At 59.6% G+C, this 230686-nt stretch carries 213 protein-coding genes, 3 tRNA genes, 1 rRNA gene and 2 riboswitches (1 of these 219 cut by a window edge); of the genes, 132 read left to right on the forward strand and 85 right to left on the reverse strand.

Features of this window, described 5'->3' with window-relative positions; genetic code table 11:
* The first annotated feature begins 152 nt into the window (after positions 1-152).
* A 5S ribosomal RNA gene (gene rrf / locus IEV40_RS12915) occupies positions 153-265 on the forward strand.
* 365 nt (positions 266-630) lie between these two features.
* Positions 631-706 (forward strand) — tRNA-Thr (locus IEV40_RS12920).
* A gap of 74 nt (positions 707-780) precedes the next feature.
* On the opposite strand, the gene glpK is transcribed toward IEV40_RS12920, so the two are convergent.
* Together glpK and IEV40_RS12930 are read right to left on the reverse strand one after the other, a co-directional pair.
* Positions 781-2277, reverse strand: a complete 1497-nt coding sequence (gene glpK / locus IEV40_RS12925) for a glycerol kinase GlpK (RefSeq protein WP_188422442.1) — start codon at positions 2275-2277, stop codon at positions 781-783.
* A gap of 12 nt (positions 2278-2289) precedes the next feature.
* Entirely contained in the window at positions 2290-3177 is an 888-nt protein-coding gene (locus IEV40_RS12930; protein ID WP_188422444.1) for an SMP-30/gluconolactonase/LRE family protein, read from the reverse strand.
* Positions 3178-3250: 73 nt separating this feature from the next.
* Here IEV40_RS12930 and IEV40_RS12935 point away from each other — a divergent pair, with 73 nt between their 5' ends.
* Positions 3251-4165 (forward strand): NAD(P)-dependent oxidoreductase, encoded by a 915-nt coding sequence (locus tag IEV40_RS12935; RefSeq protein ID WP_229724136.1) that lies wholly within the window; start codon positions 3251-3253, stop codon positions 4163-4165.
* Positions 4166-4418: 253 nt separating this feature from the next.
* Positions 4419-4880 (forward strand): hypothetical protein, encoded by a 462-nt coding sequence (locus IEV40_RS12940; RefSeq protein WP_188422448.1) that lies wholly within the window; start codon positions 4419-4421, stop codon positions 4878-4880.
* Between the two features lie 37 nt (positions 4881-4917).
* Here IEV40_RS12940 and IEV40_RS12945 read toward each other — a convergent pair whose 3' ends face one another.
* Positions 4918-6108 (reverse strand): M20 aminoacylase family protein, encoded by a 1191-nt coding sequence (locus tag IEV40_RS12945; RefSeq protein WP_188422449.1) that lies wholly within the window; start codon positions 6106-6108, stop codon positions 4918-4920.
* 252 nt (positions 6109-6360) lie between these two features.
* Between IEV40_RS12945 and IEV40_RS12950 the strand changes: the two genes are divergently transcribed.
* Positions 6361-8064, forward strand: coding sequence for a long-chain-fatty-acid--CoA ligase (locus tag IEV40_RS12950; protein ID WP_188422451.1), 1704 nt, complete (start codon positions 6361-6363; stop codon positions 8062-8064).
* Here the strand turns inward: IEV40_RS12950 and IEV40_RS12955 are convergent, their stop codons facing one another.
* Positions 8065-8475, reverse strand: a complete 411-nt coding sequence (locus IEV40_RS12955; RefSeq protein ID WP_188422453.1) for an acyl-CoA thioesterase — start codon at positions 8473-8475, stop codon at positions 8065-8067.
* A 157-nt stretch (positions 8476-8632) separates the two neighbouring features.
* Here IEV40_RS12955 and IEV40_RS12960 point away from each other — a divergent pair, with 157 nt between their 5' ends.
* From IEV40_RS12960 to IEV40_RS12990, 7 genes are all read left to right on the forward strand, one after another.
* Positions 8633-10540, forward strand: a complete 1908-nt coding sequence (locus IEV40_RS12960; RefSeq protein ID WP_188422455.1) for an ABCB family ABC transporter ATP-binding protein/permease — start codon at positions 8633-8635, stop codon at positions 10538-10540.
* Positions 10541-10575: 35 nt separating this feature from the next.
* Entirely contained in the window at positions 10576-11475 is a 900-nt protein-coding gene (locus tag IEV40_RS12965) for a transporter substrate-binding domain-containing protein (protein WP_188422457.1), read from the forward strand.
* Positions 11476-11507: 32 nt separating this feature from the next.
* Positions 11508-12245, forward strand: coding sequence for an amino acid ABC transporter permease (locus IEV40_RS12970; protein WP_188422459.1), 738 nt, complete (start codon positions 11508-11510; stop codon positions 12243-12245).
* Positions 12238-12924, forward strand: coding sequence for an amino acid ABC transporter permease (locus IEV40_RS12975; RefSeq protein ID WP_188422461.1), 687 nt, complete (start codon positions 12238-12240; stop codon positions 12922-12924). The genes IEV40_RS12970 and IEV40_RS12975 overlap by 8 nt, the downstream gene beginning before the upstream one ends.
* Positions 12925-12947: 23 nt before the next feature.
* A complete protein-coding gene (locus IEV40_RS12980) occupies positions 12948-13673 on the forward strand; it encodes an amino acid ABC transporter ATP-binding protein (RefSeq protein WP_188422463.1) in 726 nt (241 codons plus the stop codon).
* 84 nt (positions 13674-13757) lie between these two features.
* Entirely contained in the window at positions 13758-14816 is a 1059-nt protein-coding gene (gene pyrC / locus IEV40_RS12985) for a dihydroorotase (protein ID WP_188422465.1), read from the forward strand.
* Between the two features lie 85 nt (positions 14817-14901).
* Positions 14902-15684, forward strand: coding sequence for a DUF3025 domain-containing protein (locus IEV40_RS12990; protein ID WP_308632400.1), 783 nt, complete (start codon positions 14902-14904; stop codon positions 15682-15684).
* 118 nt (positions 15685-15802) lie between these two features.
* Here IEV40_RS12990 and IEV40_RS12995 read toward each other — a convergent pair whose 3' ends face one another.
* The 4 genes from IEV40_RS12995 to IEV40_RS13010 form a co-directional block, all read right to left on the reverse strand.
* Entirely contained in the window at positions 15803-16876 is a 1074-nt protein-coding gene (locus tag IEV40_RS12995; RefSeq protein ID WP_188422469.1) for a porin, read from the reverse strand.
* Positions 16877-17198: 322 nt separating this feature from the next.
* Positions 17199-18266 carry a porin gene (locus IEV40_RS13000; RefSeq protein WP_188422471.1) on the reverse strand — a complete coding sequence of 356 codons (1068 nt, stop codon included), beginning with the start codon at positions 18264-18266 and terminating at the stop codon, positions 17199-17201.
* Positions 18267-18479: 213 nt separating this feature from the next.
* Positions 18480-19529 carry a porin gene (locus IEV40_RS13005; RefSeq protein ID WP_188422472.1) on the reverse strand — a complete coding sequence of 350 codons (1050 nt, stop codon included), beginning with the start codon at positions 19527-19529 and terminating at the stop codon, positions 18480-18482.
* Between the two features lie 222 nt (positions 19530-19751).
* Complete coding sequence (locus IEV40_RS13010) at positions 19752-20831, reverse strand: porin (protein ID WP_188422474.1); 1080 nt, start codon at positions 20829-20831, stop codon at positions 19752-19754.
* Between the two features lie 124 nt (positions 20832-20955).
* Between IEV40_RS13010 and coq7 the strand changes: the two genes are divergently transcribed.
* Positions 20956-21582, forward strand: coding sequence for a 2-polyprenyl-3-methyl-6-methoxy-1,4-benzoquinone monooxygenase (gene coq7, locus IEV40_RS13015; protein ID WP_188422475.1), 627 nt, complete (start codon positions 20956-20958; stop codon positions 21580-21582).
* Between the two features lie 68 nt (positions 21583-21650).
* On the opposite strand, the gene IEV40_RS13020 is transcribed toward coq7, so the two are convergent.
* A complete protein-coding gene (locus IEV40_RS13020) occupies positions 21651-22091 on the reverse strand; it encodes an OsmC family protein (protein WP_188422477.1) in 441 nt (146 codons plus the stop codon).
* Positions 22092-22406: 315 nt separating this feature from the next.
* Between IEV40_RS13020 and rplM the strand changes: the two genes are divergently transcribed.
* The 6 genes from rplM (at position 22407) to erpA (ending at position 26070) form a co-directional block, all read left to right on the forward strand.
* Complete coding sequence (gene rplM / locus IEV40_RS13025; protein ID WP_188422479.1) at positions 22407-22835, forward strand: 50S ribosomal protein L13; 429 nt, start codon at positions 22407-22409, stop codon at positions 22833-22835.
* Between the two features lie 9 nt (positions 22836-22844).
* Positions 22845-23237 (forward strand): 30S ribosomal protein S9, encoded by a 393-nt coding sequence (gene rpsI, locus IEV40_RS13030; RefSeq protein WP_188422482.1) that lies wholly within the window; start codon positions 22845-22847, stop codon positions 23235-23237.
* A 202-nt stretch (positions 23238-23439) separates the two neighbouring features.
* Complete coding sequence (argC, locus tag IEV40_RS13035; RefSeq protein WP_188422743.1) at positions 23440-24477, forward strand: N-acetyl-gamma-glutamyl-phosphate reductase; 1038 nt, start codon at positions 23440-23442, stop codon at positions 24475-24477.
* An 11-nt stretch (positions 24478-24488) separates the two neighbouring features.
* On the forward strand, positions 24489-25247 hold the full coding sequence (locus IEV40_RS13040; RefSeq protein ID WP_188422484.1) for a DUF6776 family protein: 759 nt from the start codon (positions 24489-24491) through the stop codon (positions 25245-25247).
* A 12-nt stretch (positions 25248-25259) separates the two neighbouring features.
* A complete protein-coding gene (locus IEV40_RS13045; protein WP_188422486.1) occupies positions 25260-25667 on the forward strand; it encodes a bactofilin family protein in 408 nt (135 codons plus the stop codon).
* 52 nt (positions 25668-25719) lie between these two features.
* Positions 25720-26070, forward strand: coding sequence for an iron-sulfur cluster insertion protein ErpA (gene erpA / locus IEV40_RS13050; protein WP_188422488.1), 351 nt, complete (start codon positions 25720-25722; stop codon positions 26068-26070).
* Positions 26071-26159: 89 nt separating this feature from the next.
* Here erpA and IEV40_RS13055 read toward each other — a convergent pair whose 3' ends face one another.
* Positions 26160-27314 carry an anhydro-N-acetylmuramic acid kinase gene (locus tag IEV40_RS13055; protein WP_188422490.1) on the reverse strand — a complete coding sequence of 385 codons (1155 nt, stop codon included), beginning with the start codon at positions 27312-27314 and terminating at the stop codon, positions 26160-26162.
* Between the two features lie 90 nt (positions 27315-27404).
* Positions 27405-28769: a M23 family metallopeptidase gene (locus tag IEV40_RS13060; RefSeq protein ID WP_188422492.1), complete on the reverse strand. Its 1365-nt coding sequence runs from the start codon at positions 28767-28769 to the stop codon at positions 27405-27407.
* Positions 28770-28947: 178 nt separating this feature from the next.
* Between IEV40_RS13060 and tyrS the strand changes: the two genes are divergently transcribed.
* From tyrS to IEV40_RS13115, 11 genes are all read left to right on the forward strand, one after another.
* On the forward strand, positions 28948-30189 hold the full coding sequence (tyrS, locus tag IEV40_RS13065) for a tyrosine--tRNA ligase (RefSeq protein WP_188422494.1): 1242 nt from the start codon (positions 28948-28950) through the stop codon (positions 30187-30189).
* Positions 30190-30238: 49 nt separating this feature from the next.
* Positions 30239-30706, forward strand: a complete 468-nt coding sequence (gene dtd, locus IEV40_RS13070; RefSeq protein WP_188422496.1) for a D-aminoacyl-tRNA deacylase — start codon at positions 30239-30241, stop codon at positions 30704-30706.
* Positions 30707-30758: 52 nt separating this feature from the next.
* Complete coding sequence (locus IEV40_RS13075) at positions 30759-31415, forward strand: YbhB/YbcL family Raf kinase inhibitor-like protein (protein ID WP_188422744.1); 657 nt, start codon at positions 30759-30761, stop codon at positions 31413-31415.
* Entirely contained in the window at positions 31412-32062 is a 651-nt protein-coding gene (locus IEV40_RS13080) for a histidine phosphatase family protein (protein ID WP_188422498.1), read from the forward strand. The genes IEV40_RS13075 and IEV40_RS13080 overlap by 4 nt, the downstream gene beginning before the upstream one ends.
* A gap of 200 nt (positions 32063-32262) precedes the next feature.
* A complete protein-coding gene (gene dusB, locus IEV40_RS13085) occupies positions 32263-33279 on the forward strand; it encodes a tRNA dihydrouridine synthase DusB (RefSeq protein WP_188422501.1) in 1017 nt (338 codons plus the stop codon).
* Positions 33280-33347: 68 nt separating this feature from the next.
* Positions 33348-33581, forward strand: a complete 234-nt coding sequence (locus IEV40_RS13090) for a Fis family transcriptional regulator (protein WP_188422502.1) — start codon at positions 33348-33350, stop codon at positions 33579-33581.
* Positions 33582-33716: 135 nt separating this feature from the next.
* Positions 33717-35282, forward strand: a complete 1566-nt coding sequence (purH, locus tag IEV40_RS13095) for a bifunctional phosphoribosylaminoimidazolecarboxamide formyltransferase/IMP cyclohydrolase (RefSeq protein WP_188422504.1) — start codon at positions 33717-33719, stop codon at positions 35280-35282.
* Positions 35283-35352: 70 nt separating this feature from the next.
* On the forward strand, positions 35353-35895 hold the full coding sequence (gene ruvC, locus IEV40_RS13100) for a crossover junction endodeoxyribonuclease RuvC (protein ID WP_188422506.1): 543 nt from the start codon (positions 35353-35355) through the stop codon (positions 35893-35895).
* Between the two features lie 67 nt (positions 35896-35962).
* Positions 35963-36544, forward strand: coding sequence for a Holliday junction branch migration protein RuvA (gene ruvA / locus IEV40_RS13105; protein ID WP_188422508.1), 582 nt, complete (start codon positions 35963-35965; stop codon positions 36542-36544).
* 63 nt (positions 36545-36607) lie between these two features.
* Positions 36608-37666 carry a Holliday junction branch migration DNA helicase RuvB gene (ruvB, locus tag IEV40_RS13110; protein WP_188422511.1) on the forward strand — a complete coding sequence of 353 codons (1059 nt, stop codon included), beginning with the start codon at positions 36608-36610 and terminating at the stop codon, positions 37664-37666.
* A 236-nt stretch (positions 37667-37902) separates the two neighbouring features.
* Complete coding sequence (locus IEV40_RS13115; RefSeq protein ID WP_188422513.1) at positions 37903-38745, forward strand: 2-keto-4-pentenoate hydratase; 843 nt, start codon at positions 37903-37905, stop codon at positions 38743-38745.
* A gap of 72 nt (positions 38746-38817) precedes the next feature.
* Here the strand turns inward: IEV40_RS13115 and IEV40_RS13120 are convergent, their stop codons facing one another.
* Positions 38818-40461: a methyl-accepting chemotaxis protein gene (locus tag IEV40_RS13120; protein ID WP_188422515.1), complete on the reverse strand. Its 1644-nt coding sequence runs from the start codon at positions 40459-40461 to the stop codon at positions 38818-38820.
* A gap of 275 nt (positions 40462-40736) precedes the next feature.
* On the opposite strand from IEV40_RS13120, the gene IEV40_RS13125 reads away from it, so the two are divergent.
* Complete coding sequence (locus IEV40_RS13125; protein ID WP_188422517.1) at positions 40737-41522, forward strand: endonuclease/exonuclease/phosphatase family protein; 786 nt, start codon at positions 40737-40739, stop codon at positions 41520-41522.
* A gap of 90 nt (positions 41523-41612) precedes the next feature.
* Here IEV40_RS13125 and IEV40_RS13130 read toward each other — a convergent pair whose 3' ends face one another.
* Entirely contained in the window at positions 41613-44510 is a 2898-nt protein-coding gene (locus IEV40_RS13130) for a valine--tRNA ligase (protein WP_188422519.1), read from the reverse strand.
* A gap of 148 nt (positions 44511-44658) precedes the next feature.
* On the opposite strand from IEV40_RS13130, the gene IEV40_RS13135 reads away from it, so the two are divergent.
* Complete coding sequence (locus IEV40_RS13135) at positions 44659-44850, forward strand: YqaE/Pmp3 family membrane protein (RefSeq protein ID WP_188422521.1); 192 nt, start codon at positions 44659-44661, stop codon at positions 44848-44850.
* A 64-nt stretch (positions 44851-44914) separates the two neighbouring features.
* Positions 44915-47194 carry a UvrD-helicase domain-containing protein gene (locus IEV40_RS13140; RefSeq protein WP_188422524.1) on the forward strand — a complete coding sequence of 760 codons (2280 nt, stop codon included), beginning with the start codon at positions 44915-44917 and terminating at the stop codon, positions 47192-47194.
* A 29-nt stretch (positions 47195-47223) separates the two neighbouring features.
* Here IEV40_RS13140 and IEV40_RS13145 read toward each other — a convergent pair whose 3' ends face one another.
* The 3 genes from IEV40_RS13145 to IEV40_RS13155 all read right to left on the reverse strand — a co-directional run bounded on the left by IEV40_RS13145 (position 47224) and on the right by IEV40_RS13155 (position 49350).
* The gene (locus IEV40_RS13145; RefSeq protein WP_188422526.1) at positions 47224-48000 is read right to left on the reverse strand and encodes a BPSS1780 family membrane protein; all 777 of its coding nucleotides are present in this window, start codon (positions 47998-48000) and stop codon (positions 47224-47226) included.
* On the reverse strand, positions 48000-48968 hold the full coding sequence (locus IEV40_RS13150; RefSeq protein WP_188422528.1) for a homoserine kinase: 969 nt from the start codon (positions 48966-48968) through the stop codon (positions 48000-48002). Before IEV40_RS13150 ends, IEV40_RS13145 begins: the two co-directional genes overlap by 1 nt.
* Positions 48969-49053: 85 nt before the next feature.
* A complete protein-coding gene (locus tag IEV40_RS13155) occupies positions 49054-49350 on the reverse strand; it encodes a hypothetical protein (protein WP_229724137.1) in 297 nt (98 codons plus the stop codon).
* Positions 49351-49708: 358 nt separating this feature from the next.
* Here IEV40_RS13155 and polA point away from each other — a divergent pair, with 358 nt between their 5' ends.
* The 3 genes from polA to IEV40_RS13170 all read left to right on the forward strand — a co-directional run bounded on the left by polA (position 49709) and on the right by IEV40_RS13170 (position 54428).
* Positions 49709-52468, forward strand: a complete 2760-nt coding sequence (gene polA, locus IEV40_RS13160; RefSeq protein WP_188422532.1) for a DNA polymerase I — start codon at positions 49709-49711, stop codon at positions 52466-52468.
* 149 nt (positions 52469-52617) lie between these two features.
* Positions 52618-53502 carry a dienelactone hydrolase family protein gene (locus tag IEV40_RS13165; RefSeq protein WP_188422533.1) on the forward strand — a complete coding sequence of 295 codons (885 nt, stop codon included), beginning with the start codon at positions 52618-52620 and terminating at the stop codon, positions 53500-53502.
* 173 nt (positions 53503-53675) lie between these two features.
* On the forward strand, positions 53676-54428 hold the full coding sequence (locus tag IEV40_RS13170; RefSeq protein ID WP_188422745.1) for a ZIP family metal transporter: 753 nt from the start codon (positions 53676-53678) through the stop codon (positions 54426-54428).
* Positions 54429-54454: 26 nt separating this feature from the next.
* On the opposite strand, the gene IEV40_RS13175 is transcribed toward IEV40_RS13170, so the two are convergent.
* The 3 genes from IEV40_RS13175 to IEV40_RS13185 all read right to left on the reverse strand — a co-directional run bounded on the left by IEV40_RS13175 (position 54455) and on the right by IEV40_RS13185 (position 57509).
* Positions 54455-55309 (reverse strand): sulfurtransferase, encoded by an 855-nt coding sequence (locus IEV40_RS13175; RefSeq protein WP_188422536.1) that lies wholly within the window; start codon positions 55307-55309, stop codon positions 54455-54457.
* A gap of 76 nt (positions 55310-55385) precedes the next feature.
* Positions 55386-56312 (reverse strand): DMT family transporter, encoded by a 927-nt coding sequence (locus tag IEV40_RS13180; RefSeq protein WP_188422538.1) that lies wholly within the window; start codon positions 56310-56312, stop codon positions 55386-55388.
* 96 nt (positions 56313-56408) lie between these two features.
* On the reverse strand, positions 56409-57509 hold the full coding sequence (locus tag IEV40_RS13185) for an aromatic ring-hydroxylating oxygenase subunit alpha (RefSeq protein ID WP_188422540.1): 1101 nt from the start codon (positions 57507-57509) through the stop codon (positions 56409-56411).
* A 379-nt stretch (positions 57510-57888) separates the two neighbouring features.
* Here IEV40_RS13185 and IEV40_RS13190 point away from each other — a divergent pair, with 379 nt between their 5' ends.
* The 4 genes from IEV40_RS13190 to folE2 are packed head-to-tail and all read left to right on the forward strand — an operon-like array spanning position 57889 to position 61760.
* Complete coding sequence (locus IEV40_RS13190; protein ID WP_188422542.1) at positions 57889-58146, forward strand: exodeoxyribonuclease VII small subunit; 258 nt, start codon at positions 57889-57891, stop codon at positions 58144-58146.
* Positions 58147-58151: 5 nt separating this feature from the next.
* Entirely contained in the window at positions 58152-59036 is an 885-nt protein-coding gene (locus IEV40_RS13195) for a polyprenyl synthetase family protein (protein ID WP_371870063.1), read from the forward strand.
* Between the two features lies 1 nt (position 59037).
* The gene (dxs, locus tag IEV40_RS13200; RefSeq protein ID WP_188422547.1) at positions 59038-60909 is read left to right on the forward strand and encodes a 1-deoxy-D-xylulose-5-phosphate synthase; all 1872 of its coding nucleotides are present in this window, start codon (positions 59038-59040) and stop codon (positions 60907-60909) included.
* A gap of 44 nt (positions 60910-60953) precedes the next feature.
* Positions 60954-61760 carry a GTP cyclohydrolase FolE2 gene (gene folE2, locus IEV40_RS13205; protein ID WP_188422548.1) on the forward strand — a complete coding sequence of 269 codons (807 nt, stop codon included), beginning with the start codon at positions 60954-60956 and terminating at the stop codon, positions 61758-61760.
* A gap of 688 nt (positions 61761-62448) precedes the next feature.
* On the opposite strand, the gene IEV40_RS13210 is transcribed toward folE2, so the two are convergent.
* A complete protein-coding gene (locus IEV40_RS13210; RefSeq protein WP_188422746.1) occupies positions 62449-63000 on the reverse strand; it encodes a cob(I)yrinic acid a,c-diamide adenosyltransferase in 552 nt (183 codons plus the stop codon).
* A 190-nt stretch (positions 63001-63190) separates the two neighbouring features.
* Between IEV40_RS13210 and IEV40_RS13215 the strand changes: the two genes are divergently transcribed.
* The 4 genes from IEV40_RS13215 (at position 63191) to glcF (ending at position 68100) form a co-directional block, all read left to right on the forward strand.
* Positions 63191-64087 carry a LysR substrate-binding domain-containing protein gene (locus IEV40_RS13215; protein WP_188422551.1) on the forward strand — a complete coding sequence of 299 codons (897 nt, stop codon included), beginning with the start codon at positions 63191-63193 and terminating at the stop codon, positions 64085-64087.
* A gap of 191 nt (positions 64088-64278) precedes the next feature.
* Positions 64279-65766, forward strand: coding sequence for an FAD-linked oxidase C-terminal domain-containing protein (locus IEV40_RS13220; protein ID WP_188422552.1), 1488 nt, complete (start codon positions 64279-64281; stop codon positions 65764-65766).
* Positions 65767-65782: 16 nt separating this feature from the next.
* Complete coding sequence (gene glcE / locus IEV40_RS13225; protein ID WP_188422553.1) at positions 65783-66850, forward strand: glycolate oxidase subunit GlcE; 1068 nt, start codon at positions 65783-65785, stop codon at positions 66848-66850.
* Between the two features lie 20 nt (positions 66851-66870).
* Positions 66871-68100, forward strand: coding sequence for a glycolate oxidase subunit GlcF (glcF, locus tag IEV40_RS13230; protein WP_188422554.1), 1230 nt, complete (start codon positions 66871-66873; stop codon positions 68098-68100).
* Between the two features lie 137 nt (positions 68101-68237).
* On the opposite strand, the gene IEV40_RS13235 is transcribed toward glcF, so the two are convergent.
* The 3 genes from IEV40_RS13235 to IEV40_RS13245 all read right to left on the reverse strand — a co-directional run bounded on the left by IEV40_RS13235 (position 68238) and on the right by IEV40_RS13245 (position 71118).
* Entirely contained in the window at positions 68238-68723 is a 486-nt protein-coding gene (locus IEV40_RS13235) for a glutathione peroxidase (RefSeq protein ID WP_188422555.1), read from the reverse strand.
* A gap of 39 nt (positions 68724-68762) precedes the next feature.
* The gene (locus IEV40_RS13240) at positions 68763-69899 is read right to left on the reverse strand and encodes a PilT/PilU family type 4a pilus ATPase (RefSeq protein WP_188422556.1); all 1137 of its coding nucleotides are present in this window, start codon (positions 69897-69899) and stop codon (positions 68763-68765) included.
* Positions 69900-70074: 175 nt separating this feature from the next.
* Entirely contained in the window at positions 70075-71118 is a 1044-nt protein-coding gene (locus tag IEV40_RS13245; protein WP_188422557.1) for a type IV pilus twitching motility protein PilT, read from the reverse strand.
* Positions 71119-71219: 101 nt separating this feature from the next.
* On the opposite strand from IEV40_RS13245, the gene IEV40_RS13250 reads away from it, so the two are divergent.
* Both IEV40_RS13250 and proC read left to right on the forward strand, forming a co-directional pair.
* Positions 71220-71927 (forward strand): YggS family pyridoxal phosphate-dependent enzyme, encoded by a 708-nt coding sequence (locus IEV40_RS13250; RefSeq protein ID WP_188422558.1) that lies wholly within the window; start codon positions 71220-71222, stop codon positions 71925-71927.
* Positions 71914-72741 carry a pyrroline-5-carboxylate reductase gene (gene proC / locus IEV40_RS13255; RefSeq protein WP_188422559.1) on the forward strand — a complete coding sequence of 276 codons (828 nt, stop codon included), beginning with the start codon at positions 71914-71916 and terminating at the stop codon, positions 72739-72741. Before IEV40_RS13250 ends, proC begins: the two co-directional genes overlap by 14 nt.
* Before the next feature lie 80 nt (positions 72742-72821).
* On the opposite strand, the gene IEV40_RS13260 is transcribed toward proC, so the two are convergent.
* The 6 genes from IEV40_RS13260 to recG form a co-directional block, all read right to left on the reverse strand.
* Positions 72822-73205 (reverse strand): RcnB family protein, encoded by a 384-nt coding sequence (locus IEV40_RS13260; protein ID WP_188422560.1) that lies wholly within the window; start codon positions 73203-73205, stop codon positions 72822-72824.
* 192 nt (positions 73206-73397) lie between these two features.
* Complete coding sequence (locus IEV40_RS13265; RefSeq protein ID WP_188422561.1) at positions 73398-74843, reverse strand: DHA2 family efflux MFS transporter permease subunit; 1446 nt, start codon at positions 74841-74843, stop codon at positions 73398-73400.
* Between the two features lie 9 nt (positions 74844-74852).
* Complete coding sequence (locus IEV40_RS13270; protein WP_188422562.1) at positions 74853-75266, reverse strand: VOC family protein; 414 nt, start codon at positions 75264-75266, stop codon at positions 74853-74855.
* Between the two features lie 86 nt (positions 75267-75352).
* Positions 75353-76213, reverse strand: a complete 861-nt coding sequence (gene ubiA, locus IEV40_RS13275) for a 4-hydroxybenzoate octaprenyltransferase (protein WP_188422563.1) — start codon at positions 76211-76213, stop codon at positions 75353-75355.
* A gap of 6 nt (positions 76214-76219) precedes the next feature.
* Positions 76220-77167, reverse strand: a complete 948-nt coding sequence (locus tag IEV40_RS13280) for a LysR substrate-binding domain-containing protein (RefSeq protein WP_188422564.1) — start codon at positions 77165-77167, stop codon at positions 76220-76222.
* 71 nt (positions 77168-77238) lie between these two features.
* Positions 77239-79347: an ATP-dependent DNA helicase RecG gene (gene recG, locus IEV40_RS13285; protein ID WP_188422747.1), complete on the reverse strand. Its 2109-nt coding sequence runs from the start codon at positions 79345-79347 to the stop codon at positions 77239-77241.
* A gap of 200 nt (positions 79348-79547) precedes the next feature.
* Between recG and queA the strand changes: the two genes are divergently transcribed.
* The 7 genes from queA to IEV40_RS13320 all read left to right on the forward strand — a co-directional run bounded on the left by queA (position 79548) and on the right by IEV40_RS13320 (position 86231).
* Positions 79548-80576: a tRNA preQ1(34) S-adenosylmethionine ribosyltransferase-isomerase QueA gene (gene queA, locus IEV40_RS13290; RefSeq protein WP_188422565.1), complete on the forward strand. Its 1029-nt coding sequence runs from the start codon at positions 79548-79550 to the stop codon at positions 80574-80576.
* Between the two features lie 16 nt (positions 80577-80592).
* Positions 80593-81720: a tRNA guanosine(34) transglycosylase Tgt gene (tgt, locus tag IEV40_RS13295; RefSeq protein WP_188422566.1), complete on the forward strand. Its 1128-nt coding sequence runs from the start codon at positions 80593-80595 to the stop codon at positions 81718-81720.
* 95 nt (positions 81721-81815) lie between these two features.
* Positions 81816-82145 carry a preprotein translocase subunit YajC gene (gene yajC / locus IEV40_RS13300; RefSeq protein ID WP_188422567.1) on the forward strand — a complete coding sequence of 110 codons (330 nt, stop codon included), beginning with the start codon at positions 81816-81818 and terminating at the stop codon, positions 82143-82145.
* Between the two features lie 78 nt (positions 82146-82223).
* The gene (secD, locus tag IEV40_RS13305; protein ID WP_188422568.1) at positions 82224-84083 is read left to right on the forward strand and encodes a protein translocase subunit SecD; all 1860 of its coding nucleotides are present in this window, start codon (positions 82224-82226) and stop codon (positions 84081-84083) included.
* A gap of 91 nt (positions 84084-84174) precedes the next feature.
* Entirely contained in the window at positions 84175-85119 is a 945-nt protein-coding gene (secF, locus tag IEV40_RS13310) for a protein translocase subunit SecF (RefSeq protein ID WP_188422569.1), read from the forward strand.
* 97 nt (positions 85120-85216) lie between these two features.
* Positions 85217-85286, forward strand: a riboswitch (Fluoride riboswitch).
* A 231-nt stretch (positions 85287-85517) separates the two neighbouring features.
* A complete protein-coding gene (gene crcB / locus IEV40_RS13315) occupies positions 85518-85895 on the forward strand; it encodes a fluoride efflux transporter CrcB (protein WP_188422570.1) in 378 nt (125 codons plus the stop codon).
* A 12-nt stretch (positions 85896-85907) separates the two neighbouring features.
* Positions 85908-86231 (forward strand): DUF190 domain-containing protein, encoded by a 324-nt coding sequence (locus tag IEV40_RS13320; protein WP_188422571.1) that lies wholly within the window; start codon positions 85908-85910, stop codon positions 86229-86231.
* 30 nt (positions 86232-86261) lie between these two features.
* Here IEV40_RS13320 and IEV40_RS13325 read toward each other — a convergent pair whose 3' ends face one another.
* The 5 genes from IEV40_RS13325 to purB form a co-directional block, all read right to left on the reverse strand.
* Complete coding sequence (locus IEV40_RS13325; RefSeq protein ID WP_188422572.1) at positions 86262-86711, reverse strand: MarR family winged helix-turn-helix transcriptional regulator; 450 nt, start codon at positions 86709-86711, stop codon at positions 86262-86264.
* A gap of 58 nt (positions 86712-86769) precedes the next feature.
* Complete coding sequence (locus IEV40_RS13330; RefSeq protein ID WP_188422573.1) at positions 86770-87336, reverse strand: YceI family protein; 567 nt, start codon at positions 87334-87336, stop codon at positions 86770-86772.
* A gap of 89 nt (positions 87337-87425) precedes the next feature.
* The gene (locus IEV40_RS13335; RefSeq protein WP_188422574.1) at positions 87426-87992 is read right to left on the reverse strand and encodes a YceI family protein; all 567 of its coding nucleotides are present in this window, start codon (positions 87990-87992) and stop codon (positions 87426-87428) included.
* 20 nt (positions 87993-88012) lie between these two features.
* Positions 88013-88549, reverse strand: a complete 537-nt coding sequence (locus tag IEV40_RS13340; protein ID WP_188422575.1) for a cytochrome b — start codon at positions 88547-88549, stop codon at positions 88013-88015.
* A 107-nt stretch (positions 88550-88656) separates the two neighbouring features.
* Complete coding sequence (gene purB, locus IEV40_RS13345; protein ID WP_188422576.1) at positions 88657-90024, reverse strand: adenylosuccinate lyase; 1368 nt, start codon at positions 90022-90024, stop codon at positions 88657-88659.
* A gap of 196 nt (positions 90025-90220) precedes the next feature.
* Here purB and IEV40_RS13350 point away from each other — a divergent pair, with 196 nt between their 5' ends.
* On the forward strand, positions 90221-90829 hold the full coding sequence (locus IEV40_RS13350; RefSeq protein WP_188422577.1) for a glutathione S-transferase N-terminal domain-containing protein: 609 nt from the start codon (positions 90221-90223) through the stop codon (positions 90827-90829).
* 91 nt (positions 90830-90920) lie between these two features.
* Here IEV40_RS13350 and bfr read toward each other — a convergent pair whose 3' ends face one another.
* The 11 genes from bfr to IEV40_RS13405 form a co-directional block, all read right to left on the reverse strand.
* Positions 90921-91394 carry a bacterioferritin gene (gene bfr, locus IEV40_RS13355; RefSeq protein ID WP_188422578.1) on the reverse strand — a complete coding sequence of 158 codons (474 nt, stop codon included), beginning with the start codon at positions 91392-91394 and terminating at the stop codon, positions 90921-90923.
* A gap of 292 nt (positions 91395-91686) precedes the next feature.
* Positions 91687-92097, reverse strand: coding sequence for an ExbD/TolR family protein (locus tag IEV40_RS13360; protein ID WP_188422579.1), 411 nt, complete (start codon positions 92095-92097; stop codon positions 91687-91689).
* Positions 92097-92822 (reverse strand): MotA/TolQ/ExbB proton channel family protein, encoded by a 726-nt coding sequence (locus tag IEV40_RS13365; RefSeq protein WP_188422580.1) that lies wholly within the window; start codon positions 92820-92822, stop codon positions 92097-92099. The genes IEV40_RS13360 and IEV40_RS13365 overlap by 1 nt, the downstream gene beginning before the upstream one ends.
* Positions 92823-92835: 13 nt before the next feature.
* Complete coding sequence (locus IEV40_RS13370; RefSeq protein ID WP_188422581.1) at positions 92836-93528, reverse strand: energy transducer TonB; 693 nt, start codon at positions 93526-93528, stop codon at positions 92836-92838.
* 20 nt (positions 93529-93548) lie between these two features.
* A complete protein-coding gene (locus tag IEV40_RS13375; protein WP_188422582.1) occupies positions 93549-93779 on the reverse strand; it encodes a (2Fe-2S)-binding protein in 231 nt (76 codons plus the stop codon).
* 93 nt (positions 93780-93872) lie between these two features.
* Positions 93873-94196, reverse strand: coding sequence for a hypothetical protein (locus IEV40_RS13380; protein ID WP_188422583.1), 324 nt, complete (start codon positions 94194-94196; stop codon positions 93873-93875).
* A 91-nt stretch (positions 94197-94287) separates the two neighbouring features.
* The gene (hemP, locus tag IEV40_RS13385; protein WP_188422584.1) at positions 94288-94485 is read right to left on the reverse strand and encodes a hemin uptake protein HemP; all 198 of its coding nucleotides are present in this window, start codon (positions 94483-94485) and stop codon (positions 94288-94290) included.
* A 186-nt stretch (positions 94486-94671) separates the two neighbouring features.
* Positions 94672-96309, reverse strand: coding sequence for an FMN-binding glutamate synthase family protein (locus tag IEV40_RS13390; protein WP_188422585.1), 1638 nt, complete (start codon positions 96307-96309; stop codon positions 94672-94674).
* A gap of 119 nt (positions 96310-96428) precedes the next feature.
* Positions 96429-97541, reverse strand: coding sequence for a tRNA 2-thiouridine(34) synthase MnmA (gene mnmA / locus IEV40_RS13395; RefSeq protein WP_188422586.1), 1113 nt, complete (start codon positions 97539-97541; stop codon positions 96429-96431).
* On the reverse strand, positions 97534-98019 hold the full coding sequence (locus IEV40_RS13400; protein ID WP_188422587.1) for an NUDIX hydrolase: 486 nt from the start codon (positions 98017-98019) through the stop codon (positions 97534-97536). Before IEV40_RS13400 ends, mnmA begins: the two co-directional genes overlap by 8 nt.
* Positions 98020-98127: 108 nt before the next feature.
* Entirely contained in the window at positions 98128-98508 is a 381-nt protein-coding gene (locus IEV40_RS13405) for a hypothetical protein (RefSeq protein WP_188422588.1), read from the reverse strand.
* Between IEV40_RS13405 and panD the strand changes: the two genes are divergently transcribed.
* The 3 genes from panD (at position 98476) to pntB (ending at position 101974) form a co-directional block, all read left to right on the forward strand.
* Positions 98476-98841, forward strand: coding sequence for an aspartate 1-decarboxylase (gene panD, locus IEV40_RS13410; protein WP_188422589.1), 366 nt, complete (start codon positions 98476-98478; stop codon positions 98839-98841). The two genes, IEV40_RS13405 and panD, sit on opposite strands and share 33 nt — an antisense overlap.
* Before the next feature lie 113 nt (positions 98842-98954).
* Complete coding sequence (locus IEV40_RS13415) at positions 98955-100556, forward strand: Re/Si-specific NAD(P)(+) transhydrogenase subunit alpha (protein WP_188422590.1); 1602 nt, start codon at positions 98955-98957, stop codon at positions 100554-100556.
* Positions 100557-100567: 11 nt separating this feature from the next.
* Positions 100568-101974 carry a Re/Si-specific NAD(P)(+) transhydrogenase subunit beta gene (pntB, locus tag IEV40_RS13420; RefSeq protein ID WP_188422591.1) on the forward strand — a complete coding sequence of 469 codons (1407 nt, stop codon included), beginning with the start codon at positions 100568-100570 and terminating at the stop codon, positions 101972-101974.
* A gap of 105 nt (positions 101975-102079) precedes the next feature.
* Here pntB and IEV40_RS13425 read toward each other — a convergent pair whose 3' ends face one another.
* On the reverse strand, positions 102080-103033 hold the full coding sequence (locus tag IEV40_RS13425) for a LysR family transcriptional regulator (RefSeq protein WP_188422592.1): 954 nt from the start codon (positions 103031-103033) through the stop codon (positions 102080-102082).
* Between the two features lie 105 nt (positions 103034-103138).
* Here IEV40_RS13425 and gcl point away from each other — a divergent pair, with 105 nt between their 5' ends.
* From gcl to IEV40_RS13475, 10 genes are all read left to right on the forward strand, one after another.
* The gene (gene gcl, locus IEV40_RS13430) at positions 103139-104887 is read left to right on the forward strand and encodes a glyoxylate carboligase (protein WP_188422748.1); all 1749 of its coding nucleotides are present in this window, start codon (positions 103139-103141) and stop codon (positions 104885-104887) included.
* A gap of 1 nt (position 104888) precedes the next feature.
* Positions 104889-105668: a hydroxypyruvate isomerase gene (hyi, locus tag IEV40_RS13435; protein WP_188422593.1), complete on the forward strand. Its 780-nt coding sequence runs from the start codon at positions 104889-104891 to the stop codon at positions 105666-105668.
* A 108-nt stretch (positions 105669-105776) separates the two neighbouring features.
* Positions 105777-106664, forward strand: a complete 888-nt coding sequence (gene glxR, locus IEV40_RS13440) for a 2-hydroxy-3-oxopropionate reductase (RefSeq protein ID WP_188422594.1) — start codon at positions 105777-105779, stop codon at positions 106662-106664.
* A gap of 101 nt (positions 106665-106765) precedes the next feature.
* Positions 106766-108031: a glycerate kinase type-2 family protein gene (locus tag IEV40_RS13445; protein ID WP_188422595.1), complete on the forward strand. Its 1266-nt coding sequence runs from the start codon at positions 106766-106768 to the stop codon at positions 108029-108031.
* 81 nt (positions 108032-108112) lie between these two features.
* Positions 108113-109528, forward strand: coding sequence for a pyruvate kinase (gene pyk / locus IEV40_RS13450; RefSeq protein WP_188422596.1), 1416 nt, complete (start codon positions 108113-108115; stop codon positions 109526-109528).
* 170 nt (positions 109529-109698) lie between these two features.
* A riboswitch (TPP riboswitch) is annotated at positions 109699-109801 on the forward strand.
* A 90-nt stretch (positions 109802-109891) separates the two neighbouring features.
* Positions 109892-111805: a phosphomethylpyrimidine synthase ThiC gene (thiC, locus tag IEV40_RS13455; RefSeq protein WP_188422597.1), complete on the forward strand. Its 1914-nt coding sequence runs from the start codon at positions 109892-109894 to the stop codon at positions 111803-111805.
* On the forward strand, positions 111805-112008 hold the full coding sequence (thiS, locus tag IEV40_RS13460; RefSeq protein ID WP_188422749.1) for a sulfur carrier protein ThiS: 204 nt from the start codon (positions 111805-111807) through the stop codon (positions 112006-112008). The genes thiC and thiS overlap by 1 nt, the downstream gene beginning before the upstream one ends.
* A gap of 126 nt (positions 112009-112134) precedes the next feature.
* Complete coding sequence (locus tag IEV40_RS13465; protein WP_188422598.1) at positions 112135-112947, forward strand: thiazole synthase; 813 nt, start codon at positions 112135-112137, stop codon at positions 112945-112947.
* Between the two features lie 19 nt (positions 112948-112966).
* Positions 112967-113596, forward strand: coding sequence for a thiamine phosphate synthase (thiE, locus tag IEV40_RS13470; RefSeq protein WP_188422599.1), 630 nt, complete (start codon positions 112967-112969; stop codon positions 113594-113596).
* 96 nt (positions 113597-113692) lie between these two features.
* Complete coding sequence (locus IEV40_RS13475) at positions 113693-114673, forward strand: NAD(P)H-quinone oxidoreductase (RefSeq protein WP_188422600.1); 981 nt, start codon at positions 113693-113695, stop codon at positions 114671-114673.
* A gap of 149 nt (positions 114674-114822) precedes the next feature.
* Here the strand turns inward: IEV40_RS13475 and IEV40_RS13480 are convergent, their stop codons facing one another.
* On the reverse strand, positions 114823-115788 hold the full coding sequence (locus IEV40_RS13480) for a LysR family transcriptional regulator (RefSeq protein ID WP_188422601.1): 966 nt from the start codon (positions 115786-115788) through the stop codon (positions 114823-114825).
* 648 nt (positions 115789-116436) lie between these two features.
* On the opposite strand from IEV40_RS13480, the gene sucC reads away from it, so the two are divergent.
* The 7 genes from sucC (at position 116437) to IEV40_RS13515 (ending at position 124388) form a co-directional block, all read left to right on the forward strand.
* The gene (sucC, locus tag IEV40_RS13485; protein WP_188422602.1) at positions 116437-117603 is read left to right on the forward strand and encodes an ADP-forming succinate--CoA ligase subunit beta; all 1167 of its coding nucleotides are present in this window, start codon (positions 116437-116439) and stop codon (positions 117601-117603) included.
* Positions 117604-117606: 3 nt separating this feature from the next.
* A complete protein-coding gene (gene sucD, locus IEV40_RS13490) occupies positions 117607-118482 on the forward strand; it encodes a succinate--CoA ligase subunit alpha (protein ID WP_188422603.1) in 876 nt (291 codons plus the stop codon).
* 168 nt (positions 118483-118650) lie between these two features.
* Positions 118651-119418 (forward strand): fumarylacetoacetate hydrolase family protein, encoded by a 768-nt coding sequence (locus tag IEV40_RS13495; protein WP_188422604.1) that lies wholly within the window; start codon positions 118651-118653, stop codon positions 119416-119418.
* A 16-nt stretch (positions 119419-119434) separates the two neighbouring features.
* Positions 119435-120445 (forward strand): 2-dehydropantoate 2-reductase, encoded by a 1011-nt coding sequence (locus tag IEV40_RS13500; RefSeq protein WP_188422605.1) that lies wholly within the window; start codon positions 119435-119437, stop codon positions 120443-120445.
* Between the two features lie 718 nt (positions 120446-121163).
* A complete protein-coding gene (locus IEV40_RS13505) occupies positions 121164-122186 on the forward strand; it encodes a Bug family tripartite tricarboxylate transporter substrate binding protein (RefSeq protein WP_188422606.1) in 1023 nt (340 codons plus the stop codon).
* Between the two features lie 93 nt (positions 122187-122279).
* Positions 122280-122801, forward strand: coding sequence for a tripartite tricarboxylate transporter TctB family protein (locus IEV40_RS13510; protein WP_188422607.1), 522 nt, complete (start codon positions 122280-122282; stop codon positions 122799-122801).
* 57 nt (positions 122802-122858) lie between these two features.
* On the forward strand, positions 122859-124388 hold the full coding sequence (locus tag IEV40_RS13515; protein ID WP_188422608.1) for a tripartite tricarboxylate transporter permease: 1530 nt from the start codon (positions 122859-122861) through the stop codon (positions 124386-124388).
* 231 nt (positions 124389-124619) lie between these two features.
* Here the strand turns inward: IEV40_RS13515 and IEV40_RS13520 are convergent, their stop codons facing one another.
* On the reverse strand, positions 124620-125228 hold the full coding sequence (locus tag IEV40_RS13520; protein WP_188422609.1) for a Crp/Fnr family transcriptional regulator: 609 nt from the start codon (positions 125226-125228) through the stop codon (positions 124620-124622).
* Between the two features lie 274 nt (positions 125229-125502).
* Between IEV40_RS13520 and oxc the strand changes: the two genes are divergently transcribed.
* The 8 genes from oxc (at position 125503) to IEV40_RS13560 (ending at position 138435) form a co-directional block, all read left to right on the forward strand.
* Positions 125503-127212 (forward strand): oxalyl-CoA decarboxylase, encoded by a 1710-nt coding sequence (oxc, locus tag IEV40_RS13525; RefSeq protein WP_188422610.1) that lies wholly within the window; start codon positions 125503-125505, stop codon positions 127210-127212.
* A 254-nt stretch (positions 127213-127466) separates the two neighbouring features.
* Positions 127467-128717 carry a formyl-CoA transferase gene (gene frc, locus IEV40_RS13530; RefSeq protein ID WP_188422750.1) on the forward strand — a complete coding sequence of 417 codons (1251 nt, stop codon included), beginning with the start codon at positions 127467-127469 and terminating at the stop codon, positions 128715-128717.
* A 493-nt stretch (positions 128718-129210) separates the two neighbouring features.
* The gene (frc, locus tag IEV40_RS13535; RefSeq protein ID WP_188422611.1) at positions 129211-130461 is read left to right on the forward strand and encodes a formyl-CoA transferase; all 1251 of its coding nucleotides are present in this window, start codon (positions 129211-129213) and stop codon (positions 130459-130461) included.
* Between the two features lie 418 nt (positions 130462-130879).
* Positions 130880-132022, forward strand: coding sequence for an ABC transporter substrate-binding protein (locus IEV40_RS13540; RefSeq protein WP_188422612.1), 1143 nt, complete (start codon positions 130880-130882; stop codon positions 132020-132022).
* Positions 132023-132175: 153 nt separating this feature from the next.
* On the forward strand, positions 132176-133879 hold the full coding sequence (locus IEV40_RS13545; RefSeq protein ID WP_188422613.1) for an NADH-ubiquinone oxidoreductase-F iron-sulfur binding region domain-containing protein: 1704 nt from the start codon (positions 132176-132178) through the stop codon (positions 133877-133879).
* 26 nt (positions 133880-133905) lie between these two features.
* Entirely contained in the window at positions 133906-136749 is a 2844-nt protein-coding gene (fdhF, locus tag IEV40_RS13550; protein WP_188422614.1) for a formate dehydrogenase subunit alpha, read from the forward strand.
* Between the two features lie 177 nt (positions 136750-136926).
* Positions 136927-137769, forward strand: coding sequence for a formate dehydrogenase accessory sulfurtransferase FdhD (locus IEV40_RS13555; protein WP_188422615.1), 843 nt, complete (start codon positions 136927-136929; stop codon positions 137767-137769).
* A gap of 333 nt (positions 137770-138102) precedes the next feature.
* Positions 138103-138435, forward strand: a complete 333-nt coding sequence (locus IEV40_RS13560; RefSeq protein WP_229724138.1) for an HAD family hydrolase — start codon at positions 138103-138105, stop codon at positions 138433-138435.
* 128 nt (positions 138436-138563) lie between these two features.
* Here the strand turns inward: IEV40_RS13560 and IEV40_RS13565 are convergent, their stop codons facing one another.
* From IEV40_RS13565 to IEV40_RS13580, 4 genes are read right to left on the reverse strand one after another with little or no spacing between them, the layout of a single operon-like run.
* Entirely contained in the window at positions 138564-139703 is a 1140-nt protein-coding gene (locus tag IEV40_RS13565) for a UbiH/UbiF/VisC/COQ6 family ubiquinone biosynthesis hydroxylase (protein ID WP_188422616.1), read from the reverse strand.
* A 2-nt stretch (positions 139704-139705) separates the two neighbouring features.
* Positions 139706-141049 (reverse strand): aminopeptidase P N-terminal domain-containing protein, encoded by a 1344-nt coding sequence (locus tag IEV40_RS13570; RefSeq protein ID WP_371870061.1) that lies wholly within the window; start codon positions 141047-141049, stop codon positions 139706-139708.
* The gene (murU, locus tag IEV40_RS13575; RefSeq protein WP_188422617.1) at positions 141046-141759 is read right to left on the reverse strand and encodes an N-acetylmuramate alpha-1-phosphate uridylyltransferase MurU; all 714 of its coding nucleotides are present in this window, start codon (positions 141757-141759) and stop codon (positions 141046-141048) included. Before murU ends, IEV40_RS13570 begins: the two co-directional genes overlap by 4 nt.
* 54 nt (positions 141760-141813) lie before the next feature.
* Positions 141814-142851, reverse strand: coding sequence for an aminoglycoside phosphotransferase family protein (locus IEV40_RS13580; protein WP_188422618.1), 1038 nt, complete (start codon positions 142849-142851; stop codon positions 141814-141816).
* Between the two features lie 150 nt (positions 142852-143001).
* Between IEV40_RS13580 and IEV40_RS13585 the strand changes: the two genes are divergently transcribed.
* From IEV40_RS13585 to gloA, 5 genes are all read left to right on the forward strand, one after another.
* Positions 143002-145224 carry an LPS-assembly protein LptD gene (locus tag IEV40_RS13585; RefSeq protein WP_229724139.1) on the forward strand — a complete coding sequence of 741 codons (2223 nt, stop codon included), beginning with the start codon at positions 143002-143004 and terminating at the stop codon, positions 145222-145224.
* Between the two features lie 4 nt (positions 145225-145228).
* Positions 145229-146629: a peptidylprolyl isomerase gene (locus IEV40_RS13590; RefSeq protein WP_188422620.1), complete on the forward strand. Its 1401-nt coding sequence runs from the start codon at positions 145229-145231 to the stop codon at positions 146627-146629.
* Positions 146630-146678: 49 nt separating this feature from the next.
* Entirely contained in the window at positions 146679-147710 is a 1032-nt protein-coding gene (gene pdxA, locus IEV40_RS13595) for a 4-hydroxythreonine-4-phosphate dehydrogenase PdxA (RefSeq protein ID WP_188422621.1), read from the forward strand.
* A 27-nt stretch (positions 147711-147737) separates the two neighbouring features.
* Entirely contained in the window at positions 147738-148505 is a 768-nt protein-coding gene (gene rsmA, locus IEV40_RS13600; protein ID WP_188422622.1) for a 16S rRNA (adenine(1518)-N(6)/adenine(1519)-N(6))-dimethyltransferase RsmA, read from the forward strand.
* A 69-nt stretch (positions 148506-148574) separates the two neighbouring features.
* Positions 148575-148982, forward strand: coding sequence for a lactoylglutathione lyase (gloA, locus tag IEV40_RS13605; protein WP_188422623.1), 408 nt, complete (start codon positions 148575-148577; stop codon positions 148980-148982).
* Between the two features lie 87 nt (positions 148983-149069).
* Here gloA and IEV40_RS13610 read toward each other — a convergent pair whose 3' ends face one another.
* The 11 genes from IEV40_RS13610 to IEV40_RS13660 all read right to left on the reverse strand — a co-directional run bounded on the left by IEV40_RS13610 (position 149070) and on the right by IEV40_RS13660 (position 160465).
* Positions 149070-149981, reverse strand: a complete 912-nt coding sequence (locus tag IEV40_RS13610) for a M48 family metallopeptidase (RefSeq protein WP_188422624.1) — start codon at positions 149979-149981, stop codon at positions 149070-149072.
* A 25-nt stretch (positions 149982-150006) separates the two neighbouring features.
* Positions 150007-150750, reverse strand: coding sequence for a lysophospholipid acyltransferase family protein (locus IEV40_RS13615; RefSeq protein WP_188422625.1), 744 nt, complete (start codon positions 150748-150750; stop codon positions 150007-150009).
* A 47-nt stretch (positions 150751-150797) separates the two neighbouring features.
* The gene (gmhB, locus tag IEV40_RS13620) at positions 150798-151340 is read right to left on the reverse strand and encodes a D-glycero-beta-D-manno-heptose 1,7-bisphosphate 7-phosphatase (RefSeq protein ID WP_188422753.1); all 543 of its coding nucleotides are present in this window, start codon (positions 151338-151340) and stop codon (positions 150798-150800) included.
* A 53-nt stretch (positions 151341-151393) separates the two neighbouring features.
* Positions 151394-153496, reverse strand: coding sequence for a glycine--tRNA ligase subunit beta (gene glyS / locus IEV40_RS13625; RefSeq protein ID WP_188422626.1), 2103 nt, complete (start codon positions 153494-153496; stop codon positions 151394-151396).
* A 2-nt stretch (positions 153497-153498) separates the two neighbouring features.
* Entirely contained in the window at positions 153499-154431 is a 933-nt protein-coding gene (gene glyQ / locus IEV40_RS13630) for a glycine--tRNA ligase subunit alpha (RefSeq protein WP_188422627.1), read from the reverse strand.
* A 100-nt stretch (positions 154432-154531) separates the two neighbouring features.
* Positions 154532-156076 carry an apolipoprotein N-acyltransferase gene (gene lnt, locus IEV40_RS13635; protein ID WP_188422628.1) on the reverse strand — a complete coding sequence of 515 codons (1545 nt, stop codon included), beginning with the start codon at positions 156074-156076 and terminating at the stop codon, positions 154532-154534.
* 48 nt (positions 156077-156124) lie between these two features.
* Positions 156125-157033, reverse strand: coding sequence for a CorC family transporter (locus IEV40_RS13640; protein WP_188422629.1), 909 nt, complete (start codon positions 157031-157033; stop codon positions 156125-156127).
* Between the two features lie 115 nt (positions 157034-157148).
* Positions 157149-157607, reverse strand: a complete 459-nt coding sequence (gene ybeY / locus IEV40_RS13645) for an rRNA maturation RNase YbeY (RefSeq protein WP_188422630.1) — start codon at positions 157605-157607, stop codon at positions 157149-157151.
* Complete coding sequence (locus IEV40_RS13650) at positions 157597-158643, reverse strand: PhoH family protein (RefSeq protein ID WP_188422631.1); 1047 nt, start codon at positions 158641-158643, stop codon at positions 157597-157599. The genes ybeY and IEV40_RS13650 overlap by 11 nt, the downstream gene beginning before the upstream one ends.
* A gap of 57 nt (positions 158644-158700) precedes the next feature.
* Positions 158701-160047, reverse strand: coding sequence for a tRNA (N6-isopentenyl adenosine(37)-C2)-methylthiotransferase MiaB (miaB, locus tag IEV40_RS13655; protein ID WP_188422632.1), 1347 nt, complete (start codon positions 160045-160047; stop codon positions 158701-158703).
* A gap of 40 nt (positions 160048-160087) precedes the next feature.
* Positions 160088-160465, reverse strand: coding sequence for a hypothetical protein (locus IEV40_RS13660; RefSeq protein ID WP_188422633.1), 378 nt, complete (start codon positions 160463-160465; stop codon positions 160088-160090).
* Between the two features lie 366 nt (positions 160466-160831).
* Between IEV40_RS13660 and IEV40_RS13665 the strand changes: the two genes are divergently transcribed.
* Together IEV40_RS13665 and IEV40_RS13670 are read left to right on the forward strand one after the other, a co-directional pair.
* Positions 160832-161785, forward strand: coding sequence for a D-2-hydroxyacid dehydrogenase (locus tag IEV40_RS13665; protein WP_188422634.1), 954 nt, complete (start codon positions 160832-160834; stop codon positions 161783-161785).
* 134 nt (positions 161786-161919) lie between these two features.
* A complete protein-coding gene (locus IEV40_RS13670; protein ID WP_188422635.1) occupies positions 161920-162417 on the forward strand; it encodes a Dps family protein in 498 nt (165 codons plus the stop codon).
* Positions 162418-162513: 96 nt separating this feature from the next.
* Here the strand turns inward: IEV40_RS13670 and IEV40_RS13675 are convergent.
* The 3 genes from IEV40_RS13675 to mutL form a co-directional block, all read right to left on the reverse strand.
* Positions 162514-162590, reverse strand: a tRNA-Met gene (locus IEV40_RS13675).
* A 95-nt stretch (positions 162591-162685) separates the two neighbouring features.
* On the reverse strand, positions 162686-163642 hold the full coding sequence (gene miaA, locus IEV40_RS13680) for a tRNA (adenosine(37)-N6)-dimethylallyltransferase MiaA (RefSeq protein ID WP_188422636.1): 957 nt from the start codon (positions 163640-163642) through the stop codon (positions 162686-162688).
* Between the two features lie 11 nt (positions 163643-163653).
* Positions 163654-165534 carry a DNA mismatch repair endonuclease MutL gene (gene mutL / locus IEV40_RS13685; RefSeq protein ID WP_188422637.1) on the reverse strand — a complete coding sequence of 627 codons (1881 nt, stop codon included), beginning with the start codon at positions 165532-165534 and terminating at the stop codon, positions 163654-163656.
* A gap of 122 nt (positions 165535-165656) precedes the next feature.
* On the opposite strand from mutL, the gene IEV40_RS13690 reads away from it, so the two are divergent.
* Together IEV40_RS13690 and IEV40_RS13695 are read left to right on the forward strand one after the other, a co-directional pair.
* On the forward strand, positions 165657-166304 hold the full coding sequence (locus IEV40_RS13690; protein ID WP_188422638.1) for a VTT domain-containing protein: 648 nt from the start codon (positions 165657-165659) through the stop codon (positions 166302-166304).
* Positions 166305-166468: 164 nt separating this feature from the next.
* Entirely contained in the window at positions 166469-166660 is a 192-nt protein-coding gene (locus IEV40_RS13695) for a hypothetical protein (RefSeq protein WP_188422639.1), read from the forward strand.
* A gap of 48 nt (positions 166661-166708) precedes the next feature.
* On the opposite strand, the gene IEV40_RS13700 is transcribed toward IEV40_RS13695, so the two are convergent.
* The 5 genes from IEV40_RS13700 to IEV40_RS13720 form a co-directional block, all read right to left on the reverse strand.
* Positions 166709-168013 (reverse strand): N-acetylmuramoyl-L-alanine amidase, encoded by a 1305-nt coding sequence (locus tag IEV40_RS13700; protein ID WP_188422640.1) that lies wholly within the window; start codon positions 168011-168013, stop codon positions 166709-166711.
* The gene (gene tsaE, locus IEV40_RS13705; protein WP_188422641.1) at positions 167977-168465 is read right to left on the reverse strand and encodes a tRNA (adenosine(37)-N6)-threonylcarbamoyltransferase complex ATPase subunit type 1 TsaE; all 489 of its coding nucleotides are present in this window, start codon (positions 168463-168465) and stop codon (positions 167977-167979) included. The genes IEV40_RS13700 and tsaE overlap by 37 nt, the downstream gene beginning before the upstream one ends.
* 140 nt (positions 168466-168605) lie before the next feature.
* A complete protein-coding gene (locus IEV40_RS13710) occupies positions 168606-169493 on the reverse strand; it encodes an AEC family transporter (RefSeq protein WP_188422642.1) in 888 nt (295 codons plus the stop codon).
* A 12-nt stretch (positions 169494-169505) separates the two neighbouring features.
* Entirely contained in the window at positions 169506-170093 is a 588-nt protein-coding gene (locus tag IEV40_RS13715; protein ID WP_188422643.1) for a response regulator transcription factor, read from the reverse strand.
* A gap of 105 nt (positions 170094-170198) precedes the next feature.
* Entirely contained in the window at positions 170199-172211 is a 2013-nt protein-coding gene (locus IEV40_RS13720; protein ID WP_188422644.1) for a sensor histidine kinase, read from the reverse strand.
* A gap of 235 nt (positions 172212-172446) precedes the next feature.
* On the opposite strand from IEV40_RS13720, the gene IEV40_RS13725 reads away from it, so the two are divergent.
* From IEV40_RS13725 to xerD, 6 genes are all read left to right on the forward strand, one after another.
* A complete protein-coding gene (locus IEV40_RS13725; protein WP_188422645.1) occupies positions 172447-173436 on the forward strand; it encodes a DctP family TRAP transporter solute-binding subunit in 990 nt (329 codons plus the stop codon).
* 281 nt (positions 173437-173717) lie between these two features.
* Positions 173718-174692, forward strand: a complete 975-nt coding sequence (locus IEV40_RS13730; protein ID WP_188422646.1) for a tripartite tricarboxylate transporter substrate binding protein BugD — start codon at positions 173718-173720, stop codon at positions 174690-174692.
* Positions 174693-174847: 155 nt separating this feature from the next.
* The gene (locus tag IEV40_RS13735) at positions 174848-175312 is read left to right on the forward strand and encodes a tripartite tricarboxylate transporter TctB family protein (RefSeq protein ID WP_188422647.1); all 465 of its coding nucleotides are present in this window, start codon (positions 174848-174850) and stop codon (positions 175310-175312) included.
* A gap of 38 nt (positions 175313-175350) precedes the next feature.
* Positions 175351-176853 (forward strand): tripartite tricarboxylate transporter permease, encoded by a 1503-nt coding sequence (locus IEV40_RS13740; RefSeq protein ID WP_188422648.1) that lies wholly within the window; start codon positions 175351-175353, stop codon positions 176851-176853.
* A 253-nt stretch (positions 176854-177106) separates the two neighbouring features.
* Positions 177107-177610: a methylated-DNA--[protein]-cysteine S-methyltransferase gene (locus tag IEV40_RS13745; protein WP_188422649.1), complete on the forward strand. Its 504-nt coding sequence runs from the start codon at positions 177107-177109 to the stop codon at positions 177608-177610.
* Entirely contained in the window at positions 177607-178548 is a 942-nt protein-coding gene (gene xerD / locus IEV40_RS13750) for a site-specific tyrosine recombinase XerD (RefSeq protein ID WP_188422650.1), read from the forward strand. Before IEV40_RS13745 ends, xerD begins: the two co-directional genes overlap by 4 nt.
* Positions 178549-178815: 267 nt before the next feature.
* On the opposite strand, the gene IEV40_RS13755 is transcribed toward xerD, so the two are convergent.
* Positions 178816-180333 carry an AAA family ATPase gene (locus IEV40_RS13755; protein ID WP_188422651.1) on the reverse strand — a complete coding sequence of 506 codons (1518 nt, stop codon included), beginning with the start codon at positions 180331-180333 and terminating at the stop codon, positions 178816-178818.
* 205 nt (positions 180334-180538) lie between these two features.
* Here IEV40_RS13755 and ybaK point away from each other — a divergent pair, with 205 nt between their 5' ends.
* On the forward strand, positions 180539-181030 hold the full coding sequence (gene ybaK / locus IEV40_RS13760; RefSeq protein WP_188422652.1) for a Cys-tRNA(Pro) deacylase: 492 nt from the start codon (positions 180539-180541) through the stop codon (positions 181028-181030).
* A 93-nt stretch (positions 181031-181123) separates the two neighbouring features.
* Positions 181124-181738, forward strand: coding sequence for a glycerol-3-phosphate 1-O-acyltransferase PlsY (gene plsY / locus IEV40_RS13765; RefSeq protein ID WP_188422653.1), 615 nt, complete (start codon positions 181124-181126; stop codon positions 181736-181738).
* A 168-nt stretch (positions 181739-181906) separates the two neighbouring features.
* Here the strand turns inward: plsY and tsaD are convergent, their stop codons facing one another.
* On the reverse strand, positions 181907-182935 hold the full coding sequence (gene tsaD / locus IEV40_RS13770; RefSeq protein ID WP_188422654.1) for a tRNA (adenosine(37)-N6)-threonylcarbamoyltransferase complex transferase subunit TsaD: 1029 nt from the start codon (positions 182933-182935) through the stop codon (positions 181907-181909).
* A gap of 105 nt (positions 182936-183040) precedes the next feature.
* On the opposite strand from tsaD, the gene IEV40_RS13775 reads away from it, so the two are divergent.
* From IEV40_RS13775 to IEV40_RS13795, 5 genes are all read left to right on the forward strand, one after another.
* The gene (locus IEV40_RS13775; RefSeq protein ID WP_188422655.1) at positions 183041-183730 is read left to right on the forward strand and encodes an ANTAR domain-containing response regulator; all 690 of its coding nucleotides are present in this window, start codon (positions 183041-183043) and stop codon (positions 183728-183730) included.
* 151 nt (positions 183731-183881) lie between these two features.
* Entirely contained in the window at positions 183882-185192 is a 1311-nt protein-coding gene (locus IEV40_RS13780; RefSeq protein ID WP_229724140.1) for an eCIS core domain-containing protein, read from the forward strand.
* A gap of 206 nt (positions 185193-185398) precedes the next feature.
* Entirely contained in the window at positions 185399-186643 is a 1245-nt protein-coding gene (locus IEV40_RS13785; RefSeq protein WP_188422656.1) for a CmpA/NrtA family ABC transporter substrate-binding protein, read from the forward strand.
* A 9-nt stretch (positions 186644-186652) separates the two neighbouring features.
* Entirely contained in the window at positions 186653-187618 is a 966-nt protein-coding gene (ntrB, locus tag IEV40_RS13790; RefSeq protein WP_188422657.1) for a nitrate ABC transporter permease, read from the forward strand.
* Between the two features lie 54 nt (positions 187619-187672).
* Entirely contained in the window at positions 187673-188482 is an 810-nt protein-coding gene (locus IEV40_RS13795) for an ABC transporter ATP-binding protein (protein WP_188422658.1), read from the forward strand.
* Between the two features lie 31 nt (positions 188483-188513).
* On the opposite strand, the gene IEV40_RS13800 is transcribed toward IEV40_RS13795, so the two are convergent.
* Both IEV40_RS13800 and IEV40_RS13805 read right to left on the reverse strand, forming a co-directional pair.
* Entirely contained in the window at positions 188514-190241 is a 1728-nt protein-coding gene (locus tag IEV40_RS13800) for a bifunctional protein-serine/threonine kinase/phosphatase (RefSeq protein WP_188422659.1), read from the reverse strand.
* Positions 190242-190269: 28 nt separating this feature from the next.
* Positions 190270-191484 (reverse strand): nitrate/nitrite transporter, encoded by a 1215-nt coding sequence (locus IEV40_RS13805; protein WP_188422660.1) that lies wholly within the window; start codon positions 191482-191484, stop codon positions 190270-190272.
* A gap of 90 nt (positions 191485-191574) precedes the next feature.
* On the opposite strand from IEV40_RS13805, the gene IEV40_RS13810 reads away from it, so the two are divergent.
* The 13 genes from IEV40_RS13810 (at position 191575) to IEV40_RS13870 (ending at position 206806) form a co-directional block, all read left to right on the forward strand.
* Positions 191575-191829, forward strand: a complete 255-nt coding sequence (locus IEV40_RS13810; RefSeq protein ID WP_188422661.1) for a hypothetical protein — start codon at positions 191575-191577, stop codon at positions 191827-191829.
* 9 nt (positions 191830-191838) lie between these two features.
* Positions 191839-194277 carry a nitrite reductase large subunit NirB gene (gene nirB / locus IEV40_RS13815; RefSeq protein ID WP_188422662.1) on the forward strand — a complete coding sequence of 813 codons (2439 nt, stop codon included), beginning with the start codon at positions 191839-191841 and terminating at the stop codon, positions 194275-194277.
* 65 nt (positions 194278-194342) lie between these two features.
* Entirely contained in the window at positions 194343-194705 is a 363-nt protein-coding gene (nirD, locus tag IEV40_RS13820) for a nitrite reductase small subunit NirD (RefSeq protein WP_188422663.1), read from the forward strand.
* The gene (locus IEV40_RS13825; RefSeq protein ID WP_229724142.1) at positions 194702-197479 is read left to right on the forward strand and encodes a nitrate reductase; all 2778 of its coding nucleotides are present in this window, start codon (positions 194702-194704) and stop codon (positions 197477-197479) included. Before nirD ends, IEV40_RS13825 begins: the two co-directional genes overlap by 4 nt.
* Positions 197480-197558: 79 nt before the next feature.
* Positions 197559-198536, forward strand: a complete 978-nt coding sequence (gene ybiB, locus IEV40_RS13830; protein WP_188422664.1) for a DNA-binding protein YbiB — start codon at positions 197559-197561, stop codon at positions 198534-198536.
* Positions 198537-198541: 5 nt separating this feature from the next.
* The gene (gene cobA / locus IEV40_RS13835; RefSeq protein ID WP_188422665.1) at positions 198542-199333 is read left to right on the forward strand and encodes a uroporphyrinogen-III C-methyltransferase; all 792 of its coding nucleotides are present in this window, start codon (positions 198542-198544) and stop codon (positions 199331-199333) included.
* Between the two features lie 135 nt (positions 199334-199468).
* Positions 199469-200665 carry a BaiN/RdsA family NAD(P)/FAD-dependent oxidoreductase gene (locus tag IEV40_RS13840; RefSeq protein WP_188422666.1) on the forward strand — a complete coding sequence of 399 codons (1197 nt, stop codon included), beginning with the start codon at positions 199469-199471 and terminating at the stop codon, positions 200663-200665.
* 108 nt (positions 200666-200773) lie between these two features.
* Positions 200774-201208, forward strand: coding sequence for a VOC family protein (locus IEV40_RS13845; protein WP_229724144.1), 435 nt, complete (start codon positions 200774-200776; stop codon positions 201206-201208).
* Positions 201209-201345: 137 nt separating this feature from the next.
* The gene (rpsU, locus tag IEV40_RS13850; protein WP_011870001.1) at positions 201346-201558 is read left to right on the forward strand and encodes a 30S ribosomal protein S21; all 213 of its coding nucleotides are present in this window, start codon (positions 201346-201348) and stop codon (positions 201556-201558) included.
* Positions 201559-201713: 155 nt separating this feature from the next.
* The gene (locus IEV40_RS13855) at positions 201714-202163 is read left to right on the forward strand and encodes a GatB/YqeY domain-containing protein (protein WP_188422667.1); all 450 of its coding nucleotides are present in this window, start codon (positions 201714-201716) and stop codon (positions 202161-202163) included.
* A gap of 34 nt (positions 202164-202197) precedes the next feature.
* Positions 202198-204006, forward strand: a complete 1809-nt coding sequence (gene dnaG / locus IEV40_RS13860; RefSeq protein ID WP_188422668.1) for a DNA primase — start codon at positions 202198-202200, stop codon at positions 204004-204006.
* Positions 204007-204237: 231 nt separating this feature from the next.
* A complete protein-coding gene (gene rpoD / locus IEV40_RS13865) occupies positions 204238-206712 on the forward strand; it encodes an RNA polymerase sigma factor RpoD (RefSeq protein ID WP_371870062.1) in 2475 nt (824 codons plus the stop codon).
* A 15-nt stretch (positions 206713-206727) separates the two neighbouring features.
* Positions 206728-206806, forward strand: a tRNA-Ile gene (locus IEV40_RS13870).
* Between the two features lie 88 nt (positions 206807-206894).
* On the opposite strand, the gene IEV40_RS13875 is transcribed toward IEV40_RS13870, so the two are convergent.
* Positions 206895-207710 carry a ParB N-terminal domain-containing protein gene (locus IEV40_RS13875; RefSeq protein WP_188422670.1) on the reverse strand — a complete coding sequence of 272 codons (816 nt, stop codon included), beginning with the start codon at positions 207708-207710 and terminating at the stop codon, positions 206895-206897.
* Positions 207711-207924: 214 nt separating this feature from the next.
* Positions 207925-208461, reverse strand: a complete 537-nt coding sequence (locus IEV40_RS13880) for a DUF421 domain-containing protein (RefSeq protein ID WP_188422671.1) — start codon at positions 208459-208461, stop codon at positions 207925-207927.
* A 234-nt stretch (positions 208462-208695) separates the two neighbouring features.
* Here IEV40_RS13880 and IEV40_RS13885 point away from each other — a divergent pair, with 234 nt between their 5' ends.
* Positions 208696-209367, forward strand: coding sequence for an MlaC/ttg2D family ABC transporter substrate-binding protein (locus IEV40_RS13885; RefSeq protein WP_188422672.1), 672 nt, complete (start codon positions 208696-208698; stop codon positions 209365-209367).
* A gap of 96 nt (positions 209368-209463) precedes the next feature.
* Here IEV40_RS13885 and IEV40_RS13890 read toward each other — a convergent pair whose 3' ends face one another.
* On the reverse strand, positions 209464-210081 hold the full coding sequence (locus tag IEV40_RS13890) for a hypothetical protein (protein WP_188422673.1): 618 nt from the start codon (positions 210079-210081) through the stop codon (positions 209464-209466).
* A gap of 342 nt (positions 210082-210423) precedes the next feature.
* On the opposite strand from IEV40_RS13890, the gene IEV40_RS13895 reads away from it, so the two are divergent.
* From IEV40_RS13895 to IEV40_RS13945, 11 genes are read left to right on the forward strand one after another with little or no spacing between them, the layout of a single operon-like run.
* Positions 210424-211425, forward strand: a complete 1002-nt coding sequence (locus IEV40_RS13895) for a Bug family tripartite tricarboxylate transporter substrate binding protein (protein WP_188422674.1) — start codon at positions 210424-210426, stop codon at positions 211423-211425.
* A gap of 10 nt (positions 211426-211435) precedes the next feature.
* A complete protein-coding gene (locus tag IEV40_RS13900) occupies positions 211436-211951 on the forward strand; it encodes a tripartite tricarboxylate transporter TctB family protein (RefSeq protein WP_188422675.1) in 516 nt (171 codons plus the stop codon).
* A 54-nt stretch (positions 211952-212005) separates the two neighbouring features.
* Positions 212006-213514 (forward strand): tripartite tricarboxylate transporter permease, encoded by a 1509-nt coding sequence (locus IEV40_RS13905; RefSeq protein ID WP_188422676.1) that lies wholly within the window; start codon positions 212006-212008, stop codon positions 213512-213514.
* The gene (mdcA, locus tag IEV40_RS13910) at positions 213514-215193 is read left to right on the forward strand and encodes a malonate decarboxylase subunit alpha (RefSeq protein ID WP_229724160.1); all 1680 of its coding nucleotides are present in this window, start codon (positions 213514-213516) and stop codon (positions 215191-215193) included. The genes IEV40_RS13905 and mdcA overlap by 1 nt, the downstream gene beginning before the upstream one ends.
* Before the next feature lie 7 nt (positions 215194-215200).
* Positions 215201-215515 carry a malonate decarboxylase acyl carrier protein gene (gene mdcC / locus IEV40_RS13915; RefSeq protein WP_188422677.1) on the forward strand — a complete coding sequence of 105 codons (315 nt, stop codon included), beginning with the start codon at positions 215201-215203 and terminating at the stop codon, positions 215513-215515.
* Positions 215512-216483, forward strand: coding sequence for a biotin-independent malonate decarboxylase subunit beta (locus IEV40_RS13920; protein WP_188422678.1), 972 nt, complete (start codon positions 215512-215514; stop codon positions 216481-216483). The genes mdcC and IEV40_RS13920 overlap by 4 nt, the downstream gene beginning before the upstream one ends.
* On the forward strand, positions 216476-217192 hold the full coding sequence (locus IEV40_RS13925) for a biotin-independent malonate decarboxylase subunit gamma (protein WP_188422679.1): 717 nt from the start codon (positions 216476-216478) through the stop codon (positions 217190-217192). The genes IEV40_RS13920 and IEV40_RS13925 overlap by 8 nt, the downstream gene beginning before the upstream one ends.
* Positions 217189-217425, forward strand: coding sequence for a phosphoribosyl-dephospho-CoA transferase MdcG domain-containing protein (locus IEV40_RS13930; RefSeq protein WP_188422680.1), 237 nt, complete (start codon positions 217189-217191; stop codon positions 217423-217425). The genes IEV40_RS13925 and IEV40_RS13930 overlap by 4 nt, the downstream gene beginning before the upstream one ends.
* Positions 217401-218375, forward strand: coding sequence for a triphosphoribosyl-dephospho-CoA synthase MdcB (gene mdcB / locus IEV40_RS13935; RefSeq protein ID WP_229724149.1), 975 nt, complete (start codon positions 217401-217403; stop codon positions 218373-218375). Before IEV40_RS13930 ends, mdcB begins: the two co-directional genes overlap by 25 nt.
* Positions 218357-219286 (forward strand): acyltransferase domain-containing protein, encoded by a 930-nt coding sequence (locus IEV40_RS13940; protein WP_188422681.1) that lies wholly within the window; start codon positions 218357-218359, stop codon positions 219284-219286. The genes mdcB and IEV40_RS13940 overlap by 19 nt, the downstream gene beginning before the upstream one ends.
* Before the next feature lie 25 nt (positions 219287-219311).
* Positions 219312-220097 carry a GntR family transcriptional regulator gene (locus tag IEV40_RS13945; RefSeq protein ID WP_229724152.1) on the forward strand — a complete coding sequence of 262 codons (786 nt, stop codon included), beginning with the start codon at positions 219312-219314 and terminating at the stop codon, positions 220095-220097.
* Positions 220098-220173: 76 nt separating this feature from the next.
* On the opposite strand, the gene IEV40_RS13950 is transcribed toward IEV40_RS13945, so the two are convergent.
* The 3 genes from IEV40_RS13950 to IEV40_RS13960 form a co-directional block, all read right to left on the reverse strand.
* Entirely contained in the window at positions 220174-221550 is a 1377-nt protein-coding gene (locus tag IEV40_RS13950) for an MFS transporter (protein ID WP_188422682.1), read from the reverse strand.
* 229 nt (positions 221551-221779) lie between these two features.
* Positions 221780-223081 carry an iron-containing alcohol dehydrogenase gene (locus tag IEV40_RS13955; protein WP_188422683.1) on the reverse strand — a complete coding sequence of 434 codons (1302 nt, stop codon included), beginning with the start codon at positions 223079-223081 and terminating at the stop codon, positions 221780-221782.
* Positions 223078-223830, reverse strand: coding sequence for an alpha/beta fold hydrolase (locus IEV40_RS13960; protein WP_188422684.1), 753 nt, complete (start codon positions 223828-223830; stop codon positions 223078-223080). Before IEV40_RS13960 ends, IEV40_RS13955 begins: the two co-directional genes overlap by 4 nt.
* Positions 223831-224005: 175 nt before the next feature.
* Here IEV40_RS13960 and IEV40_RS13965 point away from each other — a divergent pair, with 175 nt between their 5' ends.
* The gene (locus IEV40_RS13965; RefSeq protein WP_188422685.1) at positions 224006-224716 is read left to right on the forward strand and encodes a GntR family transcriptional regulator; all 711 of its coding nucleotides are present in this window, start codon (positions 224006-224008) and stop codon (positions 224714-224716) included.
* A 57-nt stretch (positions 224717-224773) separates the two neighbouring features.
* Here the strand turns inward: IEV40_RS13965 and IEV40_RS13970 are convergent, their stop codons facing one another.
* On the reverse strand, positions 224774-225592 hold the full coding sequence (locus tag IEV40_RS13970; protein ID WP_188422686.1) for a sterol desaturase family protein: 819 nt from the start codon (positions 225590-225592) through the stop codon (positions 224774-224776).
* 102 nt (positions 225593-225694) lie between these two features.
* Between IEV40_RS13970 and IEV40_RS13975 the strand changes: the two genes are divergently transcribed.
* On the forward strand, positions 225695-226345 hold the full coding sequence (locus tag IEV40_RS13975; protein ID WP_188422687.1) for a cysteine dioxygenase family protein: 651 nt from the start codon (positions 225695-225697) through the stop codon (positions 226343-226345).
* 34 nt (positions 226346-226379) lie between these two features.
* Here the strand turns inward: IEV40_RS13975 and IEV40_RS13980 are convergent, their stop codons facing one another.
* On the reverse strand, positions 226380-227387 hold the full coding sequence (locus tag IEV40_RS13980; RefSeq protein WP_188422688.1) for an ROK family protein: 1008 nt from the start codon (positions 227385-227387) through the stop codon (positions 226380-226382).
* A 128-nt stretch (positions 227388-227515) separates the two neighbouring features.
* Positions 227516-228148, reverse strand: a complete 633-nt coding sequence (locus tag IEV40_RS13985; RefSeq protein WP_188422689.1) for a response regulator transcription factor — start codon at positions 228146-228148, stop codon at positions 227516-227518.
* 245 nt (positions 228149-228393) lie between these two features.
* Here IEV40_RS13985 and IEV40_RS14775 point away from each other — a divergent pair, with 245 nt between their 5' ends.
* Positions 228394-229086, forward strand: a complete 693-nt coding sequence (locus tag IEV40_RS14775; RefSeq protein WP_443093952.1) for a hypothetical protein — start codon at positions 228394-228396, stop codon at positions 229084-229086.
* Positions 229087-229131: 45 nt separating this feature from the next.
* On the opposite strand, the gene treY is transcribed toward IEV40_RS14775, so the two are convergent.
* Positions 229132-230686, reverse strand: the 3' portion of a protein-coding gene (treY, locus tag IEV40_RS13995; protein WP_188422691.1) for a malto-oligosyltrehalose synthase. It continues 1307 nt past the right edge of the window; the window shows 1555 of its 2862 coding nt (coding positions 1308-2862); the start codon falls outside the window, past its right edge; it ends in the stop codon at positions 229132-229134.

Consider the following 230686-nt stretch of genomic DNA (forward strand, 5'->3'; position numbering starts at 1 on the left):
TGCCCGTAAGGCTTGTCCCTATAACATTGACAGTTATAGTTCAGAGTAGTGTTCGCCAGTGCGACACAATCAAGACCAAAAATACTTCTTCCAGATTGGGTTGTTTGCGCAAGACAGCATCAACGTCTTCGCAGGCAGCTTTACAAGTTATGCCTGATGACCATAGCGAGTTGGTACCACCCCTTCCCATCCCGAACAGGACCGTGAAACGACTTTGCGCCGATGATAGTGCTGCAACCAGTGTGAAAGTAGGTCATCGTCAGGCTTTTATTCTTAAAACCCCCTCGCTCGTGTGAGCCTGGGGGTTTTATTCTTTGTGCGACAGGAAATGATCAGACCCGCGCACTCTTCACATACTCCTCCCGCAATGCTCTCCAGCCCACAGCCTCCGCTGACGGATTACCTCGCCACCTTGCTGTGTCGATGCGAGAGCATTACCGGTGAAATGCCCGGATAAGTGCCGGTCAATACGTTCGGTTGCAGCAACGCATGAATTGATATCTGCCTCCCTTAAACAAAAGCCGCCTTCGCCGCAAGGTGAGACTCAACAAATATCTCTTTGGCCTCAGGGAGGCTTCAGCGTATCGGCCCTTCACCTTCGTCCCAATATTTGGTAAAATCTCGTGCTTCGCTGATGTAGCTCAGTTGGTAGAGCAACTGATTCGTAATCAGTAGGTCGGAAGTTCGATTCTTCTCATCAGCACCAGAACAAAGGGGTTGTACCGAAAGGTACAGCCCCTTTTCATTTGGTGCGATGCGAGTGCCGGTAATCTTAAGGCGTCATTGATCCCATGCCTGGGCGCGCTGTATGGCGCGGCGCCATACGGACAAACGATGTTGACGTTCGTCTGACGACATTGCTGGCTCAAAATGGCGATCAATTTGCCATAGGGACGAAAGTTCGTCGACGGAAGACCAGAACGAAACTGCCAAGCCGGCGAGATAAGCGGCACCCAATGCCGTTGTTTCCGTAATTGAAGGTCGTGTGACGACTGTGTTCAAGATGTCCGCCTGAAATTGCATCAGCAGATCGTTGCGTGCAGCACCTCCATCGACGCGTAGTTCCTGCAGCGGGATGTGCGTATCTTTTTGCATCGCCTTCATCAGATCTGCGGTTTGATAGGCGATGCTTTCCAGCGCTGCTCGGGCGATATGCGCCTTGTTCGTGCCGCGTGTCAGGCCGATGATTGTGCCGCGTGCATGTGGATCCCAATAAGGTGCGCCGAGTCCGCTGAATGCGGGTACGAAAACCACACCACCGTTATCCGGTACGCTACATGCCAACGCTTCTACATCGGATGAGTGCGTGATGATGTTCAAGCCATCGCGTAGCCATTGCACGGTGGCGCCGGCCATGAAGACGCCGCCTTCCAGCATGTAGCTCGTTTGTGAATCAGCTGTGTTGCCATGCCGCCATCCGACCGTTGTTAGCAGATTGTTTTGTGATGCGACAACTTCGGTTCCGATGTTGAGCAGCATGAAGCATCCGGTCCCGTACGTATTCTTGGCCATACCGGGCGTATAGCAGGTCTGGCCGAACGTTGCGGCCTGCTGATCGCCGGCGATGCCGGCAATCGGGATGCTTTCACCGAACAGAGTGGGAAACGTATCGGCAATGATGCCGCTGCTGGAAACGATTTTAGGCAGCAGGCTGTGTGGAATGTCCAAAAGCGCCAATAACTCGTCGTCCCAGTCCAGCGTATGAATGTCGAACAGGAGCGTACGGGATGCGTTGCTGACATCAGTGAGGTGTCGACCGCATAACTTGAACGTCAGCCAGCTATCGATGGTGCCGAACGCCAGTTCGCCGCGTACGGCTTTGGCTCGGGCATCCGGAATGTTGTCCAGCAGCCATTTGACTTTGGTGCCGGAAAAATAGGGGTCGAGCAATAATCCGGTCTTGGCGCGGAAGACAGATTCATGGTCATCGTTGCGTAATTGCTCGCATATTGACGCTGTCCTGCGGTCCTGCCAGACAATGGCAGGCGCGATCGGTCGGCCGGTTTTACGTTCCCAGATGACAGTGGTTTCGCGTTGATTGGCAATGCCGATGGCGGCAATGTCGGCGGCTGTGACCTGCTGTTCTCGCATGACCTGTTGTGCGACAGCGAGCTGGCTTTGCCAGATCGCTTCGGCATCGTGCTCTACCCAGCCAGGCTGCGGAAACAGCTGCGGAAATTCCTGTTGCGCCGATCCGCGAATACGCCCGGCATGATCGAACAGAATGGCGCGCGAACTAGTAGTTCCTTGATCAAGTGCAAGAATGAGGGAGCGCATCCGAATGGCGGCTCAGGGCCGATAGAAATGTTCGGGCAGGCCGGCCACGTCAACGCGCAGGCGCAGGACATGGCCAGACAATGGATATTGTTCCAGTTCGGCTGCGGAACGTTTGTGGCTGACGGTCGTGATGTAAAGCGTGCGCAGATCGTCGTCACCGAAAGCCATCATCGTCGGGCAGCGTACCGGCAACAGAATTTCCTGCAGGATTTCGTTGTCCGGTGACAGTCGCAGCAACCGGCCGCCTTCATACATCGCACACCAATACGCTCCTTCGCTATCGACAGCGCCGCCATCGGGGCGGCCGCCGTAATGCAGATCGGTCTTGTCGGACGGAAATTGCCGGACAATTCGTGTCTCGCCTAGTGCGCCGGTCGCGGCATCGAGCGAATAGGCGCGTATCTGGTGGGAAGTCGTATCGCTATGGTAAAGCGTCTTGCCGTCCGGGCTGAAGGCGACGCCGTTCGATACCGTGGCGCGCTTGCCGCTGTCGGTAAGAATGCCCTGCTGAAAGCGGTACAGGACGGCATTGGGATGATCGCGCGGCTCGTAGATGGTGCCGACCCACAGTCGGCCTTGCGCATCGCAACGTCCGTCGTTGAAGCGTGTCGTGGCAGGATCATAAGGTGGATCGACGAGATGCGTCAGTTCGCCGGAAATGGTATCCAGCCTGGCAAGGCCGGAGCGCAATGCCACCAGCAAACCGCCTTCGCCATGCAATGCGATGCAGCCTGGTTCGGATGGCATGCTCCAAAGGCGGTGCGCCTGATCGGCGGGCCGAAAGCGATGAACGGCGCGGCCGTCGATATCGATCCAGTACAGCATGGATTCTTCGGCATGCCAGATCGGACACTCGCCCAGCAGCATGCGTTGGACGGGAATGGCTTGGCAATTTTCCATCGGCGGGGCAGTTGCTTTTTATGAAGGGATTGCGCCATTATGCAGGACAAAATTCATCAGCAAGGAGTTTGAAGTGACGCATTCAGCAGGTAAGCCGGCCATCGCCTTTCTCGGCATCGGCCTGATGGGAAAACCGATGGCGATGCGGCTGTTGCAAGCCGGCTATACGGTGACCGCCTGGAATCGCACGCGCAGCAAGGCAGAAGAACTCGCCCCATTGGGTGCCAAGGTAAGCGACAGCGCTGCCGATGCCGTGCGTGATGCGGATATCGTGATCACGATGCTGGAGGCTGGCCCGATCGTGCTGCAGGTGATTGACGATGCCTTGAACGGATTGCGGCAGAAAACATTGGTCATCGACATGAGTTCGACGCGTCAGTCCGAGGCGCAGCAGTTGCACGCCAAACTGACAGCGCACGGTGTTCGCTTCATCGATGCGCCGGTTTCTGGTGGTGTGGTCGGCGCGCAGGCAGGCAGCCTGGCGATCATGGTTGGTGGCGATGCAGCCGATTTTGCCGAAGCGGAGCCGGTGTTGACGGTAATGGGACGGCCTACGCTGGTCGGCCCGGCAGGCTGCGGCCAGGTTGCCAAATTGTGCAATCAGCTGATTGTCGGCGGAACGCTGAACATCGTTGCAGAGGCCTTGCTGCTGGCACAGGCCGGTGGCGCGGATCCGACGGCAGTGCGTGCGGCCATTCGTGGCGGTTTTGCAGAGAGCCGGATTCTGGAAGTGCATGGACAGCGCATGCTGGAGCGAAATTTCATGCCCGGCGGTCAGGTCAAGAGCCAGTACAAGGATCTGGAAAACGTGTTGATCGCAGCCGGCAACGCAGGTCTGCGCCTGCCGGTGACGGAGCTGGTGACCGAAAATTACGAAGCGGTCATGGCTTATGCGCCGCAGGCGGATCAATCGGCTGTATTGCTTGCGTTGGAGCATGACAATCCCGGAAAGCGGCTTGGCAACGTGACGGATCAGTTGCCTGGTTGATCCGTCTAAACGGCAGGCCTCGAGAGCGGCAGTACCGTTGCCGGTAACTGGCATTGTGCACCGGTGCTGGTAGTGCGAGTTATTGGCCCAGGTGTCGATGTGTAAAGAGTGCGTTACAATGCGCGGACGGGCTTGGCAGGAAGCCCGCTCTCGCAAAAGCCGATGCACCTGCCGGTAGTTCTCCCCATGGATAACCCGCAACGTTGATCCCTTTTATGTCGCAGCGAGAGCGATGATAAGAAAGGAAAACGTTATGTGGTCTACTGATTCCCCTATCTATTCCAACGTCCGGCATCCGCTCGGCACTGAACTCGACAACAGCGAATTCCTGCGTCGCTATGCGCGTCGTCTGTTACGAGATGCGCGTTCCGACGAGCCAAGTCGAACCTTGCCGGTGCTTCGTCGTATCGTCGCAGCCAGGGTGACGCCGGAAATCCGTCTTACCGAACTCCATGCGGTGCGCGCCACATTGCAGTTGAAGCATGTGCTGCATGGGCTGGCAAGGGAGCTGGGCTTTTCATCATGGGAAGCCTGCAAGCGGGAGATAGACAATCGCCCACCAGCCGTACTGGATCGTTACCGATTGGAGCTGGGCATGTTCGGTGATTACGAACAGAACTGGTTTGCCAACGAACGTACGGCCATCGATTGGCAGCGGGAAAACGGCGGCTATCTCGTCAAGGTCGGCCGCCAGGTCGTCGCAATCCTCGCATAGAGCGCGCGCGGTGCTAAAAGGTTGCTATGGCTTGACGCTATGTCTTGAGAAACGCTTCGGCCAGACGCACCCAATAGGTGGCGCCGATCGGCAGGAGTTCGTCGTTGAAGTCGTAACTTGGATTGTGCAGGTTGCACGGTCCGAGTCCATGACCTGCATCGCGATGGCTGCCTTCACCGTTGCCGATGAAGACGTAGCATCCCGGCTTGCCTTGCAGCATGAAGGCGAAATCCTCTGCGCCCATTGTCGGCTCGACTTGGGTATCGACGTTTTCTTCGCCGACGATGCCGCGCAGCACTTCGGCGGCAAAGGCGGTTTCCTGCGGATGATTGATCAGCGGTGGGTAGTTGCGCATGAAGTTGAAGTCGACTTCGGCATCGAAGGCTTGCGCCGTATGTTCCGCGATTGCACGCATGCGCGATTCGATCAGGTCCAGTACGTCGAGGCCGAAGGTGCGCACGGTGCCGATCAGTGTGGCTTCGTTCGGAATGACGTTGGTCGTGCTGCCGGCATGGATCTGCGTGATGGACAGCACGGCGGCATCGTTGGGATTGCGATTGCGCGTGATGATGGTCTGCCAGCTTTGAGCAATCTGCACAGCGATCATGACCGGATCGATGCCCTTGTGCGGCTGTGCGGCATGGCAGCCCTTGCCGCGGACGACGACTTCGAACTCGTTGCTCGATGCCATCATCGGTCCGGCTGTCACGCCGAATCTTCCGACCGGAATGCCCGGCCAGTTGTGCATACCGAACACGGCCTGCATCGGGCATTGTTCGAACAGGCCTTCATCCATCATCCGCTTGGCACCGCCGCCGCCTTCCTCTGCAGGTTGAAAGATCAGATAGATGGTGCCGTCGAAATTGCGATGCTGCGACAGATAATGTGCTGCGCCCAGCAGCATTGCAGTGTGCCCATCATGGCCGCAGGCGTGCATCTTGCCGTCATTCTTCGATGCGTGCGCGAAGGTATTGGTTTCCTGCATCGGCAGCGCATCCATGTCGGCGCGTAAGCCGATGGCACGATTGCTGGGGCCGTTCTTGAGAATGCCGACAACACCCGTGACACCCATGCCGCGCAATACCGGAATACCCCATTCGGTCAGCTTGCGCGCCACCAGTTCGGCGGTGTCATGTTCTTCGAAGCACAGTTCCGGGTGTGCATGAATGCTGCGGCGTATGGCCTGCAGTTCATTCTGAAACTGGATAATCGGATCGATCAGGTTCATGGTGCGTCTCCAAATCGGACATGCTGCAGCATGTCGGATTGCCAGCAGCGGAAGCCTTCCATGTTACGTCAATTCGCGCGATTCGCGGAATCCGCCTGCGATGAACCGCATCGCCGATATGGTTTTCGCCGCGAAAGGGCTTGCGCATCGCCGTCCTGCCCGATAGCATCAATGCGGCATTGCCGCGGGAACAATATACGTAATGGCAAGTCATGAAAGCTGACTGGAAAAGACTGAAAACATGAGGTGAGGATGGACAAGATCTGGCTGTCGTCATATCCGCCCGGCGTGCCGGCGGAAGTCGATTTCACGCAATACGAATCGCTGGTGCATCTGTTGGAAGAAGCGTATCGCGATTACGCCGACCGCAATGCCTATGTTTGCATGGATCGCTTCATGACGTACCGCGAAGTCGATGCCTTGTCGAGCAAACTCGGTGCCTATCTGCAGGCGCAAGGCTTGCAGAAGGGGGCGCGCGTGGCGCTGATGATGCCGAACGTGCTGCAGTATCCGGTGGCACTGGCTGCTGTGCTGCGCGCCGGCTACGTGGTCGTCAACGTCAATCCGCTGTACAAGCCGCGCGAACTGCAGCACCAGCTGGTGGATTCCGGTGCGGAAGCCATCATCATTCTGGAAAATTTCGCGGCGACGTTGCAGAAAGTCATTTCTGCAACGCAGATCCGGCACGTGATCGTCGCGACGATGGGCGACATGCTGGGCGGCATCAAGGGTGCGATCGTCAATTTCGTTGTGCGCCATGTGAAGAAGATGGTGCCATCGTTCTCGCTGCCATATCAGATTTCGTTCAATCAGGCGTTGGCACAGGGCAGCCATCTGTCTTTGCAGCGTCCCGATCTGCATCAGGAAGACGTCGCCTTCCTGCAATACACGGGCGGCACGACCGGCACCGCCAAGGGCGCGATGCTGTCGCACCGGAACATCATCGCCAACGTGCTGCAGAATGAAGCGTGGATTTCACCCGCCTTGCAAAAGGCGAACAAGAACGAGCCTCTGACCTTCGTCTGCGCCTTGCCGCTGTATCACATCTTTGCACTGACAGCCTGCTGCATGCTGGGCACGCGGCTGGGTGTGATGAACCTTCTGATTCCGAATCCGCGAGACATTCCGGGCATGATCAAGGAGTTGCGCAAGCATCCTTTCCACTTGCTGCCGGCAGTGAACACGCTGTACAACGGCTTGCTGCACAACCCGGATTTCGCCAGCCTGGATTTCTCCAAACTGATCATGTGCAACGGCGGCGGCATGGCGGTGCAGAAAGTCGTCAGCGACAAATGGCGGGAAGTGACCGGCGTGCCGATCAACGAAGGATACGGCCTGTCGGAAACCTCGCCGGTGGCGACCGGCAATCCGGTCGATGCAGTGGAATTCTCCGGCACGATCGGCATCCCGATTCCGTCGACCGAAGTACGCATCATCGACAACAACGAAAACAGCGTTCCGCTCGGCATGCCGGGCGAAATCGCGATACGCGGGCCGCAGGTGATGGCCGGCTACTGGAACAATCCGAGGGAAACGGCCGCCTCGATGACGGCCGACGATTACTTCAAGACCGGCGACATCGGCATCATGGACGAGCGCGGCTTCGTACGCATCGTCGACCGCAAGAAGGACATGATTCTCGTCTCGGGTTTCAACGTCTATCCGAGCGAGATCGAGGGCGTCGTTGCCGCGCATCCGGGCGTGCTCGAATGCGCCTGCATCGGTGTGCCGGACGAGCATACCGGCGAAGCGGTCAAGCTGTTCGTCGTGCGGCGCGATCCGAATCTGACGGAAGAGACGCTGATGAGTTTCTGCCGCGAGCAGTTCACCGGGTACAAGAAACCGAAGCACATCGAGTTTCGCGATGAACTGCCCAAATCCAATGTCGGCAAGATTCTGCGGCGTGAATTACGTGAGCTGCGCGAAGGAAATCCGCCGCCGTCGAAAGAAGCTTGATCAGCTTTTCGTCTCCGGCGGCAATGGACGCGGGAGACGATTTTCGCCGGTCGCCACATAGGTCAACGTGGCCTCGGTCACCTTGACGATTTCCGTCTGCAGCCGGTTGCGTTCGGCATAGCATTCGACGTTGACCGTGACCGAGGTATTGCCGACCTTCACGATCTCGGTATAGATGGACAGCAGGTCGCCGACAAAGACCGGATGCTTGAAGACGAAGGAGTTGACCGCCACGGTGACGACGCGGCCGTTGGCGCGGCGGGTGGCGCATAGCGCGCCGGCCAGGTCGACCTGCGACATGATCCAGCCGCCGAAGACGTCACCATGCATGTTCGCATCGCGCGGCATCGGCACCACACGCATTTCGGGCATTTTGTTTACGGGCAATTCGGTGTGATGCGCGTTCGACATGTCCTCTCCTCCAGATCGTGCTTGCAGACGTACAATTCGGCTTTGTTTGCCTTATGTGGCTTGGTGGTGTGGCTGTACAGCGTAGCCTGCAAAGCATAAACCATTCGGGCCGTTTGCTTTCTTTTCATCCATTTTCCCCAGGTCTTTTTCGATTTCCATGCGCCGTTCCCCTCATTCGCAGGAGCCTGCACCGCAGTCGACGCGCACGCGCAGCGATTGGGCTGTGCTGCGCACGCTGATTCCTTATCTGTGGACGTATAAATGGCGCGTATCGCTGGCGCTGCTGTTCCTGATTGCGGCCAAGCTGGCCAATGTCGGTGTGCCGCTGGTGTTGAAGCAGCTTATCGACAGCCTGACGATCCATTCCGGCGATCCGCATGCGCTGTTGGTACTGCCGCTGGGCATACTGGTCGCTTACGGCGCATTGCGGCTGTCGACGACGCTATTCACCGAATTGCGCGAATACCTGTTTGCACGCGTCACGCAGCGTGCGGTGCGCACGATCGCATTGCGCGTGTTCCGGCATCTGCACGAACTGTCGCTACGCTTCCATCTGAACCGACAGACCGGCGGCATGACGCGCGACATCGAACGCGGCACGCGCGGCGTGTCGTCGCTGGTGTCGTATACCTTGTTCAGCATCCTGCCGACGCTGGTGGAAATTACGCTGGTGATCGTCTACATGCTGCTGCACTACGACATCTGGTTTGCCGCCATCACGGCAGGCGCACTGGCCAGTTACATCGTCTTCACGATCACGGTGACGGAGTGGCGCACGCATTTCCGCCGCACCATGAACGATCTGGATTCGAAAGCGAGCACAAAGGCGATCGATTCGCTGCTCAATTACGAAACCGTCAAATATTTCGGCAACGAAGGATACGAAGCCAGACGCTACGACGAAGGGCTGCAGCGTTACGAGGCGGCTGCGGTCAAATCGCAGACTTCACTGTCGGCGCTGAATACGGGCCAGTCGGCGATCATCGCTGTTGCCGTCACGCTGATCCTGTGGCGTGCCACGCAGGGCGTGATCAACGGCACGATGTCGCTCGGCGATCTGGTGCTGGTCAATGCCTTCATGATCCAGTTGTACATTCCGCTGAATTTTCTCGGTGTCATCTATCGCGAGATCAAGCAAAGCCTGGCCGATATGGAGCGACTGTTTTCTTTGCTGGATGAAAACAGGGAAGTTGCCGACAAGCCGCTTGCGCAATCGTTGATGACGCAAGGTGCCGAAGTCAGGTTTTCGCATGTGAATTTCAGCTACGAATCCAACCGAAAAATTCTGTTCGACGTCGATTTCACGATTGCTGCCGGCACCACGACAGCGGTCGTCGGCCACAGCGGCTCGGGCAAGTCCACACTGTCGCGGCTGCTGTTTCGTTTTTACGATGTCGATGGCGGTGCGATCCTGATAGACGGCCAGAATGTCTGCGACGTGACGCAGGCATCGCTGCGCCAGGCAATCGGCATCGTGCCGCAGGATACGGTCTTATTTAACGACACGATCGCATACAACATCGGCTACGGCCGCCCGGGAGCCAGCCATGACGAAATCGTCGCTGTCGCCAAGGCTGCCTATATCCATGATTTCATCGCCTCCTTGCCGGATGGTTATGCGACGATGGTCGGCGAGCGCGGCCTGAAGCTGTCCGGTGGCGAGAAGCAGCGTGTGGCAATCGCCCGCACGCTGCTGAAGCGGCCGGCCATCCTGATCTTCGACGAAGCGACGTCTGCACTGGATACGCGTGCAGAGCAGGCGATCCAGGCGCAATTGAAGGAAATCGCGCGCAGCCGGACGACGCTACTCATCGCGCATCGGTTGTCCACCGTCATCGACGCCGAGCAGATCCTGGTGCTGGATCATGGCCGCATCGTCGAGCGTGGCACGCATATGCAGCTTCTGGCAGCCGAGGGGCTCTACGCGCAAATGTGGATGCGCCAGCAGGTCGGGCCGACGGAACCGGATGCATCGCCAGTTACAGAAAGCATGACGCACGAAGACGCGCAGGAAGCATCGGCGCCACCCAGAGAGGCTGCGACCGCAGCGCGCGGATTAGAATAGCCGCATTCATCGCTTTCCCATCTACCGGAGGCTGCATGCAGACGAACAGACTGGTCGCCTTGTTGATTGCTGCTGTGATGGCATGGAGCGCATGGCCTGCGCAGGCCGAAGAGCTGACCGGCACGTTGAAGAAAATCAAAGCGCTCGGTGCGATCACGATCGGTTATCGCGAATCGTCGATTCCGTTTTCCTATCTGGACAACCGTGCGCAGCCGATCGGCTATGCAATCGACCTGTGCATGAAGATCGTTGATGCGGTGAAGCTGCAGCTGGACATGCCGGATCTGGAAGTGCGCGCGCAACCGGTCACTTCCAGCAATCGTATTCCATTGCTGAAGAACGGTACCATCGATCTCGAATGTGGTTCGACGACCAATTCAGTGGTGCGACAGCAGCAGGTGGCATTCGGCCCCACCTATTTTCTGATCAACGTGACTGCTGTCGTAAAGAAGTCCTCCGGCATCGAGACGATTGCGCAGCTGGATGGCAAGACGGTTTCCACGACATCCGGCACGACATCGGTGCCATTGTTGCGCAGCTACCAGCGTGGCCGCGAGGTACGCGTCAAGGAAATCTACGGCAAGGACCATGCGGAGGCCTTCCTGCTGATGGCGGAGGATCGTGCCGTGGCCTTTGTGATGGACGATATTCTGCTGGCAGGGCAGATCGCCAATGCGAAGAAGCCGGATCTCTATAAAATTCTTCCCGAATCGCTGCGTCGGGAACCGTACAGCATGATGCTGCGCCGCGACGATCCGCAGTTCAAGGCGCTGGTCGACAAGGCGGTCGGAGATGTCATGCGTTCCGGCGAGATCGTCGGCATCTACGAAAAATGGTTCACGCAGGCGATCCCGCCGCGCAACCGCAACCTGCATTTCCCGTTATCGGATGCATTGCGCGAGGCATTCCGCCATCCGAACGACAAGGGCATCTGAGCGGCACGGAATACGTCAATCGAAAGGACGGCATGGACCTGCATATCTTTCTTGAACCGATGTCGGAAGGCGATCCGAGTTGGGGCGCGATGTTGCTGTCCGGCTTCGGCTGGACGCTGGCGGTGGCTGCGCTGGCGTGGATCATGGCTTTCGTGCTCGGCTCATTGGTCGGCATTGCACGCACGACGAACAGGCGCTGGATGGTCATGCTCGGCGGCGCGTATGTCGAACTGTTTCGCAACATTCCGCTACTGGTGCAATTCTTTGTCTGGTTCTATGTCGTGCCTGGCATGATCCCGATCGTGAAAACAGTGGTGATTGAGTTGGACCCGATCACACAGCAGTTTGTGACGGCGGTGATTTGCCTGGGTTTCTTCACCTCGGCGCGTATTGCAGAGCAGGTGCGGTCCGGCATCCAGTCGCTGCCGCGCGGACAGCGCAATGCAGGTTATGCGCTGGGGATGACGCAATGGCAGACCTATCGCTATGTGCTGTTGCCGATGGCGTATCGCATCATCATGCCGCCGCTGACGTCGGAATTGATGAACCTGATCAAGAACACGGCAGTCGCCTATTCGATCGGCCTGGTCGAACTGTTCTTCCGTACGCGCGAAATGGGCGAGATGACATTCCGCTATTTCGAAGCATTCGCGGCGGCGACCTTGCTCTATCTGCTGGCTGCGCTGGCGGCCAACAGGATGATGGTGTTGATCGAGAAGCGGCTGACAATTCCGGGACGTGATAGTGATCCGCGAGGTCGCCATGTCTGATTTCGACTACGCCGTTATTCTCGACAGCTGGCCGTTGCTGCTGCTCGGCATCCGCTACACATTGCAGCTGACCGTCATCGCCACGATAGGCGGTATCGCGCTCGGTACGTTGCTCGCGGTTGCACGGCTGTCGCATAATCGCACGCTGTCCATGCTGGCAGCCGGTTACGTCAACACGATGCGCTCGCTGCCGTTGCTGCTCGTCATTTTCTGGTTCTACTTCATGATGCCGCTGGTGCTGCAGTCGATCACCGGTTCCGAATGGCCAGTGGCGATTGGTGCCGATCGTTCTGCCTACATCACCTTCATCCTGTTCGAGGCGGCCTATTTCTGCGAGATCATGCGCGCCGGCATTCAGAGCGTGCCGAAAGGGCAGTTCGATGCAGGGCATGCGATCGGTCTGACATCGTCGCAGACGATGCGGTTGATCGTGCTGCCGCAGGCATGGCGCAACATGCTGCCGCTGCTGCTGACGCAGACCATCATCCTGTTCCAGGACGTTTCGCTGGTGTCGCTGCTGAACGTGACCGATTTTGTCGGCGCGGCAGTCAAGATCGCACAGCGCGACAGCCGCGTGGTCGAGATGTATCTGTTCGTCGCCGTGGTGTATTTCCTGCTCAGTCTGGCGCTGTCGGCGGCAGTCAAACGTATTCATAAACGCTACGCGATCGTTCGCTAACGGTTCTTCGGAAGGAAGTCTTCATGATAGAAATGGAAAACGTCAGCAAATGGTATGGCAGCTTCCAGGTGCTGACCGATTGTTCGACGCAAGTGAGCAAGGGCGATGTAGTCGTCGTCTGCGGGCCTTCCGGATCAGGAAAGTCGACGCTGATCAAAACGGTTAACGGGCTCGAACCGTTCCAGCAGGGCCGCATCGTCGTCGATGGCATTTTGGTCGGAGACCGGAAAACCGATCTGTCGAAACTGCGCGCGCGCATCGGCATGGTGTTTCAGAACTTCGAGTTGTTTCCGCATTTGTCGATTCGCGATAACCTGACGCTGGGCCAGATCAAGGTGCTGGGTCGCGGCAAGGAAGAGGCGATGGAGCATGGATTGAAATATCTGGATCGCGTCGGCCTGCTGGCGCACAAGGACAAGTTCCCCGGCCAGCTTTCCGGCGGCCAGCAGCAACGTGTGGCGATTGCCCGCGCATTGGCCATGGATCCGATTGCGATGCTGTTTGATGAACCGACATCGGCGCTCGATCCCGAAATGATCAACGAAGTGCTGGATGTGATGAGCGGGCTGGCGAACGACGGCATGACGATGATGGTGGTCACGCATGAAATGGGGTTTGCGCGCAAGGTTGCCAATCGCGTGATCTTCATGGATGGCGGCGGCATCGTCGAAGATTGTGCAAAGGATGCGTTCTTCGACCGCCCGCAATCGGAGCGGGCACGGGATTTCCTGGCGAAGATCATTCACTAGCCTTGTGCGGAAGAGTGAAAGGACAGAAGGGAGAAGGCGGGGGCGAACGGGTAAAATAACGGTTGTTGAAGAAAGAGTTCTCCCATGACAACGCCATCCGCATCGACTACCCCTTCCAGCATTACGATCACCCGCCCGGACGACTGGCATCTGCACCTGCGCGATGGCGCGACGATTGCCTCCGTCCTGCCCGATACGGCCCGCCAGTTCGCGCGCGCCATCGTGATGCCCAACCTGAAGCCGCCGGTTACGACGACCGCGCTGGCTGCGGCCTACCGCGAGCGTATTCTGGCGGCCCTGCCTGCCGGCATGCAGTTCGAACCGCTGATGACGCTTTATCTGACCGACAACACGCCGCCGGAAGAAATCCGCAAGGCGAAGGAAAGCGGCATCGTGCATGGCGTCAAGCTGTACCCGGCAGGCGCGACGACGAATTCCGATGCCGGCGTGACCAGTCTGGCCAAATGCCGCAAGACGCTGGAAGCGATGCAGGAGGTCGGCATGCCGTTGCTGGTGCATGGTGAGGTGACGAGTGCGGACATCGACATCTTCGATCGCGAGGCCGTTTTCATCGATCGCGTGATGCAGCCGCTGCGCCGTGACATGCCGGAGCTGAAAGTCGTCTTCGAGCACATCACGACGAAAGATGCTGCGCAATACGTTGCTGAGGCTGATGGTCATGTCGGCGCCACGATCACCGCGCATCATCTGCTCTACAACCGCAATGAAATCTTCAAAAGCGGCATCCGGCCGCACTATTACTGCCTGCCGGTCCTGAAGCGCGAGCTGCATCGCCAGGCGCTGGTCGCCGCGGCGACGTCCGGCAGTCCGAAATTCTTCCTTGGTACCGATTCCGCACCGCATCCGAAAGGGATGAAAGAGCACGCCTGCGGCTGCGCCGGCTGCTACACGGCCTTGCATGCGATGGAGCTGTACACGGAAGCCTTCGACCGGGCCGGCGCGCTGGACAAGCTGGAGCAGTTCGCCAGCTTCAACGGCCCGGACTTCTACAATCTGCCGCGCAATACCGGCACCGTCACGCTGCGTCGCGAGGAATGGACGATCCCGGCAGAATTGCCGCTGGCGAATGCGACCGTCGTGCCGCTGAACGGTGGCGAGACGATGGGCTGGAAGTTCGCCTGACCTCGCGGTCTTTCTTGCGGCCATTCTCGCCATGTCTCTGGCGGCATCCTTTCTTTCCGCGATCGACTGGTCGCGCCCTTGGCTGGTGCATGTCCGTGCTTTGGGAGAGGAAATCGCCGCCGCTCCCGATTGGCGGCATGCACTGAACGAACGCGCGGCAGGGCAGGCGCTATGTAATTGCGCCGGTCGGCCGATACGCTTCGTGCCGCAATCCGCGTTGCCGGCAGGCGTCGCGTATGAAGCCTTTATCCATGAGACCGGAGGCGTACCGACGCGCGACAACCTGCACGATTTTTTCAATGCGCTGGTCTGGCTGACCTTTCCACGTATCAAGGTGCAATTGAATGCATTGCAGGCGGCGGAAATTGCAAAGGCCGGGAGCTTGCGCGCCGACACGTCGGTGGCGGCTGCTTTAGGTACTTCGGCCTTGCGCGGGAAACTGCGCGACGCCGCAACCATCTTCGACGAGAATGCGGCGCTGCTCATCACCACCGACAGCCATCTTGTCGCCGCATTAAGGGTGCATGCCTGGCAAGAGGCATTCATCGAACGGCGCGAGGTATTCATGCGCCATGGGCAGGTATTGTTGTTCGGGCATGCCTTGATGGAAAAGCTGGTGCAGCCTTATAAGGCCATTACTGCGCATACGTGGGTTGTTGAGCTGGATGCCGCCGATTTGGGATTGTCGACTCCGCAGCAATGCCGTCTGGTGGATGAGGCGGTAGAAGCGCAGTTGCAACGGCAAGGAGGCCTGACGACAGCCGATTTTTTTCCGCTCCCGGTACTGGGTGTGCCGGGATGGTGGAAGCCGCAGGACCAGGCGTTCTATGCTGATACGCAGGTATTCCGTCCGTTAAGGAGACGGTGACCGGTGGATGGGCTGGATAAGCGTGCGGTTAATGCATGACTGACTGGCAGGCAAAAGAAAAAGGCACCCGAAGGTGCCTTTTTTAATTCAATCAAAGCAGGCCTAAGCCTGCAGATGATTAGAACTTGTGGTTGATACCGATGCCGAAGCCGCTGACGGTTTCGCCGCCAGATGCTGCTGCGTCGTCACCACCGCCCAGGCCCAGAGTCGAACCGTCGTCATTGCTGACGTTGACGTAGGTTGCGTACAGGGTTGTGCGCTTCGACATTGCATAGGTGTAGGACAGTGCCCAGACATCGCTGTCTGCGTCGTCGATATCTTTGTTGCTGTTGTTGATGTATTCAGCACGGATCTTGCTTGCGCCGAACGGAACGGACACGCCGATCAGGCCCGAACGAACTTTGACGTCTTCTGTAGCAACCAAGCCAGCGTCATATTTCTTTTCGCCATACAGGCCGTGCAGTTTGAATGCGCCGAAATCATAGGTTGCGCCCAACAGAGCAGTTTTGGTGTCGCCGGAAACGCCAGCAGGATCGACCAGATTGGTATCGGTAATCAAATCCGTTTCGTCTTGCTTCTGATAGGCAAACTGAACGTTCAGCGGACCATTGCCGTAGCCCAGACGTGCACCCCAGCCGCTGTTGGCGCTGTTGTCGTCGTTGGCTTCACCAAAGATGTAACCCAGCGAGCCGTTGAAGCCGCCGTAGTTTTGACTTTGCCATACAACCATGTTCGGTTGACGTTGTGGCAGGCCATCGTAACCACCGATGAAGTCATGTGCGTTGGCGATACCAGCAGCACCGAACGTATCGATCTTGCCCAGCATTTCTTTCATCTGGTTTTCTTGGCGACCCAGACGGACTTTGCCGAAGCCACCATTCAAGCCGACGAATGCCAGACGGCTGAAACCTGCGCCGCCATCGCCGCTATCGGTGCTGATACCGTTTTCCAGAACGAATTCTGCTTTCAGGCCGTTGCCCAGATCTTCAATACCTTTGAAGCCAATACGGCTGGCAGAGTTCATGCCGGATTCAAGGCCATTGCGGTTGATGCTTTGACCAGCAGCATCGTCACCTTGATCGATATTTGCAAAGCCGGTATCGACGACACCGTAGATGGTCACGGACGATTGTGCCGAAGCAGCACCTGCGAACGCGCCCAGAACTGCGAGAGCCAAGAGAGATTTTTTCATTAGTTACTCCAAGTATTGTTATCTAAGTAAGTACTGCTACCGGCCTACTACTCCGTACTGCCCTTTGGACAATGGAACTTATTTAAACAAAAAACATACTGGAGGTACAACCGCAACGCAGAAAAACCGTGGTTATGACGAATTTGTGACGTTTTTTTGCAACGGAGGAGTGCGTCTTGTTGTCGACGCGCACCATTTCGGTGAGGGAATTAAGTTTGTCTCAATAAAACATTGTTAATTCGATATTCAAAGATAATTTTTTATAAATAAAAGCACCCGAGGGTGCTTTTATTTTTGGGCGTTGAAATGTGTGCGTTTGTAATCAGAACTTGTGGTTGATGCCCAGATAAGCGCCGCTACCATTTTCCCCTGCCGTAAAGTTGGCGGCACTTGGGCCGGACACGCTCATGACGGAATTGTCGTCATTGTCGGTGCGGACATAGGTGGCATAAAGCGTGGTTCGTTTCGATAATGAGTATGTATACGAGGCCACCCAGGCGTTGTTGTCAGCATCGTCTATGTCTTTGTTGTCGTTCTGGATGTAATCGGCGCGAATGGCGCTGGCGCCTAACGGGATGGTGATGCCAAGCATGGCCGTACGGATCTTGTCATTAAAGTTACCCGTTCCCAGGGCCGCAACGGTCGCCGGACCTTCAAGCTTGCGCTCGCCATAGAAACCGTGGAGCTTTAAGGCGGCAAAACTGTAAGTGGCACCGAGCAGAATGTTTTTATCATCCAGATCGGCTCCTGTGCCGCTGAAGCCTAGTACGTTTGTTGTGCCGTTATAGTTCTGCTTTTGGTAAGCGAGCTGAATATTCAGCGGACCGTTTTCATAGCTGAGTTGGGCTCCGATGCCCCGATTGGCACTATTGTCGTCCTCAACCTCGCCGAAGATATAGCCGAGCGAGCCGGAAAAGCCACCATAGTTGTTGCTCAACCAGGTAAGCATGTTGGGTTGGCGCTGCGGAACGCCGCCGCCGGCATAGAAATTCCGTGCATTGCCCACGCCGGCTGCGCTGAACGGGTCGAGCTTGATGATCGCCTCGCTGATTTGGTTATCCTGCCGGCCCATGCGAATTTTGCCGAATGCGCCGTTCAAACCTATATAGGCATAACGGCTGAAACCCGAACCGCCACTGCCGTCATCCGTGCTGATGCCATTCTCCAGTTTGAATTCGGTCTGCAGTCCTCCTCCCAAGTCCTCCAGCCCCTTGAAGCCGATGCGGCTGGCGCTGTTGTTGCCACTACTAAGTCCATTTGTACGATCGGTTCCGTTATCGATACTGGAAAATCCGGTGTCGACAATGCCGTAGACGGTGACCGAGGATTGGGCATGCGCCTGACATGTGATGGCTCCTAGAATGGCTAGCGCCATGATACTTTTCTTCATGAATTGCTCCCGATATAGATGAATGAAGCTTGTCGCTTTGTTTGTAATGAATAGTGGCTGCCGATATGGATACCACTAATATACTAGTAGCATACTTTTCCTGGGCGGGAAAGCATCTCCATGTCTTTCGTTTGTTGGGCGCGACAGTTCGGGATCGCAAAATAAAAAAGGCGCCCCGCAGGGCGCCTTGGAGAGATGCTGCTAGTCGGTATATCAGAACTTGTGCTGGATGCCGACAGCCATGCCGCTGGTGTTTTCACCGGCAACGACGTCGCCGCCACCGCTGAAGCCTTGTTCGGACAGATCGTCGTTATCCACGCGAGCGTAGGTTGCGTACAGCGTCGTGCGCTTCGACAGCGAGTACGTGTAGGACAGGGCCAGCACGTTGTTGTCGAAATCGTTGCGATCGTCGTTGTTGTTGATGTATTCCGCACGGATGGCGCTGGCACCGAACGGAACCGTCACACCGATCAGGCCGCTCTTGATTTTCAGATCGTCGCCACCGACGTTGCTTTCCAGTTTCTTCTGGCTGTAGGCGCCGTGCAGCTTGAAGCCGCCGAAATCGTAGGTTGCGCCGATCATCGCGATTTTGAGGTCGCTTTCATCGACAAATGGATCGACATCGGTATCGGTCGTGTTGCCGTCGCTGTAGCCGAATTGAACATTCAGTGGGCCATTTGCGTAGCCCAATTGCGCACCCCAGACGCGATTTGCGCTGTTGTCGCCTTCTGCTTCGCCGAATTGGTAAGCGATCTCACCCGAGAAGCCGGAGAAGTTCGGCGTGATGTAGATGATCTGGTTCGGGTTACGTTCAGGGATGGCGCCGATACCATTTGCGCTACCGCCCAGGAAGGTGATGGCGTTGACCATGCCGCCGGTGCTGAACGGATCGATCTTCGACAGGGCTTCCTTGATTGGCGTGTTTTGTTTGCCCAGACGGACTTTACCGAAACCGCCTTCGAGGCCGATGTAGGAAATGCGGCTGAAAGCTGCGTCGGCGGTAGAAGCTTTGCCATCATCGCTATTGAAGCCGTTTTCCAGCACGAAAGTCGTTTTCAGGCCGTTGCCGAGGTCTTCCACGCCTTTGAAGCCGATGCGGCTGGAGTTGTTGTTGCCGCTACGCATCGCGTTGACGCTGTCGCCACCGTTGTCGATGTGAGCGATGCCGGTATCAACGATACCGTAGATGGTGACCGACGATTGCGCCGATGCGGTGCCGGCGAACGCGCCGAAAATTGCAAGCGCCAAGAGTGATTTTTTCATTCCAATTCCTCGAGAGTTGTTTAAAGGTCACTTGCTTAGTGACGATCTTTCAGTCCTTGCTTGTAATGCCTGCAAGCTGACGAGAGGATTGGAACAAAGAAATGTGACAGGATTGCTACATGGCGGTGGCGATTGGCATATTGATGGATTTTTGCAACAGAAGGTGGTGATTTATGACAATTTAATGACGGTTTGATGTCAATCCTGTGACATGTCATGCATTTAGAACACATGATTGATGCCGAGCGAGATACCTGTCTGGCTGGTTTGGCCTTTGCTTGTCAACGTGGCAAGGCCACTCAATGCGGCGTTGTCGATGGCGGCATACAGATTTGTCCGGGTCGAGAGTGCGTAGGTCGCCCCAATAATGGAAAAATTCCGGCGCGCCAGCTCGTTGCCGTTGGTTTCGAAGGTTGTCCGGTAATAGCCGACCGTGACGCTGACGCGCGGAGTGAAGTTATGGCTGGCGCCGATCCAGGTGTTTTTCGCCTGATGGCCGGACAGTGATGCGGCATCGTCGCTGCTGGTGCGCATATAGCCGCCAGCCACGCGGACCGAGCCGAAACGCCATGAGCCGCCGAAAGTAACCTGGCTCTGGTCGCGAAAAATGGTGGTGCTGACGGCGGAAACATTCGGTCGTTGCCGTGTATAAGCGCCGCCGATCGTGAAGCGCTCGTTCGCATAGCCGGCCGCGACGGCATAGGCGGAGCCGTCCTTCGTTGCGCCATTCTTTTCGCCAAATGCATATTCGGCGCCGTAGGTCAGGCCGCCGGAAGTGCCTATATACTGGACATCGTTGCTGAAACGGGTGCCGATCATCGTTCCGAACGGATAGCCGGGGAAGTTGCGTTCGCTATCGCCGGCAGAAAATCCCGCCAGCGGAATCGTGTGGACGTAGTGATATTCGAAGGGATCGTAGAAGCTGATGATCTTGCACGACAGCGATGGGATGCGGCCGAATTCCAGTTTGCCGAAATCGCCGTTCAGGCCGACCAGCGAGTAGCGGTTGAAGAGCCGGCCTTGCGTGTTGTCGAGTTCGCCGGTACCGCCGTTCCAGCCGCTTTCGAACTGGAAGTGTGCGTTCAGCCCGTTGCCCAAGACCTCGTTGCCCTTGATACCGATGCGATTGTTGAAAAACTCGCCATTCGAACTCATCTTGACGAGACGATCGCCATCGGCGTTGGCGTGCGTCAGGCTGCGAATGCCGACATCGATCGTGCCGTAAAACTCGACGGAAGACTGAGCGTGGGCGTTCAGGCAGAACATGCCGGACAGGGCAAGGGCGATGCGCGTGATTTTCATCGATGGGAGAAGCGGCGTGCGGCCTGCGGTAGTGAGGCGGCGCTGTCGAATAATTGTTATGCGGCGCATTATCCATGCCTAACGGCAACATGACTGTTAAATTTGGAAAAGTTAGGAAGGCACCATGTATTTTCTTGATCGATTGATCACCGAATTCGATTCGGCGTTACGCACGATGGCGGCAGTCTCTGCTGCGCGGCGTCCGTCGCCGGCTGCAAATCTGGCGGAGAGTGAAATGGATGCAAAGGACCGGCGGCATAGTGCGGGACTGATGCGTGTCAACCATGTTGGCGAGGTCTGCGCGCAGGCGCTGTATCAGGCGCAGGCAAGGTTCGCGCGCAACGATGCCGTGCGCGCGAAATTCATTGAAGCCGGCCATGAGGAAGAAGACCATCTGGCATGGACGGCGCAGCGCTTGCGCGAACTCGGTTCGCGTCCCAGTCTGCTGAATCCGCTCTGGTATGCCGGTTCCTACGCGCTAGGTTCGGTTGCCGCGGCGCTTGGCGATCCGCGCAGCCTGGGTTTCGTCGTCGAAACAGAACGTCAGGTCGAGGCGCACCTCAACAAGCACATGGGCAGCCTGCCGGCGAAGGACATGAAGTCGCTGGCGATCGTGGCGCAGATGAGTGTGGACGAGGCAACGCATGGTGCGACCGCACAGTCGATGGGCGCCCAGCCGGTGCCGCCATTGGTGCGGCAATCGATGCGTGCGATGGCGAAGGTCATGACGACGACAGCCTATTACCTATAGCCGTCTGCAACGCTGGAATGCAAAAGCCCGGCCTTGGTGCCGGGCTTTTCTTTGTCAGGCTTTTATTATTAGGCAGCGGCGGGAGTCAGATCGTCGACGATTTCGTACGAGTGCGTGAGTTCAGCCGTCTTGGCCAGCATGATCGAGGCCGAGCAGTATTTGTCGTGCGACAATTTGATGGCGCGTTCGACAACGTTCGGCCGCAGGTTGCGACCGGTAACGGTGAAGTGGAAATGCACCTTGGTGAAAACCTTTGGGTCGGTTTCAGCACGTTCCGATTTCAGCGAAACTTCGCAGCCGCGCACATCCTGGCCGCTCTTGCGCAGGATGACGACGACGTCGTAGGCGGTACAGCCGCCGGTTCCCAGCAGGACGACTTCCATCGGGCGCGGCGCGAGGTTGCGTCCGCCGCCTTCAGGGGCGCCGTCCATTGCGACGACGTGGCCGGAGCCGGTTTCAGCCAGAAAGGTCATGCCGGACAGGCCGGTCCAGCGTACTGTGCATTCCATTGTTGAATTCTCGTCAAGTTGCCAATCAAAAGTGCTGACATTGTAATGGCTGACGCCGTGGTTCGTATGCCGATTCGAATTGCCTGATCGACAAGGGCGAGCGAAACGGCTTCGCGAGTGTCGCCGGAATGTCACGGATCAGCGCCGTCATGGCGCGTCTTTGAAGGGATGTTTGACGCCAAGTCCTTGAAAAGTCTATAATTTGCGGTTCTTCCATTTGCTCAGGAAGAGATACAACAAGGATGCGTACGTGGTTTGCTGTTTCACTTCACGTAACCGCCATTTTGAGCAAGTCAATTCAACTAGGAAGTCATCATGAAAACTTTTTCCGCTAAAGGACATGAAGTCCAGCGCGATTGGTTCGTGATTGACGCGACGGACAAAGTCCTCGGACGTGTTGCCAGCGAAGTGGCACGCCGACTGCGCGGCAAGCACAAACCGGAATTTACTCCTCACGTCGACACGGGCGATTTCATCGTCGTGATCAATGCAGGCAAGCTGCGCGTGACCGGCACCAAGGCCACCGACAAAACCTACTATCGCCACAGCGGTTACCCGGGCGGTATCTACGAAACGAACTTCCTGAAAATGCAACAGCGTTTTCCGGGACGCGCGCTGGAAAAAGCGGTTAAAGGCATGCTGCCTAAAGGCCCGCTCGGCTACGCGATGATCAAAAAGCTCAAGGTCTATGCAGACGGCACGCATCCGCACGCCGCGCAACAGCCTAAAGCACTCGAACTGTAAGGAACAGACATGATCGGTAACTACAATTACGGAACCGGCCGTCGCAAGAGTGCAGTGGCTCGCGTCTTCATCAAATCGGGCTCCGGCCAGATCGTCGTCAACGGCAAGCCGGCCGCCGAGTACTTCTCGCGCGAAACCGGCCTGATGGTCATCCGTCAGCCGCTGGAACTGACGAACAACACCGAACGCTTCGACATCATGGTCAACGTCCACGGCGGCGGTGAATCGGGCCAGGCAGGTGCGGTCCGTCACGGCATCACCCGTGCACTGATCGATTACGATGCCACGCTGAAGCCGGAACTGTCGAAAGCAGGCTTCGTGACCCGCGATGCACGTGAAGTGGAACGTAAAAAGGTCGGTCTGCGCAAAGCACGCCGCGCCAAGCAGTTCTCCAAGCGTTAATCTGCGTCTATCGAAACTCAGTTTCTGCAATATCGAAAAGCCGCCAGGTTCGCGCCTGGCGGCTTTTTTATCTTTCAAACCGGATTTTGACGGATGGAAACATCCTGAAAAGTTCGGCTGTTAGAATGTGGAAACGCGTATGTAGTAGCGTATGCAATGGCATACGGCAAGGCGATACGTGTCTTTATTAGTGGGAAAGAACATGATCAAGGTTGGCATTGTTGGCGGTACGGGTTATACGGGCGTGGAACTGCTGCGGATTCTCTCCACGCATCCGCAAGTGCAATTGACGGCGATTACGTCGCGCAAGGAAGACGGCATGCCGGTGGCGGACATGTTTCCGTCGTTGCGCGGTCGCGTGAACCTCGCTTTTTCATCGCCGGACAATGCCAAACTGACGGAATGCGATGTGGTGTTCTTCGCCACGCCGCATGGTGTGGCGATGGCACAAGCACGCGAACTGTTGGCTGCCGGCGTCAAGGTGATCGATCTGGCCGCCGACTTTCGCCTGCAGGACATCGATGCCTTCGAGAAGTGGTACAAGATGCCGCACGGCTGTCCGGACCTGCTGAAGGAGGCCGCTTACGGTCTGGTCGAACTGAATCGCGAGGCGATCAAAAAGGCGCGCATCGTCGGTAATCCCGGTTGCTACCCAACCACGATGCAACTCGGTTTCGCACCGCTGCTGAAGGCTGGCGTGATCGATGCGACGCATCTGATTGCCGATTGCAAATCGGGCGTATCCGGCGCCGGCCGCAAGGCCGAAGTGGCGACGCTGTTTTCCGAAGCCGGCGACAACTTCAAGGCCTATGGTGTTTCCGGCCATCGCCATTTGCCGGAAACGCTGGAGCGCCTGTCGGATATGGCCAAGGGCAAGGTCGGCCTGATCTTCACGCCGCACCTGACGCCGATGATCCGCGGCATGCACTCGACCTTGTATGCGCGTTTGACGACGGAGGTCGACAATGCCGGCCTGCAAAAGCTGTACGAAGACATGTATGCGAACGAACCATTCGTCGATGTGATGCCGTTCGGCTCGCATCCGGAAACGCGTTCGACGCGCGCCTCCAACATGCTGCGCATTGCGCTGCATCGTCCGGATAACGGCGATACTGTCGTCGTGCTGGTGGTGCAGGACAATCTGGTCAAGGGCGCATCCGGCCAGGCGGTGCAGTGCATGAACCTGATGTTCGGACTGGACGAGACGACCGGTCTGATGCACGTGCCGGTGCTGCCGTAAGGCCCGAACTGATGGCCCGCAAGCAGCCCAAGCCGGTATTCAAGTCGCTGCAGCGCAAGCGGTGGCTGCAGCGCTGGTCGGTCGCCGCACCGCGGATGACGATCAGGAATCATCTGCCATGGCCGCTGCGTGCCGTGTTCATCGCCATCGTGGTCGGGCTGGGCGGTGCGATTGCGATGTGGGCCTACGATACCGGCCGCAATTTCACCGGCTTCAATCCGGGCGCGACCAAGGCGCAATTAACATCATTGCGCGAGCAGTTGCAGCAGGTAACCACTGAGCGTGATCGTTATCAGGCGACGGTGAATGCGGCGGAAAGCCGCTTGAACATCGAGCATGCCTTCCAGGCACAACTGACCGAGCAGATCAAGTCGCTGCAGGACGAGAACGGCAAGCTGAAGGATGACTTGTCTTTCTTTGAGGGATTGTTGCCGGCTGGTGCGCACGGTGTGGCCATCCGCAGTTTCAGGGTGGAAAAAGTGGATCCGAGGCAATTGCGCTACCGCTTGTTGTTAATGCAAGGCGGCAGAACGACAGTCAACGATTTCGTCGGCAATTACCAGCTTGTTCTGACGCTGTTCCAGAACGGCAAAAATGCTATGATGACCCTCCCGAAACCGGAGGTGGCAGCATCCTACAAGCTGTCGTTCAAGCATTATCAACGCGTCGAAGGTGTGCTCGACATTCCAGAGGGCGCGACCGTCAAGTCAGTTCAGGTAAAGGTTCTTGAAAAAGGCGCCGTACGCGCGCAGCAATCCGAAAATCTGTAAAGGAGCGTCATCATGTTTGGCCGTAAAACCAAAAGTACGATCGATAGCCTGATTGGCGCCGAAACGAAGATTTCCGGAAACGTGCATTTCAAGGGCGGTTTGCGGATCGACGGGCATGTGAAAGGCGATGTGATCGCCGATGCGGACGAAACGAGCATGCTGGTCATTTCCGAACATGCCAAGGTGGAAGGCGAGGTGCGCGTCGCGCATCTGCTGGTCAACGGCGAAATCATCGGTCCGGTTGTCTCGTCCGAACTGCTTGAATTGCAGCCGAAAGCCCGCATAACGGGTGATGTGTACTACAAGGCGCTGGAAATGCACGGCGGTGCAGTGGTTTCCGGCAAATTGACGCATGAAGCCTCGGATGAGCCGTTGCTGAAACTGGCGACCGTTCCCGCGCTGGCAGCCAGCAATACGTGAAATCCGGGCAGCGTCTATAATGGGAAGTAACGAATTCCAGCAGGAGTATGAAATGAATGCAATCGCAGAAATGCCAGCCCCGATCAACTTCAGCGACAGCGCTGCGGCCAAGGTGGCCGAACTGATCGAGGAAGAAGGCAATCCGGATCTGAAGCTGCGCGTTTTCGTGCAGGGGGGCGGATGCTCGGGCTTCCAGTACGGCTTCACGTTCGATGAAATCGTCAATGAAGACGATACGATGATGACGAAGAACGGCGTCCAGTTGCTGATCGATTCGATGAGCTACCAGTATCTGGTTGGCGCCGAGATCGACTACAAGGACGATCTGGAAGGTGCACAGTTCGTGATCAAGAATCCGAACGCGACGACAACTTGCGGTTGCGGTTCGTCGTTCTCCGCCTGACCGGTTTTTCGTTCCAATAAAAAAGCGCAGCTTCGGCTGCGCTTTTTGTTTGTGCGTCGACGTTTGCGTCGACTATCGTTCGGGCAGGTTCAGGCAGGATACAGCGCGCCCAGCACGCGCAAACCTTCCGCGCCGGTCACGGCCGGCATGTTGCCCGGTTCGCGTGCATCGAAGCGTTGCGCCAGCCAGGCGAAAGCCAGTGCCTCTATCTGGTTGGGCGGAATGCCGAGCGCGTCCGTCGATTCGACGACGATGTCCGGCCGGTGCAGCTTCAACGAGAAATAGATCAGCGTCATCAGATAGGTGTTGTAGGCGCCGCCGCCGCACACGTAGACGGCTTTGGTGTCCGGCGCATGCTGTTTGATCGCATCGGCGATCGTGGTGGCGGTGAACACGGTCAGCGTCGCCTGTACGTCGGCGCTGGCGATGCCGGGGAAAGCCTCGAGTTTCTCTGCCAGCCAGGCAGGATGAAACAGGTCGCGGCCAGTGCTCTTGGGCGGTGGAGCGGACAGAAACGCTTCGTCGCGTAATGTTGCCAGCAGTTCGGGATTGACCTTGCCGGTCTTCGCCCATTCGCCGCCGGCGTCGTACGGTTGCCCGTTGTGCTGTGCGATCCAGGCATCCAGCAGCACGTTGCCGGGGCCGGTGTCGAAACCGATGGCCGGTACGTTGAAGCGGCTTGGCAGTACGCTGATGTTGGCGATGCCGCCGATATTGACGACGACGCGATCTTCGTCGCGGCTGGAAAACATCGCGTAATGGAAGCCCGGCGCCAGCGGCGCACCTTGCCCGTGCGCGGCGATGTCGCGGCTGCGGAAATCGGCGATCACGTCGATGCCGGTCAGTTCGGCCAGCAGCGCAGGATTGTTGGTCTGCCGCGTATAGCCGGCATCGGGGCGATGGCGGATCGTCTGCCCGTGCACGCCGATGGCGGTGACCTGCTGCATCGAGGTTTGCGATTGCTGCAGCAGTGCCGCGACGCATTCGGCGTAATGTTCGACGAGCCGATTGGCGGCCAGTGCCTCGCGATGGATTTCGTCGACGCCGCTTTCCTGCAGGGCCATCAGTTCGGCGCGCAGATCGTCGGGAAAAGAAATATGTGCACTGGCGAGCGTATCGCGCAGCGTGCCGTCTTCACTGAATGCGGCGAGTGCGCCGTCGACGCCGTCAAGGCTGGTACCCGACATCAGGCCGATGTAGAGCGACACGTTGCCCGTATCGTTTTGTTGCGGGAAAAAAGACATGAAAAAAACCGTTCGTGCGATGGAAGAGCAGTCACTCTACACCAGACGAACGGTTGGCGGCCACCGCATCGATCGCGGCAGCGGAAAGAATTACTTTGCGGCCAGCTGCACGTTTTCGTTTTTCGGCGTCAGCAGTGCGAAGCGATGCGACATGTCCGATGCGACGGCGCGGAAGCGCTGCATCTGCGATGCGACCAGCGGCTGTGCATTCGGGATGTTGATCTTCAGCGGATCGCGCGGCACGTTGTTGACACGGAATTCATAGTGCAAATGCGGACCGGTTGCCCAGCCGGTCATGCCGACATAACCGATCAGATCGCCCTGCGAAACTTTCATGCCCTTGTGCATGCCTTTCGCAAAACGGCTCATGTGGCCGTAGACGGTCGAATAGTTGGACCAGTGCTTGATCATGATCACGTTGCCGTAGCCGCGTTGCTGGCCGACGAAGGTGATCGTGCCATCGCCGGAGGCGCGGATCGGCGTGCCGGTGGCTGCGGCGAAGTCCACGCCCTTGTGGGCTTTCCACTTCCCGGAAATCGGGTGGCGGCGCATCGAAAAGCCCGATGAAATACGCGTGAATTGCAGCGGCGACTTGAGGAAGGCTTTCTTCAGTGATTTGCCGTCGAAGCTGTAATAGCCGCCGCTCTTGCCCGGTTCATCGAACCAGACCGCCTGATAGGTCGACGGGCCGTTCATGAATTCGCCGGCCAGCACGCGGCCGGAATAGGCGAATTGGCCGTTCATCCAGAATGTTTCGTAGACGACATTGAAGCGGTCGCCGCGGCGCAGGTCGGAGCCGAAGTCGATGTCGGTCGAAAACATGTCGACGATCTGCATGGCGACGTTGTCGGGAATCTGCGCAGCGTCGGTGGCGGCGAACAGCGACGAGCGAATGGTGCCGGTACGCATTTCGACGCGGCGTTCCAGCACGCCCGGCGTGTCGGTCGAGGAGAACTTGTCGCCGTCGCGCGTGATGACGATGTTGCGCACCGTGCCGTCGCGGCTGTCCATGACCGTGCTGCTGAGGCGGGTCAGTTCGCCATTCTGGTCGGTCTGAGCCTGCACGCGCTTGCCGGCCTTCAGGCTCAGCAGGTTGCGGGCGGTAGGATCGGATTTGATGAAGCTGACGGCATCGTTGTCGTCGACGCCGAGGCGATCGAGCAGCGTGCCCAGCGTATCGCCGTAGCGCACGCGCTCTTCGTTGATGTAGTGCTGGCTGCTTTCGTCCAGTGTCGCGATCTGTTCGGACAGTTGCGGAAGCTGCAATTCGCGCGTGATGGACTTGATCGGCAGATCGTCCGCATCGGGCGCCATCGGGGCGACGCCGGCTGCGCCGAAGGCACACAGGGCCAGGAGCAATGCAGAGGCGGAAACGATGCGGGTTTTACGCGATGAACCGAGAAGTAGCTTCTTTCCTGCTGAGGCGGCGCTCAGGAATCTGTTCAATGTCAACATGCAATAAGTTAAAATCAGCCGCTTGTCGGTTTCTATCTTGTTGCTTTTATCAGATTCGGGACGGCAAGGTTAAATAAAGGATTTTGCAGATTTAAATAAACGGGCATTGTACCGGCTTCTGCTTTTCCTACATCCCTTTTTCCCCGCTTTTTCTCTTTTTCTTACAATTTTTCTCGACATGGACGTTTCATCTTCCTCCAGTGCAGCTGCACTTCCGCTTTCTGATTCCGTGCAGGAGGCCCTGGCAGTCGCGAAACGCGGCGTCGAGGAGCTGCTGATCGAATCCGAGTTCGCGCAGAAACTGGCGCGCTCCGAGCAGAGCGGCAAGCCGTTGCGCATCAAGCTCGGCCTGGACCCGACCGCACCGGATTTGCACCTGGGACACACGGTCGTTCTCAACAAGCTGCGCCAGTTGCAGGATCTGGGGCATCAGGTGATTTTCCTGATCGGCGACTTCACGTCGATGATCGGCGATCCGTCGGGCCGCAATGCCACGCGACCGCCGTTGACCAGAGAGCAAATCGAGGAGAACGCGAAGACCTATTTCGCGCAGGCAAGCCTGGTACTCGATCCGCAGCGCACCGAGATTCGCTACAACTCCGAATGGTGCGATCCGCTGGGCGCGCGCGGCATGATCGAGCTGGCCGCCAAGTACACGGTGGCGCGCATCCTCGAGCGCGAGGATTTCACCAAACGTTTCCATTCGAACACGCCGATCTCGCTGCACGAATTCCTGTACCCGCTGATGCAGGGCTATGACTCGGTTGCGCTGAAATCCGATCTGGAGCTCGGTGGCACTGACCAGAAGTTCAACCTGCTGGTCGGCCGTGAATTGCAGAAGAGCTACGGCCAGGAGCAGCAGTGCATCCTGACGATGCCGCTGCTGGAAGGCCTGGATGGCGTCGAGAAGATGTCGAAGTCGAAAGGCAATTACATCGGCATCACGGAACCGGCCAACACGATGTTCGCCAAGGTGATGAGCATTTCCGATGTGATGATGTGGCGCTATTACGAATTGCTGTCGTTCCGTTCGCTGAACGAGATCGCACAGTTTCGCAGCGAGATCGAAGGCGGTCGCAATCCGCGCGACATCAAGGTGCTGCTGGCGAAGGAAATCGTCGCGCGTTTCCATTCGGCACAGGCGGCTGATGGTGCGCTGGACGATTTCGTCAATCGCTCCAAGGGCGGCATTCCGGACGACATTCCGGAAGTCGCCTTATCCGGCGCGCCGCTCGGCATCGGCCAGTTGCTGAAGCAGGCCAATCTGTGCGCATCGACATCGGAAGCGCTGCGCATGGTCGAGCAGGGCGGCGTGCGCATCGACGGCGCCGTCATCAGCGACAAGGCCTTGAAAGTGGAAACCGGCACTTGCGTGGTGCAGGTCGGCAAGCGCAAGTTTGCGCGCGTCACGCTGGCATGACGCTGGTGTGGCGCCGGTATAACGTCGTTTTGATTGTGCCTGTCAGAACATGATTGCGCTGCTGCAGCGGGTAACGCAGGCACGCGTCGATGTCGGCGGCGAAGCCGTCGGCAAGATTGGCGCGGGTTTGATGGTGCTGCTTTGCGCCGAGCGCGGCGATACCGAAAGGGAAGCGGCCGCGCTGCTGAAGAAACTGTTGTCGTATCGCGTCTTCGCCGACGATGCAGGCAGGATGAACCGCAGCATCGCCGACATCGGCGGCGGCCTGCTGCTGGTGCCGCAGTTCACGCTGGCGGCCGATACGCGTTCCGGCACACGTCCTTCGTTCACGCCGGCTGCGCCGCCGGACGAAGCATGTGCGTTGTTCGACCGTTTCGTCCAGCTGGCGCGCGAGACACATACGCATGCACTGGTCGCGACAGGCCGTTTCGGCGCCGACATGCAGGTCTCGCTGACCAACGACGGACCGGTGACATTCTGGCTGCAGATCCGGCCGGGCGAAGTTCGCCCCGGCTGATCGTTTGCCGCAATCCCGCTACAATGCGCCAACACCGAACGACGAGGACATGATGAAACTGTGGAGTGACTCTTTCAAGGACGGCGAGGCGATTCCCGGCGAATTCGCCTTCTGCGTCATCGATCCGGCAGCACATGTCGCCATGTCATCCAACCGCAATCCGCACCTGGCATGGAGCGATGCGCCGGCCGGCGTTCAATCCTATGCATTGATCGTGCATGACCCCGACGTGCCGTCGCGCGGCGACGACGTCAATCAGGAAGGCAAGACCGTGCCGGCCGATCTGCCGCGCGTCGACTTTTTCCACTGGACGCTGGTCGATATTCCATCGAACGTGAATGCGATCGCTGCCGGCACATTTTCCGATGGCGTCACGCCGCGCGGCAAGGCTGGTCCGGCCATCGCGGATTCGTCGATTCCCGACGCACGTCACGGCATCAACGACTACACCGGCTGGTTCTCGCAGGACAAGGATATGTCCGGCGACTACTTCGGCTACGACGGTCCGTGCCCGCCGTGGAATGATGCGATCGCGCATCGCTATACGTTCACGTTGTATGCGCTGGATATCGCTTCGCTGCCGGTGCATGGCCGCTTCAACGGTGTTCAGGCACGCGCAGCCATCGCCGGCCACGTGCTGGCCGAGGCATCGCTGACCGGCTGGTATTCATTGAACCCTTCCGTACCTGCAACGGGAAAAAAAGCGTGATCGAACTGCTGCTGATCCGCCACGGCGAGACCGAGTGGAATGTCGAGAAGCGCCTGCAAGGCCATCGCGATATCACGCTCAATCGCGAAGGATTGCGTCAGGCGCTGGCACTGGGCCGCTGTCTGCTCGACGAGCCGATCGATGCCATCTATTCCAGCGATCTGCAGCGCGCGTTGCATACGGCGCAGGCGATCGCCGTGCCGCGCGGCATGGATGTGCTGCTGGAAAAAGGATTGCGCGAGCGCTGCTTCGGCGCTTTTGAAGGGCTGGTTCATCCCGAGATCAATGCACGTTATCCGGATGACTACGCTGCCTGGCAACGGCGTGATGTCGATGCCCGCTATCCGAGCGGCGAATTCCATGCGGAAACGTTGCGCGAATTCATGCAGCGCACACTGGATTGCATCGAACGTCTGGCGAATCATCCCGGCCGCAAGCGCATCGTGCTCGTCACCCACGGCGGCGTGCTGGATGCCGTCTATCGTCGCGCGACCGGCATGGCAAGCGAACTGCCGCGCGATTTCGATGTGCTGAACGCCAGCATCAATCGTGTCAGCTGGGATGGCCGCGATTTTCGCATCATCAAATGGGCAGACGTTTCGCATCTGGCCAATGCGTCGCTCGACGAGATCGACCATCTGCAATAGCTTTCCCCATCAGTACCCGTAAATAACAAGCAAGCAAAGCAGTAAACCGAAGAAACAGGCGCCGCCAATTCGGCAATTGGCGACAAAGCATTGCCGTGCAGGCAACGTTTGCCTATTTTTTACGCAACACGACTCGGCAGTGCGAACGGATGCGGCTAAAATAGCCGCTTTTCCCCAATCCTTCCGAGATAGCAGCGCACGTGAAGATCGGTCCGTATTCCCTGGCGAACAATGTCTTCGTCGCTCCGATGGCAGGGGTGACGGATAGGCCTTTCCGCCAGTTGTGCAAGCAGCTTGGCGCCGGATATGCGGTGTCGGAAATGGCAGCATCGAATCCGCGCCTGTGGGCATCGGAAAAATCCGCGCGTCGCATCAACCACGAAGGCGAGATGGAACCGAAGGCGGTACAGATCGCCGGCGCCGATCCGACGATGCTGGCCGAGTGCGCAAAATTCAACGTTGCGCGCGGCGCGCAGATCATCGACATCAACATGGGCTGCCCGGTCAAGAAGGTCTGCAATGCCTGGTGCGGTTCGGCGCTGCTACAGCACGAGGCGCTGGTGGCGCAGATTCTGGAAGCAGTCGTCGCTGCGGTCGACGTGCCGGTCACGCTGAAATTCCGCACCGGCTGGGATCGCGCACACAAGAATGCGCTGCAGATTGCGCGCATCGCCGAGCAGAGCGGCATCGCGATGCTGACGCTGCATGGCCGCACGCGTGCCGACGGCTACAGCGGCGAGGCGGAATACGAGACGATTGCAGCGGTGAAGGCTGCCGTGTCGATTCCCGTCGTTGCCAACGGCGACATCACGACGCCGGAAAAGGCGCAGTACGTATTGCAACAGACCGGCGCCGATGCCGTGATGATCGGTCGCGCGGCGCAGGGCCGTCCGTGGATATTCCGCGAGATCGACCATTACCTGCGCACCGGTGCGCATCTGCCTTCGCCGCAAATAACGGAAGTGAAGATGCTGATGCACGAGCATCTGCGCGCGCATTACGCGTTCTATGGCGATTATCTCGGCGTGCGTACCGCGCGCAAGCATATCGGCTGGTATGTGCGCGACCTGGAAGGCGGCGAAGTATTCCGCCAGCAGATGAACCGCATCGAGGATTGCGCGGCGCAGCTGGACGCGGTCGACGCCTTCTTCGAATTGCAGGCGGCACAGGGTGAGCGGTTACAATATCGGCCTGCTGAAGAAAAGCTGGCCGCCTGACTGCAGGGCAAGCTGAAGACATTCCATTCCGGCCCTGCGGCCAGCAAAGAAGTGCGAGCAACGATCAAATGAGCAAAGACAATATCCAGGACGTCGTCAGAAAAAGCCTTGAGAAATATTTCAGGGATCTGGGCGAACAGAAGCCGTCGAACGTCTACGACATGGTGATCTTCACCGTCGAGCGCCCGATTCTCGAGGCAGTGATGGCGCGCGCCGACGGCAACCAGTCGCATGCGGCGGAAATGCTGGGCATCAATCGCAACACGTTGCGCAAGAAACTGCAGGAACACGATCTGCTGTAACCAATCCGCCTTCCCGCGCACGCTCCGGGGAAGGCGAATAACGCAAGAATTCCGGTGGCGTGCGCAATGTGCATGACATGTTCATGACATTCTTCCGCCAGTGCTCTTGCGTTATTCATCAATCCGACATTCATCATGATCAAACAAGCTCTCATTTCTGTTTCCGACAAGACAGGTGTGCTGGATTTCGCACGTGCGCTGTCGGGCATGGGCGTGCATATCCTGTCCACCGGCGGCACTGCGAAACTGCTGGCTGAAAACGGTATCCAGGTCACCGAAGTGGCCGATTACACGGGCTTCCCGGAAATGCTGGATGGCCGCGTGAAGACGCTGCATCCGAAGGTGCATGGCGGCATCCTGGCGCGCCGCGATTTTCCGGAGCACGTCGCCGCGTTGCAGCAGCACGGCATCCCGACGATCGACATGGTGGTTGTCAACCTGTATCCGTTCCAGCAGACGATTGCACGCGAGCACTGCTCGCTGGAGGACGCGATCGAGAATATCGACATCGGCGGCCCGGCGATGCTGCGTTCGTCGGCAAAGAATCACAAGGACGTCACCGTCATCTGCGATCCGACCGATTATGCGCAGGTGCTGGCCGAAATGAAGGCGCATAACGGCGAAGTGACGTTCGAAACCAAGTTTGCATTGGCGAAGAAAGTGTTTGCGCACACCGCGCAATACGATGGCGCGATCACCAACTATTTCACGTCGCTCGGCAGCGACAAGCAGCACGCGACGCGCAGTTCTTATCCGGCTACGCTGAACCTGCATTTCGACAAGGTGCAGGAAATGCGTTACGGCGAGAATCCGCATCAGTCGGCCGCCTTCTACCGTGAAACCAATCCGCAGGCAGGTGCGCTGGCCAATTACACGCAGTTGCAGGGCAAGGAACTGTCGTACAACAACATTGCCGATGCCGATGCTGCGTGGGAATGCGTGAAGACATTCGACGAAGCAGCCTGCGTCATCATCAAGCATGCGAATCCGTGCGGTGTCGCCATCGGCATGACACCGCTGGAGGCCTACAGCAAGGCATTGCAGACCGATCCGACGTCAGCCTTCGGCGGCATCATCGCGTTCAATCGTGAACTTGACGGCAATGCAGCGGAAGCGGTCGCCAAGCAGTTCGTCGAAGTGCTGATCGCGCCGTCGTTCAGCGAGCAGGCGAAGAAAGTATTTTCCGGCAAGCAGAACGTGCGCCTGCTGGAAATCCCGTTGGGCGATGCGGTCAACCGCTATGACCTGAAGCGTGTCGGCGGCGGCCTGCTGGTGCAGTCGCCGGATGCGAAAAACGTCGCGCTGGCCGAACTGAAAGTGGTGACGAAGAAACAGCCGACGCCACAGCAACTGCAGGAACTGATGTTCGCGTGGCGCGTCGCCAAGTTCGTCAAGTCGAATGCCATCGTGTTCTGCAAGGACGGCATGACGATGGGCGTCGGTGCCGGCCAGATGAGCCGCATCGATTCGGCGCGCATCGCATCGATCAAGGCGATGAATGCCGGCCTGTCGCTGGTCGGCACGGCGGTGGCGTCGGATGCTTTCTTCCCGTTTCGTGACGGTCTCGACGTTGTCGTCGAAGCAGGTGCGACCGCGGTCATCCATCCGGGCGGCTCGATGCGCGACCAGGAAGTCGTCGACGCGGCTGATGAACATGGCATCGTGATGGTGCTGACCGGCACGCGCCACTTCCGCCACTGATCGTTGCAAATTACCCGAACAGGAGAGCGTCCGCTATGATGTGGGCGTTCTCCTTTTCATTTGTGCTTCCATGAAAATCCTCGGCATCGATCCCGGTCTGCGTACCACGGGTTTCGGCGTGATCCACAAGCAGGGCAACAAGCTCAGCTACATCGCGTCGGGCACGATCAAGACCGCCGAGGCGGATCTGCCGCAACGGCTGAAGACCATCCTCGGTGGCGTCGCCGAAATCATCGCAACGTATCGGCCGGATTGTGCGGCCATCGAGAAAGTCTTCGTCAACGTCAACCCGCAATCGACGCTGCTGCTGGGGCAGGCGCGCGGTGCGGCGATCTGTGCGCTGGTCAATGCGGATCTGCTGGTGGCTGAATACACGGCGCTGCAGGTCAAGCAGGCTGTCGCCGGTCATGGCAAGGCACAGAAGGCACAGGTGCAGGACATGGTGCAACGATTGCTGCAACTGCCGGGTTTGCCCGGCACCGATGCTGCCGATGCATTGGGTGTGGCGATCTGCCATGCGCATAGCGGCGATGCATTGTCGTCGCTCGGTGCACTGGCGCCGGAACTGGCGAAGAAAGGCTTGCGCGTGCGCGGCGGCCGTCTGGTCGGCTGATGTTTGCTTCGGACGGCTTCACTATCATTTCTGTTTTCATTCCCGTTTTTCATTCAAGGTCATCGCAATGATTGGTCGTCTTTCCGGAATCCTGCTGGAAAAAAATCCGCCGCAACTGCTGGTCGATTGCAACGGTGTCGGCTACGAGGTCAACGTGCCGATGAGCACGTTCTACAACCTGCCGGGTCTCAACGAAAAGGTTGCGTTGCTGACGCATCTGGTGGTGCGCGAGGATGCGCACATCCTGTTCGGTTTCGGCACGAGCGAGGAGCGCAATACCTTCAAGGAACTGATCAAGATCAGCGGCATCGGTGCGCGCACCGCGCTGTCCATCCTGTCCGGCATGTCGGTGGCTGATCTGGCGCAAGCAGTCACCCTGCAGGAAGCGGGACGGCTGACCAAGGTGCCGGGCATTGGCAAGAAGACCGCCGAGCGCCTGCTGCTGGAGTTGAAGGGCAAGCTGGGTGCCGATATCGGCGCAACCGGCGGCGCGGCTGCGGCAAGCGATACCTCGTCCGATGTGCTGAACGCGCTGCTGGCGCTCGGCTATTCCGACAAGGAAGCCCTGCTGGCGCTGAAGCAGGTACCGGCCGGTAGCAGCGTATCCGACGGTATCAAGCTGGCGCTGAAGGCGCTCTCCAAGGCTTGATCAAGGTCTGATTCGTAGTTGAGCTGCCACTGATTCGAAGACCAGCCGCGCTACAATGCAGCCATGAGCATCCAGACCGACGATTTCAGCGAACAGCGCATCATTGCGGCCACGCCCGCGTCTCCGAACGAGGAGGCGATCGAGCGCGCGCTGCGTCCCAAACAGCTCGACGAATACGTCGGCCAGGAAAAGGCGCGCGGGCAACTGGAAATCTTCATCGCCGCCGCACGTCAGCGCCGAGAAGCGCTGGACCATACCTTATTGTTCGGCCCGCCGGGTTTGGGCAAGACCACGCTGGCGCACATCATCGCGCGTGAGATGGGCGTCAACCTGCGGCAAACTTCCGGTCCGGTGCTGGAACGCGCCGGCGATCTCGCGGCACTGCTGACCAATCTCGAAGCCAACGACGTGCTGTTCATCGACGAAATTCACCGGTTGTCGCCGGTCGTCGAGGAAATCCTGTATCCGGCGCTGGAGGATTACCAGATCGACATCATGATCGGCGAAGGTCCGGCCGCACGTTCGGTGCGGCTCGACCTGCAGCCGTTCACACTGGTCGGCGCGACCACGCGTGCCGGCATGCTGACCAATCCGTTGCGCGACCGTTTCGGCATTGTTGCGCGTCTCGAGTTCTACACGCCGACCGAACTGGCGAAGATCGTCTCGCGTAGCGCCGCGCTATTGAATGCGACGATCGACGACGACGGCGCCTTCGAGATCGCGCGCCGCAGCCGCGGCACGCCGCGCATCGCCAACCGCCTGCTGCGCCGCGTGCGCGACTACGCGGAAGTGAAGGGCAGCGGCCGCATCACGAAGGAAATGGCCGATGCCGCGCTGGTCATGCTGGACGTCGATCCGGTCGGCTTCGACGTGATGGACCGCAAGCTGCTGGAAGCCGTGCTGTTCAAGTTCAATGGCGGTCCGGTCGGTCTCGACAATCTGGCGGCGGCGATCGGCGAGGAGCGCGACACGATCGAGGATGTGCTCGAACCCTACCTGATCCAGCAGGGTTTCCTGCAGCGCACGCCACGTGGGCGTATTGCCACGCAAGTGGCCTACCAGCATTTCGGCGTGGTAGTGCCGCAGACCGGTCCGAACGGCGATCTGTGGAACAACGCATAGCTGCTGTCTTCCCGCACTTTCTTCCCGTAGACATTGCAGGCGGCTGCCTTCGGCGCCGCTCTGTTTGCTTGAGCTGCCGGCGCCTTGCCTGCAATCTCGCCCGGGAAATTACGCCCGCAATTTATTTCATCGGCAACAAGGATTTCGTCGAACGAATGTGTCTTTGACGCAATCCAAGCTTGTGCAAAAATGTTGCGTCGGTGACAATCGATTACCCATTCCCGCGAGAACCCGCCATGCTGATGTCCACCCAAGCCAACCGATATGCGCATCAGTTGCTGACGGCGCGTGCAGATGCAAGGCAGATCCCCTGCCTGACGCGGGATGCGCAACTGTCGGTGGACGACGGTTACGACATCGCCAGGCGCATCGCCGACCTGCGCATTGCGCAAGGCGAAACGCCGGTGGGCCGCAAGATCGCGTTCGCCAACCGCAAGACCTCGTCGAACTACGGCGCGCGCGAGCCGATCAATGCGCCGGTCTGGGCCTATATCTATGACGCGACCGTCCGTTATTCGGACAACAATCACGGCCTGCAGAGCCTCAAGGGCGCCGTGCAGCCGCGCATTGCGCCGGAAATCGTCTTCAAGCTCGGCAGTGCGCCCAAGGCGAACGCGACGGTGGAAGACATTGCAGATTGCATCGAATGGATGACGCATGGTTTCGAACTGGCGGTCTGTCCGTTTCCCGGCTGGAAATTCGAGGCCGCCGATGCGGTGGCCGCATTCGGCCTGCATGGTTCGCTGATCCTGGGCGAGCCGCACATGCTGTCGGCCGGCACGCGCCGCCATCTGGGAGATATTCTGACCAATGTCAGCGTTTCGCTTTCATATAGCGACGGCGAGGAAACCACGCTGCACAGCGCCGGCTTCGGCAGCAATGTGCTGGACAGTCCGGTGCATGCGGTCTGGCATCTGCATCAGATGCTGAAGACACAGCCGCAATTTCCGTCGCTGGCGGCCGGCGAACTCATCGCTACCGGCACGCTGACCGATGCCTATCCGATCAAGGCAGGGCAGACGTGGTCGACCGCATTTTCCGGTGTGGCATTGCCGGGATTGACGCTTTCCTTTGTCTGATCTTCCGTCTGATTTTTTCAGGAATAAAAAAGGGCGACCATCCGGTCGCCCTTTTTGTTTCGCTACGCGCTCTCAGGCAGCTGCCCGATAGTCGAGGGCGGTATGCGCAGCCGACGCGCTGTTGTCCGGCAGTGCTGCATGGCGTGTGGTGGACACCGCCGTGCCGTGTGCATCGACCCTGAACACGCTGACAACCTGCGCCAGGCTGTCGGCCTGATCGCGCAGCGATTGCGATGCGGCAGCGGCTTCCTCGACCAGCGCGGCGTTCTGCTGCGTGACCTGATCCATCTGGCTGATTGCCGTGTTGACCTGCTCGATGCCGGAACTCTGTTCCTGACTGGCCGCCATGATCTCGTTCATGATATCGGTCACATGGCGGATGCTGGCAACCACGTCGTCCATCGTCCTGCCGGCTTCGGTCACCAGCTTGCTGCCGGCGTCGACGTTGTTGACCGAATCGTCGATCAGCGTCTTGATTTCCTTTGCAGCCGTGGCCGAACGTTGTGCGAGACTGCGCACCTCGCCGGCGACGACCGCGAAGCCGCGCCCCTGTTCGCCGGCACGTGCTGCTTCAACTGCCGCATTCAAGGCAAGAATGTTGGTCTGGAATGCGATGCCGTCGATGACGCTGATGATGTCGATGATCTTGCGTGACGAGCCGTCGATCGCCCCCATCGTGGTAATCATTTCCTTGACGACGGCGCCGCCACGTGCGGCGACTTCGGAAGCGGAGACGGCCAGCTGATTGGCCTGTTGCGCATTCTCGGCATTCTGCTTGACGGTAGACGTCAGCTCTTCCATCGAAGAGGCGGTTTCTTCCAGCGATGCAGCCTGCTGTTCGGTGCGGGAAGAAAGATCGAGATTGCCGCTGGCGATTTCGGCCGATGCGTTGTTGATGAAATCGGTGCCGGACTTGACGTCGATGACGATCTTCTTCAGGCCGTTGTTCATCGTACCCAGCGCACGCATCAGATCGCCCAGTTCATCGCGCGATGGCTTGCCGATATCGGCGGTCAGGTCGCCATCCGCAGCACGGCGGGCAACGTTGATCGCTACCTTCAGCGGATGCGTGATGCTGCGTGTGATCGCGAAGGCGCAGGCTGCACCCAGCAGCACCATCAGCACACCCAGCGCCACCATCAGATTCCAGCTGCGTTGATTTGCGGCGGCGATGTCCGCGGAAATGCTGTCGATTTCCTTGCGCTGGACGGACAGGAATTCCTTCACCTTGTCCTGGTAGGCATTGGCGGCAGGCATGAAGACCTGGCTGAAGACGCGTTCGGCTTCGGCCTTGTCGCCGGAAGTCTTCGCTTTCATGATGTCTTCCTTCGCACGCTGGTAGATCTTGCGTTGCGTGACGACCTGGTCGAGCAACTGGCGTTCCTTGTCGGTGGAAAGCAGCGCTTCCAGGCGCTTCAGCAGCGCCGAACCCTGCTTGGTGCTGTCGGCGATCACATCGGCAAAGACATCGGACAACGTCTCGTCGGTACTTTTGGCGATCATTGCGGTACGCGCGATCGCCGAATAGATGAAGACGTACCAGTCGGAGATGATGCGTTCCTTGGCCAGTGGTTTTTCCATCATCAGGCGGGTCGCTTCGGCACTCTGTCGCATCTGATAGAGGGCGAAACCGGTGGAGGCGACGGAAAGCGCCAATACAAGGATGAAACTGATGGCGAGACGGGTACCGATTCTGACATTCGACAGGAAGCTCATGAAAGGTCTCTCGAAATAATGATGATTCTGGGGAGGGGATAACAGCGATTGTTTCTGCATGGAAAGTCTAAGGGAAAGCCGATTGCCTGCGCGAAATATGTGCATCGTCTGTCGCGCGGATGCGTCATTGTTTTCAGGCCGCCAATGCCGATTACTCAAGACCTTGCCGGAACGGCACCGGAACCTTCGCCGCGCAATCGCAATCCCATTAGCAAGACGGCCATGTTTAACGTTTTCATGACACGACATCGATAGAACGAGACAGGCGAGGAGACATGAACGATCCTGCAGGACTTTCCGCATCACAGTCGATATTGCAGTCGACAGCGCAGCCGGCCTCGCCACCCATACTGCCGCCGGTCATCGACGACGATCCGTGGCCGTTGACGGTTGCCACCTACAACATCCACAGCGCTGTCGGCACCGACGGACGTTTCGATCCGCAACGCATTGCCGGCGTGCTGACGGAGATGGAAGCCGACGTGATCGCGCTGCAGGAAGTGCCGCTGGGCGGCAGCCGATACGGCGATATCCTGCCGCTGCTGCAAGAGGCGACGGGGTTTCATGCGGTCGAAGGCGCGGTGCGCGATACGCCGCGCAGCCGTTACGGCAATGCGGTGTTGAGCCGCTATCCGGTGAAGGCGTCGCGCCGGCTGGACCTGTCGTTCGGCAGCCGCGAATCGCGCGGTGCGCTCGATGCCGACATCGACGTCAACGGCAATCCGCTGCGCATCGTCGCCACGCACCTGGGTTTGCGTCCGGCGGAGCGCCGCGATCAGATCGATCGCTTGCTGAAGGTCTTCGATACCGAACGCATGCCGGTGATCCTGATGGGCGATATCAACGAATGGTTCGTCTGGGGCCGTTGCCTGCGACGATTGATCACGCATTTCGATGCAGTGCCGTCGGTCCGCACTTTCCCGTCACGCTATCCGGTCTTTGCGCTGGATCGCATCTGGATCAGCCCGCGCCATCGCCTGTTGCGCATCAATGTGCATGCGACGCCATTGGCGAAGAAAGCATCCGACCATTTGCCGCTGATTGCGCATATCGACGGTTGAACGCCGTCATGCAGGCGTTACCGGAGCAGGCATAAAAAAAGCGCAGGCTTGCGGCCTGCGCTTTTTCGGTGATGCGTTATTACAGTTGTTCTACAGTTTCGAAAACTGTTCGCGCAGTTTCTCCAGCGTTGCCGAGAAGCTGGCGACGCGCTCCTTCTCTTGTGCAACCACTTGCGCCGGCGCGCGCGCGACGAAGCTTTCGTTGGCGAGCTTGGTGTTGGCCTTGGTGATCTCGCCTTCGAGACGCGTGATTTCCTTCGTCAGGCGTTCGCGTTCGGCAGCGACGTCGATCTCGACCTTCAGCATCAGCTTCGTCGTGCCGACGATGGAAACCGGCGCCGGCGATTCCGGCAGTCTAGTCACGACCTGCACTTCCGACAGCTTGGCCAGCGATTGCAGGTAAGGTGCGAAACCCTGCAGGCGTTCGGTGTGCGTTTCATCCGCTGCTTCCATGATCAGCGGCACGCGCTGCGCGGGCGACAGCTGCATCTCGCCGCGCAGGTTGCGGCAGGCATCGGTCAGCGATTTCAGTTCGGCCATCCATTGTTCGGCCGTTTCGTCGATCTTGCCCGGCTGCGCTTCCGGATACTTCTGCAGCATGATGGTGTCGCCGGCCGGGTTCAGTTTCAGGCCGGTCAGCGGCGCAACGGTTTGCCACAGTTGTTCGGTGATGAACGGGATGATCGGATGCGCAAGACGCAGGATGGTTTCCAGCACGCGCAGCAAGGTACGGCGCGTGGCGCGCTGCTGCGCTTCGGTGCCGGTCTGGATCTGCACCTTGGCGACTTCCAGATACCAGTCGCAGTATTCGTCCCAGATGAACTGGTAGATTGCCGTGGCGATGTTGTCGAAGCGGTAGTCGGCAAAGCCTTTAGCGACTTCGGCTTCCACGCGCTGCAGCAGCGACACGATCCAGAAGTCGGCCTGCGAGAAATCGGTGTAACCGCCCGGTTCACAGTCGCCGGGACCGCAAGGCGCATCGCGGAAGCCGCAGTCGTGGCCTTCGCAGTTCATCAGCACGAAGCGCGTCGCGTTCCATAGCTTGTTGCAGAAATTGCGATAGCCTTCGCAGCGGCCGAGGTCGAAGTTGATGTTGCGGCCCAGCGATGCGTAGCTCGCCATCGTGAAGCGCAGTGCGTCGGTGCCATACGCATTGATGCCAGTGGCGAATTCCTTGCGCGTGGCTTTCTCGATGCTGGCTGCCTGCTTCGGATTCATCAGGCCGGCCGTGCGTTTGGCGGCGAGATCGTCGACGCTGATGCCGTCGATCAGATCGATCGGATCCAGCGTGTTGCCTTTCGACTTCGACATCTTCTGGCCGCTGGAATCGCGTACCAGGCCATGCACGTAGACCGTCTTGAACGGCACCTTGCCGGTGAAGTGCGCGGTCATCATGACCATGCGCGCGACCCAGAAGAAGATGATGTCGAAGCCGGTGACCAGCACCGACGACGGCAGGAAGGCGTTGAAGTCCGGGGTTTCTTCCGGCCAGCCGAGCGTGGAGAACGGCACCAGCGCCGACGAGAACCACGTATCGAGCACGTCGTCGTCGCGCTTCAGCGCGCCGCTGTAGCCGGCGGCAGCGGCCTTGGTCTTCGCCTCGGCTTCGTCGTGTGCGACGTAGTAGTTGCCCTGGTCGTCGTACCACGCCGGGATCTGATGGCCCCACCACAGCTGGCGCGAGATGCACCAGTCCTGGATGTTGTTCAGCCACTGGTTGTAGGTGGTGGTCCAGTTTTCCGGCACGAACCTGATCTCGCCGTTCGCGACTTTTTCCAGCGCGACTTCGGCGATCGATTTGCCCGGATTGAAAGTTCCTTCAGGCGCGGGCTTGCTCATCGCGACGAACCATTGATCCGTCAGCATCGGTTCGATGACGACGCCGGTACGGTCGCCGCGCGGCACCATCAGCTTGTGCGGCTTGACGGATTCCAGCAGGCCTTGCGCTTCGAGGTCGGCGACGATCTGCTTGCGCGCGACGTAGCGATCCATGCCTTGATAGGCGACAGGTGCGTTGTCGTTGATCTTGGCGTCCAGCGTCAGGATGCTGATCTTGTCGAGGCTGTGGCGTTGGCCGACGGCGTAATCGTTGAAGTCATGCGCCGGTGTGATCTTCACGCAGCCGGTGCCGAAATTCTTGTCGACGTATTCGTCGGCGATCAGCGGGATCGTGCGATTGCACAGCGGCAGCGTCAATTGCTTGCCGACCAGCGCCTGGTAGCGTTCGTCGGTCGGATCGATTGCAACGGCGACGTCGCCCAGCATCGTTTCCGGACGCGTGGTGGCGACCACGATGAAGTTGCGTTCTTCCCATTCGGTCGCCTTGCCTTCTTCATCGAACGCGACCGGGAATTTGTAGCTGGAACCGTCCGCCAGCGGATAGCGGATGTTCCACATGTGACCGTCTTCCTCTTCCGAAACCACTTCCAGATCGGATACTGCCGTGCCCAGCACCGGGTCCCAGTTCACGAGGCGCTTGCCGCGATAGATCAGCCCTTGTTCGACCAGACGCACGAAGACTTCGGTGACGACCTTGGAACGTGGTTCGTCCATCGTGAAGTATTCGCGGCTCCAGTCGGCGGAGGCGCCGATGCGGCGCATCTGGCCGGTGATGGTGGAGCCGGATTTTTCCTTCCACTCCCAGACCTTCTCCAGAAATTTCTCGCGGCCGAGGTCGTGGCGCGAAATCTTCTGTGCATCGAGCTGGCGTTCGACGACGATCTGCGTCGCGATGCCGGCGTGGTCGGTGCCTGGAATCCATGCGGTGTTGTAGCCGCGCATGCGGTAGTAGCGCGTCAGGCCGTCCATGATGGTCTGGTTGAAGGCGTGGCCCATGTGCAGCGTGCCGGTGACGTTCGGCGGTGGCAGCTGGATGGCGAACGACGGCTTGGCCGGATCGACGGACGCGGTGAAATATCCGCGCTTTTCCCATTCCGCGCGCCAGAAGGTTTCAATGTCGGCGGGGTCGAAGGACTTGGCTAATTCCATGGCTTGAGCAGGTTGGAGGAGCAAAACCCGTCATTATATAGAGGTCGCTGCGCTGCCGGCGGGCAGCGGCTGCCATGCGTGCCGATGTTGCCAGATTGGCACGCGATATGGTCGAATGCGCTTTCTTTCATTTTTTCCGGAATTCGACATGCGCCTGATCCTCGCCATCCTTCTTCCCTGGCTGCAATTCTTCACGATCGGCCGTCCGTTCGCCGGCATCGTCTGCCTGATCCTGCAACTGACGCTGATCGGCTGGATTCCGGCCGCGATCTGGTCGGTGTATGCGCTGAGCCAGTACAAGACCGATCGCAAGATCGAGAAAGCCCTGCAGCAGCGCTGAAACGCCGACTGCCGCTGATGTCAGCCGCCCCGGATGAAAAGCCCGTGCGGCTTATAATCCGGGGATGCAGAATCTCCTCCACAATCTCAATCCCGAACAACTCGCCGCCGTCACGCTTCCCGCGCAATCCGCATTGATCCTGGCCGGCGCCGGATCGGGCAAGACGCGCGTGCTGACGACGCGCATCGCGTGGCTGATCCAGACCGGGCAGGTCTCGCCCGGCGGCGTGCTGGCCGTGACCTTCACCAACAAGGCGGCCAAGGAAATGATGACGCGGCTGTCGGCGATGCTGCCGATCAACACGCGCGGCATGTGGATCGGCACCTTCCACGGATTGTGCAACCGGCTGCTGCGCGCGCACCATCGCGATGCGGCGTTGCCGCAGACCTTCCAGATTCTCGATTCGCAGGACCAGCTGTCGGCGATCAAGCGCCTGCTGAAGGCGAACAACATCGACGACGAGAAATATCCGCCACGCAACCTGATGTACTTCATCAACAACGCGAAAGACAGCGGACTGCGCGCGCACCAGATCGAAGCCTTCGACGACTACAACCGCCGCATGGTGGAACTGTACGAGCTGTACGACCAGCAATGCCAGCGCGAAGGCGTGGTTGATTTCGCCGAACTGCTGTTGCGCACCTACGAACTGCTGAGTCGCAACCAGCCGCTGCGCGAGCATTACCAGAATCGTTTCCGCCACATCCTCGTCGACGAATTCCAGGATACGAACAACCTGCAGTACAACTGGCTGAAGTTGATGGCCGGTGAGCATAACGCGATCTTCGCGGTTGGCGACGACGACCAGAGCATTTATGCATTCCGCGGCGCGAACGTCGGCAACATGATCGCGTTCGAGCGCGAGTTCAAGGTCGAAAACCTGATCAAGCTGGAGCAGAACTATCGCTCGCACGGCCACATCCTCGACACCGCCAATGCGCTGATCTCGTTCAATCAGAATCGCCTCGGCAAGAACCTGCATACCGACGCCGGCCACGGCGAGCCGGTGCGCATCTACGAAGCGACCAGCGATCTGCAGGAAGCGCAGTGGATCATCGAGGAAGCCAAGAGCCTGATCGCCGAAGGCAGTATGCGCAACGAGATCGCGATCCTGTATCGCTCGAATGCGCAGTCGCGCGTGATCGAGCATGCGTTGTTCTCGGCCGGCATTCCGTATCGCGTGTACGGCGGCCAGCGCTTCTTCGAGCGCGCCGAGATCAAGCATGCGATCGCCTATCTGCAACTGATGGACAACCCGCACAACGATTCGGCTTTCCTGCGCGTGGTGAATTTTCCGACACGCGGCATCGGTGCGCGCTCGCTCGAACAGTTGCAGGATGCGGCGAAGCAATATGGCGTGTCGCTGTATGCAGCCGTGCCTTACATCACCGGCAAGGCCGGCACGTCGCTTGGTGCTTTCGTCAAGCTGATCGAAGGCGCACGTTTCGAGACGCAAAACCTGCCGTTGCCGGAAATGGTGCAGGTCGTGCTGGATGCCAGCGGTTTGATGACGCACTACCGGAACGAGAAAGAAGGCGCGGATCGCATCGAGAACCTGGAGCAACTGGTCAGCGCGGCGACCTTGTTCGTATCGGAAGAAGGATTCGGCCTCGATGCACCGGCCTTGCTCGGCCCGCAAAGCCAGGCCAGCGCCGGGCCGGCCATCGTCACCGAAGACGGCATCGAAGTGATCGATGCCGATGCGCCGCTGGTGACGGTGATGTCGCCGCTATCGGCTTTCCTCGCGCATGCGTCGCTGGAAGCCGGCGACAACCAGGCGCAGGCCGGACAGGATGCCTTGCAACTGATGACCGTGCATTCGGCCAAAGGTCTGGAATTCGACGCGGTTTTCATCACCGGCCTCGAAGAGGGATTGTTCCCGCACGAGAATTCGCAGAAGGAAGAGGGCGGTGTCGAGGAAGAGCGGCGGTTGATGTACGTCGCGATCACGCGCGCACGCCGGCGTCTGTACATCAGCTTCTCGCAGACGCGCATGCTGCACGGCCAGACACGCTACAACATGAAGTCGCGCTTCTTCGACGAGATGCCGGAAGAATCACTGAAATGGCTGTCGCCAAAAGTGCAGCAGCATCACTGGTTCGCCAATCCGAAATCGGCATGGGACGATGCGCCGGCAATCGACAATCGCATCGCGCAGAGTATCGGTAGAAAAGATGTCGGCTGGCGTATCGGCGAAGCGGTCGCGCATGCGAAATTCGGCGAGGGCGTGATCGTCAATATCGAAGGCAGCGGCGGCAGTGCGCGCGCCCATATCAACTTCGGCAGGCACGGTATGAAGCTGCTCGATCTCAGCGTGGCGAAACTGGACAGGATTGCCGGCTGAGCGCCGGCTGTGCCTGCAGGCTTTGTCGTTTATTCGCCTGGCAGCGGCTCCGGCGGTTCGCCGAACAGCTGCGTATAGGTCGGATAGAACGAGCAGTACATGATGACCGTGATCACCATCGAGATCGGCAGCAGGATGAAAACAGCCGCGCCCGGCATGCCAAGCAGCGCGCCGACGATGGAACTGATGAAGGCTGGCAGGATCATGCCGATGCCGACCCACGCCAGCCCGAACACGGCAAACGCCATGCCGGCACGCTTGACCGCGAAGAAGCTGTAGAAGATCGCCTTGCTCAAGCCCATTCCCTGCCAGCTGATCAGCGGCGCCGCATACCAGAAGGCCATCGCGGCCGGGATGTAGACCAGCGCGGCGAAGACCATCGCCGACGTCATGTTGGAATCGCGCACCAGATCGGCATCGACGGTCAGGCGGCCGGTGATGGCCTGCCAGAAGACGCCGCCGTCGATCAGGCTGGATGCAAACGCGGCAATCGTCGCCGCAAACAGATACAGACCGCCGAGCTTGAACAGCGTGCCGACCGCCGGCGAACGGAAGCCGGCCAGCAGCAGGTTGGGATAGACGCGCTTGCCGCGCTTCACATACACGCAGGCGTGCATGAACGTCATTGAAAACAGCGGCACCAGTACCAGCGGCAGCAGTTGCCCGACGATTGGCACGATACCGACGGCCAGCATCAGGAACAAATAGCCGAAGAACAGCGTCGACAGTTCAGCCGGGCGCTTGCTGAAAATCTGGAAGCCTTCCTTGACCCACAGCCAGCCGGTCTTTGCAGGGAGTTTGTCCATTATCCGTTCTGATCGAAAAGAGGCGGCGGCACATCGGCGATGCGCAACCGCAGGATACGTTCGAAATGCGCGGGGTCGTGCGGTGTCAGCATCTCGGCCTCGCGCGGCAGGTGGAAATCATACAGCCGCGACAGCCAGAAGCGCAGCGCACCGGCGCGCAGCATGGTCTGCCATCCCTGTTGCTCGGCAGCGGTGAAGGGACGTTCGCGGTGATAGGCGTCCAGCATCGCACGCGCACGGGCGATGTCGAGTCGGCCGGTATGCAGGTCGATGCACCAGTCGTTGACGGTGACGGCGACGTCGAACAGCCAGGTATCGCAGCCGGCAAAATAGAAATCGAAGAAGCCGGTCAGCCGGTCGCCGTCGAACATCACGTTGTTGCGGAACAGGTCGGCGTGGATCGGGCCGGCCTGCAATTCGCGATACGTGTCCGACACGGCGAACGCATTCTGGAATGCCAGTTCGGTCGTCAGCAATTGCTTGTTCGCTTCGGACAGATACGGCATGACGATCGGTGCGTTTTCGTTCCACCACGCGATGCCGCGCAAGTTCGGCTGCTGCATGGAAAAATCGCGCGCAGCCAGATGCATGCGCGCCAGCATCGCACCGACGGCAGCACAGTGCACCGGCTGCGGCGACAACTGGCAATCGCCGTGCAGCTTGGTGACGATGGAAGCCGGCTTGCCATGCAGCGTGTTGATGATGGCGCCATCGCGGTTTGGAATCGGCGCCGGCACCAGGATGCCGCGGTCCGCCAGATGGCGCATCAGGTTCAGGTAGAACGGCAGTTGCTCGAAAGTGAGTTTCTCGAACACGGTCAGCACGTATTCGCCGCTGTCGGTCGTGATGAAGAAATTGGTGTTTTCGATGCCGGACGAAATGCCGCGAATCGTGCGTGCGCGACCGAGATCGAACTGCGTGATCCACTGCGAGAGTTCGTCGAGGCTGACCGAGGTGAATACTGCCATGAATGAATCCGGAAATCTGTCGGGTCTGTAAGCAAAAAATAACGCACTTGCGTGCGTTATTCGATCGTGTTCGTGAATGACTGAATTACTTGGTGGGCGGTGCGGGTGCAGGCGCCAGTGCATCCGCAGGTTCGGCTGCCGGCGGATGTTCGTACGGCGGGCCGAAGCGGCCGATCTCGAACTGTACCGGACGCGACGTGCCGCTTTGCACATCGCCGCGCATGGCGCCGGGCGTATCGTTCGGATAGGCGTAATACGTCGTACGGCCGGTCTGTACCTTGACTTCGGTTACGCGGCCCTGCGATTTCTTCTCGGTGATCTTTTTCTCGGTGTTCGGCGGCGTGATCGTCACGGCCGGCGCTTCTCCTTCTTCCAGCGTCATGGTTTGCGGAGGCGGCGGCGTGCTGGCACGCGGATCTGCCTGCTCCGATTGAGCGTGAACGGCTACGGGCGCCGCGAAAATCGCGGCAGTGAGCGTAACGAGGGACAGGAATCCGGTTGTGCGCATGATGTCGAGTAAGCCGTGTAATTTAATGGAATGGGTGAAACGTAAAATCTATGCTTCATTGTAGCAAACCGCATGGATGCTGCAGGAATTCCTGCGGACCTTGTTTCGACCGCATGGCTTGCTGTCATGCATGGCCCATGGCGGTGCGGCAAACTCTGCCATAATCGTCTGCATTTTCCATTGCGCACCGGTATATAGCCGTGTCGCGCAACCCCCTTCTCTTTCGTATCTCATGGACAAGACCCTGTTACTCGTCGATGGCTCCAGCTATCTGTACCGCGCCTTTCACGCATTGCCGGATCTGCGCAATGCCGAGGGCGCGCCGACCGGCGCCATCTACGGCATGATCAACATGCTGCGCCGCCTGCGCAAGGATTACCCCGCCGCTTATATCGCCTGCGTGTTCGACGCCAAGGGCAAGACCTTCCGCGACGACATGTATCCGGCCTACAAGGCGCAGCGCGCGTCGATGCCGGAAGACTTGACCAGGCAGATCGAACCCATCCATGAAGCGGTGCGCGCGATGGGCTGGCCGATCCTGATGGTGGACGGCATCGAAGCCGACGATGTGATCGGCACGCTGGCTGTAACGGCGGCCGCCAAGGGCATGCAGACCATCGTCTCGACCGGCGACAAGGATCTGGCGCAACTGGTCAACGATCAGGTGCTGCTGGTCAACACGATGAGCAACGAGAAGCTGGACAAGGACGGCGTGATCGCCAAGTTCGGCGTGCCGCCGGAACGCATCGTCGATTATCTGACGCTGGTCGGCGATACGGTCGACAACGTGCCGGGCGTCGACAAGGTCGGCCCGAAGACGGCCGTCAAATGGCTGACGCAATATGAAACGCTGGACGGTGTCATCGAACATGCGGCCGATATCAAGGGCGCCGTCGGCGAAAACCTGCGCCGCGCGCTCGACTGGCTGCCGCAGGCGCGCGTGCTGGTGACGGTGAAGACCGATTGCGATCTGTCGGCACACATGAAATCCATCGTCGAATCGCTGGTGCAGCAACCGGAAGATCGCGATGCGATGATCGCCTTCTTCAAGCGCAACGGTTTCAAGACCTGGCTGCGTGAACTGACCGAAGAAGCGGCCAAGGATGCATCGGCATCCGGCGCCAGCGATGCGCCGCAGGGGTCGCTGTTCGGCGATGCCGGTAATGAGGCGGCGAAGCCGACGGTGGAGTTGCAGTACGAAACTGTATTGACCGATGCCGATCTCGATCGCTGGATTGCCAAAATCGACGCAGCCGAACTGACGGCAGTCGATACCGAAACGACCTCGCTGGATGCGATGCAGGCAGAACTGGTCGGCATCTCGCTGTGCTGCGAGCCGGGCATCGCCTGCTACATTCCGGTCGCGCACCGTTATCAGGATGCACCGGTGCAGCTGGAACGCAATGCCGTGCTGAACAGATTGCGTAACTGGCTGGAAGACGACGGCAAGCCCAAGGTCGGCCAGCATCTGAAATACGACAGCCACATCTTCGCCAACTATGGCATCACGCTGCGCGGCATCCGGCACGACACGATGCTGGAATCGTATGTCTTCGAATCGCATCGCAGCCACGACATGGACAGCCTTGCGTTGCGCCACCTGAACCGCAAGACGATTCCGTATACCGACGTCTGCGGCAAGGGCGCCTCGCAGCTGTGCTTCGATCAGGTCGACATCGCACGCGCTACCGAGTATGCGGCGGAGGATGCGGAGATCACGTTCGAGCTGCATCGCACGATGTGGCCGCATGTGGCCGACGATCAGGGACTGACTTACGTCTACGAAAAGATCGAACTGCCGACGTCCATCGTGCTGCAGAAGATGGAACGCAACGGCGTGCTGATCGATGCCGATCTGCTCAATACGCAATCGAACGAACTCGGCCGTCGCATGCTGGATATCGAGAAGACGGCCTACGATCTGGCAGGCCAACCGTTCAATCTGAATTCGCCGAAGCAGATCGGCGAAATCTTCTTCGAACGCCTGCAACTGCCGGTCGTCAAGAAAACGCCGTCCGGCGCGCCGTCGACCGACGAAGAGGTGCTGCAGAAGCTGGCCGAGGATTATCCGTTGCCGAAGGTGCTGCTCGACTATCGCGGCCTGTCGAAACTGAAATCGACCTATACCGACAAGCTGCCGCGCATGGTCAATTCGAAGACCGGCCGCGTGCATACGACCTACGGCCAGGCGATCGCGGTGACGGGACGACTGGCCTCCAACGATCCGAATCTGCAGAACATTCCGATCCGTACTGCGGAAGGGCGCCGCATCCGCGAAGCCTTCATCGCGCCGCCGGGCTGCGTGATCGTATCGGCCGACTATTCGCAGATCGAATTGCGCATCATGGCGCACATTTCCGGTGACGAAAACATGCTGCGCGCGTTTGCCGAGGGCGAGGACATCCATCGTGCAACCGCTGCGGAAATTTTCGGCATCGAACGCGACGCGGTGGAAAGCGAGCAGCGCCGCTATGCGAAGGTCATCAACTTCGGCCTGATCTACGGCATGAGCGCGTTCGGCCTTGCCGGCAACCTCGGCATCGAGCGTGCTGCTGCGCAGAGTTACATCGAGAAATATTTCTATCGTTTCGCCGGCGTCAAACGCTATATGGACGAAACGCGGATGGAAGCGAAAGCGCGCGGCTACGTCAGCACGGTATTCGGCCGCCGCCTGTGGCTGCCGGAAATCAATTCACCGAACGGCCCGCGCCGCCAGGCAGCGGAACGTGCCGCAATCAATGCGCCTATGCAGGGCACGGCGGCCGACCTGATCAAGCTGTCGATGATCGCCGTGCAGGATTGGCTGGAAAAGGAGAAACTGCAGTCCAGAATGATCATGCAGGTGCACGACGAACTGGTGCTGGAAGTGCCGGAGAGCGAGCTGGTGCTGATCAAGGAGAAATTGCCGGAACTGATGCGTAATGTCGCGTCGTTGAAGGTGCCGCTGATCGCCGAGGTCGGCGTCGGTAAGAACTGGGATGAGGCGCATTGATGACGGTATCGGCGATCTGACTGCCTGGATAGTCTGGCGTCGATTGGAATCCGATGACATCGCACGAGTCCCGTCCAGATTGATTTTCATCCGCCGTCTTGCGCATGCGGGATGGCGGCCCAAGCCATCATCCTTGCAGGAGAGATTTCATGAACGATCTGAAAGAAGACTTCGATAGCCTGGTTGCGAAGACGGGTTTGTCCGACGGTGTCGATCGCCGCGATTTCCTGAAGACCGCATTGGGCACCGGCTTTGCCGCAGCCGTGATGCCGGTCGCCGCACAGAGTGTGATCAAGACCGATGCTGCGGGTTTGTCGGTCGGCCAGTTCAGCGTGAAGGTGAACGGACAGGATGTGCCGGTCTATCGCGCGCAACCGGAAGGCAAGACCGGGTTGCCAGTGGTGCTGGTGATCTCCGAAATCTTTGGCGTGCACGAGTACATCGCCGACGTCGCGCGCCGCTTCGCCAAGCTCGGCTATCTGGCGCTGGCGCCCAACCTGTTCGTGCGCGAAGGCGATCCGGGCAAATACCAGTCGATCGCCGAATTGCAGAAGGAAATCATTTCCAAGGTGCCGGACAACCAGGTGATGAACGATCTGGATGCAGTCGTCGCCTGGGCCAAGGCCAACGGCGGCAATACCGCAAAGCTGGGTATCACGGGTTTCTGCTGGGGCGGCCGCATCACCTGGCTGTACGCGGCGCACAATCCGCAGGTCAAGGCGGGCGTCGCCTGGTACGGCCGCCTGGTCGGCGACAACACGCCGCGCACGCCGCATCATCCTATCGATATCGCCGCCGGTTTGAAGACGCCTATTCTTGGCCTGTATGGTGCAAAGGATGGCGGGATTCCGGTGTCGACCGTGGTGCAGATGCAGGATGCGCTGGCGAACGGCAAGAGCGGTTCCGAGTTCGTGCTGTTTCCGGATGCCGGCCATGCCTTCCATGCCGATTATCGTCCGAGCTATGTCGAGGCCGATGCGAAGGAAGGCTGGAAACGCTGCATTGCCTGGTTCAAGACGCACGGCGTGGCTTGATTCGGACAAAGCACGGACAAGACGGACGAAATACGAGCGAATTGCGCAACAACGCGGCCGCATGCGGTCGCGTTTTTCATTTTTCGTTTGCCGGGAATAATCGGATATGCTTTAATTTGCAACGTTGTTGCATTTAGCCGAGGCCGAAAATCAATTCCACGCTTTTATCCATCCTGTTGACGACCGCAATTTCAGGCGTCTTCAGCATTTCCGCGGCTGCGCTGTTTTCGTTTTCCTTCCTTTCCCGACTCGTCGAACGCATGGTCAGCCTGTCGGTCGGCATCCTGCTGGCGACGTCGCTGCTGCACGCCTTGCCGGAAGCCTTCGAATCGCAGGCCGATACGCATGTGCTGTTCGCCGTATTGCTGGGCGGTTTGCTGGGTTTTTTCCTGCTGGAGAAATTTGCGATCCTGCGCCACTCGCATCATCACGAAGACGATGGCCACGGCCATGCGCATGGCCACGATGCGCAGGAAGCCGGTGCGGCCGGCTGGATGATTCTGGTCGGCGACAGCCTGCACAATTTCACCGACGGCATCCTGATCGCGGCAGCTTTTCTCGCCGATCCGCATCTCGGCATCCTGACCGGTCTGGCGATCATCGCGCATGAAATTCCGCAGGAGATCGGCGATTTCATCGTGCTGCTGAATGCCGGCTTCTCGCGCCGTCGTGCCTATGCGTACAACATCATTTCCGGTTTGACGGCAGTCGTCGGCGGATTGATCGGCTACCTGACGCTGGATCGTGCCCAGCAGTGGATTCCGTACGTGCTGGTATTTGCGTCATCAGGATTTATTTACATCGCCGTCAGCGATCTGATGCCGCAGATGCAGCGCCGTGCGACGTTGCGCGAGACGATTCCGCAGATCGTGCTGATCGCGCTCGGCGTGGCGATCGTGCTGTTCCTGACCCGCGCCACGCATTGACGTTATTCGCCGACGTCACTCCGACGTCATTCGCCGGTCGCAGTCGGACGCGACGGATCGGCGCACCATTCGCTCCACGAACCCGGATACAGCGCCGCGCCTTGCAGGCCGGCGACTTCCATCGCCAGCAGATTGTGGCAGGCGGTCACGCCGGAGCCGCACTGCATGACGGCATCCTCGGGTTTGCCGATCAACTGTTCAAACGTCGCACGCAATTCCGTTGCCGGCTTGAAACGGCCGTCTGCCTGCAGGTTGTCCTTGAAGAAGCGGTTCTTCGCGCCCGGAATGTGGCCGCCGACCGGGTCCAGCGTTTCATTCTCGCCGCGGAAGCGGTCCGGCGCACGCGCATCGACGATCGTGCGTTTCCTGTCTTCCAGATTCTTCAGCAGATCGTCGGCCGTGACGGTTGCAACCAGCGACGGCCGATCGCTCAACGATCCCATAGTGCGCGACGACGGTTCGACGGACAGGAACATGCCGTGCGCCAGCCACGCCGGTACGCCGCCGTCCAGCACCGCGACGTTCGCATGGCCGGCCCAACGCAGCATCCACCAGACGCGTGCAGCGAACATGCCGCCGTGCGCATCGTAGGTGACGACCTGCGTGTCGTCGCTGATGCCCCAGCGGCGCAGCGTATCGAGAAAGTCGGCGCGCTCCGGCAGCGGATGGCGGCCGCGGAATTTACCGGCGGCGTCGGTCTTGCTGCCGGCCAGTTCGTCGTCGAGATCGGCGAATTGCGCATTCGGCAGATGGCCTTCGTCATAGGCGTTGCGACCGGCGTCCGGATTCGTCAGGTCATGGCGGCAATCGAGGATGACCCAGTTCGGATCGAAGATGTGTTCGGCCAGTTCGGCGGCGGAAATCAGCGTCGTGTATGTCATGTATTCCTCGCGATTTTGGGTGTGATGTGGGCGTGCTATGGGCGTGATGTGCGCCTGGAGAGCGCCGATCCTCCGCTCACACTTCGGCGGCGATTGGATCGACAGGCAGTGCCTTGGCGGTAGCCGTGCTGCGGATATTGTAGAACGTTGCGACGATACCGCTGGCGACGATTATTGCGATACCGAACCAGCCAGTGATGCTGAGTGCGTCGCTCCAGATCAGGATGCCCCACAAGCTGGCGAAGACGATGCCCGTGTATTGCAGGTTTGCGGTGAGTAGCGTGTTGCCGAGGCGATAGGCGCGCGTCATCGCCATCTGTGCAAGCGCGGCCAGCACGCCGATCGCGATCAGCAGCGCCAGGCCTTGTGTCGTGTGTGCGCGGAACAGGTCGATCGGTTCGCCATGTACGCCGGCGCCGAACAGGCAGCCGAAGAATCCGGCCAGCATGCCGGTTGCGGAAAAATAGAAGACCACGCGCGACTCCGGTTCGCCCAGCTGGCCGAGCTTGCGCACCTGCAGATAGGCGAGTGCGGACAAGGCGCCGGAGCAGAGGCCGACAATGCCGCCCAGCCATTCGTCCTGATGGATGGACGGACGCAGCAGCAATGTCACGCCGACGAAGCTGGCGAGAATGGCCGCCGTCAGTCCCCACTCGAAACGATGCCTGCCGCCATGCCAGGCGGCAACGAACAGCACGGCCGAAATCCAGATCGGTGCCATGTAGTTCAGCGTCATCGCGGTGGCCAGCGGCAGCAGGCCGATCGCGATGAACCACAGCCACAGCGCCGTCGTGCCGACCGCGCAGCGCCACAGATGCTGCCAGAACAGATGCGTCTTCAGCGTGCCGCCCTGGCGCAGGATCAGGCAGTAGATGAAGACCACGCCGATGACGCCGCGGTACAGGATGATTTCGGCGACCGAATAGGTATCGGATGCGAGTTTCACGCAGACGCCCATGATGGAAAAGGCGAAGGTGGCGAACAGCATCCAGAGCGATTGCATGATGAAGAAAAGGCAGAGAAAAATTAAAACCGGGCTGGTCGCGATGGAGCCAGCCCGGTAGATCGATTACAAGTTGCGCGAATCAGTTTTGCGAATTCAGACGTCCAGATGGCGGCGATACCATTCGTGGAAGTGCTGCATGCCGTCTTCCATCGGCGACTGGTATGGGCCGACTTCGTTGACGCCGCGCTCGAGCAGGATCTTGCGGCCGGCATCCATGCGCAGCGCGATCTCGTCGTCTTCCTCGCAGGTTTCCATGTAGGCCGCGCGTTCGGCTTCGACAAATTCGCGCTCGAACAGCACGATCTCTTCCGGATAGTAGAACTCGACGACGTTGCGCGTCTTTTGCGGCCCCATCGGCCACAGCGTCGAGACTACCAGCACGTGCGGATACCACTCGACCATGATGTTCGGATACAGCGTCAGCCAGATCGCGCCGTAGGGCGGCGCTTCGCCGTTGCGGTAGTTGAGCACGGCTTCCTGCCATTTCTTGTAGGCGGCCGAGCCCGATTTCGACAGCGCGTGGTTCACGCCGACGGTCTGTACGCTGTAGTGCTCGCCGAATTCCCAGCGCAGATCGTCGCAGGTGACGAAGTTGCCCAGGCCCGGATGGAAGGGTTCGACGTGGTAATCCTCCAGATAGACTTCGATGAAGGTTTTCCAGTTGTAATCGCAGTCGTGCACTTCGACGTGGTCCAGCATGTAGCCGCTGAAATCGAGATCCTTGGTCACGCTGAGCCTGGACAGGATCTGCGCGACATCGACGCCGTTGCGTTCGAACAGCAGGCCGTTCCAGCTTTGCAGCGGTGTTTTCGACAGGTTCAGGCACGGCGTTTCGCCGAAATGCGGCGCGCCGATCAGTTCGCCCTTCAGATCGTAGGTCCAGCGATGCAGCGGGCACACCAGTGTGTTGGCATTGCCGCGGCCGTCGAACATCTTGGCCTGGCGATGACGGCAGACATTGGACAGCAATTCGATGCCTTGCTGGTTGCGCACCAGCATGCGACCTTCGTTTTCCCAGGCGAGCGTGGCGTAGTCGCCGACGTTCGGCACCATCAGTTCGTGACCGGCGTAGCGCGGGCCCTTCAGGAACAGCTGCTGATTTTCGCGCTGCAGGAGCGCGTCGTCGAAATAGACGTTGACAGGAAGTTGCGCGTTCGAGCGCGCCAGTTTGGCGAGACTAGCCAGATCGGACATTCCCCTACCCCCAAATTAATTTGCACCAACCTAAGAGAGAAAGAATCCGCAAAAACCAAGTTCAAACGAAGTGAAGAGGGCAATTTTGGACAGAACCGCAGATTATAGCCGAAGCACCCCTCGCGGGCTACCCTGCAGACATTGTTGAACCAGGGAAACCGCTGTTTTCAAGCGGTTTGGTTGGCAAAAACAAAACGTTTCATCGCAGGAAATTCGGCACGCGGCTTCGCTGGTGCGCCAGTGCAACATGGCACTTCAGGCATCGTTTTTCAATTCGGGTTTCCTTCAGGATGTCCAATGCGGATGGTTGAAGGGTGTTTTGCCAGCCGTATCGGGTGGATTGCACTAAAATAACGGGCTAAACCTTTTTCCGGTCGTCATGTCAAAAAAACAGTCCGCTTCTGCCGAAATGCAGCCGTCATCGTTCGAAGAAGCGATGGCGGAACTCGAACAACTGGTTGCGCGCATGGAAGCGGGCGAGCTGCCGCTGGAAGCGTCGGTCGCCGCGTACAAGCGCGGTTCGGAATTGGTCAAGTATTGCGCCGCGCAGCTGGAGAAGGTCGACAGCCAGGTCAAGGTGCTGGAAGGCGAGATGCTGAAGCCTTTCAGCGCGGATTCCGCCGGAGCGGATGAATGACGACGATGCCATCGTTCGATCAATGGATGAAAGCGGTGCAGGCGGAAATGGAAGACGCCTTGCTGCGTCATCTGCCGGCTACACAACAGATTCCGGTGCGCCTGCATGAAGCCATGCACTACGCGGTACTGGACGGCGGCAAGCGCGTGCGTCCGCTGCTGGTGCATGCGGCCGGCGCGCTGTTCGATGCCGATGCGCGCGAACTGCAGCGCGCGGCTGCTGCCGTCGAAATGATTCACGCATACTCGCTGGTGCATGACGACATGCCGTGCATGGACGACGACGCGCTGCGCCGCGGCAAGCCGACCGTGCATGTGCAGTACGACGAAGCGTGCGCGCTGCTGGTCGGCGATGCGTTGCAGTCGCAGGCATTCGATGTGCTGTCTTCCGGCAATCTGCCGCCGGAGCGGCAGCTGGCGATGGTGCGCCTGCTGGCGCAAGCATCGGGTTCGCTCGGCATGTGCGGCGGGCAGGCGATCGATCTCGATAGCGTCGGCTTGCAACTGACGCTGGAAGAACTGGAACGCATGCACCAACTGAAGACGGGCGCACTGTTGCGCGTATCAGTGCTGCTGGGGGCATTGGCGGGCAAGGCGCTGAACGATGACGAAACGGCGGCGCTGGATGCGTACGCGGCGGCGACCGGCCTGGCGTTCCAGGTGGTCGACGACGTGCTGGATGCAACGGCTGATTCGGCCACGCTCGGCAAGACGGCCGGCAAGGATGCGGCAGACAACAAGCCGACGTACGTGTCTATCCTCGGCCTCGAGCAGTCGCGTGCACTGGCGGAACAACTGTGTGTCGATGCCCATCGCGCACTGCAACCATTCGGAGAAAAAGCACGGCGTCTGCGCGAACTCGCAGACCTGATCGTGCAGCGGAAGGCATAGCATGGATTTGCTTCAGACTATCAACGACCCGGCGGACGTCCGGAAACTGTCGCGCCAGCAACTGAAACAGTTGGCCGACGAACTGCGCGCCTACGTGCTGGAATCGGTATCGAAGACCGGCGGGCATCTGTCGTCCAATCTCGGCACCGTCGAGCTGACGATCGCCTTGCACGCCATCTTCAATACGCCGGAAGATCGCATCGTCTGGGATGTGGGCCATCAAACCTATCCGCACAAGATCCTGACCGGTCGTCGCGACCGCATGCATTCGCTGCGCCAGCTGGACGGCATTTCGGGTTTCCCGCGCCGCGAGGAAAGCAAATACGACACCTTCGGCACCGCGCATTCGTCGACGTCGATTTCGGCCGCGCTCGGCATGGCGCTGGCAGCCAAGACCAAGGGCGAGCAGCGCCACGCGATTGCCGTCATCGGCGACGGTGCGATGACGGCCGGCATGGCATTCGAGGCATTGAACAATGCCGGCGTCCATGACGACATCAACCTGCTGGTCGTGCTCAACGACAACGACATGTCGATCTCGCCGCCGGTCGGTGCGTTGAACCGTTATCTGGCACGCCTGCTGTCCGGCCAGTTTTACGCCGCCGCAAAGAACGTCGGCAAGAGTGTACTGCCGGCGCCGGTGCGTGAACTGGCGAAGCGCATCGAGGAACATGCGAAGGGCATGATCGTGCCGGCCACCATGTTCGAGGAATTCGGCTTCAACTACATCGGCCCGATCGACGGCCACGATCTCGATTCGCTGATCCCGACGCTGCAGAACCTGAAGCATCTGAAAGGCCCGCAGTTCCTGCATGTCGTCACGCGCAAGGGGCAGGGCTACAAGCTGGCCGAGGCCGATCCTGTGCTGTATCACGGCCCCGGCAAGTTCGATCCGGCCGAAGGCATCAAGCCGGCCGCCACGACCAAGGTGACCTACACCAGCGTGTTCGGCGACTGGCTGTGCGACATGGCGGCAGCCGACAAGCGGCTGGTCGGTATCACGCCGGCGATGCGCGAAGGCTCCGGCATGGTCGAGTTCGAGCGTCGCTTCCCGGATCGCTACTACGACGTCGGCATTGCCGAGCAGCATGCAGTGACGTTTGCCGGCGGCATGGCGACCGAAGGCTTGAAGCCGGTCGTCGCGATCTATTCGACCTTCCTGCAGCGCGGCTACGATCAGCTGATCCACGACGTTGCTCTACAGGATCTCGACGTAACGTTCGCGCTGGATCGCTCCGGTCTGGTCGGTGCCGATGGCGCGACGCATGCCGGCAACTACGATATCGCCTACCTGCGCTGCATTCCGAACATGGTGGTCATGGCCGCGTCCGACGAAAACGAGTGCCGCCGGATGCTCTCGACGGCTTTCCAATACAATGGTCCTGCTTCGGTGCGTTATCCGCGCGGCTCCGGCGTCGGCGTCACAGTCGACAAGACGCTGGAAACGATTCCGCTGGGTACCGGCGAAGTGCGCCGTGAAGGACGCGGCATCGCGATCCTGGCGTTCGGCACGATGGTCGCGCCTAGTCTGACGGCAGGCGACGAACTGGATGCGACAGTCGCCAACATGCGTTTCGTCAAGCCGCTGGACGTCGAACTGCTCAAGCGCCTGGCCGCGACGCACGATGCGCTGGTTACGGTCGAGGAAGGTTCGATCATGGGGGGCGCCGGTTCGGCCGTGGCGGAAGCGCTGGCGGCAGAAGGCATTGTCAAGCCGCTATTGCATCTGGGCCTGCCGGACCAATTTATCGATCATGGCGATGCCGGCAAGCTGCTGTCGCTATGCGGACTGGATGCAAAAGGAATCGCCACTTCGATTCGACAACGTTTTTCCAAAGACGAGCCAAGACTGGTCGTCAACAACAAGCAGTAAGGCAGTACTTATTTCGGCTTCGTGCCGACAGGACAGGTTTCACCATGAATACTCGCGATCCCGGCTTGAGCGCCATGCCCGATGTGCAAGCTACACCGGACACTCGTCACATCGTCATTCAGCGTGTCGGCGTCAAAGGCGTGCGTTATCCGCTGACCGTCAAAACCTCCGCCGGCACGCAACCATCGGTCGGTACGTGGAACATGTATGTGCATCTGGCTGAAGAGCAGAAAGGCACGCACATGTCGCGCTTCATCGCGCTGCTGGAAGATATGCAAGGCCCGCTGGACGTGCCTGCATTCAGCAAACTGATGCATGACATGCTGGCTTTGCTGGAAGCGAACGCCGGCCGTATCGAAGTATCGTTCCCGTATTTCATCAACAAGACGGCGCCGGTTTCCGGCGTGCAGAGCCTGATGGATTACGAAGTCGGCCTGGCCGGCGAACTGAAGAACGGCAAGCTGGAGATCACGCTGAAAGTGCTGGTGCCGGTCACCAGTCTGTGCCCGTGCTCGAAGAAGATTTCTGCCTACGGTGCGCACAACCAGCGTTCGCACATCACCGTGCACGCGTTGATGGATGGCGAGTTCGTGGTGGAGGATTTGATCGCGAAGATCGAGGCGCAGGCTTCGTGCGAGCTGTATGGTTTGCTGAAGCGGCCGGATGAGAAGTATGTGACCGAGCGTGCGTATGACAATCCGAAGTTCGTCGAGGATCTGGTGCGGGATGTGGCGGTGATGCTGAACAACGAGGCTGGTGTGCTGGCTTATACGTTGGAGGCGGAGAATTTCGAGTCGATTCACAATCATTCGGCTTATGCGGTGATTGAAAAGGATAAGCGGGTGAAGTGAAGTTTGGCTTTGCCTGAATAAAAGAATGCCGCTTGATTAAGCGGCATTTTTGTTTGGTGTTCTTGTTGCGTTTTGTTGTAGTTGGTGAAGGTGTTTCTTCGTGGGGAATGGGGTTGCCGGGAGTGGCCCGGCGGCCACCTACTTTCTTTGCTTCGCCAAAGAAAGTAGGCAAAGAAAGGCGACCGCAAGACGTTGCCCGCTACGCGGGTTCCCAAGTCAGGCGATGATCAGCCGGGGTCGCAAACCAACTCGCTTCGCTCAAACATGTTTGCGCCCTTTATCCGTCTGATCATCGCCTGCCTTGGCAACGTCTCCAGCGGGGAAAGACGCTAATCCTCGCCTGCGGCATCGGGATTGGCTAAAAAACAGAACCGTTGTTCGCAGTTTTGGATGGCAATGCCGAAGGCGAGCCGTCCAGGAAGTCTCCGCTGGGGCGCTGCCGATTGGGCAATACGGAAAATGGAAAAAGAAACGGGCGTTGTCTGAGCGAAGCGAGTTTCGCCCGTTTCCCATTTTTCGCATTGCTCAATCGGGCACCCCGAAGGGGCAGCGTCTTGCGGTCGCCTTCTTTGGCTTACTTTTCTTGGCGAGACAAGAAAAGTGAGCGGCTGCCGGGCCGCCCCCGGCAACTCCATTTCCTACGAAGAAATAACGCTCTTGTTATCGCAAGCCGCAAGAAGAAAAACAGTCATCTTTCCCTCTCCCGCTCCCACAAAACATCCCCACCACCCCCAAACCGATTCAACACCCTCGCCACCACAAACATCAAATCCGACAACCGATTCAAATATCGTCGCGGATTCTCGTTCAACGTCTCCACACGCCCTAAAGCCACAACCATCCGCTCAGCACGCCGACAAACCGTCCGGCAAACATGCGCCTGCGATGCCGCCCGCGACCCGGCCGGCAGAATGAATTCCTTCAGCGGCGGCAGATCCGCGTTGTACTTCGCCAGCAATGCATCGAGTCGCGCCACATGCGCATCGTCGATCAGCGCATAACCGGGAATGCACAGCTCCCCGCCGAGATCGAACAGATCGTGCTGGATCGATACCAGCTCCTCGCGCAGCGCAGCAGGCAGTTCTTCGCACAACAACAGGCCGACATGCGAATTCAGTTCGTCCACGTCGCCCATCGCCTGCACGCGCAAGGCATCCTTGCCGGTGCGGCTGCCGTCGCCCAGGCCGGTCGTGCCGTCATCGCCGGTGCGTGTGGCGATCTTTGAAAGTCGGTTACCCATGATGCAGTAGAGTTGGTTGCAGAGAATGCGAGGATACGGGAAAACCGCCGGAAAAACTGCAGGGAAAGCTGCCATCGCGGCCATGCGATGCATGCCTAAAATGACAGTTTCCGACTGCAAAACCGGGGCGCAGAACGATGTTGCCGCCGAACCGGTAAAATCCTGTTATTAATCACTAACGCAGGATGCAATGGCCATCAGACTTCCTCCCGTTCATGCTCTTTCCGCATTCGAGGCAGCGGCACGTCACGGTTCGTTCGCGATCGCCGCTGAAGAGTTGTGCATTACACCATCGGCCTTTTCGCATCGTATCCGCCTGCTCGAGGAATTCGTCGGCGAACGCCTGTTCGTGCGCGACGGCCGCAGCGTCAGCCTGACTGAATTCGGTCGGCGCTATCTGGATGTGGTGCGCGATGCGCTGCGTTCGCTGGCCGAATTTCCGCTGCCGTATCGCAATGCGCCGGCGCAGCCACGCGTCAAGGTGACGGTGCCGCCGACGTTTGCACGCTATCTGTTCCTGCCGCATCTGCATGAGTTCATGGCGCAGCAATCGGACGTGACGATCGAAACCTATCTGTCGGTGCCGCTGTACGACATGAGCTTGTCCGAAACCGACGTCGAGGTACGTTTCGGTGCCGGCAAGTATCCGGACATGGTGACGGAAAAACTGTTCGAAGAACCGGTGTTCCCGGTGGCCAGTCCTGCGTATCTGGAGAAGATCGGCGGCCTGGAAAAGCCGATCGATCTGAAGAAAGCGCAATTGCTGCGTTCCGCGCTGGAACCATGGCAATCGTGGTTCGAGGCAGCCGGTCTCGATTGGCCTGAGCCGGTGAACGGTTTGCGCTTCGACGATCTCGGTCTGCTGCTGGAAGCCGTGCGCCATGGTTATGGTGTCGCACTGGCGCGCGGACACTTTGCCAGCGAGATGATTCGCAAGGGCGAGATGGTGCCGTTGTTCGATATCAAGCTTGCCACACCGCAGCATGCCTACTATCTCGTCTACGAACGCAATGCGCGCGACCGGCCTGAAGTGGCAGCGATGCTCGACTGGATGAAGGGTCGCTTCATCACGCAACGACTGAAGTAGTTCTCTGCAGGTCTCCCTTCTTTCTGCCGCGCCTGATGCCCAATACGGCGCGGCAGTGCCGATTCCGGCACTCCATGAGTTGAATATTTTTCACCCGTGCGCGATGGTGCCATCGTTACACTCTAGTTCCGTCGAATAACGGTGCGCACGGTTGCGCGCCGCGGTTGCAACGCGCACAACATCGCATCGTCATGAACGCCATTTCCGCTCCATCTTTCACCGCCGAATATCAACGCACCGTCGTCGACGCGCTGCGTGCCGTTCTGCCGGAACGCAGCGTGCTGTTCGACGAGGAAGATACGCGTCCCTATGAATGCGACGGACTGGCTGCCTATAGCAGGCTGCCGATGGTCGTCGTCTTGCCGGAAAGCGAAGAGCAGGTGATCGCTGCGCTGAAGGTGTGCAATGCGCTGCAGGTGAAGATCGTGCCGCGCGGCGCGGGCACCGGGCTTTCGGGCGGTGCAATGCCGATCGCCGATGGCGTCGTGCTGTCGACGGCGCGCATGAACCGCATTCTTTCGATGGATCTGTATTCGCGTACCGCAGTCGTGCAACCTGGCGTGCGCAATCTGGCGATCTCGGAAGCGGTTGCGCCGCTGGGTTTGTATTACGCGCCCGATCCGTCGTCGCAGATCGCCTGCTCGATCGGCGGCAACGTCGCGGAGAATTCCGGCGGCGTGCATTGCCTCAAATACGGATTGACCGTGCACAACGTGATGCGCGTGCGCATGGTGACGATCGAAGGCGATGTCGTCGAACTCGGCGGCACTGCGCTTGATGCGCCAGGCCTCGATCTGCTGGCTGTCTTCATTGGCTCGGAAGGCATGCTCGGCGTGGTGACCGAAGTCACGGTCAAGCTGATTCCGAAACCGCAGCAGGCACGCGTGATCCTCGCATCGTTCGACGACGTTGCGCGCGGCGGCGATGCCGTGGCGAAGGTGATCGCCGCCGGCATCATTCCGGCCGGACTGGAGATGATGGACAAGACCTCGTCGCGCATGGTCGAACCGTTCGTGAAGGCCGGTTACGACATCGATGCCGAAGCCTTGCTGCTGTGCGAATCGGACGGCATCCCGGAAGAAGTCGACGAAGAAATCGCGCGCATGATTGCGGTGCTCGAAGCATCCGGCGCGACGGCGATCTCGGTGTCGCGCGACGAAGCCGAGCGATTGAAATTCTGGTCGGGCCGCAAGAACGCCTTTCCTGCTGCGGGCCGTATTTCACCCGATTACTACTGCATCGACGGCACGATTCCGCGCCGTGCGCTGGCGGAAGTGCTGCTCGGTATCCAGAAGATGGAAGAGAAGTACGGCTTGCGCTGTGCGAACGTCTTCCACGCCGGCGACGGCAATTTGCATCCGCTGATCCTGTTCGATGCCAACATCGCCGACGAATTTCATCGCGCCGAACTGTTCGGTGCCGAGATTCTGGAAATGTGCGTCGCCGTCGGCGGCACGATCACCGGCGAGCACGGTGTTGGCCTCGAAAAAATCAACCAGATGTGCGTGCAGTTTTCGCGCGCGGAAATGGATGTTTTCTTCGGCGTCAAGGCGGCCTTCGATCCGCCGCGCCTGCTGAACCCGGACAAGGCCATTCCGACGCTGCAACGCTGCGCCGAATACGGAAAAATGCATGTGCGTCGCGGCATGCTGAAGTTCCCCGATTTGCCACGCTTCTGATTTTGCCCTTCAATCGATGGAACAGATACTCGCCCAATTTCGCGACCAGATTCTGGCCGCCAGCCACAACCAGCCGCTGCGCATCCGTGGCGGCGGCAGCAAGGACTGGTACGGCCGTCATCCGGTCGGCGACGTGCTCGATACGCGCGCCTATGCCGGTATCGTCAATTACGATCCGACCGAGCTGGTCGTCACCGTGCGTGCCGGCACGAAGCTGACGGACGTCGAACAGACGCTGGCCGCACAGAACCAGATGCTGGCTTTCGAGCCGCCGCATTTCGGCGCCGGTGCGACGGTCGGCGGCATGGTGGCGGCAGGGCTTTCGGGGCCGCGTCGTGTGGCGGTCGGCGCGGTGCGCGATTTCGTGCTGGGCGCCGCACTGATGGACGGCAAGGGCGAACTGCTGCAGTTCGGCGGACAGGTGATGAAGAATGTGGCGGGCTACGACGTCTCGCGCCTGCTGGCTGGCTCGCTCGGTGTGCTGGGCCTGATCCTGGAAGTCTCGCTGAAAGTGCTGCCGCGTCCGGTGGCGGAAACCACATTGCGTCTGCAACTGACGGAAGAAGAAGCGATTCGCCGTCTGAACGAATGGGGCGGCAAGCCGCTGCCGATTTCGGCCAGTGCCTGGTGCGACGGCGTGCTGGCGGTGCGCCTGTCTGGTGCGCAGGCGGCGATCGTTGCGGCACGCACTGCGATTGGCGGCGAAGAGATGCCGGATGCGACGGATTTCTGGCTGGCGTTGCGTGAGCAGCGCAATGCCTATTTCGATCGCCCTGGCGCGCTGTGGCGTCTGTCGGTGCCGTCGGTAGCGCCACAGCTGAACCTCGACGGTGAACAACTGATCGAGTGGGGCGGTGCGCAGCGCTGGCTGCATGTTGCCGATGCATCGCCGCAGTTCGCGCAGATTGTGCGCGATGCAGTGACCGCCACTGGCGGTCATGCGACGCTGTTCCGCGGCGGCGACCGTGACGGCGAACTCTTCCAGCCGCTGGCACCGGCCGTGGCGCGCATCCATCACAATCTGAAGAGTGCCTTCGACCCGCAACGCATCTTCAATCCGGGCCGCATGTACGCGCAGCTCTAGCCGTATCGGGAAACGAACACATGCAAACCAATTTGGCCGATTTCATCAAGGACACACGCGAAGGCAGCGAGGCAGATGCAATTTTGCGCAAATGCGTGCATTGCGGTTTCTGCACCGCGACTTGTCCGACATACCAGTTGCTGGGCGACGAACTCGACGGCCCGCGCGGTCGCATCTACCTGATCAAGCAGGTACTGGAAGGCAAGGAGCCGACCGCGAAGACGCAACTGCATCTGGACCGCTGCCTGACTTGCCGCAATTGCGAAACGACCTGTCCGTCCGGCGTGCAATACGGACGCTTGGTCGACATCGGCCGCAAGGTCGTATCGGAACGTGTCGAGTACACGTTCGGCGAAAAACTGAAACGCACGGCGCTGAAGGAATTGCTGCCGCGTAAATGGCTGTTCGCGCCCGCGATGAAGACGGGCCAGTTGTTCCGTCCATTGCTGCCGAAAAAATTGAAGGACAAGGTGCCGCGCGCACAGCATGCGGGAACTTGGCCGACGGCTGCGCATGCACGCCGCATGCTGCTGCTGGACGGCTGCGTACAGCCTGCGATGTCGCCCAATATCAACGCGGCGACGGCACGCGTGTTCGATGCGCTGGATGTACAGTTGATTGTCGCCCCCAAGGCAGGCTGCTGCGGCGCGATCCGTTATCACCTGAACGATCATGAAGCGGCACGCGACGATGCGCGCCGGAATATCGATGCATGGTGGCCGCATGTGGAAGACGGCGCGGAAGCGATCGTGATGACGGCATCCGGCTGCGGCGTGATGGTCAAGGATTACGGCCATCTGCTGATCGACGACCCAGTTTATGCGGAAAAGGCGCGGCGTATCACCGAACTGACGAAAGACCTCAGCGAAATCTTGCCGCAGTTCGAGCAGGAACTTGCCGGCAGATTGGCAGGCAAGATGACGCAGCGTGTCGCCTGGCATCCGCCATGCACGCTGCAGCATGGCCAACAGATACGTGGCAAGGTCGAACAGTTGCTGCGCGTTGCCGGCGTCGATGTGCAGCTGTGTGCGGAAAGCCATCTCTGCTGCGGTTCGGCCGGTACTTATTCGGTATTGCAGCCGGAATTGTCGTACAGCCTGCGCGACCGCAAGCTGGCAAATCTGGAAGCGACCGGTGCAGAGACCATCGTTTCGGCCAACATCGGTTGCATCACGCATCTGCAATCCGGTACGGACAAGCCGGTGCGGCACTGGATCGAATTGGTCGACGATGCATTACGCAGTGCTTAGTGCATTAGCGCATGTATCGCATCAAGAAAAACGCCGGCAATTGCCGGCGTTTTTCTTGAGCGGAACAGATGAAAGAAAAGGTCAAAGCGGAAAGCTGAGCGACAAGGCGTGATTCGTCGCTTCATTTATTCGGGAAACTACTCATCCAGCAATTGTGCGATGTCCGTCGTCAGTTCCTCGGGTTTGGTCTGCGGCGCATAACGCTTGAATACGCTGCCATCCTTGCGGATCAGGAATTTAGTGAAATTCCATTTGATCGCTTCGCTGCCCAGTAAGCCCGGTGCGGCATGCTTCAGGTATTTGAACAACGGTTCGGCATCGCTGCCGTTCACGTCGATTTTCTCGAGCAGCGAAAACGACACGCCGTAATTCTTTTCGCAGAATGCGCCGATCTCGTCGGCATCGCCCGGTTCCTGCCCGCCGAATTGATTGCAGGGAAAGCCCAGCACTTCCAGACCGCGTTCGCCGAATTGTTGATGCAATGCTTCCAGCCCCTTGTACTGCGGCGTGAAGCCGCATTTGCTCGCGGTATTGACGATCAGCATGACCTTGCCCCGATACTGCGACAGATCAACGGGTGCGCCGGTCAGAGCGGTAACGGTGAAATCATGGACGTTGCTCATGCTGCCTCCTGCCTTTCATGCCGCGATTTACATCGCCGCCTACACGATACCCAGATGCTCGGTGCCCTTGGACAGATCGCGTCCGTGCGCTTCCTTGCCGTGCAGCTTGATCGACAGCCGCAAGTCGTTGACCGAATCGGCATTGCGTAGCGCGTCTTCATAGGAAATCTTGCCGGCTTCGTACAGATCGAACAGCGCCTGGTCGAAAGTCTGCATGCCGAGTTCGCGCGACTTCTTCATGATTTCCTTGATCTCGTGCACGTCGCCCTTGAAGATCAGGTCCGAGATCAGCGGTGAGTTCAGCATGATCTCGACGGCCACGCAGCGGCCCTTCGTATCCTTCAGCGGGATCAGGCGCTGCGACAGCATCGCCTTCAGGTTCAGCGACAGATCCATCAGCAGCTGCTGGCGGCGTTCCTCGGGGAAGAAGTTGATGATGCGGTCCAGCGCCTGGTTGGAACTGTTTGCGTGCATCGTCGCCAGGCACAGGTGGCCGGTCTCGGCGAAAGCGATCGCATAGTCCATCGTCTCGCGGTCGCGGATCTCGCCGATGAAAATCACGTCCGGCGCCTGGCGCAGCGTGTTCTTCAGTGCAATCGCCCAGTCTTCGGTATCGACGCCGATCTCGCGCTGCGTGATCACGCAATTCTTGTGCGGATGCACGTATTCGACCGGGTCCTCGATCGTGATGATGTGACCGTAGCTGTTCTCGTTGCGATAGCCGAGCATGCCGGCCAGCGTCGTCGATTTGCCGGAGCCGGTGGCGCCGACCATGATGACGAGGCCACGCTTGGTCATCACGATGTCCTTCAGCGTATCCGGCACGCCGAGGTCTTCCAGTTTCGGGATCGCCGTCGTGATGGTCCGTAGCACCATGCCGACCTTGCCCTGCTGCACGAAGGCGGAGACGCGGAAGCGGCCGATGCCGCCGGGGCTGATCGCGAAGTTGCATTCCTTGGTGGCTTCGAATTCGGCAGCCTGCTTGTCGCTCATGATGGCGCGCGCGAGTTCGACCGTATGCTGCGGCGTCAACGGCTGGTTCGATACCTGCGTCATCTTGCCGTCGATCTTGAAGGCCGGCGGGAATTCGGCGGTGATGAAAAGATCGGAACCGTTCTTGCTGAGCATCAGGCGCAGCAAGTCGTACATGAATTTGGTGGCCTGATCGCGTTCCATGGTGGGCCTTTCTCTATCGATTCTTTATTCGTAGATTCGCGTTTGTCGTATGCGCTAAAACGGCTTTGTTCGTTGCCTTAAAACGGTAAGCCAAGCACATCTTTTCTTCCACCTCGCAGCTTGCAAGCTGCTCGGATTCGTGTGGCGCAAAGCAATGCTTTGCGAAACCCCACACTCATCCAGGGAAGTTTTCCGGTGTCTTCGCCGCCGAACGCGCGGTCGCGCCGGAGATGACGTTGCGCTTCACCAGTTCTGTCAGGTTGTTGTCCAGCGTCTGCATGCCGACGTTGGCGCCGGTCTGGATCGCCGAATACATCTGCGCGATCTTTGCTTCGCGGATCAGGTTGCGGATCGCCGGCGTGCCGAGCATGATCTCGTGCGCGGCGACGCGGCCGCTGCCGTCCTTGGTTTTCAGCAGCGTCTGCGAGATCACGGCCTGCAGCGATTCGGACAGCATCGCGCGCACCATTTCCTTTTCCTCGCCGGGGAAGACGTCGATGATACGGTCGATCGTCTTGGCGGCCGACGAGGTGTGCAGTGTGCCGAATACGAGGTGGCCGGTTTCCGCCGCCGTTAGTGCGAGACGGATCGTTTCCAGATCGCGCAATTCGCCGACCAGCACGATGTCCGGATCTTCGCGCAGCGCTGAACGCAGTGCGTTCTCGAACGAATGCGTGTGCGGGCCGACTTCGCGCTGGTTGATCAGGCATTTCTTCGAGTCGTGCACGAATTCGATCGGGTCCTCGATCGTCAGAATGTGCGCGTATTCGTTTTCGTTGATGTGGTTGACCATCGCTGCCAGCGTGGTCGATTTGCCGGAGCCGGTCGGGCCGGTCACCAGCACCAGGCCGCGCGGCTTCAATGCCAGTTCGGCGAAGATCTTGGGTGCGTGCAGGTCTTCCAGCGTCAGAATCTTCGACGGAATCGTCCGCAGCACGGCGGCCGCGCCGCGATCCTGGTTGAAGGCGTTGACACGGAAACGCGACAGACCGGGGATTTCGAACGAGAAGTCGATTTCCAGACGCTCTTCGTAGGTCTTGCGCTGACCGTCGTTCATGATGTCGTAGATCATCGCGTGCACGTCCTTGTGTTCCAGGGGCGGCAGGTTGATGCGGCGTACGTCGCCGTTGACACGGATCATCGGCGGCAGGCCGGCGGACAGATGCAGGTCGGAAGCCTTGTTCTTGACGGAGAACGCGAGTAGTTCGGAAATGTCCATTTATAATCCCTGAGCCCGCCCTGACGGGAAAAGTGCCTGCTGCGCCTGATGCGGCGGCAATTGCAAAATATCGCGAAACCTTGCTTTAAAGAACTTTGATTATGTCTGCAATACGCCAGAACTTGCAAGCCGTGCGCAAGCAGATCGCCGAGGCTGCAGACAACGCGCAACGCGCGGCGGATGATGTGGCCCTGCTGGCGGTTTCCAAGACCTTCGGTGCCGATGCGGTGATCGATGCGGCCGAGACCGGCCAGCAGGCGTTTGGCGAGAACTACCTGCAGGAAGCGCTGGACAAGATGGCAACGGTGCGCGCGCAGCGGCCGGACCTGCAGCTGCAATGGCACTTCATCGGCCCGATCCAGAGTAACAAGACGCGGCCGATCGCCGAACATTTCGACTGGGTGCATTCGGTCGATCGCGAAAAGATTGCGCAACGTCTGTCCGATCAGCGCCCCGAAAAACTGCCACCGCTGAACGTCTGCCTGCAGGTCAACGTCAGCGGCGAAGCGAGCAAGAGCGGCGTGCCGCCGGAAGAGGTGGCGGCCGTGGCGAAGGCGATTGCCGCAATGCCACGGCTGCGGCTGCGCGGACTGATGGCGATTCCCGAACCGGAGGACGATGCAGCGCGGCAGCGTGCGCCGTTCAGGAAGATGCACGACCTTTTCACGCAGCTGCAGGCCGACGGTCTGCAGCTGGATACGCTGTCAATGGGCATGTCGGCCGACATGCCGGCGGCCATTGCCGAAGGCGCCACTATCGTGCGCATCGGTTCGGCCATTTTCGGAACCAGGAACTATGCAAAAGAATGAATTGAAAATCTGTTTCATCGGCGGCGGCAACATGGCGGCTGCACTGATCGGCGGTCTTGCCGGCAAGATGACGGCCGGCGCCAACATCCACGTCGTCGATCTCAACGCCGATGCGTTGCAAAAACTGCAGCAGCAGTTTGGCGTGTGTACGGCAACTGCCATCGACGATGTGGTCGTGCAGAGCGACGTCATCGTGCTGGCGGTCAAGCCGCAGCAGATGAAGGATGTGGTCGCGCAGTTGAAGCCGCATGTGCGCGCACAACTGGTGCTGTCGATCGCCGCCGGCATTCGCGCGGCCGACCTGTCGCGCTGGCTGGGTGGCCACGATGCGATCGTGCGCACGATGCCGAATACGCCGGCGCTGATCGGCAAGGGTGTGACCGGCATGGCGGCGACGGCCGGCGTCAGCGCTGCGCAGCGCGATGCAGCCGATGCGATCCTGCGCGCGGTCGGCGAGACGGTGTGGCTGGACGACGAAACGCTGATCGATCCGGTCACCGCCGTTTCCGGCAGCGGCCCGGCGTATGTCTTCTACTTCCTCGAAGCGATGCAGCAGGCAGCGCGGGAAATGGGCCTGACTGCAGAGCAGGGTAATGCGCTGGCGATTTCTACCTTCGTCGGCGCGGCGCAACTGGCGGCGCAGTCGGACGATCCGGTTTCGGTGTTGCGCGAACGCGTGACGTCCAAGGGCGGCACTACCTATGCGGCGCTGACCAGCATGGAGCAGAGCGGTGTGAAAGACGCGATCGTCAAGGCGATGAAAGCGGCGGCGGCGCGCGGCCGCGAACTGGGCGAGGAATTCGGACGCGACTGAACGTCATGACGGAAACGAAAAAAGGGGCTGCAGATGCAGCCCCTTTTTTTGATGGGTGCGACGCAATGGGCGGCGCACTATCAGTTGCTCAGCACGATCTGCGCGATGATGCCGGTTGCGATCGCGACCAGCACATAATCCGGGCCGGTCTGCACCCAGTGGTAGCCGCGCGGCGGTGCGCTCAGGCGGTGATAGCGCCAGTTATCGACGATGTATTCGTGCCGGCGGTATTCGGCCGACAAGTGTTGACCGCGATAGAAGTCGTGATGCGGGCCGGCGCCGCGGCCGTTGTGATAGTAGCGATGGTCGTCGCGTTGATCATGACGGTCATGACGATCGTGGCGATCATCGTAACGGTACGATTTATCGTGACCGCGGCCATGACCATGATCGTCGGCGAAGGCAGAACCCTGCGCCGCCAGTGCGGCAGCGATGAGCGTACAGGCGATGAGACGTTTCTTCATGTTTTTTCCTTTCGTTGATGCGGCATGTGCCGGCAGCTTGTTCGTCGGCATCGTCCTGACGAATGACGCCTGCAGATGACAACGCCATTAAAGGCGATTCGGTTGTCAGGAACCAGCCCGATTTCGGTAAGCGCTGTTACAGAATGTATCGATAGAGGGGCGGCAAGCGTGCCGGCGGGTCGCAAGGCGGATTCAGGCGGATTGCCGTGTGGCGACCTGGCCGCGGCTGACGCTGTCGCCGTCGTGCGGACGCAACGTCCAGAACGACAGCGACGAAAGGATGGTGATGGCGCCCAGTGTCAGGAAGGCGTGATGCAGCGCTCCCATCACGGCGACGTGATTGGATTGCGGCAGGCCACCCAGGAACCAGCCGGCGATGAGCGAGCCGAACGCGAGCCCGAAGCTCATCGACATCTGCTGCATCGAACTGGCGATCGTGCTGGCCATGCTGGAATCCTCGCCCTTGATATCGGCATAGGCCATCGAATTCATGCTGGAGAACTGCAGCGAGTTGAAAAAGCCCTGCGTCAGGCCGAGCAGCACGATCAGGAGGATGGGCGTATTCGGCGTGATCTGCGAGAACAATGAAATCGTCAGGCCGATCATCACGGTATTGACGATCAGCACGCTGCGGTAGCCGAAGCGCCGCAGCACGCGTACTGCGATCAGTTTCATTCCCATCGCCGCGACTGCCGCCGGCATCATCAGCATGCCGGACTGCCAGGCCGGCAGGCCCAGTCCGATCTGGTACAGCAGTGGCAGAAGGAATGGCATGCCGCCCAGCCCCAATCGCGTGATGAAACCGCCGACGACGGAAACACGGAAGGTACGCACGCGGAACAGTGCCAACTGCAGCAGTGGATGCAGCGCCGTGCGCGCGTGCAGCACGTAGGCGGCCAGCAGCGCCAATGACAGTGCGAAGAGGATGGATGCCGACGTTGCATCCAGATAGTGTTCGCCGAAGATTTCCAGAAGCCACGACAGCAGCGCGACGCCCGAGCCGAACAGTACGAGGCCGATCACGTCCAGCGGACGCGTCGCTTCGGCGCGGTAGTCGGGCATATGGCGGCGAATCATCCACAGCGCACCCAGTCCGACCGGCACGTTGACGAAGAAGATCGCCTGCCACGGCAGCCAGTGCACGATCAACCCGCCTATCGTCGGCCCCAGTAGCGGACCGATCAGCGCCGGAATGATGACGAAGTTCATCGCCGTCAGCAGTTCGGACTTTGGGAAGGTGCGAATGATCGCGAGGCGGCCGACCGGCAGCATCATTGCCGCGCTGATGCCTTGCAGGATGCGCGCTGCCACCAGCATCGGCACGTTGACCGACAGTCCGCACAGGATGGACGACAGCGTGAACAGCGTGACGGCGATGCTGAACACACGGCGCGTGCCGAAGCGATCGGCCATCCAGCCGCTGATCGGGATACAGACGGCCAGGCTCAGGATGTAGCTGCTGACGACGGCTTTCAGGCTCAGCGGCGTCACGTGCAGGCTGGCTGCCATGGCCGGCACGGCGGTGTTGATGATGGTCGAATCCAACTGTTCCATGAACAGCGCAATGGCCACGACCCACGGCAGGTAGCGTTTGACGTTGGCGTCGCCGCCTTGCGGTTCAGTGGTGGTCGGCGTCATGAGGTTGTGTCATGAAAGGGCGTCATAGCCTTGTTCTGAAAGTTGTACGAAACAGAAGCCGTGGCCGAAAGGATCGGCCATCAATGCCAGCTTGCCCCACGCGTGAATCGAAATCGCTTCTTCGAGAAACGCACCGGCTGCCACGGCACGTTGCACTGCCGCTTCGATGTCGTCGACGACGATATCCAGATGCAGCGGCGACCAGTGGCGCGTGTAGCTGCGTGTGCAATGTTGTCGCTCGTCAGTCGCGGCCGTGGCAAGAGTGCCGGCCTGTTTGTGCAGCAGATGAACAGGCACCGCGCCACCCAGCATCTCGATGCCGGCTTCGCCCAGCTTGCGGCCGGCTTGCAAGCCGAACGCCGCACCATAGAACTGTACGGCCTTGTCGAGATCGTCGACGTCGATGTTGACGATGAATTGCATGGCGGCACTCCATTCCACGGTTGATGCAGTTGGCACCGTTGGATGGCAAGACAGCAGGAAAATTCCTTTGCCGCGACGGCGAGATCTCAGCGCAGCAGGTAATCGAGCAGCACGCCGCCGAATACTGCGCCGCCCAGCCAGTTGTTGTGCCGGAATGCGTAGAAGCAGCGGTCGCGGTCGCGCGTGCGGATCAATGTGTAGTGGTACAGCGCGCAGCCGGCCGCAGCCAGCATGCCGGCTGCGAACCATAGCCGCAGTCCGTACTGCCAGCCGACGGCGAAGATGATGCCGAGCGATGCCGCATAGCACAGCATGATGGCGGCGACGTCGTAGCGGCCGAAGGTGATGGCGGATGTCTTCATGCCGATCTTCAGGTCGTCGTCGCGGTCGACCATCGCGTAGGCGGTGTCGTAGGCGATCGACCAGAACACGTTCGCCAGCAGCAGCCACCAGGCGGCTGCGGGAACCGTGTTCTGCACGGCGGCGAACGCCATCGGGATGCCGAAGCCGAATGCGATGCCGAGATAGGCCTGCGGGATCGCGAAGAAGCGCTTGAAGTAGGGATAGGTGCCGGCGATGATGACGGCGGCGATCGACAGCTGCTTGGTCAGCGCATTCAGCGGCAGGATCAGGCAGAAGGCCAAAATTGCGAGCACAGCCGCAACGATCAGCGCTTCCTTCGGCTTGATCAGACCGGACGTGATCGGCCGGTCTTTCGTGCGTCTGACGTGCAGGTCGAAATCGCGATCCGCGTAATCGTTGATCGCACAGCCGGCCGAACGCATCAGGAAGGTGCCGACGATGAAGATGACGAGCAGCCGCCAGTCGGGCACGCCATTCGATGCCAGCCACAGTGCGACCAGCGTCGGCCACAGCAGCAGCAGCGTGCCGATCGGTTTGTCGAGGCGGACCAGCCGCAGGTAGAGATGCAGGCGATTCTGTTGCACGGCGGATCAGGTCTCCAGCGGCGGTTCGTCGGCCAGCATCGTCACGCCGTTCAACTCGCACGACAGCAATGCCTGGCGCACCGCCTCGATCGCCGCGCCGCGCGTGAAGCTCTTGCGCCATGCCAGCACGACGCGGCGCGACGGCGTCGGTTCGTCGAACGGCACGTAACGCAGCATGCCGTCGGTCGGATGCATGTCCGGCACCGAGCCGCGCGGCAGCACCGTGATGCCGATGCCGGACGACACCATGTGACGGATCGTTTCCAGCGACGAACCTTCGAAAGTGCGCGCGATGCCGTCGCCGGAGGTCGAGAAGCGCGACATTTCCGGGCACACTTCCAGCACCTGGTCGCGGAAGCAGTGGCCGTTGCCGAGCAGCAGCATGGTTTCGGATTTCAGGGCATCGCTGGGAATGTGATCGCGTTTGGCCCATTCGTGATCCTTCGGCACGGCGACGACGAAGGGTTCGTCGTAGACCGGTTGCACCATCAAGCCCTGATCGGGGAAGGGCAGCGCGACGATGATCGCGTCCAGCTCGCCCTGGCGCAGCAGCTCCAGCAGCTTGACGGTGAAATTTTCCTGCAGCACCAGCGGCATCTGCGGCACGTTTTCGATCAGCGTCTTGACCAGCGGCGGCAGCAGATAGGGCGCGATCGTGTAGATGATGCCGAGGCGGAACGGGCCGACCAGCGGGTCCTTGTTCTGCTTGGCGATTTCCTTGATGGCCGCGGTCTGTTCCAGCACGCGTTCGGCCTGCGCGACGATCTGCGTGCCCAGCGGCGTCATCGAGATTTCGCTGCCGCCGCGTTCGAACAGCGTCACGCCCAGTTCGTCTTCCAGTTTCTTGATCGCGACGGACAGCGTCGGCTGTGCGACGAAACAGGCTTCGGCCGCACGGCCGAAATGCTTTTCGCGGGCGACGGCGACGATGTATTTGAGTTCGGTGAGAGTCATGTCGTTGGCTGGGCGATGGTAGAACGATGGTGGAGCGATATCGTGAAGCGATAGGGCGCGAGGCGTTTATTCTATACCTTCAGGAAATCTTCCCGTGACCCCAGCCAGCGCGCCAGATGCGCTTCGACGGTTGCCGGATCGTTGTGCAGCAATTGCTGTGCCGCATCGCGCGCGCGTTCGACCAGCCACTGGTCCGTTTCCAGATCGGCGAAACGCAGCATCGCCTGGCCCGACTGGCGCGCGCCGAGGAATTCGCCGGGGCCGCGCAATTCCAGATCCTTGCGGGCGATCTCGAAACCGTCGGTCGATTCGCGCATGATGCGCAGCCGCTCCTTGGCGACCGGGCCCAGCGGCGACTGGTACAGCAGCAGGCAGACGCTGGCCGCCGAGCCACGCCCGACACGCCCGCGCAACTGGTGCAGCTGCGACAGGCCGAAGCGTTCCGCATGCTCGATCACCATCAGCGACGCATTTGGTACATCGACGCCGACCTCGATCACGGTAGTGGCGACCAGCACGTGCACATCGCCGCGCGTGAAGGCATCCATCGTTTCCTGTTTTTCTGCCGGCTTCATGCGGCCGTGCACGAGGCCCACGCGCAGGTCGGGTAATGCGGTCGACAGCGCTGCATGCGTATCGGTCGCGGTCTGCAGCTGCAGCGCTTCCGATTCCTCGATCAGCGGACAGACCCAATAGACCTGCCGGCCTTCCAGCGCGGCGGCGTGCACGCGTTCGATGACTTCGTCGCGCCGGTTCTGGTCGATCACGCGTGTGACGATGGGCGTGCGGCCCGGCGGCAGTTCGTCGATGACCGAGACTTCGAGATCGGCGTAATACGTCATCGCCAGCGTGCGCGGGATCGGCGTGGCCGACATCATCAACTGATGCGGCACGGTCGCGGTACCGTCGCCGACGCCCTTGTTGCGCAGCGTCAGGCGCTGGCCGACGCCGAAGCGGTGCTGCTCGTCGACGATCGCCAGCCCCAGTTTCGGAATCTGCACGTCGTCCTGGATCACCGCATGTGTGCCGATGATCAGCTGCGCGACGCCGGTTTCGATGCGTTCCTTGGCCTCGCGCTTTTCCTTCACCTTCAGGCTGCCGGTCAGCCACGCGACGTTGATGCCCAGCGGCTCCATCCAGCCGGCGATCTTGCGGAAATGCTGGTCGGCGAGGATTTCGGTCGGCGCCATCAGTACCGCCTGGTAGCCGCTGTCGATCGCCTGCGCTGCGGCGAGTGCGGCGACCACCGTCTTGCCGCTGCCGACGTCGCCCTGCAACAGGCGCTGCATCGGATACGGTTGCTGCAGGTCGTGGCGAATTTCCTGCAGCACGCGCTGCTGCGCGCTTGTCAGTTTGAACGGCAGTTGCTGCAGGAAAGCTTGCGATAACGAACCGACCTTGTTTAATACTGCAGCGCCTTTCGCGCGGCGTGCTTCCTGTGCACGCTTCATCGACAGTTGCTGCGCCAGCAGTTCGTCGAACTTCATTCTTGTCCAGGCCGGATGTGAACGATCGGCCAGCGCGTGTTCGGAAATATCCGGCGGCGGATTGTGCAGCAGCTTCACTGCCGGTTCGAACGGCAGCAGGTCGTGCGCGGTGCGCAGCGCTTCCGGCAAGGTGTCATGCCAGTCTAAGCGTGCCATCGCGTCGGCGATGGTCTTGCGCAGAATCGCTTGCGACACGCCTTCGCCGGCCGGATAGACGGGCGTCAGGCCGGTCGGCAGCGGCGCGCCTTCGTTCACCATTTTGTATGTCGGATGCACCATCTCCGCGCCGAAGAAGCCGTGCCGCACTTCGCCGCGCGCACGCACGCGATTGCCTTCGGCCAGCTGCTTGACCTGGCTGCCGTAGAAATTCAGGAAGCGCATCGTCAGCGGCCCGCTGTCGTCGGCGATCGTGACGACCAGTTGCCGGCGCGGGCGGAACGCGACTTCGCAGGCCGTGACCACGCCTTCGACCTGCACCGGGCGGCCGAATGCGCGGCTGGCATCGGCGATATGCAGAATTTGCGTCTCGTCCTCGTAGCGCAGCGGCAGGTGCAGTACCTTGTCGATGTCGCTGCGCAGCCCGAGCCGCGCCAGCTTGTCGGCGATGCGGTTCGCTGGCGTCTGCGCGGGCGCCTTCTTTGCTGCCTTCTTGGCGGCGACAGCGGTGGCGGGCTTTTTCCTCGGTGCGGGCATAGTGGGCGGCAAGAGCCGATATCGTTGCGACCGATGTCAAAGCGATATCGGTTTGCGATGTCGCTTCGTCCTGTCGATTCGAATCGGTGTCAGGGCGTAAAATAGCGGGTTTTGCGAAGTTCGGTGCGCGACTGTCGGTCAGCCCTGAACAATCCTGCAACCATAGCAGTTCCGCTGCCCGTTTTCCATCCATCCGACGCATGTACACGCTTTCCGATTTCGATTTCGACCTGCCCCAGGAATTGATTGCGCAGACGCCGCTGCCCGAGCGCAGCGCCTCGCGCCTATTGCAGGTGAAGGCCGACGGCCTGACCGATCGCGCTTTCGCCGATATCGTCGAGTTGCTGCAGCCGGGCGATCTGCTGGTGTTCAACGATACGCGCGTGTTGAAGGCGCGCTTCTTCGGCATCAAGGAAACCGGCGGCAAGGTGGAAGTGATGGTCGAGCGCGTGCTTGACGCGCGCAATGTGCATGCGCAGATACGTGCGTCGAAGTCGCCAGTACCGGGCATGAAGATTCGCCTGGCCGATGCCTTCGACGTGATCGTCGGCCAGCGCGCCGGCGAGTTCTACGAGCTGCAATTCCCCGATGACGTGTTCGAACTGATCGATGAACATGGCCGCCTGCCGCTGCCGCCCTACATCGAGCACGATGCCGATACCTTCGACGAGACGCGCTACCAGACCGTCTATGCGAAGCATCCGGGTGCAGTCGCCGCGCCGACCGCCGGCCTGCATTTCGACGACGCGTTGCTGGCGAGTCTGAAAGCGAAAGGCGTGAACTTCGCCTACGTGACGCTGCATGTCGGCGCCGGTACCTTCCAGCCGGTGCGCAACGAAAATCTGTCCGAGCACAAGATGCACAGCGAGTGGTACACGATCTCGCAGCAGACCGTCGATGCCGTGCGCGCGGCGCGGGCTGCCGGGCGCGACGTGATCGCGGTCGGCACCACCAGTCTGCGCGCGCTGGAATCGGCATCGCAAAGCGGCGCGCTGCAGGCTGGCAGCGCCGACACGCAGCTGTTCATCACGCCCGGCTACACGTTCAAGACTGTGACGCGGCTGATTACCAATTTCCACTTGCCGAAGTCCACACTGCTGATGCTGGTTTCTGCGCTGGCCGGTTACGACACGATACGCGCCGCCTACACGCACGCGATCGCGCAACGCTACCGCTTCTTCAGTTACGGCGACGCGATGTTTTTGACGACGACCAAATTGGCAGGCTGACTCGAGGCTGAATGCAATGTTGAAATACGAACTCCTGAAAACCGACGGCCATGCGCGCCGCGGACGGCTGACGCTGAACCACGGCACGATCGAAACGCCGATCTTCATGCCGGTCGGTACCTACGGTTCGGTCAAGGCGATGTCGCCGCAGCATCTGGACGACATCGACGCGCAGATCATTCTCGGCAACACTTTCCACCTGTGGCTGCGGCCGGGCAACGAGATCATCGCGCAGTTCGGCGGCCTGCACGGCTTCATGGGCTGGGACAAGCCGATCCTGACCGACTCCGGCGGTTTCCAGGTGTTCTCGCTGGGCGAGATGCGCAAGATCACCGAAGAGGGTGTGCACTTTGCATCGCCGATCAACGGCGACAAGCTGTTCCTGTCGCCGGAGGTGTCGATGCAAATCCAGCGCGTGCTCAATTCCGACATCGTGATGCAGTTCGACGAATGCACGCCGTATGAAATCGACGGTCGTCCGGCGACGACGGACGAAGCGGCGAAGTCGATGCGCATGTCGCTGCGCTGGGCCAAGCGTTCGATCGACGAGTTCAATCGCGAGGAAAACCCGAATGCGCTGTTCGGCATCGTGCAGGGCGGCATGTTCGAATCACTGCGCGACGAATCGCTGGCCGGGCTGGAAGACATCGGCTTCCACGGAATCGCCATCGGCGGCCTGTCGGTCGGCGAGCCGAAGGAAGACATGATGCGTATCCTGCAGCACGTCGGCCCGCGCCTGCCGGCAAACAAGCCGCATTACCTGATGGGCGTGGGTACGCCGGAAGATCTGGTGGCAGGTGTGGCGAACGGCATCGACATGTTCGACTGCGTGATGCCGACGCGCAATGCGCGCAACGGCTGGCTGTTCACCCGCTTCGGCGACATCAAGATCAAGAATGCGCGTTACAAGGATGACAAGAAACCGCTGGACGAAACCTGCGGCTGTTATGCCTGCCGCAATTTCTCGCGTGCCTATCTGCATCATCTGCACCGCGCCGGCGAAATCCTCGGTGCCCAGCTGAACACCATCCACAATCTGCACTATTACCTGGACTTGATGAAGCAGATGCGCGCCGCGATCGAGGAAGGGCGTTTTGCCGCTTTCGTCCGCCAGTTTCACGAAGATCGCGCACGCGGCGCCTGAAAGCGCAGGTTCTCCGGGGCGTCGAACGGCAGACAGCGTATTTTCCAGTGCTAAAATAGCCGACCACTTTTCATTACTACAACCTGGAGCAACCCGTGTTTATTTCCAACGCATACGCAGCAACGGCTGCGGCCCCTGGCGGTTTCCTGGGCAGCCTGACCCAGTTCATCCCTATCATCCTGATGTTCGTGGCGCTGTACTTCCTGATGATTCGTCCGCAGATGAAACGCCAGAAGGAACATCGCACCATGATGGAAGCGGTGACGCGCGGCGACGAAATCGTGACGTCCGGCGGCATGCTGGGCAAGGTCACCAAGGTTTCCGACGTCTACCTGGCCATCGAAGTACAGGAAGGTACCGAAATCGTCATCCAGAAGAGCGCCGTCTCGACGCTGCTGCCAAAGGGCACGATCAAGTCGCTGTAATGAATACGAACCCCGCCTCCGCAGTATGGACGCGGGGTTTGATTTTCGCCTGACGCTTCACCAGAACACCGAACAAACATGAATCGCTATCCCCTCTGGAAGTACATAACGATCGCTGTCGCGCTGTTGCTGGGCATGCTGTACACGATACCGAACTTCTTCGGTGAGTCGCCGGCAGTCCAGATCAGCAGCGGCAAGGCGACCGTCAAGATCGACAGCTCGTTGATGACGCAAGTCGAAGACGTCCTGAAACGAAACAACCTGCAGGCGGATGGCGTCTACTACGAAACGATCGGTACGCAAGGCACGGTGCGCGTGCGCTTTGCTGACACCGATACGCAGTTCAAGGCCAAGGGCGTGCTGGAGAAGGCGCTCAATACCGATCCGGCCGATCCGACTTACCTGGTCGCCTTCAACCTGTTGCCGAACACGCCGTCGTGGCTGCAAAGCCTGAATGCGCATCCGATGTTCCTCGGCCTCGACTTGCGCGGTGGCGTGCACTTCCTGATGCAGGTCGATACCAAGGCCATCATGAACAAGCGCGTTACCGGCCTGCAGAGCAGCATCCGCGCCGTGCTGCGCGACAAGGACGTGCGCCATAGCGGTATCGCGCGCGAGGGTGACAACATCGAGGTTTCCTTCCGCGATGCCGCCACGCGCGATCGTGCGCGTACCGTGCTGACCGACGAATTGCGTGAGCTGACGCTGGTCGATGCCGGCAGCGGCAGCGACCTGAAACTGGTTGCCACGCTGCAACCGGCCGCGCTGAAGCAGACCATCGACGATGCAGTCCAGCAGAACATCACGACGCTGTCGAACCGCGTCAACGAACTGGGCGTGACCGAACCGATCATCCAGCGCGAAGGCGCGAACCGCATCGTCGTGCAGATGCCGGGTGTGCAGGACGTCTCGCGCGCGAAAGACATCATCGGCAAGACCGCAACGCTGGAAGTACGCCTGGTCGATGAATCGGTGATGCGCGGCACGGAGGAAACCGCGACCATCCCGTTCGGTTCCGAACTGTTCAAGGTCGGCCGCGGTGCGCCGGTCGTGCTGTACAAGGACCCGATCATTACCGGCGAATACATTTCAAGTGCATCTGCCGCGTTCGACCAGAACCACCAGCCGGCAGTGGCGATCGATCTGAATGGCGACGGCGGTCGCCGCATGCGCGAAGCGACGCGTTCTCGCGTCGGCAAGGCCATGGCGATCGTGCTGTTCGAAAAGGGCAAGGGCGAAGTGCTGACGGTGGCAACGATCCGCGACGAACTCGGTTCGCGCTTCCAGATCACCGGCATGGGTACGCCGGAAGCCGCCAGCGATCTGGCGCTGCTGCTGCGTGCCGGTTCGCTGGCGGCGCCGATGGAAATCATCGAGGAACGTACCATCGGACCGCAGCTCGGCGCCGAGAACATCAGGAAGGGCTTCGACGCGGTGCTGTACGGCTTCCTCGCGATCGCTGCCTTCATGATCGTCTACTACCGCATGTTCGGCTTCTTCAGCGTGTTTGCGCTGGCGGTCAACCTGATGCTGCTGGTGGCGCTGTTGTCGCTACTGCAGGCGACGCTGACCTTGCCGGGTATCGCCGCTATCGCGCTGACGCTGGGTATGGCGATCGATGCCAACGTGCTGATCAATGAACGCATACGCGAGGAATTGCGCGCCGGGCATGCGCCGCATACGGCGATCTCGGTGGGCTTCGAGCGCGCATGGGCGACGATTCTGGATTCCAACGTGACGACGCTGATCGCCGGTCTGGCGCTGCTGATCTTCGGTTCCGGCGCGGTGCGCGGTTTTGCGGTCGTGCACTGCCTTGGCATCCTGACGTCGATCTTCTCGTCGGTCATCGTGTCGCGCGGCGCGGTCAACCTGTGGTACGGCCGCAAGAAGAAGCTGCAATCGATTTCGATCGGCCAGGTCTGGAAGGCCAAGGAATAACAAAACAGTTGTAAAAGTCCTCGCCACGAATAGGGCGCGGACCTGCGAATGACATCACGCGGCGCAGAAGGCGTCGCATCGAGAGGAAGCAATGGAATTTTTCCGCATCAAGAAAGACATTCCGTTCATGCGCCACGCGTTGGTCTTCAACGTGATTTCCGCATTGACGTTCGTCGCCGCCGTGTTCTTCCTGTTCCACCGCGGCCTGCATCTGTCGATCGAATTCACCGGCGGCACGGTGATGGAAGTCGAGTATTCGCAGGCAGCCGACGTGGACGGTGTACGCACGGCGATCGAGGACTTGGGTTATACCGACATGCAGGTGCAGAGCTTCGGCACCGCGCATGACGTGCTGATCCGCCTGCCGGCCAAGCAGGGTATGGATTCCGGCGCACTGAGCCAGAAGGTGATCGGTGCGTTGAAGGCGCAGCATCCAGACGTCATACTAAAGCGCGTGGAATTCGTCGGCCCGCAGGTCGGCGACGAGCTGACGCATGACGGCCTGATGGCGCTGGGCATGCTGGTGATCGGCATCGTCATCTATCTGGCGTTCCGCTTCGAATGGAAATACGCAGTCTCGGCGATTCTGGCCAACCTGCATGACGTCGTCATCATTCTCGGCTTCTTCGCTTTCTTCCAGTGGGAATTCTCGCTGACGGTGCTGGCGGCGGTGCTGGCCGTGCTCGGCTATTCGGTCAACGAATCGGTGGTCGTGTTCGACCGTGTGCGCGAAACCTTCCGCGACCGAAAGCATGGCAAGATGGCCGTGCCCGATGTGTTGAACCATGCGATCACCAGCACGATCTCGCGCACCATCATCACACACGGCTCGACGCAGCTGGTCGTGCTGTCGATGCTGTTCTTCGGCGGCCCGACGCTGCATTACTTCGCGATGGCACTGACGATCGGTATCTGCTTCGGTATCTATTCCTCCGTGTTCGTTGCGGCGGCGCTGGCGATGTGGCTGGGTGTCAAGCGTGAGGATTTGCTGAAGCCGGCAAAGGAAAAAGTGGAGAACGACGGCGCAGTCGTTTGAGAGCAGCCTTCGGGCAGGCATCTTTAGAAAAAGCCGCGTTTCGAGAGAAGCGCGGCTTTTTTCTTGGCATCTGACGAGACTGAGGCAGGTATATAATCGCCCTTCAGGAGATGGCATTCCTCCTCGAACCGCCCGGCGCCTGCCGGGCTGATGATGCCTGCGGAACCCGGTGACGGGGCTGCGGGCGTTTTCCTGACGTTCTCGTTGCCGGGATGGTGAAAAACTCAACCACTCGGTCATATGAAACGCTCTCTCTCTTTCCCGTCTTTTTCTTTCCTGCGCTCCGCATCGCCGTGTCGACGGTCTTGCGGCTGCCCTGTCTCGCTTTCTTTCGCTGGACCCGTCCGGGCAGATCTTGCCGACACCGCAGGTGAGGCATCGTCACGCAAGGAGCCATCATGCTGAAATCCATTCTGGTCGTCAGTGCCGGCGGCGCAATCGGTTGTGTGGCACGCTGGGTCGTGGGCGCGAAGTTGAACAGCGTGCTGCCGTCGATTCCGCTCGGCACCTTGCTCGCCAATCTTGCCGGCTGTTACCTGATCGGCCTGGCGATCGCCTATCTCGGTGCGCGTCCCGAACTTGCGCCGGAGTGGCGCTTGTTCATCGTGACGGGTTTCCTGGGCGGGTTGACGACGTTTTCCACCTTGTCTGCCGAGGTGGCGATTGCCTTGCAGGCAGGACGTCTGGCAACGGCTTTCGGCGAACTGGCCTTGCATGTCGGCGGCGGTTTGCTGCTGGTTTTTCTCGGCATGGCGACGGCCGTGTCCTTGCGTTGAAAGGAGAGGGCAATGAAAGGATTTCAGATCACGTTTTTCACGCAGCAGGATCGCAAGCACAAAGGTCAGTCGCTGGCGGAATGGCTGCTGGCGTTCGCGCATCGGCACGGTGTGCAGGAAGCGGTGCTGGCTGCCGATGGCGAAGGATATGACGATAAGGGGCGCTTCCATTCTGCGCATTTTTTCGAATTGGCGGATCAGCCGGTGGAAGTGCGCGTGGCGGTGGATGAAGAGACGGCAGAGCGCTTGTTCGCTGCGCTGGCACAGGAAGATGTGGCGGTGTTCTACGTGAAGACGCCGGTGGAGTTCGGCCTGATAGGACGCGCCGCCTGTTGAAGAAAATACAGGCGGTGATGAAGTCGGAAATCAGTAGCGCGGCTTGGGATCGTTGCCGGTCAGGTTGCGGTACAGCCGCGTCAATTCCTGTTCGAGTGCGTCGAAATCCTTGTCCGCATAGTGGGCGAAAGCCTGTTTGCCGAACGCGATCTGCGGCGCAAAGACGCGCTTGAATTCCGCCTCGCCTTTCTTCGTCAGCTTCACGATCGTGCTGCGTCGGTCTTCCTGCTGTGTGACGCGCACGACGAGATCCTTCTCCTGCAGCCGATCGACGACGCCGGTCAGTGTGCCCTTGGTGATCAGCGTCTTTTCGCCCAGTTCCTTGAACGTCATGCCGTCGGTGTTACCCAGCGTGGCGACGATATCGAACTGCGAAGGCGTCAGGCCGGTGCGGCTGCGGATATTGGCACCGGACTGGCGGCCGAATGCGTGATAGCACTCTGCCAGCAGGCGGATGCTGCGGAGGTAGCGTTCTGTCATGGCGTATGCGGGATAAAAAGGCCGATGCTTGCGCATCGGCCCGATCGGTCTTGCCGTATCAATCGGCTTTCACGGCTTCGACCTGGATCGCCAGTTTCACTTCCGGCGAGAAGGCGGGCAGGCCGTAATTCATGCCGAAGTCGCTGCGCTTGAATTCGGCCGAGGCGTCGGCGCCGCAAACTTCGCGCTTCAGCATCGGGTGCTGGATGCATTTGAACTTGTTGATCGTCAGCGTCAGCGGCTTGGTCACACCGAGCAGCGTGAATTCGCCATCGACAGCTACCGGTGTATCGCCGTCGAAGCGCACCTTGGTGCTCTTGAAGGTGGCAGTCGGATATTGTGCGACGTTGAACAGATCCTTGCCGCGCGCATGCTCGTTCATCTTGGCGTGACCGAAATCGACGGAGCTGGCATCGACCGTGATGTCGACCGAGCCGGTCTTGGCTGCACGATCCAGCACGACGGTACCGCTGGTTTTCGTGAACTTGCCGCGCCAGGTCGAGATGCCGAAGTGGTCGGCTTCGAAGCTCGGATACGTGTGGTTGGGCTCGATGTTGTAGGTTGCCGGTGCTGCATGGACGGCGCCTGCGACGAGCAGGCCGGCCAGGATGAGACTGGATTTCATGCGTGGACTCCTTGGTTGAGAAAACTGCGTTGATCGTTGTTGCATTGATGCGTTACTGCGTTTTTGCTGCGTGCTTTATTACTGCATGCTTATTGCGCGACGACACGGAACTTGATCGTGACTTCATCCGCGACCATGCTGGTGTCTTTCCATTCGCCTTCGCCGATGTTATAGGTCAGACGCTTGATAGGCAGTGCTCCTTCGAAGACTTGCGCGTTGCCGTCTTTCTTCACGGTCATCGGGAAGCTGACGTCGGCCGTCTTGCCCTTGATCGTTAGCTTGCCGGTTACGTCGAGCTTGCCGCCTGTGCCCGATTTGATCTGGCTGGAAACGAAAGTGGCTTTCGGAAATTGCGCGGCGTTGAACCATTCCTTCTTCAGCACTTCCTTGTTGTAGTCGGGATCGCCGAGATCGAAGCTGGCGACATCGATCTCCACGTTTGCTTTCGATGCATCCGGCTTGGCAGCGTCATAGACGATTTGCGCATCGAATTTCCTGAACTTGGCGTCGACCGGTACGTTCAGCTGCTTGAAGGTGGCGGTGATGCCGCTCTTGGCCGTATCGGCCTTCAGCGTGGCGGCGAGTACCGGTAATGCAATGAAAACCGCTGCGATGGCGGTGGTGCGGAGTGTGCGGGAAAACGTGTGAACAAGCATGGCGATCCTTTCGGTGGAAATTATGGAAGCATGCGTTGCAGCGTGCGGTCGCGATCGATGAACTGATGCTTGAGCGCCGCCAGTACATGCAGGCAGAACAGGAACAGCAAGGTCATGTTGAGGACGTAATGCAACTGGCGCAGCGCAGCCTTCAGTTCAGGATCGGGCGCGATCCATACCGGCAGCGGCACGATACCCAGATAGACAACCGGTACGCCAGCCGCGAGGCTGAAGAAATAGCCGGACAGCGGAATCGCGAAAATCAGCAGATACAGCAGGCCATGCACGGCATGCGCCGAGTTTTTCTGCCAGCGCGGCATGCTGTCGGGATAGGGCGGCGCCTTGTGCGTCAGGCGCCACAACACGCGCAAGCAGGCAAAGCCGAAAACGGTCACGCCCATCCATTTGTGCCATGAGAAATACTTGAGCTTGGTCGGCGTCAGGCCGGGAATACTCACCATCGTCAATCCCAGCAGAAAGGTGGCGATGATCAGCAGCGCGATCAGCCAGTGCAGCGCAATGGCGGGCAACGTGTAGCGGGCGACAGGATGGCGCATGTCAGTTTTGCCAATAAGTTCTAATTCGAACAAATATAGCAAAATAAAAGGAAGCGTGCCGATGCTGGCGAACGCTTCCTAGTGATGTTAGCGCGTACTGATTAACGTCAGATGTTCTTGGCGAGCTGTGCGGCGTAACCGATATAGCTGGACGGTGTCATCGCCAGCAAATGGTCCTTGGCTTCCTGCGGAATGGCCAGCGTCTTGATGAAGGCGTGCAGCGCGTCCTTCGAGATGCCCTTGCCGCGCGTCAGGTCCTTCAACTGCTCGTACGGATTTTCGATACCGTAGCGGCGCATCACGGTTTGTACCGGCTCGGCCAGCACTTCCCAGGTTTCATCCAGATCTTCCGCCAGACGGGACGGATTGACTTCCAGCTTGTTCAGGCCGCGCAGGCAGCTGTCGTAGGCCAGCAGTGCGTAACCGAAGCCGACGCCGATGTTGCGCAGCACGGTGGAATCGGTCAGGTCGCGCTGCCAGCGCGACACCGGCAATTTCTCGGCCATGTGCTTCAGCACGGCGTTGCCCATGCCGAGGTTGCCTTCGGAGTTTTCGAAATCGATCGGGTTGACCTTGTGCGGCATCGTCGACGAACCGATCTCGCCGGCCTTCGTGATCTGCTTGAAGTAGCCGAGTGCGATATAGCCCCAGATGTCGCGGTTCAGGTCGATCAGGATGGTGTTGGCGCGCGCGACGGCATCGAACAGTTCGGCCATGTAATCGTGCGGTTCGATCTGGATCGTGTACGGGTTGAAGGTCAGGCCGAGACGATTCTCGATGACATCCTTCGAGAAGGCTTGCCAGTCCTTTTCCGGATAGGCGGACAGGTGCGCATTGAAGTTGCCGACTGCGCCGTTCATCTTGCCGAGGATCTGCACGGCGGCAATGCGTTCGGCCGCGCGTTTCAGGCGGGCGACGACGTTCGCCATTTCCTTGCCGAGCGTGGTCGGGCTGGCCGGCTGGCCGTGCGTGCGCGACATCATCGGCAGTGTCGCGTTGTCGTGCGCCAGTTGCGTCAGCTTGTCGATGATGGCTTGCAGTGCAGGCAGCACCACGGTGTCGCGCGCGGCCTTGATCATCATGCCGTGCGACGTGTTGTTGATGTCTTCGGATGTGCAGGCGAAGTGGATGAATTCGGTGGCGGCGACCAGTTCCGGCACATCCTTCACTTTTTCCTTCAGCCAGTATTCGACGGCCTTCACGTCATGGTTGGTGACGGCTTCGATGTCCTTGATGCGCTGCGCGTCGGCTTCGGTAAAGTCGGTGACCAGCTTGTTAAGGCGATCGTTGGCGGCAGTGGAAAACGGTTTGATCTCGGCGAGGCCGGCCGACGCCAGCGCCTGCAGCCAGGCGATTTCCACTTTCACGCGATTGTGCATGAAACCGGCTTCGGAAAGGATGGGGCGCAACTTGTCGGTCTTGGCAGCGTAGCGGCCGTCCAGCGGCGAAAGGGCGGAGAGCGTGGAAAGGGGCATGATGAAAAGGAAACGAAAGGAAACGCGATGACGTGGATGAAAAACGGAGCCGTCGCGCGAAGAAACATTGCACAAACGGAAGGCGTCATTTTACCACTGTCGCGCGTCGCAAAACCGCCACGTTGCCAGAGGGGGAATCGCCGTCTTCCAGGGGGCTGCGATGTATAATCGCCTTCCAATTTCGAAGCAGGTATTTATGAAACTGATTGGTTCTCTCGCCAGCCCGTACGTGCGGAAAGTACGTATTGTCATGCTGGAAAAAAAAATCGATTACGACTTTGTTCTCGAAAATGTATGGTCGTCGGAAACGACGATTCAGGAATCGAATCCGCTGGGCAAGGTGCCTTGCCTGGTGATGGAAGACGGCGGTGCGATGTTCGATTCTCGCGTGATCGTCGAATATCTGGATACGCTGACGCCGGTCGGCAAACTGATCCCGCCGAATGGCCGCGAACGTGCGGAAGTCAAGTGCTGGGAAGCGTTGGCCGATGGCGTGGCGGATGCCGCGATGCTGGCGCGTCTGGAAACGACGATGCGGCCGGAAGCGCAGCGCAGCAAGGAATCGGTGGCCCGTCAGATGAAGAAGGTTCATGCCGGCCTGCAGGCGATGTCCGCCGGATTGAAGGAAACCTCCTTCTGCGCAGGTAACCAGTACACGCTGGCGGATGTGGCGGTGGGTTGCGTGCTGGGCTGGCTGTCGTTCCGCTTCCCGGAAATCGGCTGGCGTGCGGATTATCCGAATCTGGAGCGTTTGTACGACAAGCTGTGCGAGCGCCCGTCGTTCAAGGAAACCGCGCCGCAGTGATGTGTGCTTGATGTAAAAAAGGGACGCGTGTGCGTCCCTTTTTTATTGGCGCTGCCGATGCGGTTGTTGTCATCCGCATCGCGTTGCGCGCTTATTCTTCGATCATCTGCGCCTGCAGGTAATTCTGGATGCCGACCTTCTCGATCAGGTCCAGCTGCGTTTCCAGCCAGTCGATGTGCTCTTCGGTATCGTCGAGAATCAACTGGAACAGTTCGCGCGATACGTAATCGCCGACCTCTTCACAGGCTGCGATGCCTTGCTTCACCGTTTTTTGCGCGCCTTGCTCCAGTTTCAGATCGCAGCCGAGCATTTCCTGCGTGTTCTCGCCGATCATCAGCTTGTGCAGCGCCTGCAGGTTCGGCAGGCCGTCCAGCATCAGGATGCGATCGATCAGTTTGTCGGCATGTTTCATTTCGCCGATCGATTCTTCGTATTCCTTCTTGGCGATCTTTTCGAAGCCCCAGTGCTTGTACATGCGCGCATGCAGGAAGTACTGGTTGATGGCGGTCAGTTCGTTGGTGAGCTGCGCATTGAGCAGCTTGATGATGTTGCTGTCGCCTTTCATGGGAACCTCGATGTCGAATGGGGTGAGTGGCCGGGGCAATCGCATGCATGATCGTGCCGCCGTGAAGTGCGCTCATGATAGCCGATGCCTGGTGGTTTTCGTAGGGTAGGGCTGCATTTCGTTAGCTGGAATCATTCGTATTTTCATTGAATGAAAAGGGCGAACGCGCGGATGAAAGTGCAGATGCAAGCGCAGATAAAAGCGGCGGTGCAGAAATAAAAACGCGCCAGCGGCAAGCCGTGGCGCGTTGATGTGATGCCGTGCGGAATGTTGCGCATTCCGCATGTAGGGATTACTTCGGTATTTCGGTGACGAAGCCCATCTTGGTCAAGCCGCCTGTCTGCGCAGCCGACATGACCTGCGCCACTTTTTCGTATGGCGTGATGCGATCCGCACGCAGATGCAATTCCGGTTGCGGTGTGACTTTCGCTGCGTCGGCGATGCGGGTGGCGAGCTGGGTTTCATCCATCAACTCGTTGTTCCAGAAAACCTGGCCTTGCGCATCGATCGACAGGTTGATCGTTTCCGGCTTGGTGTCGTTCGGCTGGCTGGTCGCGCGCGGCAGGTCCAGCTTGACCGCGTGATTGATCACCGGAATCGTCATGATGAAGATGATCAGCAACACCAGCATCACGTCGACCAGCGGCGTGGTGTTGATCTCCGGGTTGAAGTCGTCGTCGTCCGACAGGGAACCCATTGCCATTATTTGCCTCCGACGGCGACCAGTTTGGAGCCGCTTGCGCTATTGCCGCCGTCTTTCGCACGGGAACCCGTGACGAACAGTGCGTGCAGATCGAAGCCGAACTTGTTCATCTTTGCGATGACAGCCTTGTTGCCGCGTACCAGCGCGTTGTAGCCGAAGGTGGCGGGGATCGCGACGGCGAGGCCGAGCGCGGTCATGATCAGCGCTTCGCCGACCGGGCCGGCGACCTTGTCGATGCTGGCCTGGCCGGACGTGCCGATGGCGACCAGTGCGTGATAGATGCCCCAGACGGTGCCGAACAGGCCGACGAACGGCGCGGTGGAGCCGACCGATGCCAGCACGGCCATGCCGGTTTGCAGGCGCGCCTGGGTTTCGTCGATGGCCTGACGCAGCGACAGCGTGATCCAGTCGCTGACCGACAGTTCGTCATGCAGATGGCCCTTGTGCGCAACATGGTGATCCATCGCGGTGACGCCGGCCTTGGCGATGTCGGCAAACGGATTGCCGTTGCCCAATGTGGCCATGCCGGCCTGCAGGCTGGTGGCATCCCAGAATTCGTGCCCGGCGGCACGTGCGGATTTGCGGTACTGGAACAACTGCAGCGCCTTGGTCACGATGACGTACCACGATGCGATCGACATTGCGATCAGCAGGACGGCCACGCCTTTGGTGACGAGGTCGCCTTGCGCCCACAGACTTTCCAAACCGTACGGACTGACTTCCATGATGTTTCCTTCTTTATCTATTCAACGTGAAATTGATCGGCACGATGGCATAGGCCGGGGCCGGTCTGCCATCCTCCAGGTAAGGCTTGAACAGTGCGCGCATCACGGCCTGGCGGGCGGCATCGTCCATGCGCAGCGAGCCGGACGATTTCTGCACTTCCACGCGCTCGGCGCGGCCTTGTTCATTGATCAGCACGCGCAGGGTCACGGTGCCCTCGTTGCCCATGCGAGCATCCAGAGGCGGATAGACCGGGCGCGGCGGATTGATGTACGACACGCCTGAAATCAGTTTCGGCATGGCCGGCGCCGGCGGCGCGGAAGGGGCGGCGGTCGGCGGCGCATCGGACGGTGGTTCCTTCGATGGCGGTTCCGGCGGCGGCGCTTCCTCGGTGATTGCCTGCGGTGCCGGCTTATCCGTAATGATAGGACGCGGTTTCGGTTTTGCTACCGGTTTTTTCACGACCGGAACGGTCTTCGGTTTCGGTTGCGGCTTGGGTTCCGGTGCGGGCGGTTGCAGCGTGATGAGGGAGGCGGTGATTTCACGCGGCATCATCTGTGCGACCTGATGCACGAGGCCGCTGCGCAATGCGTAAAACAGGGCGATATGCAACCCGATGATGATGATCAACGGGAGGAAGCGTCTCAACTGCTGGCTCAGAAAAGGGGAGGAAAGCGGCGCCGTCGACGGCATGGGTATTGCACTCATAAAAACTTGGGAACTGCTAATTATGCAGCCAGGGCGTTCAGCTGGAACAAGACGGGTTGTGGGATCGCGACAGACGCGGGTTGGGCCTCGGCCAGGCATTCGCGCAGCACGCGCTTGGCGCAGGAATGGCATTTGCCGCAGCAGGTGCCGACTTCAAGCTCGTCGCGCAATTCGGACATGCGCGTGATACCGCTATCGACCGCCTGGCGGATTTTTCGTTCCGACACATTATTGCAAACGCAAACAATCATCGATGCCTCTTGCGACTTTCCTGAAGGTTGACTATCAAAAAACGCCTAAAAAACATTTCCTGCATGCATCCCGGTTTGCACCGGGATTTTTATTCAATTGATGCTGCGTCCGCCTGCCACCAGCCGTGTCAAGCGCCGCAATTTTTCCGGCTGCGGCATCGTGCGTTCGACGACGGTTGCCCACTGTTCCGACAACTGCTGGCAGGTGGCCCGCAACACAGGCGCCAGATCCGGCAAATCCGCCAGTGCCTTTAAATGCCGTTCGATGACCGAAGCCAGCTTGAGGCAGGCGCTGGATTCCTGATTGTTCGTCGTGTAGTGCGACATCAAGTGCAGCACGGCGGAAACCAGCAACTCCGGTTGTGCCGGCATCCGGTTCGGTTCCTGCAAGGCTTGGTCCGCTTTATCGATTGCCATCAAACTCTCCTTTGAAGGTGGTTCGGCTGGCTGGCGCAACGTCGGTTGCTGTCGTCATGCGGGCTGGCTTCGTTCGGAATCGCTGATTCGGTTATGCCGTCAAAATCAATTTATTCAACTGCGTCAATCGCAGGCGGTAAATCCGCCCTTCGTGCGCGATTTCCACCTCGCGCATTTGCCGGAACAAGTCCCGGCTGTTGATTCTCGGTACCGCCTGTCCAGCCACAACATCAGGACGTGCGGCAGAGGGTGTATTTTCCTGTGCATTGCGTGGTGTCGAGATCGTCATGACGAACCTTTGCTGTGAATGAGAACAATTCTTGTTTAGATTATCAGTGATCTGTTCGAGGATTGCAAGCTTTTTCTGCGGGGTGTCGCAAGGAGGGGAAATTATCCGGAAGGCAACGGAAAAACATGGCTTTCCGGCACCTCCTATATAGGAAGCGCCGGAAGATCGGAATGTGTGGAAGGGATGTTACGAAGCCAGTGCGGCAGGCTGGAAGGAGTCGGCTTGGGCAATCGGCCAGTAGCGGGCGAAGACTTCCGGCAGCGGACGCTCTTCGTCGGCTTCGCCCAGCAGCCGGCCGGCTTCCAGATAGGGCAGCAGTGCGGAAGCGAGCTTGATCTGACTGGTCGATACGCGCCGCACCAGATGATGCGGTTTCAGTTGCGATGGGTGCGTCAAGCCGGCGGCGGCGATCAGTTCGGCCAGCGCCTTCAGCGTATTGCGATGGAAGGCAGCGACGCGCTCGGCCTTGTCGGGCACGATCAATGCGCGCTGGCGTAGTGCATCCTGCGTGGCGATGCCGGTCGGGCAGCGATCGGTATGGCAGCTTTGCGACTGGATGCAGCCGAGCGCGAACATGAAGCCGCGGGCGGAATTGCACCAGTCGGCCCCCAGCGCCAGTGTGCGCACGATGTCGAAGGCGGAGACGATCTTGCCGGATGCGCCGATCTTGATCTTGTCGCGCAGGTTGGCGCCGACCAGCGTGTTGTGCACCAGCAGCAGCGCTTCCTGTAGCGGCACGCCGACGTGATCGGTGAATTCGACAGGCGCGGCGCCGGTGCCGCCTTCACCACCGTCGACGACGATGAAGTCCGGCGTGATGCCGGTCTGCAGCATGGCTTTCGCGATGCCAAAGAATTCCCACGGATGGCCGATCGCCAGTTTGAAGCCGGTGGGTTTGCCGCCTGACAGCGTGCGCAATTGCTCGACGAAGTGCAGCAAGCCGATCGGCGAATCGAAGGCCGAATGCGACGACGGCGAGATGCAATCGATGCCTTGCACGATACCGCGCGCATGGGCGATTTCTGCCGATACTTTCGCGCCCGGCAGCACGCCGCCATGGCCGGGCTTGGCGCCTTGCGACAGTTTGATTTCGATCATCTTCACCTGCGGCAGCGTGGCTTGCGCAGCGAACTTCTCCGGTGAGAACGTGCCGTCGTCGTTGCGGCAACCGAAATAGCCGGAGGCGATTTGCCAGACCAGATCGCCGCCCGGTTCGTTATCGTCCTGCGGGCGATGATGACGGCTGATGCTGCCTTCGCCGGTGTCGTGCATGAAGCCGCCGAGTTGCGCGCCGCGATTGAGCGCGCGGATCGCATTGCCCGACAGCGCGCCGAAGCTCATGCCGGAGATATTGAAGACGCTGGCCGAATACGGCTGTGCGCGATCGGCGCCGATCGTGATGCGGAAATCGTAGCTGCCGACCTTGGCCGGTGCGATCGAATGGTTGATCCATTCGTAATCGCTTTGATAGACATCCATCTGCGTGCCGAACGGTCGCTTGTCGATAACCTGCTTGGCGCGTTGATAGACGAGCGAGCGCTGGTTGCGCGAAAACGGTGTGGCGGCCGCATCTTCTTCCAGAAAATATTGACGGATTTCTGGTCGGATCGATTCCAGCAGATAGCGGAAGTGCGCGAGGATCGGATAGTTGCGCAGCAGCGCATGTTCCTTCTGGCGCATGTCGACGATGCCGACCGCAATCAGAATGCTCGACAGGATCAACAGCCACCAGCCCGCATGCAGCCATACCACTGTCAACAGCGAGATGGCGAAAGCGAAGGCCGCTGCCGCCAGGCCCAGGTAGCGTAGTGGGAAGTTGCGCATATTCTCTCCGAAGCGTGCTCGTGCCGACTGCACCGAGCAGCGGCACAGTGTACAACGAGGGAGAGGTGTTTTCAGGAGAGCGGAGCGAGACGCTCTCGCTCCGTTTGCGATGCTGTTGTTTAAGCCGCGGCTGTGTTGATGATGCCGCCGCCGAGGCAGACGTCGCCCTGATACAGCACGGCCGACTGCCCTGGCGTGACGGCCCATTGCGGTGCAGTGAAGGTCAGCGAAAAATCGTTGCTGTGCATTTGCTGCGTGCAGTCGACATCGGCCTGGCGATAACGCGTCTTTGCCGAAACGTGTTCTTCGCGTGGTGGTTCGCCCGCGATCCAGCTCATCTGACCGGCCGTCAGTTCCGACGACAGCAGCCATGGATGGTCGTGGCCCTGCACGACGTACAGCGTGTTGTTTTCGACATCCTTGCGTGCGACGTACCACGGCTCGCTGTTGCCGTCGGCATTCTTGTGCGTTTTCATGCCGCCGATGCCGATGCCCTTGCGCTGGCCCAGCGTGTAGAAGCTCAGGCCGACGTGTTCGCCGACGATCTGTCCTTCCGGCGTTTTCATCGGCCCCGGTTTGTACGACAGATACCGATTCAGGAAGTCGCGGAACGGGCGCTCGCCGATGAAGCAGATGCCGGTCGAATCCTTCTTCTTCGCATTCGGCAGTTGCAGTTGTTCGGCGATGCGGCGCACTTCGCTCTTCTTGATTTCGCCGAGCGGAAACAGCGTCTTCGACAATTGCGCCTGATTCAGCCGGTGCAGGAAATAACTCTGGTCCTTGCTGGCATCAACCGCCTTCAGCAATTCGAACCTGCCGATATCCGGGCCGGCCGCCACTTCGCGCACGCGCGCGTAATGGCCGGTCGCGATCATGTCGGCGCCGAGCAGCATCGCGTGATCGAGGAAAGCCTTGAACTTGATTTCGGCATTGCACAGCACATCAGGATTCGGTGTGCGGCCGGCTTCGTATTCGCGCAGGAATTCGGCGAACACGCGATCCTTGTATTCGGAAGCGAAATTGACGGCTTCGATATCGACACCGACGACGTCGGCCACGCTGGCCGCATCGATCCAGTCCTGGCGCGTCGAGCAGTATTCGGAATCGTCGTCGTCTTCCCAGTTCTTCATGAACAGGCCGATGACTTCATAGCCCTGTTCTTTCAGCAGCCATGCGGACACTGATGAATCGACGCCGCCGGACATGCCGATGACGACGCGCTTCTTAGCCATTGGCAACCTCGTAGACGGACGAATGCGTGGAGATGAACGACAGCGGCAGGCGTTTGCCCGCCAGGTAATCGTCCACGCGCTGCAGCACCGACGGGCTGCGATGGCGATCGCTGCAGGCGACCAGTTCGTCGTAGTTCATCCACACGGCGCGCAGGATGCCGGTATCGAGTGGACGATCGTGCTGACGACCCGGTTCGCCGCAGAAGGTGAAGCTCAGATAGGTGATGTCATGGCCGGTGCGCTGCGAAACGTAACGCGACATGTACATGCCGACCAGCGCGGTCGGCGTGAAATCGTGTGCGGTTTCCTCCAGCGTTTCGCGTACGACAGCCTGTTCCAGCGATTCGCCCGGATCGAGGTGGCCGGCCGGCTGGTTGAAGCGGATGCCTTCGCTGGTTTCTTCTTCGACCAGCAAGAATCGGCCTTCGCGCTCGATGATCGCGGCTACGGTCACGGATGGTTTCCACACATCGGTCATGATGCTCCTTCGAAAGAGGCGACATTCTACCGTGTCGTCCGTCTTCCTGCCTTGCCGTTGGAATGGCGAAAGCATGCATAAAGGCAATAATATGGTGGGTTTGATATGTCAAAACGACAATGTGGGGAAGTTTTTCGCAAAAAGTTGAGGCAGGTAGTTGGTGATTAGAAAAAAAAACGGCAGAATCGCGAACTTTGCTTGACGGGCATTTGGCCTTATCCTTGCTGTTTGGCTTTCTTCACGGCCCGACAGCGCCGATAGGATCAGATCTAGACAATCAGGCAACGGGCGCCTGTCCGATATCGGGATCGAATTTTCCTCGCCGCGTGTATATGTAGGCAACGCATGCGCTACGGGATCAGCCGGCAATTCATGGAAATGCCGGCTCGGGAAAACATGATTGATATGCCTTCGCCGGTTTGGCGTCGAGGCAGTTTTTAAGTAAACGGAAAAAACATGCAGCGCATCATGCTCAGGGCCAAGCTTCATCGCGTCACCGTGACGCAGGCCGATCTGCACTATGAAGGTTCGTGCGGAATCGATGAGGATCTGCTGGAAGCGGCCGACATCAAGGTCAACGAGAAAATCGAGCTTTACAACGTCAATAACGGCGAGCGCTTTTCCACGTATGCCATTCCGGGCAAGCGTGGCAGCGGCGAAATTTCGCTGAACGGGGCCGCCGCACGCCGTGCGCACCTGGGAGATTTGCTGATTATCTGCACCTACGGTCCGATGTCGGACGAAGAGATTGCAACGTATGTGCCGAAAATTGTTTTCGTCGACGAGAACAATCGCATCACGGGACTGAAGCACCAACAATAACAAGCAGTCGTACAGAAAACCCGGTCGCGCCTTTTGTGCTGCTAGAACCGGGTTTTTGTTCGCGTGCAGTCGCGTGATCGACCAAAGAATTTAAACAACTTGAGAGAGAAGTCATGTCTTTAGTTATCGGAGTGCCGCGGGAAATATTCCCAGGCGAAAAACGGGTGGCGACTGTCCCTGAAGTCGTAGAAAAGCTGATCAAACTGGGCTTTTCCGTCAGCGTCGAATCCGGCGCCGGCGATGAAGCGAACTTCAGCGACGATACCTACCGCGCCGCTGGCGCGCAGATCGTGCAAGGTGCCGCCAACTTGTGGGCCGCTTCCGATATCGTCTTCAAGGTGCGTGCTCCCAGCGCCGAGGAAGTCGGCCTGATCCGTGAAGGCAGCACCCTGATCGGCTTCATCTGGCCGGCACAGAATCCTGACTTGATGCAGCAGCTTGCCGCCAAGAAAGTGACCGTTCTGGCGATGGACTCGCTGCCGCGCACGCTGTCCCGCGCGCAGAAGATGGATGCATTGACTTCTACGGCCGGCGTCAGCGGCTATCGCGCCGTCATCGAAGCTGCCAATGCCTTCGGTCGTTTTTTCAACGGCCAGATTACGGCTGCGGGCAAGGTTCCTCCTGCCAAGGTCTTCATCGCAGGTGCCGGCGTGGCCGGCCTGGCTGCGATCGGTACGGCCGCCAACCTGGGCGCCATCGTGCGCGCCAACGATACGCGTGCCGAAGTGGCCGACCAGGTCGTGTCGCTGGGCGGCGAATTCGTGAAGGTCGATTATGACGAAGAAGGTTCGGGCGGCGGCGGCTATGCCAAGGTCATGTCCGAAGGCTTCCAGGCTGCGCAGCGCGAGATGTACGCCCAGCAGGCCAAGGAATGCGACATCATCATCACCACCGCGCTGATCCCGGGCAAACCAGCGCCGAAACTGATCACCGCCGACATGGTGCAGTCCATGAAACCCGGTAGCGTGATCGTCGACATGGCGGCCGAGCAGGGCGGCAACTGCGAACTGACCGAACCTGGCAAGGTCGTGGTGAAACACGGCGTGACCATCATCGGTTACACCGATCTGCCGAGCCGCCTGCCGAAGCAGGCCAGCACGCTGTACGCTACTAACCTGCTGCGCCTGACCGAAGAGCTGTGCAAGGACGCCGAAGGTAAAAAGACGACTGACGGCACCGTCAACGTCAACATGGAAGACGAAGCCATTCGCGGGCTGACCGTCATCAAGGAAGGTAACATCACCTGGCCGCCGCCACCGCCGAAACCAGTGGCTGCTCCGGCTGCCAAGCCGGCCGCGCCGGCGCCTGCGCCAGCGCACGGCCATGGCCCGAGCGGCAATGTGTCGTCGCCGAAGCGCGTGGTGACCATGTTCATCTTCGCTGCAGTGCTGTTCTGGCTGATCGGCATGGGTGCACCGACCGCTTTCCTCGGTCACTTCACCGTGTTCGTTTTGGGTTGCTTCATCGGCTACATGGTCGTTTGGAACGTCACGCCGGCATTGCACACGCCGCTGATGAGCGTGACGAACGCCATTTCGTCGATCATCGTGCTTGGCGCGCTGGTCCAGGTTGCTCCTCCGCTTGCGGATGGCATTACGCGTCCCGAGATGCTGATCAAGTGTCTCGCCGCCGTCGCTATTGCTCTTACCGCGATCAACATGTTCGGTGGCTTTGCCGTCACCCGTCGCATGCTTGATATGTTCCGCAAGAATTAAGGAGACCCTGAATGTCTGCAAATCTGGCTACTGTCTCCTACATCGGAGCAACCATCCTCTTTATCCTCAGTCTGGGCGGCTTGTCGCACCCGGAAACCTCACGCCGCGGCAATCTGTACGGCATGATCGGTATGGGTGTTGCCGTGATCGCCACGGTTTTTGGCCCACGCGTTACCCCGGAAGGCTACGCATGGATCATCATCGCGTTGCTGATCGGTGCTGCCGTTGGTCTGTACGCTGCCAAGAAGGTCAAGATGACCGAAATGCCGGAGCTGGTCGCATTGATGCACAGCTTCGTCGGTCTGGCTGCCTGTCTGGTCGGTTTCGCCAGCTATATCGATCCGTCGATGCATTACGAAGGTGCCGAGAAGATCATCCACGAAGTGGAAATCTATATCGGTATCCTGATCGGTGCCGTGACCTTCTCGGGATCGCTGATTGCATTCGGCAAGCTCAATGGCAAGGTCGGTGGCAAGCCGTTGCTGTTGCCGGCTCGCCATTTCATCAATCTGATTGGCTTGCTGGTCGTGATCTGGTTTGGTCGCGAGTTCATCAATGCACCATCGCCGGCTGAAGGCATGATGCCGTTGATCGTCATGACGGTCATTGCACTGCTGTTCGGCATCCATATGGTGATGGCGATCGGTGGCGCCGACATGCCGGTCGTGGTGTCGATGCTCAACAGCTATTCCGGTTGGGCGGCTTCGGCTACCGGCTTCATGCTCGGCAATGACTTGCTGATCGTGACCGGCGCGCTGGTTGGTTCGTCCGGTGCGATTCTGTCGTACATCATGTGCAAGGCAATGAACCGCAATTTCTTCAGCGTGATCGCCGGCGGTTTCGGCGGCGGTGCTCCGAAGGCGGGCGGTGCTGTCAAGGAACAGGTTGGCGAAGCAACGCCGGTCTCTGCACAGGAAACCGCAGAACTGCTGCGTGAAGCAAAAAGCGTCGTCATCGTGCCGGGCTACGGTATGGCAGTGGCGCAAGCTCAGCACACCGTGAACGAAATCACCAAGTTCCTGCGTGCAAAAGGCACCAATGTGCGTTTCGCGATTCACCCTGTCGCCGGCCGTATGCCTGGCCACATGAACGTGTTGCTGGCTGAAGCGAAAGTGCCGTACGACATCGTGCTGGAGATGGACGAGATCAACGAAGATTTCCCTGATACCGACGTCGTCATGGTCATCGGCGCGAACGACATCGTGAATCCGGACGCGCAGGATGATCCGGACAGCCCGATCGCTGGCATGCCGGTGCTGGAAGTCTGGAAGGCAGAAACCTCGATTGTGATGAAACGTTCGATGGCTTCCGGTTACGCTGGTGTCGACAACCCGCTGTTCTACAAAGAGAACAACCGCATGTTGTTCGGCGATGCGAAGAAGATGCTGGACGAAGTGCTGGCAACGCTGAAGGCCTGAGGCAGATAGGTCGATGTTCAAAAAGCCGCATCGCAGGATGCGGCTTTTTTGTTTTATGGCGCAGATGATTATGTATGCGGGGATTGTCTGCCGTACGAAAGATAATCAGGCAGGCAGATCGAACGGCGTCTGCGGCTGTGAGTCCGCCGGTGATTCGCGGCTCCAGTAGCCGGCCTGGCTGTACATCGCCTTTAGATGCCAGATGAACAGGCGCACCTTGGCCGGCACATTTCGCTGCTGCGGATAGACCGCCATGATGTCGTATTCGGGAATCGCGTATTCGTCGAGCACGGTTTCCAGCGTGCCGTCTTCCAGCTGACGCTGGATTTCCCACACCGAACGCCATGCGATGCCGAGTCCTTCGGTCATCCAGCGGTGCAGCAGTTCGCCGTCGTTGCAGTCGAGGCTGCCGTTGGCGCGGACGGAAACCGTCTTGCCGCGCACATTGAAATACCAGCCGCGCTGTTGTCCACCTTGCAAGTTGAAGGCAAGACAATTGTGCTTGGTCAGATCGTCCAGCGTTTTCGGTCGGCCATGTTTCTTGAAGTATTCCGGCGTACCGCAGACCACGCGTTTGTTGGAGGCCAGTTTGACGGCGACGAAGTTGGGTTCGATGGTGCCGCCGATGCGGATACCCATGTCGTAGCCTTCCTGCACCAGATCGACGACGCGATCGGTCAGGTTGAACGACATCTTCAATTCAGGGTGCTGCAACAGGAAGGACGGCGCGTAGGGCGCCACGTGCTGGCGGCCGAATGAAGCAGGGGCCGAAACGATCAGATGGCCGGTGACCTTGTGGCGGCCGACCGAGATGGCGCTTTCGGCCTGATCCAGTTCGGTCAGTAACTTGCGGCAATGTTCGAGGAAAACGGAGCCTTCTTCTGTCAACGCCAGCTTGCGTGTCGAACGATGCAGCAAGCGCACGCCCAAACGTTTCTCCAGGGTATCGATTCTTCGGCCGACCATTACAGGCGTGACCTGCAACGCTAGGGCTGCGGCGGCGAAGCTGCTGTGATCGACGGCGGTCACGAAGGCTTCAATTTGTTTGAGCTTATCCATTCGATACCTGAGGTATTTAATTGGTTAAGTAAAATTTCTATTCTCAAATTATTGCATACCAATTACCATACGCGTCAGTAAAAATTTCACCACTGGAGGTAGATGATGGCAAAGATGACAGCAGCCCAGGCAGCAGTCTGGGTTATGCAGAAGGAAGGTATTGATCAGGCGTTCGGCGTTCCGGGTGCAGCAATCAATCCGTTTTACGCTGCACTGCAAAAGAATGGCACGATCAAGCACATTCTGGCGCGCCACGTTGAAGGCGCTTCGCACATGGCCGAAGGCTACACCCGCGCAAAAGCCGGCAATATCGGCGTTTGCCTGGGCACCTCGGGTCCTGGCGGCACCGACATGATCACCGGCCTGTATTCCGCACAAGCCGACTCGATCCCAATTCTGTGCGTGACCGGTCAAGCACCGCGTGCGCGTGTTCACAAGGAAGACTTCCAGGCTGTCGATATCGAATCGATCTCGAAGCCAGTGACCAAATGGTCCGTGATGGTTCGCGAACCGGCCCTGGTTCCGATGGTGTTCCAGCAAGCTTTCCACATCATGCGCTCCGGCCGTCCAGGCCCAGTGCTGATCGACTTGCCGTTCGACGTGCAAGTTGCCGAGATCGAATTTGATCCGGACCTGTACGAACCATTGCCAGTCTACAAACCAGCAGCAACGCGCAAGCAGATCGAACGTGCGCTGAACATGCTGAACGAAGCAGAGCGTCCATTGCTGGTTTCCGGCGGCGGCGTCATCAATGCAGACGCAACCCCGCTGATGCAGGAATTCGCTGAACTGGTCAACGTGCCAGTCGTGCCAACCCTGATGGGCTGGGGCACCGTTCCTGACGATCACCCGCTGATGGTCGGCATGGTCGGCTTGCAAACGTCGCATCGCTACGGCAATGCCACGATGCTGGCTTCGGACTTCGCATTCGGTATCGGTAACCGTTGGGCAAACCGTTTCACCGGTTCGATCGACGTCTTCACCAAAGACCGCAAATTCGTGCACATCGACATCGAGCCGACCCAAATTGGTCGCGTGTTCGGCCCTGACCTCGGTATCGTTTCCGACGCAAAAGCAGCACTGAAATTGCTGATCGAAGTTGCGAAAGAAATGAAAGCAGCCGGCAAGCTGAAAAACCGCGATGCATGGCTGGCTGAGTGCCAACAGCGCAAACGCACGATGCTGCGCAAGACCGACTTCGACAACACGCCGATCAAGCCGCAACGTGTCTATCAAGAGATGAACAACGTGTTCGGCAAGGACACGCGTTACGTCTCGAACATCGGCCTGTCGCAAATCGCTGCCGGTCAGTTCCTGCACGTGTACAAAGAGCGCAACTGGATCAACTGCGGCCAGGCTGGCCCGCTGGGCTGGACCGTTCCGGCTGCACTGGGTGTTCGCGCTGCAGACCCGACCAGCCCGATCGTTGCGATCACCGGCGATTATGACTTCCAGTTCCTGATCGAAGAACTGGGCGCAGGCGCGCAGTTCAACCTGCCGTACATCCACGTGCTGGTGAACAACTCGTACCTCGGTCTGATCCGTCAGGCACAGCGCATGTTCACGATGGACTATTGCGTCTCGCTGGCATTCGACAACATCAACTCGACCGAAAACGCGTCGTACGGTGTTGACCACGTGAAGGTCACCGAAGGCTTCGGCTGCAAGGCGATCCGCGTGTTCGATCCGAACGAAATCGCTCCGGCCTTCAAGAAGGCGCAGGAAATGATCAAGGAATTCAAGGTGCCGGTCGTCGTCGAAATCATCCTCGAGCGCGTGACCAACATCGCCATGGGTACCGAGATCAACGCGGTTAACGAATTCGAAGAAATCCTGGACGTGAAGGAAGCCTAAGATGACGAAACTCGCTGCCAACCTGACGATGCTGTTCAACGAGGTTCCATTCATGGACCGCTTTGAACAAGCTGCAAAGAATGGTTTCAAGGGTGTGGAATTCCTGTTTCCGTACGACTTCCCGGCGGCTGATGTCGCTGCGAAGCTGAAGGAAAACAACCTGGAAATGGTGCTGCACAACCTGCCGGCTGGTAACTGGGGCGGTGGCGAGCGCGGTATTGCCTGCCACCCGGATCGCGTGGCCGAGTTCAAGGAAGGCGTCGACAAGGCGCTGGAATACGCGAAGGTGCTCGGCACCCAGCGTATCAACTGCCTGGCCGGCATCGTGCCGGCTGGCGTGTCCTACGAACAGGCTGAAGCGACCTTCGTGTCGAACCTGAAGTACGCTGCCGAGAAGCTGAAAGCAACTGGCATTCCGCTGCTGATCGAAGCGATCAACACGTTCGACATTCCGGGCTTCTTCCTGTCGGGCACCAAGCAGACGCTGGACATCATCGCCAAAGTCGGTTCCGACAATCTGTTCTACCAGTACGACATCTATCACATGCAACGCATGGAAGGCGAACTGGCGAGCACGATGAAGAACAACCTGGCTGTCATCGCCCACCTGCAACTGGCAGACAATCCGGGTCGTTTCGAGCCGGGCACCGGCGAGATCAACTACGGTTTCCTGTTCAAGTTCATCGACGAGATCGGCTACAAGGGCTGGATCGGTTGCGAATACAAACCGAAAGCCGGCACCGTTGAAGGTCTGGGCTGGCGCGCAGCACACGGCGTTTGATGCATTGAAGCTGAGCGGTCCGATCGGGCCGCTCGGCCTTTAGGACGCAGCCTTCGTCCGCAGCAACACCTCACTACATAATCACACCAAATTTCAGGAGTCATCATCATGGCAAAAGTCGGTTTTATCGGTCTGGGCATCATGGGTGCGCCGATGGCGCTCAACCTGCAAAAGGGCGGCCACAAGCTGTATCTGCACGACGTCAAGAACCCACCTGCTGAACTGATCGACGGCGGTGCAACGTCCTGCACGTCCGGCGCCGAAGTCGCCAAGCGCGCCGATATCATCATCACGATGGTGCCGGATACCCCGCACGTCGAAGCTGTGCTGTTCGGTGAAGAAGGCGTTGCCGCCGGCCTGACCGCCGGCAAGATCGTCGTCGACATGAGCTCGATCTCGCCGATCGCCACCAAAGGCTTCGCCAAGAAGATCAACGATCTGGGTTGCGAATACCTGGACGCGCCGGTTTCCGGTGGTGAAGTCGGCGCGAAAGCCGCTTCGCTGACGATCATGATCGGCGGTTCGCAAAAGGCATTCGACGAAGTCAAGCCACTGTTCGAACTGATGGGCAAGAACATCACGCTGGTCGGCGGTAACGGCGACGGCCAAACCACCAAGGTTGCGAACCAGATCATCGTCGCACTGAACATTCAGGCTGTTTCCGAAGCGCTGCTGTTTGCATCGAAGGCTGGTGCAAATCCTGCCAAGGTGCGTGAAGCGCTGATGGGCGGCTTCGCGAACTCGCGCATTCTGGAAGTGCACGGCGAGCGCATGGTCAAGCGTACGTTCAACCCGGGCTTCCGTATCGAACTGCATCAGAAAGACCTGAACCTGGCACTGCAAGGCGCCAAGTCGATGGGCGTGTCGCTGCCGAACACCGCAGCAACGCAAGAGCTGATGAACGCATGCGCAGCCAACGGCATGAGCGGCCTGGATCACTCGGCACTGTGCCGCGCGATCGAGATCATGTCGAACCACGAAATCGCCAAGGCGTAATCGTTCTTCGACATTTGTACCGGCCGGCATTGCGCTTTCCCGGCGCAATGCCGGTTTGATTTCCGTCATTCCAGTTAAATATTTCACCGTATTCTTGCCACATGTCGATCGATCCACGCCAGTTTTTGAATGACCTGTATGCCACCGCAGTCGAGGCCGTGAGCCCGCAGAAGTGCATGCCCGCTTATTTGCCCAAGCAGCCGGCCAAGGGCCGCACGCTGGTCATCGGTGCCGGTAAAGGCGCCGCCGCCATGGCAAAGGTCGTCGAAGACAACTGGCCTGGCAAGGTCGAAGGCCTGGTCGTCACGCGCTACGAACACGGCGCGGATTGCAGGCAGATCGAAGTGGTCGAAGCTGCGCACCCGGTGCCGGATGAGGCCGGTCGTGCCGCTGCCGGCCGTATGCTGGAAATGGTCAAGGGTTTGACCGAAGACGATCTGGTGCTGTGCCTGATCACCGGCGGCGGCTCCGCATTGTTGAGCCTGCCGGGCGAAGGCATCACGCTGGAACAAAAACAGGCATTGAACAAGGCGTTGCTGAAGAGCGGTGCCACGATTTCCGAAATGAATTGCGTGCGCAAGCACCTGTCCGCGATCAAGGGTGGTCGCCTGGCACTGGCTTGCGCACCGGCACGCGTCGTCACGCTGCTGATCTCCGACGTGCCGGGCGACGATCCGGGCGTGATCGCATCCGGCCCGACGCTGCCGGATCCGACGACCTGCGAACAGTCGCTCGCGATCCTGAAGAAATACAACATCGAGATTCCTGAAAACGTGCGCAAGCATCTGGAATCCGGCGCGGGCGAAACGCCGAAGCCGGGCGATGCGCGTTTTGCACGCAACGAACATCACGTGATGGCGACTGCGCAGCATGCGCTGGAAGCCGCTGCCGCGAAAGCGCGTGCCGCGGGCATTACGCCGTACATCCTGTCCAACGATCTGGAAGGCGAATCGCGCGACGTCGGCATGGTGCACGCCGCATTGGCGAAACAAGTCGCAGCCTACGGACAGCCGTTCGCGAAACCATGCGTGATCCTGTCGGGCGGCGAAACCACCGTGACGGTGCGCGGCAAGGGCCGCGGTGGTCGCAATGCCGAATTCCTGTTGAGCCTGGCGGTGACGCTGAACGGCCAGCAAGGCATTCATGCGCTGGCCTGCGACACCGACGGCATTGATGGTTCGGAAGACAACGCCGGCGCGATCTATCAGCCGGATTCGATGCAACGCGCCGCCGACAAGGGCCTGAGCGCGAAAGCCATGCTGGAAAACAATGACGGCTACGGTTTTTTCAGCGCGCTGAATGATCTGATCGTCAGCGGCCCGACGCGTACCAACGTTAATGACTTCCGGGCCATCCTGATCCTGTAACGCATTCGTCGTCATGCTTGTATCAATCATTGCCAGCATGACGACACACTAGTTTTTTATTCTTACTTTTAGAAAGCTGTCATGAGACGCAATCGCAAAGCAAAAATCGTCGCCACTCTGGGTCCTGCCAGCGGCGATCTGGAAACCATTACCGCGTTGTTCGAAGCGGGCGTGGACATGTTCCGCTTCAACTTCAGCCACGGTTCGCATGAAGATCACCGCGGACGTCACCAGATCGTGCGCAGCCTGGAAGAAAAGTATGGCCGTCCGGTCGCCATCCTGGCCGATCTGCAAGGCCCGAAAATTCGTCTCGGTACCTTCAATGGCGATTCCACGATGCTGGTTGCTGGCGAGCAGTTCGTGCTCGATCGCGATGAAACCCCGGGCGATGCAACGCGCGTCTACCTGCCGCATCCGGAACTGTTCGCAGCTGTTGGCGCCGGTCAGACGCTGCTGCTGGACGACGGCAAGATCCGCCTGTCCGTCGAAAGCAACAAGGACAATCGCATCGTCACCAAGGTCGCCGTTGGTGGCAAGATTTCGAACCGCAAGGGCGTCAACGTTCCTGATGCGATCCTGCCGATCCCGGCAATGACCGCCAAGGATCTGGTCGACCTGGAATTCGCGCTGTCGTTGGGCGTGGACTGGGTTGCACTGTCGTTCGTGCAACAGGTTTCCGACATCGAAGACGCACGCAAGATCATCGGCGATCGTGCGCTGATCCAGTCGAAGATCGAGAAGCCGGCTGCGATGATCGATATCGACGGCATCTGCAAGGCATCGGACTCCGTGATGGTTGCCCGTGGCGACCTCGGCGTTGAACTGCCGATCTCGCAAGTACCGCGTGCGCAGAAAGAGATCATCCGCGCTGCACGCAAGTATGGCCGTCCGACCATCGTCGCCACGCACATGCTGGAATCGATGACCGAATCGCCGATGCCGACGCGCGCGGAAGCCTCCGACGTCGCCAACGCGATCTACGAAGGCGCCGACGCCGTCATGCTGTCGGCCGAATCGGCCAGCGGCAAGAACCCGGTGCGTGCCGTCCAGATGATGGACAGCATCATCAAGGAAGTCGAAGCCGATCCGACCTACCGTACGCTGCTGGATGCGCAGCAAGTCGCGCCGCTGCCGACGCCGGAAGATGCGATTGTCACCGCACTGCGCGATGTGACGACGGTCGTCAACGCAGCCGGCATCGTGACCTACACGAAATCGGGCCACACCAGCATGTTCGGTGCGCGCGTGCGTCCGAATGCGTCGATCCTGAGCATTACGCCGGACATCAAGATTGCACGTCGTCTGGCATGGGTCTGGGGCATTCACTCGATCGTCGGCAAGGACGTCACGTCGGTCGACGAGATGGTGCAGGTCGCTGTCAGCTCCGCAATGCGCGAAGGCTTTGCGAAAGTCGGCGAATACCTGACGATCACGGCCGGCCTGCCGTTCGGTGAATCGGGTACGACCAACCTGTTGCATATCGCGACGGTGAAGTAATCCGCAGTTCTGGAAAGCGGCAGAGCCGCTTTCCAGAACTGACATCGATGCATTCCGTTGATCCACGGTAACAGAGTGCATCGATGTCAGACGTCAAAGTTTGACCGCGGTCAATGAACGCCGAAGCGGCGTTCCATAGACTGGCAAGGTAGTTGTTGTATCTGTAGTCGAAGTAAAGCTAGGGGTCCTGACCGAACACCGTTCGGCCGGGTGAGAAAAACCCTTGAACCTGATCTGGATAATGCCAGCGAAGGGAAGCTGCCGAGTTGCGATGGTCCGTCTGTCCGATTTTTTGACGACCGCCATCCATTCTCGAAAACTCCTGAGCTGGCTCCAAGCCACATAGCTAGCCAAGGAGCCAAAATGAACGCCAATCCGAAATTCCTGTCCGCCACGGCGACAGTCGACGAAGCAGCCATCCAGCCGCTGCCGAATTCCCGCAAGATTTACATCGAAGGTTCGCGTCCCGATATTCGCGTGCCGATGCGTGAGATTTCACAGTCCGATACTGCCGCCTCGTTTGGCGCAGAGAAAAATCCACCGATCTACGTGTACGACACCTCCGGTCCTTACACCGATCCATCGATCAAGATCGACATCCGCTCCGGCCTCGATACGCCGCGCCTGCCATGGATTCTGGAACGCAACGACACCGAGGAATTGCCAGGTCCGACTTCGGAATACGGCATCGAACGCCTGAACGATCCGCAATTGGCCGAACTGCGCTTCAACCTGCATCGCAAACCGCGCCGCGCACTGGCCGGCAAGAACGTGTCGCAGATGCATTACGCGCGCCAGGGCATCGTGACGCCGGAAATGGAATTTGTCGCGATTCGTGAAAACATGAATCGTCGCGCCTATCTGGAAGAGTTGAAACAGTCTGGTGAAAAGGGCGCCAAGCTGGCCGAGCTGATGGGCCGCCAGCACCCGGGCCAGTCGTTCGGTGCGTCGATTCCGATGGAAATCACGCCGGAATTCGTGCGCGACGAAATCGCCCGCGGCCGCGCGATCATTCCCGCCAACATCAACCATCCGGAAGTCGAGCCGATGATCATCGGCCGTAATTTCCTGGTGAAGATCAATGCCAACATCGGCAACTCGGCCGTCACCTCGTCGATCGGCGAGGAAGTCGAAAAAATGACGTGGGCAATCCGCTGGGGCGGCGACAATGTGATGGATCTGTCGACCGGCAAGCACATTCACGAAACGCGCGAATGGATCATCCGCAATTCGCCGGTACCGATCGGCACCGTGCCGATCTATCAGGCGCTGGAAAAGGTCAACGGCAAGGCCGAAGACCTGACGTGGGAAATCTTCCGCGACACGCTGATCGAGCAGGCCGAGCAGGGCGTCGATTACTTCACGATCCACGCCGGCGTGCGCCTGCAATACGTGCCGCTGACGGCCAAGCGCATGACCGGCATCGTATCGCGCGGCGGTTCCATCATGGCGAAATGGTGCCTCGCGCATCACAAGGAATCCTTCCTGTACGAACACTTCGAAGACATCTGCCAGATCATGAAAGCGTACGACGTGTCGTTCTCGCTAGGCGACGGCCTGCGTCCGGGTTCGATCTATGACGCCAACGACGAAGCGCAGCTCGGCGAATTGCGCACGCTCGGCGAACTGACGCAGATCGCGTGGAAGCATGACGTGCAGGTGATGATCGAAGGCCCGGGTCACGTGCCGATGCACCTGATCAAGGAAAACATGGACTTGCAGCTGGAACACTGCCACGAGGCGCCGTTCTACACGCTGGGCCCGTTGACGACCGACATCGCGCCGGGCTACGACCACATCACGTCCGGTATTGGCGCGGCGCAGATCGGCTGGTACGGCACGGCGATGCTGTGCTATGTAACGCCGAAGGAGCATCTCGGCCTGCCGAACAAGGTTGATGTCAAGGACGGCATCATCACGTACAAGATTGCCGCGCATGCTGCCGATCTGGCAAAAGGCCACCCCGGTGCGCAAATCCGCGATAATGCACTGTCGAAGGCGCGTTTCGAATTTCGCTGGGAAGACCAGTTCAATATCGGTCTGGATCCGGACAAGGCGCGGGAATTCCACGACGAGACTTTGCCCAAGGATTCTGCTAAAGTCGCGCACTTCTGCTCGATGTGCGGTCCGCACTTCTGTTCGATGAAAATCACGCAGGAAGTCCGCGATTACGCAGCCAATCAGGGCATTTCCGAAATCCAGGCGCTCAAGCAGGGCATGGAAGTCAAATCCATCGAGTTCGTCAAAAGCGGCTCGGAAATTTATCAGAAGCAATGATGTTTGAAATCGAACTGAACGGCGCACCGCACCAGGTCGGCGACGGCAACAATGTCGAAGAACTGGTGGCAGCCTTGTCGCTGGCCGGCAAGGCGGTCGCCGTGGCCATCAACCGCGAGATCGTGCCGCGCAGCCAGTGGGCTGACCGCAAGCTGCAGCCGGCCGATCGCGTCGATGTCGTGCGCGCCATCGGCGGCGGTTGAGTCGCCCGTGCCGGTGCGGCACTTGCCACCCGGCTTTTGATCATGCCTGCAGCATTCTGCAATTTTTGCAATGCGGGCCGCGGCGGACTTGCGACAAGGTCCGTACCGAAGAATACGGAAATCATCATGAGCCAATCCGCTCCACAATCCACGCCATTTGCCGATCAACCATTCGTCGTTGCCGGCAAGACCTATCGTTCGCGCCTGCTGGTCGGCAGCGGTAAATACAAGGACCTGACCGAAACGCGCGAAGCCAGTCTCGCCAGCGGCGCCGAGATCGTCACCGTCGCGATCCGCCGTGTCAACATCGGTCAGGATCCGAATGCGCCCAGCCTGCTCGACGCGCTGCCGCCATCCGAATTCACGCTGCTGCCGAATTCTGCCGGCTGCTACAACGCGGCTGACGCCGTCTACACGCTGCAGCTCGGTCGCGAACTGCTCGGCGGCCACAAGCTGTGCAAGCTGGAAGTGCTGGGCGACGAGAAAACGCTGTTCCCCAACATGCCGGAAACGCTGAAGGCGGCCGAGACGCTGGTGAAAGACGGCTTCGACGTGATGGTGTATTGCAGCGACGATCCGATTCAGGCGCGTATGCTGGAAGACATCGGTTGCGCCGCGATCATGCCGCTGGCATCGCTGATCGGTTCCGGCATGGGCATCCTGAATCCGTGGAACCTGTCGCTGATCATCGAACAATCGAAAGTGCCGGTGATCGTCGATGCCGGTGTCGGTACGGCATCCGATGCGGCGATTGCAATGGAACTCGGTTGCGATGGCGTGCTGATGAACACGGCAATCGCTGGTGCGCAGGACCCGGTGCGCATGGCCTATGCGATGAAGCTCGGCATCGAAGCCGGCCGCAACGCGTATCTGGCCGGCCGCATCGCACGCAAATTCGCCGCTTCGCCATCGTCGCCGATGGCCGGTCGCGTCGTCTGATCTCACAAGGAGAGTGAATATGGACAAGAAAGCAAATCTGCGCGGCTTGTATCTGGTCACGCCCGACTGGGACGATACCCGCAAGCTGCTGGAAATTTCCGAACTGGCATTGAAGGGCGGCCATATCGCGCTGCTGCAGTATCGCCACAAGACGGCAGACGAAGCGCAGCGTCGCGAACAGGCCGAATGCCTGCAAGCCTTGTGCCGCAGCTACCAGACGCCGTTCATCATCAACGACTATGTCGACCTGTGCCTCGCCCTCGATGCGGATGGCATCCACGTCGGCGGCACCGATGCAACGGTGGCCGAAGTGCGCAAGCAGGTTGGTGCGGACAAGATTGTCGGCGCATCCTGTTACGGCAGCCTGGAACGTGCGCAGGCGTCGGAAGCGGCTGGTGCCAGCTATGTCGCTTTCGGCGGTTTCTATCCGTCGCGCGTGAAGAAATATGAAGTCACGACCAAGCCGACCATCGTCAGCGACTGGAAAGCGCAAGGCAAGGTGCCGAGCGTTGTCATCGGCGGTATGACGAAAGACAACGCCGCGCCGCTGGTCGTCAACGGTGCAGATATGGTCGCTGCGATCAGCAGTGTGTATTTGGCCGGCGATCCGCAACGTGCGGTGCAGGAATTCAACGCACTGTTCGACTGATTCTTGAGTGAGGCGTCGCCTGATGCGGTGCTGCAGGGAGTCGAATAATCGACTATTCTTGCCGCCTTCAAAGCAATAAAGACAAAGGATTTTTTCATGCGTGCGATCGAGATTACCCAGCCGGGCGGACCGGAAGTGCTGCAACTGTGCGAGCGCCCGATGCCGGAAGCGAAAGCCGGCGAAGTGCTGATCAAGGTGCATGCAGCCGGCGTCAATCGCCCCGATGTGCTGCAGCGTACTGGCAACTATCCGGTGCCGAAAGGTGCGTCCGATCTGCCGGGTCTGGAAGTGGCCGGGCAAATTGTCGGCGGCGACTTGGCAGGCAGCGGCTTCAATCAGGGCGACATGGTTTGTGCACTGGTGCAAGGTGGCGGTTACGCCGAATACTGCACGGCACCGGCCGAACAATGCCTGCCGATTCCGAAAGGGCTGGATGCAGTGGAAGCCGCATCGCTGCCGGAAACCTTCTTCACCGTCTGGAGCAACGTCTTTGATCGCTGCCATCTGTCCGGCGACGAAACCTTTCTCGTACAGGGCGGTACCTCCGGCATCGGCGTGACGGCGATCCAGATTGCGGCGGCGATGGGACATCGCGTGTTCGCCACCGCCGGCAGCGACGACAAGGCGCGTGCCTGCGAAGTGCTGGGTGCCGAGCGCGGCATCAATTACAAGACCGAAGACTTCGGCGAAGTCGTCAAGGCCGCCACCAATGGCAAGGGCGTTGACGTGATTCTCGACATGGTCGGCGGCGAATATACGGATCGCGAAATTCGTTGCCTGGCCGACGACGGCCGCCTGGTCTTCATCGCACTGCTGGGTGGCAACAAGGCCAATATCAGTCTCGGCCAGGTGCTGCTGCGCCGGTTGACGATCACCGGTTCCACGCTGCGTCCGCGTCCGGTCGCGTTCAAGGCGGCGATTGCGCACCAGCTGCGCGCCAAGGTCTGGCCGCTGATCGCTGCCGGCAAGATCAAGCCGGTCGTGTATCAGACCTTCACGCTGGAAGAAGCGGCGCAAGCACATGTGCTGATGGAAAGCAGCACGCATATCGGCAAGATCGTGCTGAAAGTGGTTTGATGCGATTGCGTTGAATAAAAAACCCGGCATATGCCGGGGTTTTTTATGCGCATCACTTTGCGGTTATTGGAAGCGATCGAATCGTCAGGATCGAATTTTTACCGCGATCGGAGAAGGGATATGCCGATTGGCGGCGGCGAAAGGCGGTTTCATTGCCCGGCGATTTGCTTCAGTTCGTTAGCCTGCTTGCCGGGTTTCGGGTTGTAGCGGACGAGGCGTTCGATCAATATCGGGCCTTCTTCCAGCAGGAAATCATGAAACGCTTGCGCCACCGGTGGCAGGCGCTTGTTCCGGCGATGCACGACATACCAGTTCAGCATCACCGGGAATCCCACCACGTCCAGCACGGCCAGGCTGCCGGCCTGCAATTCCAGGCTGATCGTGTGTGCGGACAGGAAGCTGATGCCCATGCCGGCGATGACGGCCTGCTTGATGGTTTCCGTGCTGCGGATCTCCATCACGACGTTTTTCGGCATGTTGCCGGCCAATCCTTCTTCCATCGAGATCCACGTGTCCGAACCTTTTTCGCGGACGACGAAAGGCTCGTTCAGCAGCGCACTCAGCGGTATGTTTTTCTGCGATACCAGATGATGATCAGGGGCGGCAACGATCACGTACGGGTGCGGGGCGAATGCCTCGTTTTGCGTATCGATATCCAGCGGCGGACGTACCATGATCGCCAGATCGGTCAGATTGTTTGCCAATTGGTTCAGTAAACCTTCGCGATTGTGTACCGACAGATTCAGCGTCACGCCCGGATGGCTGCGCGCGAATTCGACCAGCAGGCGTGGGAAAAAGTAGTCGCCCGCGCTGATCACGGCAACGTTCAACTTGCCGCCGGTGATTCCCTTGAATTGCGTCATCGCATCTTCGGCTTCCTGGAATTGCTGGATGATCGTGCGGCTGTAATGCAGCAATTCTGCGCCGCCGGGCGTCAGGTAGATTTTCTTGCCGAGTTGCTCGAACAAGGGCAGGCCGGCGTGTTCTTCCAGCTTTTTGACTTGCGTCGAGACGGCAGGCTGCGTCAGGTGCAGTTCTTCGGCGGCGCGCGAAAAGCTCAAATGGCGGGCAACGGTTTCAAAAACCTTTAATTGCCGCAGCGTTGCATTTTTCATATTGCAGTCCAGCTATAAGTTCAAGGGAATTATTATGATTAATTACTTTAACTATGCCTAATCATTTTTTGTCCCTAAGATCAGCGAAATCACGAATAAACTTCGGGATTGGCAGTGAACCGGCATGTCGTGCGTCTGGCGCGCAAGGAGCTTTTGATCCGACGACCCGGTCACTACCATGATGGCGATATCGCGCATTTCCATAAATCAACTTTTGGAGCATTGCGGGGGAATCGACATCGAGCATGGCGTCGCACACGGTTGCCTCATGATCTGGCGCAACGGTGATCGCGATGCGAAGTGCTGCACTGCGCATGTCAGCTGACCTGCTGGATATCGCGCCGCGTGTAGCATGCCGCTCATTTCATTTTTTGCTCAAACGCGAAGATGATTGGTTGTTTCCGGCAGTGTGCCGCTCTGCGGATCAAGTTGTGCAGGGTGCTGCAATGCGCAGATTTTCGAATCTTAACCGAGGTCAAGGCGTTCGGACGGCGCATCCCCGACAATCCCGGCACCGTTTAAATTCGAGTCGAGAATTGCTAGAATGGCTGTCTTTTTGCTGAGAATATCGACGGTTTTTGCGTGGATGAAATGCAAAAAATATCGTAGCGAATCGCTGCTAAAAATTGGTTATCAATAAGGACGATCATGAATATCCACGAGTATCAAGGGAAAGAAATCCTGCGCAAGTACGGTGTCACGACACCGAAAGGCTTTCCATGTTTCTCCGTAGACGAGGCTGTGCAGGCTGCTGAAAAACTGGGCGGCAAGGTATGGGTTGTCAAGGCGCAGATCCATGCAGGCGGTCGCGGTAAAGGAGGCGGTGTCAAGGTTGCGAAATCGCTGGACGAAGTTCGCAAATACGCAAACGACATTCTGGGCATGACGCTGGTGACGCACCAGACCGGTCCGGAAGGCCGTCTGGTCAAGCGTTTGCTGATCGAAGAAGGCGCGGATATCAAGAAAGAACTGTACGTGGGTATGGTCGTCGATCGTGGCAGCCAGCGCGTTGCGCTGATGGCGTCGAGCGAAGGCGGCATGGACATCGAGCACGTCGCAGAACACACGCCTGAAAAAATTCACAAGGTATTCATCGATCCGGTCAAAGGTCTGCTCGACAGCGAAGCCGACGACATCGCTCGCAAGATCGGTGTGCCTGAAGGTTCTATCGGCCAGGCTCGTGCATTCATGCAAGGCCTGTACAAGGCGTTCGACGAGTCCGACGCATCGCTGGCTGAAATCAACCCGCTGATCGTGACCGGCGACGACCGTATCGTTGCGCTGGACGCGAAATTCAACTTCGACTCCAACGCGATGTATCGTCATCCTGAAATCCAGGAAATGCGCGATCTGGACGAAGAAGACGCAGCTGAAATCGAAGCATCGAAATTCGACCTGACCTACATCTCGCTCGACGGCAACATCGGCTGCCTCGTCAACGGCGCTGGTCTGGCGATGGCAACCATGGACGTCATCAAGCTGTACGGCGGCGAACCAGCCAACTTCCTCGACGTCGGCGGCGGTGCGACGACCGAGAAAGTGACCGAAGCATTCAAGATCATGTTGAAAAACCCGGACATCAAGGCGATTCTGGTCAACATCTTCGGCGGCATCATGCGTTGCGACGTGATCGCAAACGGCGTGATCGCAGCGGCAAAGCAGGTTGATCTGCAGGTTCCTCTGGTCGTTCGCATGGCGGGCACCAACGAAGAGCTCGGCAAGAAAATTCTGGCTGAATCCGGCCTCCCGATCATCACGGCTAACAACATGGCTGAAGCGGCTGAGAAAGTCGTCAAAGCAGCACAGGGGAAATAATCAATGTCTATCCTGATCAACAAAGACACCAAGGTCATCACCCAAGGTATCACCGGCAAGACCGGTCAGTTTCACACCAAGATGTGCATCGAGTATGCGAACGGTAAGAACTGCTTCGTCGCCGGTGTGAACCCGAAAAAAGCGGGTGAATCGTTCGAAGGCGTGCCAATCTATGGCACGGTTGCTGAAGCGAAGGCCGAAACCGGCGCCACCGTTTCCGTCATCTACGTTCCGCCGCCATTCGCTGCCGCTGCAATCGACGAGGCTGTCGACGCAGGCGTCGATCTGGTGATCTGCATTACCGAAGGCATTCCTGTGCGCGACATGATCCGTACCAAGCAGCGCATGGAAGGCAAGAAAACCCTGCTGCTCGGACCGAACTGCCCAGGCCTGATCACTCCAGACGAAATCAAGATCGGCATCATGCCGGGTCATATCCACAAGAAAGGTCGCATCGGCGTCGTTTCGCGTTCGGGTACGTTGACCTATGAAGCCGCTGGTCAGCTGGCTGAATTCGGCCTCGGTCAATCGACCGTCGTCGGTATCGGCGGCGATCCGGTTTCGGGTCTGAAGCACGTCGACGTGCTGCGCATGTTCAATGATGATCCTGATACCGATGCCGTCATCATGGTCGGTGAAATCGGCGGTGATGCAGAGGAAACCTGTGCACGCTGGATCAAGGACAACATGAAGAAACCGGTTGTCGGCTTCATCGCTGGCGTTACCGCGCCTCCGGGCAAGCGCATGGGCCACGCCGGTGCGATCATTTCCGGCGGTAAAGGTACGGCGCAAGAGAAGCTGGCAGTCATGGAAGCTTGCGGCATCAAAGTGACGAAGAATCCGTCCGAAATGGGCCGCCTGCTGAAGTCGGTTCTGTAAGCAAGTACCTGCTCTGCAATAGAGCGCAGCATCCGCGGAAGAAATGTTTCCGCGGATGCGGTTTTCATTCATTGCCGATCGGCTGCATGCCTGAGTGCAACGGCTGCTTCCGATGGACGCGACACCCTGCCGCGTTTATAATTTCGGCTCATTTATAGAAAGTCAAAAATGTCACAACGTTGGGTCCGTTTCAGCCACGCCGGCAACACGCAATTTGGTACGCTCGAAGGCGACAATATCCAGGTGCACACCGGCGACATGTTCAACAATCCGGTCAAGACCGACACGGTGCTGAACATCAATGACGTCAAGGTGCTGATGCCGGCCCAGCCGACCAAGATCATCGCGATGTGGAACAACTTCCACGCCCTCGCGAAAAAACTGAACCTGGCAGATCCGGCCGAGCCGCTGTATCTGATCAAGGCACCGAATTCCTATCTGAATCCTGGCGAGACGATCGAGAAGCCGCCGACCGATGAAAAAATCGTGTTCGAAGGCGAGCTCGGCATCGTGATCGGCAAGACCGCAAAACGCGTGTCCGAGGCGGACGCGTTGAACCATGTGTTCGGCTACACGGTGGCAAACGATGTGACCGTCGCCGACATCCTGTTCCGCGATTCCTCGTTCCCGCAGTGGGTGCGCGCAAAGGGCCTGGACACGTTCTGCCCGTTCGGCCCGGTCATTGCAACCGATCTCGATCCGACGATCCTGGTCGTTAAAACCATCCTCAACGGCGACGTTCGACAAGACTACCCGATCAGCGACATGCGCTTCTCGGTGCAACAACTGGTCAGTCTGATTTCCGCCGACATGACGCTGTACCCGGGCGACATCATCCTCTGCGGCACCTCTGTCGGTGTCGGCTCGATGAAGCCGAACAGCACGATTGAGGTCGAGATTGCCGGCATCGGCAAGCTCACAAACAGTTTCAAATAAAACTGAGGTAATGAGTATGAAAATTGCAGTTATCGGAGCCGGTGCAATCGGCGGATATGTTGCCGTGAAACTGGCATTGGCAGGCGACGATGTCACCTGTATCGTGCGTGGCGCCAATCTGGAAGCCATCAGCAAGAACGGTCTGAAACTGATCATGGATGACGGCACCGAACACGTCGCATCCAACGTCAAGGCGACGAACGATTACGACAAGGCAGGCCAGCAGGACATGATCATCCTGGCGATGAAAGCACACCAGCTGGAAGCGATCGCCGACGACCTGCACAAGCTGATCGGCCCGGAAACCGTCATCGTCACGATGCAAAACGGTATCCCGTTCTGGTACTTCCACAAGCACGGCGGCAAGCTGGCCGGTACGCGCGTTTCCAGCGTCGATCCGACTGGCAAGATTACCGAGAAGATTCCTGCTGACCGTGTCATCGGTTGCGTCGTGTATCCGGCTTCGGAATTGATCGCTCCGGGCGTTATCAAGCACATCGAAGGCGACCGCTTCCCGGTGGGCGAGCTGGATGGCTCGATCAGCGAGCGTGTCACCCGCGTTTCCGAATGCTTCACGAAGGGCGGCTTCAAGGCGCCTGTGCTGGACAACATCCGTGCTGAAATGTGGTTGAAGCTGTGGGGTAACCTGACGTTCAACCCGATCAGCGCATTGTCGCATTCGACATTGCAGGACATCTGCCAATTCCCGCTGACGCACGAACTGGCCGCTGCAATGATGACCGAGGCGAAAACGATCGCCAACAAGCTGGGCATCGAATTCCGCGTGCCGCTCGAGAAGCGTATCGCCGGCGCAGAAAAGGTCGGCAAGCACAAGACTTCGATGCTGCAGGACGTCGAAGCTGGTCGCGATCCGGAAATCGACGCGCTGGTGGGTTCCGTTGTCGAACTCGGTCGTCTGACCGAAACGCCGACGCCGCATATCAACACCGTCTACTCGCTGGTCAAATTGCTGGCGAAGACGATGGGCGAGGAAACCGGCCACGTCAAGATGCAGAAATGTGCCTGATAGGGTAAATCGCAGGTAAGAAACGCCCATGTCGATCTGATCGCATGGGCGTTTTTAATATGCGCGCTGACATGTCTGTCATCTGAGGGATTTTTGATTGCGTGAAGCCCGCGTAGCTTCATTGCTAATGGGGTGTAATTGACGCGCGAGAGTTCTATTTGTCTTGGCGGAGGGTTTTCTGACTGATTCTTAACCTGAATCAAGGAAACAGGGGCGCGCATCTCGCAAAATCCGCGGCTAATACGTATTAACACGTACTGGACGCAGAGCGCACAGTGTGTGAATATCGCCCACGGACAAGCATTATTTTTCCCACAGCTGTCCGCTAAGGTGGCACACTCTCGCAATTATTTGCGGTGGCCCCAAAAATACTAGGGAAAACTGAATTCGAGGTACTGTTGTTCAGATGTGCGTTCGATACGTCGAACAGACAGCTACCAGCAGGTTTGCAGATTGCGGAAAAAGGAGCCGCATGACGCAAGCCCATAATTTGAGAATGTTACATGGACATCGGGAATGCTCTCGAAGTCCAAAAACTTGATCCAGATCAAGAGAATTTTCGAAAAAAAGACACACCATCATTTTCGAAAAATATAAAAAGTAACTGCAGGTTATGTTTCGGTGCATCGAAGTCGCACGATGCCAGTGCTCACGAGGCGCTCAATAAAAGCGGCAGAAGTAAAAAAGTATCAAAATTATTATTCACAGGAGACAGTAAATGATCAAGGAATTCATTTCTAAAGGCGGTATTGCAAAAGCAACTCTGGGTGCCTTTGCTGCTGCAGCTCTGACAGCAACCCCGGCATTTGCCGCATGGAAGCCAACCAAACCGGTTGAATTCGTCGTTCCAGCCGGTACCGGTGGTGGCGCTGACCAGATGGCACGTCTGATCCAGGGTGCGGTCATCAAAAACAAACTGATGGATCAGCCGCTGATCGTCGTCAACCGTTCCGGTGGCGCTGGCGCTGAAGGTTTCCTTGACGTGAAGAACTCGAAAGGCGATGCACACAAGATTGTCATCACCCTGTCGAACTTGTTCACCACGCCGATGGCAACGGGTGTTCCGTTCAACTGGAAAGACATGACCCCGGTCGCCATGCTGGCACTGGATCAGTTCGTCCTGTGGACCAACGCTGAGAAGCCATACAAGTCCGCAAAAGATTACATCGATGCTGTGAAGGCTGCTGGCCCGAACAAATTCAAGATGGGCGGTACGGGTTCCAAGCAGGAAGATCAGATCATCACGGCTGGTCTGGAGAAAGCAACCGGCACTAAGTTCATCTACATTCCGTTCAAAGGCGGCGGCACGGTTGCTGTTCAGCTGGTCGGTAACCACATCGATTCTTCGGTGAACAACCCGATCGAAGCAGTCTCGCAATGGCGTGCGGGCAAATTGAATGCGCTGTGCGTGTTCGATACCGAACGTATGCCATACAAGGCAAAGATCACCGAAACCCAATCGTGGAACGACGTTCCTACCTGTAAAGAAGCCGGCATTCCGACCGACTACACGATGCTGCGTGGCATTTTCATGCCGCCAGGTGTAACGGCCGACCAACTGGCTTTCTATGTCGATCTGTTCAAAAAAGTGCGTGAAACGCCGGAATGGAAAGATTACATGGAGAAAGGCGCGTTCAACACGTCTTTCAAAACTGGCGACGACTTCAAGGCCTGGCTCGAAAATGCAGAGAAGCAGCACGCAACTCTGATGGAAGAAGCCGGCTTCATGGCCAAGAAGTAATCATAGGGCGCAATAGCTGATACTGCCCGCCGTACGCGGCGGCAGTATCAGTCCTCTGCCCGCACTCAAGTAAAAATTTCAGGAGCATTCCTCATGGATCAGAATTTGGAATCCGGCGATGGCGTTCGTACGGGCGTGGCTACTTACGTAGTCGATGCTGTGGTCGCCGCAATTCTATTGGCACTTGGCATCCTCATTATCGTGACTAGTTGGCGTCTCGGTGCTGGTTGGACGTCTACCGGCCCAGGCTCGGGTTATTTCCCTTTCGGCATGGGCGTTCTTATCGCACTCTCCGGTGGTGTTACCTTGGGCCAAGCCCTGTTCGGTAAAAACAAGAATATGGAAATATTCGCCGACAAGGAACAGATTACGCGCGTACTGCAGGTTTTTATTCCTTCGATCATCTATGTTGGCGGTATCGAGATTTTCGGCGTGTATGTCGCGTCCGCAGTTTTCGTCGCCTTGTTCATGATTTTCCTGGGCAAATATTCGGCCATCAAGGCAATCATTATTGCGTTCGCGGTTAATGCCGTGTTCTTCCTGATGTTCGAAGTATGGTTCAAGGTCCCACTGTTTAAAGGGTTATTGGATCCTCTGGCATTCCTCGGCTATTAAGCCTGGGCGGTCGAGGTGGCTGTTTAGTCAGAAGGAATTCAAGGAGTTTTAGTCAAAATGGATGAACTTAATTCACTATTTCACGGGTTCGCAGTACTAATGACCCCGGCCAACTTTTTGCTGATGATTGTCGGCATTACGTTGGGTGTTCTGGTCGGTGTTCTGCCGGGTCTGGGTGGCGCAAACGGTGTTGCCATTCTGTTGCCGTTGACGTTCTCGATGTCACCGACTTCGGCAATCATCATGTTGTCGTGCCTTTACTGGGGTGCGTTGTTCGGTGGTGCAATCACTTCCGTGCTTTTCAATATTCCGGGCGAGCCGTGGTCGGTTGCGACGACATTCGACGGGTATCCGATGGCGCAGAAGGGTGAGGCTGGAGCCGCACTGACTACCGCATTTACGTCGTCTTTCGTTGGTGCATTCCTGGCGGTCATCATGATCACCTTCCTGGCGCCGCTGGTTGCGAGCTTTGCACTCGAATTCGGTGCGCCTGAATTCTTCTCGGTTTACCTGTTGACGTTCTGCAGCTTTGTCGGCATGGGTAAAGGTTCGCCGATGAAGATTCTGGGTTCGATGGCACTGGGCTTTGCCCTGGCATGCGTCGGTCTGGATACGGTGACGGGTCAATTGCGTCTGACCTTCGGCTTCGAAGAGTTCATGCGCGGTTTCGACTTCCTGATCGCAGTTATCGGCTTGTTCGGTATCGGCGAAATCCTGTTGTCGATGGAAGAAGGCCTGGCATTCTCCGGTAAAAACGCGAAGATCAACCCAGCGGTTGTGTTCCAGACCTGGAAACGCCTGCCGCAGTTCTGGGTCACGTCGCTGCGTAGTGCGGCTGTCGGTATCTGGATGGGTATTACCCCGGGTGGTGCAACGCCGGCTTCGTTCATGTCCTATGGCCTGGCCAAGAAGATGGGCAAGAACGGTGCAAACTTCGGCAAGGGTGAAATCGAAGGCGTGGTCGCACCGGAAACCGCTGCGCACGCTGCGGGTACTTCGGCACTGCTGCCAATGCTGGCACTCGGTATCCCAGGTTCGCCGACGGCAGCTGTTCTGTTGGGTGGTCTGCTGATCTGGGGCCTGCAACCTGGTCCGTTGCTGTTCGTCGAGCAGCACGACTTCGTGTGGGGCCTGATCGCCAGTATGTACCTGGGTAACCTGGTTGGCCTGCTGGTTGTGTTGACCACCGTTCCGCTGTTTGCATCGATCCTGCGTATTCCGTTCTCGATCATCGCTCCGGTCATTATCGTGATTTGCGGTATCGGCGCGTACACGGTCGGCAATGCAATGTTCGATACCTGGCTGATGCTGATCTTTGGTATCGTTGGCTATCTGTTCAAGAAGCTCGACTATCCGCTCGCACCGCTGGTTCTGGCGCTGGTTCTGGGTCGTAATGCAGAAGACTCGTTCCGTCAGGCAATGCTGTCGTCGCAAGGCGACGTGATGATCATGTTCTCGAATGGTCTGGTCGGCAGCATTACCACGCTGGCATTGATCATGCTGTTCTGGCCGCTGATCTCGAAGATCATCGCAAAGATCCGTCCACCGAAAGAGGACGAATTTGCGGCGCATCGCGAAGCAGAATAAACGGCTGCAGTCGTTATAAAAAATCCCGCAAGGTTTGCCTTGCGGGATTTTTTTATTTCACGAAAGACAATGCTGTCGTACTGAAAGATGGCACAGGGGTTGCGACATCTATAACGATGCACTAATGCTTGTATGGAGGTTCGCGAGAATGCTGGCTTTTTGCCATTAAAGCCAAAAGAATCCGATAGCGAAATATTCACGTCGCGAATGAAATATTCGCATTTGCCAAGGCTAGATTTTTCCCTGATGCTTCAGTCTGCTGAGCGTTTCGGGTGACAGATTGAGGTAGGAGGCCAGCTCCTTCTTGGGGATCCGGTCGAACAACTCCGGATGTTTGCGCAAGAAGCGCTGTACGCGTCCTGGGGCGTCCAGCAGGTGCAGGGTAATGGTATGCGCCATGATGTCGCTCATGACTTGCATGACGTCATATTCGAAAGCATGTTTGACATGCTCATGCTTGTCCATGAATGCAATCCATTGCTGGAGTGGCAATTTTGCGACACGTGCCTTCGTGACGCAGATGATGCTGTAGGGCGTAGGAGTTTTAAGACGCCAGGCGGCGTAACTGGTTTCCATGTTGCGCTCATCGGCGAAGCGCAAAATCATTTCCTTGGCTTGCTGATTGGTAACAACCCGTTTGAGAATGCCGTCAAGGATGAAATATTGCTCCATTTCATGTACACCTTGATGCAACAGGAAGTCGCCCTTGGGGCAATCAACGATGACGAGATGCGGTTCCAGTTCCGCCCATTCGCTATCCGTTATGTCCTTTAAGCCCAGATTCTGCCTTAGTTGAACGCGGATCACGTTTTTTTCGGGATGGCTGTCGACAGTCGGCATTGGCGGCAAGAAGCAGAATTAGGGGCTGCACGGGGAGTGAATCATGCGATGAAAATTGACCGGGGTCAATGATAGATGCGCAGGCAGATCGATATGATACCCCCACTTGGTTAACGATGCGTATAGAGCACGTTTAAAGGGTATCTCTAAAAGTCCGCTTTGGATTTTTAGAGATGCCTTTCAAGTAACGAAACAACCGTGAAAGCACGGTTTTTCAACGGCAGGTGTTGAGCTTGGCTCAGCCTAATTCGCAATCAACGAAGAGAACATCATTATGAAAAACGACATTCAAGCAACAGCAGCCGACGTCGAGCTGACTGATGGCTTCCATCTGCTGATGGATGCGCTGGAAATGAACGGCATCAAGAACATTTACGGTCTGCTCGGTATTCCGGTGACCGAAGTTGGTCGCATGTGGCAAGCCCGCGGCAACAACTTCTACAGCTTCCGCAACGAACAGAACGCTGGCTACGCCGCGTCGGTTGCCGGTTACCTGACCAAGAAGCCTGGTATCTGCGTTACTGTTTCGGCGCCTGGCTTCCTGAACGGCCTGACCGCACTGGCAAATGCCACGACGAACTGCTTCCCGATGATCCTGATCTCGGGTTCGTCCGAGCGTGAAATCGTCGACCTGCAGCAAGGCGACTACGAAGAAATGGATCAGTTGAACATCGCTCGTCCGCACTGCAAGGCTTCCTTCCGTATCAACCGTGTTGAAGATATCGGCGTTGCAGTCGTTCGTGCAATCCGTACCGCATTGTCCGGTCGTCCGGGCGGTGTCTATCTGGACATCCCGGCTCGTCTGTTCAGCACCACGATGCCTGCAGAAGAAGGCAAGAACTCGCTGTGGGTTCCGGTTGATCCGGCTCCGGCACAAATCCCTGGTCCAGACGCAGTCAAACGCGCTGTCGACCTGATCAAGGGCGCGAAGAAGCCGTTGATCCTGCTGGGCAAAGGTGCTGCTTACGCTCAATGCGACGACGATATCAAGGCACTGGTCGAAGAAACCGGTATCCCGTTCACGCCGATGTCGATGGCAAAAGGCCTGATCTCCGATACGCACCCGCAATGCGGCGCTGCCGCGCGTTCGATGGTCCTGCAAGAATCCGACGTTGTCGTTCTGATCGGTGCACGTCTGAACTGGCTGCTGTCGCACGGTAAAGGCAAAACCTGGGGCAATCCGAAGAAATTCATCCAGATCGACATCCAGGCAAACGAAATCGACAGCAACGTGCAGATCCACGCACCGCTGGTTGGCGACGTCCAGTCCTGCGTCAACGCACTGCGCGCTGGCCTGAAGGGCATGGCCAAGCCGACCGAATGGATGAACGCTGTGGCCGAGAAAGCTTCGGGCACCCGTGCCAAACTGGCATCCAAACTGTCGACCGCTACCCCGGTCATGAACTACCACAACTCGCTGGGCGCAATCCGTGACGTGCTGAAGAACTACCCGGACAGCATCTTGGTCAACGAAGGCGCGAACGCGCTGGACAATGCGCGTATGGTCATCGATCAATACCAGCCGCGTAAGCGTGTCGATACCGGTACCTGGGGCGTCATGGGCGTCGGTATGGGTTCGGCTGTTGCAGCTGCTGTTGAATCGGGCAAGCCGGTCGTGGCAGTGTGCGGCGACTCCGCATTCGGTTTCAGCGGCATGGAATACGAAACGCTGACCCGTTACAACCTGCCGGTTACTGTTGTCATCATGAACAACGGCGGTATCTACCGCGGTGACGAAGCCAGCCCGAACCACCAGTTCTCGTGCATGCTGTTCAACCCGAACACCCGTTACGACCTGTTCAGCAAATCGCTGGGTGGCGAAGGCGTTCGTGTGACCACGCCGGAAGAACTGGCCAAGGCGCTGGAAGATTCGATCAAATCGGGCAAAACGACGATCATCGATGCAATCATCGATCCGGCAGCAGGTGTCGAATCGGGCCGTATCGGCAATCTGAACATTGTCAGCACGATCGGCAAGAAGTAATCGCCAAGCGGGCGCAAATTGCGCCCGTGCCTGTTCCGATCAATTCCGTCATCTTCGAAATGAAGATGACGGAATGAAAAAACAGCAAGTATTTCAGCCACGGCCGAGAGCAGGCGCTGATCGGATATTGGATATACAATAGACAGGCTAAACAGCTGGCAAATATTCCACCGCAAGGTGGAGTTTTTTATCTGGGCAGAACCGCATTACAACTGCTTCAGTAATAAGTTAAACGATTGAAAAGGAATTCATCAATGAGCAAGCCACTAGAAGGGATCAAGATCATCGACTTTACCCACGTGCAAGCTGGTCCTGCATGTACCCAGCTGCTGGCGTGGTTTGGCGCGGATGTCATCAAAGTCGAGCGCCCAGGTTCCGGCGACGTTACCCGTAACCAGTTGCGCGATGTTCCAGATGCTGATGCACTGTACTTCACGATGCTGAACAGCAACAAGCGCTCGCTGACGCTTGATACCAAGACTCCGCAAGGCAAGGAAGTTCTGGAAAAGCTGATCAAGGAATCCGACGTCATGGTCGAGAACTTCGGTCCGGGCGCTCTGGATCGTATGGGCTTCTCGTGGGCACGTATTCAGGAATTGAACCCTGGCATGATCATGGCATCGGTCAAGGGCTTCTCCGAAGGTCACCACTACGAAGACCTGAAAGTCTACGAAAACGTTGCACAATGCGCTGGTGGCGCTGCTTCGACGACCGGTTTCTGGGATGGTCCTCCGACCGTTTCGGCAGCTGCTCTGGGTGACTCCAATACCGGTATGCACCTGGCAATCGGTATCCTGACCGCGCTGATGAGCCGTCAGAAAAGCGGTAAGGGCCAGAAGGTCGCCGTTTCGATGCAAGATGCCGTCTTGAACCTGTGCCGCGTCAAGCTGCGCGATCAACAGCGTCTGGACAAATTGGGCTTCCTGAAAGAATACCCGCAATATCCGCACGGCAAATTCACCGATGTCGTCCCACGTGGTGGTAACGCCGGCGGTGGCGGTCAACCGGGCTGGGTGCTCAAGTGCAAGGGCTGGGAAACCGATCCGAACGCCTACATCTACTTCACCGTTCAAGATCACGCATGGCCACCGATCTGCAAGGCGCTGGGCAAGGAAGAATGGATTGAAGATCCAGCGTACAACACGCCGGATGCACGTCAAGACAAGATCTTCGACATTTTCGCAACGATCGAAGAATGGCTCAAGGACAAAACCAAGTTTGAAGCGGTGGATTACCTGCGCAAGTTCGACATCCCATGCGCACCGGTTCTGTCCATGAAGGAAATCGCTGAAGACAAATCGCTGCGTGACAGCGGTTCCATCGTCGAAGTCGATCACCCGAAACGCGGCAAGTACCTGACCGTCGGTTCCCCGATCAAATTCTCCGACCTGAAACCAGAAATCAAGGCGTCGCCACTGCTCGGTGAGCACACCGACGAAGTTCTGGCTCAACTGGGTTACACCAAAGAGCAGATCGCTGAAATGCACGCTGCAAAAGCAGTTTAATTGGTTTAACAACCAATACTGAAAAAAGGCGCCGAAAGGCGCCTTTTTTATTTTCAGTCGATGTATTCGCTTGGAAGCGAGAGGTTGTCCCGATTTTGTCGAATTTCGGCGCTTTGCCAACTCGCTATGGCGGAAAAGAGCGATGCAGCGGGTAGGCAGGAAAGCGGTTTAACGGTAGCATAACGGGTTTCGTCCCCGGCTTTGATCACGCGCGATCGGTAGGCAAGGCAAAGTGGGAGAAGGCCACAAAATCCTGTCAAAAGCGGGGCGGCGCAGCGTGGTATCAGCGATGAAATTGACCGGGATCAATGATGCCGGCGCAGACGGATCGCTATGATACGCGCACTATAAAAGGACGCGCGCAAGCGCACGGTCGAGCGAGCGGGAAGGTATTCGGCGCGCTTCGAAATGGATATTTGACGGTCATGAGCAGACGCTCACGGCGCGAGCGGATAGCGAATCTGCTCGCGTTTTTTGTACAAGGAGTAGTTTGATGAGTAAGGCACTAAGCGGTTACCGCATCCTGGATTTCACACACGTGCAATCCGGCCCTGCTTGCACCCAGTTGCTGGCATGGTTTGGCGCTGACGTGATCAAGGTCGAGCGCGCTGGCGAAGGCGACGTGACGCGCAGCCAATTGCGTGACATTCCGGAAGCGGACAGCCTGTATTTCACGATGTTGAACGGCAACAAGCGCTCGATCACGCTGAACACCAAAAACCAGAAGGGCAAGGCTGTTCTGGAAAAACTGATCAAGGAATGCGACGTTCTGGTTGAAAACTTCGCGCCAGGTGCACTGGATCGCATGGGCTTCAGCTGGGAACGCATTCAGGAATTGAACCCGAAAATGATCATGGCATCGGTCAAGGGTTTTGGTCCTGGTCCTTACGAAAACTGCAAAGTGTATGAAAACGTCGCGCAATGCGCGGGCGGTGCTGCATCGACCACCGGTTTCGACGACGGCCCTCCACTGGTGACTGGCGCGCAGATCGGCGATACCGGTACCGGCATGCACCTCGCGCTGGGTATCATGGCTGCATTGATCCAGCGTCAAACCACCGGCCGTGGCCAACGCGTGCTGGCTGCGATGCAGGATGCTGTGCTGAATCTGTGCCGCGTCAAGTTGCGCGACCAGCAGCGCCTGGATCGTACTGGCGTGATGAAGGAATATCCGCAATACCCGGATACCCCGTTCGGTGAAGCTGTTCCGCGTGCCGGAAACGCATCCGGCGGTGGTCAGCCAGGTTCCGTGCTGAAGTGCAAGGGTTGGGAAACCGATCCGAACGCCTACATCTACTTCATCGCGCAAGCACCGGTGTGGGAAGCGATTTGCAAGGTGATCGGCAAGGAAGAATGGTTGGCCGATCCCGAATACGCAACGCCGGCTACCCGTCTGCCGCATCTGAAGAGCATCTTCGCGACGGTCGAGGAATGGACCAAGACCAAGACCAAGTTCGAGGTGATGGATATCCTCAACGAGTTTGATATTCCTTGCGGTCCGATTCTGTCGATGAAAGAAATCGCCGAAGAGCAGTCACTGCGTGACACTGGCACGATCGTGGAAGTCGATCACCCGGTGCGCGGCAAATATCTGACTGTCGGCAACCCGATCAAACTGTCCGACAGCCCGACTGAAGTAACGCGTTCGCCGCTGCTGGGCGAGCATAATGAAGAAGTGCTGTCGCAACTGGGATATTCCAGCGCGGATATCGCCGATCTGCGCAGCGAGGGTGTGATCTCGTAAGGCAGTATGTGCTGTGCATGATAAAAGCCTCTCCAATGGAGAGGCTTTTTTGTTTATGGGGCTACAAGCGCACTATATAAGTTGATTCGAAATGGATGTGCATTGGCTATTTATAGCCAATGTGGATGCGTATGCGACGATGTGAGAAAAGCGTGAATTTTTCAGGCGAAATTCCGTACCGGAATAACAGCCATACATGTCGCAAATGAGAATCATTCTTTTTGGTGGTGGATGCGTGCAGAAGCGGAATTTTTAGCGTATCTTTGAGTCTTGAATCCATATATGCACACGAGATCATGTGTGAAAATTGACCTTGGTCAATGTGTGCGGGTAGCGTCATCGATAAGATACGCGCACCCGAAAAGGCTAAAGATATGCAAAAAAAAGCATATATGTGGCTTCAAAAGGGGAGAAACTGATGAGCAAAGCGGTTTTGCGGGCTATATCGGTGCTGGCGATGTTTGCCGGCGTGTTGCAGGTGGCGGTCGCCGAGGATGGCGTAACGGATTCCACGATTCTGATCGGTCAAACGATCGGCGTGACCGGTACGGTGGCGGGAACCGTCAAGGAAATGAATGAGGGCGCGCGCGCCTATCTGGCAATCGTCAACAAGCAAGGGGGCGTCAACGGTCGCAAGATCGAGCTTCGGACGCTGGACGATCAGTATTTGCCGGAAAGAGCAGCGGCCAATGCAAAGGCCCTGATAGAGAAGGACAAGGTCTTTGCATTGTTCCAGAGTCGAGGAACGCCGCAGACGCTGGCGATCCTGCCGGAACTGGAAGCACGGAAGGTGCCGTTGATCGCACCAAGCACGGGGGCTGAGAGCCTGCATGTGCCGGTCAACAGATTGGTGTTCAACGTCCGGGCGAAGTATCAGGACGAAGTGGTGAAAGCCATCGAACACTTCAACACGCTCGGTATGAAGCATATCGGGCTGTTGACGTATGAGAAGGACGACGCGCTGGGGCTGGATGGCGTGAACGGTTTCAACAAGGGCATGGCGGAATACAAGCTGACGCCGGCCTTTATCGAAATCTTTCCGCGATTGAAGCCCGACGTCGATGCAGTGGCGCAGAAGCTGGTGGGCGAGGCGCCGGACGCATTGATCATCGTCAGTTCGGGAGCGAACACAGTGGACGTGATCAAGGCAATCCGGGCGCGCGGCGGCAGGATGCAGATCATGACGCTGTCGAACAATTCGTCGCAGGATTTCATTCGGGATTTGGGCGCGGACGCAGCAGGCGTGATCGTGTCGCAGATTACGCCGCCGCCGAATTTGTCGACGACAGTGCTGGGGCAGGAATTTCAGGCTGCGGCCAAGGCATCGGGGGCAACAGTCTCCTATGCGGGGATGGAAGGTTTTCTGTCGGCCAAGGTCATGGTGGAAGGATTGCGTCGAACGGGACGCAATCTGACGCGTGAGAATCTGGTGCATGCACTGGAAACGATGCAACGAGTGGACATGGGCGGTGTATCGCTCAGCTACAGCAGCAAGGATCACACGGGCGGTAACTATGTCGAACTGACATTGATAGGCAAGGATGGTCGCTATATACGGTGAGCCGTGATTGAACTGAATCGGCGCACAAACGTAGATGGCGAAGAATGAGAACGATGGCTTTCGGGCCATCGTTCGACGGGTTGAAGCAAGGCATGAAACCGGTATTTGGAAGGTCGCTATCTTCCAAGTTTGTACGCTGATTTAGGAACAATCATGAACCACAAAGTCATTCCAATTGCAGTGCAGGAAGTCGTCAACACGAAAGAGCGGAAGCGGCAAGCGCCGAAAGGACGTCGGGTAGATCCGGTCGCTCTGGAGGAAGTGCAGGCATTGCTGGGCGAGGAATCGCGCCAGCCTGATTTGCTGATCGAGCATCTGCACAAGATCCAGGACAAGTTCGGCCATCTCTCTTCCGCGCATCTGGCAGCACTGGCCAAGGAAATGCGCTTGGCGCAGACCGAGGTTTATGAAGTCGCGAGCTTCTATCATCACTTCGATATCGTCAAGGAAGGTGATACTGCACCGCAAGCACTGACCGTACGCGTCTGTGATGGCCTGTCGTGCGAAATGGCCGGCGCGAAAGATCTGCTGGCCAAGCTGCCGAAGATTCTCGGCAAGGAAGTGCGCGTGATCGCGGCACCTTGCGTCGGCCGCTGCGAGCAGGCTCCGGTTGCCGTTGTTCATCAAAATCCGATCATCCATGCGACGACCGAAGCAGTGGAAGCGGCTGTCGGCAACAACCAGTTGACGCAACCTGCAGACGAGATCGTCGATTTCGTCGAATACCAGAAAACCGGTGGCTACGAGCTGGTGAAGAAATGTATCAGCGGCGAGCGCGATGTCGAATCCGTGCTGAAGACGATGGAAGATTCCGGTCTGCGTGGCCTTGGCGGTGCAGGTTTCCCGTCTGGTCGCAAATGGCGCATTGTGCGCAACGAAAAGGGCCCGCGCCTGATGGCGGTCAACATCGACGAAGGCGAGCCAGGTACGTTCAAGGATCGCGTCTATCTCGAACGCGACCCGCATCGCTTCCTCGAAGGCATGCTGATCGCTGCATGGGCTGTCGACATTCAGACCATCTATATTTACCTGCGTGACGAATACCATGGTTGCCGCACGATGCTGGAAGCCGAACTGGCCAAGCTGAAAGCGCATCCGCCGATTCCTAACATGCCGGAAATTCATCTGCGCCGCGGCGCCGGCGCCTACATCTGCGGCGAAGAGTCCGCGATGATCGAATCGATCGAAGGCAAGCGCGGCATGCCGCGTCTGCGTCCGCCGTATGTGGCACAAGTTGGCCTGTTCGGCCGTCCGACGCTGGAACACAACTTCGAAACGCTGTACTGGGTGCGTGAAATCCTGGAAAAAGGCGGCGAATGGTTTACCTCGCATGGCCGTAACGGCCGCAAGGGCCTGCGTTCGTATTCGGTGTCCGGTCGCGTGAAGAACCCGGGCGTCAAGCTGGCACCTGCTGGCGTTTCGATCCAGGAACTGATCGACGAATTCTGCGGCGGCATGGCCGATGGTCACAAGTTCTACGGCTATCTGCCGGGTGGTGCATCGGGCGGCATTCTGCCGGCGACGATGAACGACATTCCGCTGGATTTCGACACGCTGCAACCGTATGGATGCTTCATCGGTTCGGCTGCGGTGATCGTGTTGTCCGATAAAGATACCGCGGTGCAGGCAGCACGCAACATGATGGACTTTTTCAAGCACGAATCCTGCGGCCAGTGCACACCGTGCCGCGTTGGCACTGCCAAGGCGTCGGATCTGATCAAGAAAGAAAAGTGGGATACGGGCCTGCTGGAAGAGTTGTCGCAAGTCATGCGCGATGCATCGATCTGCGGCCTGGGCCAGGCTGCGCCGAATCCGGTCGACTGTGTCGTCAAGTATTTCCCGCATGAGTTGGCTTGAGCTGCTACGGAATAAGGTGAACTGAAATGAACGCAATTACCCGAAACGAAATGGCACAACTGGATGTGCCGACCGTAACCTTCGAATTGAACGGCCGCGAAGTGACCGGCCGCGCGACCGACACGATCCTGGAGATCGCCAAGCGCGAAGGCATCGAGGTTCCGCACCTCTGCTACAAGGAAGGCATGGACACGGCAGGCAACTGCCGCGCCTGCGTCGTCGAAATCAACGGCGAACGCGTGCTGGCACCGTCGTGCTGCCGCAATCCGGCCAATGGCATGAAGGTCAACACCGAAAGCGATCGCGCAGTGGCCGCACAGAAGATGGTGCTGGAACTGCTGTCGTCGGACATGCCGGAAGCGGATTACACGCGCCACAACGAAGTGGACGAATGGGCTGCCAAGATGAAGGTCGGCAAGCCGCGCTTCGCGCCGCGCGAAAAAGTTGCACCGGATTTTTCGCACCCTGCAATGAGTGTCAATCTCGACGCCTGCATCCAGTGCACGCGTTGCCTGCGCGCCTGCCGTGATGAGCAAGTCAACGACGTCATCGGCCTGGCCTTCCGTGGCGACCACGCGAAGATCGTGTTCGACATGGACGATCCTATGGGCGCATCGACCTGCGTCGCCTGCGGCGAATGCGTGCAGGCATGCCCGACCGGCGCACTGATGCCGGCGCGCGATGTCGGCCTGAATGTGCCGGACAAGCAGGTCGATTCCGTCTGCCCGTATTGCGGCGTCGGTTGCCAGCTGACCTACAACGTCAAGGACAACAAGATTCTGTACGTCGAGGGTCGCGATGGCCCGGCCAACCATGCACGCCTGTGCGTCAAGGGCCGCTACGGTTTCGACTACGCTCATCACCCGCATCGTCTGACCAAGCCGCTGATCCGTCGTGCCGACGCGCCGAAAAAAGGCGATTTCGAAATGGACCCGGATCGCGTGATGGAAGTTTTCCGTGAAGCGACCTGGGAAGAAGCACTGGCTGCCGCTGCCGGCAAGTTCGTGGAAATCCGCGACACGCACGGCAAGAAGGCATTGGCCGGTTTCGGTTCGGCCAAAGGCTCCAACGAAGAAGCGTATCTGTTCCAGAAGCTGGTGCGTACCGGTTTCGGCAGCAACAACGTCGACCACTGTACACGCCTGTGTCATGCATCGTCGGTCGTTGCACTGCTGGAAGGTATCGGTTCCGGCGCCGTGTCGAATCCGGTGATGGACGTGACGAAGGCAGAAGTGATCGTCGTCATCGGTGCAAACCCGACCGTCAACCACCCGGTTGCCGCAACCTGGATCAAGAATGCAGTACGCAACGGTTCCAAGCTGATCGTCTGCGATCCACGTCGTTCGGAAATGTCGCGTATCGCACATCGCTTCATGCAGTTCAAGGCCGACACCGACGTCGCCATGCTGAATGCGATGATGAACGTCATCGTCACCGAAAATCTGGTCGACAAGGATTTCATCGAAAGCCGTACGATCGGCTACGAAGAACTGCGCAAGAACGTCGAAGGCTACACGCCTGAACTGATGGCGCCGATCTGCGGCATCGATGCAGAGACGCTGCGTTATGTCGCGCGTCTGTACGCAACGTCGAAAGCTTCGATCATCCTGTGGGGCATGGGCGTTTCGCAGCACGTGCACGGCACCGACAATGCACGCTGCCTGATCGCGCTGGCGCTGATGACCGGCCAGATCGGTCGTCCGGGCACCGGCCTGCATCCGCTGCGCGGCCAGAACAACGTGCAGGGCGCTTCCGATGCCGGTCTGATCCCGATGGTGTACCCGGATTACCAGCCGGTCACCGACGAGAAGGTGCGTGCAAACTTTGCGAAGGCATGGAAGATGCCGGTCGAGCAGCTCGATCCGAATCCGGGTTTGACCGTGGTCGAAATCATGCATGCGATCACCGACGGCAAGATCCGCGGTCTGTACGTGCAGGGTGAAAACCCGGCGATGTCGGATCCGGATGCGAACCATGCACGTGAAGCATTGGCGACGCTGGATCATCTCGTCGTGCAGGACATCTTCCTGACCGAGACGGCTTACCTTGCAGACGTCATTCTGCCGGCCAGCGCGTTCCCGGAAAAGACCGGTACGTTCACCAACACCGACCGTATCGTGCAGATGGGTCGCCAGGCAGTGAATCCGCCGGGCGACGCGAAGCAAGATCTGTGGATCATCCAGCAGATGGGCCAGCGTCTGGGTTGCGACTGGAACTACAAGCATGTGTCGGAAGTGTTCGACGAGATGCGACACACGATGCCGAGCATTGCCGGTATCACGTGGGATCGTCTGGAGCGTGAAGACGCGGTTGTCTATCCGTGCGAGAAGGAAGGCGATCCGGGCGAACCGGTCGTGTTTGTCGACAGCTTCCCGCGCGAGACGGGCCGTGCGCGCTTCGTCCCTGCCGATATCATTCCGGCAAACGAACGTCCGGATACCGATTACCCGATGGTGCTGATCACCGGCCGCCAGCTGGAACACTGGCATACCGGCAGCATGACGCGCCGTGCGACGGTGCTGGATTCGATCGAGCCTGATCCGATCGCGCTGATCCATCCGCTGGATCTGGTGGCGATGGGCGGCAAGCCGGGCGATCTGATCACGCTGGAATCGCGTCGCGGCCAGGTTTCCTTGTATGCACGTGCCGACGACAGCTCGCCGCGTGGCGCAGTCTTTGTGCCGTTCTGCTACTACGAGGCAGCGATCAACCGTCTGACGAATGCTGCGCTGGATCCGTTCGGCAAGATTCCGGAATTCAAGTACTGCGCAATCCGCATTACTCTGGGTGGTACGCCTCCGGTGCAATCCAGCTACGGCGGCGGTCAGGCGTTGACCAATCTGACCAACGGTATGGCTGCAGCAAACTGATCGACTGCAGACTGGCTTATAAGGGCAGTCAAAAGGCAATCGAGGCAGTTGCAGTAATCGACAACCGGCACTGGCTCATGCGGCCAGTGCCGGTTGTTTCATTCTGGGATAGCATGGCGTGCGCGCAGCGCATGCCTGCGCCTGCAGATACTTCCCTTCTTGGCCTATTTTTAGCCTATGAATGCTCGTCCTATCCTGTCCAACGCTGTCCGTAAACTGACGCATGACGTCGAAGTCATGGATGAGCGGGGGCGTGCCTCGACGATCGCCATTCCTGCAGAACAGCCGTTGACGATCTATGTCGATAAACGTGAGCTGGTGACGCTGATGACATTGGGCGGCGCGCCTGAAGCGCTGACGCTGGGCTATTTGCGCAACCAGCGCCTGATCGCGAACATCGAAGACATCCTGTCGGTCCAGGTGGACTGGGATGTGGAAGCGGCGGTGGTGGTGACGCGCAACGGCATTGCCGATATCGAAGAACGTACGGCTGAACGTACCGTGACGACCGGCAGTGGCGAGGGAACCGTGTTCGGCGGATGGATGGATGCGGTCGACGCCATTACGCTGCCGGCGGATGCGCGCCTGAAACAATCGACGTTGTACCGGATTATCGAAACCGTGCGAACGCATCGCTCCGTATACAAGCAGGCAGGCTCCGTGCACGGCTGCGCACTGTTTTCAGGCGAAGGCGAATTGATTCACTTTGCCGAGGATGTCGGCCGCCACAATGCCGTCGATGCGATTGCCGGCAGGATGTGGTATGACGGCATGCGCGGCGATGACAAGGTTTTCTATACGACCGGTCGACTGACTTCCGAGATGGTCATGAAAGGCGCGCAGATGGGCATTCCTTTCCTGCTCTCGCGTTCGGGAGCGACGCAAATGGGGCACATGGTGGCGGAGCGATTGAAGATGTCGCTGTTTGCACGCTGTAGCGGACGCCACTTTCTATTGTTAAGCGGTGCAGATCGCATCGTGTTCGACGACATCGCTCCGGCAGGCGACATCGTTTCCTGACCCGTTTTTTTCCGATCAGGTGTGGCAGAGGGGCAAAGTGATGCAAATTACCGACACCTTGTGCGGTCATTGTTGTTGCGATAGCCGGGAAAATTGTGGCGGCTTGTATCGATTTGCCTGATGTGTTCGTCATAAGTAGCTGTAATTAAAGGGATTTTCTCTTTCTTTGGTGGAATTATTATTTGCAAATCATTTGCCATGGATTATGGTTCTTATTAAATACTTTAACTATCCGTAATATCAGAATGGGCCTAGGATGCACTTGAAGTCTGCAAAACCATGCATTGCGGACTGGTTCCGCAAGACGACATCCTAATTCTGAAGGAGAGTGCAATGATGACCGCACTTGAGCAATGCCCGATTCGTGACGCTGTTGCCTGCCATCTCGCTGCGTATAACGCGGCTTTCTACGAGCTGGGTTTGAGCTGGCATTGGGATGATGAAACCTTCCACGGCCTGCAAAGCCTGGATTGCGAGCGTGACCGCATCAAGAAGTACATGGAAACGCATCAGTCGCATCTGTTGAAGGCTTACGATGCCGACTTCCTGATCGATGCGATTCAGTCGGCGAAGGAACGCTGCTTCGAGACTATGACAGATGGCGGTTCGCGGATGGCGGCACAGGTGGACTGGGCAGAATTCCAGCGTGCCGAAGTCGGTACCTGACACCTGATCCGTTCTTCTTGCCGTTTAATTCTCATGCAGTAAGGCGTAGTTTGACTGCGCTCCATGCATCGCTTCAACGATAAAAAATCCGCCTCATGGGCGGATTTTTTATTTCAGCGGCGCTGAACTCAGGCGCGTCTTCCGAACATCATCTGTTCGGCCAGCAGTTGCTTTGCAGGCCGGATGCCATCCACCAGACCCAGCGACAAGCCCAGCAATGTTTGCGACAGACTGCCTGCCGGTGCGTTGGCGAAAACGCGCGCCATCAGATCTGTCAGATGAATGGTGAGGTGGCGGTCCGGCTGGCGTTGTCGAGCGAATTCCTGCAACGCGGCAGGTTGTGCCTGTTGCGACAGCGCGCGTGCCAGCGTGACAGCATCGCGCAATCCCAAATTGAGTCCCTGCCCCGCGACCGGATGCAGCGTTTGTGCGGCATTGCCGATCGCGATCGTGCGCGCGGTGGAAGGCGCATGGGCATTCAATCCGAGCGGGAAGGCATGACGCGGGGTGCAAGTTGCGAACGTGCCGAGGCGCGTACCGAAGGCCTGCCCCAGTTCTGCCAGGAAATGGCGGTCGTCCAGCGCCAGCAGGCGTGCTGTCGTTTGCGGACGGGCACACCAGACCAGCGCATAGCCGTCATTCTGCGGCAGCAGGGCGAGTGGACCTTCATCAGTGAAACGTTCGAAAGCGCGATGTGCGATCGGCGCGCTGACCGTGACATGCGAAACGATGGCTGTCTGGTCGTAGTCGCGATGCAGCGCCTTGCGGGTTTGATCGGAGAAGACGCCGCCCTCGGCTTGGATCACGATGGCCGCATGCAGGTCGGCACGTTCACCGAAGTGTACGGTTGCCGCATCGGTTGTTTCCGTAATGCCGATTACGGCAGCGGGGCGAATCGCCGCAATGCCGAGTGATGCCACTTGCGTATCCAGTGCGGAGACGATGGCGCCGTAGCGGCAGACGTAGCCGAGCGCAGGCAGCGTGTAGTCATCGCGATCGATCAGCGTGCGGCCGAAATGGCCGCGGCGCGATACATGGATCTGGTGGATCGGTGTGGCGCCGGCGGGCCATGCATGTACTGCTTCGAGCAATTGGCGGCTGCCGTAAGACAGCGCGATCGAACGCGGATCGCGCGCCCCCTGTTCGGCACTGCGGGCATCGATGACGACGATGCGCTGCGGCGCCACGCCGTACTCAACGAGCGAAGCGGCCAGTGCCAGGCCGACGGGGCCGGCGCCGCAGATCGCGATGTCGTAATCGAGGCGCATGGCTACTGCTGCATCAGGGCTTCGATATCGGCCACGGTCTTGGGCGCGGCGGCGCTCAGGACATGCACGCCGGTTTCCGTCACCAGCGCATCGTCCTCGATGCGGATGCCGATATTCCAGTATTGCTCGGGCACGCCTTCCGCCGGACGCACGTAGATGCCGGGCTCGACCGTCAGCACCATGCCGGGCTGCAGCGTGCGCCACGGACGTTCGTTGCCGTTCAGGTAGGCGTCGCGATAGTCGCCGACGTCGTGCACATCCATGCCGAGCCAGTGGCCGGTGCGGTGCATGTAGAACTGGCTGTAGGCGCGGGTTTCGATGACGCTGTCCAGCGAGCCGACCTTGTTCTTGTCGAGCAGGCCGGTATCGAGCATGCCTTGCGCCAGGACCTTGACGGCAGCGTCGTGGCCGTCCATGAATCGCTTGCCGGGCGCGGTTTCGGCGATGGCGGCGGTTTGCGCGGCGAGCACGATTTCGTAGAGTTCCTTTTGCGGTCCCGAGAACTTGCCGTTGGCGGGAAAGGTGCGCGTGATGTCGGAAGCGTAGCTGTCCAGCTCGCAGCCGGCATCGATCAAAACCAGATCGCCATCTTTCAGCTCGGCATCGCTGGCGCGGTAGTGCAGCACGCAGGCATTGGCGCCGGTGGCGACGATGGAGCCATAGGCGGGGAACTGCGAACCGTTGTTGCGGAATTCGTGCAGGATTTCGGCTTCCAGGTGATATTCGCGCAAGCCGGGGCGGGCGATGCGCATGGCGCGGCGATGCGCGGCGGCGGCGATGTCGGCCGAGCGCTGCATGATGTCGATCTCGGTCGCATCCTTCTTCAGCCGCATCTCGTCCAGCAGCACCTGCACGTCATAGGCGGAAGCGGGCGGCAAGATGCCGGCACGCGCCTGATTGCGCACGCCTTGCAGCCAGCGCTGCACCTGTGCGTCGAGTTTTTCGCTGCTGCCGAGCGCGTAGAACAGCGCCGGCGCATCGGCCATCAGTTTCGGCAGTTCGGTATCGAGCGCACCGATCGGATAGGCGGCATCGAAGCCGAATGCTTCGCGGGCAGCATCCGGGCCGTAGCGGAAGCCATCCCAGATTTCGCGTTCCAGATTCTTTTCGCGGCAGAACAGGATGGACTGGTTGGCGTGTTCGCCGCAGACCAGCACGATGACGGCTTCCGGTTCGGTGAAGCCGGACAGATAGTAGAAATAGCTGTCGTGGCGGTACGGATAATCGGCATCGCGATTGCGCATGACTTCGGGCGCGGTCGGGATGATGGCGATGCCGCCGCCTTTGGCTTGCATCTGCTTGAGCAGCGTTGCGCGTCGATCAGCGTAAACCTTGAAGTTCATCATGTTCTTCCTGTCAGTGGCGCGTTCAGTTGTTCCAGCCGTTCCGGCGTGCCGACGTCGGTCCAGTCGCCCCGATACAGCTCGCCGCCGACCTGGCCGCGCGCCGCATATTCGCGCAGCAGCGGCGCCAATTTGGCGGTTTCACCGGCGGCGATGGCATCGAACATCGACGGCCGATAGACGCCGATGCCGGAGAACGTGTAACGCGGTTCGCCTTCGTTGGCGATGGAAAAGCTGTGCAATGCGAAATCCCCTTTGGGATTGTGCGCCGGATTCTTCACCAGGTACAACCAGGCAACGTCGCGCCGGTCGAGCGGATGCGGATTGCCCCAGACGTCGTTGTCCTCCAGCACGTTCCTGACCTGCTCGAAATCGAAATGGGGGCAGTAGATGTCCGCTGCAAGGGCGACGAACGGTTCTTCTCCCAGCAGATGGCGCGCCAAGGCGATGCCGCCGGCGGTTTCCAGCGCCGTGCCTTCCGGCGAATAGGAAAGGCGCGCGCCGAATTGCGAGCCGTCGCCCAAGGCTTGCTCGATCATGTGGCCGAGATGCGCATGGTTGATGACGATGTCGGTAATGCCGGCGCGCACCAGATTCAGGATGTGCCAGACGATCAGCGGCCGGCCGCGCACTTTCAGCAGCGGCTTGGGGCAGCTGTCGGTCAGCGGGCGCATGCGTTCGCCGCGCCCGGCAGCGAAGATCATTGCTTTCATTTTCTGTCGCGGTAAATGATGGCGAAGTGAATGAGGAGGTGCAGGCACGACGCCTTAGAACGTATAGCCGACCTGCGGTGCCTTGTTCTCCAGCTCGTCGAGCAGCCTGACCAGTGGCGCCAGTTCCTTGTAGCGATGGGTTACCTTGCGCGTGTATTCCATCACGAGCGGCATGTCCTTCAGGTAGCCGTCCTTGCCGTCGCGGTGATACAGGCGGGCGAAGATGCCCAGCACTTTCAGGTGGCGCTGCAGGCCCATCCATTCGAAATCGCGGTAGAAGGCATCGATGTCCGGGTTGACCGGCAAGCCGGCGCGGCGTGCGTGCTCCCAGTAGCGAATGGTCCAGTCGAGCACGATTTCCTCGTCCCATTGCACATAGGCATCGCGCAGTAGCGAAACAAGATCGTAGGTGATGGGGCCGTAGACCGCGTCCTGAAAATCCAGGATGCCTGGATTGCCCTTGGGCAGCACCATCAGGTTGCGCGAATGGTAGTCGCGATGCACGTAGACTTGCGGCTGGGCGAGATTGTTGGCCAGCAGCAGATCGAATATCTTGTCGAGTGCAGTCGTCTGTTTTTCCGTCATCGTCACGCCGAGGTGGCGGCCGACATACCACTCGGGGAACAGCTTCAGTTCGCGCAGCAGCAGCGCCCGATCATATTCGGGCAGCACGTCCGGCTGGCTGCGCGCCTGCATCAGCACGAGCGCTTCGATGGCATCCATGTACAGCTTGTGCGCGTTGTCGGGATTCAGCAGTTGCAGATAGGTGGTCGAGCCGAGGTCGGTCAGCAGCAGGAAGCCGCGTTCGACATCCTGCGCCAGGATGCCGGGCACCGAGACGCCGGTTTCAGCCAGCACGCCGGCGACGTGGATGAACGGCCGCACGTCCTCCTGCGGCGGCGGCGCATCCATCGCGATATAGCTGGCGCCATCGGCCCCATCCACGCGAAAATAGCGGCGAAAGCTCGCATCGGCGGAGGCCGGGCGCAGCGAAGTTACGGCAAGTTGCGGGGCCGCCAGCGAGGCAAGCCAGTGTTGCAGTTCGGTCAGACGGACGTCGTCGGCGTGATCTAGATGTGGGGAGGCAGACATGAGGGGAAAAGCTAATCCGGTTTATGGACGGTGAGTTCCCATATAATAAGGGATTCATTTCGGAATCGTCGGAAAATCGCCAGCGATGGTACTCAAAAACTTATTTTCATGACCTGGCTGTTTGCATCATTTTTCCCCCGGCGATTGGCGATGTCGTTGACGGTTGCGGCAGTCGCCCTGCCTGCGGTCGCGCAGACCACCGCGGAGCGCAAGGTATCGGACGACGAAGCGCCGACCAATGTCAGCGCCGAGCAGATGACGGGCCGGCCGGACCGCGAAGTCGTGCTGGAACGCGACGTCGAAATCACGCGCGGCGAGACGACGGTCAATTCCGACCATGCCACCTACTGGATCGAAGAGGATGAAGTCGAGGCGAGCGGCAATGTCCGCATGACGCGTTTCGGCGATCGCTATACTGGCGACAAGATGCGCCTGAAGATGGATACGGGGGAAGGGTACGTCGAGAATCCCACGTATCACATGAAGGCAAACAATGCGCACGGCACGGCCGACCGCCTTGATTTCGAATCGCAGGAGCGGGCCCACGTTTCCAGCGCGACCTACAGCACCTGCGAAGGCCCGGATCCGGACTGGTACCTGAAATCCAGCACGATGACTTTCGACAAGGGACTGGATACCGGTACGGCGAGCGGGGCCGTCATCTACTTCAAGGATGTGCCTATCATCGGCACGCCGTACATTTCCTTCCCATTGTCCGACGCGCGCAAGTCGGGGTTCCTGCCGCCCAGTATCGGCACATCGAGTCGCGGCGGCCTGGAAATCATGACGCCGTATTACTTCAATATCGCTCCCAATCGCGATTTCACGTTGTCGCCGCGTTACATTGCACGCCGCGGCCTGATGATCGGCGGTGAGGCGCGTTACCTGGACTACGATTATTCGGGCGAGACCAAATTCGAATACCTGGGCGACGATCGCGAGACGCATACCAATCGCTACTCGATTTCGTCGCAGCATCGTCAGCGATTGACGCCGCAGGCATCGTTCGCCTGGAATTTGAACGGTGCTTCGGATGATAACTATCCGAGCGATTTCTCGCAAAACCTGGCGACCAGTACTGAACGCCTGCTGTTGCGGGACTTGAACTTCACTTACAAGGGCAGTTTCTGGGCCGCTACTGCGCGCGCGTCGAACTATCAGGTGCTGCAGGATCCGGATGCGCCGATTACTCGTCCTTACGACCGTTTGCCGCAACTGACCTGGCGCGGCCAGCAATATGACGTCGGCGGCTTCGACTGGTCCACGACAGTGCAGGCGACCAGCTTCTGGCATCCCGATTATGTGCGTGGCGACCGTTTCGTCGTGAATCCGTCGATTTCCTATCCGATTGTGCGGCCCAGTTATTTCATCACGCCGAAAGTGTCGCTGACCGCCACCAGTTATAACCTGCAGAATACGGAAGCGCAGTTCAACAATGGATTGACTTACGATTCCAGTCCCGGCTATGCACTGCCGACCTTCTCTCTGGACAGCGGTCTGATTTTCGAGCGTGATACGAGCCTGTTCGGCAGCAACATGACGCAGACGCTGGAGCCGCGACTGTTCTATGTGAAGACGCCATACCGCGACCAGAGCCGTACGCCGATCTTTGATACCGGCGAAGCAGATTTGAGCTTCGCGCAGATATTCAGCGAAAACCGTTTCGTCGGCTACGATCGCATCAGTGATGCGGATCAATTGACGGCAGCGCTGGTGACGCGTTATCTCGAACCGAACGGCGCGGAACGCATGCGGCTGGCAATAGGCCAGCGCTTCTATTTCGAAGATCAGCGCGTGACGCTGCCGAATCAGGTCCCGAACAACGATACCAAATCCGATCTGCTGGCTTCCGCCGCAATCCGGTTTTCCGAAAAGTTGAGTACCGAAGCAACGATCCAGTACAGTGCGACGCAGAAGGACGTGACGCGCGCCAATTACACGGTGAGTTGGCGGCCGGAGCCGAAGAAGGTGCTGAATCTCAGCTATCGTATCGACGTGCCGAACGAACTGCGGCAGATCGATGTCTCAGGACAGTGGCCGATCGCCGATCGCTGGTATGGCGTGGCGCGCGTCAATTATTCGCTGGACAACAACTATGCGGAGCGCAACGCGGTACCGTTGAATGTACCGCCCGCCAATGGTCTGTCCGAAGGGCTGCTGGGCCTCGAATACAAGGCCGACTGCTGGATTTTCCGCATCGTTGCGCAACGTATTCCGACATCGACCGGCGAATCCAATTCCAGCCTCTTCTTCCAGCTGGAACTGAGCGGCCTGGCCAAACTGGGTTCCGACCCGTTGTCGGCGCTGCGCACCAGCATTCCAGGCTATCAGCCTATCAGCAACCAATCCAATACCAACCATTCCGGTATGTAAAACCATGCGTACTTTCGATCCGATGACCCGTATTCAGAATTACCTGTCGTGCAGTTGCCAGTTGCTGGCGGCGGCGATACTGGCGTGCTGCCTGCCGCTGCTGGCCCATGCACAGGATGCCGGCAAGCCGGCCGCACGGCAGCAGCCAAGACTGTCGGATTCGATCCTGGTCGTCGTCAACAGCGATGTCATCACGCGGCAGGAATTTTTGCGGCGCCTGAAAGTGATCGAGGACAGGTTGAAGAGCCAGGGCGGACAGATGCCGCCGCCGGAACAATTGCATCGGCAACTGCTGGAGCGGATGATCCTCGAGCGTGCGCAACTGCAGCGGGCGAAGGAGCGCGGCATCAAGATCGACGACGCGATGCTGGATCGTGCCGTGGCGCGCATCGCCGACCAGAACAGGATGACGATGACGGAATTTCGTCAGCGCCTGGAACAGGACGGCATGCAGTACTCGGCCTTTCGCGAAGACATTCGCAACGAAATGATGATGCAGCGCCTGCGCGAGGTCGAAGTCGACAACAAGATCCAGGTATCGGATGCAGAAATTGATGCCTATCTGGCAGCGCACAGTGCCACCACGTCGGCACCGCAGGAACTGGACATCGCGCAAATCCTGATTCGCGTGCCGGAGAACGCGACCATAGAACAACAGGCAGCCAGCAAGAAGCGCGTCGATGAAGTGCTCGCGCAACTGAATGCCGGCACCGACTTCAGCAATCTGGCGGCAGCCTATTCGGATGCGCCAGATGGCGCGACCGGCGGCGATCTGGGATGGCGTTCGGAAGACCGCCTGCCGCAATTGTTCGTCGATGCGGTGAAGAATGTGCAGCAAGGACAGGTCGCACCGGTCGTCAAGAGCGGCAACGGCTTCCACATTCTGAAACTGGTCGGCCGCCGTACGGCAAGCGTGTTGCGCGGCGGCCAGGACGATCCTGCCGCGGCACCAGTCAGCGTGCAGCAGACGCATGCCGCGCATATCCTGATCAAGGTCAACCAGGTGGTTTCCGCATCCGACGCGCAGCGCAAGCTGCTGGATATCAAGCAGCGCATCGAGAATCATGCGGCCACCTTCGAGGAAATGGCGCGCCTGTATTCCAATGATGCTTCCGCTGCAAAGGGCGGTGATCTCGGCTGGATTTATCCGGGCGACACCGTGCCGGAATTCGAGCGCGCGATGGATGCCTTACCGATCGGCCAGCTTAGCGATCCGATCGAATCGCCGTTCGGTTATCACCTGATCCTGGTCAAGGAGCGCAAGATCGATGACGTGTCGCAGGAGCGCAAGCGCGCTGCCGCACGCCAGGCTATCCGTGCGCAAAAGCTGGAAGGTGCCGTGCAGGACTGGCTGCGCCAGGTGCGCGATGAAGCCTATGTCGAGTATCGTCTGAACGATCAGTAATCAGGCTGCGGTCGGACAGGCGACGTACAGTGTCGAAACGGGAGGTGTCATGAGCAAGCGACCGACGATTGCCATCACCTGCGGTGAGCCGGCCGGTATCGGGCCGGAAATCTCGATTCGCGCAGCATGGGAATTGCGATGCGATATCCGCAGCGTGCTGATCGGCGATGCAGCCTTCCTCTCGATACTGGCCGCCGAAATCAGTCCGGCGATCCAGTTGTCCGCGATATCGCTGCAAGCCGTGGAGAACGGTGGCCTGCCTGATTTTCCGCGAGACCGTATCGTCGTCATTGATTGTCCGTTGCATGCACCTGTCGTTGCCGGTCGTCTGGATGCCAGAAACGGCCGTGCCGTATTGCAGACGCTGGACGTGGCAATCGCAGGCGCGCTGCAGCACCGCTTCGATGCCATCGTTACCGCGCCGCTGCAGAAGAGCACGATCAACGATGCCGGCGTGCCTTTCACCGGCCATACGGAATATCTGGCGGAAAAGACGGCAACGCCGCAGGTCGTGATGATGCTGGCGACGAATGCGACACCGCAGCCTTTGCGCGTCGCGCTGGCGACCACGCATCTGGCACTGAAGGATGTCGCCGCAGCGATTACCACCGATGGCCTCGTCGAGATTTTTTCCATCGTGCATGCCGACTTGCAGAAGAAGTTCGGCATTGCCAATCCGCGCATCCTGGTCACCGGGCTGAATCCGCATGCAGGCGAGGGCGGCTATCTGGGACGTGAGGAAATCGACATCATCCAGCCGGCCTTGCAAAAGGCGCAGGACAAGGGAATCGATGCATGCGGCCCCTATCCGGCCGATACGTTGTTTCAGCAGCGCCACTTGAAGGATGCCGATTGCGTGCTGGCGATGTATCACGACCAAGGGTTGCCGGTGCTGAAGTACGCCAGCTTCGGCCTGGGCGTCAATATCACGCTGGGCTTGCCGATCATTCGTACCTCGGTCGACCATGGCACGGCGCTCGATCTGGCAGCTGCCGGCTTGGGGCAGGCCGATCATGGCAGCATGCTGGAAGCCATGCGCGTCGCGGCGGCTATGGCTGCGGCTTCCTGTGCCTCGGCATAGTCATCACTCGCATTCATTCTTGTTTTCATGAAACATATTCCCCGCAAGCGTTTTGGCCAGAACTTCCTGACCGACGATGCCGTCCTGCATGACATCATTCGCACCATCGATCCGCAATCGGACGATACGATGGTCGAGATCGGCCCCGGCTTGGCAGCGATGACGCGTCTATTGGTCAATGAAGTCGCGCAATTGCATGTGGTGGAACTGGATCGCGATCTTGTCGCGCGGCTGCAGAAAACCTTCGATCCGAAGAAGCTGATCGTGCATTCGGCCGATGCGCTGCAATTCGACTTTGCATCGATTCCGGTGCCGGCAGAGCGCAAGCTGCGCGTAGTCGGCAATTTGCCGTACAACATTTCCAGCCCGCTGCTGTTCCATCTGACACAGATCGCGCCGCAAGTGCAGGATCAGCATTTCATGCTGCAGAAGGAAGTGGTCGAGCGCATGGTGGCAGAACCGGGCAGCAAGACATACGGCCGCCTGTCGGTGATGCTGCAGTGGCGTTATCACATGGAATTGATGTTCGTGGTGCCGCCGACGGCTTTCGATCCGCCGCCGCAGGTCGATTCCGCCATCGTGCGCATGATTCCGCTGGCGCAGCCGTTGCCTTGCGATGCGCAGAAGCTGGAGCGCGTCGTGCAGCAGGCCTTCTCGCAGCGGCGCAAGGTAATCCGCAACTGCCTGTCCGGCATGTTCGACGAGAACGCGCTGATCGACGCCGGCATCGATCCGCAACTGCGCCCGGAAGCGATTGCACTCGAGCATTACGTGGCGCTGGCGAATCGCCTCTGACGGCCGCTCCGGCAGCAAATGCCGGAACGGCATAAAATTCGAGTCTTCGGATTTTTAACGGGGACTCCCATGCGTCTACTTCACACCATGCTGCGCGTCGGCAATCTGGATCGTTCGATCGACTTCTACACCAAGGTGCTCGGCATGAAGCTGCTGCGCAAGACCGAAAATCCGGAATACAAGTACACGCTGGCCTTCGTCGGCTACGGCAACAATCCGGATCACGCGGAAATCGAACTGACGTACAACTGGGGCGTCGACAACTACGAAATGGGGTCGGCCTACGGTCACATGGCGATCGGCGTGCCGGATGCCTACAAGGCATGCGAAGAGGTTAGAAAGGCCGGCGGCAAGGTTACGCGCGAAGCCGGGCCGGTCAAGGGCGGCACGACTGTCATTGCTTTCGTCGAAGACCCGGACGGTTACAAGGTCGAATTCATCGAGCGCAAGGACGAAAAGAATTTCGTCAGCCTGTAAGCAGAAAGCTGCGACAGATAAAGAGATACAGGTCGACAAGAAAAAACGCGCCGAAGGGCGCGTTTTTCATTGGCATGGCGGAATGCGTCAAAAGATCGGCAGTGTCTCCGGCGCGTGATCGCGCAGCGCTTTCTTCGCTGCCTCGAATTCCGGAAAGATCGATTGCACGGTTGCCCAGAAGCGCGGGCTGTGGTTCATCTCGCGCAGATGCGCCAGTTCGTGCGCAATCACGTAGTCGATCAGCGGCAGCGCGAAATGCACGAGACGCCAGTTCAGGCGGATGCGGCCGTCTGCCGTGCACGAACCCCATTGCGTGGTGGCGGAAGACAGCGCGAACGATTGGTAGGCGACGCCCAGTTTCTCTGCATAGATCGGCAGCCGTTCGCCGAAGATGCGTTTGGCTTCCAGTTGCAACCAGCCTTGCACGCGGTCTTTCAGTTGCTGCTCGCCGGCATCGGCCGGCAGGCAGATCGTCAATTCCTTCGTTGCTGCATTGAACAGCACGCCGGCCGATTGCGTCGCGCGAATGCGTAGCGTGATGTCGTCACCCAGATACGGCAGCTTGCCGCCGTCGCGCCATTCCATCTGCGGCTGCAGACGGCGCGCCGAGCGTTCGCGGCGTTCGTTCAGCTTGGCGAAGATCCAGCGCTTTTTTTCGTGGATCGCATTCTCGATTTCGGTCAGCGTGACCCATTTCGGTGCCGTAATGCGCAAACCGTCGTCGTCGATCATGAAGCCGATCGACCGGCGCTTGGAGCGGACGAGCGCGTAATCCAGCGCGTGTTCGCCGATCTGCATGCGGCGCTTGCCGTGCGGTACGGGGCGCGGCGGTTCCGTTATGGAAAGCGGTGCCGCAGGCGTCGGTCGGAACAGGCCTTCCGGCTCCTGCACCGGCGCCGGCTGATCGATACGCGGCTGTGCGGAAACGTCGGGCGAAAAGAAATCGAGCTGTAGCGACAGCTGTTTCGGATCGGGCGAAGTGTGGCGCAGCAGCTTCAAGGATGAATGGACCGTATCAGCAGGTTTATTGTTCGGCAGGATAGGCGTGCGGAGAAATCACGCGCATTTCGGATTCTATCCAATTTTCGACCTGCTGCATGAGTTCGGCGGCATTGCGTCCTTCCGGCGAGATCGGCTTGCCGATCGATACAGTGATCAGTCCGGGCCGCTTGATGAAGGCGTTGCGCGGCCAGCATTCGCCGGCGTTCAATGCGATCGGCACCACAGGCGTGTTCGTTTCCACCGCCAGACGCGTGCCGCCCATCTTGTATTTACCCTGTTTGCCGACCGGGATGCGCGTGCCTTCCGGGAACATGATGATCCACTGACCATCCTGCAGACGTTGTGCGCCTTCGCGTGCGACCTGCGCGAATGCATCCTTGCCGTTCTTGCGATCGATCGGGATCATGCGTAGCAGTGCCAGCGCCCAGCCGAACAACGGAATGTAGATCAGCGAACGCTTCAATACGAAAATCAGCGGGCGCGGCATCTTCCACAGCAGGAAGATCGTTTCCCATGCCGATTGATGCTTGGATAGCAGGATGACAGGACTGTCCGGCAGATTTTCCCAACCCTTGATCTGGTAACGGATGCCGCACAACACCCTGGCCAGTTCGATGATGAACAGATTCCAGCGCGACGTCACGTAATAACGTGTGCGATAGGGGAACGGGGCGAAGACAAAGCAGACGAGCGCCCAGATCGGCGTCACGATCAGCATGATCAGTGCGAACAGCAGCGAACGTAAAAACAGCAGGGTGTTGGACATCGGGTCTCCACAGGCAAAGCGCCGGTTGGCGTTCGCGGATTATTTTTTCAGACGGCCGGCTTCAGCAGATGGTCGACGACGGCGGCGAGATTCGGATAAGTTGCGGTGCTCGGTGGCAGACCGCCTTTTTCGCTGGTCTGCTCGCCCTTGCCGGTCAATACCAGATACGGTTTGCAGCCGACGATGTAGCCTGCCTGCAGATCGCGCAACGAATCGCCGACGGTCGGCACGCCTTTCAGGCTGACGTCGAAGCGTTTGCCGACGGCTTCCAGCATGCCGGCCTTGGGCTTGCGACAATCGCAATTGTCGTCGGCAGCATGCGGGCAGAAGAAGATGGCATCGATATCGGCGCCGACCGCCTGTGCTGCCGTGTGCATCTTCTGATGGATAGCGTTCAGCGTCATCATGGTGAATTTGCCGCGCGCGACGCCGGACTGGTTCGTACAAACCACAACGCGATAGTCGGCCTGATTCAAACGCGCAATCGCTTCCAGCGAACCGGGAATCGGAATCCACTCGTCGGGCGATTTGATGAAATCGTCCGAGTCGTGATTGATGACGCCGTCGCGGTCGAGGATGATCAGTTTCATCGGACGCTTTTCGGAAGAAGTCTGCATGACGATCGCGTTTCGTGAGTTGATGATCAGGAAGCCAGTCGCGAAATATCGGCGACGCGGTTCATCGCCGCATGCAGCGTCGCTAGCAGGCCGAGACGGTTGTTGCGCAGCGCGGTATCGTCAGCGTTGACCATCACGCCGTCGAAGAAAGCGTCGACCGGCGTTTTCAGCGCGGCCAGTGCTTGCAGCGAAGCCGTGTAGTCGCCACGGTCGAAGGCGGCGTCGGCTTGTGGCTTTACCGTTGACAGCGTGTTGTTGAGTGCGGCTTCCGCGTCTTCCTTCAGCAGCGATGTGTCGACCTTCGCGGCGACTTCGCCTTCGACCTTTTTCAGGATGTTGGCGACGCGCTTGTTGGCGGCAGCGAGGCTTTCGGCTTCAGGCAATGCAGCGAAGGCGCGCACGGCGGCAAGGCGCTCGGCGACGTCGGCCAGGCGTTGCGGACGCAAGGCCAGCACGGCATCGATTTCCTGCGCGCTGTAGCCCTGTTCGCGCAAGGTGTTGGCAAGGCGATCGAAAATGAAATTCAGCAATGCATCGCGATGTTCGGCCGTGATCTTGCCGAACGGCTGTTCCGCTGCGGCGATCAGTTCATCGATGCCGATCGCGAGCTTGCCTTCGACCAGCATGCGGATCACGCCCAGCGCGTGACGGCGCAATGCAAACGGGTCCTTGTCGCCGGTCGGCACCTGGCCGATGCTGAACAGACCGACCAGGGTTTCCAGCTTGTCGGCCAGCGCGACGACGGTGCCGACCGCATTGCGCGGCAATTCGTCGCCGGCAAAGCGCGGTTTGTAGTGATCCTCGATTGCATCGGCGACATCGGCCGGCAGGCCGTCGTGCAATGCGTAGTAGCGGCCCATGATGCCCTGCAGTTCCGGGAACTCGCCGACCATGTCGGTCAGCAGATCGGCCTTGGCCAGTTGTGCGGCGCTGTCGACTTGTTTCGCATCGACGCCGAGCTTGGCGGCAATCGCCTTTGCGATTGCGCGCACGCGTTCGATACGCTCGCCTTGCGTGCCCAGCTTGTTGTGATAAACGACCTTGGCCAGGCCTTCGACACGCGATTCCAGTTTTTTCTTGCGATCCTGGTCGAAGAAGAATTTCGCATCGGCCAGACGCGGGCGCACGACGCGCTCGTTGCCGCCGATGACGGCGCTGGCATCGGCCGGCCTAATGTTGGAAACGATCAGGAACTTGTTCGTCAGCTTGCCGTCTGCATCCAGCAGCGGGAAGTATTTCTGGTTCGCCTTCATCGTCAGGATCAGGCATTCCTGCGGTACGTCGAGGAATGTTTCCTCGAACTGGCCGATCACGACGTTCGGACGTTCGACCAGGCCCGTCACTTCATCGAGCAGCGCTTCGTCGTCGATCGGTTTCAGATTGTCGCCGGCATTGGCAGCGGCTTCCTGCAACTGGCGCACGATCTCGGCGCGGCGCTCGGCAAAGCCGGCGATGACCGCGCCTTCCTTCACCAGCTGTTCGGCGTAGGTATCGGCATGGCGGATGAAGACCGGATCGAGACCGGCTTCGAAGCGATGGCCGTGCGTCGTGGTGCCGGCTTTCAGGCCGAGTACGGAAACCGGGATGATGTCATTGCCGTACAGCGCGATGAGGCCGTGCGCGGGGCGCACGAAGTTGACGGTGTCCCAGCCGTCGGCCAGTTGATATGTCATGACCTTCGGAATCGGCAGTTTGACGAGCGTGTCTTCCAGCGCTTTCTGCAAGCCTTCTGCCAGCGTTGCACCTTGCACCACGCTGTGGAAGAACAGTGCTTCGGCCTTGCCGTCGGATTCGCGTTTCAGGTTGGCGACTGCCGATTCGTCGGCGCCCAGCGCATTCAATTTCTTCAGCAATGCGGGCGTGGCCTTGCCGTTTGCATCCAGACCGACCGACACCGGCATCAGCTTTTGCGATACCTGTTTGTCATCGGCCTGATCGGCGACGTTCGTGATGTGCACACCGAGGCGGCGCGGTGAGGCGAACGGCGTCAGCATGCTGTCCTTTTCCAGCAGGCCTTGCGATTGCAGCGTTGCGTACAGCGTTTGCGCAAATGCATCGCCGATTTTCTTCAATGCCTTTGGCGGCAGTTCCTCGACGAACAGTTCGACGAGGAGATTTCGTGTATCCATGCTCATGCCGCTTCCTTCTCGATCTGGGCCAGCACTTCAGCGGCATGTTCTGGTGTCGCCATCGGGAAGCCGAGGCGGGCGCGGCTGTCGAGATAGCTGCGTGCGACACTGCGCGCGAGGTTGCGGATGCGGCCGATGTAGGCAGCACGTTCGGTCACCGAGATTGCGCCGCGCGCGTCCAGCAGGTTGAACGTGTGCGCTGCTTTCAGCACTTGCTCATAGGCAGGCAATGCCAGCTTGTTTTCCATCAGGTGCAGTGCCTGCTTCTCGTGCGCACCGAATGCGGTGAACAGGAAATCGGCGTCGCTGTGTTCGAAGTTGTAGGTCGATTGCTCGATCTCGTTCTGCTTGTAGACGTCGCCGTAGGTCAGTTTCTTGCCGTCCTTGCCCTCGGTCCAAGTCAAGTCGTAGACGTTGTCCACGCCCTGCAGATACATTGCGAGACGTTCGAGGCCGTAGGTGATCTCGCCGGTGGTCGGCTTGCAGTTGATGCCGCCGACCTGCTGGAAATAGGTGAACTGCGTGACTTCCATGCCGTTCAGCCAGACTTCCCAGCCGAGGCCCCAGGCGCCCAGCGTCGGGTTTTCCCAGTCGTCCTCGACGAAGCGGATGTCGTTCTGCTTCAGATCGAAGCCCAGCGCTTCCAGTGAGCCCAGATACAGTTCAAGAATGTTTTCTGGTGCTGGCTTTAACACTACCTGGAACTGGTAGTAATGCTGCAGGCGGTTCGGGTTTTCGCCGTAGCGGCCGTCCTTCGGGCGGCGGCTCGGTTGCACGTAGGCGGCTTTCCACGGTTCCGGGCCGATGGCGCGCAGAAAGGTGGCGGTGTGCGAGGTGCCGGCGCCGACTTCCATGTCGTACGGCTGCAGCAGCGCGCAACCCTGCGCATCCCAGTACTGCTGGAGCGTCAGGATGATTTGTTGAAATGTGAGCATCTTTTCTGGATGGTTGGCGCCCGTGGGACGGACGCGAGGGGAATTTGCCGAAACCCTGAATTTTAACGGGTTTTCCCCGCTATTAGTGGGGTTTGGCGGGTCAGGAGCCGCGGCGGCGCGTCGCCAGCCAGGCCATGCCCAGCATGGACACTGCGAGCAGGACGATCAGGGCGTTGCCGGCCACGACATATGGCGTGATGCCGCGATAACCCTGTACCGATGCCGTCAGCACGCCGCGTGTGAAGGGCGGCAGTTCGGCGGTGACGCTGCCGTCGGGAGCGATGACGGCGGTTGCGCCGGTGTTGGTTGCGCGCAGCATCGGGCGGCCGGTTTCGATCGCGCGCATCTGCGAGATTTGCAGATGCTGCGGCAGCGCAATCGAATCGCCGAACCAGGCGATGTTGGAAACGTTCAGCAGGATGCTCGGTACCGGGCTTGCCTCGGCCCGTGCGGTGCGCAGCTGGCTGGCGATTTCACCGCCGAACAGATCCTCGTAGCAGATGTTCGGCAGCACGCGCTGGTCGCGCACGATGAAGGGAACCGGTGTGGCATCGCCGGGGGTGAAGCTGCCGAGCGGGATGCGCATCATGTCGACAAACCACTGGAAGCCGAACGGGATGAATTCGCCGAACGGCACCAGGTGGTGCTTGTCGTAGCGGTACAGCGCAGGCGCGGCGCGGCTGGCCGGCGCCGGCGAAATGCCGATCACGCTGTTCGCATATTGTTGCGGGCCGTCGCTGACCGGGATGCCGATCGCCAGATGGCTGTTGGTCGCCGTGGCGAAATCGGACAGGCGCGGCAGATAGTCCTGCGGCAACTGGTGCAACAGCAGCGGCAGCGCGGTTTCCGGCGTGGCGATCAGATCGGCGGGTGCGGCGCGGATCATGTCTTCGTACAGGACCAGCGTGTCGTCCAGCTTTTCAGCATCGAATTTCATTTCCTGCGGGACGTTGCCTTGCAGCAGGCGTACCGAGATCGGCTGGCCGTTTGGTACCGTCCAGGAAACCTGATGCAGGCCGAAGCCGGCGACCAGCACGGCGAGCATCAGCAGCAATCCGGATTTTTCCCGAAACGGCAGAAGCAGGCAGCCGGCCAGCAATGCCACCAGCCAGCCGATGCCGTAGACGCCGAGCAGCGGGGCGAAGCCGGCCAGCGGGGCGTTCGCATGCGCATAGCCAGAAACAGTCCACGGGAAACCGCTGAAAATCCAGCCGCGCAGCCATTCGGTCAGTGCCCATGCGGCCGGCAGCACCAGTAGCAGCGTGACGGACTCCCGCGCGCGCAGGCGGCGAGCGAACCATGTGGCAAAACCGCAGGCGATGCCGCTGAAGACGCCGAGTACTGCTGCCAGCAGCGCAACAGCCAGCGCTGCCATTGGCGCTGCCATGCCGCCGTAATCGTGCATGCTGATGTACAGCCAGTAGATGCAGCAGACCAGCCAGCCGAAACCGAAGGCCCAGCCGATCAGCAATGCGCGCTTGACCGATGGCGCCTGCAGCGTCAGCCGGAACAGCAGCGCGAGCGTGAAAATTTGCAGCCACCACCAGCCGAATGGCGCGAAGGAAAAAACGTTGATTGCGCCGGCGATCAATGCCAGGAGCAACGTCTGGCGCGGCGACGGCTGGAAGGAAATCGGGAATGTCATGCGCGATGTCGCAATGAGGAAGCAGGGCGCATGCGTTGCGCCGACGGATCAGTCTTCAATTACTTCCTCATCGGCGGCCGGCGGCGTCAGCCTTTCGACCATCACCATCAGGATATGACGGGCGTCGGCGCGCAGGATGGTGAAACGCAGGTGGTCTTGCAAATGCGCGATTTCCAGGATCTCGCCTTTTTGCGGCACGCGCGCCAGATGGTCGATGATGAAGCCGCCTATCGTGTCGACGTCGGGATTGGCGAGCGCGGTGCCGAGTTCTTCGTTGAATTCGTCGATTTCGGTTTGTGCGAGAACCCGCCAGCGCGGACCGTCCTTGCCCTCGCGCACGGCGATGATATTGTCTTCCTCGTCGTCGAAATCGTATTCGTCCTCGATATCGCCGACGATCTGTTCCAGCACGTCCTCGATTGTGATCAGGCCGGCCACGCCGCCGTATTCGTCGACGACGATCGCCATGTGGTTGTGCTTGGAGCGAAATTCGGCCAGCAGCACGTTCAGCCGTTTCGATTCCGGGATGAAGACCGCCTTGCGCAGCTTTGCGCGCACGTCGAACGATTCTTCCGCGTAGTAGCGCAGCAGATCCTTCGCCATCAGGATGCCGACCACTTGGTCGCGTTCTCCTTCGACGGCTGGAAAGCGCGAGTGGGCGGTTTCCAGCACCATCGGCAGCCATTCGGCGATCGGTTGCGTGATGTCGATGACATCCATCCGGCTGCGCGGCACCATGATGTCGCGCGCGGTCAGTTCGGAAACCTGAAAGACGCCCTCGATCATCGACAGCGCATCGGCGTCGATCAGATTGCGTTCGTGGGCATCGTGCAGCGTCGCGAGCAGTTCGTCGCGGCTGTCCGGTCCGGGGGCGATCAGGGCTGTCAGGCGTTCGAGCAGCGAGCGGTGCGGTTTGGCCTCACCGGATTTGCCGTTCGAGGGGGGACTGTCTTGCATGGGCGGAGCGCCGTTGCGGTTGTTTCTGGGCTGTCAGGATACAACAAATGTCGCGGCGATTCCAAAATGCCGGCGATGCAGGGGAAACGCAGGGGAAATTTTGTCAAATCTGCAATCAGGTTTGCAGGTAAGGGTTCGGAAAACCCAGTGTGGCCAGGATATCGATTTCCAGTGCTTCCATTTCTTCCGCTTCCTCGTCGGATTCGTGGTCGTAGCCCTGTGCATGCAGCATGCCGTGCACGACGAGATGGGCGGCATGCGCTGCCAGCGGCTTGTCCTGCTCCGTGGCTTCGCGTTCCAGCACGTCGGTACAGAAGATGATGTCGGCCTGCACGTCGCCCAGACTCTCTTCTGCGTCTTCCGAATAGGCGAAAGTCAGCACGTTGGTGGCGTAATCCTTGCCGCGGTAGTTGCGGTTCAGCGTGCGTCCTTCGTCGGCATCGACGAAGCGCAATGTGATTTGCGCCGGCGCCAGCAGCGCAGCCTTGACCCATTGCCGCAGCAGCGGGCGTGTCAGCACATCCTGCAGGCGCTTGTCCGGATACTGGATCGACAGGGAAAGCTTATTGGTCATGCCCGGTTTTCCTGCTGCGCGCCGTTGATCTGGCCGGAGATCTTGCGGCCGGTTTGGCCGCGGCCGCATAGGCATCGACGATGCGCGCCACCAGCGGATGGCGCACGACGTCGGAACTGTTGAAGTGCGTGAATGCCAGGCCGCGCACCTTGCCGAGCACATCCGTTGCCTCGACCAGTCCGCTCTTCTGGTGATGCTGCAAATCGATCTGCGTGATGTCGCCGGTAATCACCGCCTTGCTGCCGAAGCCGATACGTGTCAGGAACATCTTCATCTGTTCCGGCGTCGTGTTCTGCGCTTCGTCGAGGATGACGAAGGCATGGTTCAGCGTGCGGCCACGCATATAGGCCAGCGGTGCGATTTCGATCGCCTGCTTCTCGAACATCTTCTGCGTGCGATCGAAACCGAGCAGGTCGTACAGCGCGTCGTACAGCGGCCGCAGATAGGGATCGATCTTCTGGTTCAGATCGCCGGGCAGAAAGCCGAGGCGCTCGCCGGCTTCGACCGCCGGGCGCGTCAGCACGATGCGTTTGACCGCATCACGCTCCAGCGCATCGACGGCGCAGGCGACAGCCAGATAGGTCTTGCCGGTACCGGCCGGGCCGATGCCGAAGGTGATGTCGTGATCCATGATCGCCTTCAGGTACTGCACCTGATGCGGCGTGCGGCCGCGCAGATCGTGGCGGCGCGTCTTCAGGATCGGCGATTCGATCGCGGCCTGCTTGTCTTCTTCGGTACTGTTCTTCGGCAGATCGTGATCGGCCATGTCGGCGCGCTGCTCGACCAGTGCCAGCTGGATTTCCTCAAGCGGAATCGCGCGATTGGCTTCCTTGTAGAAGTGGTCGAGCACGGTGACGGCGCGTTCGGCATTGCTGCCGCTGACAATGAATTTTTCGCCGCGGCGAAAGATCGTGACGTCGAGCGCGGCGGAAATCTGCCGCAGGTTTTCGTCCATCGGCCCGCACAGATGGGCGAGCCGCTTGTTGTCCAGCGGCTCGGGAACGAAATACGACGGTTGGACGGCGTTCTTTTTCAATTGATTTTGTGGGTGTGTTTGATTGCGTGTAATTGCGTGTGGTTGCGTTGAATGACGTCAGACGTTTTCGGTGACGACGATCTCGCCACGCAACGTGTAGCCGTGCGATTGCGTGATCGTGACGTCGACCATCCGGCCGATCAGCCTATCCGCATGCGGACCACCGGTGAAATTGACGACACGGTTGTTCTCGGTGCGACCCTGCAGATCTCCGTCTTCCTTCTTCGATGCGCTTTCGACCAGGATGCGCTGCACCGTGCCGACCATTTCTTCGCTGTAACGACGCGTATTGGCATCGATCACCGCTTGCAGCCGTTGCAGGCGCGCCAGTTTCACTTCATACGGCGTGTCGTCTTCCAGATTCGCTGCCGGCGTGCCGGGGCGCGGGCTGAAGATGAAGCTGAAGCTGTTGTCATAGCCGACGTCGGTAATCAGTTTCATCATGCCCTCGAAATCGGCATCGGTTTCGCCGGGGAAACCGATGATGAAATCGGACGAGATCGCGATGTCCGGGCGCACCGCGCGCAGGCGGCGGATCACCGACTTGTATTCGAGCGAGGTGTAGCCGCGCTTCATCGCTGCAAGGATGCGATCGGCGCCGTGCTGTGCCGGCAGATACAGGTGGTTCACCAGCTTTGGCACCTTGGCATAGGTATCGATCAGGCGCTGCGTGAATTCCTTCGGATGGCTGGTGACGAAACGAATGCGTTCGATGCCTTTGAACTCGGCGATGTATTCGATCAGCAAGGCGAAGTCGGCGATCTCGCCATCTTCCATTCTGCCGCGATAGGCGTTGACGTTCTGCCCCAGCAACGTGATTTCCTTGACGCCCTGTGCTTCGAGACCGGCGACTTCGGCCAGCACGTCGTCGAAGCGGCGCGAGACTTCCTCGCCGCGCGTGTACGGCACCACGCAGTAGCTGCAATACTTGCTGCAGCCTTCCATGATCGAAACGAAGGCAGTCGGGCCTTCGACGCGGGCCGGCGGCAGGTGATCGAACTTCTCGATTTCGGGAAAGCTGATATCGACCTGCGAGCGGCCGGTCGAACGGCGCTGCTTCAGCATGTCCGGCAGGCGGTGCAACGTCTGCGGGCCGAACACCAGATCGACATACGGTGCGCGCTTGACGATCGCTTCGCCTTCCTGCGACGCGACGCAGCCGCCGACGCCGATCACCAGATCCGGATTGCTGCGCTTGAGTTCGCGCAGACGGCCGAGGTCGGAAAACACTTTTTCCTGCGCCTTCTCGCGCACCGAGCAGGTGTTGAGCAGGATGACGTCCGCGTCCTCGGGCCGGTCGGTTTTGACGAGTCCGTCGGAAGCGTTGAGCACGTCGGCCATCTTGTCCGAGTCGTACTCGTTCATCTGGCAGCCGAACGTCTTGATGAATACTTTTTTCTGCATGAATCGTTGCTTGCGTGGTTACTGCGGGGTTTGCTGCCCGTTACTGTGCGTCCTGCGCATCGGTTCCGGAGGAGACCGGTGCCGGCAGCGGCTTCGGCGCGGGCTTCTCGGGGATGCGCTTGATTTCGTCCGGCGTCAGTATCCAGACCCGATTGATGTCGCCGGTATTGTCTTCCGTGTACAGCACGGGAATTTCTTCACCGCGCAGCGATGCCGGCATCTCGATCAGGTTGTCCTGGTTCCAGATGCGTGCGCCGGCCGACAGCGTGCGCGACTTGTCATTGATGACGATCTGCGGATAGTTGGCCGGCGTCATGACGCCGCGCTTGGCATTTTCCGGGAACGGCCGCTCGAACGCATGTGCCTGCCACGCGGTAGCGGCGAGAACGCAACTGATCAGGAGACGAAATATCCGCATGGTTGGATCCATTCTGCTAGGTGAATGACGATCGGGATGAAAGGGAACGGGAGTGCTCCAGCCGCTGCGCGATTGCGTTGCGCCCGGCATGACATGTCGGCAATGGTTGCGCGAAAGTGTTGGCCGCATCATACCACGGCGGGTAGTCCGGCGACGGCGCTGTGGCATCCTGCCGACGGTGGCTGTGACGGCTGAATGACATGCAAAAAACGATAGCGGACCATGCATATTTTGCGTCCGAATCCCGGCTGCGGGAACGTAAGCTATGCCGTCGTTGCCGTTCCGCCAGCGGCGGATAATGCACGCTTGTGGCACTTTCAAGCCACTTTCGCTACGTACAGAAATAGAAACAGAAAGAGAATCCGCATGCCAGCACAGAAAATCGTTTTCCTCGATCGCGCCAGCATCGATGCACAAGTTCGCCGTCCTGCATTTGCGCATGACTGGAGCGAGCATGGCGCCACCGAAGCTGCCGATGCCGCCACGCGTCTGGCCGGCGCAACGATCGCCATTACAAACAAGGTGCCGTTGCGCGCCGCCGATCTGGAGCACCTGCCCGACCTGAAGATGATCGCCGTCGCTGCTACCGGCACCAATGTGGTCGATCTCGAAGCCTGTCGCGAACGTGGCATCGTCGTTTCCAATATCCGCAACTATGCGGGTGCGGCCGTGCCGGAACACACGTTTGCGCTGATGCTGGCACTGCGCCGCAATCTGCGCGCGTACTCGGACGACGTCGCCGCCGGTCGCTGGGAAAAGGCCAATACCTTCTGCCTGCTCGATCATCCGATTCACGATCTATCCGGCAGCCGTCTCGGCATCGTCGGCTTCGGCGAACTGGGGCGTTCGGTGGCGCGGCTGGGTCTGGCGTTCGGCATGGATGTGCGTGCCTTCAACCGTTCGCCGTTCGAGGACGCGCACGTGAAGCCCGCCACGCTGGACGAACTCATCGAAACGTCGGACATCCTTTCGTTGCATCTGCCACTGAGCGATGCGACGCGCAACATGATCGGCCGCGCCGAATTGAACCGGATGAAGCCGAATGCGCTGCTGATCAACACCGCGCGCGGCGGCCTGGTCGACGAGGTGGCACTGGCCGAGGCATTGACGGCGGGCCGCATCGCGGGCGCAGGCTTTGACGTGTTGTCGGTCGAGCCGCCCAAGCCGGACAATCCGCTGCTGAAATTGCGTTTGCCGAACTTCATCCTGACGCCGCATACCGCATGGGCCAGCCAGCAGGCAATGCAGACGCTGGCCGATCAACTGATCGACAACGTGGAAGCCTTCGTCGCAGGTAAACCGCGCAACGTCGTTGTGTGATGGCGCGATGTGACAGCGCTTCGTGACGGCCGGATTGCGCCTGATGAGCACTTCACGGACATGCAAAGTGCAGTGTCACGAAGTATCATACGAAGACGCCGTTCAGGCTTATTTCATCAAGAGGGAAAAATCACATGGCAACGAAGAACACCAAGAAAGTCGCAAAGATTGACATCGGCATTTCGGAACGCGATCGCGCCAGGATCGCCGAAGGATTGTCCGCCCTGCTGGCCGACAGCTACACGCTGTACCTGATGACGCACAACTTTCACTGGAACGTCACCGGCCCGATGTTTACCAGCCTGCACGCGCTGTTCCTCGAGCAGTACACCGAACAATGGAATGCGCTGGACCAGATCGCAGAACGCATCCGCGCCCTCGGTTATCCGTCGCCGGGCACCTATGCCGAATTCGGCAAACGCGCCTCGATCAAGGAAGTCGCCGGCGTGCCGAAAGCGATGGACATGGTGCGCCATCTGGTCAACGCGCAGGAATCGACGGCACGCACCGGCCGCGCATTGTTCGATCTGGTCGAAAAGGCAAATGATCAACCGACGGCCGATCTGCTGACACAACGCCTGGATGTGCACGAAAAGGCAGCGTGGATGCTGCGCAGCATTCTGGAAGAGTAATTGGAAAGAAGGATCTGGCCCTTGTGCCCGGTCTGCAGAAACAATCCGCAAAAACAAAACCCCGCACAACTTTCGTTGATGCGGGGTTTTTCATTCTGGTGGTGATAGGTGGACTTGAACCACCGACCCCAGCATTATGAGTGCTGTGCTCTAACCAACTGAGCTATATCACCAGTAGAGCCCGAAATTATGGCGTTTCTGCCGATGGCTGTCAAGATCGACATTGGCGTGAAACATTGCCGGTCTGGCAAAATCCGGCCGCCTTCGATCAATGCTCGGGATTCCCGGTAAAACGTGCGATTTCCCGCAGTACCTGGGCCGGCGCATCGGGTGCCAGGCAATCGACGACGTGCCGTTCCGGCATCGAACGCAGCCAGGTGATCTGGCGCTTGGCAAGCTGGCGGGTGGCGGCAATACCTTTTTCACGCAGTTCCGCCAGTCCGTAAAGGCCGTCCAGATATTCCCAGGTCTGACGGTAGCCGACGCAGCGCATGGACGGCAGGCCGGGATGCAGGTTGCCGCGGGCGCGCAGTGTCTTTACTTCTTCAATCAATCCACCGTCTTTCAGCATCGCGTCGAAGCGAGTGGCGATGCGGGCATGCAGTACGCTGCGATCGCCCGGTTCGAGTGCGATCGGCAGCAGCGTGAACGGTAAGGTGCTTTTCGGTGCTTTTTCCAGCAGCGACGACATCGGTTGGCCGGTCAGCAGCCAGATTTCCAGTGCGCGCTGGATGCGTTGCGAATCGTTCGGTTTCAGGCGTGCGGCGGTGACCGGATCGATTCCCGCCAGTCGCGCATGCAGCGCCGGTGTGCCCAGCTCCGCTTCCTCTGCATCGAGTTGCGCGCGGATGGCGGCGTCGGCTTGCGGCAGGTCGTCGAGGCCGTCCTTCAATCCCTTGAAGTACAGCATCGTGCCGCCGACCAGCAGCGGCAGTTTGCCACGTGCGCTTATCTCGCCGACCAGACGGATTGCATCGTTGCGAAATTGCATGACCGAATAAGATTCGGTCGGATCGAGGATGTCGATCAGATGATGCGGCACGCTGGCGAGTTCTGCGCGGCTGGGTTTGGCGGTGCCGATATCCATGCCACGATAGACCAGGGCGGAATCGACGGAGATGATTTCGGACGGGATGCGCGCGGCGATCTCCAGCGCGGCGGCGGTCTTGCCGGACGCGGTGGGGCCCATGATGGCGACGGCCAGCGATGCGGCAGGAGCGGTCATGCGAGCGATGCTTACTGTCCGCGCAGGAACAGCTTGTCCAGATCGGACAGTGCGAGCTGCACCCAGGTCGGCCGGCCGTGATTGCACTGGTCGGCGCGTTCGGTGGCTTCCATCTGGCGCAGCAGCGCGTTCATTTCCGGCACGGTCAGCGTGCGATTGGCGCGCACGGCGGTGTGGCAGGCAAGTGTGCCCAGCAATTCGTTGCGGCGCTCGACCAGCACGCGCGAGCCGCCGAATTCGCGCACGTCGCGCAATACGTCGCGCGCCAGCGATTGCGCGTCGGCATTCTTCAGCAGCGCAGGAATGGCGCGTACCGCCAGCGTGGTCGGCGACATCACGGCGATGTCGAAACCGAGCGATTGCAGCACGTCGCGGTTTTCGTCGGCGGTGCCGACCTCGACGCCGTCTGCGTGGAAGGTGACGGGAATCAGCAGCGGCTGCACCTGGACCGCATCGGTATCCAGTGCGTTCTTCAGTTGTTCGTACAGGATGCGTTCGTGGGCAGCGTGCATGTCGACCAATGCCAGCCCCTTCCTGTTTTGCGCCAGCACGAAGACGCCGTGCAATTGGGCCAGCGCGAAGCCGAGCGGGAATTCCTCATCCTGCGGCATTGCCGGTGCAGAGGCTGTCGGCAGCGGAGCAGCCAGGCCGGATGCGATGGAAGCGTTCGCAGCACCGTCGGCAAATAATGCGCCGTAGTTTTCCGTCGTTTGCGCGATACCGAAGCTGTTGCCGAATGGCGTACCTGGCTGTGCGCCGAACTGTGCGCCAAGTGTGCCAAATGACGTCTGCTGCTGTTCGCGCAGCCATGGCAACGCGCTGCTCGATGCCGGCGTCGGCGAGGGCGCGGCGCCGTGCGCGGTGGCCGAGGTTTGCGCCAGCGTGCGCGTGACGGCGTGGAACACGAACTGGTGCACGGCGCGGCTGTCGCGGAAGCGCACCTCGATCTTCGACGGATGCACGTTGACGTCGACCAGCGCCGGATCGAGTTCCAGCGAAATCACGTAGGACGGATAGCGATCGCCGTGCAGCACGTCTTCATAGGCGGCGCGTACGGCGTGCATCAACAGCTTGTCGCGCACGAAGCGGCCGTTGACGTAGAAGTATTGTCCGTCGGCGCGCGCTTTCGACGCGGTCGGCAGGCCGATGAAGCCGTTCAGTTTCAACGGGCCGGCTGCCGCTTCGATCGGCAGGCGCGCGCCGGAGAATTCGTTGCCGAGGATTTGCGCGCTGCGCTTGGCGATGTCGTTGACGGTCCAGTGATCGACGGTCTTGCCGTTGTGCGACAGCGAAAACGAAACGTCCGGGCGCGACAGTGCGACGCGGCGCACGACTTCTGCGCAATGGCCGAACTCGGTCTGTTCCGTCTTCAGGAACTTGCGGCGTGCCGGCGTGTTGAAGTAGAGGTCCAGCACGTCGATGGTGGTGCCGGGTGCGCCGGACGAGGGCGCGACGGTGCTGGCGTGCGAGCCGCTGATTTCCCACGCATGCGCGGCATCGGCGGTGCGCGAGGTCAGCGTCAGCTGCGCGACCGAAGCGATCGAGGCCAGCGCCTCGCCGCGAAAGCCCAGTGTGCCGACGTTTTCCAGCTCGGCCAGCGAGGCGATCTTGGAGGTGGCATGTCGCGCCAGTGCCAGCGGCATCTGGTCCGGAGGAATGCCGCGGCCGTTGTCGGTAATGCAGATGCGCTTGACGCCACCCTGTTCGAGCTTGACGGTGATTTGCGTGGCGCCGGCATCCAGCGCGTTTTCCAGCAGTTCCTTGACGACGGCGGAAGGGCGTTCGACGACCTCGCCGGCGGCGATCTGCGAAATCAGTTGATCGGACAGTTGCCGGATCGGGCGTGGCGATGCCGATTCGGTTGCGGGCAGGGAATCATGTGCGGATTGCATGGTCGGATTATACCGTCGCGTTTGCCGTCTTTGCCGTTGGAGGGCGATGCCATGCGCAGGCGATGCAGCGCCGGAAGCCGCGCCGGTGCTGGTGTATGATGCTGCGGCCAACAAGGAGAGTTATGGATTTCATGCAGTTCATCGACATGATTTTGCATGTCGACAAGTATCTGGGGATGTTCATCGCGCAGTACGGTTCGATGATTTATCTGGTGTTGTTCGCGATCGTCTTTTGCGAAACCGGCCTGGTGGTGTTTCCCTTCCTGCCCGGCGACACCTTGCTGTTCATCGCCGGTGCCTTCTGCGCATCCGGCAGCATGCATGCCGGCCTGTTGCTCGCGCTGCTGATCGTGGCGGCGGTGGCGGGTAATTCGGTCAATTACTGGATCGGCCACCTGATCGGCGAAAAAGTCTATACGCACGAATACCGCTGGCTGGATCGCCACGCATTGCAGCGTACGCACGGTTTCTATGAAAAGCACGGCGGCAAGACGCTGGTGTTGGCGCGCTTCGTGCCGGTGGTGCGTACTTTCGCGCCTTTCGTTGCCGGTATTTCGCGCATGACGTTCGCCAAATTCCAGTTGTTCAATTGCACCGGCGCGGTGCTGTGGGTTGGCCTGCTGGTGGCGGGCGGCTATCTGTTCGGCAACATTCCGTTCATTCGCGATCATCTGAATGCGATCGTGCTGATCGGCGTGGCCGCGGCGGCGGTGCCGGTGATGCTGGGCGCGCTATGGAAGGTGGGGCAGAGGCTGGCGAAGCGCGGCTAAAGTAAAGCTAATCACGCACGGTTGAGGTTGATGGCACCGGTTATTGCGGTGAAACAATTTGCCGTAGCGCTGAATTCGTTTCCCACATGCGAGCGTCGCTTTTTCCGACTTCCTGATCTTTCGGAATTGCCTAGTATCGGTTATCAGGATTCAGGAGACCGGACATGGAACAAGACAGGAAACCGCCATCCAGCGCAGGCCAGACTCTGCAACGCCAGACGATGGGTCACTCCGAAGTGACGCACAGGCCGAAACCGCAGCCGCGATCGCGCGCAAGCGAAGGCGCCGACAAGGGCGACTGGGGCGATCGTGAGCCCATGCCCGGAATCGGTAACGCGTCGACGGGAACGAAATAGGCAGGTGTCAATGCGGCCGATCTGGATCGGCCGCATTGTCGACCGGCGTTACAGCATGCGGCTTTTCGCCAGCGGCGGATTGGCCGCGAAATACTTCTTGATGCCGTTGGTGATCGCATCCGCCATGCGATCCTGATAGGCATCGTCATTCAGACGCGCCTCTTCGGAAGGATTGGAGATGAAGGCCGTCTCGATCAGGATGCTCGGAATATCCGGTGCCTTCAGCACCGCGAAGCCGGCCTGTTCCACTGAACCTTTGTGCAGGCGGTTAATGCCGCCGATTTCCGTCAGCACCGCCTTGCCGAGCTTCATGCTGTCGTTGATTTGCGCGGTCGTCGACAGATCCAGCAGCACGCTGGCGAGCTGCTTGTCATGATGCTTGATGTTGGCGCCGCCGATCAGGTCGGCTGCGTTTTCCTTATTTGCCAGCCAGCGCGCCGTCGTCGAACTGGCGCCTTTTTCCGAAAGTACGAAAACCGATGAACCGTTTGCCGTCGGTTTCACGAAGGCGTCCGCATGGATGGAAACGAACAGATCGGCCTGCACCTTGCGCGCCTTCTGCACGCGTCTGCCGAGCGGCACGAAATAATCGCCGTCGCGCGTCAGCATCACGCGCATGTTCGGCTGCTGTTCGAGCTTGCCTTTCAAGCGTTTGGCGATCTGCAGCACCACATTCTTTTCGTAGCTGCCGCGTCGTCCGATGGCGCCGGGATCTTCGCCGCCATGGCCGGGATCGAGCGCGATCGTCAGCATGCGCGTGACTTGCGGCGGCCGTTCCGATTTCGGTTGGGCATAAGGCGGATCGGCCTGTGCCACGGCCGGCGGCATCTCGGTGGGCGGTTCATCGCCTATCGACCACTGGCCTTTTTCGATCAGCGCGGCAATGGGGTCGGGCGGGTTGACCGGATACAGGTCGAACACCAGCCGGTGCTGGTATTCGCCGATCGGTTTCAGCGTGAAGACTTGCGGATCGACTTCTTCCTTCAGGTCGAACACCAGCCGCACCACGTTGGGCTTGTTCTGGCCGACGCGGATCTGCTTGATATAGGGATCGTTGGACTGGACCTTGGCGACCAGGCTTTTCAGCGTCGGGTTCAGATCGACGCCTTCGATGTCGACCACCAGACGTTCCGGATTCTTGATGATGAAGTGGCGGGTCTTGAGGACCGAATCGTTTTCCAGCGTGACGCGCGTGTAGTCGTCGGCGGGCCAGACACGCACCGCGAGTATCTGCGCAGCGCGTGCCGTGATGGGAGTCAGCAGGGAAATCAGCAGCGTACCGCCGGCTTTCAGAAGTGTGCGGCGTCGTTTGCCGTTCACAGGTTTGGAGCGAAGTTCAGTCGATTCAGACATGCAGCACCTTGATCGGACAACGCTTGCAATTCTACATCACGCCCTTCGCCGGCGACGGTGAGTGCGATGCGGATGTCGGGCGGCGGCAACACGCCGTCGGCTTTTTCGGGCCATTCGACGATGCAGATGTTGCGGTCGTTGAAGTGGTCGCGAAAGCCTGCATCGAGAAATTCCTCGGCGCCTGCCATCCGGTACAGATCGAAATGAATGACATGCAGCGTGCGGCCGTCGACGTCGATGGCATACGGCTCGGCCAGCGTGTAGGTCGGGCTTTTCACATGGCCGTCATGGCCGAGCGCATGCAGCATCGCGCGCGTCAGTGCCGTCTTGCCGGCGCCGAGATCGCCGTGCAGGTGGATCGTCAGGCCGGGCGTGATCGCGCGTGCGAGCGCAGCGCCCAGCGCCAGCGTGCCGGCTTCCTCATGCAGATGAGCGGTCAGGTGAGAAGGCATGAATGTCATTCGTCAGTAACGAGCGTCAGGATTGCACGCATGTTGCGCGTATGTGATGCGCGCATTGTGCAGAAGTTCCGTCTGGAAATAAATCGGTAATGTATCGGGAGTTGATGCGTGAGAGATCAATGCGCGGGCGTTCAATGCAGCAGCGCCAGCCACAGTGGCAGCGTCGCCATCGACATCAGCGTGCCGATCGAAATCAGGAAGGCGACGAAAGCGCCGTTGCCGCCCATGCGCACGGCCAGCACGTAGCAGCTCGATGCGGTAGGCAGCGCGGCGAACAGCACGACCAGCTGCAGGTGTGCCGGCGACAGTCCCATCCATGCTCCCAATCCCCAGGCAATGGCGGGCATCGCGAACAGTTTCACCGCGAGGAACCACGCAGCCAGTCCCTTGGCGGCATGCAGCCCGGCCAGCCGCAACCCGGCGCCGACCATGATCAGGCCCAGCGCCAGCGATGCATTGCCCAACCGTGACAGAAAAGCACCCGCCAGTTCCGGCAGCTTCCAGCCGAGCAAATTGAACGCGATGCCGGACAGCGTGGCCAGCAGCAGCGGATTCTTGATCAGTTCCAGCGGCAGGCCGCGCTTGTCCTTGACCAGCGCATGCACCGCGCCGAGATTGGTCAGCGGCACGACGAACCCGATGATGACGCCCATCAGCGACGATGCTTCCGCGCCAAGGCGGCCAGCAATCGCCAGCGCAATGTATGAGTTGAAACGGAAGGCCGTCTGTACGCCCGATTCGAACACCATCGGTCCGGCAGCAAACAGCGGCTTGCCGAGCCAGCCGAGCAGGATGCCGCTGATGCACGACAGGATGGCGATCTGCAGAACCTGTCCGGCGGCGGCGAAATCGATGGGCGCGCGTGCTGTCGAATAGAACAGCAGTGCAGGGAACAGCACGTAGTAAATCAGTTTTTCCGCGCCGGTCCAGAATTCCGCGCCCCAGTTGGTGATGCGCAGCAGGATCGCGCCGAGCAGAATCAGCAGGAAGTCGGGCAGCAGGAGGTTGACGATGTGCATGCAGGAGGCCGGCTATTTCAGCAGCCGCGCCAGTTCGACCGCCGTCTTGACGTTCATCTTGTCGAAGATGTGCGCGCGATGCACTTCCACCGTGCGCATGCTGATGCCCAGCTTGTCGGCGATGACCTTGTTCATCTTGCCTTCCAGGATCAGGTCCAGCACTTCGCGTTCGCGCGTGGACAGCGCTGCCAGCCGCGTGTGAATCGCGGCGCTGGCCGAGGCCTGCTCGGAAGCCAGCAGCGCTTCCTGCACGCGATCCATCAGTTTGTTGTCGTTGAACGGCTTCTCGAAAAAATCGAAGGCGCCGCGTTTCAAGGCGTCGACCGCCATCGGCACGTCGCCGTGGCCGGTCAGGAAGATGATGGGCAGCACCTGCGTCTGGCCGCGCGCGGCCAGCAGGTCGAACAGCGCGATGCCGCTCAGGTCCGGCATGCGTACGTCGAGCAGCACGCACTGGCCCTGCGCGCCGGGGCGCTGGTTGTCCAGTGCGGTGAGAAAGGTCTTGCCGCTGTCATAGGCGGTGGCGGCGATGCCGCGCGACTTGGCGAGCCACAGCAGCGAATCGCGGATTACTTCTTCGTCATCAATGATGTGCAGCATGAAATGTCCTGTCGTCCTCGGCCGCGGCATTGGGCGGGCGATATTGGCAAAGCATCATGTCGCCATGCGATTGCCGTCTGTGGCGCAATTGTCCGGTTGAATGCCTTATTTTGCAACGTCGCCGGGGGCTGTCGGCAACGAAAAACGGAAGATCGTGCCGCCGCCCGGGTTGTCTGCGTGCGTCAGCGTGCCGCCGTGGAATTCGATCGCGGTACGGCAGATGGATAGACCCATGCCCATGCCGTCGGCCTTGGTCGAGAAGAACGGCGAGTACAGTCGTTCCGCCACTTCCGGCGGAATGCCGTGGCCATGATCGCTGATGGCGACACCGACATACGGCGGCACGCCCTGATCGGCGGTGGCGACGATGCGCAGGATGCGCTTGTCCGGCGGCGTGGTCTGCATCGATTCGATCGCGTTGCGCGTCAGGTTCAACAGCACCTGTTCCAGCAGCACGCGATCGGCCAGCACCGGCGGCAGGTCGGCCGGGATGTTGGTGCGGACGGTGACGAAATATTTCTGTGCCTGCAACTCGACCAGCGGCATCACGCTGCCGACCAGCTCGGTGATCGTGATCGCGGTACGCATCGGCTCGCGTTTCTTCACGAAGGTGTGCACGCTGCGGATGATCTGGCCGGCGCGCTGCGCCTGTGCATTGGCGTTCTGCAGCGCGTGTTCCAGCATGCCGACGTCGGGCGTGTGTTCGACGGCGCGGTCGCGCTCGATCATGTTCAGCGCGCCAGTGGTGTAGCTGGAAATCGCCGCCAGCGGCTGGTTCAGCTCGTGCGCCAGCGTGGAGGCGATCTCGCCCATCGTTGCCAGGCGGGCGCTGGCCTGCAGTTTTTCTTCCTGCTGGCGGTTGAGGTTCTCGATGCGCTTGCGGTCCGAAATGTCGAGGATGGAGCCCATCCAGCCGGTCTGGCGGCCGCTGTCGTCGACCAGCGGCGATTCGAAGATCAGTACCGGGATGCGGTTGCCGTCGGCATGCATGAAGATGGTCTCGAAACCTTGTTGCGAAGCGGTACCGGCTGTCACCTGCGAGAAGTGCTGGTGATATTCGGCAACGGCTTCCGGTGCCCAGTACGACATCGGCGGCAGGCGGCCGACGATGGCTTCGGCCGGCATGCCGACCATTGCGCAGAAGGCTGGATTGACGTAGGTGACGCGACCGTCGAGATCGCGCGCGCGCAGGCCGGTGATCAGCGAGTTTTCCATCGCGCTGCGGAAGGCAATTTGTTCGCGCAATGCCGTTTCGGCGGCGAGGCGGCGGTTGATGTCGCGCCACAGCGCGATCAGGCTCCAGATCAGGCCGAGCGACAGCAGAATGACGATGTCGACCAGCAGGCTGGGCAGCAGCTTGGGTGCGCTCTTGATGCTGTTGGTTGTCAGCTGCAGCGACACGCCGGCCAGGTTCAGCGTGCGGCGGTGCGTGTAGAAGCCGCGTCCGGCACCGCCGGAGGCGCGCTTGTGGATCACGTTGCCGTTGGTGTCGGTCAGTGCGATTTCGTTGTCCTGCGCGAACCACCAGGGCACGATGTCGTCCAGGATGCTGGAGGCGAGATAGCTGACGATCAGGCTGCCGATGTAGCGGTTCTGCACGAACAGCGGTACGTGGTAGTCGAGCATTACGGGGCCGGTGATGTCCGGTGCCGGCTGGCTGTAGAGCGGCGTGCGCGTGACGCGCGCGCGTTCGTCGGCCAGTTTGGAGGGCGGTGACAATTCCTGGTAGGAGATCAGTGTCTCGTCGGTCGAACCCAGCAGCCGACCCTGTGCATCGAGGTGGATGATGCGGTGGATTTCGTGATTGTTGCGGATCAGGTTTTCCATCCGCTCCTGCAGGCGTGCGCCGCGCAGGTAGCCGGCGGCGACTTCGGCACCCATCAGTTTCAGGCTTTCCTCGTTGCGCTGCAGCTGGAAGCGGATCGTCTGCTCCACCCACAGCGAATCGGCGATCAGCTGTTCCTGGCGTTCGGCCGTTTCCTGTTGTTTTTCGTGCAGCGGCAGCCAGATCAGCGTGGTGACGAACAGCAGCGAAATGAACAGCGGCAGCAGCCATCGCCAGGCCAGTTTGCGGCTGGGGGAAATGATACCGGCAGGGCGAGGTTGATTTGCTATCATAAACGGTCAATGCACCCGGAGCTGACGAGGAGACGACGGCATGCGGATCGGGCGCGGATGCTGCGCGAAATAATATCGCGCGAAGACTGCAATACGCCGAAAATACACTGAAAATACCGACGGTTCGTGGATGTCGGCGTGTGGTTATCCACACTTGCCGGCAATCGGGCGACTGCGCATAGTATCAATAAAAATCACAATGAGAGATTCTCCCGTTGGTGCAATGAAAACAGTAATGAAATTGCCTGCGCTGCTGCTCGGGCTGGCCTTGTCGCTTGCCGCGGCAACGAGCTTTGCGCAAACGACGATTGTCATTGGCTTCAGCCATACCGACAGGATCGAATCCGCCAAGGGCCGTGCCGCGCAACGCTTCAAGGAACTGGCCGAGCAAGCCAGTCGCCACCGGCTGCGTGTGGATGTCTATCCGAACGGCCATCTGTACAAGGAATCCGACGAACTGGAAGCGCTGCAACTGGGTGCAGTGCAGATGATTGCGCCGCCCATCGTCAAGCTGACGCAGTCCGGTGTTCGCGAATTCGAAGTATTCGATCTGCCATATCTGTTTACCGACGATGCGTCGGTTGCGCGCGTGACTGAAGGACCGGTCGGCCGCAATCTGCTGAACAAGCTCGAAGGCAAAGGCATGGTCGGGCTCAGCTACTGGAACAGCGGCTTCAAGGTCATGTCCGCCAACAAACCGCTGAAGACGCCGGAAGACTTCAAGGGATTGCGCATGCGCATTCATTCGTCGCCGACGCTGGATGCGCAGATGGAAGCGCTGGGCGCGGTGCCGCGCCTGCTGGATGCCGGCGAAGTCTACCTGGCATTGCAGGCTGGCCTGATCGACGGCACCGAGAGCACGCCTTCTTCCTTCGTCGAGCGCAAGCTCTATGACGTGCAGAGCAATCTGACGCTGTCCAATCACGGCTATCAGGGGAGCGCGGTCGTCGTCAACAAGAAGTTCTGGGACGGACTGCCGGCCGATCTGCGCGGCATTATCAGCAATGCGATGCGCGAAGCGACTGTCTACGCGAATCAGCTTGCCGCACAGGAAAATGCTGCTGCCATCGCCTGGCTGAAGAAAAACAAGAAAGTCCGCATCCGCACACTGAACGACAAGGAAGCCGCTGCCTGGCACAAGGCGCTGCAGCCGGTGCGTGCCGATTTGGCGAGCCGTATCGGCCGTTCGACCGTGATGAGCGTCGTGTCGGAAGCAGCCAAGTAGCGGACCCGACGACCGCTGATCCCGCAATCTCGCGGCATTTTCGTCGAATTCTTTTGCAAAACAGGAAACATCTCGCCACCGCAAGGTGATTGTTGCGGTGCGCGGGGTAAATGGTTTAGGCTAGTCCCGCAAGTTTGGTGAAAGGTTTGCTGCCTACAATGCGGTACCCTGCGAAACCAGAACGATATCCGTGTCGCATCGTCGATGCGCAAACGGAAGGGCTAGAGTTGAGAGAGCGATTCGATTCATCCAACAATAACCATTAGAGCGGAGACACCCCCATGAAAAAAACTTTCCTCAAGACCGTGGCCTGCCTGGCACTGTGCGCCAGCGCATTCGCCCATGCGGAAAACTATCCAAGCAAGACCATTACGATGATCGTGCCGTTCTCCGCTGGCGGCCCCACCGATACCGTGGCGCGTCTGGTTGCGCAATCGATGAGTACCTCGCTGAAGCAAACCGTCATCGTCGAGAACGTCGGCGGCGCCGGCGGCACCATCGGCGCGGCACGCGTGGCCAAGGCGGCACCGGACGGCTACACGATCTTCCTGCACCACATCGGCATGTCGACCGCACCGACGCTGTATCGCAAGCTGAGCTATAACGCGATCACCGATTTCGAACCGATCGGCCTGGTCACCGATGTGCCGATGACCTTCATCGCGCGCAGCAACTTCCCGGCCAAGGACTTCAAGGAACTGCTGGCATACGTCAAGGCCAACAAGGACAAGGTCACCTATGCGAATGCCGGCGTCGGTTCCGCTTCGCACCTGTGCGGCATGCTGTTCATGACGGCCATCGATACCGAACTGACGACCGTGCCGTACAAGGGAACGGGTCCGGCGATGAACGATCTGCTCGGCGGCCAGGTTGATTTCATGTGCGACCAGACCACGAACACCACCAGCCAGATCAAGAGCGGCAAGGTCAAGGCCTATGCCGTGACGACGAAGAAACGCGTACCGTCGCTGCCGGAACTGCCGACGATGAGCGAAGCCGGCCTGCCGGGTTTCGAGATCGCCGTCTGGCATGGCCTGTATGCACCGAAAGGCACGCCGAAACAGGCAATCGATTCGCTCGCAACGGCACTGCAAACTGCGTTGAAGGATGCGACGGTCAAGCAGCGTTTTGCCGATCTGGGTACGGAGCCGGTGGCGCAGGATCAGGCAACGCCTGAAGCGCTGCGCGCGCATCTGAAATCCGAAATCGCGAAATGGGCGCCGATCATCAAGAAGGCAGGCGTCTACGCCGACTGAGGATTCGCCGAGTTCGTCAACAATGCCGAGCTGCAGATATGCAGGCTCGGCATTTTAGTAATCTGCGATTATCTGCATCATCGATTCGATCTGGTCGGACAGCTTCCGTCGGCAAGGCAGGTCGGATATAACGGGCACCAAGAGGGAGAAGCGATTTGCCATCATTCATTCGACATCCAAAGGATTTCTGGACCGGCGTCATATTCATGATTGTCGGCCTGGCAGCTGTCATCATCGGTCGCGATTATCCGATGGGAACGGCAGGCAGAATGGGACCGGCCTATTTCCCGACGGTACTCGGCGGCCTGCTGGCCCTGATTGGCCTGGCCGCAATCGTGCGGTCGTTCTTCCGCGAAGCGGAGGATGAGATCGGTAAATTCGCCATCAAGGAAACGATTCTGATTCTGACCGGCGTGATCCTGTTTGCCTTTCTGATTCGCGGCGCAGGCATGGTGGTATCGGTGATCGCAATCGTGCTGGTCAGTGCGCTGGCGAGCACCAAATTCCAATGGAAGGGCGGGATCGCACTGGCTGTCGGACTGTCCATCTTCGCGATCCTGGTTTTCGTCAAATTGCTCGGCCTGCCGATCCCAATCTTCGGCCCGTGGTTCGGCGAGTGATCCAACGACCAGACAGATCTTAAGGAAGAGGCAAGAACATGGAATTATTCTCTAATCTGGCATTGGGTTTCGACACGGCATTCACCGCGACGAACATGATGTATTGTCTGATCGGCGTCTTTCTCGGCACGGCAGTCGGCGTTCTCCCCGGACTCGGTCCGACCGCGACGATTGCGATGCTGCTGCCGGCTACGTTTACGCTGCCGCCGATTTCGGCGCTGATCATGCTGGCCGGTATTTATTACGGCGCGCAATACGGCGGATCGACGACGGCGATCCTAGTCAATCTGCCTGGCGAATCGTCGTCCGTGGTGACGGCGATCGACGGTTACCAGATGGCGCGCCAGGGGCACGCGGGCAAGGCGCTGGCGACTGCCGCCATTGCCTCGTTTTGCGCAGGCACGGTCGCGACGATCCTGCTTGCACTGTTTGCGCCGCCGCTAGCCGATATGGCATTGAAGTTCGGTCCCGCAGAATATTTCTCGCTGATGGTGCTGGGTCTGGTCGCCTCCGTCGTGCTGGCCAGCGGTTCGCTGCTGAATGCCATTGGCATGGTGCTGCTGGGCCTGCTGCTTGGCCTGATCGGCTCCGACGTCAACTCCGGCGCGCAACGTTATACCTTCGACATCCCTGAACTGGCCGACGGCATCAACTTCGTCATCGTTGCGATGGGCATGTTCGGTATCGGTGAAATCATCCGCAACCTGGAGCATGAAGAAACGCGCTCGCTGGTGATGAAGAAAGTGTCGGGCCTGATGCTCAACAAGGAAGATTTCAAACGCGTCGCCGCACCGATCTTCCGCGGCACCTGGCTGGGTGCCGCACTCGGCATCCTGCCGGGCGGCGGCGCGATGCTGGCGTCGTTCTCCGCCTATTCGATCGAGAAGAAAGTCTCGAAAAATTCAAAGGAGTTTGGCAAGGGCGCAATCGAAGGCGTGGCTGCGCCGGAAGCGGCAAACAACGCCGGCGCACAAACTTCGTTCATCCCGATGCTGACGCTTGGTATTCCGTCGAACCCGGTGATGGCGCTGATGATCGGCGCGATGATCATTCAGGGCATTCAGCCGGGACCGGCCGTGATGACGGAACAACCGACGCTGTTCTGGGGATTGATCGCATCGATGTGGATCGGTAATTTCTTCCTCGTCGTGCTGAATCTGCCGATGATCGGACTGTGGGTGCGCATGATCATGGTGCCGTATCACTACCTGTTTCCGGCCATCCTGATGTTCTGCGCGATCGGTGTTTTCAGTCTGAACAACAGTGATTTTGACGTTTATTTAATGGCTTTATTCGGTTTGTTCGGTTATATTTGCGCAAAACTTGATGCCGAACCCGCACCGATGCTGCTGGGTTTCATCATCGGGCCCATGATGGAAGAGTACCTGCGTCGAGCACTTCTGCTGTCGCACAGCGATCCGCTGGTATTCGTTCAACGCCCGATCAGTGCGGTCATGCTGGGTATGGCCGTTCTCGCACTTGCCGTGGTTCTGCTGCCGGCGCTGCGCAAAAAACGAGAGGAAGCATTCAAAGAAGAATAAAGGCCGGTGCGTCATCCGCTGTTGAGACGGATGTCAGTACCACAGGGCCGAGGAGACATGCGTTTCAAAGAAGTTGTTGTGGAGCGATCCATCAAACAGCCGGGACGCAGAGAATTTGGGGGTGCATCGCAAGATGCGCCCTTTTTATTTTTGCGTTTCCGAAACGGAGGCATTCCGGCGCATCTCCGCATGTCTCCGTTATCCGGCGTTTTGTCTTATCCTGTGTATTCCGTCATTCCATTTTCGATTCGTCATGCGCAACTCCGGCATCGATCATCTGTTTTCCGCCATCGTTGAAACATCGTTCGGCGCAGTCGGTATTCGCACCGAAGACAAGCGCGTGCGCGAGTTGGTCTATCTGCCCGCCACCTTCAACGAGAAAGCGCCGACCGATGCCATCGCCGAACGCACGGTGCAACAGATCGAACGCTATCTCGACGATGCCGATTTCCGCTTCGACCTGCCGCTGGCGACAGTCGGCACCGCCTTTCAGCAAAAGGTGTGGCAAGCGATCTCAAGCATTCCGCGCGGCAGCGTGTTGACCTATGGCGACATCGCACGTCACATCCGCACCGCACCGCGCGCAGTCGGGCAGGCGTGCGGCGCGAACTGGTTTCCCATCGTGATTCCCTGCCATCGCGTGACGGCGACCGGCGGGCTGGGTGGATTCGGCAATACCGATGACGAAGCCGGATTCCATCTCGGCGTCAAACGCTGGCTGCTCGCGCACGAAAAAGTCGAAGGCTACCAGCGATGAGTCGTGCTGCTGCGACACCAAAAGTGGTATCGCCAAAGGTGTCAGCATCATCGGGTCATGCTGAGATCGACGAATTCTGCGACACGCTGTGGCTGGAAGACGGCCTGTCGAAGAACACGCTGGATGCGTATCGACGCGATCTGAAACTGTTCGCCAACTGGCTGCAGGCCGAACGTGGCAAGACCTTGCTGGCCGTGCTGCCGGATGATCTGAACGCCTACTTCTTCGCCAAACATGCAATGACAAAGGCGACGACATCGAATCGCCGCCTCTCCGTCTTGAAGCGCTTCTATCAACTCGCGCTGCGCCAGAACCGCATCGCTGTCGACCCCTGCCTGAAACTGCATTCCGCCAAGCAGCCGCCCCGCATTCCGAAGACCTTGTCCGAAGCACAGGTCGAAGCCTTGCTCGCCGCCCCTGATCTCGGCACACCGCTCGGCCTGCGCGATCGCACGATGCTGGAACTGATGTACGCCAGCGGTCTGCGTGTATCCGAACTGGTGCTGCTGAAATCGGTGGAAGTCGGTATGAACGAAGGCGTGCTGCGCGTCACCGGCAAGGGCAGCAAGACGCGGCTGGTGCCATTCGGCGAAGAAGCGCGCACGTGGATCGAACGCTACCTGAAGGAAGCACGCCCGGCGATCTTGAACGGACAGATAGCCGACGCGCTGTTCGTCACCGCACGCGGCGGCCCGATGACGCGGCAGATGTTCTGGACGCTGATCAAGAAATACGCTGTGACGGGCGGCATCCATGCGCCGCTGTCGCCGCACACCTTGCGGCATGCGTTTGCGACGCACCTGCTGAATCACGGTGCCGATTTGCGCGTCGTGCAGTTACTGCTGGGGCATGCGGATATTTCGACGACGCAGATTTATACACATGTGGCGCGGGAGAGGTTGAAGCAGCTGCACCGGCAGCACCACCCGCGGGGATGATTAAGAGAGCTTGTTGTTAGTCGAATATCGACGGCGAATCCGGCAGGCCAAAGGGTAGGGTGCTAGGAGTAGAAAACAGTAAGAGCAATTATCCCCGCCGCCAATAGAACAAGAACGACTATTTCACCAATACGCTGAGCGTGCTTTGGTTCTAAGCGAAAAGTACGGCCGATGATTGAGCCCGCTACATAGGCGGTTGCTTCTCCGATTGCGTAAATAATTGCATCGACATATGCGAACCTCTAACGTTTGAATTCAGCAACGCGGTTATGCCTGAATAAAATTTCTCATCGCTTGTATAGAGTCGGCAAGTTCCCGGGCTGTGAAGCGTACGTTATGACTGTTTTCTGGGTGATGAATTTGATGCCTGATGTACTCAGTAAGCACAATTTGGCGTTGCTCCGTAGAGCTATCCTTACGAAGTTGTATATATGCCCTGAGAGGTTTCCCATTCCTATACTCTTCTAAGCGCCCCTCCGCTTCTATATGCCCGTAGAGCTCATTGTGATACTCATAAGTAGCCTCGCCAAATGCAGAGAAATTCACTTCGTTCAAACTTGGGTATGGGAGTTCGCTTTGCTGAACCTTGGAAATTCTGTTCGCCGCCTCTCCCGTTAATAGCAGGATATTCTCGAACTTGAGTCGCTTGACGATCTCTGGACTATGGGTTGTAAGGAAAACCTGAGTATTTTCAGCTTCAGACAATGCAATGAGCGCATCCGTTAACCCACGCTGATGATCAGGATGTTGGGAAGTTTCGGGCTCTTCAATGGCATAGACGACGCTCGGGAGATTTGACTCGCTCTGCCTTCTTTCTGCCTCTGCACGGAAAAAGCTAATGAGCACCAAGCGTTTAACTCCACTTCCTCTTTTGTTTATGGGAATATCATCATCTCCTGAGATTGAGACACTCTTAAAAACATCTGCCCATTTAAGACTGGTCGCGTCGGGGATTTGCGGATCGAGTGATTTCGCAATTGCCGGATTCAACTCATGCAGCTTAGTAAGCGTTCTATTCGCCACAGCTTCGAGTCGAGCTTTTACTGTTTCGGCAATCCCCTTTAAATTTTCCTGAATTGTGGTGTCTTCAAGAATTTCCTTGACTGCAATTTTCATTGGATCCTGCACTTCATCGTCAGAATCCGCGTTCTTCCTATCGGACTGAAACAACGTGTATAGCGGCATGTATGTCTTCAGCTGTTCCCAAATGTTCTTGCTATCAAGTTTAGCAATTTCAATTTCATAGTCTTCTAGCTGGAGATCGGCCTGTCCTTTCCAAATTGCTTTCCTAAGCTCGGCGCTCTTAGTTTTGTCCGGGCATTCTAGGCCTTGGTCTTCGAGGATTTTTCTCAGATCGAGAATCTTCTTAAGTAGAAGATCCTTGCATTCCGGATTCACTGGATGGCTGGCCTTAATAAAAACCTTTTCCTTTCCAGCTCCTGGATATCGTTTGAGGATCCGCAAAGTTCCTTCAGCTGATAATAGGTACTCATCCGCAAGTGTCGTTTCATTCGTCGCATCAATTAAGATTCTTTGCGGAAGATTGGTGAATTCAACCTCAATTTCGATGCAATCATCTTCATTTGCCAGACACTTTTTATTGATGTCGTCCTTGTCGAGTTTGACGCACCCTTTCCCCTCATTAAAAAAGATGTCTAGTGCCTCGAGTAGGGTCGACTTCCCAATATCGTTCCGGCCGACAAGGGCGCATAGATTGTCGATTTCAACACGTACCGGATTTTCATATCCACGGAAACGGTTAACGCTTACTGATTTAATTTTCATGATTTCCTTAACATCCGTAGATGAAAATATTTCCAGCCCGCATTGTATGGGTGTCGATTCTCGGCATTGATCCCATGAATATGGCATGTCGTGAAAATTAACAATCCTGCATGGCATGTCGATCGAAAACTGAGTGAAAAGGACGGTTCTAGTTATAGCTTGCGGCATAATGTCCCCCTTTTTCAGCCCTAGAAGCATCCGCACCATGGCCAAAAAGGACCACGTCTCCGAAACACCTGCCACGCAATGGCTGCGCAAGCACGGCGTCACATTCAGCGAGCATCCTTATGATTACGAAGAGCACGGCGGCACATCGGTGTCGTCGCGTGAGCTCGGTGTGGACGAGCATGCCGTTGTGAAAACCCTGATCATGCAGGACGAGAAGGCGCAGCCGCTGGTGGTGCTGATGCATGGCGACTGCAAGGTCTCGACGAAGAATCTGGCGCGGCAGATCGGGTGCAAGTCGGTAGAGCCGTGCAAGCCGGAAGTGGCGAACCGTCATTCCGGTTATCTGATCGGCGGCACGTCGCCGTTCGGTACGCGCAAGACGATGCCGGTTTATGTGGAAGAGAGCATCCTGTCGCTGGAGCGTATCTACATCAACGGCGGGCGGCGCGGCTTTCTGGTCGGTATAGAACCGGTTGTGCTGTCGGGCGAGCTGGGCGCGAAGCCGGTGCAGTGTGCGCTGGCGGAATAGTCTGCGAAAATAATTAACAGAATAATGAGGTGCGGTGCTTTATAGTGAGCGCCGCTCCGGCTGCGATGGCGGCCATCCGTTGAGAAAATAATTATGAATACTGCGTTGTTTGTTGCTGCGGCGTATCTGATCGGGTCGATCTCGTTCGCGGTCATCGTCAGCAAGTTGCTGGGGCTGGCCGATCCGCGCAGCTACGGCTCGAAGAATCCGGGCGCGACGAATGTGCTGCGCAGCGGCAGCAAGAAGGCGGCGATCCTGACCTTGCTGGGCGATTGCCTGAAGGGCGTGGTGGCGGTGCTGCTGGCGAAATGCCTGGGGCCGCAATACGGCGTGGCCGAGAACGGTATCGCGCTAGTGGCGCTGGCGGTGTTCGTCGGCCATCTGTGGCCGGTGTTCTTCCGCTTCAAGGGAGGCAAGGGTGTGGCGACGGCGCTCGGTGTGCTGCTGGCGATCAACGGTTGGCTCGGTCTGGCGACGCTGGCGACCTGGCTGATCATTGCGTATGCATTCCGCTATTCGTCGCTGGCGGCATTGGTGGCGGCGGTGTTTGCACCGTTCTTCTATTGCCTGATGTTCGGCACCGACGGCATGCTGCTGGCGATCGTGGCGATGAGTGCGCTGCTGATTTATCGTCACGCGAAGAACATCGGCAATCTGCTGGCGGGCAAGGAGAGCCGCCTCGGTAGCAAGGGCAGCAAGAAGAAATAAATGCGGTAGCGAATCGCAATAAAAAAATCCGGCTTCGTGCCGGATTTTTTATTGTGTGATTGCTGCATTGATTTGCATCGATGCCTTGAACTCAAAGCGGCTGATTCCAGGATGCCGTTTCGGTGCGCAGTGATTTCGGGTGTGGCGCTTGCGTTTGCCGTCGCGCATTCAAATTTCGCGAATACTGTCCAGCGGCCAACGCGGCTTGACGTTGAATGCGTAATCCTTCTTCGCCGCGTTCGGATTGATCTGCAAGCGCATTGCGCCGGCGAAGGCGATCATCGCGCCGTTGTCGGTGCAGAATTCCAGTTCCGGATAGTAGACGCGGAATTTGCGTTTGACTGCTGCCGCATTCAATGACTCGCGCAACTGCCGGTTTGCGCCGACGCCGCCGGCGATCACCAGTTTCTTCAATCCAGTCTGCTTCAAGGCGTTGACGCATTTTGCCGTCAGCACGTCGACGAGCGCATCGACGAAGGCGCGCGCGATATTGGCCTTGTCCTGTTCGCAGATGTTGGCCGGATGATTCTTCACCAGCGTCAGCACCGCCGTCTTCAGGCCTGAAAAGCTGAAATCCAGATTCCCCGAATGCAGCATCGGGCGCGGCAATTTATATGCGGCCGGATCTCCGAATTCGGCCATGCGCGAGATTGCCGGGCCGCCCGGATAACCGAGGCCGAGCAGCTTGGCGGATTTGTCAAAGGCTTCGCCGGCGGCATCGTCCAGCGTTTCTCCCAGCAATTCATATTGGCCGACGCCATCGACGCGCATCAGTTGCGTGTGGCCGCCGGATACCAGCAGCGCGACGAACGGGAATTCCGGCGGATCGCTGGCCAGCAGCGGCGACAGCAGATGGCCTTCCAGGTGGTGTACGCCGAGCACGGGTTTGTCGAGCGCGAGGCCAAGGCCGCAGGCGACCGATGCGCCGACCAGCAGTGCGCCGGCCAGGCCGGGGCCTTGCGTGTAGGCGATCGCATCGATGTCGCCGCGCGCGATGCTGCTATCGGTCAGCACTTTTTCCAGTAATGGGATTGCGCGGCGGATGTGGTCGCGCGATGCCAGTTCCGGCACCACGCCGCCGTATTCCTCGTGCATGCGCACTTGCGAGTGCAGCGCGTGCGCGCGCAGCCCGTGTTGCGTGTCATACAACGCGAGTCCTGTTTCGTCGCAGGAGGATTCGATACCGAGAACGAGCATGGGAAAGCCGGGGCGGGAAGTTGATGCAAAGTTGGCGTGGTTCTTGCGTGGATTGTAGCCTATTCCCCGTTTTTCATTGTCGCATTGCACCGCCGTACACCGCCCATGACGCGCCCAGAACAGACCGATTCTTCACTTGCCGGCCGCAGACAAGCATTGTCGGATGCGCGTTCCGACCGGCGTTCGCTGCGCATTCTCATCGTCAATACGCTGGCGGACAACGAGGCGGACGACATAGCACTGGAGCGCGATGGCCGCGCACGCGCATTGCGCATCGGCCTGCTCGAAGCCGGCTACAACATCGTCGCCGTCTTTCCGGCCGACATGCATCTGCCGGACCGTATCGCGCAGTTGCAACCGGACATGGTCATCATCGATGCCGAATCCGATGCGCGCGACGTGCTGGAGCATGTCGTGATGGCGACGCACGAAGCGCCGCGCCCCATCGTGTTGTTTACCGAAGACCAGGACCGTTCCAGCATGGAGGCGGCGATGGCGGCCGGCGTGTCGGCCTATATCGTGGCCGGCCTGTCGTCCGAGCGCGTCAAGCCGGTGCTGGATGTGGCGCTGGCACGTTTCAATGCCGACCAGAAGCTGCGTAATGAATTGTCCGATACCAAGCTGAAGCTGGCCGAGCGCAAGACGATCGAACGTGCAAAAGGGCTGTTGATGGAGCGGCACGGCATTGCCGAAGACGAGGCTTACGGCAGGCTGCGCAGCCTGGCGATGGACAAGAATCTGAAGCTGTCGGAACTGGCGCAACGCATCCTCGATGCGGCGGATCTGCTGGGCTGACGCTGCCGCCGCTTGTTGTTCGGGTGCGCACCAAATGCATGCGTTGCACGAAAAAGGGGATGCGCGGGAGCGTTGAGCGGACAGGGGCGTTGCAGTATAGTCAACTAGTCCGCCTGCAAGGCGCCTTCCTTTTTCATCAGGGTGCAAGACCATGAAAACTTCCGCGTTTCTGTCCGCCGATCAAAACGGGCGTATGCCTGCCAGCCGTGAAGCCGCCGGCCAGGAAATGGCACGGACCTCATTCATCGATCATCGCGCTGCGACAACGGCGCAAAGAAGATTGGCAGAAAAAGCCGATGCCAGCGAAGGTGCGATGCGGCAGCACGCGCTGCAAAAAATGGCGAATGCCGCGCAGCGGGCAGGCAGGGACGAGGAGGAAGAAGAAAAGCCGGCGCAGGGGAAATTCGCACGGCCGGCACAGCGCCAGGCCGCAGCAGGCATGGGAAGCGGTGGTCTGCCGCCGCAACTGAAGTCCGGCATCGAAGCCTTGTCCGGCATGTCGATGGATGATGTGCGCGTGCATTACAACTCGTCGCAGCCGGCGCAGTTGAATGCGCTGGCCTATGCACAGGGGCGGGATATCCATGTCGGGCCGGGGCAGGAACAGCATCTGCCGCATGAGGCATGGCATGTCGTGCAGCAGGCGCAGGGCCGCGTGCAGCCGACCATGCAGATGAAGGATGGCGTGCCGGTCAACGACGATCACACGCTGGAAGAAGAAGCCGATCGCATGGGCGCGCAGGCGATGCAGATGCGGGTGGCGGGTGCAGCAACGCCGATGGCATCGGCAAGCGGCCGGCCCGTCGCGCAATTCTTTCTTCCTCCCCACGGCATGGCGGATACGAAGGGATATTACAAGGCGCAAGGCAATGCAAAGAATACCGCCTATGGCAGCGGCCGTCCGGCGGATTTCAGTACGAAGTTCAAGGCGAACATGGTGGAGCACGAATGGGGCGGCTCCTATAACAAGGAAACCGACATGTGGCATGTGACGACGCATGGCGATTCGCAGGTCGTGCTGCCGACAAATGCCATCCAGATCGATCACGTGGTGCCGTGGAATACGATCGAGACCGAACTGCAGAAGAATCCGTCCACTGTTTACACACCGGGCTATCTTGCGACGTTGAAGACCAATGGATATGTCGTCCCGAATGGCTCGAAATACACGATGTTTGCCGCGCGCATGTATTACCACGACGTCGGCAATCTGGTGCCGATGGCCGGTTCTGAGAATGCATCGAAGGGGGCGACACATGGTGGCGGCGGTGCCGATCTGGAAACCGCCTGGATGAATCGTGCGGCGCGTAGCACCGGGGTGCACCATCAAATGGTGCAGACGGCGTTCCGCGAGCTGGTCAATTGGCAGGGCGATGCCCCGGCTGTGCAGGAATTGCTGGACAAGTTCGATGAGGTGGATGACGTGATCATTGAAGCAGAAGAGTTTTTCCAGGGATACTGAACCACATTCGAAAAACTGGCATATGAATTGCTAGTACTGAAAAGGCTGCTAATGACGGCACCAAAATGATGAATCGCCCCGGTTAACGAAGATCGAGGCATCAGGACAAAGGCGTCCGCATCGCACGCGCAATCCGCGCGTGGCGATGCGGACGCTTTTTTTATCTCGATTTTTATCTATCCGCAAATGAGCTATCAGGAGAAAACATGACGGCGAAAGACGACAACATCGATACCACGCGACGCACCATCATCAAGGCGGCAGCGGCGGCGACTGCATTCGGCGGACTGGCGACCAGGGGCGTATGGGCCGCCGGTTCGGACAAGCCAGAAAAGACGGAAGTGAAGATCGGCTTCATTCCGCTGACCGACTGCGCATCCGTCGTGATGGCATCGGTGATGGGCTTCGACAAGAAGTACGGCATCAAGATCACGCCGAGCAAGGAATCCTCGTGGGCAGGCGTGCGCGACAAGATCATCAACGGCGAACTCGATGCGGCCCATGTGCTGTATGGCCTGGTCTACGGCGTGCATGCCGGCATCGGCGGTGCAAAGAAGGACATGGCCGTGCTGATGAGCATCAACAACAACGGCCAGGCGATTTCGCTGTCGCGGCAACTGGCCGATGCCGGTGCGATCGACGGCGCTTCGCTGGCGAAGTACATGCATGCCAACAAGCGCGATTACACGTTCGCGCAGACCTTCCCGACCGGCACGCACGCGATGTGGCTGTACTACTGGCTGGCGGCCTACGGCATCAATCCGATGAAGGATGCCAAGATGATCACCGTGCCGCCACCGCAGATGGTGGCCAACATGCGCATCGGCAACATGGACGGCTGCTGCGTCGGTGAACCGTGGAATGCGCGCGCCATCATGGACGGCGTCGGCATCACGGCGGTGACGTCGCAGGATATCTGGAAGGATCATCCGGAGAAAGTGCTGGGCACCACGTCCGACTGGGTGGCGAAATATCCGAATACGGCGCGCGCGATGACGGCCGCCGTGCTGGAAGCCAGCCGCTGGATCGACGCTTCTCTGTCGAACAAGAGCAAGATGGCCGAGACGATCGCCGCCAAGTCCTACGTGAATACCTCGGTCGACGTGATCGCGCCGCGCATCCTCGGTCGCTATGCGAACGGCCTCGGCAAGACCTGGGACGACCCGAACTACATGAAGTTCTTCAACGACGGCGCGGTCAATTTCCCGTACCTGTCCGACGGCATGTGGTTCCTGACGCAGCACAAGCGCTGGGGGCTGGTCAAGGAAGATCCGGATTATCTGGGCATCGCCAAATCGGTCAACCGCATCGATCTGTACAAGGATGCGGCGGCGATGGCGAAGGTCAGCGTGCCGAAGGAAGTCATGCGCACGTCCAAGCTGATCGACGGCTCGGTCTGGGATGGCAAGAATCCGAAAGCCTACGCGGCATCGTTCAAGGTTCGTGCATAGGAGGATGTGATGAGCGCAATCATGCAAAGCATCGACAAGCCGGCTGCCAAGGCCGCTGCAGCAACGACGGCAGGCGCAGCGACTGCGACGAGTGCGACAGGCGCGCAGGCTGCCGCGATACCTGCGCAGCAGAAACAGCAGCAACAGGAGGCGGCAAAAGCCGGCAGTGCGAACGGAAAATCGGGCGGACGATTTTCCGTGCGTGCACTGGCGCGGGCGGCGGTGCCGCCGGTGTTGGGCGTGCTGTTCCTGTGCCTGGTGTGGGAAATCGTCTCGTACAAGAACAACGGCATCCCGTCACCGATGACGACGCTGAAGGCGGCCGCCGAACTGTTCGCCGATCCGTTCTACAGCAACGGGCCGAACGACCAGGGCATAGGCTGGAACGTGCTGGCGTCGCTGCAACGCGTCGCAATCGGCTTCGGCATGGCGGCGCTGGTCGGCATTCCGCTCGGCTTCATGATCGGCCGCTTCAAGTTCCTGTCCGGCATGTTCAACCCGATCATCAGCCTGCTGAAGCCGGTGTCGCCGCTGGCATGGCTGCCGATCGGCCTGCTGGTGTTCAAGGCGGCCGATCCTGCAGCGATCTGGGCGATCTTCATTTGCTCGATCTGGCCGATGATCATCAACACTGCGATCGGCGTGCAGCGCGTGCCGCAGGATTACATGAACGTCGCGCGCGTGCTGAATCTGTCGGAGTGGAAGGTCATCACCAGGATCCTGTTTCCTTCCGTGCTGCCGTACATGCTGACCGGCGTTCGCCTTGCGATCGGTACCGCATGGCTGGTGATCGTCGCGGCGGAAATGCTGACCGGCGGCGTCGGCATCGGCTTCTGGGTATGGGACGAATGGAACAACCTGAACGTGGCGCACATCATCATTGCGATCGTCATCATCGGCGTGGTCGGTCTGGTGCTCGAACAGTTGCTGGTCGGGCTGGCGAAAGCCTTCACCTATGAAGATGTGAAGAACTAAGCATAAAGAACCGAGTGTGAAGAACTGACCGGATCAAGAAAAAAGGAAACCATCATGGAAGCGCTCAACAGCAAGTTCATCGAAATCCAGCAGGCGGAGATGACCTTTCACACGAAGAAAGGCGTCTTCAACGCGCTGCGCGACATCAACCTGACGGTCGGCAAGGGCGAATTCATTTCGCTGATCGGCCACTCCGGCTGCGGCAAGTCGACATTGCTGAACCTGATCGCAGGGCTGACGCAAGCGACGAATGGCGCATTACTGTGCGCCAACCGCGAAATCGCCGGACCGTCGCCGGAACGTGCGGTCGTGTTCCAGAACCATTCGCTGCTGCCGTGGCTGACCTGCTACGAGAACGTCTATCTCGCCGTCGAACGCGTGTTCGGCGCGACCGAAAGCAGGGCGAAGCTGAAGGAGCGCACCAAGGCGGCACTGGCGCTGGTCGGCCTGTCGCACGCGGAGCAGAAGCGGCCGAACGAAATTTCCGGCGGCATGAAGCAGCGCGTCGGCATTGCGCGCGCGCTGTCGATTGAGCCGAAGGTGCTGCTGATGGACGAACCGTTCGGCGCACTCGATGCATTGACGCGCGCGCATCTGCAGGACGAGTTGCTGAAGATCGTCGCCACCACCGGCTCGACCACGATCATGGTCACGCACGACGTCGACGAAGCGGTGTTGCTGTCGGATCGTATCGTGATGCTGACCAACGGACCGTCGGCGACGATAGGCGAAATCCTGGACGTCGATCTGCCGCGCCCGCGCGAACGCGTGGCGCTGGCGCAGGATGCGAAGTATTCGGCCTGTCGCACGGCGGTGCTGGAATTCCTGTATCACCGCCAAGTGCATCCGGCAAAGGCGGCATAAGGAAACCGTGTCTGCCGATCGGCGTCGTGGCTTATCGCACGATCAGCAGATACAGCAGCAGGACGTTGAGAACGATGGAGATGGCAGCGACGGCGCGCCACAACGACAGCGGATTGCGTTCCACCAGCGGCTTCGGTGCCGGTGCGGCGAGCGGACGCGTGGCACCGCGTTCGAGCGCGAGCAGGAATTCCTCGGCCGTCTCGAAGCGATCAACCGGATCGCGGGCGACGGCTTTCAGCAACACGTTCTCCAGCCATTGCGGCAGGTCGGGGCGATAGCGGCCGGGCATGACCGGTTCGCCGAAGCGCGGCGTCTGGAACGGTTCGATCTCGCCGTACGGATAGTGGCGAGTCAATAGCAGGTACAGCGTGACGCCGGCCGCATAGAGATCGGTCTGCCGTGACGGCGGTGCGCCGGCGAACTGTTCGGGCGCGAGGAAGGAAGGTGTGCCGGCGCGCGGCGCGTGCACGTCGATGGCGTCGGCATGCATTTCATCCAGACCGGATTGCGCGACACCCAGATCGAGCAGGCGCAGTTCACCGTCACTGCCGAGATGGATATTGGCCGGCTTGATGTCGCGATGGACGATGCTGCGCCTGTGCAATGCGCCGACCGCGCGCACCAGTTTCGTGCCGTGCGCCAGTGCATCGGGCACCGTGAAGTGTTCGCCGACGTCGAGATGCTGTTGCAGCGTGCTGCCGTCGTGCCAGGTCGTCAGGTAATACAGGTAATTTTTCTGTTCCGGCGTGATGACTTGCGGGAAGAAGCGGGCGACGACGCGTTTTGCCAGCCATTCTTCGTGGGCGAACGCGGAACGTTCGTGTTCGTCGCCGGCGCGATCGGGGTGCAGGGTTTTCAGCACCAGCCTGCGCGGCGGGTTGTTGCCGTGCGGCGGTTCGGTCACGCGATAGAGCAGCGTGGTGGCCGATGCATGGATTTGTTCTTCCACCGTGTAGCCGTCGATGATCTGGCCGGGTTTTAACCTGGGCGGCACCGGCAGCTGTTGCGAGCCGGACAATGCATCGCGCAGGTCGGTTTCCGGCAAGGTATCGACACGGATCGCCAGCGCGCTGACATTGTCGTGCGTGCCGGCGGCCAGCGCCGCATCGATCAGCGCATCGGCGGTTTCATCCGCGGTGCGCTTGCGCGCAGCCAGTTCATGCAATTGCGCGGCGAGTGCGGTTTCGCCGATGGCAGTCCAGACACCATCGGTCGCCAGCAGGAAGACGTCGCCCGCGCGCAGTTCGCCCATGCCGTGATCGACGGCGAGTTGCGAATCGAGGCCGATGGCGCGCGTCAGCACGTGCTGCATCTCGGGGCGATCCCACACATGATCGGTGGTCAGCCGCGTCAGTTTGCCGTCGCGCAGCAGATACAGGCGCGAATCGCCGGCGTGCGCGAAGTAGTAGAAACGGCCGCGCAACACGATGCAGGTCAGCGTGGTTGCCATGCCGGCCAGTTCGGCGCGGATCGAACCCTGATGCTGCACCCAACTGTTGATCGATTTCAGCACGCGATCCAGCGCTTGCGTGACGGGCCAGGTGTCGGACGTGGCGTAATAGTCGGACAGCAGGCCGCGCACCGTGTATTCGGAAGCTTCGCGGCCGCCGTCGTTGCCGGAGACGCCGTCGGCGATCGCCGCGATCACGCCCTTGCCGGAAAGCTCGGGTTCGCCGGGCAGCACCATGCCGACGAAATCTTCGTTGGAAGGGCGCTGGCCGGCGCGTGTGGCGTGGCCGGCATTCAGGGTCAGTTGCATGGCGGTGGAAGACGCTGCATGAAGAAGATCAGATCTTCGCGCTCGTCATCGCGGCGCTGCCCCATGTCGTGCGCCAGCGGTTCTTCACGAAAGTCAGGCCCAGCAATGCGACGATTGCCAGTGCGGCAAAGACGATCAATCCGCCCTGATAGCTGCCGGTCAGCTGTTTCGAATAGCCGAGGCTGGACGCCAGATAGAAACCGCCGATGCCGCCTGCCATGCCGACCAGGCCGGTCATCACGCCGATTTCCTTGCGGAAGCGTTGCGGCACCAGTTGAAACACTGCGCCGTTGCCGGTGCCGAGCGACAGCATCGCCAGCACGAATACCAGAGCCGCCAGCGTGGCCGACGGCAGGCCGACGCTGGCGATCAGCAGGAAGCCGGCTGCCAGCATGTACATGATCGATAGTGTCTTGATACCGCCGATGCGATCGGCCAGACGTCCGCCGAACGGCCGCACCATCGAGCCGGCGAACACGCAGGCGGCGGTGAAGTAGCCGGCCGTCACCGGCGACAGTCCGTACTGGCCGTTGAAATAGATCGTCAGCGACGACGCCAGTCCGGAGAAGCCGCCGAAGGTGACGCTATAGAAGAACATGAACCACCATGCATCGCGATCCTTCAGCACCTGCAGATAGGCGACCAGCGATTTCGGTGGCGGCGCGGACGGCGCGTCCTTCGCAAAGATCAGATAGACCGCGAACGCGATGCCGAGCGGGATCAGGCACAGGCCGAATACGTCCTGCCAGCCGAACGCAAGCGCCAGCGACGGTGCGAACAGCGCAGCCAGTGCGGTACCGGAATTGCCGGCGCCGGCGATGCCCAGCGCCATGCCCTGATGTTCCGGCGGATACCAGCGCGATGCCAATGGCAGTGCGACGGAAAACGCCGCGCCCGCCACGCCGAGGATGATGCCCAGCACCAGCATCGAATGGTAGTGATGCAGATCGCCGAGCCACGCCCACAGCATGCCGGCCATCACGATCAGCTGGCCGATTGCGCCGGCCTTCTTCGGCTGCAGGTGATCGACCAGCACGCCCATCACGATGCGCAGCAATGCACCGGCCAGCAACGGCGTTGCCACCATCAATCCTTTCTGTGCCGGCGTCAGGCCGATGTCGGCGGCGATCTGCACCGCCAGCGGGCCGAGGATGACCCAGACCATGAAGCTGAGATCGAAATAGAAGAAGGCGGAAAGCAGCGTCGGCGTATGGCCTGCTTTCCAGAATGATGACTTTTGCATATGCGCTCGCATGAGTGGAATGGATGACGGCGCTGAATATGCAATTGCTATGCCATTTATATGAGGCCGGTTTGGAAAGCGGTTTGGCGGATGTGGAACAAGAAAGGGCAGCGCGGCGCACCAAATTTTCTGGTGCTGCACCTGTTGGGTGCAATGTTTGTACAGGGCGGGGTGCAAGTCGGGTGCAAGCCGGATACGAATGGAGCGGATTTGCGGACGTCTTGGTGCATCGCGATGCGGATGGTGCAAGGGCGCATCGCAAACGGTGCGAATCGGTACAAAACAGCGAAAAACAGAACTGGCATCTGTTTTGCTTATTTAGATTCGGGAACAACTCTTCTGTGAGATGCAGCAATGAAAAAAATGAAACTGGTCATGGTCGGCAACGGGATGGCGGGCGTACGCACGCTGGAGGAATTGCTGAAGCTGGCGCCCGATCTGTATGACATCACCGTGTTCGGCGCCGAGCCGTATGCCAACTACAACCGCATCCTGCTGTCGCCGGTGCTGGCCGGCGAGCAGACGATCCAGGACATCATGCTGAACGATGTCGATTGGTATAAAGAGAACGGCATCACGCTGCATCTCGGCAAGAAGATCGCGACGATCGATCGCGTCAAGCGTGTCGTGATCGCCGACGACGGCACGATGGCCGAATACGATCGCCTGCTGCTGGCGACCGGTTCCAACCCCTTCATGCTGCCGGTGCCGGGCAAGGATCTGGACGGCGTGATCGGCTATCGCGACATCTACGACACCAACGCGATGATCGAGGCGGCGACCAAATACAGGCACGCGGTCGTCATCGGCGGCGGCCTGCTGGGCCTGGAAGCTGCCAACGGTTTGAAACTGCGCGGCATGGACGTCGCCGTCGTGCATCTGCCGGACACATTGATGGAACGCCAGCTCGATCCGACCGCCGGCAGGATGCTGCAAAAGTCGCTGGAAGACCGTGGCCTGGCTTTCCTGCTCGGCAAGAACACGCAGGAACTGGTCGGCGACGACAGTGGCCGCGTGAAGGCAATCCGCTTTGCCGACGGCAGCGAGATCCCGGCCGATCTGGTCGTGATGGCGGTCGGCATCCGCCCGAATACCGTGCTGGCCGAATCGGCCGGCATTCATTGCAGCCGCGGCATCGTCGTCAACGACACGATGCAGACCTTCGATCCGCGCATCTATGCGGTCGGCGAATGCGTCAACCATCGCGGCACCGCCTACGGCCTGGTCGCGCCGCTGTTCGAGATGGCGAAGGTGTGCGCGAACCATCTGGCGAATTTCGGCATCGGCCGCTATCAGGGTTCGGTGACGTCGACCAAACTGAAAGTCACCGGCATCGATCTGTTCTCGGCCGGCGATTTTCTCGGCGGCGAAGGTACCGAGGAAATCATGCTGTCCGATCCGATCGGCGGCGTCTACAAGAAGCTGGTGCTACGCGACAACAAGCTGGTCGGCGCCTGCCTGTACGGCGATACGGTGGACGGCAGCTGGTATTTCAACATGCTGCGCGAAGGCAAGGACATCGGCGAGATTCGTGATGCGCTGATGTTCGGCGAGGCGAATCTGAGCCGTCCGGGCGATACCGGCCACGAAGGCTTCAGCAAGGCCGCCGCGATGCCGGATACGGCCGAAGTCTGCGGCTGCAACGGCGTGTGCAAGGGCACGATCGTCAAGGCGATCAAGGAAAAAGGCCTGTTCACCATCGAGGACGTGCGCAAGCATACGAAGGCGTCCGCTTCCTGCGGTTCGTGCACCGGCCTGGTTGAACAGATCATCATGGCGACCGCCGGCGGCGACTATTCGGCGTCCAGCAAGGTCAAGCCGATGTGCGGCTGTACCGATCACACGCACCAGGAAGTGCGCGATGCGATCAAGGCCAACAAGCTGCTGACGGTGGCCGACACGATGAAGTTCATGGAATGGCGCACGCCGAACGGCTGCTCCAGCTGCCGGCCGGCGATCAACTACTACCTGATCTCGACCTGGCCGAAGGAGGCGATCGACGATCCGCAATCGCGCTTCATCAACGAGCGCGCGCACGCCAACATCCAGAAGGACGGCACCTTCTCGGTGATCCCGCGCATGTGGGGCGGCGAAACGAATGCGAGCGAACTGCGCCGCATTGCCGACGTCGTCGACAAGTACCAGATCCCGACCGTGAAGGTGACCGGCGGCCAGCGCATCGATTTGCTGGGCGTGAAGAAGGAAGACCTGCGCGACGTCTGGCACGACCTCGGCATGCCGGCCGGCCTCGGTTACGCGAAGGGCTTGCGCACGGTGAAGACTTGCGTCGGTTCGGAATGGTGCCGTTTCGGCACGCAGGATTCGACGCGCATGGGGCAGGAGCTGGAACGCCAGCTGGCGCTGATGTACACGCCGCACAAGACCAAGCTGGCGGTATCGGGCTGTCCGCGCAACTGCGCCGAGGCCGGCATCAAGGACGTCGGCGTGATCGGTGTCGATTCGGGATGGGAGCTGTATGTCGGCGGCAACGGCGGCATCAAGACCGAAGTCGCGCAATTCTTCGTCAAGGTGAAGACGCACGAGGAAGTGCTGGAGTACACCGGCGCCTTCCTGCAGCTGTATCGCGAGGAAGGCTGGTACCTGGAACGAACCGTGCATTACCTGGCACGCGTCGGACTCGATTACGTGAAGAAGCAGGTGATCGACGATGCGGAGAACCGCAAGGCGCTGTATGAACGTCTGCTGTTTGCGCTCGATGGCGAGGTCGATCCGTGGCATGAATCCGAAAAGGCGCATGTCGATACCCGCCAGTTCACGCCGCTGTCGGTCTGAGCGCGAATGCATTGATGCACCGAACGCACCGAACGTACCAAAGGCAACAATAAGGAATACAGAAAATGTCGAATCAATGGAAAGTCATCTGCCGCGTCGAGGATATCCCGGTGCTGGGTTCGCGCGTCGTCAACCGCGCCGGCAAGCCGAATGTCGCGATCTTCCGCAATAGCGAGAACAAGGTGTTCGCACTGCTGGATAAATGCCCGCACAAGGGCGGTCCGCTGTCGCAGGGCATTGTGTTCGGCGAACGCGTGGCGTGCCCGCTGCACAACTGGAATATCGAGTTGCAGTCGGGTTGTGCGCTGGCGCCGGACGAAGGCTGCACGCAGAAATTCGCCGTCAAGGTCGAGAACGGGGATGTGTCGCTGGATCTCTCTGAACTGAACGCGCCGGAGGAAGCGGCGAAAGGACTTGCCGCAGCATGAACGACGTGACGGCTCCTGCCGCGCTGAAGGAAAGCAAGGCGACCTGCTGCTATTGCGGTGTCGGCTGCGGCGTCATTGTGCAGACCGACGGCGCGCAAGTCGTCGGCGTGCGCGGCGATCCCGATCACCCCGCGAACTTCGGGCGGCTATGCACCAAGGGCAGCACGCTGCATTTGACTGCGCGCGATGCGTTGCAGCAGCAGGCGCGTGCATTGCATCCCGAAATCCGCGTCGTGCGCGAGATGGAGCGCGAGCGGACCAGTTGGGATACCACGCTGGATTTTCTCGCGAAGAAATTCGCCGACACGATCGCTGCGCACGGGCCGGACAGCGTCGGCTTCTATATCTCCGGCCAGTTGCTGACCGAGGATTATTACGTCTTCAACAAGCTGGCCAAGGGCCTGATCGGCACCAACAACATCGATACCAATTCGCGACTGTGCATGTCGAGTGCGGTAGCGGGTTACAAGCAGACGCTGGGCGCCGATGCGCCGCCGGCCTGCTATGAAGATATCGAGCAGGCCGACGTCGTTTTCATCGTCGGCTCCAATATGGCGTACGCGCATCCCATCCTGTACCGCCGGCTGGAAGCGGCACGCAAGGCGCGGCCGCAGATGAAGGTGATCGTCGCCGATCCGCGCCGCACCGATACCGCGCGTGATGCCGATCTGTTCCTGCCCATCCTGCCGGGTACCGATGTCGCGCTCTTCAACGGCATGCTGCATATCTGCCTGTGGGAAGACCTGATCGATCCGGCATACATCGATGCGCATACCGAAGGCTTCGCCGAACTGAAGCGGACGGTGCGCGACTACACGCCGAAGTTTGTCGCCGACACCTGCGGCATCAGCGAGGAAGACCTCGTTACCGCCGCGCGCTGGTTCGGCGAATCGAAGGCGGCGTTGTCGCTGTACTGCCAGGGGTTGAACCAGTCGTCGGCCGGCACCGCGAAGAATGCGGCGCTGATCAACCTGCATCTGGCGACGCACCAGATTGGCAAACCGGGTGCCGGGCCGTTCTCGCTGACCGGCCAGCCGAACGCGATGGGCGGGCGCGAGGTTGGCGGCATGGCGACGCTGCTGTCGGCGCATCGAGACATCGGCAATCGCGCACATCGCGCCGAAGTGGCGAAGCTGTGGGACATAACCGACGTGCCGGCGGCACCGGGCAAGAGCGCGGTTGAAATGTTCGAGGCGCTGCGCGACGGTGACATCAGGATCATCTGGATCGTCTGCACGAATCCGGCGCAATCGATGCCGGAACAGAAGATGATCCGCGAAGCCTTGAAGAAGGCCGAACTGGTGGTCGTGCAGGAAGCGTATCGCACGACGGCGACCTGCGATTTTGCCGACGTGCTGCTGCCGGCGACGACGTGGAGCGAGAAGGAAGGCACGGTCACCAATTCCGAGCGTCGCATCACGCGTTTCAAGCCGGTTCTGAACAAGCCGGGCGAGACGCTGCACGATTGGGAAATCGGCGTGCGCTTCGCCCATCGTCTCGAAACGTTATGGAAACGCGAACGCACGCTGTTTCCGTACGACGATGTGGAATCCGTCTGGAACGAACATCGCGAATCGACACGTGGTCGCGATCTGGACATCACCGGCCTGTCGTACGCGATTCTCGAACAGCAGGGGCCGCAGCAATGGCCGTATCCACAGGGTGCGCAGGCCGGCCGGCAACGCCTGTACGAAGACGGTATTTTCGCGACCGCATCGGGCCGTGCAAAATTCGTCAACACGGTTTACCAGCCGGTCGCCGAAAAAGTCGATGCGCGTTTCCCCTTCCATCTGACGACCGGCCGCCTGCGCGATCAGTGGCATGGCATGAGCCGCACCGGCACCGTCGCGCAACTGTTTTCGCATGCGCCGGAACCGGCGGTCGTATTGTCGAAGATCGACATGGAGCGACGCTTGTTGAAGGACGGCGATCTGGTGCATGTGACCAGCAAGCGCGGCTCGCAGATTCTGCCGGCCGTCGTTGGTGACGACATGCGTGCCGGACAGGCTTTCATCGGCATGCACTGGGGCGAGGAATACGTATCGGGCCGCGGCAATGGCGACGGCACCTTCGGCGTCAACGCATTGACGACGCCGGCCTACGATCCCAGTTCCAAGCAGCCGGAGCTGAAGCATGCGGCGGTCAAGATACTGAAGGCGGAACTGCCGTGGCGCATGGTCGTGTTCGGCTGGGTGGAAGAATCGCGGCTGTTGACCTTGCAGTCAGAGTTGCGGCCGCTGATGCGCAAGTTCGCGTACGCATCGTGCACGCTGTTCGGCCGTGACAAGGTCGGCGTGCTGTTTCGCGTGGCGGACGATTACGCGGCCGAGAAAAGCCTGGTCGACGATATCGAAGCGCGCTTCGGCATCGCCGGTGCGCAGGTGCTGCGTTACGACGATCACCGGCGCGGCAACGGGCGCCATATCCTGATCGGCGACGGCAAGCTGCAGGCGGTGTCGCTGTCCGGCGATCTGTCTGCCGAGCACTGGCTGAAGCAGTATCTGGAAGCGGAGCAACCGGTCGCGAAACTGGGTCGCCTGCTGCTGATGCCGACGGCCAGTCCGCCTCAGGGTTTCAAGTCGCGCGGCCGCATCGTCTGCAATTGCCTGAACGTATCGGAAACCGAGATCGTCGATGCGCTGGCGTCGCATTCCGGCGGCGATGCGTTGGGCATGCTGCAGCAGAAGCTGAAGTGCGGCACCAATTGCGGTTCCTGCGTGTCGGAACTGAAGAAGCTGGTTGCACAGCAGCCGCTGCAGGCGAAGGCCGCCTGATGGCGGCGTCGCCTGTGGTTGTGCCGGCATGGCGTGAACGTGTGAGCAACAGGCCACGCTTTCGGTGTACCCTGCGCGCATGAATACTCCGACGATTTCAAACGAATCATTCAGGGCCGCGCCTTTCATCAAGGAAATCGGCCGTGGCGTGAAGGGCGCGCGCAGCCTGTCGCGCGACGATGCGCAGCAACTGTATGCGGCCATGCTCGACGGCCGGGTGTCCGATCTCGAAATGGGCGGCATCATGCTGGCGATGCGCATCAAGGGCGAATCGGTGGCCGAGCTCGACGGCTTTCTCGACGCGGCCGAAGCCTCGTTCGAACTGCTGCAGGCACCGGGCAGTAATTACGCTCCCATCGTGATCCCGACCTACAACGGCTCGCGCCAGATGCCGAACCTGACGCCGCTGCTGGCGCTGCTGCTGGCACGCGAAGGTGTGCCGGTCTTCATTCACGGCGTGACGACCGATCCCGGTCGCGTGGCGACGGCGGAAATCCTGCAGCAGATGGGTTATCCGCTGTCGCACACGCATGCGCAAGCGGCCGAACAGTTCGCGCGCCGTGCGCCGGTGCTGATGCCGATCGACGATCTCGCGCCGCGCCTGTCGCATCTGCTGGCGATGCGTCGCATCCTCGGCGTGCGCAATTCGACGCACACGCTGGTCAAGATCATGCAGCCGTTCGCGCAGCCGGCATTGCGGCTGACCTCGTACACGCATCCCGAATACCTGACGACGCTGACCGAATATTTTTCGACGGCTGCACCACAATCGCGCGGCGACGTGTTCCTGATGCGCGGTACCGAAGGCGAAACGGTGGCCAATGCCAAACGCGCGCAGCAGATCACGTGGATACATGAAGGCCAATGCACGGTACTGGTGCAAAAGCAGGAGCCGGTCGATGAAATGCCGCCGCTGCCGGCTTCGCGCGAGGCCGATGTGACGGCGCGCTGGATAGAAAAAGCCTTGCGCGGCGAAGAGCCGATTCCGGCACCGATCGTCCACCAGGTGGAACAATGCTTGCTTATCTCAAGGCAGATAAACAGCAGACCAAGGTAACGAAAATGCAACGCGCAGTACAGCAACAGGAACAGCAACGCGGCAAGGTTTTTCTGGTCGGTGCAGGCCCAGGCGATCCCGAGTTGCTGACACTGAAAGCCGTCAGGGCGATCGCGCAGGCCGATGTGATCCTGATCGACGATCTGGTCAATCCGGAAGTGCTGCAGCATGCGCCGGCCGATGCGCGTGTCGTGCATGTCGGCAAGCGCGGCGGCTGCAAGCAGACGCCGCAGGAATTCATCGAACGCCTGATGTTGTCCGAAGCGCAAGCCGGGCATTGCGTCGTGCGCCTGAAAGGCGGCGATCCCTTCATCTTCGGCCGCGGCGGCGAGGAGCGCGATCATCTGCTGGTGCAAGGCATCGCGGTCGAAATCGTCAACGGCATCAGCAGCGGACTGGCGGCGCCGTCGGCCATTGGCATTCCGCTCACGCATCGTGACTGGACGCAGGGCGCGGTGTTCGTCACCGGCCACGGCAAGACGCCGGATGCGAATCCGGACTGGAATACGCTGGCGAAGCTGGACCTGACGCTGGTGATCTACATGGGCGTCGCGCGTTGCGGCGAAATCCAGTCGGCCTTGCTGACCGGCGGCAAGGCGGGGGAGACACCGGTTGCGGTGATCCAGTCGGCCACCGGCGCGGCGCAGGCACAGCTGATCACGACGCTGCAGCAGTTGCCGGAGGCGCTGGCGCAATCCGGTATCGGCAGTCCGGCGATCATCGTCGTCGGCGATGTGGTGCGCTGTGCAACACAGCGCGACGTACCCACGACGTTGCCGCAACGATTCTCTGCCTGATTTTTTGCGCGGTTCGGTGATGCGCCGGTTGCAAGGCTGGCCGCATTGTCGGGCTTGGCGAGTCTGACGGACCTGATCGCGTTTACAATCACGGCTTTGCAATTTCCAGCCTGATGCCCGGGCGACAGGCAAGCCATGACTCAACATTACGACGTCGCCGTCATCGGCGCAGGTGCTGCCGGCATGATGTGCGCATCGGTTGCCGGCCAGCGCGGCCGGCGCGTCGTGCTGATCGATCATGCAACGCGCCTGGCGGAAAAGATCCGCATCTCCGGCGGCGGCCGCTGCAACTTCACCAACATCGATGCGACGCCGCAGAACTTCCTGTCGCAGAATCCGCACTTCTGCAAAAGCGCGTTGTCGCGTTACACGCCGCAGGATTTCCTCGCGCTGATGAAGCGCTATCGCATCGCGTATCACGAGAAGCACAAGGGGCAGCTGTTTTGCGACGACTCTGCTGAAGACATCATCGGCATGCTCAAAGCGGAATGCACGCTCGGCAATGTGACGTGGCGCATGCCGTGCAAGGTGCAGGCGATCGGCAAAAGCGGCGAGCGTTTCCGCATCGATACCGACCATGGCGAAATCACGGCAGACAGCCTGGTGATTGCGACCGGCGGGTTGTCGATCCCGAAGATCGGCGCGACCGATTTTGCCTTCCGTCTCGCGCAGCAGTTCGAATTGAAGATCGTCGCGCCGCGCGCCGCGCTGGTGCCGCTGACGTTCGATGCAAAAGGATGGCAGCCGTTCGTGCCGCTGGCCGGCGTATCGCTGCCGGTGGAAGTGGAGACCGGTACGAAAAAGGCGCGCGGCTGGTTCAGGGAGGATCTGCTGTTCACGCATCGTGGCCTGTCCGGTCCGGCCATCCTGCAGATTTCCAGTTACTGGCAGGATGGTGCGCCGCTGACGATCAACCTCGCGCCGGAAACCGATATTGCCGAAGCGCTGATCGAAGGCAAGGCAACGAGCAAGAAAAATCTCGGCAACCAGCTCGCGCAATGGCTGCCGTCGCGACTGGCCGACGAATGGCTGCTGGCGAACGGTTTCCGTCCCGATGCGCGCGTTGCCGACATGCAAGACAAGCAGCTGCGGCAATTGGGCGCTTCGCTGAACAGCTGGGCGATCGTGCCGAACGGCTCCGAAGGCTATCGCAAGGCGGAAGTGACGCTTGGCGGTGTCGACACGCGCGAGCTGTCGCAGCAGACGATGATGGTGAACAAGGTGCCGGGACTGTATTTCGTCGGCGAGGCAGTCGACGTGACGGGCTGGCTGGGCGGCTACAACTTCCAGTGGGCGTGGGCTTCAGGCGTGGCGGCGGGGCAGGCGGCCTGATTTCTTCCGAACGTCCCTGCGTGGACGTTCGCTGCTGAACAACCTTGCTGACAGCCGCTGTCAGCGCTGCCGGTTAGCATGGTTGCATCCATCAACACAGGAGGCAGCATGAGCGGCGGAATTTCCGGTACTTCCCCCAGCATCATTTCCCACGTATCGATCGGCACCAACCGGTTCGGCCAGGCGCGCGCGTTCTATGAAACGGTGCTGGCGACACTAGGCATCCGCATCGTCATGGAACATCCGAGCGCGGTTGCCTACGGCCGGCAATATCCGGAATTCTGGCTCCATGTGCCGCACGATGGTCGGCCAGCCAGCGTGGGCAACGGTTTCCATATCGGCTTCATCGCAGCCGACAAGGCGCAGGTGCATGCATTCCATGAAGCGGCGATCGCTGCAGATGCTGTCTGCGACGGACCGCCGGGGCCGCGTCCGGCATATGGCGAGCCGTATTACGGCTGCTTTGTCCGCGATCCGGAAGGCCACAAGATCGAGGCGACTTACTGGGATGCCGAGCTGAGCCGCAAGCTGTACGGCGAATGAATAAGTTGCCAGATTGCCATTTCGGGTAATTCGTGTTGAAGGCGGTGGCGTATCCGGACAACAGGCCGGCTTCCATTTGCCGGCCGGCGCTGCTATAATGGCCGACTCACTACCACAAACATGGATTGGTTTTTTACATGACCACGATTCGCCTGAAAGAAAACGAGCCGTTTGAAGTCGCGATGCGTCGCTTCAAGCGCACCATCGAAAAAACCGGTCTGCTGACCGATCTGCGCGCGCGCGAGTTCTACGAGAAGCCGACTGCAGAGCGCAAGCGCAAGCTCGCCGCTGCCGTGAAGCGCCACTACAAGCGCATCCGCAGCCAGCAACTGCCTAAGAAACTGTACTGATTTCCCGCCGATCTGCGTGTATGTAATTAGGCGCAGTTTGGGAAATCGGTTGAAACCCGCTCCGGTATGGTCCGCAGCGGGTTTTGGCGTTTAATGATCGATGCAAATCCAGGCAACGATCGGACGATTAACAGATAGCGAATGCGGGAGCAAAAATGGGCCTGAAAGCACAGATCACCGAAGACATGAAAACCGCGATGCGCGCCAAGGATGCCGGCAGGCTCGGCGCGATCCGCCTGATTACCGCCGCCATCAAGCAGAAGGAAGTCGACGAGCGCGTCGAGCTGGACGATGTGCAGGTGCAGGCCGTCATCGAAAAGATGATCAAGCAGCGCAAGGATTCGATCACGCAATTCGAGGCTGGCGGCCGTCAGGATCTCGCCGATATCGAGAAGGCCGAACTGGCCGTGCTGTCCGCCTACATGCCGGCTGCATTGTCCGATGATGAAGTGAAGGCGGAAGTCGATGCGGCCGTCGCCGCTACCGGTGCTGCCGGTCCACAGGACATGGGCAAGGTCATGGGCATCCTGAAGGGCAAGCTGGCCGGTCGTGCCGACATGACGGCCGTTTCCGCGCTGGTGAAAGCCGCATTGACCAAAGCCTGATCGCGTTGGCGATCGCAACGCGCCAGGCACAAGCGTGATCCCGCAGTCGTTCATTCAGGATCTGCTGAACCGCGTCGATATCGTCGACGTGGTCGGCCGCTATGTGCCGCTGAAGAAGGGCGGCGCCAATTTCATGGGGCTGTGCCCTTTCCATAACGAAAAATCCCCGAGCTTCACGGTCAGCCCGACCAAGCAGTTCTATCACTGCTTCGGCTGCGGCGCACATGGCACCGCGATCGGTTTTCTGATCGAATATTCGGGCATGGGTTTCGTCGAGGCGGTCAAGGATCTGGCGCAGGGCGTCGGCATGATCGTGCCGGAAAGCGAAGATCGTTTGCCGCCGGCGCAGCGCGCCGAACAGCAGGCGAAGAGCATGGCGTTGTCCGAAGCGATGACGCGCGCCTGCGATTACTACCGCCAGCAATTGCGCCAGGCCGATCGCGCCAAGCAATACTTGATCGGCCGCGGCCTGACCGGCGAGATCGCCGCGCGCTTCGGCCTCGGCTATGCGCCGGACGGTTGGGACAACTTGCGCGCAATGTTCCCCGAATACGAGGCCGAAGCACTGGTCGAGAGCGGACTGGTGATCGACCGCTCCGAAGAGGAAGACGGCAACCGCAACGGCCGCAAGCGTTACGACCGTTTCCGTGATCGCGTGATGTTCCCGATCCGCAATACCAAGGGGCAGGTAATCGGTTTCGGCGGTCGCGTGCTCGATAGCGGCGAGCCGAAATACTTGAATTCGCCCGAGACGCCTTTATTTCAGAAGGGCAGCGAACTGTACGGCTTGTTCGAGGCGCGGCAGGCGATACGCGAAGCCGGCTATGCGCTGGTGACCGAAGGCTATATGGACGTCGTCGCGCTGGCGCAGCTGGGTTTCCCGCATGCTGTCGCCACGCTGGGTACCGCTTGCACGCCGATTCACGTACAGAAACTGTTGCGCCAGACCGACCAGGTCGTCTTCAGTTTCGACGGCGATGCCGCGGGACGCCGCGCCGCGCGCCGCGCGCTGGAGGCCTGCCTGCCACATGCGGGCGACAACAAGGTCATCCGCTTCCTGTTCCTGCCGAGCGAGCACGATCCGGACAGCTACATCCGCGAGCTGGGTGCAGACGCTTTCGAAAAGCAGGTGCAGGATGCGATGCCGCTTTCGCAATTCCTGCTGAATGTGGCGATCGGCGACAACGATTTGCGCACGCCGGAAGGGCGCGCCCGCACGCAGTTCGATGCCAAACCGCTGCTGCAGGCCTTGCCGCCATCGGCATTGCGGTTGCAGATCGTGCGCGGCCTGGCGCAACTGACCGAAAGCACGCCGGCCGAAATCGAGACGCTGTTCGAACTGGCGCAGCCGGTGGCCAAGGCACGGGTCGCGCCGCCGCGCGCCAAGCGTACTGCGCCGGTCGGACTGGAACGCCAGATCATGCGCCTGCTGGTCGCGCATCCGGCATTGGCATCGGAACTGGATCAGGCGGCACTGGATGCGTTGCTGAATCCGGTCTCGGAACATGCGGAAATGCTGGCGCAACTGGTGATGATGGCGCGCGAACTCGGCACGCATGCCGTTTTTGCAACGCTAGCGGAAACCTTGCGCTCCAGCGGCCCCGACTTCGAACCGTTGATCGCAGAGATTGCCGCAGAACCGGAAACGGACGCGGATGCCGCCCGCCTGGAACTGGCCGGTGCGATCCGCCAGAGCCGCATGAAGGCGCTGCGCGACGAGCTGGAGCAACTGGTGGCAGGCGGGCTGGCCGACAGTACGGCGCAGGCGCGTTATCGCGAACTGAGCATGCAACAGGAACAACTGCGGCGCGAGGCGCAGGCGGAAATGGCACGGCGCGACTGAAAGCAGGCTTGTACAGAGGGGGATGGCACCCCCATATGCTATAATGAAAGGCTTTCGATTCAACGCCTTACGTCAGTGAGTACGGCACGAATACAGTGAATCGAAAGAAGGAAACAGTTAACTTTGCGCGGGGCGATAAGCCGAAGTTGCATGCGCAAAATCTGCTTGCCGGACAGTGCAGCAACGTTCCGGGGCATAACCCACTTGGTAGTTGATCCAATGGCGAACGCAATGAAGAAACCCGCGAAAACCCCGACCGCAGCCAAGAAGGCCACTGCGGCAAAGTCGACAAAACCCGTTGTGAAGAAAACAGCAGCCGCCAAGACGACACCCGTCAAGGCAAAGGCTGTCGCACCCAGCAAAAAGGCAGCAACGCCGGCAGGCAAGGCTGCAACCAGGAGCACTGCGACTGCAGTGAAGGCTCCTGTCAAGACTGCAGTCAAGGCCCCGATCAAGGCCGTTGCGAAGCCAGCACCATCGAAAGCACCTGTGACAAAGAAATCCGAAGTCAAACCAGCAAGCAAGCAAGCAAAAGCAGAAGTAAAGATCGAATCGCGCAACGTCTCCGCCGTCAGTCAGACGACCGACGCCGCTGCACTGGCTGCAATCGATACGTCCGGCTATGTACTGCCGTCCGTCAAGGTGCCCGGCCGTCGCGGCCGCAAGCCGAAAGAATTTCAGCCGGAGAACGATGAAATCGCTGCACTGAATGCTGTCGAGCGCGCCGAACTGAAGGCCGCCGACAAGGCCAAGGCGCGCGACCGCAAAGCCAAGGAAAAAGCGCTGTTGAAAGACGCGTTGTCCGATGCCGAGGCAAGCGAAGAAGAACTCGAAGCGCGCCGTCAGAAGCTGATGACGCTGATCAAGCTCGGCAAGGAACGCGGCTTCCTCACGTATTCGGAAATCAACGATCATCTGCCGGAAAACATCATCGATCCGGAAGCGATCGAAGGCATCATCGGCACGTTCAACGACATGGGTATCGCCGTCTACGAACAGGCGCCCGATGCGGAAACGCTGCTGCTGTCCGACAACGTGGCCAGCGGTGCAAGTGACGAAGAGGCTGAAGCGGCTGCCGAAGCGGCGCTGTCGACCGTCGATTCCGATTTCGGCCGCACCACCGATCCGGTCCGCATGTACATGCGTGAAATGGGTTCGGTCGAACTGCTGACGCGCGAAGGCGAGATCGATATTGCCAAGCGTATCGAGGACGGCCTGCGCGACATGATCCAGGCGATTTCTGCCTGTCCGACGACGATCGCCGAAATCATGGCTGCTGCGGACAAGATCGCCAACGACGAGATCAAGATCGACGAAATCGTCGACGGCATGGTCGATATGAATGCGGGTGAGGAGCAACCGGCTGTTGCTGCACCTGCAGCGTCGTCGTCATCCGATGACGAAGATGAAGAATCGGACGACGAGGAAGAAGAGGAAGAGGAAGAAACCACTTCGTCTTCCGGCGCCGCCGGCTTCTCCGCCGAACAGCTGGAACAGCTGAAGCGCGATGCGATGGAGAAGTTCTCCAGCATCGCCGCGCAGTTCGACAAGATGCGCAAGGCCTACGAAAAGGAAGGCTACAACTCCAAGCCGTACGTGAAGGCGCAGGAAACGATTTCCAACGAACTGCTGAGCATCCGCTTTACCGCCAAGGTCGTCGAGAAGCTGTGCGACACGCTGCGCGGCCAAGTCGAGGAAGTGCGCCAGATCGAGCGCCAGATTCTCGATGTCGCAGTCAACCGAAGCGGTATGCCGCGCAGTCATTTCATCAAGGTCTTCCCGGGCAACGAAACCAATCTCGTCTGGGTCGATGGCGAAGTGGACGGCAATCATCCGTACAGCGTCGTGCTCGGCCGTAACGTGCCGGCTGTCAAGGAACTGCAGCAAAAGCTGATCGACCTGCAAGCGCGCGTCGTGCTGCCGCTGCCTGACCTGCGTGCCATCAACAAGAAGATGGCCGCCGGCGAGATGAAGGCGCGCAAGGCCAAGCGCGAAATGACCGAAGCCAACCTGCGTCTGGTGATTTCGATCGCGAAGAAATACACGAATCGCGGCCTGCAATTCCTGGATCTGATCCAGGAAGGCAACATCGGCCTGATGAAGGCGGTGGACAAGTTCGAATATCGTCGCGGCTTCAAGTTCTCCACGTATGCAACGTGGTGGATTCGTCAGGCCATCACGCGTTCGATCGCCGACCAGGCGCGCACCATCCGTATTCCGGTGCACATGATCGAAACGATCAACAAGATGAATCGCATCTCGCGTCAGATCCTGCAGGAAACCGGCGCCGAGCCGGATCCGGCAACGCTGGCGATCAAGATGGAAATGCCGGAAGACAAGATCCGCAAGATCATGAAGATCGCGAAGGAACCGATCTCGATGGAAACACCGATCGGCGACGACGACGATTCCCATCTGGGCGATTTCATCGAGGACAACAACACGCTGGCACCGTCGGATGCTGCGCTGCATGCATCGATGCGTGGTGTCGTGAAGGACGTTCTCGATTCGCTGACGCCGCGCGAAGCAAAAGTGCTGCGCATGCGTTTCGGTATCGAAATGTCCACCGATCACACGCTGGAAGAAGTCGGCAAGCAGTTCGACGTCACGCGTGAACGCATCCGTCAGATCGAAGCGAAGGCATTGCGCAAGCTGCGTCATCCATCGCGTTCCGACAAGCTGAAGAGCTTCCTCGAAGGCAACTAAGCTCTAACAGGTTACGGGCCTCTAGCTCATGCTTGGTTAGAGCAGCGGACTCATAATCCGTTGGTGCCCAGTTCGACTCTGGGGAGGCCTACCAAAAAATGAAGGGCTTACGCTTAGGCGTAAGCCCTTTTTCATTGGAATGCAGATTCCTGCTGCAATTCTGCTGCACGTGATTTCAGGCTTTATTGTCCATTGCGCGATTCGGCGAGTGCAATCGTCAGATTCTGTACCTTCTTTTTAAGAAGATCGCGTTCTTCCGTCAGTTCGGCAACCAGGATGGACAATCGCTGAATCTCAATCTGCTCGGCGGATGCATCTTCCGGCAGTGGCGGTAGCTGCGGGCGCGACTTGGGTGGAGATTTGGCTGCACGGACCTGTCTTGCCGTTTCGCGCAATTCCTTCTTTCCGCCGGCTGCTGCGGCGATCTGCTTTTCGGCCGGCAGCGTCGCGACGACGGCCGCCGCGTTGATCGATATCTCGCCCGACTTGATGGCGTCCACCAATTCCGGTGCGGCGGACTTCTGGATTTTTTCGATTTGGCCCAGCGTTATGCTGCTGACGCGCGCTGTGCGGGCGATTTCCTGTCGCGAGAGAGTGCGTTTCGGCTCTGCGATGCCTGCGGGAATGTCAGCGCTTGTATCGGCAGGAGAGTTTTCTTCCGGTTGCCGGGCCAATCGCGCAGACAGAATGTCTTTCTTGCGTAAGGCAAGGACGCCTCTCTGAAAATCGGACACGCTGCGCCTGCCGAGATGATTGTCGATCATCCACAGGTGAACATCATCCATGGACTGGAATGACGTGTTTTGCACGGTGTTGAAGGGAAGATCGTGTTTCTGGCAAATGCCATAGCGGTTATGGCCGTCGACCAGAATGTCTCCCCAGAGTACCAGGGCATCGCGGCATCCTTCGTTCAACAGGCTGCGTTCCAATGCGGCGAATTCATCCTGCGTAAGCGGATCGATATAGGCGCGCAGTTCTTCCTTGATGATGATATTCATGCGATAGCTTGGTAAAAAGACGGTCGCCAGTTTACCGATGATCGTATGAACACTCAATCCGAAGGGATGGATGCCGATTTATCCAGAACCTTCGTCGCGACGATACAGAAACTGCGAACCGCACATCTTCCGCATTGACCTACGTCTCTCTTGTGTGGATATCGAAACGTTGTTGTACGAGGGATATGCCAGGGATACGAGCGATATCGATGCATCAGCTTCCAGGTGTTTCCCGTGGCATCGTCGATGCACCACTTTTCTTTCCTTCCTGGCGTATCACCGTGATCTGCCCGTCCGGTTCCAGGTAGGCACGCTTTACTTCTGACAGATGTTCGATTTCGTGCAAGCGCAGTATCTCGTTCAATTCTTCGTTGGTGATCAACTCGCGCCGCAGGTTGCGCTGCTGCTTGACGCCATCCTTGACGATGCAGATCGGCGGCGGGAGCAGGAAACGTCGAATTGGTTTGAAATGGAAACCGAGAAAGTTCAGCAAGACGCTCCAGCAGATGATGGTCGTGATCAACACGACACCATCGGCAATCGAACGATATTCGCCTGACATGGCGTTTTGCGCAGCATCGGCAATGATGACGACGACCAGCAGATCGGAAACACTCAATGATCCGGCATCGCGACGGACGAAAAAGCGGAACAGGCAGAACAGGAACAGATAGATCAGCGTGCCGCGGATGATCAGTTCGAACGGGGAAACGGTGAAGGTGAACAGTTCCGACCAGTCGATATCAGGCATGGAAAGCCTCCGTTCGGCGATGATGCTGATTGGAGAATACGGGTTTCGTCTTGGTTCAACTTGCTTCCAGGCATTTAATGCTGGAAATCAGGCAGACAAATCTGTCCGACGCGAATGCCATCCTGTTCCGAACAGAAAGCATCAATCTTTACGCATCATGAACGCGATGACGGTATGGCATGTCGTATGAGAACACTTGCGCCAATATGGGCATCAGGACCTGACGGAGGTTTCATGCGGCGTTTCATTCTTTCCATCCTGCTTCTTGCTTCATCGTTCGTTTCTTCCGCAAGCCATGCACAGGAAGCGCCGGACAAGCTGATCCAGCGCGTTACCGCTGAAGTCATGACGGCGGTCCGCGAGAATCAAGATATCCAGCGTGGCGATCAGGGCAGTATCCAGCGCTTGGTCGAACAGAAGATCGTGCCGCATCTGGATTTCGAGCGCACGACATCGCTGGCGACCGGCCCATCCTGGCGTCAGGCGACGCCGCAGCAGCGCCAGCAGTTGCAGGACGAATTCCGCGCCTTGCTGATGCACACTTATTCGAGTGCGCTGGCGCAGGTGCGCGACCAGAAAATTACCTATGATCCCTTGCGTGCAGCGCCAGACGATACCGACGTCGTCGTCAGCGCGCATGCAGCCAATTCACGCGGCGAACCGGTCAATTTCGGTTATCGGCTGATCAAGCGCGATGACGGCTGGAAAGTCTATGACGTCAACGTGCTTGGTGTGTGGATGATCCAGGCATATCGGCAAAGCTTTGCCGAGCAGATTCGGCAGTCAGGCATAGACGGCCTGATCAAGGCGCTGGCGGACAAGAATCGCGCATTGGCATCGAAGACCGCGCAACCGGATCAGGGCAAATTTGCCGCACCGGTACCGACGCCTGCGCGCCAGGAATAAAAAACCGCCCGGCGTTGCGGGCGGCTTCTTCATCGTTCCTGCCGTTTTCGTTTTTCACTTTCATGTCGCACCGTCAGGCGCTGCACGACAGTTTCGTCAGCCGGCATCGCCGCCGCTGACGAAATTCCTTTGGCCACGCAGATAGCGCGCCAGCCATTGCAGCAGCGCGATGGCATCGCCGAATTCCATGAAACCTTGCGTATTGCCGTCGCCGAATAGCGGCGTGCCGTTCAGACTCTTGTCGATGATGAGGTCGTCGAAACTGGCGGCCGGAATATAGTCCTCCCGGATGTTGAAGACATTGGCGTTGAGAATGGCGTCGACGACATGGCCGAGGAACTGGATTTCCGGCAGACGCATGTCGTCGATCTTGTACTGGCGCAGGCATAGCTCGACTGCCAGCAGCGTATTACCGACCACGACGCGCAGATAGCTGTGTTGCTGGTCCGGATTCTCCTGCAGGACGCTGATCGAGCCGTGGAAATCGAGTTCGGTGCCGTCCGCTTCCGCGTACTCCATGACGATGTTGCCGCCCGAGCCGGTCTTCAGTGTCGTGCGCTTTCTGCGCAGAAGGAGTTTTTCGCCGACCTGCTTTGCGAAATCGTTGGTGACCGGCTGCAGGATGGTGGCGACCGAGGTGGGCAGGACGCGCAGTTGCTCTTCGATCAGATGGCTTACCAGAAGCGATGCCTTTTCGCCGTTTGCTTTGCTCATGCCTGTCTCCTTGATGGGGGTGGGTAAAGCAAGAATAACTGCCGCATTGCCACTCTAGCACTGCGGCGACTGCCAGAGAAGAGATTGCGATGCGGCGCGCAGGTTCCGTTTCCGGAGAAGAGATGGGGTGCGGCCACGGTTTTTGCCCGCCTCTTGCCTGATCCCTGCCGGTTTCTTGCTGGCGATAAATCTTGAGTATCGGAAATCCCCCCTTCGAAAATATATTTCCAGGTTGATTGACACAACTAATATATTAGTGGATTATAACAACGGGCACGAAGATCGCCCGCATGTCGCGCTGCCCCGGAAAGCGTCGCGGCCTACTACAAAGGAGACAATTCCATGTTTACACGCAGACACGCCGCCAGTGCGTGCACCGCCTTCGCGGTCACCATGCTGGCATCCAGCGCCGCGCTCGCCTGGGAACCTACCAAAGCGGTCGAAATGACACTGCCTTCCGGCAGCGGCAGCGGTACCGACCAGATGGCGCGCTTGATTTCCAGCATCGTCGTCAAATACAAGCTGTCGCCCAAGCCTTACGTGGTGATGCCGAAAGGCGGTGCGGGCGGCGCCGAAGGCTTCATCGACGTCAAGATGAGCAATGGCGATCCGAACAAGATCCTGCTGTCGGCATCGCACATGTACATGCTGCCGCTGACGGCCAATATTCCATTCACCTGGAAGGACATGACGCCGGTGGCGAACCTTGCGATGGATGAGTTCGTGCTGTGGGTCAATGCCGAATCGCCGTACAAGACCGTGAGCGAATTCCTTGCTGCGGCGAAAAAGGAGCCGGGCAAGATCAGCTTCGGCGGTGCCGGTTCGCGTCGTGAAGACAATCTGGTGGTCGCCTCGATCGAGCGCGCCGCGGGCGTCAAGTTCAACTACATCCCCTACAAGGGCGGCGGCGACGTCGCCACGCAGCTGGTCGGCAAGCATATCGATGCCAGCGTCAACAATCCGGTGGAAGCTGTTTCGCAATGGCGTGCGGGGCAACTGCGTCCGCTGTGCGTGTTCGATGACGAACCGATGAAGCAGACCACGCTGCTGACCAAGACGGAATCGTGGTCCAGCATCCCGACCTGCAAATCGCAGGGGCTGGACGTCACTTATCTGATGCTGCGCAGCGTGCACATGCCGCTTGGCGTGAAGCCGGACCAGGTGGCCTTTTACGTCGACCAGATGAAGAAGGTCGTGGCGACGCAGGAATGGAAGGATTATCTGCAACGCAATGCGTTGAAGGAAAAATTCCTGACCGGCGACGCCTTCCAGAAATTCCTGGAACAGGATGCCAAGCTGCACTACGAATTGCTGGACAAGGCGGGCTTCATCGAGAAGCGCTGAGGAGACGGCAATGAGTCAGCAGAAAGAGCAAAAGGAGGCGGTGCTCGTCAGGCGTGCCGCCGCCGAACTGGCCTGCGCATTGCTGTTCTTCGCAATCGGCGGGGTCGTCATCTGGAGCAGCCTGGAGATCGGTTCCGGATGGGGGCCGCGCGGCCCTCAATCCGGCTATTTCCCATTGCGGATCGGCATCATCCTGTGCGTCGCGGCGCTTGGCGTCGCGGTGGAGGCATGGCGCACCAAGCGTGCTTCGGGCGATGCGGAATCGTTCGTCACGCGTGAAGAACTGAAGCCGGTGCTGCAGGTGCTGCTGCCGATCGTCCTGTTCGTGGTGGCGACCGATTATCTCGGCATCTACGTGGCGGCTTTCGGCCTGATCGCCGGCTTCATGCGCAAGCTCGGTCATTACGGCTGGCTGCGTTGCGTGCTGGTGGCTGGCACGGTCACGGCAGTGACCTTCTGGCTGTTCGAAATCCAGTTCCTGGTTCCATTGGCGAAAGGCCCGATCGAGGCCGCGCTGGGTTACTAGCGCACCAAAAACAATAAAGACCGATATGCGGCGCATGCCGCAAAGGAGAAATTTGTGGAAGAAATCGGTTACCTGATGCATGGGTTCTCGGTGGCGCTCACCTGGAACCACGTCATGCTGATGTTCGTCGGCGTGGTTCTGGGCATCCTGATCGGCGTGCTGCCGGGGCTGGGCGGCCCCAATGGCGTGGCGATCCTGCTGCCGCTGACATTCTCGATGACGCCGACTGCCGGCATCATCCTGCTTTCCTGCCTGTACTGGGGCGCATTGTTCGGCGGTGCGATCACGTCCATCCTGTTCAATATCCCGGGTGAGCCGTGGTCGGTGGCCACCACTTTCGACGGTTATCCGATGGCGCAACGCGGGCGTGCCGGCGAAGCATTGACGACGGCATTCAGCGGTTCCTTCGTCGGTGCGTTCTTTTCGGTGGTGCTGATCACGTTCCTCGCGCCGCTGGTGGCGAAGTTTGCGTTGCAGTTCGGCCCGCCGGAATTTTTTGCCGTCTACCTGCTGACGTTCTGCAGCTTTGTCGGCATGAGCAAGGGGTCGCCGTTCAAGACATTGATCGTGATGATGCTCGGCTTTGCGCTGGCGACAATCGGCATGGATACGATCACCGGTGGCCTGCGATTGACGTTCGGTTTGTCCGACCTGCTGCGCGGCGTCGATTTCCTGATCGTCGTCATCGGCCTGTTCGGCATCGGCGAAATCCTGCTGACGATGGAGGAGGGCCTGTCGTTCCGCGGCAAGTCCGCCGGCATCAATCTGAAGGTGGTATTGCAAACCTGGGTGCAGCTGCCGCGCTACTGGGCCACGCTGATCCGCAGCTTCGTCGTCGGCGCCTGGCTTGGTGTGACGCCCGGCGGCGCGACGGCGGCCTCGTTCATGGGCTACGGCATTGCGCAGCGCTTCTCGAAGGAGAAGGATCAGTTCGGCAAGGGCAGCATGGAAGGCGTGCTGGCGCCGGAGACGGCAGCGCATGCATCCGGCACCATGGCGTTGCTGCCGATGCTGGCGCTCGGCATCCCGGGCTCGGCCACGGCGGCCGTGCTGCTCGGCGGCCTGATGGTGTGGGGTTTGCAGCCGGGGCCGATGCTGTTCACCGATCAGGCCGATTTCGTCTGGGGCCTGATCGCCAGCATGTATCTCGGCAATATCGCCGGCCTGATCGTCGTGCTGTCGACGGTACCGTTGTTCGCCGCCATCCTGCGCATTCCGTTCTCGATCGTCGCGCCGGTCATCATCCTGCTGTGCGCGATCGGCGCCTATGCAGTGCATAGCGCGATGTTCGACGTGTGGCTGATGGTCGGTTTCGGCGTGCTTGGTTACGTGCTGAAGAAGCTGGATTACCCGCTGGCGCCGATGATCCTGGCGATGGTGCTGGGCGACCGCGCCGAGGATGCGTTCCGCCAGACGATGATGCTGTCGCACGGCGGCATGAGCATCCTGTGGTCGAACTATCTGGTTGGCACCATCAGCACGCTGGCGCTGCTCACGCTGTTGTGGCCAATCATCTCGCGCATCCTGCCCAAGCGTAAGGCGATCGTCGAGGTGCCGGCATGATGCGTGACATTAAAGGCGACATGCGGCACCAAGGTGAAGCGCGCTGGGATACGCTGGCGCGCAACACGGCGGCGCGCCAGCAGCGCGGCGCGCCGTACGCGAACGGCAAGCTGGTGGACAAGGATGCATTGCTGCCGCTGCTGCGAGCGGTGATCGAATCGGGCGACCGCGTCTGCGTCGAGGGCAACAACCAGAAGCACGCGGATTTCCTGTCGCAGGAACTGGCGAAGCTGGACCCGACCGTGGTGCATGACCTGCACATCGTGCAATCGAACATCGCGCTGTCTTCCCAGCTCGATGTGTTCGAGCGTGGTATCGCGTCCAGACTGGACTTTTGCTATTCGGGCGAGCAGGGCGTGCGGCTGGCGCGGCTGATCAAGGCGGGGCGCGTCAGCATCGGCGGCATCCATACCTATCTCGAACTGTACGGTCGCTACTTCATGGACCTGACGCCGCGCGTGACGCTGATCGCCGCGCAGAGCGCCGACCGCCACGGCAACCTGTACACCGGGCCCAACACCGAGGACACACCGGCTTCGGCCGAGGCGACCGCTTTCAAGAACGGCATCCTGATCGCGCAGGTCAACGAGATCGTCGACGAAGTGCCGCGCATCGACGTACCGGCCGGCTGGGTTTCCTACGTGGTGCAGGCGCCGAAGCCGCACTACATCGAACCGATCTTCACGCGCGATCCGGCGCAGATCAGCGAGACGCAAATTTTGATGGCGATGATGGTCATCAAGGGCCTGTACATGCCGTACGAGGTCAATCGCCTCAACCACGGCATCGGCTTCGACACCGCTGCCATCGAACTGATCCTGCCGACCTATGCGGAATCGCTGGGCCTGCGCGGAAAAATCTGCAGCTACATGACGGTCAATCCATGCCCGACGCTGATCCCCGCAATCGAATCGGGTTTCGTGCGCGGCATCCACTGCGCCGGTTCCGAACTCGGCATGGAAGATTACCTGCGTGCGCGGCCTGACGTTTTCTTCGACGGGCCGGACGGCAGCATGCGCTCGAACCGCGTGTTCTGTCAGATCGCCGGTCACTACGCCGACCTGTTCATCGGTTCCACGCTGCAGATCGATACGCAGGGCAACAGTTCGACGGCGACGCTGAACCGCATTGCCGGCTTCGGCGGCGCGCCCAATTTCGGCTCCGAATCGCGCGCGCGCCGCCACGCCAGCCACGCCTGGCTCAAGGCCGGACGCGAAGCGGCCGAAGCGACCGGCGCGACCATGCCGCGCGGCCGCAAGCTGGTGGTGCAGATGGTGGAAACCTTCCGCGACAAGATGCAGCCGACCTTCACCGAAAGGCTGGATGCCTGGCAATTGCAGCAAGAGCTGTCACTCGAACTGCCGCCGGTGATGGTCTACGGCGACGACGTCACGCACCTCGTCACCGAGGAAGGTATCGCGCACCTGCACCGCTGCGCCAATCCGGCCGAGCGCGAGCAGGCGGTGCGTGGCGTGGCCGGCTTCACGCCGGTCGGCCTCAGGCGCGACCGCGAAAAGGTCGCCGAACTGCGCATGCGCGGCATCGTGCAATTGCCGGAAGACCTTGGCATCGACGTTTCGATGGCCACGCGCGACCTGCTCGCTGCGCGGTCGATGAAGGATCTGGTCCGCTGGTCGGACGGCCTCTATGCGCCGCCGAGCAGGTTCCGCAACTGGTGAGGACAACATGCAGACTTTGAATTTCGAACTCGGCCCGTTCGCCGGAAAACACGGCGCGATGCAGACCGGCATCGTCGGTGTGGTCGGCTCGGGCAACCTGGAAGTGCTGTTCGAACCGCAGCCGCTGGACGGCAAGGTGCGTTTCGTCATCAGCACCTCGGTGCACGGCTTCGACGAAACCTGGGAAGCGGTGGTCGGCAACTTCGCCGAACGCTATCGGCTCGGCGATGTCGTCGTCACGATCAACGACGCCGGCGCGACGCCGGCCGTCGTCAGCCTGCGTTTGATGCAGGCGGTCGAGGAATGCGGAGGCCGGGCATGAGCGCCTGCATACTGGAGAGCGGCAACGCGCGCGACGATGCATTCCACGTGCACGCCGGCAGTTATCTGGAACGCACGGCGCGGCAACGCATCGCCGCATTGCTCGACGAACGAAGCTTCACCGAAATCCTGCCGCCGTCGGAACGACACGTCAGTCCGCATCTGCCGATGCTGGGCCAGCCGGTTGCCTTGGATGACGGTGTAGTGATCGGCGAAGGTCGTCTCGGCGGCGCACCGGTGCTGATCGCGGCGCAGGAGCCGGCCTTCATGGGCGGCTCGGTCGGCGAAGTACACGGCGCGAAGATTGTCGGCTTGCTGCAGCGCGCAGCAGAAGGTGTGGCAAATGCGTGTCCTGCCGGTGTGCTGCTGCTGCTCGATACCGGCGGCGTGCGGCTGCACGAAGCCAATGCCGGGCTGACCGCGATTTCCGAGATCCAGCGCGCCGTGTTCGATGCACGCGCGGCCGGTGTGCCGGTCATCGTGCTGATCGGCGGCGGCAACGGCTGCTATGGCGGTCTCGGCATCGTCTCCAAGTGTTGTGACTACGTGATCGTTTCGGAAGAAGGACGGCTCGCCGTCTCCGGCCCGGAAGTGATCGAGGCTGCGCACGGCGTCGAGGAATTCGATGCGCGCGACCGCGCGCTGGTGTGGCGCACGATGGGCGGCAAGCATCGCTACATCCTGGGCGACGCCGACGACATCGTGCCCGACGATATCGCCGCCTTCCGCAGCGCCGCACAACGCCGGCTCGGCCATCCGCGCCCGCTGTCGCTGGAAGCGGTGGAACGGGAGCACGCGATGCTGCAACAGCGCCTGCAGCGCTTTGCCGATTGCCGCGATGCGACGCAGATCTGGTCTGCGCTCGGCATCGCCGAACCGCAGCGTGTACCGCTGATGGATATCGATGCATTCACCGAGATAGCCGACGCGGCACGAGAGAAAGGCCGTGGGGAGAACAATCATGCTTGACTGGAAAACCCTATGCGACCGCCTGTTCCTCGGCGACCATGACGTGATGCTGGAAGACGGCGTGCTGCATGGCAGTGGCAACATCGGCGGCCGCGCTGTCGCCGTTGTCGGAACCACCGAGCACGCCGCCATCGGCGCGCAGCTGGCGATGAAGCTGGCCGCACGCGTACTGGCCGTGGTGCGCGAACATCCGGGGCGACCCATCCTCGCGCTGGTCGATACGCAGGGGCAGCAGCTGTCGCGTTTCGACGAACTGATCGGCAACAACGCCTGCCTTGCGCATCTGGCGAAATGCTTCGCCGTCGCGCGCCAGCGCGGGCATCGGCTGATCAGCGTCGTCTATAGCGAAGCGGTCAGCGGCGGCTTCCTCGCGCTCGGCATGCTGGCCGACGAAACCTATGCGGTCGAAGATGCGCAGATCCGCGTGATGGCGCTGCCGGCGATGTCGCGCGTGACCAAGCTGCCGCTGGAGCAACTGGAAGAACTGTGCCGCACCACGTCCATCCTCGGCCCCGGCGTCGCCAACTTCGTCGCGCTCGGCTGCGTGGAAGACATCTGGCAGGAACCGCTGGATGCCTGCCTTGCTGCTGCGCTGGAAAAGCCGGCCGGCGGTGCGGATCGGCGCGCGGAACTGGGTGCGCAGCGCGGCGGCCGGATTGCAGCGTACGACGTGACGGAACGCGTGCGCAACTGCGCGCAGCCTGCATGACGATCGTGCCGCCATCGCCGGCTTTCCTGCGACGCCATGCGCGCGTCTGGCTGAATCTGCTGCAGACATTCGCGCGCGATCTGCCGCTGGATGGCGAGATCGAATTACCGGACGGCCGTGCAGTGTCATGGAAAGAGCTGGCCGGCGATACGCGTTATGTGCTGGCGAAGTCGATGCGCGGTATCGCGCTGACGGAAAGGGAAGCGATATGGCATTCGCAGCACTGGAACTGACGCCGGATTCGGCATTGGATTCGGCATCGGATTCGATAACGGATGCCGCCGCCGAACATGGCGTGCCGCACATTGCCGAGGTACTGCGCACACGGCAGGCGTGGAAGGCGATGGTGCGCCGCTCGCGCGAGATCAGCATGCTCGCGTTGCGCGCGTTGCACGACGAGCTGTGTCTTTATCCGAAGCCGGGCCTCGTCAGCAAGATGGACAATGGCAGCCACGACGACATGGACGCCGCCACTTTCATGCGCAGCCTGTTTTCGCTGCGCCGCTATTTCTCGACGATCTATCTGGCTGGTGCGGCGGGCGCATCGTTCGATCGCCTGCGCAGGCTTGGCATCGATGCCGAACGGCGCATGTTGCGCGCGACTTCCGGTATCAACACGCATCGCGGTGCGATCTTCAATCTCGGCATCCTGTGCGCGGCGGCCGGCCGCTGGGAACAGGAAGGCGGCACAAGCAGCCTGTCCTCGACCGTCGTCTGCCAGTGGTCGGACGACATCAAGCAGATGGACAGCGTGGCCGACGATGCCTCGCACGGCAGTCGTGCCTGCCGCCGCTATGCGGTGGGCGGCGCGCGCGGCGAGGCGGCGATGGGTTTTCCGCACGTGTTCGATGTTGCTCTGCCGGCATTGCGTGCCGCGCGTGCAGGCGGCGCCAGCGAACGCGCAGCGCGCGCACAAGCCTTCTTCGCGATCCTCGCCGTGCTGGACGATACCAATCTGCTGCATCGCGGCCATGCATCGGGGCTGGCTTACGCGCATCGCGCCGCCAGGGAATTTCTTGCCGGCGGCGGCGTGCTGCGCGAGAACTGGCCGGCACGTGCGCGCGCGATCCACGACGCCTTCGTCCGCAGAAGGCTGAGTCCGGGTGGCAGCGCCGATCTGCTGGCGGCGACCTTGCTGGTCGATCGTATTCTGTCGGGGGATGGATGGCAGCGCTGGCGATAGTCTGCCCGGGACAGGGCGCGCAGCATCCTGAAATGTTTGCGCTGGCGCTGCAGTCCGTTGCTGCGGCAGAATGGCTGGATGCGTATTCGGTGGCGGCTGGTATCGACGTCGTCGCAATGGCGCGTAATGGCCATGGTAGTGATCTGTTTTCCAATCGCAACGGGCAGCTTCTGGTGTGCGCCGCGGCAGTCGCGAACTGGGTGGCGCTGTCGACCATGGTGCCGCAACCGATGTTGTTTGCCGGCTACAGTGCCGGCGAGATGGCCGCCTACGGTTGCGCCGGTGCGTGGACGGCAGAGACGCTGGCGCGCATCGTGTCGCAGCGCGCTGCCTGCATGGATGCCGCCGCGCCATGCGATGGCGGACTGATGGCCGTCAAGGGTTTGCGCCGCGACGAGACTGCCGCGCTGTGCGATGAATACGCATTGGCCGAAGCGATTATCGTCGCCGACGATCATGCGATCATCGGCGGCCGGCGCGGCGATCTAGTTGCAGCTGCGCATAAACTGGAACGGCGTGGAATCTGGCATCAGCTGCTGGACGTGGCGGTGCCGTCGCACACGCCATTGATGCGCGATGCGGTGGCGCCTTTTCGTGCCGCCGTGCTGGCATCATCGCTGCAGGTGCCGGCGGTGCCGGTGCTGGCCGGCATCGATGGCATGCCGACGATGACGACTGATACGATTGCCGATACGCTAGCCGCGCAACTGGCGCAGCCGGTCGATTGGCTGGCTTGCATGCAGAGTGCAGCCGAGCGTGGCGCGCGCATCGTGCTGGAAGTCGGCACGGGAAAGAATCTGGCGAAAATGTTCGCCGAATGTGAAGAGATCGATGGCATCGACAGCCGCTCCTGCGACGATTTCCGGTCGCTGGAGGGCATTGCAGCCTGGATCAATGCGCGCTGTGAGTGAAAGAAAGGAACGGTTCGAACGCAGTATGGAAGCCTTGACGGATTTTTTCACGGCAAGCCGCCGGCGTCTGCCGGCAATGGATGCGCAGGTATCGACAGCTTCGCTGCCGGTCGTCGCCGGTATGCAGGAGAGCGCGGCCGAGCGCGCCTATCGCCGGCTGGAAGAAGCCATCGTGACGATGGAACTGCAGCCGGGTGCGGTCGTCAGCGAAGCCTACCTGAGCGAACTGAGCGGACTCGGACGCGGCCCGGTGCGCGATGCGGTGCGCCGGCTGGCGGTGGAACATCTGCTGGTGGTGCGGCCGAAGAAGGGTATCCGCATCACCGAGATCGACGCGTTCGCGCAATTGCGCCTGCTGGAAGTGCGGCAGGAACTCGAACGCCTGGCTTTCTGCAGCGCTGCGCGTCGTACGACGATCGAACAACGCGCACGCTTTGCCGCGCTGGGCGTAGATTTTCGCAAGGCGGCCGAAGCCGGCGACGAGCTGCTGTTCATCCGTACCGACAAGGTATTCAACGATCTGTCGCGCCGTTGCGCGCGCAATGAATTCACCGAAGGCAGCCTGCTGCTGATCCAGGGTTTGTCGCGCCGCTTCTGGTTCCGCTATTTCCGTCAGTTCGACATGCTGCGTACCAGCGCCCACCATCATGCCGATGTGGCTGAAGCGATCGCATCGGGTGATGCACGTGCGACTGCCGAAGCCATCGATTGCCTGTCTGCCGGTGCCTGCGATTTCGCGCAGCGCGTGGGCGAACATGAGAGTGAACGCACGTTGGCACAAGAAAAAACGCGCAAGCAGGCGCACGAGTAAAAATATCAAACCGCACAGGAAAAAACGCGGGTGCGGCTGATGCCGACACCCGCGCTTCATGAAGCTACCTGGTACGTCAGGACGACACTTCCTCCAGCGACTTGCCTTTGGTTTCCACCCCCATCACGATCACGATCAGCGCCGCTGCCGCGAACGACAGCGCGCCCAGCATGAATACGCCGGTATGGCCGGTGACTGGCAGGACGACACCGACGGCGAACGGACCGAGCAGCGCGCCGAAGCGGCCGACCGACGACGCGAAGCCGGAGCCGGTGGCGCGCGAGCGTGTCGGATACAGTTCCGGCGTATAGGCGTACAGCACCGACCACATGCCGAACATGAAGAACTGCATGCACAGGCCGGCACCGATCAGTTGCGCGACCGGTGCCTGTGCGGTGGCGACCTGTCCGTAGACGAAAGCCGAGATCGCACTGCCGGCCAGCATCAGCACGCAGGTGCCCTTGCGGCCCCAGACTTCCAGCAGCCACGCCGAGAAGATAAATCCCGGAATGCCGGCCAGCGAGATATAGATCGTGTAGGTGACGGACTTCGTCACTTCATAACCGGCCTGCTGCAGCAGCGCACCCAGCCACGTCGTCAACCCGTAGTAACCGAGCAGTGCGAAGAACCACAGTGCCCACAGCATGACGGTGCGTTTCGCGTACGCGCCTTGCCACAGCTCGGCGAACAGCGTGCGCCTATCCGACGATGCGGGCGTGTAGTTTGCGAGACTGGCTGCCGGCAGCGGTGCGCCGCTGGCCGCCATCACGCGGCGTTCGATGCCGGCGGTGACGGCATCGGCTTCCTCGGTGCGCCCCATGCTTTCCAGCCAGCGCGGCGATTCCGGCACGAAGCGGCGCACGATGAACACGAACACGGCGGGAATCGAGAGCGCGATGAAGATGCCGCGCCAGCCGATGGCCGGCAATGCGACAAGAGCGACGATGCCGGCGGCGATGAAGCCGATCGGCCAGAAGCCTTCGAGCACGGCGACGTAGCGGCCGCGGCTTTTCGCCGGCACGATCTCCGACACCATCGACAGCCCGATCGGGAATTCCATGCCCATGCCGAAACCGAGCAGCACGCGGAAGATCATCAGCTGTTCGACGTTCTGCGCGAAGCCGCACAGCAGGCTGCCGACGCCCCAGAACACCATGCTCCACTGGAACACCGGCTTGCGGCCGAACTTGTCGGCCAGCATGCCGGCAATCGCCGCGCCGAAGAACATGCCGAGGAAGCTGGAGGAGGCGAGCAGACCGGCCTGCGCGCTGGAGAGGGCGAACTCGGTCTTGATCGAGCCGAGCACGAAAGTCATGATGCCGAGGTCCATCGAATCGAAGAACCACGCGGTGGCGATGATGGAAAAAAGTCCGCGCTGGTAGCGTGTCATCGGCAGCCGTTCCAGCCGCGCGGCGACGTTCGCATGGCGCATGGCCATGGTGGGTGCGTTCATCTTGAGTCTCCTTTGTTCGCCGGGTTGGGTACGCCGGCGTGCGTCTCGTTTATGTGTGCTGCCTGCGAGGCGGTGGTCCGCCTTCAACTAATATATTACATGAATATGAAAAGTATTCATCAAGATTTTTCAACGGTCTGGGCGCTGATTTGATGCGGGTTTGCCGTTGATTTTCGGCAAACCCGGGGCAGGTCGCTGTTGTGCGCCGCCCGGTCTTGCATCTGTTGCCTTACGCCAGTTTTCTGGCCGGTTCGGCGCGGATTTCCCGGCCGTTCACTTCACCGCTTTCGTCATCGGCGGCCAGCACGCCTTGCCATGCGCGCTGCACGATGTTCGCGTAGGCAGCCGCCACGTCCGGTACCGGAAACGCCTTCGCCAGCCGCGTGACGGCCAGCGCATCGTCGGTCAGGTGCGGCAATTCCTCCTGCGCAATGCCGAAGTCCTTCAGGTTGGCCGGGATGCCGAGCTGCGCCACCAGATCGCGGATGACGGCCGGCAGCTGCAGCACGGCGCGCTGCGTGTCCGGCTCGGCGATGCCGAACAGGCGCGCGATGTCCAGCATCTCGGCCGCACGCGTCTCGCGCAGCGCGTCCAGCACATAGGGCAGCATCACGGCGTTGGTGGTGCCGTGCGTCTTGTGCGTCAGGCCGGCGACTGCATAGGCGATGCCGTGCACCGCGTTCAGTCCGGCGCTGCCGTAGGAAAGCGCGGCGTAGTGGCTGGCGTAGGCCATGCCGACGCGTGCCTCGTGGTCGTTGCCGTCGTGGTAGCAGCGCAGCAGGTGGCGTGCGCACAAGTCGATCGCCTCGCGCGCGAACAGCATCGTCAGCGACGAGCGGCCGCTGTAGCCGGGATCGGGATGACCGTCGCGCGCGAAGTCGAACGAATCCAGCGTCAGATAGGACTCGACCGCATGCGTCAGCGCATCGATGCCGGAATCGGCGGTCACGCGCGGCGGGCAGGTGTAGGTGTATTCGGGATCGATCAGAGCGATCGCCGGGCGCAATGCGTTGTCCATCACGGCGATCTTGGTGGCGTTTTCCGGATCGATCAGGATCGCGCCGGGCGTGGCTTCGGAACCGGTGCCGGCGGTGGTCGGCAGCGCGATCAGCGGCAGCGCATCCGGCGCGGCCGGCATCGTGCCCTTGAAATCTGCGACCGGCCTGCCGGCCGGCAGCGTCACGCACATCGCCTTGGCGAGATCGATGTTGCTGCCGCCGCCGAGCGCGATCACGTGGTCGGCGGGGCGGCCGCCGAGACGTGCACGCACGTCGCGCGTGGCGTCGTCGCATAGTGTGGTGGTCGGATCGGGCAGGCCGCCGTCGAACACGACGGTTTCGATGCCGAGTGCGGCGGCTGCTTCGACGTATTCGCGTACCCACGGTGTCTGGCCGCTGAAGAAGGCGTCGGTGACGAGCACGCCGAGGCGATAGCCGAGCCGCGCCAGCAGGGCCGGCAGCTGACTGCGGCTGCCACAGCCGATGACGACGCGCGCCGGCGGACAGAAATGAATCTGGTCATGCATTCTCATGAGGTGCTCCTGTGCGTTGATGTTGCGAGAGAAAGGTGCGAAAGAAAATGACGAATGGCGGCCGCGACCTGTTCCGTCTGTTCGGCGAGGATGGCGTGCCGGCCGCCGGCGATGCGCACGAGTTGCGCGTTCGGCAGGCCGTCGGCCAGCAGTTGTGCATGCGCGTACGGCGAATCCTCGTCGTCGCTGCCGTGCACGATGAGGACGGGCACGTTGATGGAAGCCAGCAGTGCGCGCTGGTCGGTATCGCGTATCGCCTGCCAGGTCCAGGCGACGGCGTTGCGGTCTGCCGGTTCGCGCAGGCCGAGCCGCTGTTCGCGCGTGGCGATTTCCTGCAGCAGCGTGTCGTCATTGCTGCGGCCGAACCATTGCACGTCCTTCAGCACCGGGCTGCCGGACATCAGGATCAGTGCGGACGGGAGCGGACGGCCGGCACGGCGCAGCGCATCGAAGCTCGCCAGCGCGACCGAGGTGCCCATGCTCCAGCCGGCCAGCACGAAGCGCGGCGTGCGCACGTGACCGGCGATTACGTCACAGGCGTCTTCGGCGAATTTTTCCAGCGTGTAGTCCTGCACGCCTGCGCCGCGCCACGCTTCGGCACGGCCGCGCAGGTTGGGCAGGATCCAGTGCATGTCGGCCAGCAGCGGCAGCGCCTTCTGCCAGCTGGCACGCGTGCCCTGTATGCCGTGCAGCGCAACGAGATCGATTGCGCTGCCGTCTGCGCCCGCATGGGCGACGTCTTGCTTCATGTTGCTGCTCCTCGATGAAAAAGATGCGCCATATTTGAGATATACATTTAAAATTCAATCGTTCGTCCGCATATGCAATGCGGATACATCAGTCATATACACAACCGGAAAACATTCCCGCCCATGGCCACGTCAAAAAAAAACCACCGCGAAAAAAACGACGCAGAAACCATCCGTGAAAGAAAGCAGAGCCGAAACCAAATCCGCGCGCAACACCGTTAGGGGTGGCGGTAACGCACATGTCCGTCCCAAGCTGACGGACCTGGCGTACGAGCAGCTGGAAGAAGCGATCATCACGCTGCGCATTCCGCCAGGTTCGGTGATCTCCGAACTGACGTTGAGCGAAATGCTGAACATCGGCCGTACGCCGATCCGCGAGGCGATCCAGCGGCTGGCGCGCGAGCATCTGCTGCTGGTGCTGCCGCAGCGCGGCCTGCTGGTGCCGGAGATCGACCTGAAGAAGCAGCTGAAATTGCTGGAGACGCGGCGCGAAGTGGAACGCCTGATCTGCCGCAGTGCCGCACGCCGCGCGACGCCGGAGGAAAGGGCGATCTTCGCGCGTCTGCACGACGAATTCATGCTGGCTTCGAAGACCGATGACGATATGACGTTCATGCGTTCCGACCGTGAGTTCAACGAGATGACGCTGCTGTCCGCACGCAACGAGTTCGCGGAAGGCGCGATGCGCCTGATGCACGGACTGTCACGCCGCTTCTGGTACTTCCACTACAAGCAGGCGGCCGATCTGCCGGAAATGGCGCGCCTGCATGCAAACGTGGCCGGTGCGATCGCCAAGGGCGACGTCGAGGGCGCCGGCAAGGCGCTGGACAGCCTGCTCGACAACATCGAATCCTTCGCCAAGGCGACCCTCACTTCCGACATGTAAAACGGACGTGTAAAAAAACGGCCGCCAGCGTCATGCGCCGGCGGCCGTTTTCCTTTGTTACAGGACGAGGCCGCGATTCAGCGTGTCGTCTTCTTCCTTCGTCAGTTCCGGGCCGTCCAGTGTCACGCGCGAATCGTCGACGCGGAAACGCTGGATGATCGGCTTCAGTTCTTCCTTCACGTGTTTCTCGCTGTAGCCGTTGAACAGGTGGCCGATCAGGCCGCGGTTCAGGTCGGTCGTGCCCATCGCCCAGTCTGCGATCGGGAAGGTCAGGTTCATGTTGTACTTCATCATGATGCCGAGGTTGTGGTGCGCCGTATGGTGGCGGCGGATCGTGTTGATGAAGGGGATGTTGCGCACGAACCAGTTGTCGTGCACGTGGCAGCAGTAGTGGAAAGTTTCATAGATCAGGTACTGCGCAACCATCGTGATGAACAGGATGTAGCCGGCGTTGGCATTGATGACCAGCGAGGCGATGTAGCCCAGCGTCAGGCCGCCGACGCCCAGCGTGGCCAGCACGCGCCACGGGAAGAAGACGATGCGGAATTCGCGCGTGCTGTCGATCGTCACTTCGTTGTCGGTGAAGTACTGGTGATGCTGGCGCGTATGACGCTCGTAGATGGCACGTAATGCGTAGACGTCGATGCGGCGATGCATCACGTAGCGGTGCATCGCCCATTCGACGAAGTTGCCGGCGATGAAGACCGGCAGGACGACCAGCCATTCCCAGCGCGCATTCTGCAGTTGCGTGGCGCAATACCAGATGGCGGCGATGCCGACACCGTACATGACGGTGATGTGCAGCAGGCCGTTGTAAAGGGGGCTGATGTCAGCCTTGTACTGTTCGCGGAAATTCCGCTGACGTTCGCTCATCATGATGGGTCTCCTCGAGTGGGTGGCGATGATTGTGTATGACTGATATATTAGTCGTATGTATTTGTTGTGTCAAGCTGCCATGCCAGAGGAAAGGAGACGGAAATGGAATTGGAAAGACTGCAGCGGGCAATCGCCGGCTTCGAGGCGTTGCTGGACGAAAATGCGGCTGAAAACGCAACGCGAAATGTAGCGAAAAGCGCAACAAAAAATGCAGGAAAGAATGGGGCGGAAGAGCGTGCTGGCGTGGATGCGGACGAGGCGCGCGTGTTGCATGCAGGCAGCGCCCTGTTGCGCGAACTGGTCGCGAACGACGACTGGTTGCCGCCGCAATACGCGCAGCCGGATGCGCAGCACTACCGGCAATACCTGCTGCACGCCGATGCGGCGGAGCGCTTCTCCATTGTCAGCTTCGTCTGGGGACCGGGGCAGTCGACGCCGGTGCATGACCACACGGTGTGGGGACTGATCGGCATGCTGCGCGGCGCGGAACGCAGCGAGCGCTTCGTGCCGGATGAAGCCGGCGCGGCGATGCGCAATCTGGGAGAGACGGTGTTGCGGCCGGGCGACGTGGAAATGCTGTCACCGGCCGCCGGCGACATTCATCGCGTCGCCAATCTGTATGACGATCGTGTCTCGATCAGCATTCATATTTACGGTGCAGACATCGGCAGGATACGTCGCCATGTCTACGATCCGGCGACTGGCGCGATGCGCGAATTCGTGTCCGGCTATGCGAATGCGCGAGAAGTTTGAAGCGGCGTGGCCATTGATGCCGGTTGAAGCGACGTCAGCTTTCCTGCAGCTGCTGCCACGGTTTGCGCGCGCGCCACTCGTTCGGCCAGTCTTCCGGCATGACGAGGTGCAGTGCGCCGATGTCGGTCACCAGCGAATCCAGTCCGGGCGACGATAGCGATACGCCGTTCGTCAGCGCCGGCAGCCGTGTGCACAGTTCCGACATCACCATCGGTTCCAGCCATTCGCCGTGATGGTGCCAGATGGCGCCGCCGATGACGAAGCGCTCGATATCGAGTGCTGCCGTGACGTTGAACAGCGCACGGCCGAACCATTTGGCCGCTTCGGCGATGACGGCACGGCCTTGCGGATCGCCGGCCCTGGCGGCATCGAACAGTTCGGCAGGCGGGCGATCGCAACGCGCTTCCAGGTTATAGCCGGATACCAGCGCTTCGACGTCGCCGTAATTGCCGCAACCGCATTGCGCCGATGACTGATCCGTCATCAGCATGTGGCCGGCGTGGCCGGCATTGCCGTTCTTGCCGTGCAGCAGGTGGCCATCGACGCACAGGCCGAAGCCGATCCCTGTGCTCCACGTGACGTAGGCGCAATCGTCGACGCCTTGCAGGTTGCCGAAGGCGCGTTCCGCCGTCAGTGCGGCGACGCAATCGTTGCGGATGACAACCTGCACGAAATGCCGGCGCAGCACTTCTTCCAGCGGCACCGACATCCAGTCGTTCGGCAGTTCGCCGCGCCGCGCGATACCGCCGCAGATGTTGGGCGCGGCCAGCCGTATCTTGCCTTGTTGGCGGATGAAAGGGCCGCAGGAGCTGACGCCGACGGTGTCCAGTTCCTCGAATGGAACGCCGGCCTTGGCGCAGGCATCTTTCAGCAGGCGCAGCGCCTGTTCCGCCGGTGCGTATTCGGTGCCGGTCTTGGCTGTGGGTTCGACGACGCGTGCCAGCGGGCCGCTGCGATCGGCAACGATGGCTGCCATCTTGGTACCGCCGATATCGAGTCCACCGATGAAAAGAGATGACTGCGTACTTTTGCTGGAGAGCATATCGCTTCCTGAAACGGGGTTGCGGGATGTCGAGAGGTGTTGCTTTGAAGAGAGACCATTCTGGCACGACAAAGTTTAGGCCAGGGAATGTTCTTTGAAGGAATAGTGGGGAAATAGCGCAGCGGGCTTCAGTATTGCGAACTGTCTATTCCTTGATGGATGGCGTAACGGATCAGTCCGGGAATGTCGTCGACGCCGATTTTTTCCAGCACCTGCTTGCGGTATCGGTTCACGGTGGAAAGACTGAGCGAAAGCCGGTCCGCCGTATCGGTCAGCCGTTCGCCGCGGCAGATGCTGTGGAAGATTTCGTACTCGCGTGGATTGAGCTGTTCATGCAGTGCACGCGGCTTGCCGTCCATCTCGGTTTGCAGCGGCGGCGTTTCGCCTTCCAGATAGCGGCGGCCGCTGCCGACGATGCGGATCGCACGAATCAGTTCGTTGCCGGAGCCATGCGCGGGGAAGCATCCGTCCGCGCCGTTGTTCATCAGCTGCGCGGCATAAAAACGTTCCGGCCTGCCGTTGATGATGAGAATGGGCAGATGCTGGCGACGTTCCTTGAAGGCCAGCAATGCCTCGTAGCCGTTTTTGCGTGGCGTCGTGATGTCGAGCAATACCAGATCGGGGCGTAATGCATCGATCAGGCGCATTCCTTCTTCCGCCGACGGCGTTTCGCCGACGATGGCGAGATCCGGCTCGGACGACAGCCATTGCCGTATGCCGGCCCGAATGACGGGAAAATGTTCGACGATCAGTATCTGCATCCGATGAAGACGGTTTTCCGCGTGAATGGAGGACGCTGCAGGAATATCGATGTAGCCCGACTGCAGGATTGCACGGGATTGCACAGGACTTACGATAAGGCGAATGCCGCATGCAGTCTGTGAAACGACGCACATAAAGTGATGTATTGGGCGTCACGCGAGTGTCATGCAAAAGTTGGCAAAGCGGGCGATGTTCGCGGCGGGGCATCGCATTGCCGGATCGAAACAATGCGAAACAACTGTCTGTGGCAGAAACGACAAAGAAGATCGGTAACCCGAAGATCGGTAACCCGAAAATCGGTGATCAGAAAATCGGTGATCAGAAAATCGGTGATCAGAAAATCGGTGATGCGGCGATAAAGACTGGTGCCGCAGTTTCAGCAGGAGTGCGTTTCCGGCATGCCTGCAATGAAAAAGAAACGGGCGACCTTGTCGTCGCCCGCTTTAGTGAAACGCAATTGATGAAAATCCCGGCAGCGCGGGGAATGGATCAATTACTTGTTCTTGTGGCTTTGCTGTCCGGCTTGCGCATGCTGCTCGGAAGAACCGCCGCGTGTGCCGCTGGTGCTGCCGGAAGCCTGTGCCTTGTTGCCGTGGCTGGCTGCTCCGCCTTTGCGGCCGGCAGCACTTGCTTCGGCCGAACTGAATTCGTGCGCATTGCCGCTGGCATGTGCGGCACGGCCGCCTTGCGCAGCGATTTCACGCTGCTTGCCTGCATCCATGTTTGCAAAGCCGCGATTGGTGTTCTGGGGATTGCCTGGATTGTTCGCCATATTCGTTCTCCTGAAATGATGGTTCTGGGGAAAAGCGAGCCTGTTCGCCCGCCGGGAAATCCATCCGGCAGATGGAACGATCATGGTAGAAAAATCGCGGAAGGCGAACTATCGGCGGATGGCATCAAAGCATGTCAGAAATGCAGGCGCGGGATATTGGCGTAGGGCACGGGCTTTTTTTTTCGCTCCTCTTTTTGTTGCACGTCATCCTCAACTTTCCGCAGTTGCCAGCACGATGGGCAGCATGCAAAACAGCGCTGCGATATCGATGCGTCCGTTGTCGGCGGCGATGCGTTTTCCCGTCAGCAGATCGGTCAGGGGCGGAAGATGGCCCGGCAACAACAGCGTGCCTGCGCTGACATTGTCGTCGTTGTTGCCGTCTTGCCGCAGCGACAGATTGTCGTCGACCAGTAACAGTGTGTGGCGCAATGCCGCCGTCAGAACGGTATGGCCTTGATCTCGCCGCAGGAAGGCGATGACGTGGTCTGCCAGCGGGCCTTCGGCACGCAGCGGAATGTATTCGCCCTGCGTAAAAAGACCGGGCGTCTGCGAGCGCAGTGCGAGCGCGGTGCGGATCAGCGGCTGTTTCAGTTGCTCCTTCGGTTGCATCCCCGGTTGTCCTCCCGCTTGCCGATGCTGTGCGTCGGCGCGTTGACTTGTATCGAGCAGATCGCGCATGTCGGCGGCTTCCGCCAGCAGCTTGCAGCGTGCGGCGTAATCGACCGGGCGGCGGTTGTCCGGATCGACAAGGCTGAAATCCCAGAATTCGGTACCTTGATAAAGGTCCGGCACGCCGGGAGACGTCAACCGCAGCAGCGTTTGCGTCAGACTGTTGGCGGTGCTGGCGACTGCGGTGCGCTGTACCCATTCGACCATCTCGTCGAGGAAAGCGCTGCTTCTGTCGCGATCGAACAGCGCCATCAGGAATCGCCGGCAGGCCTGTTCGTAATCGTCGTTCGGCATGGCCCAGCTTGAATATTGCTTGGCTTCGCGCAGCGCCTTCTGCTGCCATGCGGCCAGCCGGTCCGCGTATTGTTGCAGGCCGTCGGTATCGTCGGTGCGCAGATCCGGCGGCCATGCACCGAAGATCATCTGGTACAGCATGATTTCGGCATCCAGCGCCGGCGCGATCAGTTCCACCGTTTCGTCTTCGGTCGGCAGCCGCACGCGCAGATCGGTATGCAGGCGTTTCCAGCGGCGTACCGCCTCTTCCCATTCGTCGGTGACTTCGCTCAGCACGGCCAGTCGCGCGCGCACGTCTTCGCCACGCTTGTGATCGTGCGTGGCGGTCGCCAGCATCGTTTGCGGAAAATGCGCGGCATGTTCCAGATTGAAGGCGTGGAAATCGGCGATCGATGCGGAAAAATATTCGGGATCGGCGCCGACCTCGTTGCGCGACAGCAGCCGGCCGTAGCGGTAGAACACGGTGTCCTCGACCGATTTTGCGGCGAGCGGCGGTGTCAGCTGTTCGAAGCGGCGCACGGCAAGCCGGCGCAGTTCGGGCGCGTCGGCGCTGGCGTCGGCATCGATGTTGGCGGTATCGAACAGCATGATCAGCGTATCGAGCAGCGACAGATCCTGCGATGCGAGATTGCGGCGCGCCTCGTTGAGCGCACGCTCGATGACGTCGCGGTCGGTGTCGTCGCGGCCGTCTTCCGACCAGTAGGTGCGATAGACGGGGAAGGCGACCAGCAGTTCGGTCAGCACGCGCGCGATCGCCGCCTGCGAAATGTCGCGGGTGTCGAGCTCGGTGCCGGCAACCGCA

It is taken from the genome of Oxalicibacterium solurbis (genome assembly GCF_014635845.1).
GTDB classification, from domain to species: Bacteria; Pseudomonadota; Gammaproteobacteria; order Burkholderiales; family Burkholderiaceae_D; genus Oxalicibacterium; species Oxalicibacterium solurbis.

Coding starts and splice junctions, on each gene's coding strand:
- glpK (WP_188422442.1), bottom strand. CDS start 2,277: ATGCGCTCCCTCATTCTTGCACTTGATCAAGGAACTACTAGTTCGCGC.
- IEV40_RS12930 (WP_188422444.1), bottom strand. CDS start 3,177: ATGGAAAATTGCCAAGCCATTCCCGTCCAACGCATGCTGCTGGGCGAG.
- IEV40_RS12940 (WP_188422448.1), top strand. CDS start 4,419: ATGTGGTCTACTGATTCCCCTATCTATTCCAACGTCCGGCATCCGCTC.
- IEV40_RS12945 (WP_188422449.1), bottom strand. CDS start 6,108: ATGAACCTGATCGATCCGATTATCCAGTTTCAGAATGAACTGCAGGCC.
- IEV40_RS12950 (WP_188422451.1), top strand. CDS start 6,361: ATGGACAAGATCTGGCTGTCGTCATATCCGCCCGGCGTGCCGGCGGAA.
- IEV40_RS12955 (WP_188422453.1), bottom strand. CDS start 8,475: ATGTCGAACGCGCATCACACCGAATTGCCCGTAAACAAAATGCCCGAA.
- IEV40_RS12960 (WP_188422455.1), top strand. CDS start 8,633: ATGCGCCGTTCCCCTCATTCGCAGGAGCCTGCACCGCAGTCGACGCGC.
- IEV40_RS12965 (WP_188422457.1), top strand. CDS start 10,576: ATGCAGACGAACAGACTGGTCGCCTTGTTGATTGCTGCTGTGATGGCA.
- IEV40_RS12970 (WP_188422459.1), top strand. CDS start 11,508: ATGGACCTGCATATCTTTCTTGAACCGATGTCGGAAGGCGATCCGAGT.
- IEV40_RS12975 (WP_188422461.1), top strand. CDS start 12,238: ATGTCTGATTTCGACTACGCCGTTATTCTCGACAGCTGGCCGTTGCTG.
- IEV40_RS12980 (WP_188422463.1), top strand. CDS start 12,948: ATGATAGAAATGGAAAACGTCAGCAAATGGTATGGCAGCTTCCAGGTG.
- pyrC (WP_188422465.1), top strand. CDS start 13,758: ATGACAACGCCATCCGCATCGACTACCCCTTCCAGCATTACGATCACC.
- IEV40_RS12995 (WP_188422469.1), bottom strand. CDS start 16,876: ATGAAAAAATCTCTCTTGGCTCTCGCAGTTCTGGGCGCGTTCGCAGGT.
- IEV40_RS13000 (WP_188422471.1), bottom strand. CDS start 18,266: ATGAAGAAAAGTATCATGGCGCTAGCCATTCTAGGAGCCATCACATGT.
- IEV40_RS13005 (WP_188422472.1), bottom strand. CDS start 19,529: ATGAAAAAATCACTCTTGGCGCTTGCAATTTTCGGCGCGTTCGCCGGC.
- IEV40_RS13010 (WP_188422474.1), bottom strand. CDS start 20,831: ATGAAAATCACGCGCATCGCCCTTGCCCTGTCCGGCATGTTCTGCCTG.
- coq7 (WP_188422475.1), top strand. CDS start 20,956: ATGTATTTTCTTGATCGATTGATCACCGAATTCGATTCGGCGTTACGC.
- IEV40_RS13020 (WP_188422477.1), bottom strand. CDS start 22,091: ATGGAATGCACAGTACGCTGGACCGGCCTGTCCGGCATGACCTTTCTG.
- rplM (WP_188422479.1), top strand. CDS start 22,407: ATGAAAACTTTTTCCGCTAAAGGACATGAAGTCCAGCGCGATTGGTTC.
- rpsI (WP_188422482.1), top strand. CDS start 22,845: ATGATCGGTAACTACAATTACGGAACCGGCCGTCGCAAGAGTGCAGTG.
- argC (WP_188422743.1), top strand. CDS start 23,440: ATGATCAAGGTTGGCATTGTTGGCGGTACGGGTTATACGGGCGTGGAA.
- IEV40_RS13040 (WP_188422484.1), top strand. CDS start 24,489: ATGGCCCGCAAGCAGCCCAAGCCGGTATTCAAGTCGCTGCAGCGCAAG.
- IEV40_RS13045 (WP_188422486.1), top strand. CDS start 25,260: ATGTTTGGCCGTAAAACCAAAAGTACGATCGATAGCCTGATTGGCGCC.
- erpA (WP_188422488.1), top strand. CDS start 25,720: ATGAATGCAATCGCAGAAATGCCAGCCCCGATCAACTTCAGCGACAGC.
- IEV40_RS13055 (WP_188422490.1), bottom strand. CDS start 27,314: ATGTCTTTTTTCCCGCAACAAAACGATACGGGCAACGTGTCGCTCTAC.
- IEV40_RS13060 (WP_188422492.1), bottom strand. CDS start 28,769: ATGTTGACATTGAACAGATTCCTGAGCGCCGCCTCAGCAGGAAAGAAG.
- tyrS (WP_188422494.1), top strand. CDS start 28,948: ATGGACGTTTCATCTTCCTCCAGTGCAGCTGCACTTCCGCTTTCTGAT.
- dtd (WP_188422496.1), top strand. CDS start 30,239: ATGATTGCGCTGCTGCAGCGGGTAACGCAGGCACGCGTCGATGTCGGC.
- IEV40_RS13075 (WP_188422744.1), top strand. CDS start 30,759: ATGAAACTGTGGAGTGACTCTTTCAAGGACGGCGAGGCGATTCCCGGC.
- IEV40_RS13090 (WP_188422502.1), top strand. CDS start 33,348: ATGAGCAAAGACAATATCCAGGACGTCGTCAGAAAAAGCCTTGAGAAA.
- purH (WP_188422504.1), top strand. CDS start 33,717: ATGATCAAACAAGCTCTCATTTCTGTTTCCGACAAGACAGGTGTGCTG.
- ruvC (WP_188422506.1), top strand. CDS start 35,353: ATGAAAATCCTCGGCATCGATCCCGGTCTGCGTACCACGGGTTTCGGC.
- ruvA (WP_188422508.1), top strand. CDS start 35,963: ATGATTGGTCGTCTTTCCGGAATCCTGCTGGAAAAAAATCCGCCGCAA.
- ruvB (WP_188422511.1), top strand. CDS start 36,608: ATGAGCATCCAGACCGACGATTTCAGCGAACAGCGCATCATTGCGGCC.
- IEV40_RS13115 (WP_188422513.1), top strand. CDS start 37,903: ATGCTGATGTCCACCCAAGCCAACCGATATGCGCATCAGTTGCTGACG.
- IEV40_RS13120 (WP_188422515.1), bottom strand. CDS start 40,461: ATGAGCTTCCTGTCGAATGTCAGAATCGGTACCCGTCTCGCCATCAGT.
- IEV40_RS13125 (WP_188422517.1), top strand. CDS start 40,737: ATGAACGATCCTGCAGGACTTTCCGCATCACAGTCGATATTGCAGTCG.
- IEV40_RS13130 (WP_188422519.1), bottom strand. CDS start 44,510: ATGGAATTAGCCAAGTCCTTCGACCCCGCCGACATTGAAACCTTCTGG.
- IEV40_RS13135 (WP_188422521.1), top strand. CDS start 44,659: ATGCGCCTGATCCTCGCCATCCTTCTTCCCTGGCTGCAATTCTTCACG.
- IEV40_RS13140 (WP_188422524.1), top strand. CDS start 44,915: ATGCAGAATCTCCTCCACAATCTCAATCCCGAACAACTCGCCGCCGTC.
- IEV40_RS13145 (WP_188422526.1), bottom strand. CDS start 48,000: ATGGACAAACTCCCTGCAAAGACCGGCTGGCTGTGGGTCAAGGAAGGC.
- IEV40_RS13150 (WP_188422528.1), bottom strand. CDS start 48,968: ATGGCAGTATTCACCTCGGTCAGCCTCGACGAACTCTCGCAGTGGATC.
- IEV40_RS13155 (WP_229724137.1), bottom strand. CDS start 49,350: ATGACGCTGGAAGAAGGAGAAGCGCCGGCCGTGACGATCACGCCGCCG.
- polA (WP_188422532.1), top strand. CDS start 49,709: ATGGACAAGACCCTGTTACTCGTCGATGGCTCCAGCTATCTGTACCGC.
- IEV40_RS13165 (WP_188422533.1), top strand. CDS start 52,618: ATGAACGATCTGAAAGAAGACTTCGATAGCCTGGTTGCGAAGACGGGT.
- IEV40_RS13175 (WP_188422536.1), bottom strand. CDS start 55,309: ATGACATACACGACGCTGATTTCCGCCGCCGAACTGGCCGAACACATC.
- IEV40_RS13180 (WP_188422538.1), bottom strand. CDS start 56,312: ATGCAATCGCTCTGGATGCTGTTCGCCACCTTCGCCTTTTCCATCATG.
- IEV40_RS13185 (WP_188422540.1), bottom strand. CDS start 57,509: ATGTCCGATCTGGCTAGTCTCGCCAAACTGGCGCGCTCGAACGCGCAA.
- IEV40_RS13190 (WP_188422542.1), top strand. CDS start 57,889: ATGTCAAAAAAACAGTCCGCTTCTGCCGAAATGCAGCCGTCATCGTTC.
- IEV40_RS13195 (WP_371870063.1), top strand. CDS start 58,152: ATGCCATCGTTCGATCAATGGATGAAAGCGGTGCAGGCGGAAATGGAA.
- dxs (WP_188422547.1), top strand. CDS start 59,038: ATGGATTTGCTTCAGACTATCAACGACCCGGCGGACGTCCGGAAACTG.
- folE2 (WP_188422548.1), top strand. CDS start 60,954: ATGAATACTCGCGATCCCGGCTTGAGCGCCATGCCCGATGTGCAAGCT.
- IEV40_RS13210 (WP_188422746.1), bottom strand. CDS start 63,000: ATGGGTAACCGACTTTCAAAGATCGCCACACGCACCGGCGATGACGGC.
- IEV40_RS13215 (WP_188422551.1), top strand. CDS start 63,191: ATGGCCATCAGACTTCCTCCCGTTCATGCTCTTTCCGCATTCGAGGCA.
- IEV40_RS13220 (WP_188422552.1), top strand. CDS start 64,279: ATGAACGCCATTTCCGCTCCATCTTTCACCGCCGAATATCAACGCACC.
- glcE (WP_188422553.1), top strand. CDS start 65,783: ATGGAACAGATACTCGCCCAATTTCGCGACCAGATTCTGGCCGCCAGC.
- glcF (WP_188422554.1), top strand. CDS start 66,871: ATGCAAACCAATTTGGCCGATTTCATCAAGGACACACGCGAAGGCAGC.
- IEV40_RS13235 (WP_188422555.1), bottom strand. CDS start 68,723: ATGAGCAACGTCCATGATTTCACCGTTACCGCTCTGACCGGCGCACCC.
- IEV40_RS13240 (WP_188422556.1), bottom strand. CDS start 69,899: ATGGAACGCGATCAGGCCACCAAATTCATGTACGACTTGCTGCGCCTG.
- IEV40_RS13245 (WP_188422557.1), bottom strand. CDS start 71,118: ATGGACATTTCCGAACTACTCGCGTTCTCCGTCAAGAACAAGGCTTCC.
- IEV40_RS13250 (WP_188422558.1), top strand. CDS start 71,220: ATGTCTGCAATACGCCAGAACTTGCAAGCCGTGCGCAAGCAGATCGCC.
- proC (WP_188422559.1), top strand. CDS start 71,914: ATGCAAAAGAATGAATTGAAAATCTGTTTCATCGGCGGCGGCAACATG.
- IEV40_RS13260 (WP_188422560.1), bottom strand. CDS start 73,205: ATGAAGAAACGTCTCATCGCCTGTACGCTCATCGCTGCCGCACTGGCG.
- IEV40_RS13265 (WP_188422561.1), bottom strand. CDS start 74,843: ATGACGCCGACCACCACTGAACCGCAAGGCGGCGACGCCAACGTCAAA.
- IEV40_RS13270 (WP_188422562.1), bottom strand. CDS start 75,266: ATGCAATTCATCGTCAACATCGACGTCGACGATCTCGACAAGGCCGTA.
- IEV40_RS13280 (WP_188422564.1), bottom strand. CDS start 77,167: ATGACTCTCACCGAACTCAAATACATCGTCGCCGTCGCCCGCGAAAAG.
- recG (WP_188422747.1), bottom strand. CDS start 79,347: ATGCCCGCACCGAGGAAAAAGCCCGCCACCGCTGTCGCCGCCAAGAAG.
- queA (WP_188422565.1), top strand. CDS start 79,548: ATGTACACGCTTTCCGATTTCGATTTCGACCTGCCCCAGGAATTGATT.
- tgt (WP_188422566.1), top strand. CDS start 80,593: ATGTTGAAATACGAACTCCTGAAAACCGACGGCCATGCGCGCCGCGGA.
- secD (WP_188422568.1), top strand. CDS start 82,224: ATGAATCGCTATCCCCTCTGGAAGTACATAACGATCGCTGTCGCGCTG.
- secF (WP_188422569.1), top strand. CDS start 84,175: ATGGAATTTTTCCGCATCAAGAAAGACATTCCGTTCATGCGCCACGCG.
- crcB (WP_188422570.1), top strand. CDS start 85,518: ATGCTGAAATCCATTCTGGTCGTCAGTGCCGGCGGCGCAATCGGTTGT.
- IEV40_RS13320 (WP_188422571.1), top strand. CDS start 85,908: ATGAAAGGATTTCAGATCACGTTTTTCACGCAGCAGGATCGCAAGCAC.
- IEV40_RS13325 (WP_188422572.1), bottom strand. CDS start 86,711: ATGACAGAACGCTACCTCCGCAGCATCCGCCTGCTGGCAGAGTGCTAT.
- IEV40_RS13330 (WP_188422573.1), bottom strand. CDS start 87,336: ATGAAATCCAGTCTCATCCTGGCCGGCCTGCTCGTCGCAGGCGCCGTC.
- IEV40_RS13335 (WP_188422574.1), bottom strand. CDS start 87,992: ATGCTTGTTCACACGTTTTCCCGCACACTCCGCACCACCGCCATCGCA.
- IEV40_RS13340 (WP_188422575.1), bottom strand. CDS start 88,549: ATGCGCCATCCTGTCGCCCGCTACACGTTGCCCGCCATTGCGCTGCAC.
- purB (WP_188422576.1), bottom strand. CDS start 90,024: ATGCCCCTTTCCACGCTCTCCGCCCTTTCGCCGCTGGACGGCCGCTAC.
- IEV40_RS13350 (WP_188422577.1), top strand. CDS start 90,221: ATGAAACTGATTGGTTCTCTCGCCAGCCCGTACGTGCGGAAAGTACGT.
- bfr (WP_188422578.1), bottom strand. CDS start 91,394: ATGAAAGGCGACAGCAACATCATCAAGCTGCTCAATGCGCAGCTCACC.
- IEV40_RS13360 (WP_188422579.1), bottom strand. CDS start 92,097: ATGGCAATGGGTTCCCTGTCGGACGACGACGACTTCAACCCGGAGATC.
- IEV40_RS13365 (WP_188422580.1), bottom strand. CDS start 92,822: ATGGAAGTCAGTCCGTACGGTTTGGAAAGTCTGTGGGCGCAAGGCGAC.
- IEV40_RS13370 (WP_188422581.1), bottom strand. CDS start 93,528: ATGAGTGCAATACCCATGCCGTCGACGGCGCCGCTTTCCTCCCCTTTT.
- IEV40_RS13375 (WP_188422582.1), bottom strand. CDS start 93,779: ATGATTGTTTGCGTTTGCAATAATGTGTCGGAACGAAAAATCCGCCAG.
- IEV40_RS13380 (WP_188422583.1), bottom strand. CDS start 94,196: ATGGCAATCGATAAAGCGGACCAAGCCTTGCAGGAACCGAACCGGATG.
- hemP (WP_188422584.1), bottom strand. CDS start 94,485: ATGACGATCTCGACACCACGCAATGCACAGGAAAATACACCCTCTGCC.
- IEV40_RS13390 (WP_188422585.1), bottom strand. CDS start 96,309: ATGCGCAACTTCCCACTACGCTACCTGGGCCTGGCGGCAGCGGCCTTC.
- mnmA (WP_188422586.1), bottom strand. CDS start 97,541: ATGGCTAAGAAGCGCGTCGTCATCGGCATGTCCGGCGGCGTCGATTCA.
- IEV40_RS13400 (WP_188422587.1), bottom strand. CDS start 98,019: ATGACCGATGTGTGGAAACCATCCGTGACCGTAGCCGCGATCATCGAG.
- panD (WP_188422589.1), top strand. CDS start 98,476: ATGCAGCGCATCATGCTCAGGGCCAAGCTTCATCGCGTCACCGTGACG.
- IEV40_RS13405 (WP_188422588.1), bottom strand. CDS start 98,508: ATGAAGCTTGGCCCTGAGCATGATGCGCTGCATGTTTTTTCCGTTTAC.
- IEV40_RS13415 (WP_188422590.1), top strand. CDS start 98,955: ATGTCTTTAGTTATCGGAGTGCCGCGGGAAATATTCCCAGGCGAAAAA.
- pntB (WP_188422591.1), top strand. CDS start 100,568: ATGTCTGCAAATCTGGCTACTGTCTCCTACATCGGAGCAACCATCCTC.
- IEV40_RS13425 (WP_188422592.1), bottom strand. CDS start 103,033: ATGGATAAGCTCAAACAAATTGAAGCCTTCGTGACCGCCGTCGATCAC.
- gcl (WP_188422748.1), top strand. CDS start 103,139: ATGGCAAAGATGACAGCAGCCCAGGCAGCAGTCTGGGTTATGCAGAAG.
- hyi (WP_188422593.1), top strand. CDS start 104,889: ATGACGAAACTCGCTGCCAACCTGACGATGCTGTTCAACGAGGTTCCA.
- glxR (WP_188422594.1), top strand. CDS start 105,777: ATGGCAAAAGTCGGTTTTATCGGTCTGGGCATCATGGGTGCGCCGATG.
- IEV40_RS13445 (WP_188422595.1), top strand. CDS start 106,766: ATGTCGATCGATCCACGCCAGTTTTTGAATGACCTGTATGCCACCGCA.
- pyk (WP_188422596.1), top strand. CDS start 108,113: ATGAGACGCAATCGCAAAGCAAAAATCGTCGCCACTCTGGGTCCTGCC.
- thiC (WP_188422597.1), top strand. CDS start 109,892: ATGAACGCCAATCCGAAATTCCTGTCCGCCACGGCGACAGTCGACGAA.
- thiS (WP_188422749.1), top strand. CDS start 111,805: ATGTTTGAAATCGAACTGAACGGCGCACCGCACCAGGTCGGCGACGGC.
- IEV40_RS13465 (WP_188422598.1), top strand. CDS start 112,135: ATGAGCCAATCCGCTCCACAATCCACGCCATTTGCCGATCAACCATTC.
- thiE (WP_188422599.1), top strand. CDS start 112,967: ATGGACAAGAAAGCAAATCTGCGCGGCTTGTATCTGGTCACGCCCGAC.
- IEV40_RS13475 (WP_188422600.1), top strand. CDS start 113,693: ATGCGTGCGATCGAGATTACCCAGCCGGGCGGACCGGAAGTGCTGCAA.
- IEV40_RS13480 (WP_188422601.1), bottom strand. CDS start 115,788: ATGAAAAATGCAACGCTGCGGCAATTAAAGGTTTTTGAAACCGTTGCC.
- sucC (WP_188422602.1), top strand. CDS start 116,437: ATGAATATCCACGAGTATCAAGGGAAAGAAATCCTGCGCAAGTACGGT.
- sucD (WP_188422603.1), top strand. CDS start 117,607: ATGTCTATCCTGATCAACAAAGACACCAAGGTCATCACCCAAGGTATC.
- IEV40_RS13495 (WP_188422604.1), top strand. CDS start 118,651: ATGTCACAACGTTGGGTCCGTTTCAGCCACGCCGGCAACACGCAATTT.
- IEV40_RS13500 (WP_188422605.1), top strand. CDS start 119,435: ATGAAAATTGCAGTTATCGGAGCCGGTGCAATCGGCGGATATGTTGCC.
- IEV40_RS13505 (WP_188422606.1), top strand. CDS start 121,164: ATGATCAAGGAATTCATTTCTAAAGGCGGTATTGCAAAAGCAACTCTG.
- IEV40_RS13510 (WP_188422607.1), top strand. CDS start 122,280: ATGGATCAGAATTTGGAATCCGGCGATGGCGTTCGTACGGGCGTGGCT.
- IEV40_RS13515 (WP_188422608.1), top strand. CDS start 122,859: ATGGATGAACTTAATTCACTATTTCACGGGTTCGCAGTACTAATGACC.
- IEV40_RS13520 (WP_188422609.1), bottom strand. CDS start 125,228: ATGCCGACTGTCGACAGCCATCCCGAAAAAAACGTGATCCGCGTTCAA.
- oxc (WP_188422610.1), top strand. CDS start 125,503: ATGAAAAACGACATTCAAGCAACAGCAGCCGACGTCGAGCTGACTGAT.
- frc (WP_188422750.1), top strand. CDS start 127,467: ATGAGCAAGCCACTAGAAGGGATCAAGATCATCGACTTTACCCACGTG.
- frc (WP_188422611.1), top strand. CDS start 129,211: ATGAGTAAGGCACTAAGCGGTTACCGCATCCTGGATTTCACACACGTG.
- IEV40_RS13540 (WP_188422612.1), top strand. CDS start 130,880: ATGAGCAAAGCGGTTTTGCGGGCTATATCGGTGCTGGCGATGTTTGCC.
- IEV40_RS13545 (WP_188422613.1), top strand. CDS start 132,176: ATGAACCACAAAGTCATTCCAATTGCAGTGCAGGAAGTCGTCAACACG.
- fdhF (WP_188422614.1), top strand. CDS start 133,906: ATGAACGCAATTACCCGAAACGAAATGGCACAACTGGATGTGCCGACC.
- IEV40_RS13555 (WP_188422615.1), top strand. CDS start 136,927: ATGAATGCTCGTCCTATCCTGTCCAACGCTGTCCGTAAACTGACGCAT.
- IEV40_RS13560 (WP_229724138.1), top strand. CDS start 138,103: ATGATGACCGCACTTGAGCAATGCCCGATTCGTGACGCTGTTGCCTGC.
- IEV40_RS13565 (WP_188422616.1), bottom strand. CDS start 139,703: ATGCGCCTCGATTACGACATCGCGATCTGCGGCGCCGGCCCCGTCGGC.
- IEV40_RS13570 (WP_371870061.1), bottom strand. CDS start 141,049: ATGATGAACTTCAAGGTTTACGCTGATCGACGCGCAACGCTGCTCAAG.
- murU (WP_188422617.1), bottom strand. CDS start 141,759: ATGAAAGCAATGATCTTCGCTGCCGGGCGCGGCGAACGCATGCGCCCG.
- IEV40_RS13580 (WP_188422618.1), bottom strand. CDS start 142,851: ATGTCTGCCTCCCCACATCTAGATCACGCCGACGACGTCCGTCTGACC.
- IEV40_RS13585 (WP_229724139.1), top strand. CDS start 143,002: ATGTCGTTGACGGTTGCGGCAGTCGCCCTGCCTGCGGTCGCGCAGACC.
- IEV40_RS13590 (WP_188422620.1), top strand. CDS start 145,229: ATGCGTACTTTCGATCCGATGACCCGTATTCAGAATTACCTGTCGTGC.
- pdxA (WP_188422621.1), top strand. CDS start 146,679: ATGAGCAAGCGACCGACGATTGCCATCACCTGCGGTGAGCCGGCCGGT.
- rsmA (WP_188422622.1), top strand. CDS start 147,738: ATGAAACATATTCCCCGCAAGCGTTTTGGCCAGAACTTCCTGACCGAC.
- gloA (WP_188422623.1), top strand. CDS start 148,575: ATGCGTCTACTTCACACCATGCTGCGCGTCGGCAATCTGGATCGTTCG.
- IEV40_RS13615 (WP_188422625.1), bottom strand. CDS start 150,750: ATGTCCAACACCCTGCTGTTTTTACGTTCGCTGCTGTTCGCACTGATC.
- gmhB (WP_188422753.1), bottom strand. CDS start 151,340: ATGAAACTGATCATCCTCGACCGCGACGGCGTCATCAATCACGACTCG.
- glyS (WP_188422626.1), bottom strand. CDS start 153,496: ATGGATACACGAAATCTCCTCGTCGAACTGTTCGTCGAGGAACTGCCG.
- glyQ (WP_188422627.1), bottom strand. CDS start 154,431: ATGCTCACATTTCAACAAATCATCCTGACGCTCCAGCAGTACTGGGAT.
- lnt (WP_188422628.1), bottom strand. CDS start 156,076: ATGACATTCCCGATTTCCTTCCAGCCGTCGCCGCGCCAGACGTTGCTC.
- IEV40_RS13640 (WP_188422629.1), bottom strand. CDS start 157,033: ATGCAAGACAGTCCCCCCTCGAACGGCAAATCCGGTGAGGCCAAACCG.
- ybeY (WP_188422630.1), bottom strand. CDS start 157,607: ATGACCAATAAGCTTTCCCTGTCGATCCAGTATCCGGACAAGCGCCTG.
- miaB (WP_188422632.1), bottom strand. CDS start 160,047: ATGCAGAAAAAAGTATTCATCAAGACGTTCGGCTGCCAGATGAACGAG.
- IEV40_RS13660 (WP_188422633.1), bottom strand. CDS start 160,465: ATGCGGATATTTCGTCTCCTGATCAGTTGCGTTCTCGCCGCTACCGCG.
- IEV40_RS13665 (WP_188422634.1), top strand. CDS start 160,832: ATGCCAGCACAGAAAATCGTTTTCCTCGATCGCGCCAGCATCGATGCA.
- IEV40_RS13670 (WP_188422635.1), top strand. CDS start 161,920: ATGGCAACGAAGAACACCAAGAAAGTCGCAAAGATTGACATCGGCATT.
- miaA (WP_188422636.1), bottom strand. CDS start 163,642: ATGACCGCTCCTGCCGCATCGCTGGCCGTCGCCATCATGGGCCCCACC.
- mutL (WP_188422637.1), bottom strand. CDS start 165,534: ATGCAATCCGCACATGATTCCCTGCCCGCAACCGAATCGGCATCGCCA.
- IEV40_RS13690 (WP_188422638.1), top strand. CDS start 165,657: ATGGATTTCATGCAGTTCATCGACATGATTTTGCATGTCGACAAGTAT.
- IEV40_RS13695 (WP_188422639.1), top strand. CDS start 166,469: ATGGAACAAGACAGGAAACCGCCATCCAGCGCAGGCCAGACTCTGCAA.
- IEV40_RS13700 (WP_188422640.1), bottom strand. CDS start 168,013: ATGTCTGAATCGACTGAACTTCGCTCCAAACCTGTGAACGGCAAACGA.
- tsaE (WP_188422641.1), bottom strand. CDS start 168,465: ATGCCTTCTCACCTGACCGCTCATCTGCATGAGGAAGCCGGCACGCTG.
- IEV40_RS13710 (WP_188422642.1), bottom strand. CDS start 169,493: ATGCACATCGTCAACCTCCTGCTGCCCGACTTCCTGCTGATTCTGCTC.
- IEV40_RS13715 (WP_188422643.1), bottom strand. CDS start 170,093: ATGCTGCACATCATTGATGACGAAGAAGTAATCCGCGATTCGCTGCTG.
- IEV40_RS13720 (WP_188422644.1), bottom strand. CDS start 172,211: ATGATAGCAAATCAACCTCGCCCTGCCGGTATCATTTCCCCCAGCCGC.
- IEV40_RS13725 (WP_188422645.1), top strand. CDS start 172,447: ATGAAATTGCCTGCGCTGCTGCTCGGGCTGGCCTTGTCGCTTGCCGCG.
- IEV40_RS13730 (WP_188422646.1), top strand. CDS start 173,718: ATGAAAAAAACTTTCCTCAAGACCGTGGCCTGCCTGGCACTGTGCGCC.
- IEV40_RS13740 (WP_188422648.1), top strand. CDS start 175,351: ATGGAATTATTCTCTAATCTGGCATTGGGTTTCGACACGGCATTCACC.
- IEV40_RS13745 (WP_188422649.1), top strand. CDS start 177,107: ATGCGCAACTCCGGCATCGATCATCTGTTTTCCGCCATCGTTGAAACA.
- xerD (WP_188422650.1), top strand. CDS start 177,607: ATGAGTCGTGCTGCTGCGACACCAAAAGTGGTATCGCCAAAGGTGTCA.
- IEV40_RS13755 (WP_188422651.1), bottom strand. CDS start 180,333: ATGAAAATTAAATCAGTAAGCGTTAACCGTTTCCGTGGATATGAAAAT.
- ybaK (WP_188422652.1), top strand. CDS start 180,539: ATGGCCAAAAAGGACCACGTCTCCGAAACACCTGCCACGCAATGGCTG.
- plsY (WP_188422653.1), top strand. CDS start 181,124: ATGAATACTGCGTTGTTTGTTGCTGCGGCGTATCTGATCGGGTCGATC.
- tsaD (WP_188422654.1), bottom strand. CDS start 182,935: ATGCTCGTTCTCGGTATCGAATCCTCCTGCGACGAAACAGGACTCGCG.
- IEV40_RS13775 (WP_188422655.1), top strand. CDS start 183,041: ATGACGCGCCCAGAACAGACCGATTCTTCACTTGCCGGCCGCAGACAA.
- IEV40_RS13780 (WP_229724140.1), top strand. CDS start 183,882: ATGAAAACTTCCGCGTTTCTGTCCGCCGATCAAAACGGGCGTATGCCT.
- IEV40_RS13785 (WP_188422656.1), top strand. CDS start 185,399: ATGACGGCGAAAGACGACAACATCGATACCACGCGACGCACCATCATC.
- ntrB (WP_188422657.1), top strand. CDS start 186,653: ATGAGCGCAATCATGCAAAGCATCGACAAGCCGGCTGCCAAGGCCGCT.
- IEV40_RS13795 (WP_188422658.1), top strand. CDS start 187,673: ATGGAAGCGCTCAACAGCAAGTTCATCGAAATCCAGCAGGCGGAGATG.
- IEV40_RS13800 (WP_188422659.1), bottom strand. CDS start 190,241: ATGCAACTGACCCTGAATGCCGGCCACGCCACACGCGCCGGCCAGCGC.
- IEV40_RS13805 (WP_188422660.1), bottom strand. CDS start 191,484: ATGCAAAAGTCATCATTCTGGAAAGCAGGCCATACGCCGACGCTGCTT.
- IEV40_RS13810 (WP_188422661.1), top strand. CDS start 191,575: ATGTGGAACAAGAAAGGGCAGCGCGGCGCACCAAATTTTCTGGTGCTG.
- nirB (WP_188422662.1), top strand. CDS start 191,839: ATGAAAAAAATGAAACTGGTCATGGTCGGCAACGGGATGGCGGGCGTA.
- nirD (WP_188422663.1), top strand. CDS start 194,343: ATGTCGAATCAATGGAAAGTCATCTGCCGCGTCGAGGATATCCCGGTG.
- IEV40_RS13825 (WP_229724142.1), top strand. CDS start 194,702: ATGAACGACGTGACGGCTCCTGCCGCGCTGAAGGAAAGCAAGGCGACC.
- ybiB (WP_188422664.1), top strand. CDS start 197,559: ATGAATACTCCGACGATTTCAAACGAATCATTCAGGGCCGCGCCTTTC.
- cobA (WP_188422665.1), top strand. CDS start 198,542: ATGCAACGCGCAGTACAGCAACAGGAACAGCAACGCGGCAAGGTTTTT.
- IEV40_RS13840 (WP_188422666.1), top strand. CDS start 199,469: ATGACTCAACATTACGACGTCGCCGTCATCGGCGCAGGTGCTGCCGGC.
- IEV40_RS13845 (WP_229724144.1), top strand. CDS start 200,774: ATGAGCGGCGGAATTTCCGGTACTTCCCCCAGCATCATTTCCCACGTA.
- rpsU (WP_011870001.1), top strand. CDS start 201,346: ATGACCACGATTCGCCTGAAAGAAAACGAGCCGTTTGAAGTCGCGATG.
- IEV40_RS13855 (WP_188422667.1), top strand. CDS start 201,714: ATGGGCCTGAAAGCACAGATCACCGAAGACATGAAAACCGCGATGCGC.
- rpoD (WP_371870062.1), top strand. CDS start 204,238: ATGAAGAAACCCGCGAAAACCCCGACCGCAGCCAAGAAGGCCACTGCG.
- IEV40_RS13875 (WP_188422670.1), bottom strand. CDS start 207,710: ATGAATATCATCATCAAGGAAGAACTGCGCGCCTATATCGATCCGCTT.
- IEV40_RS13880 (WP_188422671.1), bottom strand. CDS start 208,461: ATGCCTGATATCGACTGGTCGGAACTGTTCACCTTCACCGTTTCCCCG.
- IEV40_RS13885 (WP_188422672.1), top strand. CDS start 208,696: ATGCGGCGTTTCATTCTTTCCATCCTGCTTCTTGCTTCATCGTTCGTT.
- IEV40_RS13890 (WP_188422673.1), bottom strand. CDS start 210,081: ATGAGCAAAGCAAACGGCGAAAAGGCATCGCTTCTGGTAAGCCATCTG.
- IEV40_RS13895 (WP_188422674.1), top strand. CDS start 210,424: ATGTTTACACGCAGACACGCCGCCAGTGCGTGCACCGCCTTCGCGGTC.
- IEV40_RS13900 (WP_188422675.1), top strand. CDS start 211,436: ATGAGTCAGCAGAAAGAGCAAAAGGAGGCGGTGCTCGTCAGGCGTGCC.
- mdcA (WP_229724160.1), top strand. CDS start 213,514: ATGCGTGACATTAAAGGCGACATGCGGCACCAAGGTGAAGCGCGCTGG.
- mdcC (WP_188422677.1), top strand. CDS start 215,201: ATGCAGACTTTGAATTTCGAACTCGGCCCGTTCGCCGGAAAACACGGC.
- IEV40_RS13920 (WP_188422678.1), top strand. CDS start 215,512: ATGAGCGCCTGCATACTGGAGAGCGGCAACGCGCGCGACGATGCATTC.
- IEV40_RS13925 (WP_188422679.1), top strand. CDS start 216,476: ATGCTTGACTGGAAAACCCTATGCGACCGCCTGTTCCTCGGCGACCAT.
- IEV40_RS13930 (WP_188422680.1), top strand. CDS start 217,189: ATGACGATCGTGCCGCCATCGCCGGCTTTCCTGCGACGCCATGCGCGC.
- mdcB (WP_229724149.1), top strand. CDS start 217,401: ATGGCATTCGCAGCACTGGAACTGACGCCGGATTCGGCATTGGATTCG.
- IEV40_RS13940 (WP_188422681.1), top strand. CDS start 218,357: ATGGCAGCGCTGGCGATAGTCTGCCCGGGACAGGGCGCGCAGCATCCT.
- IEV40_RS13945 (WP_229724152.1), top strand. CDS start 219,312: ATGGAAGCCTTGACGGATTTTTTCACGGCAAGCCGCCGGCGTCTGCCG.
- IEV40_RS13950 (WP_188422682.1), bottom strand. CDS start 221,550: ATGAACGCACCCACCATGGCCATGCGCCATGCGAACGTCGCCGCGCGG.
- IEV40_RS13955 (WP_188422683.1), bottom strand. CDS start 223,081: ATGAGAATGCATGACCAGATTCATTTCTGTCCGCCGGCGCGCGTCGTC.
- IEV40_RS13960 (WP_188422684.1), bottom strand. CDS start 223,830: ATGAAGCAAGACGTCGCCCATGCGGGCGCAGACGGCAGCGCAATCGAT.
- IEV40_RS13970 (WP_188422686.1), bottom strand. CDS start 225,592: ATGATGAGCGAACGTCAGCGGAATTTCCGCGAACAGTACAAGGCTGAC.
- IEV40_RS13975 (WP_188422687.1), top strand. CDS start 225,695: ATGGAATTGGAAAGACTGCAGCGGGCAATCGCCGGCTTCGAGGCGTTG.
- IEV40_RS13980 (WP_188422688.1), bottom strand. CDS start 227,387: ATGCTCTCCAGCAAAAGTACGCAGTCATCTCTTTTCATCGGTGGACTC.
- IEV40_RS13985 (WP_188422689.1), bottom strand. CDS start 228,148: ATGCAGATACTGATCGTCGAACATTTTCCCGTCATTCGGGCCGGCATA.